Origin of the sequence: Dactylosporangium sp. CA-152071 (assembly GCF_050936335.1) — a bacterium.
Lineage (GTDB): Bacteria > Actinomycetota > Actinomycetes > Mycobacteriales > Micromonosporaceae > Dactylosporangium > Dactylosporangium maewongense.
In genome coordinates this window covers 6532465-6759196 of sequence record NZ_JBNJMZ010000001.1, presented here as the reverse complement: position 1 = coordinate 6759196, position 226732 = coordinate 6532465, and the positions used below count along the sequence as shown (strand labels likewise).

Here is a 226732-nt window from a genome sequence, read left to right as displayed (position 1 = left end):
CGACACGTGTTGATCGTGCGGGGTCTCGGCGCCGAGGGTCCGCAGGAGCGACAGGACCGGCTCGATCTTCTCGTACAGCAGCAGCACCACGTCACCGGGGCGGGCCATCGCCAGTGCGGCGGGGACGGCCTCGTCGACGGTCCGCACGACGGTGCAGGTGGCCTTCGGCGAGGTGACGGTCAGCTCGTCGTGCAGGATCGCCGGGACCTCGCCGGGTGCCCGGCCGCGGCGGTCGCTGTCCTCGTAGATGACGACCCGGTCGAAGCGGGCGACCTCGCGCGCGGACTCGCGGAGCAGGTCGTCGCGGCGGTCGCCGGGGAGGGTGACGGCGGCGACGGCGTGGTCGGCGCCCCAGAGGCGGTCGACGAGGTCGCCGATCGCGCGGATGGCGGCGGGGTTGTGCGCGTAGTCGACGAGGACGTCGACGCCGCCGAGGTGCAGCAGCATGCCGCGGCCGGGGTTGTCGGTGAACGTGCGGAGGCGTTCGGCGACGCGGGCGGTGGCGACGCCGAGGACGCGGGCGGCGGCGGTCGCGGCGAGGGCGTTGGCGACGAGGTGGCGGGCGGCGCCACCGAAGCCGCCGCCGAGCTCACCGACGGCGAGGATCGGGATCCAGCGGCGGTCGGCGAGCTCGACGAGCCAGCCGTCGGCGAGCAGGTACGCGCGGCCGCCGGTGTCCCAGTGCCGCCGGATCAGCGGGTTGCGCGGGTCGAGGCTGCACCAGACGATCTCGCGCTTCTCGAACTGGCCGGGGTGGGCGGCGAGGCCTCGGCTGCGCGGGTCGTCGGCGTTGAGGACGACGGCGCCGCCCTCGCGGACGCGCTCGCCGATGAGGCACTTGAGGTCGACCAGTTCCTCGATGTTGTCGATGCCGTCCTGGCCGAGGTGGTCGCTGGCCAGGTTGGTGATGATGCCGACGTCGCTCCAGTCGTATCCGAGACCCTGGCGCAGCATGCCGCCGCGGGCGGTCTCGAGCACGGCGGCGTCGACGGTCGGGTCGCTGAGCACGACGCGGGCGGAGCGCGGCCCGGTGGCGTCGGCGCGCTGCACGAGCCGGCCGCCGATGGCGATCCCGTCGGTGGTGGTGACGCCGACGCGCAGGCCGGCGCCGTCCAGCAGGTGCGCGGTGAGCCGGGCGACGGTGGTCTTGCCGTTCGTGCCGGTGATGGCGACGATCGGGATCCGCGACGGGCTGCCGGCCGGGTACAGCGCCTCCACGATCGCGTCGCCGACGTCGCGGGCGGTGCCGTCGCTGGGGTCGAGGTGCATCCGCAGCCCGGGCGCGGCGTTGACCTCGATGACGCCGCCGCCCGCGAGGCTGCCGGTCGGGGGCAGCGGCTCGGCGATCGACGTCAGGCGCAGGTCGAGGCCGGCGATGTCGAGGCCGACGATCGCGGCGACCCGCCGGCACAGGTCGGCGACGGACGGGTGGACGTCGTCGGTGACGTCGACGCTGGTGCCGCCGGTGGAGAGGTTCGCGTTCTCGCGCAGCCGCACGACCTGCCCGGCGGCGGGGACCGTGTCGACGGCGACACCCTGGCGGCGCAGCAGGGTGAGGGCGACGTCGTCGACGACGATCCGGGTCAGCGCCCGGGCGTGCCCGTCGCCGCGGCGCGGGTCCTCGTTGGCGCGGGCGATCAGGCCGGCGACGTCGGTGGCGCCGTCGCCGACGACGTGCGCGGCGACCCGTTCGGCCGCGGCGACGACCTTGCCGCCGACGGTGAGCACGCGGTAGTCGCGGCCGGTCAGCTCGCGCTCGACGACCGCGTCGTCGCCGCCGGCGGTGGCGGCCTCGTAGGCGGCGCGCAGCGCGTCGGGGGTGTCGACGCCGAGGAACACGTGCATCCCCTGGCGCCCCTGCCGGGGCTTGACGACGACGGGCGGGCCGAGCTCGGCGAAGATGTCCAGGGCCTCGGCGAGGGAGGCGGCGGCGCCGCCGGTGGGGACGGGGACGCCGGCCTCGTCGAGCAGCCGCCGGGTGAGCTCCTTGTCGGACGCGATGTCGACGCCGATCGCGGAGGTATGGTCGGTGAGTGCGGCCCACACGAGCCTGCGGTGCCGGCCGTAGCCGAGGCGCAGGAGGCTGAGCTCGCCGACCCGCTCGACCGGGATGCCGCGGGCGCGGGCGGCGTCGGCGATGGCGGCGGTGCTCGGTCCGGCTTTTTCGCGTTCGTACGTGCGGCGCAGGACCGCAAGCTCGTCCTCGACGCGCACCTGCTCGCCGTGCAGCGCCGCCAGTACACCGGCGATCGCCAGCGCGAGGAGGGCCTCGGCGACGCCGGAGTCGGGTGGCTCGTCGACCGGGCACTCGGTGACGACGTCGTATTCGCCGGGCACGCCGGTGCCCTCGGTGCGGCCGAAGTTGACGGGACGGCCGATGCGCTGGGAGAGCTCGATCGCGACGTGCTCGGCGGTGTGCCCGAAGTAGGTGCCGCCGTGCAGGCGCTTGACGAAGCCGCCGGGCTCGCCGAACGCGCAGTGGTGCTCGACGAGGCCGGGGAAGGCGGCCAGGAGCCGGTCGGTGAAGCCGGGGAAGTCGCTGCTCTCGCGCTCGGTCAGCCCGTCGAGCAGGACCCGGGTGACCTGGACGGGGCGCGCGAGATAGCGGTTCGGGCCGCGCAGGCGGCGGCTGCTCTCAATTCGCATGGTCAGGATCCGATCTCTTGATGGCCGCCCGCTCGGTGAGGTTGAAGCGCCAGCCCGCCGGGAGCACGTGCAGCTGGGCGCCGCACAGGGCGATCGGCCCGCCGACCTCCGACATCGTCGCGCTGATCGTGCGGGCCTGCCCGGCGTCGATGACGGTGACGGTGCCGGCGCCGAGCACCTCGAACACGTCGCCTGCGACGAGGATCGCGGTGTTCTCGTCGATGCCGAGACCGAGCTCGTGCGGGAACATCGCGACGGCGCTGAGCAGCCGGTTGAGCCGGCCGCGCTGGGCGAAGTGCATGTCGATGAGCACACCGGGCAGGAACTCCATGCCGGGGCCGGTGCGGACGCTGTCGGTGGAGACCGACGCGATGCTGCCACCGAGGATCATGGTGCTGGACATCATGGCGGCGCCGGCGCTGGTGCCGGCGAGGATCATGCCCTCGGCGAGCCGCGCGTGCATCGCCGTGTCGACCTTGGAGCCGCCGACGACGGTGGTGATCCGCAGCTGGTCACCGCCGGTGAAGAAGACGCCGGTGGCGTGCTCGATCACGGACACGGCAAGGTCGCTGTTGCTGTCGTCGCGCTCGTCGAGGCGCAGCGGGGTGACGCGGCCGGCGCCGAGCCGGTGGAAGACGTCCGCGTACTCCTTCTCCCGCTGCTCCGGGCACTCGCTCGCGGTCGCGATCACCACGAGATGCGCCTCGGAGCCGCCCGCGAGCAGCACGAACCGTTCGAGGATGGCGTCGTCGCCGGCGTCATGACTCTCCGCACCACCGATGACGAGCAGCTTTCCCGGCATCCCACCTCCACACTTCCCTCATCTTGCGGTTCGTCGCGGCGCTGGACGTTGCTTATTGACCAGGGTCTACGTACAGTCAGGACATCACCACTCAATGAAACGTTTCAATCCATCGAACAGGAGCACCGCCATGCGCCTGAAGAGACGCCGCGCGGGCGCCACCGCGCTCGTCCTGCTCGCCGCACTCCTCGCCGCGCCGTCGGCTCCGGCCGAGGCCGCGACCCCCGTCAGCCTCGCCGGAGCACACTGGGTCTGGTACCCGGAGGGGAACCCGGCCAGCAGCGCCCCCGCCGCCTACCGCTACTTCCGCAAGACGTTCACCGTCGCCGCCGGCGCGGTCAGCGAGGCCCAGCTCGTCGTCACCGGCGACGACACCGTCGACGTGTGGCTCAACGGCAAGCCCGTCGCCGCCTCCCCGCGGGTCGTGGACTCGTGGAAGAACGCCGTCTACGTCGACCTGCAGTCCGCCCTGGTCAGCGGCGCCAACACCCTCGCGATCGCGGCGCGCAACACGACCGACGGGCCGGCCGGCCTGATCGGCAAGGTGCACGTCGTCACCGCCGGCGGCACCACCGACCTCGTCACCGACGGCAGCTGGAAGGCGTTCCAGACCGTGCCGACCGACTGGGAGCAGCCCGGCTTCGCCGACGGCGGCTGGCCCGCCGCGACCGACCTCGGCGCCTACGGCGTCGGCCCGTGGAACTCGAACGTCGTCGCGCCCGACCCCGACGCGCCCTCCCCGCTGAGCGTCGCGAGCGGCACGGTCGAGCACCGCGCCAACCCGCTCGGCGTCGACGCCGCGCAGCCGCGCTTCGGCTGGAAGCTCACCTCGACCGCCGTGCAGCAGCGCCAGGCCGCCTACGAGCTGTCGGTCGACGGCGTGTGGAACAGCGGGCGGGTCGCGTCCGGCCAGCAGGTCGACGTCGTCTACACCGGCCCGGCCCTGCAGTCGATGCGGCGCTACACGTGGAAGGTCCGCGTCTGGGACACCCAGGGCCGGGTCAGCGCGTGGAGCCCCACCTGGTCGTTCGAGACCGGCCTGCGCGCGCCCGCGACCGAGTGGACCGGCGACTTCATCGGGCAGGCGGCCGTCACCGCCGACCTGTCCGGCGCGACCTGGATCTGGTACCCCGAGGGTGACCCCGCGGCCGGGGTGCCGGCGGCGACCCGCTACTTCCGGCGCACGTTCACCCTCGCCTCCGTCCCCGCCACCGCCACCCTCGTGGTCACCGGCGACGACACCGCCGACGTGTGGGTCAACGGCGTCCAGGTCAGCACCTCGCCGCGGGTGTACCAGTCCTGGCAGCAGGCGTCCGCCGTCGACATCCGGAGCCGGCTCGTCGCCGGTACCAACACCATCGCGATCGCGTCGGAGAACACCACCCAGTCGCCGGCAGGCATGATCGCCAAGCTCACCGGCGCCTCGCTCGTCACCGACGCGTCGTGGAAGGCGTCCACCACCGCCCCGGCGGGCTGGAACACCGGCGGGTTCAACGACAGCTCCTGGCCCGCGGCGCGCGCCGTGGCCACCTACGGCACCGGCCCCTGGGCCTCGAACGTCTCGATCGCGAAGGCCGCGCCGCTGCTGCGCAAGGGCTTCACGGTGAGCAAGCCCGTCGCGTCCGCGCGGCTGCTGACCACCGCGCTCGGCCTGCACGAGACCCGGCTCAACGGCGCCCGCGTCGGCACCGACGTGCTCGCCCCCGGCTGGACCGACTACACCAAGCGCGTCCAGTACAAGGTGTACGACGTCACCGGCCAGATCCGGCAGGGCGCGAACGCGCTCGGCGCCTGGCTCGGCAACGGCTGGTACTCCGGCAGCCTGGGCTTCGCCGGCAGCCAGAAGTACGGCACGCAGCCCTGGTACTCGGCGCAGCTCGTGCTGGTCTTCACCGACGGCACGACTTCGACGGTGCGGACCGACAACACGTGGAAGGTGCTCAGCGGCCCGATCCGCGCCGACGACCTGTACCACGGCGAGACGTACGACGCCCGGCTTGCTGTGGCTAATTGGGACAATTCCGGCTTCGACGACTCCTCGTGGTCCTCTGCGGTCGTCCGCGCCGGCGCCAAGCCCAACCTCGTCTCGCAGGTCGACAACGGCGTCCGGGTGCAGCAGGAGTTCCGGCCCGTCTCGGTCACGCAGCCGTCGCCCGGCGTGTGGATCTTCGACATGGGCCAGAACTTCACCGGCTGGAACCGCATCTCCGTCACCGGCCCGGCCGGCACCACCGTCCAGATCCGACACGCCGAGGTGCTCACCGGCGGCCAGCTCTACACGACCAACCTGCGCGCCGCCCAGGCGACAGACCGCTTCACGCTCGCCGGCACCGGCGGCGCGGAGATCTACGAGCCGCGCTTCACGGTGCACGGCTACCGCTACGTCGAGCTGACCGGCCTCCCGGCCGGCTTCACCCCGACCGCGGACACCGTCACCGGCCGCGCCGCGTGGACGGCGGGCGCCCAGCTCGGCACCCTCACCACCTCCAACGCCCTGGTCAACCAGCTGCAGCACAACATCCTCTGGGGCGAGCGCTCCAACATGCTCTCCATCCCCACCGACTGCCCGCAGCGCGACGAACGGCTCGGCTGGACCGGCGACATCGCGATCTTCGCCGCCACCTCGACCTTCAACGTCGACGTCCAGGGATTCCTCGACAAGTTCTCCGACGACCTGGTCGACGCCCAGCGCTCCGACGGCGCCTTCACCGACGTCGCCCCCGCCGTCTGCTGCGGCGCCGGCACCGCCGGCTGGGGCGACGCGGGCGTCATCGTCCCCTACACCCTCTGGCAACGCCACGGCGACATCCGCGTCGTCGACGAGCACTTCGACGCGATGGCCCGCTGGGTCGACTACCTGCGCGCCACCTCGGGCAGTGACCTGATCCGCAACCAGCCCACCTACGGCGACTGGCTCAACGTCAACGACAACACCGCCCAGGACGTCATATCCACGGCGTTCTTCGCCTGGTCCGCCCGCCTGGTCTCGCGCATGGCCTATGCGACGGGCCGCACAGCGCAGGGCAACTCCTACGGCGCACTGGCCGACCAGGTCGGGGCCGCCTTCACCTCCCGTTTCGTCGCCGCCGACGGGACCGTCTCCGGCAACACCCAGACCGGCTACACCCTCGCGCTCGCCTTCGGCCTGGTCCCGCCCTCGCGGGTCGCCTCCCTGGCTTCCCGGCTGGTCGCCAAGGTCGCCGCTTCCGGCGGGCACCTGTCCGTCGGCTTCCTCGGCGTCGAGAACCTCCTGCCGGTCCTGGCCAACACGGGCCACGCGGACACGGCGTACCAGATCCTGCTCCAGCCCGGCTTCCCCGGCTGGGGTTACATGAACAGCCGCGGCGCCACCACGATCTGGGAGCGCTGGGACGGCATCCGCACCGACGGCTCCTTCCAGGACCCAGGCATGAACTCCTTCAACCACTACGGCCTGGGCTCCGTCGGCGACTTCCTGTACCGCCAGGTCGGCGGCCTGGGCCCGGCCTCCCCCGGCTACGCGTCGCTGCTCATCGCCCCCCAGCCCGGCGGCGGCCTCACCTCCGCCAAGTCCTCCTACGAGACCCCGTACGGCCTGGCCGTCAGCGACTGGTCCATCTCCGCCGGCACCCTCACCCTGCGGGTGACGATCCCGGCCGGCACCTCGGCGACGGTCCGCGTCCCCACCTCCGCACCGGGCTCGATCCTGGCCCCCGGCCAGGCCGTCCCCTCGGGCACGGGCACGTTCCTGCTGGCCGCCGGCTCCTACACCTTCACCGCCCCCGCGTAGTCACCTGTCCCGGCTCCGGCTGCACCGCGTCGTGCAGCCGGAGCCCTTCCTCGCTGCCGAGTCCGCCCACCCGCGACCGTCACCGAAACCCCGACCCGCCACCTGCCCCGGCACAGACATTGATCAATGCCCCGAAAAGCCCCTTTTCCAGATAGACATCGCGCGATCAACATACATTTGGATCTCTGATTTGCGGGTAGATCGCGCACCGTCGATTGCACAAAAGCCGCAAGCCAGTGCATTGACCAACGTTTGTCAAAGGGCTTGCTCGCCGACACCGCCCGGCCGATCGGGGACCAATCCGCGACCCTCGCCCGTGAGCTGAAGGTGTCGACCTCGCACCGTCCTGTGCTCGCGACGGCACCAGACCTGCCCCCCCCCCCCCCCCAACCAGGCACCCCGACCCGCCGACCACAGCAACAAGGCCGGGTCCAGGAGAGCCACCTGCACACCCCTCGCAGGCACTGGCCAACACCCGCCGCACGCCTCCGGTCAGACATCAGGCGAAAGCCACGAACCAGGGCATTGACCAACGTCGGTCGGGGCGGCGGTCGACCCGCCCGCTGTCGCTGTCGCTGTCGCCGCTACGCCACCTGCTGCTGCAGCACCAGACCTGCACACCAGAACCAGACACTTCAACCCGCCGACCACCGGAACGAGGCCGAGTCCAGAGCCACCTACACCCCTCGCAGGCACTGACCAATGCCCGCAGCACGCCTTCCGGTCAGACATCGGGCGAAAGCCACAAACCAGGGTATTGGCCAACGTCTGCCCAGGCGGTGACCGGCCGGCCGCTCGTCGTCGTCACCGACTGGCCTCTGCGCAACCTGCCGCTGCAGCGCCAGACCTGCACACCCCAACCAACCAGACAGTCCAAACCGCCGACCACCGGAACGAGGGCCGAGTCCGGGAAAGCCACCCACACGGCCCCACACAGACGCTGACCAATGCCCGCCACACACCTCTCCAGTCAGACATCGAGCGAAAGCCACGAACCAGGGCATTGACCAACGTCTGCCCAGGCGGCGTCCGACCTGTCTACTCGTCGCTACCGCCGACTGGGCCGATAAGGGATCTGGCCAGTACAGCGTCAGGGCTGCGTTCCCCGCACCGTAGAAGTCCACGCCTGCGGGCCGGCAGAGGTGATCCCGGAGGCGGTCAGCCGGGCTCAGGGTGCCGCGGCAGGGCACAGGTGTCGTCCGTCTGGTGCTGCCGGCACGCCCACGACAACACCGGTTCCCGATGGGTCGGCTCAGCGTCGGGGGCGGGTTTGCGCATCGTGGGAAGTGTGCGGGGCGGCCGACGTGCCCGGGGTGGTCAGTCGGTTTCGGGGCGCTGCGGCAAGAAGCGGGTCTCGTCGGGGTCGGCGGGGGCGATGGGCAGCACTGTCGTCCGGTCCGGATCAGGCGGAGCGGCCGCGGGGGTGATGGGTAGCGCCGTCGTCCGGTCCGCGTCCGGTGGAGTGGCGGCGGGGGTGGGGGCAGGGGGCTCAGGGGTGGAGGTGGCGCGGGACTCGTGAAGGGCTTCGGTCAGGGCGGCGTTGATGCGGGTGCCGCCGCGTTTGAAGCCGAGCTCGCGGCGGGCCTCCTCCAGGACCTCCTCCTCGGTGCGCAGGAGGGTGTCGGACTCGATCCAGGCGATCAGCGTGACCAGCGCCGCCCGCGGGTACTCGGTGATCGGGCGGCCGGGGGTGATGTCGGGGCGGGGCAGGGTGCGGGGGGAAGAGGCCGCGGCGGGGGACGGTGCGAGCGGGAAGTTGAGGACGATCGTCGGCTCGTTGAAGCGGCGGGCGTCGGCGGCGGCGAGGGCCTCGTCGTACGCGGCGCGGGTCCTGGCGGTCTCGGCGGCGGGGTCGGCGACCCAGTCGGAGGACCAGATGCGGTGGTACCGCCAGCCGAGGCGCTCCAGCTGCTCCTGCCGGAGGCGGTCGCGGTCTCGGGCGGTGCTCGCCGAGTGGTAGGTGGCGCCGTCGGTCTCGATGGCGAGGATGAGCTCCTCGGGGTTGGCGGGGTGGGCGCAGGCGAAGTCGATGAAGGCGCCCGCGACGCCGAAGCGGGCGGTGACCGGGATGCCGGCCGCGGTGAGGCGGTTGAGGACGTCGGTCTCGAAGGCGTCGGGTGCCGCGGAAGGGGCCGCGGCGCCGCCGAGGGACGTGCCTCCCGAGGCGGTGTACTCGAGATAGGCGCGGAGCAGGCGCACGCCCTCGGAGGTGCTGCGGGCCGGGTCCATGTCGGCGGCGGTGAAGGAGCTGACCAGGGTCATCCGGCGGCGGGCGCGGGTGACCGCCACGTTGAGCCGCCGCTCGCCGCCGGGGAGCAGGAGCGGGCCGAAGCGGTACGGCAGCTGCCCGGAGGCGTTCTTGCCGTAGCCGATGGAGAGGATGATCGCGTCGCGCTCGTCGCCCTGGACGCGTTCGAGGTTCTTGACGAAGAAGGGCTCGGCGGCGGACTCGGCGAAGAACGCGTGCAGGTCGGGGCGGGCGGAGAGGGCCTTGCGCAGCGCGAGGTCGATGCGGTCGGCGTGGGTGATGCCCATCGTGATGACGCCGAGGGACTGCGACGGGCGCAGCTGGGCGTGCTGCAACGCCAGCTCGACGACCCGGTCCACCTCGGCGGTCACGCTGTCTGCGTCACCGGAAGCACCGGACGGGTCGAAGGGCACGTGCACGTGCTGCACGGAGCCGGCGCCGGCCGTGCCCGGAAACGTGACGAGCGAGCGCTCGTAGATGTGGGCGTTGGAGAAGCCGATGAGCCGGTCGTCCTGGCTGCGGTAGTGCCAGCGCAGCAGGTACGCGGGCAGCAGCGCCGTCAGCACGTCCAGGATCGACTCGTAGCCGGAGGTGAGCGACAGGTCGATCGAGCCATCGGCCCGGACGCCGAGGGGGTCGGCCCCGCCGTCCTCGGCCGCGGTGAAGAACGACGTGGGCGGCAGCTGGTGCTCGTCGCCGGCGACGACGACCTGCCGGGCGCGCAGCAGCGCGGGGACCGCGTCGGCGGGCGTGACCTGGCTGGCCTCGTCGAACACGACGACGTCGAACAGGTCCGCCGCGGCGGGCAGCAGCTGCGACACGACCAGCGGGCTCATCGCCCAGCAGGGGCGCAGCGCGGTCAGCATGTGCGGGGCGGTCGCGAAGAGCTGGCGGATCGGCAGGTGCCGGCGCTTCAGGTTGGCCTGGTGCTCGACGAGGCGGCTCTCGTCGGGGTACTGGTCGCGGGTGCGCGTGATGTGCTCGGCGACGGCCCGCAGGACGCGGCTCGCGGTCGCGTCGATGTGCTGGTGGTCCGCGGCGCGGAACTCCGCGACGGTGCGGGTGTGCCGCTCCCCGTCGAACGCGCCGATGCGGTCGTCGGTGAACCCGAGGTGCTGCAGGATCGACGCGTGCCAGCAGGCGTCGAAGACGGCCGCGGCGAGGTCGGCGTCGGCGCGACGGCCGCCGAGGTCGGCGACGAGCTGGTCGAGGCCGAGCGCGGTGAACCCGGCGCCCAGCTCGTTGAGGCGCGGGACGCGGCGCAGCGTGCGCTCGTCGCCGGCCAGCCCGGTCAGCACGGCGCCGAGCCGGTCCAGGTCCATCGCGGTGAGCCCGAGGTGCGGCACGTGCCGCTGCAGCTGCCCGACCTGCTCGTCGAGCTCGTGAAAGGCTGCCCGCGCCCGCGCATACTCCGTGGGCAGCTGCGGCCGGCCGCCGCCGTTCGCAAAAGCCGCGCGCAGCGCCAGTGCCGTGGACAGGCCCGTGAAGAGCTGCTGCCGGCTGGGGCTGCCGGGGCCGCGCCACAGCTGGGCGGCCTGCTTGCGCATGCGGCGGCGGGTGAGCCAGCCCGCGTCGGTGCCGGGCTGGCCGGCGTGCTCGCGGCGCCAGGCGGCGTCGGCGGCCGACGCGATGTGGGTGGCGAGGTCGACGCGGAACACGTCCTCGTGGAACTGGGTCAGGGTCGCGGCGACCCCGTCGAGGAACCCGAACAGCTGCCGCCAGCCGGCCAGGTCGGCGGGCGGGCGCAGGCCGGTCTGCTCCTGGACGTGGCGCAGCGCGGGGCGGGCCGCGGGCAGGGTGCGCTCGGCGAGCCGCTCGACCAGCCCGAACGCCGCCTCGGCGTCGGCGGGGGTCCGCACGGCCGCCCCGGCCCAGCCGGACTGCTGCCCGGTGAGGGTGAAGCCGCCGAGCGCGGCGAAGTCGCGCAGCTGCTCCCTGACGCGCCGGGCGGTGCCGGCGTCCAGCGCGGCGAGCGTCTGCCCGCGCAGCCGCACCGCCGTCATCGGCCGCCCCGCGGCGGTCAGCGCGAGGATGGCGGTCTGCGACTGGAATGCGCTGATCCCCCACGGCTCGCGGACCTGGTGCAGCGCCTCGTCGTGCCCGTTGAGCTGGGCGCGCTTCGTGATCAGGGTCTCGTGCACGACGCTGAGGTCGGGCTGGGCGATCCGGGCGGCCGAGTCGAACGCGGCCTTGAGGTCGGCGGCGACCTTGCGCCGCGAGGTGGTGCCGTCGTGGACGTCCATGACGAGGCTGCCGAGCCCGCGCCGGGCGAGCCGGTCGGTGACGGCGGTGATCGCGGCCCGCTTCTCCGCCACGAACAGCACCCGCTTGCCGCGCGCGACCAGCGACGCGATCAGGTTGGCGATGGTCTGGCTCTTGCCCGTGCCGGGCGGCCCCTTGATCACGCTGTGCTGGCCGGACAGGACGGCGTTGATCGCGTAGTTCTGCGAGGAGTCGGCGTCCAGGACCAGGAACTCGTCGTCGGGGGCGATCAGGTCGGGGTCGTCGAGCTGAACCGCGCCGGTCGCGTGCAGCCGCCGCTGCGCCTCGCCGTCGCCGGCGATCGCGGCGATGATCTCGTGGCCTTCGAGCGCCTCGGCGGCGACCCGCAGGTCGTTGACCATCGGCAGCTTCGCATAGGAGAACGTGCCGAGCACGCACCGCGGCCCGATCGTGAACCCGCGGACCCGCCCGGACGCCTCCTTCACCAGCCGCTCATACAGCGGCTGCGGGTCGAAGCCGGCGGTGTAGCTGATCAGCTCCTCCAGCTCGTCGGCGTCGACCTGGACGCCGAACTCCTCCTCCAGCAGCTGCAGCAGGGTCGGGTTGACCTCGGTGTCGCCGTGAACGCTGAGCTCGAAGTCGTCCTCGGCGGCGCCACGGGCGCGCAGCTGAGCGGAGCGCAGCAGGACCGGCGCCGCGGGCACGCCGCTGCCGGCCGCCGGGGTCCAGGTCGCCGAGCCGATCGCCACGAAGCACGTCTCGATGCCGCGCTCCTCGGCCAGCTCACGGGCCTTGTTCCTGATCGTGCGCGCCCGCTTCACCGCCGCCGCGTGCGTCAGCGCCGGCCCGTCGTCGGGTCCGCCGGCCGGGGACTCGCCGGCAGAGAGCCCAGCAGCCGAGGACTCGGCAACCGCAGCCTCGCCGGCCGAGGACCCGGCAGCCGGAGGCTCGACGGATTCCATCGCTGCTTCAGGTTCGGGAGGCGTCGCCGGTACGGAGGCCCGCCCGATCGCCGGACGCCCGTCGTCGACCAAACGGGACGCGCCGGGGTCGGGCGCGGCGACGGGCGGCTCCCCGGCATCGAGCGCCGTGTCGGCAGGGGCAGGGGCCGAAGCGGGCCGCTTGCCGCCGGAGCGGGGGAACAGCTGGGTGAGCGACATGGTGCGCCCGCCGAGCAGCGCGGAGACGGCGACGGGGTCGGCGGCGGACAGGTCGAGCGTGCCGGAGCGCAGGTCCTTGTAATACAGCAGTGTGTTACGTCCGCCCAGGTCGATGAGCTGCGAGCGCCACCGCCGGGCGGCCTCCTGCACGAGCGTCGCCCGCGACCGACCATCCACGACGCGAGCGTAACGGCCGGGTACGACACTCTGCACGAGATCAAGAACAGGTAATTGACCAACATCTTTACTGTTAACAAACCTTCGCGTAGTGTCCGCGCTAGGGCGCCCTACATCCCCCATCTCGACCCGACTCCGAGGCAGGTCTGCAATGAGACTGCGAATCGGGGTGATCGCGGCTGCCCTGGCAACGGCCGCGGCCACCGTCATCACCGTCGCCGCCACGCCGGCGTCCGCCGCGGCCGCCACCGCGGCCTTCGTCCAAACCTCCACCTGGGGTTCCGGCTACGAGGCCAAGTACACGATCACCAACGGCACGAGCAGCACGATCAACGGCTGGACGGTCGCGTTCGACCTGCCCAGCGGCACCTCGGTCAGCTCGTCGTGGGACTCCAACCGGACCGGCACCTCCGGTCACGTGACCTTCACGAACTCCTGGAACGGCACGATCGCCCCCGGCGGCACGGCCAGCTTTGGGTTCATCGCCGCCGGCAGCGGCACCCCGACCAACTGCACGCTCAACGGCGCCTCGTGCGGGGGCGGCACGACCCCGACCACACCGGCCGGGACCCCTGGCGTGCCGGGCAACTTCCGGGTGACCGCGACCACGGACACCAGCTTCACCCTCGCCTGGAACGCCTCGACCGGCACCGTCACCGGCTACCGCGTCTACGAGGGCAGCACCGTGCGGGCCACCGTCACCGGCACCTCCACCACCGTGTCCGGGCTGACCGCCGGCTCCACCCACACGTACACCGTGAAGGCCTACAACAACGTCGGCGAGTCCGCGGCGTCCAACAGCATCACCGCCACCACCACCGGCGGCACCACCACCCCGTCCGGCATGCAGGCCGCACCGTACCTGTACCAGTGGGGCGACCCGCCGAACCCGCAGACGATCCAGTCCGCCACCGGCATCCGCTGGTTCACCCTCGCGTTCGTCCTGTCCGGCGGCGGCTGCACCCCCGCCTGGGACGGCAGCCGCCCCCTCACCGGCGGCGTCGACCAGACCGTCATCAACCAGGTCCGCGCCGGCGGCGGCGACGTCATCCCGTCCTTCGGCGGCTGGAGCGGCAACAAACTCGGCCCGAACTGCTCCACCCCACAGGCACTCGCCGCCGCCTACCAGACGGTCATCAACACGTACAACCTCAAAGCCATCGACATCGACATCGAGAACACCGACGAGTTCGAGAACGACACCGTCCGCAACCGGATCGTCGACGCCCTCAAGATCGTCAAGCAGAACAACCCGAACCTGAAGACCATCATCACGTTCGGCACCGCCACCACCGGCCCCGGCTACTACGCCCAGCAGCTCATCAACCGGGCCGCGTCCACCGGCGCCAACATCGACGTCTTCACCATCATGCCGTTCGACTTCGGCGGCGGCGCCAACATGTACAACAGCACCGTCAGCGCCTCCGAAGGCCTCAAGACCATGCTCAAGACCGCGTTCGGCTGGACCGACGACCAGGCCTACCGGCACATGGGCATCTCCGGCATGAACGGCCTGTCCGACCAGCAGGAGCTGACGTCGGTCGCGTACTGGCAGCAGATCCGCGACTGGGCCCAGTCCAAGCACCTCGCCCGGCTCGCCTTCTGGTCCGTCAACCGCGACCGCCCCTGCCCCGGCGGCGGCGTCGTCTCCAACTGCAGCGGCATCGCCCAGAACAACTGGCAGTTCACGCAGATCACCGCCACGTTCACCGGGTAACCGCGCGAACTGAGCACAGCGAGGGCTGGTCCTGCTACAGGGCCAGCCCTCTTCTGTCGGGGTGGCGCCCCAGCCAGGCCGTGTAGCGGTCGTTCTTGCGCACGGCGTCGGCGTAGGCCTCGATCGCATACGCCCAGACCTGCCCCGCCACGTCGGCGGCGGGCCCGTCGGGCAGCCAGCCGAGCATCTGCCGCCAGTGCAGCGGCGCGCCCGCGATCGGCACCGCGGCCAGGCCCGCCATCGGCCGTAGCGTCGCCTGGCACAGGCCGACCGCGTCGCCGGACTCGATGAGGTCGATGGCGCCGCGGACCTCCGTCTCGAACAGGACCCGCGGCGTGAACCCGGCCCGGGCGCAGGCCGCCGCGTGGCAGGAGGAGAAGCAGCCGTCGCCGGGCGCGGCGACCCACTGGGCGTCGGCGAGCTCGGCCAGGTCGACCTCGTCGCGGTCGGCGAGCCGGTGCCCCTCCGGCAGCAGCAGGAACACCGGGTCGGCGGCCACGGCCCGCCAGGCGAGCCCGTTGTCGGTCGCCGGGGGCGCGTCGCCGCAGGCGCCGACCAGGACGAAGTCCAGCTTGCCGGCGAGCACCTGGTCGCCCAGCTCGGCGGCGGACCACGACGCGTGCGTGCTGACCTGGGCACCCGGGTGGTTGCTGCTGATGCGGTGCACCAGGCCGCCGAGGATCGGGCCGTTGACCGCACCGATCCGGTACCGCCCGGCGCGGTCCGTCGTGCTGGCCAGCCGGGTCGCCTCGTCCTGGAGCCCCTTGACGGCCGGCAGCAGCACCCTGGCCCGCGCCAGCACCAGCTCACCCAGCGGTGTCGCGCGGGCCCCCCGCCGGTCCCGCTCGAACAGCAGCCCGCCGAGCGCCCGCTCGATGCGCTGCAACTGCGCGGTCAACGCCGGCTGGGCGAGGCCAAGCACGGAGGCCGCCTTCGTGACACTGCCGGCATCCGCGATCGCGCACACGACCCGCAGGTGCCGCAGCTCCAGATCCATATGCAGACGGTAGGACCTCCGCCGGATGGGGAGAAGACCCCGGAGCCATCGAGCCTCACCGTTTTCGCAGATCGACACATCTGCGAAACGTGCCGGTCGATCATCATATACGGGGGGCGGGTATGCGGCGATGCTATGGAACCGGGCCGCCTGGGTACCCTGGACGGGTGCTCTCCCCCCGCCGCTGGTGCGCCGGTGCCGCCACCGTCACCGCGGCGACCGGCGCGATCGGGCTCGCCTTCGCCGTGGCCGGCTCGGCGCCGTGGCGCTATGTGAGCGAGTCCGGCGTCGCCGGCGCGCCCCACCCGACGCTCTACCGGGTCAGCATGCTGCTCCTGGCGGCGTCGCTGGCGTTTCTGGCGGTGCCGGCCCGGCACACCGCCCGCCACGCCCTCGTCGCGCTCCCGTTCGTGCCCGGGCGCGTCGCCGCCCTGGTGCCGGCGGGGCTCGCCGCGGCGGCGATCGCCCTGGCCGCTCCCCTGGCCGCCGTCGCGGGCGCGGTGACCTGCTCCCCGGGGTGCCCGCTGCCGCCGTATGAGTCGCCCCAGCCGCGGGACCTGGTCCACGCCGCCGGCGCGATCGGCGCGCTGCTGCTCCTCGCGCTGGCGATCCTGGTGTACGCCACCCAGCCCGACCACTCGACGCTGCGCCGTGCGGGGCGGCTCGGGGTGCTCCTGGCGTTCCCGCCGCTGATCCTGTCCGCGATCGGCATCCTGTTCCTCGGCCGGGGCCTCTTCACCGGTCTCATGGAGCGGGCCGCCCTGGTCGCCGTGTCGGCATGGCTGGTGCAGACCGCCGCCGTCCACGTCCGCGCCAAGCCGTGACCCGCACCGTCGTCGTCACGGGGGCGAGCGCGGGGATCGGCCTCGCCGCCGCGAAGGGGTTCGCCGCCGCCGGCGACCGCCTGATCCTCCTCGGCCGGAACGAGGGCCGCCTGGTCGCCGCCCTCGCTGCCGTGCGCGACGCCGGCGCCGCCGACCCCGTGGCGGTGCGGGCGGACTTCGCCGACCCGGCCCAGGTGCGGTCCGCGGCCGCCGAGGTCCGCGCCGCGTGCGACCGCATCGACGTCCTGGTGAACAACGCCGGCGGCCTCTTCCGCGGCCCCACCTGCCTGCAGGTCAACCACCTGGCCGGGTTCGAGCTGGCCCACCTGCTGCTCGACCGGTTGCGGGACCCCGCCCGGCTGATCACGACCGCGTCCCTCGCCGAGGCCTGGGGCGTGCTGGACATCGACCGGCCGCTGCGCGCCTCACTCTGGCACCGCAGCCGGTGGCTCGCCTACGGCTCCTCGAAGCAGGCGAACATCCTGTTCACCCTGGAAGCGGCCCGGCGCTGGACCGCGCGCGGCGTCCTGCCCGTGGCGTTCTTCCCGGGTCTCGTGCGGAGCCGGTTCGCCACCACCAGCCCGCTCTTCATGCTCGGCAAGCTGATCCCGGTCCTGTTCAGCTCCCCACAGAAGGCCGCCGACACCCTGCTGTGGCTGGCCGGCGCGCCCGCGGAGGCGCTCGTGCCCGGCGGCTACTACTTCCTGCGGCAGCCCTTCGCCGCGACGCCCCGCTCCACCTCACCGGCGCGGGCCGCCCGCCTCTGGGAGTCCTCCCTGGAAGCCGTCAAGCGTCGGTGACCGCGAGCCGGAGGGCGCCGGTGACCACGAAGCCGGAGGGCGCCGGTGACCACGAAGCCGGAGGGCGCCGGTGACCGCGAGCCGGAGACCGTCAGGCGTCGGTGACCGCGAGCCGGCGGCGGGCGCCGCGGCCGGGGCGGGGCACGACGTCGCGCGGCGGGACCTGGGCGTGGCCGGACTCGCAGACCAGCACGGCGTGCACGGACGCGCCGCAGCCGCGGTGGACCGTCTCCAGCGGCGGCCCCTCCGGCCCGGCCAGGTACCGGTCGCCCCACTCCAGCACGGCGACGAGCAGCGGATACAGGTCGAAGCCCTTCTCGGTGAGCCGGTACTCGTCGCGGACCCGCGAGCCGGGCTCCCGGTACGGCACCCGGCGCAGCACGCCGTTGTCGACGAGCATGCCGAGGCGGTTGGTCAGCACCTGCCGCGGGATGCCGGTGCGCTCCCGCATGTCGTCGAAGCGGTGGATGCCGTTGAAGACCTCGCGCAGCACGACGACGGTCCACTTCTCACCGAGGATCGCCATCGCCGCGCCGATGGTGCAGTTGTCGACCGACCAGTCCAGTGCCGCAGGTCTCATCCCGTCAGGCTAACCCGCACCTGAGTCTGGTTGACAGATCCAGCTCTCGCCCGACAGGCTGCATCCATGACGCAGACTCAGGACGAGGTCCGTAGCCGCACGTTCACGTGGTCCGACCCGATGCTCAACGCGGCCGAGCTCGGCCGGCGCAGCGGCCTGGAGCTGCTGCGGGCGATGGCCCGCGGCGAGCTGCCGGCGCCGCCGATCACGCACCTCATGGGTGCCGGGCGGATCGAGGCCGAGCTGGGCCGGGTCGTCGTGACCCTCGAACCGCAGGAGTTCCACTACAACCCGCTCGGCAGCATCCACGGCGGGGTCCTCGCGACGCTGCTCGACACGGCCGCCGCCTGCGCCGTGCACTCGACGCTGCCGGCCGGCGTCGGGTACACCTCCCTCGACCTCAGCACGAAGTTCCTGCGCCCCGCGTCGATCGCGTCCGGCACCCTGACCTGTGAGGGCACCGTGCTGTCGAAGGGCCGGCGGACCGCCCTCGCCCAGGCGGTGATCACCGACGCCCGCGGCGGCATGGTCGCCCACGCCACGTCGAGCTGCATGATCTTCGACCTGACCTGACGGTCGCACCTGGAGCAGCGTGACCGACACCACGCTGCGTGAGGCTTGATCAGCGAAGAGTGTCCGACCTGGTGACAACGCCACGCTACCGGCTGCTCAACCATGGATCACGGCGAGTCGTCGACCCATGGAAGGGGACCGAATGCCAAGCAGAAACCGGAGCGCACTGGGTGCCGCCGCGGCAGCGATCATCACGATCGCCGGCGTGGCCGCACCGGGCGTGCCGGCGGCCGCGGCACCACCGGCGGCATCGGCCGCCGGCCAGCTGACCCGGGTGATCGTCGCCTACGACGACGCCGACGCGGCAGCCCGGGCGGTCGACCGCGCCGGCGGGAAGGTCGGCCGGGCGCTGTCGATCGTGGAGAGCTTCGCGGCCGAGATACCGGACACGCAACTGTCCGCCCTGAGGGCCGCCCCCGGCGTGCGGTCCGTGACCCTCGACGGTGAGGTGGCACTCCAGGCCGAACGATGGCGCGCCGACGGCGACGCCAACTCGATGTTCAGCGTCGTGCGCGCGACCGGCGCGCTGGACGTGTGGAAGAAGACCGACTCCAGCGGCCGCCCGATCGGCGGCGCCGGCGTCGGCATCGCCCTGATCGACTCCGGCGTCTCGCAGGTCACCGGGCTCAACGACCCGGGCCGGATCGTCAACGGGCCGGACCTGTCGTTCGAGTCGCAGTCGCCCAACCTGCGCTACGCCGACACGTTCGGGCACGGCACCCACATGGCCGGCCTGATCGCCGCCCGCGACCCGGGCACCAACTTCATGACCGTCGACTCGCCGACCAACTTCACCGGCATGGCGCCCACCTCGACGCTGATCAGCGTCAAGGTCGCCACCGCCGACGGCGCCACCGACGTCTCGCAGGTCATCGCCGGGATCGACTGGGTCGTCACCCACCGCAACGACCCCGGCCTGAACATCAAGGTGCTGAACCTGTCGTTCGGCACCGACAGCTACCAGGACGAGAAGCTCGACCCGCTGTCGCACGCGGTCGAGGCGGCCTGGAAGAAGGGCATCACGGTCGTGGTCTCCGCCGGCAACGACGGCAAGACCCGCACCGCGCTGTCGATGCCGGCGGCCAACCCGTACGTCATCGCGGTCGGCGCCGCCGACTCGAAGGGCACCGAGTCCCGCTCCGACGACGTCCTCGCGGACTTCAGCACCCGCGGCAACACCACCCGCTCCGCCGACCTGACCGCGCCCGGCCGCTCGATCGTCGGCCTGCGCGACCCGGGCTCCTACGTCGACGTCAACTACCCGACGGGGCTCGTGCCGGGCGACACGACCGGACGGTACTTCCGGGGCAGCGGCAGCTCGCAGGCCGCGGCCATCACGTCCGGCGCCGCGGCGCTGCTGCTGCAGCAGCGCCCGAACCTCACGCCCGACCAGGTCAAGAAGCTGCTCGTCAGCACCACCGACGCGATGACCGCCGGCGACGTGCTGGGCCGCGGCTCCGGCCAGCTCAACATCAAGAAGGCGATCGAGGCGCCGACACCCGCCGCCACGCAGACGTGGGCGGCGTCGACCGGCACCGGCACGCTGGAGTCCTCCCGCGGCTCCGCGCACGTGGCGGACCCGGTCACCGGCACCGAGCTGACCGGCGAGACGGACATCACGGGCCGGGCCTGGACGCCGTCGACGTGGGCGAAGGCATCGACCGCCGGCACCGCGTGGACCGGCGGCACCTGGAACGGCGCGACCTGGACCGGCACGTCGCTGAGCGGCACGGCCACGACCGGCCGCAGCTGGGTCGCGGTCGGCTGGTCCGGCACCAGCTGGTCCGGGCGCACCTGGAGCGGGCGCACCTGGAGCAGCGCCGTGTGGGACGGCCGCACATGGAGTGGCCGAACTTGGTCAGGTAGCACCTGGAGCGGCCGAACTTGGAGTGGAAGCTACTGGTCAAGCTCCATCTGGCAGTAACCCTCACGAAAAGGGCGATTCCGGGACGGTCATGAAGAAAGCACGCGCGTGGACGCGCCCGGACGCACGGGTGGCGGCGCTCAGCCTGTGGCTGGGCGTCGCCACCGTCGTGGCCCACGGTCTGCGCATCCACCACGGCGGGCTTCCGGCGTCCCCCGATGCCCTGCCGCTGATCCTGCTCGCCGTCGCGTTCGCGGTCACCGAGGGGTTCGCGGTGCACATCCGGGTCCGCCGCGGCGGCCACGCGATGAGCCTCAGCGAGATCCCGATGGTCCTCGGGCTGCTCTCGGTCGACCCGACCCTGCTGCTCACCGTCCGGCTCCTCGGCGGCGGCCTCGGCCTGGTGATCCTGCGCGGCCAGCGCGGCGTCAAGCTCGGCTTCAACGTCGCCCTCCTCGGCGTGCAGACCACCGCGGCGTCCGTGATGCTGCGCGCCCTCACCGGCCCCACCCTGCCCGACGTCGGCCCGATGCAGTGGCTGTACGTGCTGCTCGTCATGCTCGTGTCCGACGTCGTCGCCGCGGTGCTGGTCACCGCCGTGATCGCGCTGCACGACGACCCCAGCGAGTGGAAACGCCTGCCGAGCGCCCTGCAGGGCCTGCCGCTCGTGGCGATCACCACCAGCATCGGCCTGATCAGCACCCTCGCCATCGACCGCGACCCGAGGGCGATCGCCCTGATCGCGATCGTCTCCGCGGTCACGTACCGGGCCTACCGCTCCTACGTCAGCCAGAGCCAGGGCCACGATCAGGTCGAAGAGCTCTACGCCTTCACCCGCGCCGTCGACGGCGTCCTGGACACCGGCGGCGTCGCCCGCATCGTGCTCGAACAGGCCCGCGACCAGCTCCGCGCCGAGCGGGCCGAGCTGATCATCCCGGGCGCCGACGGCTCCCAGATCCGGATGCGCATGCACGGCCGGCACCAGCTCGACACGACCGTCATCGACGCCCTGCCGGAGACCGCGTGGTGGCAGCCCGCCCGCGCCGGCACCCCCGTCCTGGTCGCCAAGGGCAGCCGCGTCGTCGGCTCCATCGTCGACGGCATCGCGGTGCCCGTGCCGCTCAACGACGGCGCGACCGGCGTGCTGTTCGTCGCCGACAGCCTCCCCGACATCCCGACCTTCGGCGAGCATCACGTCCGCCTCTTCCAGGCGCTCGCCAACCACGCCAGCCTCTCGCTCGCCAAGGCCCGGCTCCTCGACGAGCTGCGCCGGGAGGTCGCGGAGAAGGAGCACCTGGCGCTGTACGACCCGCTCACCGGCCTGCCCAACCGGCAGCGCTTCCAGTCGCTCACCGACGCGCTGCGCGCCCAGGGCACCCCGGTCGCGATGCTGCTCATGGACCTCGACCGCTTCAAGGACGTCAACGACGCGCTCGGCCACGACATCGGCGACACGCTCCTGCGGCAGGTCGGCGACCGCCTGCAGGGCCGCCTCGGCGACCGCGGCACCGTCGCCCGCTTCGGCGGCGACGAGTTCGCCGTGCTGCTGCCCGGCATCCGCACCCGCGAGGTCGCCGTCGCGATCGGCGACGACCTCGCCGCCGCCATGGAGCAGCCGATCGCGATCGGCCACCTGCGCCTCAACGCCCGCGTCAGCATCGGCATCGCGCTCGCCCCCGAGCACGGCCACGACGCGAAGACCCTCATCCAGCGCGCCGACGTCGCCATGTACGTCGCGAAGACCACCCGCACCGGGGTGCGCGTCTACCAGCCCGACGACGACCGCAACAGCCCCCGGCGCCTCGCCATGGTCGCCGACCTGCGCGAGGCCATCCAGCGGCACGACCTCGTCGTCGTCTTCCAGCCGAAGCTGGAGACCGCCACCGGCATCGTCCGCGGCGCCGAGGCCCTCGCCCGCTGGCACCATCCCGCGCACGGCTTCGTCCCGCCCGACGAGTTCATCCCCCTCGCCGAGACGTCCGGCCTGATCCGGCCCCTGACCCTGCACGTGCTGGAGGTCGCGCTGCGCCGCTGCGCCTCGTGGCGGCGGATGGGGCACGACATGCACGTCGCCGTCAACCTGTCGCCCAACAGCCTGCAGGAGGCCGACCTGCCCGACATCGTCGCCCGGCTGCTGGGTCAGGCGGGTGTACCGGCGAGCGCGCTGACCCTGGAGATCACCGAGAGCAGCATCATGGACGACCCGGCCGGCAGCCTCGTCACGCTCGACCGCCTGCACGCCCTCGGCGTCAAGCTCGCCATCGACGACTTCGGCACCGGGTACTCCTCCCTCGGCCGCCTCCGCGAGCTCCCCATCCACGAGATGAAGATCGACAAGTCCTTCGTGCAGCGCATCGCCGTCGACCACCGCGACCGTGCCGTCGTCCGCTCCGCCGTCCAGCTCGGGCACGCCCTGGACCTGGAGGTCGTCGCCGAGGGCGTCGAGGACGAGCAGACCCTCCACCACCTGCGCACGGAGGGCTGCAACCTGGTCCAGGGCTACTTCATCTCCAAGCCCCTGCCCGCCGACGAGTTCGCCGACTGGCTGGCCGCACGGGTGCCGCAACTCGGACAGGCATAACCTTTTCCCGCATGTGCACCGTGCTCCTCCGCTTCGACCCCGCCGCCACCTTCCCCGTCCTGCTGGCCGCGGTCCGCGACGAGTACCTCGCCCGCCCCTGGGAGCCGCCCGCCGAGCACTGGCCCGGCTTCTGGGGCGGCCGCGACAGCACCGCCGGCGGCACCTGGCTCGCGGTCGACCCCGCCGCCCCGGCCGTCACCGCGCTGCTGAACGGCTTCCCGCCCCTGCCGCCCCTCGGCGACCGCCCGACCCGCGGCGCCCTCCCGCTGACCCCCCTGCCGCAGGACCTCTCCGGTTTCGACGCCTTCCACCTGGTGCGGGCGACGCCGGCCGAGGTCACCGTCCTGTCCTGGAACGGCACCGACCTCACCACGCACACCCTGCCCCCGGGCGACCACGTGATCGTCAACCAGGGCGTCGACGTCAACGACTTCGCCCCGCTCCACGCCGCCGCCACCCCTCCCCTCGACCCGGACAACGCGACCCGCGAGGCCTGGGGCGACTGGGTGCCGCTGCTCGCGGGCGGCACGTTCACCGGCGCCGCCCCGCGCACGCTGCTCGTGCGCCACGAGGTCGACGGCCTGGAGTACGGCTCCGGCTCCGCCAGCCTGGTCGCCCTGGGCCGCGACACCGTCCGGTACGACTTCGCCACCACCCCCGGCCCCTCCGCCACCTGGACCCGGATCCCCGTTCCCCCGACCCGCTGACCGGCCCGACCCGCTGACCGGCCCGTCCCGCTGACCGGCCCGCCACGGTGGACCGGTCAGCCACGGTCGACCGGGACTCACAGGTGGCGCACAGGTGGGGCCCAAGGTGCTGGCAGGGGCGGGCCGCAGTCTCGGGAACATGACGACGACGCTGGTCCGCCCCGCTGACATTGCCGACACGCCCCCGCGGACGCCGCCGCCCCGGGATCCGGTCTGGGCCCGGCCGGCGTTGGGGGTGCTTCTGGTCGGCACGCTGGTGGCGTACGTGTGGAACCTCAGCGCATCGGGTTGGGGCAACGCCTTCTACGCGGCGGCGGCGCAGGCGGGCGGCGAGAGCTGGAAGGCGTGGTTCTTCGGCTCGTCCGACGCGTCGAACTTCATCACCGTCGACAAGACGCCCGGCGCGCTGTGGGTCACGGGACTGTCGGTGCGCGTCTTCGGGCTCAGCTCCTGGAGCATCCTCGTGCCGCAGGCGCTGATCGGGGTGGCGACGGTCTGGCTGCTGTACGCGACGGTGCGGCGCTGGCACGGCCCGGCGGCCGGGCTGCTGGCCGGGGCGGTGCTCGCCACGACGCCGATCGCGGCGCTGATGTTCCGGTTCAACAACCCTGACGCCCTGCTCATGCTGCTGCTCGTCGCCGGCGTGTACGGCATGGTCCGCGCGCTGGAGCGGGGCAGCACCTGGTGGCTGGTGTTCGCCGGCAGCAGCGTCGGCTTCGGCTTCCTGACCAAGATGCTCCAGGCGCTGCTGGTGGTGCCGGCGTTCGCGCTGGCGTACCTGCTGTTCGCGCCGACCGGCTGGGGGCGCCGCATCGTGCAGCTGCTGGTCGCGGGCGCGGCGGTGGTCGTGTCCGCCGGCTGGTGGGTGGCGACCGTCGAGCTGATCCCGGCGTCGTGGCGGCCGTACGTCGGCGGGTCGCAGAACAACTCGATCCTGGAGCTGACCCTCGGGTACAACGGCCTCGGCCGCATCACGGGCAACGAGACCGGCAGCGTCGGCGGCGGGGGCGGCGCCAACGGTGGCCGCTGGGGCGAGACGGGCTGGTCGCGGCTCTTCGACGGGCAGACCGGCGGGCAGGCGTCGTGGCTGCTGCCGGCGGCGCTGATCTTCCTGGTCGCGGGCCTGGTCTGGTCGACGCGGAAGGCCGCCTACGTGCTGTGGGGCGGCTGGCTGGTGGTGACCGCCGTCGTCTTCAGCACCATGCAGGGCATCTTCCACGACTACTACACCGTGGCCCTGGCGCCGGCGATCGGCGCGCTGGTCGCGATGGGCACGGCCACGCTGTGGCGCCGCCGCGGCAACGTGTACGCGCTGCTCACCCTCTCCTCGGCGGTCGCGGTCAGCGCGATCTGGTCCTACGTGCTGCTCGCCCGCGCCACCGGCTTCCAGCCGTGGCTGAAGGTCGCGGTCCTGCTGGCCGGCGCGGCGGGCGCGGCGGGCCTGCTGGTCAGCCAGCAGCTCGGCCGCGGGATCGGGTGGCGGGTCTCGCTCGCGGCGGCCGCGGCGGCGCTCTTCGCGGTGCTCGGCGGGCCGGTCGCCTACTCGTTGAACACGATCGCCACCCCGCACTCCGGCTCCATCGTCACGGCGGGTCCGGCGGTCGCCGGAGGCTCATTCCCGGGCGGCGGCGGCCGCGGCGGTACGGGCGGCGGCCCTTCCCGGAACGGCGGCTTCCCCGGCGGCGGCTTCCCGGGCGGCACGGGCACTGGCACCGGCGGTTTCCCCGGTCCCGCCGGCGCCGGAGGCGGCTTCCCAGGCGGCGGCGGTGCGGGGCAGCGTGGTGGCATGGGCGGGGGCGGCATGGGCGGGCTGCTCAACGCCACGACGCCCAGCGCGGAGCTGGTCGCGCTGCTGCGGGAGGACGCGGCCAGGTACACGTGGGTCGGTGCGGCCGTCGGGTCCAACAGCGCCTCCGGGTACCAGCTGGCGACCGAGCTTCCCGTGATGGCGATCGGCGGCTTCAACGGCAGTGACCCGGCGCCGAGCCTCGCACAGTTCCAGCAGTACGTCGCCGACGGCCAGATCCACTACTTCATCGGCGGTGCCGGCGTCGGCGGGCGCAGCAACGGCGGCAGCAGCGTCAGCGCGGAGATCGCCGCGTGGGTGGCCGCCAACTACACGGCGCAGACGGTCGGCGGCGTCACGGTGTACGACCTGTCCTGACCACGCCTCCCGTCCACGAGGGCCGTCCCGTTTCCGGGGCGGCCCTCTTCGCAGCCGGGGTACCGGCTCGCTTTCACAGGTGGGGTACAGGATCGCCACAACCTGCCGGAAGCAACGGAGCCGAACTTGGTTGGCATGACGACAACGACGCTCCCGCGCGCAGCAACCACCGACGTCACCGCCGCCAGCGCGGTCCTCGACGTCGTCGTCCCCGTGTACAACGAGGAGCGCGACCTCGGCCCGTGCGTGCGCCGGCTGCACGCCCACCTCAGCGCGACGTTCCCGTACCCCTTCCGGATCACCGTCGCCGACAACGCCAGCACCGACGGGACGCTCGCGGTCGCCACCACCCTTGCCGGCGAGCTGGCCGGCGTCGAGGTGGTGCACCTGACCGAGAAGGGTCGCGGGCGGGCCCTGCGGGCCGCGTGGGACGCCTCCGACGCGCCGGTCCTCGCGTACATGGACGTGGACTTGAGCACCGACCTCAACGCGGTCCTGCCGCTGGTCGCCCCGCTGCTGTCGGGCCACTCCGACGTATCGATCGGCACGCGGCTGGCCCGCGGCTCCCGTGTGGTGCGCGGCGCGAAGCGGCAGTTCATCTCCCGCTCGTACAACATCCTCCTCCGCGGCACGTTGCAGGTCGGCTTCTCCGACGCGCAGTGCGGGTTCAAGGCGATCCGCAAGGACGTCGCCGAACAGCTCCTGCCGCTGGTGGAGGACACCGGCTGGTTCTTCGACACCGAGCTGCTCGTGCTCGCGCAACGGGCCGGGCTGCGCATCCACGAGGTGCCGGTCGACTGGATCGACGACCCCGACAGCCGCGTCGACATCGTCGCCACCGCGCTCGCCGACCTCCGTGGCATCGCCCGCCTCGCCCGCGGCCTGGTCGACGGCTCGCTGCCGCTGCAGTCGCTGCGCTCCCGCTTCGGCCGGGAGCCGCTCGCCGCCGCGGGCGTGCCGGCGTCGATGCCGTCGCAGCTGCTGCGCTTCGCCGGCGTCGGGGTGCTGTCGACGGTCGCGTACCTGCTGCTGTTCGCGCTCCTGCGCCCCGCGGCGGGCGCGCAGGCGGCCAACTTCGCGGCCCTGCTGATCACCGCGGTCGGCAACACCGCACTCAACCGGCGGCTGACCTTCGCCGTGCGGGGCACCGCCCACGCCGGCCGGCACCAGGCACAGGGCCTGCTGCTGTTCGCCCTCGGCCTCGCGCTGACGTCGGGCTCGCTGGTCGCGCTGGACGCGGCGGCGCCAGCACACCCGCACCTGCTGGAGGTGGCCGTCCTCGTGCTCGCCAACCTGGCCGCGACCGTGCTCCGGTTCGTGCTGATGCGGGTCTGGGTGTTCCGCAAGGCCTGATACCCGGGCTACACCGGCGCCTCTCACAAGCCGTCCCCACACCGGATCCCGATCGCCGGCACGGCGCCCGCCCGGCGGCTCGACCCGCTCACCCGGCAGCTCGGCACCCTGCTGGCCACCCCACTGGACGCCCGGCCCGTCACCGACGAGGCCACCGCCCGAGGTCGCGTGCCCTGGGTTCCGCTTCCTCCAGGACCTTAGCCCACGACAGGAAATTGATCTCCGGCGTCGTCGCTGTCCGTAGTTTAGCCTGCCCGCAATACGAATGCCTGGGGCACCGGGCGGCACAGGGAGGCTACGCCGGGTAGTCGGAGGGCCAGGTTGGAGGGCGGCGGTCTCTGAAGGCGGCCAGGCCCTCCGCCACCTCGGCGGGGTCCTGCCGGGCGGGGCCTTCCCGGCCGTCGATGAACGCCTTGGCCGCGCGGACGCTCAGCTGGGAGCGGGTGGTGATGGTGGCGGCGGTGTCCCGTACCGACGCCGCCAACGCGTCTGGAGCGACGACGGCGTCGACGAGGCCGATGGCGAAGGCGGCCGGGGCGTCGATCAGGTCGGCGGTGAAGAGGAGCAGCTTCGCGCGGGAAGGGCCGACGAGGTCGGCCAGGCGGCGGGTCGTCGAGCGGGGGTAGACGATGCCGAGCTTGGCGGGCGTGATGCCGAAGCGGCTGTCGGCGGCGGCGAAGCGCAGGTCGCAGGCGACGGCGAGCTGGCAGCCGCCGCCGACGCAGAAGCCGTCGATGCGGGCGATGGTCGGCTTCGGGAACGCGGCGAGGGCGAGCTCGGCCTGGACGGCGACGCTGTCCTCGCCGTCGGCGGCGATCGCCGCGGCGTCGTCGATGTCGGCGCCCGCGCAGAAGGTGCCGCCGGCGCCCTCGACGACGAGGACCTTGACGGCCGGGTCAGCCTCCAGGTCCTTCAGCAGGACCGGCACGGCGCGCCACATGGCGGCGGTCATCGCGTTGCGCTTGCCGGGGTTGTCGATGGTCAGCGTCGCCACCGGGCCGTCGACCGAAACCCGGACCGCCTCGACGCCGGAACCGACGCGGGCGCCGGAAGCGGTCACCACTCGTGGACTGGGACGTTGGAGTGCATCCGTGGAAGGTACTCCTCGAGCAGCTTGCGCATGGTGTCGTCGCGGTCGATCTGGCCGGCGCCGGTGATGCGGTGGACGGTGTCGACCTGCCATGAGGCGCCGTTGCGGGCGGTGAGGCAGCGCTGCTCGATGATGCCGAGGAGCCGGTCGCGGTGGGCGGGGTCGACACCCCAGCCGTCGAGGCCTTCGCGGGCCATGGGCAGGAGGCGGCGCAGCACGAGCTCGGTGACGGGGACGGAGCCGAGGCCGGGCCAGAAGAGCGAGGCGTCGATGCCGTGGCGGGCGCCGTTGTGGAAGTTCTCCTCGGCGGCGCCGAAGGACATCTGGGTCCAGACGGGCCGGTCCTGCTCGGCGAGCCGGCGCACGAGACCGAAGTAGAAGGCGGCGTTGGCCATGCTGTCCACGACGGTCGGACCGGCCGGGAGGACGCGGTTCTCGACGCGGACGTGCGGCTTGCCGTCGACGACGTCGTAGATGGGGCGGTTCCAGCGGTACACGGTGCCGTTGTGCAGCCGGAGCTCGCCGAGCTTCGGGACGCCGCCGTCGTCGAGGACGGCGATCGGGTCCTCGTCCTCGCAGATGGGCAGCAGGGAGGGGAAGTAGCGGACGTTCTCCTCGAAGAGGTCGAAGATCGAGGTGATCCAGCGCTCGCCGAACCAGACGCGGGGGCGCACCCCCTGGGACTTCAGCTCCTCGGCGCGGGTGTCGGTGGCCTGCTCGAAGAGCGGGATGCGGGTCTCCCGCCACAGCTCGCTGCCGAAGAGGAAAGGCGCGTTGGCACCGAGGGCGACCTGGACGCCGGCGATGGCCTGGGCGGCGTTCCAGTGCGCGGCGAACTGCTGCGGGCTGACCTGCAGGTGAAACTGGACGCTGGTGCAGGCGGCCTCGGGCGCGATCGAGTCGCAGCGGACGTGGAGCCGCTCGACGCCGTCGATCGCGATGAGCAGGTCCTCGCCGCGGGCCGCGAAGATCTGCTCGTTGAGCAGCGCGTAGCGCGGGTTCGCCGACAGGACGTCGGGCGTGAGCTGGTCCCGGCGCAGAGTGGGCAGGATGCCGATCATCGCGAGCCGGGTGTCCACGCCGGCGGCGTGCTCCTCGGCGGCGTTGAGGCTGGCGCGGACCTGCTCCTCGAACCCGGCGAGCCCGTCACCGGCGAGCCGGCGTGGCGGCACGTTGATCTCGATGTTGAACTGGCCGAGCTCGGTGACGAACGCCGGGTCGGCGAGGGCGTCGAGCACGCGCTGGTTGCGCAGGGCCGGGTCGTGGTGCTCGTCGACGAGGTTGAGCTCGATCTCGAGCCCGCTCATGCCGTCGCCGTCCTCGAAGTGCGCGTCCGAGAGCATGCGCGCGAACGCGTCGAGGCATTGACGCACCTTGTCGCGGTACCGCATCCGGTCTTCGCGGCTGAACTCGGTCGTTTCGACGTCCTTGCCCATGGGCCGCCCACCTCCGAAGCCGTCGGTTCATCTGGCATACCACGAGTCGCGGTTTTTTACTCCTGCATCTCAACCTGAAGCGGCTCAGGTCGCCTTTCGATGCCCATGTGCCGGCGTGGCCTGGAGTGCTGGCCCAGCCGACGCAGAAGCTCCGTCATCACGGTGTACCGAGGGACCCGAACAGTTCAGTGTCGAGGCGCAATCGCGCCGTACCGGCGATGCCTCCGATCAACAGAATCTGCGTGTCTTCGTCCGGAGCTGGACTGAAGGTCATCGAGAGCACTGGAGAACCAACGACGACACGGTGGAGTTCGGTCGAGGTTTCGACGTCCCAGAATCTGACGTCTTGGGCATCGGACGCCGATGCGATCACAGGCCGCCCTGCCACCACACCGGCGGTAACTGCGTTGACCCAGCCCGTATGCCCACGCAGCGGTGGCCCGACCGGCTCGCCGGTGTCGAGATCCCAAAGACGAATGCTCCGGTCGTCGCTACCGGAAACAACGACTGTCCGATCGCCGATGTCGAGCGTTGCGAGGTCCAGGATCCAGTCGTCGTGACCGGTCAGCGGCGGCACCGTCAGCGATGCGGTCGCTGCGTCCCAGATACATACGACGCCATCGTCACCACCGGTCACGATCAGCGTGCCGCCGGGTCGCTCCACGACGCGAAGCGCGCGAACGGGGCCGTCATGGTGCCGAATCGGCGCACACCACGGATCGCCGGTCGCCACGCGCCACAGACGGACTGCTCCGTCCTCATGAGCAGAGATCACGACGAGGTCATCGTATACGTAGCCGGTCCCGACCGCGTTCACAGGCCCGCCGGCACCGTCGAACGACCTGCTCGTCGCGGTGCCGTCGGCCAATGCCTCCGTGAGAACGACCAGTCCGTCCTCCGCCCCCGTCACCGCAATCAGCGACGCGCCATGCCGTCGTGTGCTCAACCCGTTCACCCCACGGCTGTGCCCGACCGCGATTCGATGGAGCGCCGCACCTGAGTCGAGGTCGAGTATCCGGAGGGAAGCATCGCCGCCGGCCGACACGACGACCGGCTTCCCCGCAAGCGTGCCGACGTCGATGGCATTGATGACGTCCGGCGAGCCCAGTAGTGGACCATCGATCTCACGAAGATTCTGCACGTCCCACCTACGGACCGTGGTGTCCAGCGACGCCGAGACCACCACCGGCTGCCCGTCTCTCAGCGCCGCCGCCAGCACGTGGACGCCCCGCTCGTGACTTGTCCAGACAGGCGTCAGCTCCACACGAGTTTCGAGATCCCAAACCCGGATCTCCCGATCTGCTCCCGCCGAGAGCACCGTCGGCCTGCCGTCGCGCTGCACGATGCTGACACTCCAGATGGCTGCGCGATGCGACGTGAAGGGAGCCCCGACTGGCGCCCCCGTTTCAAGGTCCCAGATCGCGACGGTGCCGTCCTCCGAACCGGAGACGATCACATTGCGGCCGCCGGACCACACGGTCGCCATCGCCCTGATCGGCTTGGCGTGTGCAGCGATCGGCACGCCCGGCTGCGTGCCCTCCAAAACACGCCAGTGGCGGATCGTTCCGTCCTCTGCACCAGCGATGACGACGGGTTCCCCGTCCGCCCATCCTCCCGCGAGCGCCCGGATGGCCGGCCCGGAGGCGACCAGTGGGTCGCCGAAACGTTCGCCGGCCGTCAGGTCCCACAGCAGCACCGCACCGTCTTCCGAACCGGACGCGACGATGTCGATGTCGCCGAGACGGACGACGGTCAACGCGGTGACCGGACCCTGATGACCCGCCAGCGGCACGGAGACGGGCTGGCCAGTGGCGATCTGCCAGACCCTGACCGTGGCGTCGTTGGCCCCGGACAGCAGGACGTCCACACCCTCGCGCCTCGCCTGCGCAAAGGCCCGGACACGGCTGACGTGCCCCAGCAGCGTCGGGCACAGTTCCCGGCCGGTGTCGAACTCCAGCAGCTTGATGCCGCCGTCCGCTCCTGACGCGGCAACGATGCACTGCCCGTCCTCGCCGGTCAACGTCGCCAGCGCCCAGGTCGGACATCCCCAGTTGCCGACCGTCGTGAAGTCGTCACGCCAACGCACCCAGTCGGCGGTAACCATCGGACGAAGACCGGTGAGCGCACTGCGTCGCCCCGCAGCCTTCAGTTGGAATGCCAGCGTGGATTCGCGGGACGCGGTGTCTGCGTCATCGATGAGCGACTCGACCAGCGCCCAGGACTCCAGAGCGGCCGCATCCGATGCGCTCCCCGCCCGCGCCAGGAGGCGACGTACGTCGCCTCCTGATTCCCAAGGCAGAAACCACGGGGGAACGACCGTGTCGCTGAGGACGCCACCGAGAGCCGCGTGCCGCACAAGATGCCGCCTGACGTAAGCATGTGGCGCCTGAAGTGCGCCTCCTTCGTCGAGCAGCGACAGCAACGCCATGGCGACGACGGCGTGGCCGTGCCGATCGGCTGAGGGATCGTCCATCGGTGGCGCGCCGGCAAGCGTTGCCACCACGAGCTCCGGATTTCGACGGAGGATCTCGCCGATTCTTGCGTGCGCCGGTCGGTAGACCAGGCGATCGTCTTCCACATCGGACGCCAGATATCCCGAGAGACGGCCGTGCTGCACCGCCGCGATGACTGCGTCGATGTCGATTCCGGCGGCTTTCGCATCCGTGTCCGGCATGAGCGCAGCGGCGACGGTCGACCATACATTGGCCCATGGAAGGCCGGCTCCCAGCGAAAAGGCGACGGCTCGGAGCACTGCGACCACGTGATCGACCGCGAGGCCGAGCCGTTGCGACTCTTCCCGGATGTCCGCTTTCAACAGCGAGACGGTGCCGGCGCGCAGGCGGCCGAAGAAGGCGGCGGATGACCCTTCGGGCCTTCTGCCTGACATCTTGAGTCGTGCGGCGGCGAACCGGGCGTCCAGAAACGATGGGCTGACTTCTTCGGCGATCAGTTCGGCGGTCCTGAGCGTCTCCCGAAGCCGACTTGCCGGCAGCCGGTCCAAGTCCTCTCCGGACAACAGGATCCGCTGCACGTATTCCGTGATGTCATGGGCGACGTCGGCCGTCGAGTCTGTCCGGATCAACGCCCAGACGGCATCCGGGCGGACGTTTTCCGCCACCTTCATAAGCAGGCCCTGCAGACCCGCGCCGCGCAGGACGGCACCGCTGGGGCGGTCGGACCGGACACCGACGATCAGGCGGACGAGCGGCTCGCCTGCGTCGTTCGCGACCGCCAGGAGGCGACCCAGGAGGCCAGACACGATCAGCTCGGGCTGCACCGCCTCGTCGACACCGTCGATGACGATCGAGATCGTCCGGTCCTCGGAGCGAAGCCGCTCGACGATGGTGTCGAGGACAGTGCCGTCGGTGGGGGTGTCGGGCTCCACGGCGAGGAACGAGGCGAGCCGAGCAGCCAGATCGCCGAAGGTGGAATTTCGCGCGTACAGGGCCACGTCCACCGACCCCAGCGGCGGAACCGCATCCGCGCCGAGGTTCCGTACGGCCTCGTGAAAGGCTGGATCGTCGCGGAACGTCGGGTCGCTCAGCACCGTCACCTGGGCCAGAATTGCGGACTTGCCGCTGCCCGCCTCGCCGGTGACGACGACGACGCCAGACCCGCGGGCAAGGAAGTCACACAGGACTCGCAACTCGTCGCGGCGTCCGGAGAAATACCAGGCACTCGGCTCGTCGGAGTACCGACCCGAGGCACGCGAGCTCCAGTACGGCAGAGCGGACAACTCCTGTGCGAGCTGCCGGCGGACCGCCTCGACAGGTGGACCGACCGGCCGGTAACCCGGGTTCGGAATACACCGGGTGGTCGCAGGGGTCGGCGACGAACGCGGCCACACCCACAACGGCTCGAGGAGCGAGTCGTCTTCCTGGAAGAGATTCGCCATCTCAACCGCGAAGTCCTGAAACGACAGGTATCGCCGCGCATAACCGCTCTGCGGGCTGCGGAACCGCTCGTACAGCCTGGCCAACACCGCGGCGAACTCGCCGACGCGGGGCTTCTCGTCGAAGTCACCGACCGTGATGACAGCAAGTGTCCTGAGACGCCGACGATCGAGGGGCAGCGACCGCAGTCGCTCGGCGAGTTCCGCGTGCAGCGCGCCCGAATGGCAGGAATCGACGAAAACGAGAATCTGCTCGGCACTCGACGACAGGACACGCTCCACGAGGTCCGCCGTGACGAGCGCCGTGTTGCGCAGGTTCGCCTCTTCGGAGCCTGGCAGCAGAAGGAAGTGGCGGCGCGAAGAGTCCTGCACACCGTGCCCTGTGATGTACAGGACGGTCGGCTGGTCACGGTGGAGACCTGCCAGACCCTCCGACCGGACGAGGTCTTCCAGCTCGTCCAAGCTGTGCGGATGCAGGATCGACAGCCTGCAGGCCTCACTTTCGACGCTCGATTCGCCGAACCAGCTCACGACGACATCGACCTGCTCGTCGAGCGCTATCCGAAACTCGTCGTCGAATGCCGGATATTCTCTCGGAGCGATCACCACGACGCGACGTGGGCGCTCCGTGGTCATTTCGGACGGCCGGAGGGCGGAAATCCCGCATCGAACCCGATCTCGACACATTGCGCGGGAACCCGCGCCCGGAACGCCGTCAAATCGCTTTCTGGGCGCCACGGCGCGCAATAATCCCGCGCTTGTGTCACGATGTGTTACCTCCTGATGCGACGGCGACTGTCACCATGCTGTCCATCGGTCTGTCCAAATAGTCTAACCGCGTCACGGCACCACCTCGACGACACAAGACCACAGGCACCTGCGGTTGTCACCAACTTTTTGATCCGATATTGACACATTCCTGACGATCATCACTTCCTGCACGTCGCCGACGGATGCCTTCGGCCGTAGTGACAACATCGCGGCCCGCTGATGTGGTGGACAAACCAACTCGCAGCGGAGGCCGCCGTGCTCGGACTGTTGGACATCGCTCATGGCGGCACGACAATTGCCGCGTCGATCGGGCTGCTCGCGGCAGTTGCTGGAATGCGAGGCCGGCGATTGCAGTGGGGGTATTCGGCTCCAGCCGTGGCCGCAAACGACTCCGCTGCGAGCCTCCACATCATGACCAGAGGGCCGGCGCCGCGCGCACCCCGCCCGGCGATCCGCGACGTTCTCGTAGCCTCCCCGGCCCCGGCACGCAGGCCTCCGGCAGTGGCGGCACCGAAGATCGACGCCGTCATCGTGCCGCGCCGCGACCCGGCCACGCCTGTGGACAACGCGATCCGCACCGCATCTGCCGCAGGGGCTCCACTGGTCGTATTGGACTCGCCGGACGGCGTGGCGGCGCCGCCGGCGGACAGCGTCGCGTTCCGTGCGGCGCTCGACTCGGGCAGTGCGGCGCGGCTGACGTTGCCCGAAGAGTGGGACCCGACCGCGGCATTGTCCACGTCGAATCATGAGTCCGCGGATCGCCATCGGGACACTCCGGCGAAACGGAACGCAGGGATGCTCCTGGCGAGAGCCGCTGGGTGGCGGCACGTGCTCTTCATGGACGATGACATCGACCCGCTCGGCAGCGACCACCTCGACGCCACGCGGCAGGCACTCGCCGGGCGAGGCAGTGGGACCGCGTCACAGATCGCGGCATGGGCATTCGTGGACGCGCACGACCGGTCCGTTGTCGGTCACGCCTGCGCGACCGCCGGCATGCCGACCATTTCGCTGATCGGCGCCGGAGCGATGGCAATCGATTGCCGGTCAGCCGTTTCGTTCTTCCCCGCCCTGTACAACGAAGACCTGCTGTTCGCCATGACCTCGGCAACACTCGGCGGCGCCGGCGTCACTCCCGTGGGCACAACCCTGCACCAGCGCGCTCGACGGGCGGATACCTTCGCCTCGCCGTCGCTGGCGGCACGCCAGGAGTTCGGCGAGCTTCTGGCGACTGGCCTCATGGAGGCGGAACTGGACAGCGAGCGGCTGCACATCCAGACGAAGATCGACTTCTGGCGGCACGTGGTATGCGATCGGATGACCTTGCTCGTCCAGCTCGCGGTCCGGCTGCAGGCAGGGCGTCACGCCGCTGCCGCGCGTTGCGTCGCGGAAGCAGCAGCCTGCCATGCTCCGGAACTGCCGGCGCAGTTGGCCGGCTACACCACCCAGCTGATCCGCGACCATGAGACCTGGCAGACAATGCTGGAACGCCCAGTGCAGGCACTCGGGAAGCATGCCGAGCCGTGGCTCGAGAAACTGGAAACACGTGCCCGCGTCTGATGCCCCGGCTAGCCGGCTCGCCGATGCACCTCAATACGGTCGAAGGACGGCTCACCAGGTGGGACATGGACGGTGAAGATGTCGCGCGACCTGACCAGCACGAACCGCCACATGCCCGTCGCGGTGCGCTGCTCCTGCCGGACGGCGAACCGATCCACGTGTGGTGCGTGCTCGGGCCATGCATCGGTGACGGCACCGAGCGCCGCCGCCAGCGCCTCAGCCCGCGCCAGGGGCGTGTCGGCCGTCGCATCCGACCGCCCCGGTGCCGACCTCCGTCCGCGAAAGCTCACGACCGCATGCTTCAACAGGTCGTACGCGAGATTTCCGGTTACGCCGCCGGCCAGGACACCAGCAAGATCAACCGCGATGTCGACGGCCGGACCGAGACGCAGATCCGCGTAGGTCACCGCGCCGTCCTCAACCTGAAGACGATCGAGGTTCCGCAGTCCTCGCTCCGCGGAGAACATCGCAACAATCGTCGACCTGGCCGGCGCATGGACGAGCCATTGGGTCAGCAGCAACAGGTCGGCATCTCCGGTCGCCGCGTCATCACGCGCAGCGCACAGCTCAGCCGAACGGCGGAGTACCGAACCTTCTTCCGCCGCGTCGTGCTCCGTCCAGGACGCGGTGCCCGCCAGCGCGACCCATCGATCAACGACATGAAGGCCGGCATCAGCGAACTGCCGCACGACAGGCCCGGCCCAGTCCTTCTCGCCCGGAATCACCCGAGATTCCAGAGAACCGCCGTCGGGTGAGGTCGCGTATTCGTGCCCACAGATCACACATCGCCAGGCCGACGGGGCACCAACCCGCACCGATCTGCGGAGCGGTGGACGGGGAGAGCATTGATGCCGCGCTTCAGCCCTGGCATTTTCCTCGGGCACCATTTCCTGGTGAATGAGCGCCTCCGTCTGATCAGAACCTACGAATACCTTAGCGCGCGGATGCCATCCAGCGGAACCCATCCCTCTGTGGGGCAGACACCCACCTCGCACGCAGGCATCATTGTGGGATGCCGATTGATCAGGTGCGGATGACGCAAGCGACGGACACCGACACGGATCGAGTGGTCGCAGCGCTGGGTGGTGCTTCGTTCGTCGCAGATCGCCGGCGGCAGCTCGCCGGCGGCAGCGGAGTCCTGCTCGCGGCGTGGCACGAAGCAGAGGCCGTGGGCTGCGTCTACATCTCGTTCGAAGAGGCGGACGAGGCGGAGCTTCGCGAGCGCCGGCCGGGCACGCCTGTCCTGCACCGTCTCCTGGTGGTTGAGCACCTGCGCAGGCAGGGTATCGGGCGCCGCTTGATGCAAACCGCGGAAAACGTCGCTCGCGACCGAGGATGCGCCCGCATGGCGCTGGGCCTCGACCTCGACAACATCGACGCGGAGCGTTTCTATCGTCGTCTTGGATACACCGAATGGCCCTATGGCCTGCTTGACACATTCTATATCGCGACCGTCGACGGTCGCGAAGTCCGGGTCCCCGAGCAATGCCGGGTGATGGAAAAGCATCTCTGACGGCAGAGCACCGTTCATGACAGGATTTATCTACCTTCTGGCGGCCATTCGTGGAGCCGGCTCTCAGGAGCCGTCCAGTCCGGGGTCAAGACCTCGCCCCTGACAATTTGGACGTCGTCAGGATGCTGAAGTGTTCGAGGACGCCGAAGAGGCCGAGCTGCGCAAGCACCTGTCGGGCGTGCCGCTGCTCAACCGGCTGCGGGTCGTCGAGCGGCTGCGCAACCAGCGGATCGGGACCGCGCTGGTGCGCGCCGCCGAGCAGGTCGTGCGCGAGCGGGGGCACGCGCAGCTGGCGCTGGGCATCGGGCTGGACAACGCCGACGCCGAGCGGCTGTATCTGCGGCTCGGGTTCGCCGAGTGGCCGCACGGGCTCGTCGACACGTACTACATGGTGTTCAAGGACGAGCGGGAGGTGCGCGAACCGGAGTTGTGCCGGATCCTGGTGAAAGAGCTGAATCAGGAAATGCCCCTTAAACGCGACTAATGTTCGCGTACCGTCAGGCGCATGGCCGACCGTTCGCTGCTCCTCCGGGTCGCCAACGTGAACCCCGCCAGCGTGCGGACCCACACCGACCGCGCGCTGTACCGCTCGATCGCGGTGTTCATCCTGCTGTACGGCGTGTACGCGATCGTCGGCGCCGCGACCTTCGTCGACGCCACCGCGAACTACACGCACCCGTGGTGGCAGTGGCTGGTCGGCCCGCCGGTCGCGGCCGCCGTGATCGCCTACGACCGGGCCGTCGTCGGGCGGGTCGCGGTCAGCTACGACAACCTCGACTCCCCCGACCCGAAGCACCTGCTGCGGCGCGGCACGTTCGGCCTGTACGCGGGCCGGCTGCTGCTCGCCCTGCTGTTCGCCGTCGTCATCACCGAGCCGCTCATGCTCGCCAGATACAAGGGCGAGATCGACGCGTACCTCGGCACCGTGCACAACCGCCAGCTGATCCAGCTGGAGCAGTCGGGCGCGATCGCCACGTTCGCCGGGCAGGTCGACGCGCTGCGCCGGCAGGACGCCGCCGACGACAAGGCCGTGGCCGACCTGCACCAGCTCGCCGCGACGAAGCGGGCCGAGGCCGCCGAGGTGTACGACCGTGCCCTCGCCGACTCCCGCGCCGACGGCGTCACCCAGCGGGCCGGCTGCCCGCCCGGCGGGTTCTGCGACACGCTCGTGCGGCAGTCCAGGGCGCTGACCGCCGAGGCGACCCGCCTGGACGACGAGGCGGCCGCGCTGCAGAAGACCCAGGAGAGCGCCCGCCTCGACCGGGCGAAGCAGGTCGCCGCGCTCAACGAGCAGATCACCGAGCAGCGCACCGACAACCGGCGGTCCGTGGAGGCCGGCGCGGGCTTCGGCGCCCGGACCACCGCGATGTGGCACCTGGTCAAGAGCGACTTCTGGGGGTTCGGGTTCTTCTACCTCGGCGTCGCGGCGCTGCTGGTCTGCCTGGACTGCGCGGCGGTGTGGCTCAAACTGGTCTCGCACGGCAACGCGTACGAGCGGACCGAGGCCCGCGACGCCCGCCGCCGCGAGCTGACCGCCACGAAACGCCACGAGCAGCAGCTCAAGGTCGCCGGCGCGGCGCAGGAGGTGGCCGGCGACGGCCTCGACACGATCGTCGCGGAGCGCCGGCTCGTCGACGCCGCGGTCGAGCAGGCGACCGCGCGACTCATGGCGGAACTGGAGGAGCAGTCCCTCCCCTCTTCGTCCAGAAGTTCCTGAATCGCTTGCAATGGGGGCTTCGGCACCCGGCAGACTGGTCGACGTGCGTCACAGCCTCCCCCGCCGCCCCCCCGTGCTGCCGGTCGTGATCGGCATCGTCCTGGCGGTGGTCGCCGGGGTGGGCGCCGTCAGGGCGGTGTGGGTGAGCTCGACGTCCTCCAGCGCCTCGCCCGACGGCCGCGGCGGTGACCGCGCCGACCGGTCCAGGCCCCGCACCGGCTCCGGCACCGAGCTGCGGTGCGACGGGGTGCCGCTGAATCCGCCGCGGGAGCTGCGCGGCATCTGGATCACCACGGTCGAGAACATCGACTGGCCGAGCCGGCCGGGGCTGCCCGACGAGCAGATCAAGTCGGAGTACCTGGGCTGGCTCGACCTCGCCGGCAAGCGCAACCTGAATGCGGTGTTCGTCCATGTACGACCCAGCGGCGACGCGCTGTGGCCGTCCGCCTACGCCCCCTGGTCGGAGTGGATCACGGGGGTACGGGGGAAGGCGCCCGGCTTCGACCTGATGCGCTGGATGATCGACGAGACGCACGCCCGCGGGCTGGAGTTCCACGCCTGGTTCAACCCGTACCGGGGCAGCCAGCCGGCCCCGGGCGGCGCCGGCTCCGACATCGACGCGCTCGCGCCCGACCACCCGCTGCGCAAGCACCCGGAGTGGGCGGTCGTCTACCCGGCGGCCGGCACCACCGGCAGCCGCCTGCACTTCAACCCGGGCATCCCGGCCGCCCGCGAGTTCGTCGAGGACTCGATGCTGGAGGCCGTCAAGAAGTACGACGTCGACGGGGTCCACTTCGACGACTTCTTCTACCAGTACCCGGTCGGCAAGCAGGACTACCCGGACGCCGCCGCCTACGCGCAGTACGGCAGCGGCCTCAGCCGCGCGGACTGGCGGCGCGACAACGTCAACAAGCTCGTCCAGGAGATGCACGACAAGATCCGCAAGCTGAAGCCGTGGGTGAAGTTCGGCATCAGCCCGTTCGGCATCTGGCGCAACGACCGGACCGACCCGGCCGGCTCCCCGACCCGCGGGCTGCAGTCCTACGACGAGATCTACGCCGACACGCGGCTGTGGGTGCAGCGGGAGTGGCTCGACTACATCGTCCCGCAGCTGTACTGGAACATCGGGTTCGACGTCGCGGACTACGCGAAGCTGCTGCCCTGGTGGGCCGCCGTCGTCAAGGACACCGACGTGCAGCTGTGGATCGGCCAGGCCGACTACCGCGTCGGGCAGTCCGGTGCCTGGTCCGACCCCGGCGAGCTCGACCGCCAGCTCGCCCTGAACCGGAAGTATCCGCAGGTCACCGGCAGCGTCCACTTCAGCGCCAAGAGCATGCGCAGCGACACCCTCGGATCGGTCTCCCGCTACGCCGCCAGCTTCTACTCCACGCCGGCGCTGCCGCCGGTCATGGCGCAGCTGCCCGCCGACGTGCCCGCGCCGCCGTCCGTCTCGATGTCCGGCACCACGCTCACCTGGAAGGGCAAGGGCGTCAACTCGGCCGTGTACCAGGTGCGGGGCTCCTCGGCGAAGCTGCTGGCGGTGCGCCGCGGCGGGGACGGCTCGCTGACCGTGCCGGACGCCGCCGCCACCTACTGCGTGACGGCGCTGGACCGCTCCTGGAACGAGAGCACTCCGGCGAGGTGATCCCGGGTCATCCTGGGCCCGACGAGTCTCAGGCGATGACCAGCTTCATCTCCGACCAGGACTTCACGACCCCCGCGCACGTCCGGGCCACCGCCGACTTCCAGGAGCGCGAGGAGCGCCGGGAGTCGTCGCCGGCCCCGTTCCTCGCCGTGGTGTTCCTGGCCGCCGTCTGGCTGGTGGTGTCCGCGGTGCCGATCGGCTACATCGGCGCCGCCCGCTACGACGTCTTCTGGAGCGACGCCGTCGTCGGGATCGCCGTCGCGATCGTCACCATGGTCCGGCTGCTGCGCCCCACACCCGCGCTCACCTGGGTCACCGGCGGACTCGCCGGCTGGCTGCTGCTGGCGCCGCTCGTGCTGCAGTACGGGTGGAGCGGCCCCACCGCGAACGACCTGATCGTCGGGCTGGTCATGCTGATCTGCACGGGACTGTCCGCTTCCTCGTCCTGAACAGCCTTCGGGGCCACCCCCGGTGGTGCGGGGCGGCCCCGAGATGTGGCAGGTTCAGCTCGTCCGGTGCGTGAACGCGTCCTTGACGTCCTCGCCGGCGTCCTTGACATGGTCGCCGGCCTGCTTCGCCTTGGCGGCGGCCCGCTCGGCGGCGCCTTCGGCCTGCAGCCGCTCGTTGTCCGTCGCGTCGCCGAACTTCTCCTTGGCGGCGCCCTTGAGCTCTTCAGCCTTGTGCTCGACCTTGTCCGTGAAGCTCATCGCTGATCCTTCCGTTCGGTCCCTCGTGCTGCTTCTTTGGTGCCCTCGCTTGCCGGATGGCAAACACCGCCGTCACTGCGATGGACACCGCGCTGCCCACCCCGGCCGCCGTGTACGGCTGGTCGAACACCCTTCCGCCGAGGTATCCGAGGGACACCATGTAGCAGCTCCACAGCACCGCACCGACCAGCAGCGCGGGCACGAACCTGCGACGCGGGAACCGCGCGTAACCCGTCGCGAGCGCCACCGCGGTGCGCCCCATCGGCACGAACCGGCCCGTCGCCACGATCGCGCCGCCGCGCCGCTGCAACGCCCCGCTCACCTTGGTGAGGACCCGCCGCGGCCGGCCCTTGCCCGTCCACCTGCCGAACAGCCGGCGCCCGCCCCGCCGCGCCGCCTCATGGGTCAGCAGATCCCCGGCCGCGACCGCCGCCACCGTCGCGACCAGCACCACCGGCAGCCTGAGCTGCCCACCCGCCGCCAGCGCGCCCCCCGCGATGACGCTCGTCTCCGCCGGCAGGAACGGCAGGAGACAGTCCCCCACCAGCAACACGAAGATCACAACGTAGGCCCACTGCATACCTCAACCGTGCCCGCAGCACGCTTTTTCGACACCGGTGCCAGCCCGCCGATCCACGGTGGTGCTTTCCCCACCACGCCTCATCCAGCGGACCCGACCGCACCCACCCTCCGGCAGGAACACGGCATCAGGGCGCAACGTCTCAAGCGGCGGTGCCGAGGCTCCTGCCGAGCTCATCAAGAGCCCGTGCCGCCGCCCGCAGCTCGCGCCTTGCGGCGTCGATGTCGATCGCGACCGCCGCGGCCATCGCGGCATTGCGGATGTAGGTCGACAACGGCTGGCCCGCAGCCGCGGCGGCAGCCGCGATGTCGTCCAGCTCCCCGCGACTGAACCGCACCGACACCACCGACCGGACCTCCCCCGCATACTCGGTCGGCACCTCGTCACCGGCCGCCTGATCGCGATGCTCGTAGAGATCCTCAGCGATGGCCTCCATCTCGGCCACACTCAACCCAGTGACGTCGTCCATCTCCTCAGGCCTGATCATGATTGCTCCCATGCGGTAATCGGAAATGCCGCGCGCGTCTCCGCGTAGTAGATGAACGCCACCGCCAGTTTGCGACCGGCATCCGTGACGCCGATTGCGAGATGCGTCGCCGCCCTGCCTCGCAGATTCGCGCGGACAAGCGGGCGGTTGTTGAACAACTCCTCGATCTCCGCCCTGGTCGCACGCTTGGTGGCATAGGTGACATTGGCGCCCCATTGGACCACTACGACCCTGACCGGCGGCATGTGCCAACTCCCCCAGTGTAGTACGCACAAAGGTGTCGCGTATTACGAATACCTGAGTTCATAATAGCTCATGAGCATATGTTGCGCCAATGAGCTGACGCGGCTGTGAGCCTGCCGTCACAGGCGCTACGGCGAATGCCGGTCGAAGAGGGCGACGATGGCCGGGTCGTGGAAGGCGATCATCTCCGTGATGCGCCCGTCGGACACGTGCAGGACGGAAACGCCGAAGGGTTGCCAGGCGGGCTCGCCGGGCGGGCGGATGTGGGCGACGACGGCGGGGCGGTGGTTGGCGGTGGTGCAGCGGATGTGGATCTCGCCGAGGGCGGGGCGACTGGCTCGCAGGGCCTGCTCGACGGCCGGGCTTCCCTGGTACCAGATGCGCAACGGCGGCATGGAGGCCCTGACGTCGTCGGCCAGGAGGCGCACCATGGCGGGGATGTCGGCGCGCTGGAACGCCTCGGCGTAGCGGCGGGCGACCTCGTGATCGGCGGGGGTGGCCGGCTCGGCGGGGGCGGGCACGCGGGCCTTCGCCCGCTGCAGGGCGCTGTTGACCGCGGGGACGGTCATCTCCAGCAGCGTCGCGGTCTCCGCGGCCGACCAGTCGAGCACGTCGCGGAGGATGAGCACGGCCCGCTGCCGCGGCGGGAGGTGCTGCAGCGCGGCGAGGAACGCCAGCTCCACGCGCTCCTTCGCCAGCAGGGCACCCTCCGGGCCCTTGTGCTCCAGGACCGCGTCGGGGACGGGCTCCAGCCAGTGCTCGGCCTCACCGGGGGCGAGGTCGATCGGCAGCGCGCGCCGCGGGCGGCCCTTCAGCGCGTCCAGGCAGGCGTTGGTGGCGATCCGGTAGAGCCACGTGCGCTCCGACGAGCGCCCGTCGAACGTGTCCCGGGCCCGCCACGCCTTCAGAAACGTCTCCTGCACCAGGTCCTCGGCCTCGTGCAGCGAGCCCAGCATCCGGTAGCAGTGGACCTCCAGCTCGCGGCGGTACTCCTCCACCACCGTATGTTAGGGCGATGTGGACGGACTACCGGAAGCGCGTGCTCTTCGAGGACGACGCGGTGCTGGTGCTGGACAAGCCGGCCGGGGTGTCCGTGATGGGCGAGCGGCACGAGTCCGATCTGGTCAGGATGGCCGCCGAGGCCGGCGAGACGCTGTTCCCGGCGCACCGCATCGACAAGGTCACCTCCGGCGTGATCCTGTTCGCCAAGGACCTCGCCGGGCACGGGGCGCTGACGCGGCAGTTCAACAAGCGGACCGTGCGGAAGTCGTACCTGGCGGTCGTGGCGCCCGGCGGGCTCCCCACGACCGGCACGATCGACCTGCCGCTGAGCGTCGGGCGGAAGAACCGGGTGCGGATCGCGGCGCCCCGGGAGGCGATCACGCTGTCCGGTGACGTCTGGTCGGTGCCGCCCGAGGCGGTGTTCGACCAGGTCCCGACCTATCCGTCGGTGACGGAGCTGCGCGTGCCGTGGCAGGACGAGCAGCGCGCCCTGGTGGTCGCCGACCCGTTGACGGGCCGGCGCCACCAGATCCGGGTGCACCTCGCGTGGATCGGCCATCCGATCGTCGGCGACCCGCTGTTCGACAAGGCCGCCACCGGGCGGACGCACCTGCACGCGTGGCGGCTGTCGTTCGACCACGCCGGGACCCGGATCACCGTGGAGGCGCCGGCGCCCGAGGAGTTCCCGGCGTTCGACGTCAGCCTGCTGGACTGAACACCTGGTGCACCTCGGCCTCGCCCTCCCAGCCGGGCCACAGGTCGCGGTGCAGCTTCATGAACCGGCTGGTCCACTCCGTCGCCTCGGCCTTCGTCCGCACCTGGTACAGCGCGTAGCTGATCATCTCCTTCGTCTCCGCGAACGGCCCGTCGACCACGTCGAGCGCGCCGCCGGTGACCGTGACCTTGGCGCTGTTGACGCTGGGCGCGAGGCCCGCGGTGTCCAGCAGCGCCCCGGCGGCGGTGGCGTCCTCGCCGAGTTGCATGATCGCGGCCATCAGCTCAGGCGGAGGCGGGGTGCCGGGGGTCGTCCCCTTCAGCAGCACGAGATAGCGCATGTTCCACTCCTATCAACGGGTGTCCTCGCCGGTACCTCGAACGGGCCAGGCCCGATCCGACATGCTCTCGAGAAGAGGTATGGCTGGCCCTACCCCTGACACGGTAGACAGCGGGCTGTATCCGGCCGCCCGCCGTTCGTAGCGTCACATCCATGACGATCGGCACGCTGTCGTTGCACCGCAGGCTTCCTCCGCGGCTGTACCTGCTGCTGCTGCCGAGCCTGTTCGCCATCGCGCTCGGGCTGGCCATGCTGCTCGGCACGGACCACCGACCGGCCGTGCTGCCGCTGCTGCTCCTGGCGGTGGCCGCGCCGCAGGAGCTGTTCTTCCGAGCGTACCTGCTGCCGCGGACGCCGCTGCACGGCACGCCGGCGATCCTCGCGTCGGGGCTGCTGTCGGCCCTGCCGTTCGCGCTCTCCAGCCTGTTCCCCTACATCCTCGTCATGCACCTCGTCCTGACGGCGGTGACCGTCCGGTTCGGCAGCGTCCGGCTCGGCATCGCCGCGCACTGCCTGCTGGCGCTCGCCGTCCTCGTCGCCTGACGAGCCGTCCTCGTCGCCTAGCGGGTCGCCGACGTCGGCCACGCATCGGGGTTGGTCAGGTCGTCGTACACCTGCAGATGCTCGACGTACCAGGCCGCCTCATCCTCGCTGAGCAGGTCGGCGTGGAACGCGGTCGCCTCCAGCACGTACAGGCTGACCGGCCCGAACTCGGGGACCCACAGCCCCCGCATCCCGTCGGTGAGCCACTGCGCGGACCTGCCGGCCACGACCCGGTCCGGCGCGAACCGCGCACCGTCCGCCGCCGCGGGCTCCGCCGCCCACAGCCGCACCCGCTCGGCGTCCGCCTGCGCGACGACCAGCCCCGACCAGGCCCACTCCCGCCCTTTCCCAATCGCCGTCTGGCACTCGACCCACCGCGCTCCGGCCGGCAGCTCCGACAGCCGCATCGGCGTCACGCACCGCTGCACCCGGTCCAGCCGCACCGCGCCGTACACCCGCTGCGCCGCCGCCAGGTCCCGCGCCCACACCGCCACGAAGATCCCGTCGACCGGCTCCCACCGCAGGTCGGTGAAGCGCTGCCCGTTCCCCGGGTCGAACGTGTCCGCCCGGCCCGGCCGCCCGCCGACCGTGACGTCGACGGCCGTCGAGCTCAGCGGCCGGAGCCCCCGCTTCAGGTCCACCACCGTCGGCGCCACGTACACCGCGGCGACCAGCTCGTGGTCCTGCCCGTACACGCTCACCGACTCCCGGTCCTCCCCCGAGACCCAGTCGACCACCCCCACGTCGTCGAACGCCTTCAGGTCCAGGTCCAGGTGCAGCAGCGCCGGATCCCCACCGATCCCCTCCGGCCGGCTCAGTGCCGACGGCACCCCCAGCGCCACGGGCAGCGTCGTGTCCTTGCGTTGCGGCAGCATCGCCTGTACGCCCAGCGCCGCCCCCACGATCAGCACCACCGCGGCGGCCGCACCAGCCGCCCGCCGGCGCGCCCGCATCCGGCCCGCCCTTCGCACCGCCCGGCGGGCCAGCTCCCCGACCTCGGCCTGCGTCGCCCCGGCCCGCGCCGCAAGGCTCCGCACCAGCTTGTCTTCTATGCCGCTCATGCCTCCGCCTCGCTTCCGCTCTCGTGTTCGCTCTCGTGCGCGGCGCCGTGCTCGCTCAGGCGGGCGCGGAGCCGGTGCAGCGCGCGCATGGCGTGGGTCCGGACCGTCGTCTGCGAGCACTCGAGCACCCGCGCGATCGCCGAGTCGTCGAGGTCCTCGTAGTACCGCAGGACCACCACCGCCCGCTGCTTGAACGGCAGCGCCGCCACCAGCCGCCACAGCTCGTCCCGGTCCGCGGCCTCCCCGCTCAGGTCACCCGCCGCGACCGCCTCAGGCGCCCGCTCGACCGGCACCTCCCGGTTGGCCCTGCGCCGCCACCACGACCGCGACCCGTTGAGGATCAACCGCCGCACGTACACCTCAGGGTCATCGACCCGCCGGATCCCCTCCCACCGCAGGTACGCCTTAGCCAGCGCCTCCTGCACCAGATCCTCGGCCCGATGGTCATCCCCGGTCAGCAACACCGCGAACCGCACCAGCCCCACCCCCCGAGCCGCGACGAACGCCTCAAACCCCACGACGTGCACCTCGGACGGTTGCAGGGTCACCACGCTTCGTCTCCCTCGGTAGGCCTCCACCCCACAGAGTCCCCACCCACCCCCACCTGTTGACCCGAGCCCGACAACTTTTCTCCGCACCCACAACACCCGGACGGACCGGCGTGCCACCGCGCCCCGCCCCGTGCGACGACCTACGAGCGATCGTCGCCGACAGCGCCCCACCCGCATGATCGTCGAACGCGACGGCGGGTGACGGACACGGCCGCCGAGCAGCAGGCGCGGTCTCGCGGCACATGCCCTCGCTGTCGTTTTATCAACATGCCCAGGCGCTGGTGAAGCCGAGCGCGCGGTACCCGGGCATGCGGCGCTGGAGCGAGGCGGCGAGGATCGGCGCGGCGCGGTCGTGGTAGTCATGGACCTCGGCGACGTCCTTGCCGGGCGCGGCACGGATCACCCGGCCGGCGCACTGGACGAGCAGCCCGTCGTAGGAGACCGGCGCGGCCAGGAACAGCGTGTCGAGGGCCGGCGCGTCGAAGCCTTCACCGATGAACGGCGTCGTGCCGATGACCAGTACGCCGTCTCCGGCCTTGGCGTCGGCGAGCCGGCTCACGATGGCGCGCCGGTCGCTGGTCGACATGCCACCCTGCAGCACGTACGCCCGGTGGCCGCGCGAAGCGAACGCGGAGTTCAGCGCTTCCACATGTGCGACTCGCCTGGTGAGCACCAGGCAGTTGCGCCCGCGTCGCAGGGCGGCGGTCACATCGGCGACGATTTTGGCGTTGCGTGCCTGGTCGACGGCGATGGCGCGGTGCGCTTCGGCGATCGCAGTGGACGGCTCGGCGTCACCGGAACGGAACTCGAAGGCGGTCTCGCGCAGGTACAGCAGCCGCCGTGGTCCCGCGTCGGCCTCCCAGGCGTCCAGCAGTGTGCCTTGATCGTTGCCGGGCGGGTCATGCGTGATCGTGTGCCGGACTGGTCCGAGTTGCCAGAGGACGAGCTCACCGAGTCCGTCACGCCGGGCCGGGGTGGCGGTGAGGCCGAGCCAGAACTGCGCGGCGATGCGTTTGACCGAGTGGTCGTACGCGGCGGCCGCGAGATGGTGGCATTCGTCGACGATGACGTGCCCGTAGCCGTTGGTGAGTTCGGCGACGTCGTCGCGCCTGGCCAGGGAGGGCAGCATGGCGATGTCCACCACCCCGCTGAGTTTGCGCCTGCCGCCACCGACCTGCCCTGGCTTGAAGCCCAGGAACTGCTCGATCCGGGTGCGCCACTGCTCGGCCAGTGCCTTTCGGTCGACGAGCACGAGGGTCGCCGTTCCCCGCTCGGCGATCACCGCGCAGGCCATGACGGTCTTGCCCGACCCTGGCGGTGCGACGAGGACACCATCATCATGCGCGAGCAGCGCGCCGACCGCTGCGCTCTGCTTGGTGTCGAGCTGGGCCGTGCAGGCGACATCGATCTCGCGGCCGGGGTTTCGCACGTCCGCGATGGCCAGCCGCGATCCGGCACGCTCGACGATCCCTTCGACCGTGTGACGCAACCCGCGTGGCAGGACCAAGCGGTCGTCGATGGTGAGGTCGTACCCGCGGACGAACCGCGGCGTGTCCCAGGTGGATTTGCGCAGGCGCTGGAGCTCATAGAACTTCGGGTTGGCCATGGACGCCGCGTGCTTGAACGTCGACAACGCCGCAGGGGTCAACTGGGCCGCATCGACGCTCAACCCGGCCCCGAGCTCCGCGTGCAGGACTGCGGGAAGCGGCGGATGCACCTTCGTCGCGTCGGACCGGCTCAGCGTGGCGACGTCGGCGCCGACGACCGCCTGTTTCGCTCGTTTGGCGACCCTGGCCGCGTCGCCCGGGCTGAGCCGGTCGAGGGTCGACAAGTACGCCCACTGGTCCTCGTGCGGCTCCAGCGTCGCCAGGTCGAGGAACGCCGTCAGCCCGTCCCTGCGGCGGCGGCCCTGCAGCGGCGCGGCGATCAGGTTGCCGAAGCCACCGTCGGGCAGCACGTCCTGGTTCGGGAACAGCCGATCGTAGGAGCGCAGGTCCATCGTGCCGCGCAGCACCGTTGCCTCATGGATCAGCGCGGTGCCGACGGCGCGGGCCACGGTGGCGGAGACCGTGTCGGTGAAGAACACCCACACGTGCGCGCCACGCCCGGACTGGGAGATCTCCAGTGCCGCCGGCACACCGCCGGCGCGGGCCGCCTTGGTGTACGCGAGTGCGTCGAGCATCGCGGCCGGACCGTCGAAGTCCGCCACGAGAAAGTGACATGAGTTGTCGCTTCGCAGCGGGTACAGGCCGATGAAGACGTCACCCACCAGGTGCGCCGAGACGACCTCGGAGTTGAGCGGAAGATACGTGGCGGCCCTTCGATCGGCTCCCTTCCGCCAACCGCCGGCGACCGCGGGCATCCACCCGCTCGTGCCGGTTCGGTGGTTCTCCCAACGCACCGCGTACACGTCGGTCCGGGCCCGGAACCGGTCGGCGTACAGGGCCAGTTTGTCCGCCACCGGCGACGCCATGTGGACCACTCCTGGCGGTGCAACGGCCGCGGACAGCTGCTCCGGCGGCGGGGTGGTGTCCTGCCCCCGCAGGTCCAGCAGACGTGACAGGCGGACGTTCTCCGCCCGCAATCGCTCCAGCTCACGACGCAGCCGGGCAAGCTCGCTCTCCACCGTCACGTCGGCGCCCATGGCAGGATCGTCGCACGCGGTCGCGGCCCGGTCGTCGTGGCCGCTGCCGAGAGTCACACCGTTGATGGCGCGGGCTACGCTGCCGCGGTGAGTTCGCTGAGCCGGGCACAGCTCGACGCGCTGGTCGAGGAGGCGACGGTCGACTGCTACAACGACGACGAACAGCTGACCGGTCTGTACACCATGATCGAGGACAACCTCGAGCTGCCGTTCACGACGCAGGTCCTCGGCGTCGAGGTCGCGGTGCGCCGTGTGGACCTGGTCGATGATCGGATCGTGGCGATCTGCCACCGTGGTCGTGAGCGGCAGGCGATCGCGATCCTGGACCTTCCCTTGCCGGACCCGCCGCCGGACGGCGCGCAGTGGATCGCGGCGTACCGGAGCTGGAGCGGCCGGTGAGCGAGTACCAGTACTACGAGTTCGTGGCGATCGACCGGCCGCTGACCGCAGCGGAACAGAACGAGCTCCGGGCGGTGTCGACCCGCGGCCGGATCAGCGCGTCGAGCTTCGTCAACGACTACCAGTGGGGCGATCTGAAAGCTGACCCCCGCGACTGGATGCGGCGGTACTTCGACGCCCACCTGTACCTGGCGAACTGGGGCACCCGCCGGATCGCGCTGCGACTGCCGAAATCGCTGCTGGACCCGGCGCTCGCCGCGACGTACTGCGTGAGTCACGCCGCTTCCTCGATGAGCACGCGCGAGCACGTCATCCTCGACCTGCACAGCGAGGACGAGGACGGCGACGAGGAGTGGTGGGAGGACGAGGGCGCCCTCGCGTCGATCATCCCCGTCCGGGCGGAGCTGGCCGCCGGCGACACCCGGCTGCTCTACCTGGCATGGCTGCTGTGCGTACAGAACCAGGAGCTGGACGAGGATTCGTTGGAGCCGCCGGTCCCGCCCGGCCTGGCCGAGCTGTCGGGCCCGTTGCGCAGCCTCGCCGAGTTCCTCCGCTTGGACAAGGACCTGCTCGAAACGGCCGCCCAGGCCAGCACTTCACTGAGCACGCGGAAGCCCTCAGCGGCGGCGTTGACCAAGTGGGTACCGCAGCTGCCGTCCGCGGACAAGGACGAGGTCATCGTGCGGCTGCTGCGCGGCGACGGCGCGCATCTTCGAGCCGAGTTGTTGCGCCGGTACGGCGGTGGCGCGGCCACCGAAGCCGCGGGCGGCGGTCGCACGGTGGGCGAACTGCTCGCCGGCGCGGAGACCCGATGGGCAGGGCGCCAACGGCAGAAAGCGGAGCGCGAGGCGGCCGAACGGGCTCGCCGGGAAGCGGCGGCCGCAGCAGCCCGCGAGCAGCGTCTTGATGACCTGGCCGCAGACCCGGAGCAGGCGTGGCAGCGGGTGGCGGAGCTGATCGCGACCAAGAAGCCGAAGGAGTACGACACGGCGGTCACGCTGCTGACCGACCTGAAAGCACTCAGCGAACGCGACGGCCGACGCAAGGCGTTCCGCGGGCGGATCCATCAACTATGCCAGGAACACGCCCGCAAGCAGAGCCTGCTGGACCGCCTGGAACGCGCCGGCCTGTACGTGAGCACGGCCAGCTGAATACGACATGAGCGCGGAGTCCAGGAGCGCAGCCTCAACCTGATTGGGAGAAGCTACCGATGACCTCAGAACCGCATACAGCTCGCACCCCTATGCCGATCGACGGCTACGAGGCAGCGACGCAGTGGGCGGAGATGGCCACCTTCGATCCGAACGATCCCACCGTGGAGCGTGGCGAGGCTGCCGCCGCCAGCGGGCGCGCCTTGCTACGAACTGTCCACGTTGCGGCCCGTGCCGACTGCCGACTGCCGACTGCCGACGGCTGCGGAGCAGTGGCGCGATGGGTCGAACGGCCGCGATTGATGCGGACGCAGCGGTGGAGTTGGGCCCCGCCGCCGATTTGCTCAGCAGAGCACGGCTACGCGCTGACATGATGTTGCGGTGCTGATCCTGCGTGCGACCAAGAAGCTCCGCGACCGGATAGGCACGCCGGACCTGCGCGCGGGTGAGCAGTCCACCACCGCACTCGGCGAGTGGTACGCCACCCGGTTCGCGTGGCGACCAGACGTGCTGCTGCTGGTCAACGAGCCGACCCTGCTGCCGGTCCTCCTTCCGCTCGCACCCGCCGCCACTGCGGTGTCCCGCGCCGCCGACCGCATCGCCGCGACCATGACCACGTACGGTGCCGACTACGCGATGATCGCCGCCGAGGTCGAACAGATGCGCACCCGCCGGATCGCCCCGACCGCCAACCGCAGCGTCGTCGGCATCATGACCGAATTCACGTTCCTCGCCGACCGCAGCAGAGAACGAGAACTCGACGACCTGGAGACCTGGCTGGCCGCCACGCCGTGTAGCCCGCTGTACCGCACCCACACCACCCCGAAGAACGCCTTCCGGCACAGCCTGGCTCGATGAACGCTTGGCGGCAGCCACCGCCAGCCCTACCCGGCAGTTGCGCCATGGTGGCGGGTGGGGTCGAAGTCTTCGCCGAGCAGCTCGACCGCGTCGTCGTGGTCCGGCCTGGACGAGTCGGCAAACGCGGCCAGCAGGTGCTGGTATGCGGCTGCGCCGCCGATGTCCTCGGGTGGGCAGGCGCCGCCGCCGTCCAGGACGGTGAACGTGTTGTGGGGGCCGCCGGGGCGGATCTCCTCGACGGTGACGGTGTGCGTCCACTCGTCGCCGAAGTCGTACACGTAGGTGAACGTGGCGCCCGCCTCGGTGGCGATGGACACCAGGCGTTCACCGTCGGCGGGAGCCTCACCGGAGTCGGAGCGGGGGTCGATGATGGTGTGCTCGTCGGTCTCGAACACGTACATGTGCTCGTCGGACCAGCCCATCGCGTCCTGGATCATCCGGTGCACCAGGTCCAGCGTCGTGTTCGACGGTATGGCCACCCGCCGCCACACGGGTGGGGTGACACCGTTGAGTTCGATGCGCAGCACGAGCGAGGCCGGGTCGGGTGGCTCGATGGCGAGGAAGGCCGGGTTGCCGCAGCACTTCTTGTACTTGGCGGCGGAGCCGCACCAGCACGGCGAGTTGCGCTCGGGCGGCCAGAGGTCGCCGGTGTGGCCGGTTTTGTGCAGCCACCCGGCGTAGGCCAGGCGGGTGGGGCGGCGCGCCGGGTCCGTGCCGGTGCGCTGCGCGTAGGCGAGCAGGTCGGGCACGTCCAGCCGGACGATCTGGATCGGGGCGGCGGCCCGCTCGGCCATGGCTTGCATGGTCTGCTGGGTTTCCCGGCGGTAGTCGCCGTGGTCACGGTGACTCGTGGCGTTCAGCAGGCCCTGGGTCCAGGCCGCCTCGTACTGCTCGGGCGGGAAGTAGGCCATCTGGTACACCGTCGCTCGGGGCGCGCCCCGGGTCAGGCCGCGGGTGGGCTGCATCGATCCTGGTCCTCCTTGGGACAGGCGGCGGTCAGGCCAGCGTGTCAGTCGGCAGAACATGGCCCAGCGCCCGCAGCGCCTTGCGGAACTCCGGCTCCCGGTCCACAGCCACGGCCAGGTGCTGGTCACCGACCGGCTGGCACAGGCCACGCAGCCGCCGGTCACGCGCGATCAGGACGGCGAGCGCCGGGTCGGCGCACTCCACCAGGCGGACCACACCGAGGTTGCGAAGCCGCCCAGCGCGGGCCGCGACGTCGGCCAGCAGGGTGGTCACCGAATTGGGCAACTCGTGGGTCGCGCGGACGGCCAGGAACTCGCGGAGCTGATCGAGACTGCGGCCGGCGTCCAGCGCGGCCAGCAGGGTCGCCTCGCGCAGTGCCCAGACCCGGTCCGCGGTGCGTTGCGCATACGCGTTGAGCATCAGCCCGTCGGCCGGCGGCAGCTCGCCGGTGACCACGATGTCGAGGTTGGGCAGCACCTTCAACGCTCCGGCCACCACCGCATCCGCCGGAGGCGCCTGGTAGCGGTCGGTCAGGCCCAGGGCGTACGCGCCCAGGGCGTTGAGCCGCACCGCCCGCAGCCCGTCGTAGCGGCTGAGATACCCCAGTTCGTCGGTGCCCCAGTTGCCGCGGAAGTCATCCCGGGCGCCGGCCGGGTCGGTGTAGTCCAGGTCGAACATGCCCAGCGTGCCGGCGTATTCGAACAGCACAGCCAGGGTGTACCGGCCCTCCAGGATCGGCCAGTCCGCGAACCCGGCGTAGCCCAGGCTGCCGTACTGCGGATCGGTGAGGTACAACCGCCATAACGCCCGGTCGCTGCGGGCCACCGTCGGCGACAGCCCGCCGCGTCGCATCCTGTCGAACAGGTCGTCGATCGCCACCCACTCGTCGACCGGGCAACTGGACAGCGCCGCGGCAACCGTCTGCCGACGGGTCTTCGCCGACGTCAGCGTGTTGGCGGTGCGCTGGCCCTTGATGTGCTCGACCCGGCTCAGCTCGTCGATGACCGCCTTACCGACCCAGGAGCGCCACAGCGCACGGATCGTCTCGGCCGGCGGCCGGCCCAACGCGGCGCGACCCTTCGCGGTCAACTGCAGCCTGCCGCCGGCCAGTTCGGCGAGCCCGCCGGCCTGGATCAGCAGCGGCCAGGCGAACGCCGCGATCGGCTCCGTGGGGTAGAAGTCCCCGCCGGCCAGGACCTCGGCCACCCCCGCAACGGTGGCGGCGGACGGCCGCTGGGTCTTCTCGCTGCAGCGCAGCTTGCCCGCGCCGCACAGCTGCAGCACCGCCAGCACATCGGCCAGCGCCTGCGCCCCAGTCGAGCGGACCGTTACCTCGTCGGCGGCCTGGACGACATCCGCCACCTCGTTCGCGCCGTGCATAGCCGACCAGGCTAGGCGAATGCCCGGCTGCGGCGACACTCGGGGCCGGGCCGCCTACCCGCCAACGTTCCGTCCGGCGGTGGCGATGGCTGATACCACCACGTCCTGCATTCAGTCCACGGCGCCGAAGTAGGTGCGCACGGCGGTTGCCAACGTGCTGAGGGTTGTGTGGGTAAGTTGACCGGCGGTTCCGGCGACCGATGCTGGGTCCAGGGACCTTGCCCGAGAAAGGTCGATCACGGCGGCACTCGGCCAGTCCTGCCGACCCAGGGGCACAAGGAACGCGGGCGCAAGGTCCGGTGCGGCTCGCTCCCGCAACGGAGCCACGAGGCCGTGATCGGGGTTGTACCGGTCCGCGGTGACGACGACAACCCGCAGCCGGTGGCTGCCGACGACATACTGCAGGATGCTCCCCCGCCTCACCCGGCCGTCCACGTCTCGTCATCCTGGGCCGCAAACGCATCCAAAGCACCACGCTCGTCCGGATCCGCGTCCGCATCCCACTGCCGGTAGGACTCCAAGGCGGCCGCCTCGAGGTATTCCACCAGCGCGGCGTTGACCGTTGAGGAGAGCGTCGCCCCAGGTGTGCGATCGACATGCGTGGTCAACATCCGGTCGACCTCAGGGCGCATCGACAGCGTCCGTTTGATTGCCAGCGTCATACCACCTGTTATACCACCATCGGGTGGTAGAGTGCGGACTTCGAGATGGAAGGCGTCGTACAAGCTCGACCGCTACCACTCTCGCATCGCGTACTTGGCGATGAACGTGCTGACCGGCGTGTTCCCGCGCGACCGGAGCACCTATGGCCCCAGCATCTGAAGCCACATCCTGCGCGACCACCTCGACGTCACCGAGGACGTCTTCTGGAACTGCGTACGCGCCGGCGTCAAACCAGCCCAGGGCAAGCCCGCACCACCGCAGCCGAACCGATCCCGGCCGAGGTGGTGCACCTGCTCCTCACCCAGGCCGGCCTCACCGAACCAGACGTGGCACGCATGACCAAGGACGAGGCCATCGCACGGCTCAACCAGCACTGGGCCGCTGGCAGCTGACACCACCGCACTCGGCGAGTGGTGCGCCACCCGGCTCGCGTGACGACCGGACGTGCTGCTGCTGGTCAACGAGCCGACCCTGCTGCCGGTCCTGCTGCCGCTGGCACCCGTCGCCACCGCTGCGTCCCGCGCCGTCGACCGTATCGCCGCGACCATGGCCACGTACGGTGCCGACGCCGCGATGATCGACGCCGAGGTCGAACAGATGAGCACCCGCCGGATTGCCCCGACCGCCAACCGCAGCGTCGTCGGGATCATGACCGAGTTCGCGTTCCTCGTCGACCGCGACAGAGGACGGAACTCGACGACCTGAAGGCACGGCTGGCCGCCACGCCGTGCAGCCCGCTGTACCGCACCCACACCACCCGGAAGAACGCCTTCCTGCACCAGCTCCCATTTCACCGCCAAGTCCGACGATGACGTCCTTCCCGAGATCTCCCACGCCACCGCCGCAGTCTCGCCGTGGCGTCGTGGGAACGCAGCGCACTCAACGTGAGCGGTACGCCGTTCCCGTGTCGTGCGCATGCCCGCGAACCGGAGCCGGACCCCGCACTGAGATCGGCCGACCGGAGTCCTGGACCGCTCAGGACTCGGTTCGGCCAGGGGTGCCGAAGGAGATGCCGCCGTGAACGTCGCGGGCCTGCACCACGTTGCCCTCAATGGTGCCGGAGACGTTGTTGGCCACGCCGCCGTAACCGGCGGTCAGGTGCGGCGAAAGGTCGCGCCACACCGCTTGTAGGTCCGTTTCGAACGCAGGGTCTTCCGCGACGGCTTCGGTCAGCGCCTGTTGCAGTGTCCCGATCCGGGTCTCGTCCGCCGGATTGGCTTCAGCGTCGGCGAGTGCGGCATGTGCGGAGGCACGGCCTTGGAACGCCCGCCGCACCAACTGTGCCAACGCCTCGAACGCCGCCCTGCCTCCACCCGCGAGTCCTTCGGCCGCCCCCGTCGCCAAGGCGACCGCGATTGCGGTCAATATCTCTTGGTCCATCACCACGACTCCCGTCAGGAATCAATGGACTTGGACGCCTATTACGCCGATTTTGAGAAGCACTTCTGGGTGATCGGCGACCTGGGCTTCTGGAAACTTGAGCGGCAACAATTCTTCAAAGAGCCCGGATACGACAGCTGGGAAGCATTCGCGAAAGGCGACTGGAAAGAGTCGCTCCGCATCCTCGAAGCCGGCCGCGCCGACATGGCCGACTATCACCGGCGAGTCGAGGAACACGGCTTCGTCGCGCGTCGGGTCCGGGTCGTCGAAGAGCCGATCATCCCGTATCTGCAATGGGAATTGCACGCGCTGCGGATCCGGGACCAGTGCGGCGGCAGCGTGCGGATCGTGGGACCGGACCAGGTTGCCGAGTTCGAGCACGACACCCCGCTGCCGGAGTTGTACACCCTCGGCTCCACCGTGATGTACCAGGCGATCTACGACGACGACGGAGCGCTGGAGTCCGCACGCCGGTTCGTCGACCGCGACCTCATCCTGCGCTGCCAACGGTTCATCCAGGACCTGTACGAGATCGGCCAGCCACTGGAGCCGTTCTTCGCCAGTCATGTCGCCACACTTCCGCCGCCCCGTCAGCCGTAGCCGTCGCAGCCTCTGACGAGGGAAACGACGATGCCGGTCGACGAGCCCGACCCGACCCACCACGTCAACCGTCTGGAAGCGTCCGGTTCAGGCGACGTGGTGCAGGCCCGCGATGTACACGGCGGAGTGCACTTCCACGGGTCCGAACCCGCCTTCGCGGTCACCCCGTCGCAGCTTCCGGGTGATGTGCGCGGGTTCGTCAACCGGCAGGCCGAACCGGCAACGCTCACCGGCGCGGTGGCCGAAGATCACGACGAGCCCCTGGCTGCCGTCGTCACCGTCATCACCGGCACCGCCGGGGTCGGCAAGACGTCGCTGGCGTTGCATTGGGCGCACAGCGTCCGCGCCCATTTTCCCGATGGCCAGTTGTACGTGAATCTTCGCGGCTACGACCCCGGTCAACCCGTAGCCCCGGAACAGGTCCTCGACCGTTTCCTCCGTGACCTGGGCGTTCCCGTAACAGCGATTCCGGCCCAGCTGGATGATCGTGCGTCGCTGTACCGGTCGCTGCTGGCCGGCCGGAAGATGCTGGTGCTGCTGGACAACGCCGCGACCGCCGGCCAGGTCCGGCCGCTGCTGCCCGGGACCGCGGACGCCTTGGTGGTGGTGACCAGCCGGAGCCGGTTGTCCGGGCTGGTAGCGCGGGACGGCGCGTTCCGGCTCGGCCTGGACATCCTGCTGGAGGACGACGCCGTTGCATTACTGGGAACCGTGACCGCCCGGTACCGACGGCATGACCAGCGCCACGAACTGGTCGAGCTGGCCAGGCTCTGCGCCCGCCTGCCGCTCGCGCTGCGCATCGCCGCCGAGCGCGCCGCGAGCCGTCCGATGATGCGTCTCGACGAACTGATCGCCGACCTGCGAGACGAGTCGGCACTGTGGGACGCCCTCACTGCCGAGGGCGACGAAGACGCGGATGCGGTCCGGACGGTGTTCGCCTGGTCGTATCGAGCGTTGCCGGAGCCGGCGGCGCGGCTCTTCCGGCTCCTCGGCCTGCATCCCGGCAACGAGTTCGGCCTGCCCGCCGCCGCGGCACTCGCCGGAACCACCCTCCCCGACGCCCGTCGGCAGCTCGACGTCCTGGTCGGTGCGCACCTGCTCGAGCAGCCGGCGCCGGGACGGTACGAGTTCCACGACCTGCTACGCGCCTATGCCGTCGACCAGGTCCGCCACCTCGAACCCGCCGACAGCCGCGCTGCGGTGACGCGACGGATCCTCAGCTGGTATCTGTACACCGCCGACAACGCCCAGATCCAGATTGCCCAGTTCGACGGGTACGAGCTGACCGACCCGATCCCGGACGACGTGGTGCCGCTCGTGTTCGACGGCTACGAGACTGCGTTGCGGTGGTACCAGATCGAGAGGGCCAATCTTGTCGGTGCGACGCGCGCCGCTGCCGAGGCAAAGCTGCACGGGATCGCTTGGCGGCTGGCCGTCGTCCTGCGCGGCATCTACATGCACCAGAACGCCTTCGAGGACTGGTTCACCACCAGCAGGATCGGCGTCGCCGCTGCCGAACAGGACGACGACCGCGGCGGTCAGGCCGAAGCGCTGGAGAGCCTTGGCAGGGCGTACTTCCAGTCCCGCCGTCTCGACGAAGCCAAGGCCAACCACCGAGCGGCCCTCATCATCCGGCAGGGACTCGGCAATCGGTTCGGGGAAGCCGTCTCCCTCAACACGTTGGGGCTGATCGGCCTGCGTCGTCGCCAGTTCGACGATGCCACATCGTGCTTCGAGCGGGCCAGCATCATCTTCCGTGAACTCGGCGAGCGCCGCTGGGAAGCGCTCATGCGCAGCAACCTCTCCGAGGCCCTGTGCGAGGTGCAGGAGCCGCAGGTAGCGGTCGAAGTGCTGCGCGAGACGCTCACGGTCTTTCGTGAGGTCGCAGACCGGGCCGGCGAGGGCAACGCACTGTTCCACCTGAGCTGGGCGCACCGGGAGCTCGGCGAGATCGTCGAAGCACGCAGCTGCATCGACCAGGCGTTGACCGTCGCCGAGGAGAACGAGAACCAGGTGTGGGAGGCGCACTGGTTGGTCGAGCTCGGCCAGGTGCAGCGTGCCGCCGGGCAACCCGCCGAGGCGTTGGTGTCCTTCCAGCGGGCCGCCTCCATCCAGCGGCGGCTCGGCGACCGCAGCCGGGAAGCATTCGCCCTCGACGGCGCCGGCCAGGCGTACCAGGACATGGGCCGGGCCGAGGACGCCGTCGACTTCCACCGCGCGGCCGTCAATACCCATCGCGATCTGGACGACCGGTGGAGTCTCGCCCGGACACTGCAGCACCTCGCCGACGTCGCGGATCAGACGGGCTCATCGCAGGATGCTCGGCTGTGTCGGGACCAAGCCCTCGATCTGCTCGCGGACTTCGACGATCCCCGGGCAGCCGCACTCCGCCAGCGCCTCAACGAGGCATAGCCGGCGCCGAGTCCACGATCCAGATCGGGGCATCCACGCACTCAACCCGCAGCCCTTCCGCCGGTTCCAACCGTGTACGGAACACCCGCAGGTGGCTGTCGCCGACCCGGGCGACGGGTGCGTGGTCACGACCCATGAACGCGAACATCCGCACCTGGTTGTGCACCTCGCGAGCTGGTCGCGACCAGTCCACGACCGAGAACTCCGGCTCGATGAAACCGGCCGGGGACGCATCGACGTCATCCTGCGTCGTTCCGGGAATCTCCTGTGCCACCTGGACCAGGGCGCCGGTGAGCAGGTCGGCGAGGACGGGACGCAGGCGCGACCACAAGGCACGCGGCGTGACGTCCTCGTCGAGCGGAATGCCACCGCGCTGAGCCAGGATCGGACCGGCGTCGAATCGTGCGTCCATGCGGTGGATCGTCAGCCCGGTCTCCGGGTCGCCGTTGCAGATCGCCCACAATACCGGCGCCGGGCCCCGGTACTTCGGCAGTAGCGACGTGTGAATGTTGAGTACGCCGAATCGGGGCGTGTCGAGCACGGCGGGGGGAAGCTTCCAGTTGAAGCCGTACACCACCAGCAGATCCAGGCGGTATCCGGCAAGCGCATCCGCCAGCCCCATCGCGTTGCCGGGGAGCAGGAGATCCATGCCGAGGGGCAACGCCTCCGCGATCCTGCCGATCGATACGGCAGCCTGAGCGTCAACGTCGGAGTTCGGCTTCATCGAACGGCAGTACACATACACGACGGGAATGTGGCCGGCTGCCGCACACGTCGCATGCAGAACGGCGAACTCGTCAACACCAAACGTCGCGATCGCAATGCGCATCGGGGACGTCACGTTCGGATGGTACTTGAGACGGCACGACACGCCAGGGGATGACCTGCGCGGGCACCCCGCTGCGGCCCACCCATACGCCGCCGAACCTTGCCGCCTTCACGTGCTCCGCGTCTCAGAGACGATCAGCAGGGCCCCGACTTGGGACGCCACATCGCGCACCAGATTGTCTTCGTGGTCACGGCAGGTGCGGACCGTTCGAGGCGCGGTGAGCAGGCCCCCATCCGACGCGTTCCTCAGCGAGGTCGAAGTCGCTGACCCACGCCTCGGTCCGGACCCGTTCCGCGTGCAGCGCGTCACTGTCGCCGTCGTCGAGCTCCGCGCGGATGTCGTCCCAGTCGTGGAACTGAGCGCTGCCGATCGAGGCCAGCAGCTGCTCTCGCATCCGCTGGCGCCGAGCTACCCGCTCGGCGCTGTCCCAGGTCGGGTCGGCAGCGCGAGCCTGTGCCTTGACGTCCCGCCAGTTTGAAGCCGCGGTCACGAATGGCCCTCCTCCTCAGCGACGCGAGATGCTCGGCGAACCAAGTATCCGCAAGCCAGATCATTCGGTGGTATCACGCCTCCGACTGCCGCACTGGCTCGACGAGTGCTCGACGAAGCGAACCACCCAGGGCCACGGCGAACCAACCGGGCATACCGGACGGACTCCGCCCATCGCAACGTCGATTGTGTGATCGGCCCCCGCTCCCACCAGCCCGAACGAACCCCAGGTCACGCCGGGGCGGGATATGCCGACGCAGGTCAACGTGGGCGTCGGTACACTGTCCTCCGCGCCCTCGTAGCTCAGGGGATAGAGCAACGGTTTCCTAATTGGCCTTCACGATAGGTCCACAGGGCTGTGCGCTGCCGATTCGCGGCAGCGGCGTCGAACTTCGCCCACGTAAACGGCAACCGTGTGATCGGCGAGAATGCGTAGTTTGGCTGGCTTGCGTAATGTGATTCGGCGCAACCATGGAAAGATTGCGCATGCATTGCCGACATACCCCTCATCACTCCAGGCGAGCAGAATCTTAGTCTGCGGGCTGTAGGTTCAAGTCCTGCGCGGCGTACCAACGATCAAGGCTCCGAGCTGGGCCTATGCCCAGCGGGAGCCTTTCCGTATCCGAACCCACTCGGCTAGGTACGGCAGCCGCACTTCGTGATCAGGTCACAGGAGCCTGCCACTGGACCTCGCCTGGCTAGTCCAGTTGTCGTGCGCTTGCCAGAGTGCCGACCTTCTCGACCAGGGTCACGGGTATCAGGAAGGCAATGTCCCACGCTTCGTCGTCGTGTCCGATCAGCACCGTCGCGGTCTCGGGGTCTGCCCCCTCGGCTGGAGCAGTCCAGAAGACCTTGCCACCTGCGCTTGTTCCAGCCGCGATCGACCTACGCTGGTCCCACGCGGCGGCTCGAACGCCGCGGAGCTTGGCCAGATCCTCGAAGGTTGCCCAGACGTTCAGCTCCCAGTCGTCACCGCCTTGGAGCTTCAGCACCACCTCGTGCGGTGGACCCGCGGCGCCCATTGTGACGTCAATGACCGGTTGCATGCGGCAATCTTAAGCCGGGAAGCGGCGCGCTCGATCGGCATCCGCTGCGCGGTGCGATCGGCCGGACTTGCACAGGTCCGCCATTCGTGATCATGACTGAGCTTCGAGGCTGAGCCGTCGTGCGTAATGGGCGTGCCGGGCTCGGGCTTGGTGTCGACGTCGCCATTGCGACCAGCGCAGACCATGGGCAAGGTCGCGGGCGGGCTGGATGAGCAGGGTGTTGAGCGGGCGGCGGATCTCGTTGACGGTGAGGTCGATCAGATCGGCGGCAGGGGCGGCTGGAGCACCGGTGGTGGCGTCGGCGGCGCAGATGGCCAGGACAGCGAGTGCGGCCATGGCCAGGGTGGTGAACCGGTGCCAGGATTTCCAGCGGCGGACCTGGTGCTGGTCCAGCCCGACCTGGCTCTTGCCGGCCTGGAAGGACTCCTCGACGCTCCAGCGGATACCGGCGACCATGACTAGGCGGGCGAGGCTGACCGGCCTGGGTGTCCAGCAGCGGTAGAAGGCCAGCTCGCCGGTGCTGGCGTTGCGGCGGATCAGCAGGCTGTGGTGGCCGTTGCCGGCAGGGTCGGCGTTGGTGTTGACGTCGCCGAGCCAGGCCCAGTCGTAGTAGCAGGGCCCTTTCGATCCCGCACCGGCTGACCGGCGTTGCCACGCCGAGTTCGGCAGCCCGGCCGCGATCCGGTCGGCGCGTAGGCGGGCCTTGCCGCCGTCGACCGGGACGCGGTGGTTGCAGGAGACCGTCAGGACGTAGCCCAGACCCAGCTCACGCAGCCGGGCACGGAACGCGGCGGTATTGCCGTAAGCCTCGTCCGCGGCAACCCACCGGGCGGGAACGTCCGCCTCGACCGCGGCGGTGACCATGTCGGCAGCGAGTTCGGACCGGGTCGCGAACCCGACGTCACCCGGCACGCCGGCGTCACGGCAGCGGTCCGCGTCGTCGGTCCACGACGCCGGCAGGTAGATCCGCCGGTCAGCCAGGGTGTGCCCGTGCCGGGACGCGTAGGCCAGGAACACCCCGACCTGCGCGTTCTCGATCCGGCCCGCGGTGCCGGTGTACTGCCGCTGCACACCGACCGTGCAGGTGCCCTTCTTCAAGTCTCCGGTCTCGTCCACAACCAGGACCGCGTCCCGGTCACCGAGCCGCTGCACAATCAACGACCGCAAGTCGTCGCGCACCTTATCGGCATCCCACACCGCGCGGTAGAGCAACCGCTGCATCGCATCCGGCCGCGCATGCCCGGCCTGCTCAGCCAACTGCCAGCACGTCTTGGACTCCACGTCCGACAGCAGCCCGGTCACGAACGCCGCCGCTGTCCTGCGCGGTTCCACCCGACCGAACCGTCCCGCGAACGAGTCAAGCACCCCACCAAGAACCTGCCGCCAAGCAGCCGGATTTACGCTGTGACCAGCGGCCACCGCAAGATCTGAAGTTGTGTCCACAACGCACAGACGATCACGCGGTGGCCGCGCTCTGTCCACCCCGCCCCACCAGCAACATCTCAAACGGCGGCTGCCGTACTAGGTGCTCGATGGGCGCTCTGCCGCGTCCATGTGTTGAAATCCACCACGATGAGCAACAGCGCCGCCGTTCAGATCCGGCGACTACGACGGCATGAACGAGCGCTGGCAGCGGGCGGGTGCCGACCAACACTTGCATGTAGACCAGCGGCAACGCGTCCGCCCATTAGAATCACCGCAGTTGCGCCCGCAGGGCCGCCGCCACTCGCACTTTGAACCTGCGGATTAAAGTCCTAGTTTTGAATATTTAGATATTTCAGAGAGTTATGGAGCAATTGTCCATGCTGAGTCGATGATCATCCCGGTGCATCCGCACTGGTCCAGGCACTGTCAACGCTGCGTAGAAAGCCCTCGAGGTGGCACCTCGGGGGCTTTCTTTCTCTGTCCGTGTGCGTCCGTCCAGGTTGGTGAGCATCCGAGCAACCGTTGCGGTCGTAGACTGTGGCGTTGCCTGGATCACGGGGCTTGAGATGGGCATGTTTCGCGCTGCCGCTTCGTCGGCTGCGGCAGCGCGGCGTTGGTCGCGTTCTGCAACCTCGCCGAACTGCCGCCGATCCGACTCACGACCTCCACCACGGCGCCGCGCCCCTCGCCCACCAGGCCGGCGCCGAAATCAAGACCGTCCAGAACCAGCTCGGCCCACACCAGCATCGTGCTGACCGCCGACACCTACACCAGCGTCCTGCCCGAATCGCAGCGCCGAGCCGCCGCGGCCACCGCCGAACTCGTGCTCACCGCGGCGCGTGCCGTCCGGGAACAGATCAAGAAGTGGCGCAACAAGTACGGCGACCATGGCGCCCAATCCGACTACCCTCGGCACTCCGGAACGGCCCGCGAACGCAGGTCAAGCCTCCGCGCCGCGCCCGAACGGGCCGCGGAAAAGCAGGAGCAGGAAGAAGCGCACGGCGAGCAACCACCGTCCACGGCGGACAGACCTGCAGTGTAAAGCCGCAGGTCAACGAGTGGGCCGGAGGCATCACCATGCGAACCCGGCTCACGTGGTGGTCGGTGACCCGCTGCCGCTGGTTCTTCGCAGGTCACGCGGGCGCGGTGAGGCCCGATGACCGAACCGATGAGTCGCGTCGAAGTTGTCCTTGCTCGACTCGGCCAGCATGATCCGTTCTCCGAAGCCCTTCGGGTGGGGCTGACGCTGCCCGCGCCGAAGGCGGTCCGGATGCGGTTCGTGGTGGAACTCGTCGCCCACCTGCATGACTCGCTGACCGACAGCATGGTCACGGAGCCGGAGGCGTATCAGACCTTCGTGCGGGCCGTCTCGATGCTCGACGCCTTCCTCCCCGACGGGAGGCGGCGATGACAGACGAGCGCGGCCGGCCGCCGATCCGGTTCGTTGACGCCGAGAAGGTCAACCCGTTCCAGGTGCTGCTCGAACTGCACGACCACGCGATCGGACGTCCGGCGACGCCGAGCCGGCGCGACGTCCTCGCGGAGCTGGCGCTCGCCGCGGCGGTCGTGTCGTGGTGGAGCCGGTGGCAGCCGATGTCCATCCACGCCGCGCTGCGCGCCGGGGCGGACCTGGCGGACATCGCCGCCGCCACCGGGCTGGACCCGGCGGACGTGGTCCGGCGGTGGCTGCGATGGACCGACGTCCAGACTCGGTTGACCATCGGCGAACGTCCGGCGGTGGACGTCGAGGAGGTCCGGACCATCCGGCGGCGGCTACGGGTCGAGGTGGACCAATGACACCAACCCGTCTCGCCCGGAACGTCAGCACGGCGGCCGTCGCGACGATCGCGGCATGGTCCTCCTGGAGTCACATGGTCCACGTCGCGCTACGGTACGGCGAACGTCCAGAGGTCGCCTACGTCCTGCCGCTCTCCGTCGACGGGATGCTCATCGTGGCGTCCGCCGCGATGGTCGAGGACAAACACAACGGGCACCGTGTCCGCTGGTCAGCGCGGATCGCGTTCATGGCCGGTGTGGCGGCCAGCGTCGCTGCGAACATCGCCGCGGCCCAGCCCACCGTGGGCGCGCGCATCGTCGCGGCGTGGCCCGCCGTGGCGATGCTGCTCGTGGTTGAGATGCTCTCGCGTGCCAAACCATCCAACCCGGCTACGCACGACGGCGACACGGACGACCGGGCCGACGACCCTGCATCCGTTGCCCTGAAAGAATCGTTCGCGGCCCCTGCCGAGCCAGCGTCCGATCCCGCCGACGGGCCGGACCCGCTCGCCCAGGACGGATCGTCTGCTGATGCGTCACACGGCATTCGCCGTCGTCGCGGTTCGGGTCCGACGGCGGACGTTGTGGCAAAAATGCAGGCAGAACGTCCGGACGCACGCCCCGCGGACATCGCCAGAGAGGCGGGCGTATCCGAGAGACATGTCCGTCGCCTACTGACGTCCAACGCATCCGCTACCGGCTCAGACCCCGAATCCGCCGTCACGCTCTGACAAACGGTTGGAGGTTCAGCGAGCACAGAATGGTGGCGAGCGGCCCCCGGTCCCGTAGGGAGCGCAGGTTCGAATCCTGCCGGGGGCACGTCACAGAACTGCAAGACCGGAACGCGACTGGTCGATCACTGATCGTGGAAGCCAGTTTCGCGTTCGAGTAGACGATCGAGGATGCCCCGGCCCAACGGCCGGGGCATCCTCGCGTTGACCCGATGGAGGGTGACGCACGCGCCCGGATCGCGGCTACACCTGATCTTGGAGGGTGTTTCGGAGACTCGATGGTACGGCCGAAACCACGACGCGGAGTGCCGTGGCGTCGATCGGTGGGTGTGCGGTCGTGACCCGACCGGCCCCTTGTCCCAGGCGTCCGCACCTGGTCGCTGACGCCGGTACGCCGATAGCGCCATGCCGCGCGCCGACCGACGGCGTCGACCACCACGGCTGGCGCCTGAGGTGTGGGTATGCCTCATGACGCCTACTCGAAGTCCGGGTGCTGGGTGCGCGGACCGTGCGGGTACGGTCGCTTGAGCCCGCTCACCGACTGTTATCGTCTAACGCCCTCTCGGTTGCTGTCTTCACGCCATCCCGGTCGAGGGCCTCCACAAGATCCGCCAGCGTAATGAAGGTGTTGGGAGTTACGCCTTTACTCTCCATGATCTGCCGGAGTTGCGTTCCTGTGTGGCGCTCAGCAGCTACGTAGTCGCAGTAACCTGCTGCGCACGACAGGTACATCATGTCGATCAGGTCGTTCCCCTTCCACCGGTTCCGACGATCGAGGTAGCGCAGCCGGAACAGCGCTGACAGGTTCGACACGAATGGCATCGTCCCAGTCTGCTGGAGCAACTCCTTGGCATCACGGGCGAACGATGTCGGGTCGACGCCGGCCCTTGCTGCGGCTCTGGCAAGCACCTGAATGTTGTCGGTCCAGAAGAACCCTGCGGCCTGCTTCCGCCGATCTGTATCGGAGAGCCGCTGTCCGGCGAAGTAGTCAGTGATCTCCTGATTGCGCTGAACCCACGCCGACATGTCGCCCTTCGCCTCAGCGGTGGTGTCGATCAGGCACGACAACGTGATGGAGGGTTCAGAGAGGACGAGCTGGAACAGATCCCAGTCGTTGTCGATCTCGTATGCTCGCACCCCGTTGGCGAGGAATGCCTGTGGCTCGGTGGTGACGACGGGCAGCTGCGAGAATGCCGGCAACGGGGCGTCTTCGTGCGTTGCCAGCATTACGGCCACTTCGTTGTCCCAGACTGTCATTGGGGAGCGAAGCTCCCATCCACCGGCCAGCTTGGCCATCGCGAGTCCTAAGTTGTAGCGACGGTCGCCATAGAGCGGGTAGGTCTCGGTGAAGTGCGACGACGAGAGCGGCAGGACGATACCAGCGTCGGTGGCGAGTTCGATGATCCGCATCGCGGCGGCGAGTTCATCCCTGTTCGCAACCTTACTGGGATCGACCATCGCCCATGCGAGCTTGCTCCAGTGATTCTGGTCGAGGTAGACGGCCGGTCGCCCCTTGTCCGTGCGGACAGGGCTGTACGCCTCCGAGATGAGCGTGTCGCCCCTTCGCGTCGTGCTGATCACCCACCAGTGCTCCCAGTCGAAGACCGACTGTGCGACCTGGTTGTCGGGCCAAGCTGTTGTCGGCAGTGCTCCGGCGAGACGTTGTCCGTCCGTCGTGACCACCACGTACTCATTGCGCACGAAGTCGACCGCCCAGTGCTGGAATCGGTCGGCGGAAAGGACAGGTACGTCAGCCATGAGTCTATAGTGCCGTGCTGGTACGACAAGACAGCCGCGCAACGCCTCGGATCCGGTAGTCGCACTGCTGCGAGACATGAGTCGTGCCGCAATGACGACCCCTGCTCGATGGGCTTCCGGGCGATCGTTGGGCTCATTGGAGGCAGGGTGGCGTGATGTGGCGGCGGGCTGCAGCACACACGCGGCGCTCGACGACGCCAAGCTGATCCAGTAGCCAAGCGGCCGATCGCCCATCAAGCCGATCCAGCAGGACCTATCGACGCTCGACGGAACCGAAAAGAGGTTGAGCACCGGCTATCCCAGGCGGACCATCGCCACGTGTCCACAGCGGAACCGGGAGACGAACGCGGCGCTGAGCCGTTGAAGCCGATCTACCCGTACAACCAGCCCGGCGAGGCAATCGACCTCTACTCGGGACCGATCGGCGGACTGTACGACGATACGGTGGAGGGGACGATTCGCCTTGTCCCCTACCCGACGCCGGATCTCCGCTGGGATGTCGCCGTGCCCAACACCGAGGGCCGCTCGACGATAGACCGACTCGGCGGCACGTTCGACCTGACAGCCGGAAGCATGGTCGGGCGCGCCACGGTCAGCGCTACGTCAGACAGTCGCGTGTCCGGGATCTCCGGCAGCTTGGAATTCGAGTCCGGCAAGCCGGTGACCCGTGCTCTCGTGCACTGGATGAACCTGCCGGACTACAACGGCAATGCCACGATCCGCTACGACGGCGACGACGGCAGCAAAACCTGGACTCACAGTCGACTGGCCTTGGAGATCGAAGAATGGAGCATCACTCTCGACGGCCGGCCAGGTAACGGCTCCCTCTTCAAAGAAGACACCGGCCTGGCGCGGTTCGTGCTAACGCACGTGATGGAGATCCGCCGTACGGACGGCTCCACCTTCGACGCCGAGAGCGCGAGGCTGTTGCTCGACGCGTTGCGCCTGTCCTTCTCGTTCGCCGCCGGGCGCTGGGTCTCGCCGACGCTCACCGTCGGCTTCGACACGGCCGACGCCGAAGTATGGCGGTGGTGGGTGACCCCGATCTGCGCGCCATACGAGAAGACCGGCTCACCGATCATCAGCCCACTCGTCTTCGCGGACGTCGAGGCGTTCCTCAAGGCGAGTGTCGCCAAGCTACACGGCGGCAACGCCCACAACACCACCCGCTTCCAGTTCCAGTTCGCGACACAGACCTCCAACCTGGGCTTCGTCGAGAACCGAATCTTCGCGGCCTTCCCAGCGATCGAGAACTTGAGCTGGGAGACCTTCGTGCTCGGTGGCGTGATCGCCAAGAAAGACTTCGAAGACTCGAAGGTCTGGCCGACCGCACGGCGGCTTCGCGAACTCCTGACCCGTGCCCAGATCCCGCTCGATCTGGACCAAAAGCGGCTGCCCGCGCTTTACCAGCTCGCGCAGGAGAAAGGAAACGACGGTCCTGAGGCGGCAACCTGGGTGCGGAATCGCCTGATCCATCCAAAGGACCCGTACGACCGCATATACACGCGGGAGTCTTTGGTGGTGGAGGCGTGGCAGCTGAGCCGCGAGTACATCTGCCTCCTCGTACTGCACGCGATCGGCTACCGGGGCGGGTACCTGAGCCCGATTCCGCCGCATGGATGGTTGGGTGACCCAGCTCCCGTCCCGTGGGCCGGGCCGTAGACCGCAGCGCCTCTAGCATCGACGGATATCCGCGTGCGCGGGGCGGTGCGGCGACGAGACAATTGGCGTCGTGCTCGCCGCCGCGATAACCAACCTGAGCTCCTGGAAACGCTCGGCCTGCCTCGGATGCGAGCAGACCGTCAAGCAGCAGCGCGACGCATGGGCCATGATCGTAAGTACCCGGTCCGGCGCGTGGACCGCCGCGATGCCGATCGCAGCCGGCCAGATCGGCGGCTCCGACGAGACCATCCCGCAGGAGCCGCTCTATCTCGCGGGCATAGCCCATCAGCCGTGCGCTCACGCGGCCCGCGTCCGCCTATTACGAGGCGAGGTACACCTACCTCCAGGGCTGATAGAGGTACTTCTCCGCCCCACCGAGCACGAGTCCCCTGTCCTCCAGGTGCACCTGCCCGCCGGTCCGACCGACTGCCTCCTCTGCCAATCGCACGACCGTCCCCTCACCGAGGAGCATCTTTGGTCTGAGTGGATCTCGAAGCTCCTCGTCGCCCGGGGCGCCCGCTTCCCAGAGCAGCGCGGCCACGAAACCTCTCCAACCGGGCCACGCCCGCGCGTACTGTGCCCCGACTGCAACAACGGCTGGGGCAGTGCCCTGGAGAGCGACGTCCAGAAGATCATGCTTCCGATGTTCGATGGACGAGCGGAACTCGACCGGCACGATCAGCGGCGGCTCGCGTCGTGGGCACTGAAGACCGCGCTGGTGCTCGACGCGATACGGCGGACACGAGTGGTGCCGCGCGGCTTCGGCCAAGACCTCCTCATCCACCAGCAGCCCTCCCCGGCCGTCACGGTCTGGGTAGGCAGGCACATGGACGACTACAACTGCCTCCACGCCGCCACCAAGCCGCTACGGTTCCGCCCCGAGGGCGAGGAGTCCCGCCCCGACGAACCCAACGCCTTCCTGGCGACTTTCGTCGTGTACCGGCTCGTCTTCCAGGTCTTCATCAGCTTCTACGACGCCTACATCGAGCTGACAGATCCCCACCCGCAGATCGAGCAGGCCCTGACGCAGATCTGGCCAGCCACGGGCAAGGTCGTCCGCTTCACCAGCCCGCCCGCATTCGACAAGCGATCCGTGGAGCTGCTGATGATGCGGATCGATGACGGCATCCCCAAGCCGGCGCAATGACCCCGCCACGCGGCCGGGCTGACGTGGAAGCGCGCCAAACAGCCCCGAGATGCCCGCCCCCAACCCGCCGAGCGCGATGCCACGATCGGTCCATGACGTTGTCTCGGGACGCCGAGTCGGAACCGCCAATCTGCAACCGCGTTGACAGACAGCGCCACGCCCAGATCAATCTGCACATCGGCCCAGCTCAACCCAGACGAAACCGAGATCGAGCTGTGCAGGTTTGTCTCTAGCCGGGGGCACGTCATCCCTGAAGGGACTGTAAGTTAAACGGTGTAACTCGGACAAAGAGGACACCAGGATGACGATGACAGCGGTACCGAAGGGCGATGCGCCGGCGGATGGGTCGGGGTTGGCCGATGTGGTCGACGATGCGTTGATCGCCCGGCTGGCGGGGCAGGCCCGAGCTCAGGGTGTGAGCCTGGTCGGTGAGGGCGGCCTGTTGCAGCAGCTGACGAAGCGGGTTCTGGAGGCGGCGCTCGAGGGCGAGATGGACTCGCATCTGGGCTCGGGAAAGCACGAACGTGAAGGTCGCACGCCGGGGAACGCCCGCAACGGCCGGCGGGCCAAGACGGTGCTGACCGAGGCCGGGCCGGTCGAGTTGGACGTGCCGCGGGACCGGGACGGGTCGTTCACGCCGCAGATCGTACGCAAGCGGCAGCGTCGGCTGTCCGGTGTGGACGATCTGGTCGTCTCGCTGACGGCGAAGGGGTTGACGACTGGTGAGGTGTCGGCGCATCTGGCCGAGGTGTACGGCGCGGAGGTGTCGAAGGAGACGATTTCCACGATCACCGACCGGGTCCTGGACTCGATGGGTGAGTGGCAGTCCCGGCCCCTCGATCGGGTGTATCCGGTGGTGTTCATCGACGCCATTCAGGTGAAGATCCGTGATGGCCAGGTCGCGAACCGGCCGATCTATGTAGCCCTCGCGGTGACCGTGGACGGGCACCGGGACATCCTGGGCATGTGGGCCGGAGAGCACGGCGAGGGTGAGGGCGCCAAGTTCTGGCTGCGGGTGTTGACCGATATCCGTAACCGCGGCACCCGGGACGTGTGCATCGTGGTGTGTGACGGGTTGAAGGGCCTGCCCGACGCGGTCGCCACGGTATGGCCGAAGACCGTGGTCCAGACGTGCATCGTGCACCTGTTACGGAATTCGTTCAAGTACGCGTCCCGGAAAGATTGGACCGCGATCGCCGCTGCGCTCAAGCCGGTCTACACCGCGTCGTCGGAGCAGGCCGCCCTGGACCGGTTCGCCGAGTTCGCCGCTGCGTGGGAGAAGAAGTACCCGGCGATCGTCCGGTTGTGGACCAACGCCTGGGCGGAGATGGTGCCGTTCCTGGCCTTCCACACCGACATCCGGTCGATCATCTGCACCACCAACGCCATCGAGAGCCTCAACGCCCGGTTCCGCCGGGCCGTGAACGCCCGTGGCCACTTCCCTAACGAGCAGGCCGCGATGAAGGTCCTCTACCTCACCGTCATGTCCCTGGACCCCACCGGCCGCGGCCGGCAACGCTGGTCCAACCGCTGGAAAGCGGCTCTCAACGCCTTCGAGATCACGTTCGACGGACGCCTCTCCAACCCCAGCACATAGACAACCATCACCACTACAACTCAGACCTGAACAACATTTCCACCGTTAATTTGACAGCCCCTCCCTGAAGGAGTGGGGCCGGTCAAGCCTCAACGCCGGGGTTTTTTGTGACTGTTTTTCCGGTTCCCGGTAGGTCTTGGACACGCGTCGGTGAGGGGTCGGGGTCAAGGCTGGCCGTAGGCCACCCCGCAGGGGCTTGGCCTTGAGACCGGCTCCGAGCGGCGCACAATGTTCGGTTCCGGGAATGGGGCTGTGTGGGCCGTGTTCTCCAGTCGTCCGGTGTGGACGGATGGCAACGGTCAGACGCTGGGGTCTGGTTGCCGGTCATCCCTTCGCCACCGACAGGGTGGCATGGAGTGCTACGGCCGCAGCCAGACGGGGTCAATCACATGTGCTCGGCCTCGCCGCCGTAGGCGGGGGTCAGACGTGCCTCGACCTCGCGTGCTGGCTGCGTCCAGATCGTGCTCACGCCGGCCGGGCCAGGCAGCGGATGTGTCCGTCGCGTAGCCCGTAGTAGACCAGAGTGAGCAGCTGACGGGCGATGGCGACCTTGGCGACGTTCGCACCCCGACGCTCACCGATGCGAGCGCGCACCGTGCCGAGGTTCCCGCTGCGCACGCGTTGGACGGCTTCGACGGCGGCCCAGCGCACCAGGGCGGAGCCCTGCTTGGTGATCCTTCCCCGGCGCACCTTGGTGTCCGATTCGTGGTGGCGCGGGGTCAACCCCGCCCACGAGCACAACTGCGCCGGGCCGGGAAAGCGGTGCGGGTCGCCGATCTCGGCCACGAACACCGTAGCCAGGACCGGGCCGACCCCGTCGATGGCCTGGATCGCCCGGTAGCCGCGATGGGCCGCCAGCCGGGGTCGTGGCCAGCTTGGTGTACACATCGACTTCGAACCCCAACGCGTCGATCAACCTGCGCAGCGACGCGATCCGCCCGGCGTACACATCGGGGATCTGCAACCCGTCGAGCAGCCGGTTGCCGCCGACCCCGAACAGGTCCGACACCGCCACGCTGACGCCGCACTTGGCCAGTACCGCGTGCACGCTCGCCTTCAAACCCGACCGCAACGCGACCAACTTGGCCCGGTGCCGCACCACCTCCCGCAGCTCCCGGGTCGCCGGCGGAGCGATCCACGCCTGCGGTAGCCGGCCCATCCGCAGCAGATCCGCCAGATCCGAGGCGTCACGCTCGTCGTTCTTCACCCGACGGTAGGCGAACCCCTTGACCCCCAACGGATGCGCCAGATGCACCTGCGCACCCGCCTCGGCCAACACATCAGCCGCCCAATACCAGCCGTAGGTGGCCTCCAACACCACCTGCGGCCCCTCACCCCAGCCAGCGACCTGCTCGGCCAGCACAAACGGATCGTTACCGATCCGCGCGACCTCCAGCCGCTCACCAGCCTGCGTCTGCCGCGCAATCACACTGCGCCGCCGATGCAGATCAATACCCACGAACTGTTGTCCCACGTACGCTTCCACCAGGGGCCTCCTTCGTCGTAGACGTGAGCACCTCCAGCGTCCGCCGGAGGATCACGAGGAGCGGAGGCCCCGCTCCTTCATCCGATCACAGAACTGCAACCGCGCAGCGCGATCGGCCGGTCACTAAACGTAGAAGCCAGTTTCGCGTTCAGGTAGAAGATCAAGCATGCCCTGGCCCTCGGCCGGTGCATGCTTGCGTTGACCCGATGCACGGCACCGAACGCGCCCAGATCGTCGGAGGTTCGGATTGGCTGCGAGATGGAACTCCTGGTCATGCCTCAGTCGAGACCGGCCGTTGCAAACGCCGCCCGGATACCGATCATGCCAATGGGCCTTGCGATCGCACCGGGTCGACAACCCGACATCCGGGAAGAGGAGGGAGTGCCGATTCCATCGCCCGGCGTCAGCGTCGTAGCCTTACGGACTCAGGCGGGATGGATCAAGACGGTGGGGACAACGCTAGGTGATCACTGGTGAGCTGAAGAGCAAGATCGACCGGATCTGGGACACCTTCTGGTCGGGCGGCATCTCAAATCCGCTCGAGGTGATCGAACAGATCACTTATCTCCTCTTCATCCGGCGCCTCGATGAACTGCACGGCCTCGCCCTGAAGAAGGCCAGGCGTACCGGCGAGCCCATCAAGCGGCCGATCTACCCAGACGGCGACGACGCCAAGGGTAGGCCGTACGCCGAGTTGCGCTGGTCGTACTTCAAGCACGCCGAGTCGCGTGAGATGTTCGACATCGTCGGGGATCACGTCTTTCCATTCCTGCGCGCACTTGGCGGCGACGGCTCTACCTACGCGTCTCACATGAAGGACGCCCGGTTCACTGTCCCCAACCCGGCGCTGCTATCCCGGGTCGTCGACATGCTCGACGGCGTTTCGATGGAGGACCGCGATACCAAGGGTGACCTGTACGAATACCTGCTCAGCAAGATCGCCACCGCTGGCCACAACGGGCAGTTCCGCACGCCCCGGCACATCATCCGGTTGATGGTGGAGATGGTCGGCCCCGGCCCGGACGACACCATCTGCGACCCGGCCTGCGGTAGCGCAGGCTTCCTAATGGAGGCCAGCGAGTACGTCCGTCGGGAGCATCCAGACCTATTCCATGACGCAAAGCGTAATTGGCACTACCACCACGAGATGTTTCACGGCTTTGACTTTGACCGAACAATGCTCCGGGTCGGCAGCATGAACATGCTGCTGCACGGCGTCGAGAATCCGGCAATTGAATACCGGGACTCCCTAGCGCAGAGCGTCAGCGACGAAGAGGAGAAGTATTCGGTCATCCTGGCGAATCCACCTTTTAAGGGCAGCCTTGATAAGGATGGAGTCGCCGAGGCGTTGACCCAATCGGTCAAGACAACTAAGACGGAACTGCTCTTTCTGGTACTTTTCCTGCGATTGCTCAGGCCGGGCGGCCGGGCGGCAGTAATCGTGCCGGATGGCGTTCTCTACGGGGCTACGAAAGCGCATAGGGAGATTCGCCGAATGCTGGTGGACGACCACAGGTTGGATGCTGTTATAAAACTCCCGGGCGGAGTATTTAAGCCGTATTCCGGGGTGTCGACGGCGATTCTGTTCTTCACCAAAACCAACAGCGGCGGCAGCGAAAACATCTGGTTTTATGAGGTGGCGGCTGACGGTTTGAGCCTGGACGATAAGCGAACCCCGTTGCTGCCGGAGGAAAAACTCGGCCCTCGGACATCGGGCGATCTTTCCGAGGCGGAACATGCCAAGAACAACTTGCCAGATGTGCTCGCCCGTTGGGTGCAGCGCGACGGTGATGAGCAGAAACGGGCACGGACCGAGCAGAGCTTCTGCGTGCCGAGAGAAGAGATCGTCGCCGGGGGATACGATCTCAGCCTCAATCGCTATAAAGAGATCGTTCACGAAGATACAAAGCACCGGCCGCCGCTGGAAATTATAGGCGACCTCGAACGCCTTGAATCCGAAATTCAGCAGGGTATGTCGGACCTGAAAGCGATGCTCGGATGAGCGCCTTTCCAAGCAACTGGGAAGCGGTCCCCTTGGAATCCGTCGCGGAGGTCCGGCTCGGACGACAGCGATCGCCCAAGAACCACGAGGGCGACCACATGCGACCCTACGTCAGGGCGGCCAACGTCGGTTGGCGGGGCTTATTGCTCGACGATGTTAAGCAGATGAATTTTACCGATTCCGAGATGGACACTTACCGCCTCAAGGTGGGAGACCTGCTGCTCAACGAGGCGTCAGGAAGTGCGACCGAGGTAGGTAAGCCTGCAGTCTGGCGTGGCGAAATTGATGATTGCGCCTTCCAGAATACCTTGATTCGGGTGCGGCCTTTCCGAGTCGACTCAGACTATCTACTGCATTACTTTCGCAATCAGGCGGCGTTGAAGATGTTTGCTGCAGCCTCCCGCGGCGTGGGTATCCATCACATCGGGCGGGAAGCTCTCGCATCGTGGATCATACCGCTTCCCCCCATAGAAGAGCAGCGCAAGATCGGATGTTTGCTGGAGCGGGCCGACGCGGTGCGTGCTAAGCGACGTGAGGCGCTCGAAAATTTGGATGAACTAGAGCGATCCGTCTACTTAGAGATGTTCGGCGATCCGCTGGACAACCCAATGAACTGGCCCATAGTTCGTCTCGCAGAAGTAATTGCGAGCCCTCTTCGAAATGGCCTGTCACCTACCAGCCGGGGAAATGTGCCGGCTAAGATTTTGACGCTTTCCAGTGTGACAGGATCGAGTTTCAATCCGTCAGCCTACAAGATTGCCTCATTTCTGAGCGAGCCTCCAACCTCGCAATCTGTACGTGATTCGGACTTTCTAATTTGCCGAGGTAATGGAAATCTCGAACTGGTCGGTAGAGGTTTCTTTCCGCCATACTCGATGCCAGACACAACTTTCCCCGATACGATCATCGCGGCTCGTGCTGACCTCGGCAGAGTTCGTAAAGAATTTCTGGAGCACGTATGGTCAACTGCCGCCGTGAGGAGTCAAATCGAGGCGTCGGCTCGAACTACAAATGGCACGTATAAGGTTAATCAAACAGCGCTGGAAGGCATCGCTTTCTGCCTTCCGGATATCGATGTTCAGTATGAATTCGCTACGCGCATTGAAGCAATTAGGCGAGTTCGCGCTGCGCAGCGTGCAAGTATGGCTGAACTGGACAGCCTGTTTGCGTCGCTTGAGGTAAAGGCGTTTCGCGGAGAGCTGTGAGTGTGCGATGATCGGTGGCTGTCCACACGTGGGGAGGATCTTCGTCGATGAGCAACTTCGCGTTCCTGCAGGTCGAATGGCCCGAGCTGTTCGCCGAGGCGGAGCAGGCTGAGCGAAATGCCGTGGTCGATCCGCGTGCCGCGTGCTTCTATGCTCGGCGTTGCCTGGAACTTGCGTTGAAGTGGCTCTATCGCGCCGACCGTCAACTGCGGCTGCCGGGGGACCGGCGTCTGACCGGCCTGATCGCCGAGCCGACGATGCAGACATTGGTCGGGCCAACGCTCATCGCCAAGATGCAGATCATTCGGGTACAGGGCAACAAGGCTGTACACGAGAAGGGGACGGTGTCGGAGCGAATCGCCGGCCAGGTAGTTCGTGAGCTGTTCCACCTGACGTACTGGATCGCTCGCACCTACACCCGCGACGCTTCCGCCCTGCCCTCAGATGTCCTGATGTTCGACCCCGCGCTGCTGCCCCGCCCGGCGGATGCGCAGGCCCAAAGCCGGGCAGAGATCCGTGCCCTAGACGAGCAGCTCGCCGCCCGAGACGCGGCGCTCGCCGAGGCGGAGGCGGACAACGTCGATCTCGATGTGCAGATCGCTGCCCTGCGCGCGCAGATCACGGCGGCGAAGGCCGCGAATGCCGCCCGCCCCGATCACCACGACTACAACGAGCAGGAGACCCGCGACCGCTACATCGACGTTCTGCTCGGCGAGGCTGGCTGGCCACTCGACCAGACGCGTGACCGGGAGTTCCCGGTCACCGGTCTGCCGCGCGGCTCCGGCAATGGCCATGTCGACTATGTGCTGTGGGGTGCTGACAATCTGCCCCTCGCTGTCGTCGAGGCCAAACGCACCCGCCGCGACCCGATGATCGGACAGCAGCAGGCCAAGGAGTACGCCGACGCTCTGGAGGTGGCGTACGGCCAGCGCCCGGTCATCTTCTACACCAACGGATACGAAACCTGGCTGTGGGAGGACGACCGCTACCCGCCGCGGCCGGTGCAGGGTTTCTACACCTGCGATGAACTTCAGCTCCTCGTGCAGCGGCGGGCCGGCCGGCGGCGACTGGCCGAGCTAGCCATCGACGAGAATATCGTCGAACGGCACTACCAGCAGCGGGCCATCCGCCGGATCGCGGAGACGTTCGAGGGGGAGGCACAGCGCAAGGCGCTGGTGGTGATGGCTACCGGGGCGGGCAAAACCCGCACCGCCATCGCTCTAGTCGAGCTCCTGATGCGGGCCAACTGGGTCAAGCGGGTGCTCTTTCTGGCCGACCGGGTGGCCCTAGTCGAGCAAGCCGCGCGGGCGTTCAAGGAACATCTGCCGCACGCCACCGCCGTCAACCTGATCGACGACAAGGTGGGCGAGGGACGGGTCTATGTCTCGACGTATCCGACCATGCTGGGTCTGATCAACCAGAGCGATGGCGGGCAGCGGCGGTTCGGCCCTGGCCACTTCGACTTGGTTGTCATTGACGAGGCGCATCGGTCGGTCTACCAGAAGTACCGAGCAATTTTCTCCTACTTTGATTCCCTGCTGATCGGGTTGACCGCCACGCCGAAGGACGAGGTCGACCGCAACACCTACGGCCTATTTGACCTCGCTGACGGCGTCCCTACCGATGCGTACACGTTGGAGGAGGCTGTCGCCGAGAAGTACCTCGTCCCGCCCCGTGCCGTCGCGGTCGACCTGCGTATCCAGCGCACCGGCCTGCGCTACAACGATCTGAACGAGGCCGAGAGGGACGAGTGGGACGCCCTGGAGTGGGGCGACGACGACGTTCCCGACGAGGTGCCGGCCGAGGCGGTCAACAGCTGGTTCTTCAACGCCGACACGGTGGACAAGGTGCTGGAATACCTGATGACGCGAGGACATAGGGTCGCCGGCGGTGATCGAATTGGCAAGACGATCATCTTTGCTAAGAACAACCGGCATGCCAAACTCATCGCTGAGCGCTTCGACGCCAACTATCCGCACTACCGAGGTCAGTTCGCCCGTATCATCACGCATCAGGTCGTGGGCGCGCAGGGTCTGATCGATTCGTTCACGAACCCGGACCGCCAGCCGCACATCGCCATCTCGGTAGACATGCTGGACACCGGGATCGACATTCCCGACGTCGTGAACCTGGTGTTCTTCAAGATCGTGCGGTCGAAGACAAAGTTTGCGCAGATGCTCGGCCGGGGCACCCGTCTGCGTCCCGACCTCTATGCCACCGGCGTTGACAAAAAGGACTTCTTCGTCTTCGATTTTTGTGGCAACTTCGAGTACTTCGGCCAGAACCCGCCCAGCACCGAGGGATCGCTCAGCCCATCGCTCACCGAGCGGCTCTTTAGGGCCAAGGTGGAGCTGGTTAACCAGCTCGACCAGCGCCGTCCCGAGATTTCCTCCGATAGCGAAGCCTCTGACGGTTCGCACACGGAGGCCGGTCTGCGCTGGGACCTAGCCAGGGACCTGCACCGCCGAGTCCAGGCGATGCGCCTGGACAATGTTGTGGTGCGTCCGCACCGCCGGTTGGTCGAGCACTTTGTGGACTTCGATAACTGGCGCCGGCTGTCACCGGAGGCGTCTGCGCAGCTTGCCACCGAGCTCGCCGGTCTGCCCACCGAAGTGCGTGACGACGGCGAGGACGCCAAGCGGTTTGATCTGCTGATCCTGCGGTTGCAGCTTGGCCTGCTCATTCCATATGGCCGCTTCAACCGGCACCGCACCGAGGTGCAGGAGATTGCCTCAGTTCTGCTGGAGCAGGCCACGATCCCGGCGATCCGTGCTCGGGAGGAGTTGCTCCGTGAGGTTGCTGGCGACGAATGGTGGCAGGATGTCACCCTGCCGATGCTGGAGCTGGCCCGCCGTCGAATCCGTGAGCTGGTTCGTTTGGTCCCGAAGGCCCGCCGTGCCGTCGTCTACACCAACTTCGCCGACGAACTTGATCAGGAATTTGAGCTGCAGTTCGCCGGGGTCAGTACCGGCACCGACCTGGACCGGTTCCGCGAGAAAGTACGCGTCTACCTTCGTACCCACGAGGACCACTTGGCCGTGCAGAAGCTGCGCCGCAACCGGCCGCTCTCCGGTACCGACCTCGCCGAGCTGGAACGGATGCTCGGCGACAGCGGCGTCGGCGATAAACAGGACATCGACCAGGCTCGGCGGGCCTCTCAAGGGTTGGGCCTGTTCATCCGCTCTATGGTGGGGCTGGACCGTGAGGCAGCCCGGGAGGCGTTCAGTGAATTCCTGACCGGTCGAACGCTCAATGCCGCACAGCTCGACTTCGTCAACCTGATCATCCACGACCTCACCGCCAACGGAGTCATGGAGCCGGGCCGCCTTTACGAGTCCCCTTTCAACACAATCGCGCCCCACGGCCCCGAAGTGCTGTTCCCGTCGGCGGATGTAGACCGCCTCTGCGCGATCCTCGCCGTCGTCAAGCGCAATGCCGTACCGACAAGCGAGGTTGCCTGACGATCTGTCACCGCCCGGCCCCGCGTTTGCTCGCTGCGTTGCGTATCGTGAAGGTTCAACCCGAAGCCGCGCAGCGCGAACCAGACGCCAGTGACAGCGCGGCCACCGCATGAGACTCCTGTGTTGTGGGCAACAGAACATCGCGAGGCGAGTGCCTAGGCCATAGTAGAGGCCGAGCGCACCCATGTTCGTTTCGTCGCCCACGGCCGAAACGAGGTCCCTCACTGCTCAATTCGGATCATCGATTTCTAGCTCCAAAGCGCGCGGGCGTAACAGTCCGCGATCTGCGCGAGTGGTGTGCTGCTGTCGCGTAGGGTCGGCGCGTGATCGAAGCGCAGACTGGTCCTGATCTTGCCTATATTGCCAGCGTGACGCGGGTACGTGCGGCGGCTGGTGTGGTGCTCCGCGATGCAGCCGGTGGAGTGCTGGTGGTGCATCCGACGTACAAGGACGTGTGGGAGGTGCCCGGGGGGACGGTCGAGCTGGATGAGTCACCGGCCGAGGCTGCAGTACGCGAGCTCAAGGAGGAGCTGGGCTTGTCGGTGCCGGTGGGCGCGCTGCTGTGTGTCGATTGGGTGCCGCCGAGCCCGCCGTGGGATGGGGGGCTGATGTTCGTGTTTGATGGTGGTGTGCTGTCGACGGAGCAGGTCTCGTCGATCCAATTGCGTCCGGAGGAGCTCGACCGGTTGCAGTTTGTTACTCCGGAGCGGTTGTCGGAAATCCTGATCCCGCGTATGGCGCGGCGCGTCATGGCGGCTGTTTCGGCGATCGGTCGTGGCGGCGCCTATCTCGAAGACGGCTTCTCGGTCGCGAGCGTGTAGCCGGCGAGGTTGAAGGTTGCTGGCGGCACCTGGGCGAGTTCGGGGGTTGTGGGGTCGCCGGTGGCGGCGGAGGTGAGTACGGCTTCGGCGGCGGCGATCGTTGCGGCGGCCTGCCAGAGGGTGATGATGGGTGCGTCCTCGCCCCGGACGGCGTCGCGGAATGCTTCGTGTTCGCCGAGCAGTGGTTCGCGTTTGGGGATGGCGTAGCGGGTGATGTCGCCTTCGGTGACGCCGCGGAAGACTTCGGCGGCGGCCCATTCGGTTCGGGTGGAGCCGTTGGCGTAGAAGGTGAGGTCGCCGTGGACGGTGTCGGCGGCGAGGCAGCCGTGTGAGCCGGTGGCGATGGTGACGCGTTCCTTCAGCGGTGACAGCCAGTTGACGAGGTGGTTGGTGATGGTGCCGTCGCTGAGTTCTCCGAGAATGGTGACGAGGTCTTCGGCGATCCGGCCGCTGCGTGCGAGGGTCCTGGCGGTGACGGAGACCAGGGGCAGGCCGGTGATCCAGGTGGTGATGTCCAGGTCGTGTGTGGCGAGGTCAAGGACGGCGCCGACGTCGCGGATCCGGGGTGGGTATGGGCCTTGGCGTCGGGTGGCGATCTGGTAGACGGTGCCGAGTGCGCCGTCGGTGAGGCGGGTCCGGAGAGCTTGCAGGGCGGGGTTGTACCGCTCGATGTGGCCGACGGCTCCGATGATTCCGGCGGCGTCAAATGCTTCGGCGACGGCGCGTGCGGTGGGCAGGTCGGGCGCGAGGGGCTTCTCGATCAGGGTCGGCACGCCGGCTGCAGCGAGGTGCAGCGCGACGGTCGGGTGGTCGGCTGTCGGGACGGCCACCACGCAGTAGTCGAGGCGGTGGCTGAGGAGTTGTTCGACGGTGGCCACGATGGGGATGTCCCGGGTGGCCCGGTGCGGGTCGCCGCGGGGGTCGGCGGCGACGACGAGTTCGACGCCGGGGAGTTGGCTGAGGATGCGGGCGTGGTGGCGGCCCATCATGCCGAGGCCGACGAGCCCGGCCCGCAGGTGTCGGGTCACGTGTTCATCGCCGTGATGATGCGTGCGAGGTCGGCCTGGGTGAGGTGCGGGTGCACGGGCAGGGACAGGACGTCGGTGGTGGCCTGTTCGGTGTGCGGGAGCGTGGCGGGGTCGTCGTAGGCCGGGCTGCGGTGCACGGGCGTCGGGTAGTGCGCAGCGGTTTCGATGCTCGCAGCGGAGAGGCGGGCACGGACGGCTTCGCGGTCGGGGTGGCGGATGACGTACTGGTGATAGACGTGGACGGCCCCAGGGAAGACAGCCGGGATGGTGCCGTCGCGGAGCCGGTCGTTGAAGACCGCGGCGTTGGACTGGCGGCGGGCGGTCCACCATGGCAGCGCAGCGAGTTGGACTCGGCCGATCGCGGCGGACACGTCGGTCATGCGGGCATGGAACCCGACGAGTTCGTACCTGTACCGGTCTGTCATGCCCTGGTTGCGCAGCAGCCGAAGCCGCCGCGCAACCTGCTCGTCGGCGGTGACGGCCATGCCGCCCTCGATCGTGTGCATGTTCTTGGTTGGGTAGAAGCTGAACGCCGCGCCGTGGCCGAGCGCACCGGCCGGCATACCGTCGAGCGCGGCGGCCACGGCCTGTGCCGCGTCTTCGATGACGGCCAGGCTGTGCCTGCTGGCGAGCGCGTTCAGGTGGGGCATATCGGCGGGCTGACCGAACAGGTGGACCGGAATGATCGCGGCGGTGCGGTCGGTGATCGCGGCTGCGACGGAGGCCGGGTCCAGGGTGAACGTGTCCGGGGTGATGTCGGCGAAGACCGGAGTGGCGCCTGCGTGGACGACGGCGTGAGCGGTGGCACCGAACGTGAACGACGGCACGATCACCTCGTCTCCTGGGCCGATGCGGTTGGCACGCAGCAGCAGGTGCAGCGCGGCGGTGCCCGAGCTGACCGCTACGCAGTGCCGGCCCGAGACGAGTTCCGCGAACTCGTCCTCGAATACGGCGACCTCGCTGCCTTGCACGAGCTGGCCGCTGCGGAGCACACGAACGGCGGCTTCCACCTCAGCGTCGCCGACATGGGGGTGCGCCAGCGTGATCAGTGGCGCCATGAGTCACCTCCTCACAGGGGTGTGGCCGGCGGGGGCGGCAAGACGCGCGCCGCCGGGCCAGGGGATGGTCAGTTCTCGTCGCGGCTGATGTCGGCGCCGAGGGCGGTGAAACGGCCGATCAGATCGGCGTGCCCGCGGTCGATCATGGCGCCGTGGGTGACGACGGTTTCGCCGTCGGCGATGAGCCCGGCCAGGATGAGCCCGATTCCGGTGCGAAGGTCCTGGGCGACGACCTCGGCGCCGCGCAGTGGGTGGCCGCCGTTGACGACGGCCTTCTCACCGTCGACGGTGATGTCGGCGCCGAGGCTGATCAGTTCACCGACGAGGGCGTAGCGGGCGTCGTGGATGCGCTCCCGGAAGTAGCTGGTGCCGGTCGCTTGGGTGGCGAGGGCCATCAGCGGCGGTTGCAGGTCGGTGGCGAAGCCGGGATGGGTGTCGGTGATGACGTTGATCGGGTGCAGGTCGCCGGTGCGGGCGACGGTGGTGACGGCTCCGGCGGTGGCGAGTTCGACGCCCATCTGGTGCAGTTTGTGCCCGGCGACGCCGAAGTGGTCCAGGACGGTGCCGCCGACGAGTTTGACCGTGCCGCCGGTGATCGCGGTGGCCATGGCGAGGACTCCGGCGTCGATGCGGTCGGGCATGACGGTGTAGTCGGTGGCGTGCAGTTCCTCGACGCCGTCGACGATGATGCGGCCGGTGCCCGCCCCGGTGATCCTGGCGCCCATGGTGGTGAGCATCGCCACGACGTCGAGGACTTCGGGTTCGAGGGCGGCGTTCTCGATGATGGTCCGGCCCGGGGTGAGGACCGCGGCCATGATGAGGTTCTCGGTGCCGGTGTGCGACGGGGTGTCCAGGTACAGGGCGGCGCCTTGGAGGTTGCCGCCCTTGATCTGGATGGTGGTGCCGTGTTCGTCGATGTGGGCGCCGAGGCGGGCCAGGCCGCGGTAGTGGAAGTCGAGGCCGCGGGTGCCGAGGGCGCAGCCGCCGGCGCCTTCGAAGATGACCTCGCCGCAGCGGTGCAGGACCGGTGCGAGGAACAGCACGCTGCCCCGGAAAAGGCGGGTGAGGTCGGCGGGCAGGCGTGGGCTGGTGACGTCGGCGGCGTTGATGATGAGCAGCCGGTCGCCCGGGTGGTATTCGACGTGGGCGCCGACGAGCCGGGCGAGGTCCACGGCGCGCTGGACGTCGGTGATCGCTGGGACGTTGCGCAGGACGGTCTGACCGCTCCGGGCCAGCAGCGCGGCGGCGATCATGGGTAGGGCGGCGTTCTTCGCGCCTTGGACGACGACGGTGCCGCTGAGCGGCCCGGCGGGTCGTACGCGGTAGCGGACTGCGGTCATGTGGTGCTCCTTCAACGGGTATGGGCGTGCTTGGCATTGGTCGACGGTCGTCGAGCTGGAGGATGCGTCTACGGCGTGAGGGACAGCCGACCATTTGGGCGTTGCAGGTATTGGCGGCCACAGGCGGAGCAGCTGAGGGTGTCGTCGAGGCGCTGTCCGCACATGCAGGCCCAGCCGACCTGCCGTGCGGGGTTGCCCGCCATCAGAGCGTGGTCGGGCACGTCGCGGCCGACGATGGTGCCGATGCTGACCATGGCGTAGCGGCCGATGGTGACGCCGGGCGCGATGACGGCGTTGGCGCCGATGGTGGCGCCGTAGCGGATGGTCACCGGTTCCCGCCGCCAGTCGTTGCGGCCTTTGAGGTCCCCGTCCGGGGTGATGGCTCGGGGCGCCGGGTCTTCCAGCAGGTACACGCCGGGGGCCAGCATGACGCCGTCCTCGAGCGTGGCGCCGAACACCCCGCACCCGTCCTGGATCTTCACCCGGTCGCCGATGACCGCTGCCGAGGCCACATGGACGCCCTTGCCGATGACGCAGTCCGCGCCGAGCCGGACCTCTGCGTCGACCTGCGCGTAGTGCCAGATCCGGGTTCGTGCGCCGACGTGCGAGGTGGCGACATCGGCGGACGGCGCGATCCTCGGCGCGTCTGTACTTTCGTCCGCTTCGGCTGTCATGCCGGATCACCGACCGGTGTGAGCAGCTGCTCTAGATCGCCGACGGTCCGCACCCGCAGCAGGACCTCATCAGGTACCGGCTGACCGGTGCGTTCCTCCAGCAGCACGGCCAGGGTCAGGCGGCCCAACGAGTCCAGACCCAAATCGGTGAGCCGATCCTCGGCCGTGATGGTGCCGACGCTCCGCCCGCTGATGTCCGCCACGAGTTGCCGCGCCACGGTAGTGGCGGTCATCGCATCCTCCCGGCGGCGTCCAGCAGCAGAGGCAGGCACTCAGGCATCGGTGCGCGCTCCCACAGCCGGCGCACGGCCGCGGCGCGGGTCGAGGTGCCGGTGGCGATCTCCCGCAGCGCGGCGCCGAGGAACCGTTCCAGGAGTTCCTCCGACCCCGGTGGGAGGTTGCCGCCGGGCTGGCACAGCATCTCGACCAGTCCGCGGGCGGACCCGGTGATCAAGTCGTCTAGCGCCGGGATCTCGATCGTGCGCTGTGGGCTGTAGGGGTGGCCGCTGGTGGAGCCGGGTGCGGTGATCCCGTCGGCGACGATCGTTGCGGCGTGCGGGGCGAGCAGGACCCCGCATCGGTAGGTTCCGGTCGCCAGGTGCACCATCGGGTGTCCGGTCCGGCCGAACAGCGGCAGGTGGTCGAGGGTCACGGGGCGGTGCCCGACGCGGACCTCGACCAGGCCGGCGTCTCGCAATGTGGTGTTGAGTTCAGCGGTCGCGTCGTGCATGAGGGTGGCGATCTCGTCCAGGGTTGCTCGCTGGCCGTAGTCGGGTTCGGTGGACAGCCGGTTCGTCGCGCCGAGGTAGATGGTGCCGTCGCCGCGCGGGACCATGTGGCTGCCGCAGGCGAAGCCTCGGTTCGGTGTCCGCACGGCGGCAGGCAACGCGAACGGGGCACGCACCAGCAGCGACACCCCACGACCGGACCGCAGCGGCGGCGCCGCGACCTGCTCCGCTAGGGCGGGATCGAGCAGCCCGGTGGTGCCCGCACCGGCGGCGAGGACGAGATGGGCGGCGAGGGTCGTGCTGCCGTCCCCGGCCTGCACCGCCAGATGTTCACCGCACTCGTTGACGGTCGTCACGGTGGTGTTGTGCCACCGGCAGCGGGGATGGGCGTGCAACACGCTACTCAGCGCCTCCACCAGGGCGGCCGGGTCGACGCTGGCCTCGTCCGGCAGCCACAGCGCCTCGTACGCCCGTGTTTGCGGCGCCAGGCCCGGCACGTCGGCCGGTGCGGCGAACTCGGCCCGGTAGCCGTGCGTCTCGGCCGCCGCCGCGATGGCCTTGAGGTTGGCGGTGTCGTCCGTGCCGTAGCCGTTGCCGATCACCCACACGCCGTGAACGAGGTCCAACGTCCGGGCGCTCGCCGTGCTGATCCGGTCCAGCCACGCCTGGTAGCCGTTGCGGGCGGCCAGGCGTTCACCGACCTCCAGCCTGATCCGCTGCGGATCGTGGCCTGCCTCGACCTCGCTGAACACGGTCAGCATCGCTCCGGCGGCCCGGGACGCCTGTCCGGTGTGTTCTCCGGTGCGTGGGCCGATGACCGTGACCTCCAGCCCACGGTTGAGCATCTCGAATGCGGTGGCCAGCCCCAGCAGTCCGGTTCCCACCACCACGACGTCGGTCGCTGTCTGGTGCATGGTTGTCACCTGGTCCTTTCGCTCGGTGCGGTACGGGTGGCGGCGAGGGTGTGCACCTCGAACCGCAGGCCACGAAACGCCGCCCGCCCGGCGGCCCGCAGTGGATACAGCCGCGACAGCAGCACGTCACGGTGCGCGGCGTATCGCCGCAACGGAATGTCCAGCTCACACACCTGCACCGTGCGGCACTCGTAGCCCACCTCCCGCAGCAGTGCCCGCGTGCGCGGGATGTCCGTCAGTGACGAATGGGTCAGCAGGAGCGTGCCGCCAGGCGCGAGCAGCTCGTCCAGGCGGGCGAGCAGCACGTCGTACAAGGCGCGGCCGTCGTTGCCGCCGACGAGTGCGGCCTCGATGCCGTCGTCGGAGGCGTACGCCGGATCGTGCGGGAAATGCGGCGGGTTACACACGACCAGATCCCACGGCTCGGCCACCGGCAGCTCAGCGAGATCACCGACCACCGTCGACACTCGCCCCACATCGATGCCGTTGCGGGCCGAGTTGTCCACCGTCGCCGCCGCGCACGCGGGGTTGATGTCCAGCGCGGTCACGTGCGCCGCACCAGCGAGCAGCAGCGCCACTGTGTACAGGCCCGACCCGCACCCGACATCGAGCGCCCGCCTATCGGCGATCGGTACGCTCGGGTCGGCGTTCAACGCGGCCAGCAACGTCAACCCGACATCGGTCGGGAAAAGCACTGGCCCGCCCTCAGCTGTGTCGACCCGCAGCCGCTGCCCGCGAACCTCGACGTCGGCGGAGACCATGCCACTGCGGACCGGCTGCATCCGGCACAGCTCGTTCGCCGCACCCGGCGGTATCCGCAGCCGCGCCACGTGCGGGGGTGCACCATCGCTGGTCGCCTGGCTTGTCATCGGTCTCCTCCTTCGACATCGCACACCGACACGGCGTGCGGCTCCTCCGGCGGCTGGTCCACGCACCTCATGGCAGCCTCGCCACGGCTACGTCGAACGCCGCGTGCTCGGCGGGTGCCTCGGGTTTCGGGTCCTCTTCCGGATGCCAGTCCACGACCGACACGAGGCCGGGTTCGATCAGGTCCAGGCCGGTGACGAACCGTGCGATCTCGTCGCGGGTCCGGGCGCGGAACGTTCCGTGCCCGGCACCTGGCCGGGCGAGGGCGGTGAGGTCGCGGGTCGTATCCTCGGGCAGCGGATCGAACGTGACGTGGGACAGCACGAGGAAACTGCCTGGTGGTAGCCGCTCAAGGACGGCATTGACCACCGCGTAGGGCTGGTCGGTGTCGTCGAGGAAATGCAGGACCGCCACCAGCAGCAGCCCGATCGGCTGCCCGAAGTCGAGGGTGGCGCGTGCCTGTGGGCTGTCCAGGATCGCGGCCGGGTCGCGGAGGTCTGCCCGCAGGTAGCCGATGGCGTCCGGCTCGGGGCTGGTCAGGAGGGCGCGTGCGTGGGCGACGACTACCGGATCGTTGTCCACATACAGCACCCGACTGTCCGCGCTGATGGCGCGGGCGGCTTCGTGCACGTTGGGTGCGGTGGGGTACCCGGTGCCGACGTCGAGGAACTGATGGACCCCGGCCCGCGCCAGCCACCGCACGGCGCGGATCAGAAACCGCCGATTCTCCTGGGCGGCGGTGCGGATGTGCGGGAACCTCCGGGCGAGTTCGTCGGCGGAGGCCCGGTCGGCGGCGAAGTTGTCCTTACCGCCGAGCAAATAATCGTAGCGGCGAGCTGGGTGCGGCCGGGTGAGGTCGACGCCGAGCCGGTCCAGGTCGACCGGGAGTTCCGGCACGCCGGCTTGCCTCGCGGTCATCGTCTTCCGGTCGGCGCGCGGGAGTCGCGGCGCGGTCATGCGCGTGCTCCGGTGAGCCGGTCACCGAGCATCCGGTGCACGATTGCGGCGATCTGCTCGTCGTGCTGCTCACACGTCCCGTCGGGGTGGTAGTCGGCGGCGTCGTGCCGCTCGCGGCGTTGCACGATGGCGGCATTGGCGAGCTGCCAGCGACGCTCCCGATCGTCGGCCTGCGGGCCGGTGTCCGGTTCTGCCGTGTAGTGCCGGATGGCGGTGTCGAGCGTGTCTGTGGCCTGCTGGTGGCGGTGGCAGTCGCCGTGCAACGCCCCGACCCCGACCCCGACGAGGAGGGCGGCGAACCGTTCCTCAGCGATGGCCGGGTTGTAGTGGCGCTGTGCGTCGGTCCAGGCGGTGACCGCCTCGGCCGCGGCTTCGTCGCAGCGGCCAGCCATCTGCAGCGCGTCGGCGAGGTCGACGCGGGCGGTGATGGCGCCGGCGGTGTCGAGGGTGGCCATCTGATGGTCGAGGACTTCGCGGGCGATTTGGATCGCTTCGGGATGCGCGCCGCAGAGGCCCGCGGTGCGGGCCACGGTCCGGCTCGCGCTGACCCATTTCACTCGGCTGGGGTCCAGTTCGCCTGCCGCGCGGCGCGCGTATCGAGCCCAGGCCAGCACCAACGGCCGGGTTGCTGCGGCGACGGCGTCTGGATCGCTGCTGGCGTCGGCGGTGTGCGCGGCGCTGTCGCAGTAGAGCAGCGCGAGCCCGGCCAGCGCCTCGGTCGCTGGGTTGGCGGTTGGGTCGAGGGCGGCGAGGTGCCCGCCGATGGTGGCGGCGACCGCTGCGAAGTGTCCTTCCTCGTAGCGGGGTGTGACGGTGCGCAGGAGATGCCGGTGCGGGATGTCGTCGGCGATGGCGAACTCATCGCGGCATGCCTGGTCGGTGCACGCCGCGTCGGGGTGATACGTGCGGGCGTGCTCGGCCATCACCGTCAGGCCCTGGCTGTACAGCGTGAACAGGGTGGCGTTGTCACCGTCGCTGAACGCGGAGATGTCGATGGGGTGGGCCTCGGGGTGCTCGTCGTGGCGGTGGCAGCCATCGAACAGCAGATCGGCCCGGACCATGGCGATCATCCCGGCGAGGGTGCTGCGGGTCTGCTGCGCCCACCAGGCGGTGACGGCGGCGTCGGCGGTGCTGAGTGCCTCGTCGCAGCGGCCTTCGCGGTAGCGCCGCTCGGCGATGGCCATGCGGCAGGTGACGGCGTCGTCAGGGTCGAGGCGGTCGGTGAACGCGGCGAGGCGCCGCCACACCTCGCCTACTTCGTGCGGATAGCCGAGCCGCTGTAGTGTGCCGGCGGCTTCCCGCGTCGCGGTGAGCGCCTGCGACCAATCCAGGCCGGAAAGATGAAGGACGGCTTCGTGGGCGTAGCGCGCCCAGTCCAGCGCCGACACCGTGCACCCATTGGCGTCGACGTCGGCGGCTGCCGCGTACCGGCTGGCAACGTTGATGAGGACCGGGTGCGGTGCCGCGCTGGCCGGGTCGTACCCGAGCAGGAGCAGGCCGAGGAGCCGGGTGGTCATCGCTGTCTGCCGTTCGGCGGGCGGGGTGCCGCCGGTCGGGTCCTGCACCGGGCAGTCGGGGCGGTCGCAGATGGCGGCAGCGTGGACGCGGGCGGTGTGCTGCACACCGTTGGCGGTGGGCTGCACGGCGCTGTCCAGGACCTTGTCCAACTCGTTGCTGTTGTCGAGGTCGGTCACCCGGATCCGGGCCGCGACGGTCTCGGCCTGCTCGTGCCGGTGGCAGGTCTCCAGGCCGAACAGGATCGGCAGTGCCTGCACGAGGCTGGTGATGCTGGTCTCGGGATGCCGTGCATGCGCCTCACTGAGCGCGGCGAGGGCGTCACGGCTGGCCTCGCCGCAGCGCCGGTCGTACTCGCCAGCCGCCAGGAGGATACGGCGGTCCACGACGTCGTCGATGTCGCCGCGGGCGAAGGCGACGTCGATACCTTCCCGGGCAGCGGTGAACGCCTCCTCGTAGCGTCCGAGCCGGCTCAGGGCGCTGGCGTAGGCATCGGTGCTGGCCTGCCGCCGGTCAAGGTCCGGCGTCTTGCCAGGCAGGACGCGGCTGGCGTCGTAGGCATACCGCGCCCACGCCAGCCGGGCCGGATACGTGTCCGGGTCATCGCGGGTGATCTGGACCCAGAGCACGGCAGCGTCGATCAGCCGCCGGTCCGGTGCCGCACCGACCGGCGGCACCGGCGGCAACGCCTCCTCCAGCAGGGTCCTGGCCTCGGCCGTCCTGCCTTCGTCCAGCAGCCTGCCAGCACGGCTCACAGCGGCGCGGCGGGCGTCCAAGCGCAGGGTCCGGGACTTGCCGGGACGGCGGGTCATGGCAGGATCTCCAGACGATCAGGCGCCGCAACCGGCGTGGACAGCGGCTCCCGCCCCGTCGTGCAGGCGGGATGTGGGCATGGCTGGCCGTCGTGATGGCGTGCAGCATGTCGCGGCGCGTACGTGTCGAGGCGGTGTGTCACGTGGCGGAACATCGCGTCGGAGCGGACCCGGCGCCGGTGCGGCGTGACACGGGTCAGCAGTGCGGTGGCCTCGTCGTGGCGGTGGCAACCAGCGAGCAAGACGCCCAGCCACGCCACGGCGAGCAGTCGGTCGCCGTACAACAGGCCCGGTCGTTGCAGCAGCGGCCCGGCGAGGGTCGTGGCTTCGTGCAGCGCCTCGGTGCAGTGGCCGGCGTCGTGGAGCAGCCGGGCCAGAACGGTACCCGCCAGCACCGCCGGGCGCCCGGCGGCGCCGAGGAGCGCGACGAGTTCCCGTTGCACGCTGATCGCCGCACCGGCGTCCGCCGGATCGGTGGAGGCGCTGAGGACCTGGGCGAGCGCGCCGGTCGCCCGCCAGATGCTCGGATGCCCGGCAGGACAGGCGAGACGGCTGGCCGTGTACGCGTACCGTGCCCACGCCAGCCGGGCCTCATACTCATCCGGCGTACCGGGTGCGGTCGCGTAGACGACGGCGGCGTAGACGAGGGTCCGGTCCGGTGGCGCGGTCGTCGGGTCGTGCGGATCGAGCCTGCGGGCCAGGACCTCAACCGCCCACATCTCGTCCTCCGGGCACGCCTCCGAGGTGGAGCCCCGATAGGACATGGCGGCAGCGGACGCCTCCTTAAGGCGTTGCCGGGCCGCCGGGGTGAGCAGCCGCGAACCCCTGATGGTTGTCGTCGGGCTCATCGCACGAGGTCCCGCCAGACAGCGCCGCGATCGGCGGGATGCAGCGGCCCGCCCGGCGCCTTCGGCTGCCCGCCGCCGGGGCGCTGCGGGGTGGGACGGTTGGGGTCGAGGACGGTGTCGCCGCCCGTGCGCTGGGGTGGACACCGTAGAGGAAGGGTCACTGCTGGCTGCCTCGTCTAGTTCCGGTGCGTGCATGGTCACGGTGCTTGCCGGTGGTTGCTACGAATGCTCGGGATCTCGGCGGTGCGCGTGGTGCCTACGACGTACGGCGCTTGCGGCGGTAGCCGCCGCCTTTCGGCCGGAACTGCACCTTCGCCTTGGTCAGCACGAGGTGGGCCGTGCCGTAGGAGCACCCCATCGCGCTGGCGATCTGGCGCACTGACTGCCCTTGCTGGAGGTAGCGGCGTTGCATCTCGTCGCGGACTTGCGCGGTCCTCCAGTTCGGCTTCCCGCCCGTGGTGACGGACTGGGTAACGCCGTTGCTGTTGCTCATGTCGGGTCCATTCGAGGTATGCGACGGGCGGTGCGCTGGACGTCGAGGTGGGTGCGGGGTGGCCCGGTGCCTGGGGAGGCTCAGGTGGGGCCACCCCGCAGGGCAGCGGCTCGCCCCGGCGGTGAAGGGGTTCGTCGCCGCTGCCCGGCCGTCCCGTACCGGGCCGGCCGCAGACCGGCCCGGGACGTGCACACACCGCCTGCTGAGGTGCCGGTCATCCGTACACCGGTACCGCCGTTTCGGCGATCAGGTCCTCGGTGGCGGTCAGGATCTGGTGGACCACCGGGTGGAACTCCTCGACCCGAGCGCACATGTGTCGGAGCAGGTCCCGCAGGTCGGGCCGGTCGAGGTACAGCGGCTCCGTGAGGTTCAGGGCATGGATCAGGCCGCCGAGCGCGTCGGTCTGTGGGTCGGGTGGGGTGTTGCCGGTCAGGACGCTGCCCAACCGGCCGCGGACCCGGGCGATGTTCGCCGGGTCGGTCGGTGGGTACAGGCGTCGTCCACGGCCCAGACCACGCTTGATGACCTCGCGGGCGAGGTCTCCGGCGTACAGTCCGGCGGTGGTGCGTTCGTAGGCGTGCACGGCGAGGGCGCGGATCGCGTCCCGCACCGTCAGTGACCGTTGCCGGTCGGACATCGACCTGACCCGGCCGCCGCCGAGCGCGGTGATCGCCCAGTCCGAGACGGGGTCGCCGGACACGTCCGGGTTGATGACGATGATCTGTGGGCCGACCACGCGGAGCCGCTCCAGCGGCTGGAGCTGCTGGGACTGCTGGTCGTAGCCGGGCCGCCATAAGGGTCGCAGGAGCTGGTCGATGATGACCGCTCCGGCCAGGGCCACGGCGAGGGTGCCGACGTGGGCGAGGGGCTCACCGGCCTCGGAATGGGTGAGGAAGAACAGCTCCACCCGCAGCGGCTGCCGCAGGTTCGGCGGTGGTGCCTCACCGATCGGATAGCTCGTCATGTCGGGTCACCACATCGCCCCGGCGAGAGCACGCAACCGCTGGTGCACGCCGCCGTACCCGGTCGCGCCCCGCAGGACGGCGGTGTCGATCGCGGCGTGCATCGTGTAGTTCGGGTCGCACACGTTGCCCGGCGCCGCCCGCCCGGCCTGCGAGACGAGCTGGTACGCGTCCAGGAGTTCCAGGCCGGTCAGTTCCACGACCCACGTGACGAGGTCGTGCTGGCTGATGCGGTAGGCGTCCTCGAGCGGCCGGGCCGCGCCGATTGACATCAGCTGGTGGTCGGTCTCGATCCTCGGCCACGGCGTAGCGCGGCCCTTGATGACCTCGACTGCCAGGGTGACTCGCATCGCGCATTCAACCCCGACGCCGCACACCTCGCCCTGGCCCTGGCGGGCGTGCCCATCCCCGAACGCCAACAGCGCGCCGGGCACGTTGACGCCGAGGTACAGGGTGGTACCGGCCCGCAGCTCCGGGACGTCGAGGTTTCCGCCGTGCGCGTCCGGGACGATCGACAAGCGAGTCTCCCCGCCCACCGGCGCGACCCCGACAGTGCCGAGCATCGGATCGAGCGGCAACTTCACCGTGAAATCCGAGCGGCGGGCGTGGTAGCGGACCACCCCGGCGTGCCGGTCGATGTCGTACTGCCAGACCCGCTCCTCGAGGGGCGGGTGCAGCATCGCCGTGGTGTGCGTCGCGGTCAGGGCGCCGAAGTGCGGGAACGTCGCGGACATCCCCCAGTCCCGCGCCGGGTCCAACGCGATCAGGTGCACGGCGAGGGTGTCGCCGGGCTCCGCGCCCTGCACGTAGAACGGGCCGACGACCGGGTTGAACTGCTCGCACACCTTCGACGGAAGGTCATCCACAGTCAGCACGGCACCGCTGAAACAGTCCTCCGTCACGGTCCGCAGGACCTGCCCGGGGCGCAGCATCGTCACCGGTTCCGCGCCACCGAAGGTGTACAGGGTCGGCTCGTCCTGTGCGTAGTCCACAACGCTGATCGGCTCGGTCATGGCCGGCCGTCCCCGTTGAGACCGGACAGTGTCGGACGGCGACCGGCAGCATAGAGGCCGATCAGGACGACGGCGCCGACACCGATCCAGACGAACCCGAGCCGCTGCGCAGCGACGTCGGCATTGATGACGACGTAGCCGAGGATCACGAACCCAGCCGCCGGGACGAACAGGTGCGACCACAGGTTCCGGGACCGTTTCCGGATCAGGTAATGCCACACCACGGCGACGTGCAGCACGAGGAACGCCGACAGCGCGCCGAAGTTGATCAGCGAAGAGAGCAGAGCGATGCCGTCGGCGCGCCACGCCATGTACAGGCCGATCGCCACGGACAGCACACCGGTGAGGGTGATCGCGTTCGCCGGGACACCGTGCCGGACCGAGATCTTGCGGAGGAACGCGGGGAGCTGCCGGTCCCTGGCCATCGCGAACAACAACCGTGACGTGGCGACCTGCGCGACGAGCGAGTTGGCGACACCCCAGGCGATGGCGGTCGCGACCGCGCACAACGTCGCCAGCCACGCCCCACCGGCCTGCCGGGCGGCGTCGTAGAACGCGACACCGTCCGGGTCGCCGTTGTCCAGGAGACCTGCCGGGTCAGGTACGAGGAGTGCCGCGACCCATGTCTGCACGATGAACAGCACGCCGGCGAGGGCGAGCGCGGCGGCCATCGCTCGGCCGATCTGGCTCGGGCCGCCCTTGTTCTCCTCGGCGAGCATCGAGATGCCGTCGAAGCCCAGGAAGCTGAGGACCGCGATCGACACGGCGCCGAAGACCAGCGGCCACGTGAACGTGCTGCTGCTGAACAGCGGGTCCCACGAGAACCCGCGACCGCGGCCCTCCAGCAGCGCGTTCACACCGATGGCGAGGAAGACCGCCAGGACGATGAGTTCACCGATCAGCATGATCCTGGTGATCAGGGCGGTCATCCGGATACCGAGCAGGTTGACGGCAGTGTTGAACCCGACGAAGCCGAGCAGCCACGCCCACACCGGCACCGCCGGGACGGTGGCGTGCATCGCGACCGCCGCGATCAGGTACAGCAGGCTCGGCACCAGCAGATAGTCCAGCAGGATCGCCCACCCGGCGAGGAACCCGACCGGCGCGCCGATGCCCCTCCCAGCATAGTTGTAGACCGACCCCGCGAGGGGGAACGCCTTCACCATCTGGGCATAGGACGCGGCAGTGAACACCATCGCCACCATCCCGATCAGGTACGCGAGGGCAACCATGCCACCAGAGCCGTTGTATACCGACCCGAAAATGCCCATCGGCGCGATCGGCACCATGAACACGAGGCCGTAGAACACCAGGTCACGCAGCCCGAGCGTCCGCCGCAGCTCTGGCCGATGGCCTGCCCCGACGATCGGCTCTGGATCACTGTGCTCCACCGGTAGGCGCTGTCCTGTGCGCATGCTGATGTCCTCCCCATCGGGTCAACGGCTCCGCCAGCCGTAGGGCCGGCGGCATGGCGCATCACGCGCGTCACCGCCTGACGCGCGGATGCTGACTTTCCTTGCATGCTGTGCTGGGGTTCCAGGTCTGCCCGCCGCCTCAGCCAGCGCAGCGACGGCGGGCAGGGGCTCTAGACCCGCCAGACGAACACCAGGTCATCTGGCGTATCCGCGACACGGACCTCGACGAACAGGTTCCGGAACACCTGGCCGAGTTCCTGATCCGCGACGCCGTCCACCAGATGTACCGACTCGCCCTCCACGCGGTCCCGCACGAGCCGCTCAACGACACCGGCGTCGATGCCATTGCGGCGGCAGCCGCACAGGAACACGTACAACCGCTCACCGCTCGGCCCCCACGACAGCTGCAAGGGCCGGCCGCATCTGTCGCACACCAGGGGGGCGAGCTGAGGCCGGCGCCTGCACATCGGTGTTCGAGGCCGACACCAGCTTCGTTGAGCGGCTCCATAGTCGTTGCGTAGGAGGTAGCGCCAGGCGTCAAGTCCGGTGCGGAGCGACGAGTCGTCGGCATTGGAACCCTCCTTCGTGGCCGGCAGTCCGAATGGCCTGCGCCTCGATCTCCGTTGCACAGTCATCGTGGCCGCCACACTGGGCGTCACCTATGCGTATGGTGCATATACACAGCGCGTATATCGGGATTAGGCTTCGTTGGCGCACCCGCCAATCCGCACAGATGGAGGTCAATGGCATGCCGTTGCCGGACATCCACCGGTGCGTCCGTTGCCGGAGCCGACTGGCCCGCGATAATCCCGGCCCGAATTGCAGCGCGTGTGCGGCGGTCGTCGTCGTTGACCGTCAGGAACCGCCCAAGGAGGTGCCGGCGTCATTCTGGGAGCACCCGGCGATCGTTGAGGCCGTCCGCGCCCGGCACATGGGGCGGCTCATCGCCGCCTACCGGCATCACCCGTACCACGGCACCCCGATCGTCCAGACGATCATGGCGGGCTGGGCCCATCTCACCCAAGCTCAGATCAGCCGCCTGGAACGCCGGTCCGCAGATCAGCAGCTCGACCGGCTCACCTTCTGGGCACGACTGCTCCAAATCCCCGAGACCCTCCTGTGGTTCACACCCCAGGGCGCGGTCTCCGCGCCCGGACCGTCGGTATACGCGACGCGCTTGGCCGCTGAACCGGCCCGCCTCTACGGTGAAGCGGTACCACCAAACGGCCGTTGGACTGCGGAGGAGAACGACGACATGCGCCGGCGCACCATCCTCGCCAGCCTCATTGCCGTCGTCACGTCACCGTTCGGGACCGCTGCGCCGCTCGGAGACTCCGATCTCGATCAATTGTCGAAGCTGGTAACAAAGGTCCGCTCGGCGTACCAGCACAGCCGCTACGAGCGGGCGCTGCGGGATCTGCCCTCCGTGTTGTCCGCGCTGGCGGCGGCGGCCGGCGTCACGCCCGATGACGACCGGATAGCCGTACTGACCGCAGAGGCGTACCAGGTGGCCAGTGGGCTGCTGCTGAAGTCCGATGATCCGCTGTTGGCGGCGGTGGCTGCCGAACGCAGCATCGTGGCCGCGCGCGCCAGCGGTCAGCCATTGATCGTCGCGAGCAGTTCCCGCGCTGTGGCGCATGGCCTGCTGGCCGGAGGCTACCCGGACCGGGCGGCGGAGGTCGCCACGGCCGCGGCCGATCGGCTGACGATCGATGTCGCCATGCGATCGGCGCAGGACTTCTCCGTGTACGGTGCGCTGCTGCTGCGTGGTGCGATCGCTGCCGCCCGCGCCGAGAACCGTGAGCAAGCCGGCGCACTGCTCGACGAGGCGACAGCCGCCGCCCAACACATTGGCCGGGACGAGAACGCCTGCTGGACGGCCTTCGGCCCCACCAATGTCCTCGCGCACCGGGTCGCGGTCGCGGTCGAGTTGGGTGACGCCGGAACTGCCGTGGACCTCGCCGGCACGGTCGATCTCAGCACGATGGCGGTGCCGGAACGTCGGGCGATGCTGATGTTGGACACCGCGAGAGCGTTGACCCAGTGGGGCAAATACGAACGTGCATTGGATGCCGTCCGCATGGCCGAACAGCACGCCCCGGAGGAAGTGCGCACCCGCCGGTCAGTCCACCAGCTGATCAACGATCTGGGTCGGCGGTGCCCCGTTCCGCTGCAACGTCGAGTCCATGATTACGCCCGATCGGTCGGGGCGATGGCGTGATCCGTCCGGGCAACGGGCAGACGCTGTGCGTCGTGGTCTGCGGCGCCGGTCCTGCGTCGCAGGTGGGCGTCCTGATCAACTTGGCCCAAACGGCCGGCTGGTCAGTTCGAGTGATCGCGACACCGGCCGCCGTCGGGTTCCTCGACGTCGAAGCGCTGGCCGTCCAATGTGGATCGGAGATACGCAGCGACTACCGCCCTGCTGGCGCGAGCGGCCCCCGGTCGAGCCAGGCCGACGCGCTGATCGTCGCGCCGGCCACCTACAACACGATCAACAAACTCGCGTTCGGGATCAACGACACCTACGCGCTCAACGTCGTGGCCGAAGCGATCGGCCGAGGCACGCCGGTCGTGATTCTGCCGTTCGTCAACTCGGCCCTTGCCGCACGGCGGCCCTTCATGCTGGCGGTGGAGTCCCTCCGCGTAGAAGGCGTGCGGGTACTGCTCGGGCCGGGACAGTGGCTGCCCCACCCACCCGGAACCGGCGAGCAGCAACTCGCCGAATTCCCATGGCATACGGCGTGGACCGCGGCCCTGTCCGCCTCGTCCGGTCCTGTCCCGTAGACCGGCAACTGTCGCTTCAGGCCGCCGCGAGGGTGGCGCCCGGTATCCGGCGTGGCAGGTTGAGGTGCGGACGGTACTGGTTGATCGTGTTGGCTGCGCTGGTGAACCAGCCGGTGAACCGTCCGGTGTTGGGACGCTGGACAGCGGCACGGCCGACGCTGGCTGCTGGTTGATGGCTGTCCGACACCGGGCCGGGAGCCGACGTTGCGCGCGGCGCGGGCGTCGATGGGCGGCGTGCGAGATGCAGCGCCCGCTGCGCCTGAACTGCGGCAGTACACGGGCCTCGTTCGCCGGCGCAGCGCAGATTGGTGCAGTCGCCTTCGGGGCCGCGCTGGTGTTCGACCGCCACGTCGAATGCGAGCCGCCACAGCATGATGTCGACGACGTCAGCCGGGACCGGCACGTCGGCGGAAGGGCGCTGGCGGTGGTTGGGCGTGGTGAACATGCATCGTCTCCCGCGTCGCTGACGGATGGTCCGCCACCACCACCGGCCGCCGCTGTACGGCGCAGCGGGCCAGGAGGCAGGGGCGCACAGCGATCGACGCTTGACTTTCAATATTGGTCAAGTCGTCGCGGTGCCTGGCGTCGGCCAAGCGCATGACGACTCCCGGCGGAAGTGCTCCGCCCGCTTCGCTTCGTCCATCGGCCGGGGATGGCCTCAGCGGCTACCAGCCATCGCTCTCCTCGGCGGTACTGGCGAGGCGCCGGGAGCGAGCACGAGCTCAGCCGCGCCTGCCCGCGGCATGATGACCGGGAAATAGCATGGTGCCTATGTCGCCATCTCAGCGGACGGCGCAGCGCCACTGGCGCCTCTTGATGTTCTTGGGGCTGCAGGGTTCGGCTACCACGGAGGAGTTGGCGCAGGTCGTCGGCGTCCGCCGGTTGACGGCTCATCGTGACCTGACGTTGCTTCAAGGGTCTGGTCTCGTTCGGCGATCCCGGAGTGATCAAGATCGGACGCACACGTGGTTCTATCGGATCGCCGATGCGGGGATCGCCCACGTTTCCGAACAGCTGCGGGACGGTGGGCATGCGGTGCCGTTGCACTTCGGGCGTCGTCACAACAGCGCCGCCTGGCTGCTGTTCATGCTGCTGGTCTACGAAGCTGGGGCGGATCCGTCGCGGCGCCGCCTGTACCGGTGGTTGAACACGCTCGACACGGCCGTGTGGCTGCGGCAGCACCACATCGCGGGACTTCGCCCGGACGGTCTGGGTGTGTGGATCGAGGATGGGCTGACATTGCGGTTCCTGGTGCATTGCGACGATCCGCCGAGCGCCAATTCGCTGGAGCCGGTGCTGGCGGCGACGAAGGTGCTGCACGCGTACCGGGAAGCCAGCCGCCTTCCGCCGGTGGAGGCGGTGCTGGTCATCGCGGCTGACGCCGAACGCGAGCAGGCGATCGTCGACGACCTCACCACCCGCCCGCTCGGCGTGGCTGTTGCAACGGTGCAGCAGCAACAGTTGCTTACGGAGCAGGGCGCCTCGGGTGCCATCTGGCGATACGGCGATGGCGACCGGCGCAGACTGATCGAGCTTTCATCGTCGTACACCACCCGCTCCGGCCCTGAAAGTGGCGACGCTGCGTAACGGTGATCAACTGCAGGACGGCCGGCTCGCCGTTCTTCAGCATCGTCGTTCCGATCGCCTTCGATGAACTTCATTTGGGCGTATTGACAATATTTGTCATCGGATCTTCGGTTGATACTCTGAACAGTGATCGAGAGGAATGCGCTTTCCTTCCGGATAGGGAGTTGTCGGGGCCGTTCACGAGGCGCCAGCGATCTGCAGATGACCACCGCAGACGACGACCGCCAGCGCAACGATCACATACAGTGACTTCCGCAGCCGGGTCGGCGTTGCCGACGCCACCACCACGAGGCTCGGCACATGCCACAGTGCAAGACGCTTGCCTCGGCAAGGCGTCATCGCCCGCGCCGACACACCGGCACCGCAGCAACTGCTGCTCGCTGAGCGGATCCCGTCGCAGTATGCACCGACGCTGCCGTCGCGGCTGCCGCCCCCTGCTCGACACCTTCCGTCCTGATAGTCAGGAGCCGATGTGTCAACCTCTGCCTTCCACTCATCCCAGGCGAAACCGTTCACCCTCCATCTCGTCGTCCGGCTTGCTGTCCGCGACAGTCTCCGTCTTCAGATGGACGCCCGGACGGACCCCGGTCACCGGCTCACAGCCCAGCAAGCGCCCGCTCTCAGCGCCGACGGTCGTGCTGCGACTGACCCAACTGGTCGGGCCTCCCCACGGGTAGGACCGGCCATGGACGGTGAGGGCCGGTGACCGATCCGGTCCTGCGGGTCCAGTCCCAGCTGACCGACCGGGACCACGTACTGCTCGGCTGGCTCGCCGACCACGGCGTGTTGACCTCGTTCCAGATCGCCGACGCGCTGTACCCGTCCCTGGACTACGCCCAGGAGCGGCTGCGCCGTCTCTTCCGGCTGCGGGTGCTGGACCGGTTCCGGCCGCAGAAGCCCGACGGCGGTTCCTACCCCTACCACTACGTCCTGGACCAGCTCGGTGCCGAGGTCGTCGCCGCGCAGCGCGGCGACGACCCGCCCCGACGTAACCACGCCCGCACCCGGCGCCTGCAGTTGACCCGCCGGGCGAACCTGCCTCACCTGCTCGGCGTGAACGGGTTCTTCACCGACCTCGCCGCCCACGCCCGCGCCCACCCCGACGCGGCACTCGCGCAGTGGTGGCCGGCGGCGCGCTGCCAGAGCATGGGCGCGTTCGCCGAGCCCGGTGACGACATCCACGTGCGCACCCACACCGCGACCTCACGCCCGGACGCGCTCGGCGTCTGGGTCGAGGACGAGCGCCGGGTGACGTTCTTCCTTGAGTACGACACCGGCACCGAACGGCCGTTGTCCCGGCTGGTCAGCAAGCTCGACGGCTACGTAGACCTGGCCCGGGTCACCGGCAGGGTCTGGCCGGTGCTGTTCTGGCTACCGTCCCAGACCCGCGAGCGGCACCTGCACCAGCACCTGTCCGGCGCCGGCATCCGCTACCCGGTCGCCACCGCGGTGCACCGCGACGCCGGTGGCGGCCACCCGGCCGGGCCGGTGTGGTGGCTGCACCGCCGCCCCGGCACCCCACGCCGTCTCGCCGACCTCGCCCCAGCCCTCAGCACAGGGCCGCCAGCGTGACCACCGCCGATCGCCCGACAACCGCCGTGTGGCAGCCACACGGCCCCGAACACCCGCCGGCGGCCCCGTGCAGCAGGCCAGGACCCCCGGGGGGCGTCACCGCGGCAACGACCGACGGGCGGGCGCGGAAAGTACCTCGCGACCCGCCCCGGCAGCAAGGCCAGCGCACTGTCAGCGGCTGTCAGCCCGCCCTGTGAGCGGCTGACAGTGCCGTGAGAGCACCGATCCCTTCCCGGCACCGACCAACGGAGGTATCTTCCGCGCCGCTCGACACAGAGTGGCCTCCGGACTTCCACTGATCGCAATGTCTGCCCGCATTCGACATCATCGCGCAGCCCGCGCGAGAAAGGACACCAGATGCATCCAGGACTCCGACCTCAGCCAGCACGCAAGCTTTTCGGAGGAACGTGGCGAAAACGCCCCACCACGAAAACGCCGTCCGGAGCTATCCTGACGATCCGCATCCCGGTACCACCACCAACCACGGTGGTGCAAAACATTCCACCCGTACCCGCCGCCCGAAAACTGCGCCGATACCAATGCGCATCGCCCGCGTCGACGCCATACCCATGACCGACGAAGAACTCGACAAAGCCGGAAAGGCCCTCGGCGTCCTGCTCAACCAATTCCGGCGCGCACACCCAGAACTGTTCACCTGACCACACAACCAACGCTGCCCGGTGGCGGCCCACACCAGACCCGCACAAGGCCGCCACCGGCCCCGACCACGGAGGACCAGGCTGATGACAGGCCATCCCACCAGCCCACCCAAACGCCGCGGCCGACGCGCCACCGCCAGCACTCCACCGGAACGGACCGGTCCCTGCCGCGTCTGCGTCTACATCCGCCGCTCCACCGACGACGAACACCAACCGTTCTCCCTCGACGCCCAACGCGCCGCACTCGAAAAATATGTCGGTGCCAAAGACGACTGGATCATCGTCGCCGAATACGAAGACGACGCCTCCGGTGCAACCACCGAACGACCCGGCCTACAGAAGGTCCTGCAGGCCGCGAAAGCCGGACTCTTCGACGTGCTACTCGTGTACCGGCTCGACCGATTCAGTCGCAGCGTCGCCAACCTCCTCGACCTCATCAACCAACTCGAACAATCCGGCGTCCGATTCTCCTCCGCGACCGAACCCGTCGATACCGGCGGACCATTCGGCCGCATGATGCTGCAACTCCTTGCCGTCTTCGCCGAATTCGAACGCAACATCATCATCGACAGGGTGAAAAGTGGCATGACCGCGAAAGCGAACAAAGGCAAATGGGCCGGCGGCACCCGACCCTACGGCTACCTCGTGCAACCCGGCACCCACAAACTCGTCCTCAACCCCGACGAGGCACCCACCCTCCGCGAGATCTTCCGCCTCTACACCGAGACCCGCCTCGGCACCCGAGCCATCGCCGACGTCCTCAACAGCCGCGGCATCCGCAGCCGCACCGGCAGCCCCTGGGCCGGTTACACCATCAACCGCATCCTCGACAACCCCGCCTACACGGGCGACATCGCCTACGGCGACGTGTACGTCCCCGACGCCCACGAACCACTCATCGACCGCACCGCCTACGCCATCGCCCAACAGATCGCCGCCGCCCGCGGCGACAGCCAGACCCAGCGAGCCATGAGCGACTCCGACTACTACCTCACCGGCCTGCTCACCTGCCCCCAATGCGGACACCGCTACATCGGCACCTCCGCCAACGGCCGGACTCGGCGCTACCGCTACTACACCTGCTACACCCGCACCCGCTACGGCAAAGCCGCCACCTGCACCGCCCCGCGCATCCCCGCCGACGACATCGACCAACTCGTCCTGCAGGCCCTCCACGACTTCTACACCAACGCCGACACCGTCCTCATCGCCATGATCGAAAATGCGCAGGCGCAGCACGAGGACACCGCCGACGACCGCCAAGCCGAACTCGCCGCTCTCGACGCCCACATCACCGCCACCGAAACCGCTATTAACCGCTACCACGCCGCCTTCGAGGCCGGAACCATGGACGACACCACCGCCGGACCCCGCATCCGCAACCTCCGCGACCAACTCGCTCAGCAACAAGTCCGGCGCAGCGCCCTTGAGGCCGAACTCGCCGCCCAGCCAGCCGCACCCGAGCCCGACACCATCGCCCGCGTCCGCATCTACCTGCAGCAGGTCATGGCCACCGGAACCACCGCCGCCCGCAAAGCAGCCATCGAAGCCCTCATCGCCGAAGTCCAACTCACCGACCAGGGAGCCGTCCCCGTGTTCAAGATCCCCACCCAAGACACGCCAATGCCCCCGCCCGACCCGGACGGGGGCACCAACGAAGATGGATCACCGGTTCGCACAATGGTGCGGTCGGTGGGCCGCCAGGGACTCGAACCCTGAACCTACGGGATTAAGAGCGACCGGCGATAGGTGTCATTTGAGTCGGCGGGTGGTTGGTCGGGTGTCCCAGCGGTAGAGCGTGCGGGCTCGTTGGATGAGTTGACGGATGGTGACGATCGCGGCGGCCAGGTACAGGTAGAAGTCGACGGTCGTGGCGTCGCGGTCGGTGCAGCGGCGGATCTTGCCGAAGTCGTTCATCCATGAGTTCGTGCGCTCGACGACCCAGCGTTTGCCGATCTGGATCGGGGCGGGTACGCCCTTGCGGGCGATCTGCGCGTCGAAGCCGAGTTCGTCGAGCAGGTCACGGCAGCGGTTGTTGTCGTAGCCGCGATCCAGGTGTGCGGTGACCTGTTCAGGCCAGCGGTGGCGCAGTTGGGTGCTGCACGCTTCGAAGGGGTCACGCAGCAACGGCGAGTCGTGCCGGTTGGCGCCGGCGCCGGTCATCCCGAGTGGGATGCCGTAGCCGTCCACGCCGGTCGAGCGTTTCATACCGCCTTTGCCGCGGTCGACCGGGGACCGGCCAGCCCGGTCCCCGCCGCACGGCGCTTTCGTGATGGCGCCGTCGGCGCTGACATCGGTCAGGTCCAGCCCGATCATCCGGTCGTAGGCGTCCAGGGCAAGCTCGTGGACCTGTTCACCGAGACCGGCATCGGCCCACAACCGCAGACGCCGGCGGATCGTCCGGTCCGAGCAGGCATCCGACGCGACACGTTCATAGCCGAACCCGTGCACCAACGCAGCGATGACGTGCTCGAACACCACCCGGTCCGGGATCCGGCGGCGGTGGCAGCCCAGAGGATGCGACGGGTCGAACTCGGGTTGCTCAGGCCACAGCGCGGCGAACTGGACCCAGACAGGCTCGAACAACGAAGATGGCAGCGCAGGCACGGGACTCCATCGGTCACGAAGCGTAGAGAACTCCGATGATCGATGGACCCGTGCCTGTCCTGCATCCCGGGCCTCAACCCGCCCGAATCCTGACACCTATCGCCAGTCGCTCTAAGCTTGAGATTTAACCAACGGCCCGGGCGATCAGAAGATCGTCCGGGCCGTTTCGGTGTGTCGCAAGGATATGGGTACGGCCACCCGTGATCATTCGGAGTGCTGAAGCTTCGAAGGATGCGGGGTGGCCGTGGGGCCTACTATGCCAGGTTTGCAGGCTGTGGTGGCAACAGATGCCTCGGTGTGTCGTGCGGCATTGGTCGCGTTCCGAGCCGGATTGTATGCGTGCTTCAGCAGACGCGCGGACGCGTTGTTCGAGCTCGTGGATGCGGTGTTGACCGCTGATGGTCCGGTGGACTCCCTGGTGGAACTGTCGCAGGAGAAGGTGTTCCGGCGTGGACACGGGGCGTTGTATGACGCGCTGGCCTGTGGTGATCTCGACGTTGAACAGCTGGCTGGGCTGATCGCGTCGTCGTGGCAGCCCGCCGACGACGGTCCGGTGAAGATCGCGGTGGATACCTCGGCGTGGCCACGGCCGGACGCGGTGACCTCTGCGGGGCTGTGTCACTGCTACACCTCCTGCCGTTGCGACGGATCCCGCAAGACGATTCCGGGCTGGCCGTTCTCCTTCGCCGCCGGGTTGGAGTGGGGTGCGTCGTCGTGGACCGCGCTGCTGGACGTGGTGCGTATCGGCCCGGACGACGACGTGACGGTGGTGACGGTCGCCCAGATCGCCAATGTGCTGGCCCGTCTGGAGGAGGCCGGGACGCTCGCGCGGCGGCCCGCGCCGGTGTTCACGTTCGACTCCGGATACGACCTGACCCGCATCACCTATCTCGCCGGACTCGACGGTCTGGGTGTGCAGGTCCTGGGTCGGGTGCGCAGCGACCGGGTGTTCTACGCACCGGCACCCAAGCGACGCAAGGACGGTCGGCCGGGCCGGCCCAGGAAGCACGGCAGCCGGTTCGAACTGTCCAAGCCGACAGCGCTTCCGGCGCCCGATCAGCGGCTGCGTGGGCAGAACCCGCGATACGGCGAGGTGATGGTCAGCGCGTGGCACGGGCTGCACCAGAAACTGTCCAGACAGGCCGGCTGGACCGACTTCGAGGGGGTGCTACCGGTCGTGGCTGGCACCGTGATCCGCATCCAGGTCGAGCGTCTGCCCGGCAACCGGGCGCCGCAAGACCTGTGGCTGTGGCACACCGCACCACCGGGCACCGTCTTTGACCTGGACCTGCTGTGGAAGACCTACCTCCGCCGGTTCGATGTGGAACACACCTTCCGGCTGCTCAAGTCCACCCTGGGCTGGACCGCCCCGCAGATTCGTACTCCTGAGCAGGGTGAACGCTGGACATGGCTGATCCTGGCCGCGCACGCCCAGCTGCGGCTGGCGAAGACCCTCACGACTGATCTACGCCGTCCCTGGGAGAAGACGATCCCTGCGGGGCGGTCGATGACCCCTGGACGGGTCCGCCGGGGTTTCCGTAACCTGCGCCGGCATCTGGGCACTCCGGCCGGTAGGCCGAAAACCACCAATCCTGGTCCCGGCCGTCCCGTGGGTAGCACCCGGCCTCCGCGAACCCGCTACCCAGTCGGCAAGAAGAAGTCCACAGTGGACACACCAAAAGTCAACAATCAGGCACTCAAGGGATAAAACTCAAGCTAAGGGCACTCTCGTAGCCGATGAGCTAGCACTCGATCATGTCGCAAGGTGACTGCCCGCCGTTGGAGCCAGCATCGGCGAGGGCGGGGTGAGGCGTTACCCGACGGCCAGCGGGTACGGGCCGGCGGCAGGGCGACTGGCGTCTGCGCTCACGAGCAGCGGCAGATTCCGAGCGCTGAGACCACTACGCCACATGCCGGGCAGGCGTCGGAGCGGGCTGGCGGTACGTTGAGCGTTCGGCTCGTCTTGAGATAAGTGAGGTCCGGTGGGGGCTGTGGCGGTGTTGGTGTCCGTGGTGGCGTGAGGGCGGCGAGTACGTCGTTCGTCGTCACGTCGGGCCATCCGCGCTCGCGGAGCCGCCGGGCGATCTTCTTGGCCCCCAGTCCGGGTGTCGTGGCGCGCAGTGCTCGAATCACGTTCAGGAGACGTTGCGACGTTTGGCCGTTGGTTGGCCTGGTTTTTGATGTTGCGTGCAGCTGCTGCTGGTTCGCTCGCTGTGTGCTGGCGATAGGCACGATGGTGCGGGCGCGTGTCTGGTTGGGGCCGGCGGCTTGCTCGCTCTTCGCACGGGCGCGGCGAAGATCGACCTCGGTGACTGTGGTCCAGCCTTGCTGGCGCAATCGCTTCGCGAGGGTCTTGTCCTTGATACCAGGCCGTGTGGACCGAAGTTCACGTATTGCTGCGGCTAATGGGGCTGGCATACCATCGGTCGTCTCGGGCGGCCGTCGGTGGTCGCGCTTGGCGTTTGGCCCGCGGCGTCCTCGTACGTCGGCGGCTCCGGCAGGCATCGATGGTGACCGGCCAGTATGGGTGAGGCGGTCCAGCCAGGCATCCGGGGTGCGATCTGGTCGGTCATCGTTCGCCCAGTCGTACCCGGGAGCGTCCGAACCGCGGCCTTCGGCATTGGCGTACCAGTCGTTGATCGTGCCTCTGCCGACCATATGTTCTCCTCCATCTCGGCGGCGAATCTCAGCCGTTGGTGTTCGTGACGCCCTTGAACCTGTGGTCACGGTGCCAGGCAAAGTAGTGCGCTGTCGCTGAACCGTGTGCGCCGACCCGGCGGCCGGCAAGACGCCCGATGCGCCCGGCGACCGCGCCGGGGTGTGGGCTGTCCGCGGCCATAATGTGGCCGGTGGCATCGACAGTGAGGTAGCCGAGCTCGTAGAGGGCGTCGCAACCGAGCAGGCATGCGGCCATGACCACGTTGCCCAAGTTGCGGCGCTCGTCGTCGGTGCAGGCGGAGCGTTGCTTGATGTGCGCGGCGACCAGTAAGTCCACGGGGTACACCTCGCCGCACAGCGCGCATGGCGCCTCGTCTCGGCCGCCGAACAGCTGCTGGCGTAGCTCGACCTGCTCGCCCCGGCCAGCGGCGATCGCGTACCAGTCGAGAATGCCGGCGAAGACGCCGTCATGACCGACGCCTTCAGCGGTTGCAGCAGCGGCGAGCGGCTCGAGGTAGATGACCGGTGGGCTGCTGTTCTCAACGCGGGTGTCGGGCAGCTGTTGCAACACGGCGCCAATGAAGGCGGAACGGTGGCTGCTGCTGCGTGGGTGGATCTCGAGCCGTCCGGTGGTGGTGAGCTGGTCCAGAGCCTCGTCGACCCAGGCGATCGGGACCGGCGGCCCTGTGGGGAGCGGCCGGTCGCGACGAGCACGTTGGGCGGTTCGACGGCGAGGATCGTATTGGTCCGTCCAGCAATCGTGGTCAGGGGTCGACCCACCAGCTGGCGCAGCAGCCTCGTCGCGTGGCCTTCAGAAGCGAGCGGGGACATCGACACATCCGGTATATCCCGCAGCGCGCCCCGCGGCGTGCTGCGGGATCGCGGCCCACTCGGCGTCGGTGGCCGAGAACGAGTTGCCTGACCATGGCTGGCGCAGCACCACCATCGAGGCGACACTGAGCGGGCGCGCCTCATCACTGCGATAGTGCGCCCGTAGCAGCGCCACGGCCGAGTCGTGGTTGAGCGCCTGCAGCACTGCCGGTAGTCGCCATGGCACCTCCGCCAAGATAGACGGGCAGCTACCCGGATCGACATCGACGACAGGTGAAAACGCTGCAACAAACGCGGGAATACAGGTGGACCGTACGGCGGTACCGGGAACCGGGGCCGGTCGAATACGATGCGGCGCCGATCGGGTGCGGGAGCCCGCCAGAAAGTGTTCTGCCGGTTGAGGGGTGGGTGTAGTGGACAACGCCGAGCTGGTGCGCCGATTCCACGCCGACATGGTGCAGGGCATTCGGACGTTGAGTCAGCAGATCGGCTATCGGGCACCACGGTTCGCGCAGATGGTCAGCGAGCACGGGGGCATCGAGGCGGCACGGCGGCTGCTGCGCGGCCCGGGCACGTCGGAAGGTTTTCTCACGCTGTATCAGCACAACAAGCTCGGCATGAGCGTCGAGGCATGGGTTCTGCGACCCGAGTATGCACCACTGTTCACAGAAGACGAGCGTGCCGTAGCGCATCGACGACTCACCGACCACCAGTTCGACGTCGACCGCTACCTCCGCTCGCTACCGACCGCCTGATCGGAAGACCCAGGCACGCATCCTGTTGAACTACCCCAGACGTGGCGAATGCCGCCGACAACGCACGGCTGAAGATGACGACACCTGTCAGCGGTACAACTTCGGAAAGATCGAGTATGTACCGTGTGGACGCTCGTAAGGGCCTGAGGCGATGCGGCAGACTACGGGCGAACGCGTTGCGGACGGACTGGGCGGAAAGGCGTGAACTGAGTGATGGGCGACGTTCCCGCTCGGATCGGTAAATACACGGTGGAGCGCAGTCTGGGCTCGGGCGGGATGGGTGAGGTCTTCCTCGCATATTCGCCGGCCGGGTCACCAGTAGCGGTGAAGGTCATCCGTAGTGACCTGCTGGACGCGCAGGCCAGGGCGCGGTTCGAGCGGGAGGCACAGATCGCCGCGACGATGATCGGATCGAATCGGGTCGCGCGGTTCCTGGAAGCGGATCCTTTTGCCGCTCAACCGTGGCTGGCGATGGAGTACGTGCAGGGCTGCACGCTGTTGCAGTACGTGAACGAGCAGGGCGTCCTGCCGTTGCCGCTGACGGTGAGCCTGGGTGCGCTGGTGGCCGAGGGCCTGGAAGCAGTGCATGCCGCGGGTCTGCTGCACCGGGATCTGAAGCCGCAGAACATCATGCTGGGTGCGAACGGGCCGATGATCATCGACTTCGGCTTGTCGGCGTTCGTCGACGCGTCGCAGGACTCGCTGTCGCGTAGCGGGACGATCATCGGGACGGTCCGGTGTATGCCGCCGGAGCAGGCGAGCGGGAATCCGCGGGTGACGGCGGCGGCGGATGTGTATGCACTGGGCACGGTGCTGCTGTATGCCGCGACGGGGCATTACCCGTACGACGGGACGCAGGTTCCGGCGATCGTCGCGCAGGTGGTGAACCCGCTGGTGAGGCCGGATCTGAGCGGTGTACCGGCCCGGCTGCTGCCGCTGCTGGAGTCGATGTTCGCCGACGATCCGGACGCCCGGCCCGCAACCGTCGACGTGGCGGTCGCGTGCGCCGCGCTGCTGGCCGGTGCGGCGATCACGCCGGTCGAAGCCCGGTTGCTGCTGATCGCCAGGACCACGGGGACCGCTGGGCCAGGGCCGGCGCTGACTCCGTCGATCGAGGCCCGGCTCAACGCGCTGGAGGAGCTCGAAGGTGAGGAGCTCGAGGTCGGCCCGCTCGACGTCCCGCCCGAAGCCCCCGAACCCGCCGAGCCGGAACCTGCCAGCTCAGGTGTGCCGGCGCAGCGGCGCCAGTCGGCATCGGCCCGGGTCGCTCAGCAGTTGCGGCTCGACTACGCGGTGCACACGACCCTGTAGCTTCCTACGGAGATCCGTAGCAGCGAAACGGACATGATCGGAGCGGGGTTGAGTATCGAAGCCAAGGTCACCGTAGAACACAGGACCGCGGCGGCAGGCTACCCGCCGGGTGTCCAAGTGCTGGTCCGCGACGAGCAGTGGCTCGTCCGCAAGACGACCCACACCCAGCGCGACGGCTGGATGGTCGAAGTGACGGGCGTGTCCTCGTTCGTCCGCGGTACCGATGCCGTGTTCTACGACCGGCTCGACGACATCCGGGTTCTTGATCCTCGGGACACCGTGCTGGTCGCCGACGACTCGCCGAACCATCGGCGGGCCCGGCTGTTCCTGGAGGCGGTTCTGCGCAAGACGCCGCTGCCGCAGACCGAGCACGGGCTTGCCCTGGCCGACGGGTTCCTCATGGATCACCAGGTGCACCAGTTGCGGCCGGCCGAGCTGGCGCTGTCGATGCGCAATCCGCAGCCGCGGATCCTCATCGCGGACGTTGTCGGGCTGGGTAAGACCCTGGAGATCGGGATCCTGTTGGCGGAGCTGATCCGGCGTGGACGCGGCGAGCGGATCCTGGTGGTGACGCCGCAACACGTCCTGGAGCAGTTCCAGCGGGAGTTGTGGACGCGGTTCGCGATCCCGCTGGTACGGCTCGACTCGACCGGAATCCAACGGATCCAGCGGGAGATTCCCGCGGGCCGGAACCCGTTCGCGTATTTCAGACGGGCGATCATTTCGGTCGACACCCTGAAGAGTGACGTCTACGCGCATCATCTGGAGCGCACCGACTGGGATGCCGTCGTCATTGACGAGTCGCACAACCTGCTCAACCGAGGCACGAAAAACAATGACCTGGCGACGCTGCTGGCCCGGCGGACCGATGCGCTGGTGCTGGCGTCTGCGACCCCGCACAACGGCAAGGCGGCGTCGTTCGCCGAGTTGATTCGGATGCTGGACGAGGCCGCGATCGCGAACCCCGCCGCATACGAGGTCGGCGATCTCGACCACCTGTACATCAGGCGCACGAAGACGTCGCCGGAGGTGCGTGACGGGCTCACCGGAGCATGGGCCGATCGGGCGCCGTCGCGGTCGATCCCCGTGCCGGCCGGCGAGGCCGAGGTGCCGGTCTTCGCGGAGTTGGCGGCGCGGTGGATCCCGGGTGACGGGTCCGGCCCGTCGGTGAGCACGTCGCAGTTGGTGCCGTACCAGTTGTTCAAGTCGTTCCTGTCGTCGCATCGGGCGCTGCTGGCTACGGTCGCGACCCGGCTGGGGACACTGGACGCCTCGCTCGCGAAGGAGCCGACCGACCCTGCGGCCCGTCAGGCGGAGCGGGCGGCGCTGATCACGCTGCGGACGCTCGCCCAGCGGATCGGCGACGCTGACGCGGCGAAGTTCCGGGCGCTGGTGGATCAGCTCACCGCCGCGGGTGTCGGGCCGGGCTCGGACACCCGGGTGGTGGTGTTCTCCGAGCGGATCCCGACGCTGACGTGGCTCGCCGAGGCGGTGCCGGCGGCGCTGGGCTTTCCCCGCGGCATCGCTGCGGACCCGCGTCGGCCCTGGCTGGCGTTCGGCGGTGCCGCGCAGGTCATGCACGGCGAGGTCACCGCCGACGAGGACCAGCGCCGCATCATCGAGCGGTTCGGGCTGCGCGACGACCCGGTCCGGTTGCTGTTCACCGGCGACATCGCCTCCGAGGGCGTCAACCTGCACCAGCAGTGCCACCGGCTGATCCACTACGACCTGCCCTGGTCACTGATCCGCATCGAGCAGCGCAACGGCCGGATCGACCGCTACGGCCAGCAGCATCCGCCGCAGTTCAGCGCCCTGATCCTCACCTGCGACGTGCCCTGGCGCGTCGACCCGGACACCGGTCAACCCCGCACCCTCGACGACCGGCTCGTCGGAGCGAAGCTTCTCAGCCGCGAGGAGGAGGCGCACAAGATCGAGGGGTCCGCGGAGGCGGTCACCGGCCTGTACCGCGCCCAGGACGAGGAGAACCGGCTGGTGCAGGATCTCATCGCGGGCCGGACCGTCGAGGCGTCGATCACCGCTTCCCGGCAGACCGGTGCTGCCTTCCTCGCCGGGCTGCTCGGGCAGGTTGGCGCGGTTCCAGAACGTCCACAGGTGGCGCGGGCGAACGTGCTCACCGTGTTCGGCTCGACCTCGGAGTACTTCGAGGAGGCGCTGCGGCAGATCTGCCGGCCCAGCCCCGAGGACCAGCTGGCGCTGCGCCGCGACGACGATGGCACGATCGCGTTCGAGCCGCCGGCGGATCTGCTCTACCGGCTGCGGTCGCTGCCGAAGTCCTACCTTGAGGAGCAGCGGATCCTGCCGACCCGGACTGAACCGGCCCGTATGCGGATCACGTTCGCCAAGCCGCTCGCCGAGGCTCGGCTACGCGCCGCGCGGGACACGTCTGCGTCCCAGTGGCCGAACGTCTCGTTCGTCACCGACATCCACCCGGTACTCGACTGGGTCACCGACAAGGTGCTCGTCGAGGTCGGCCGGCACCAGGCACCGGTGCTCGCCGCAGCCGTCGACGAGCCCGTCTTCCTGTTGCAGGGGATCTACTCCAACGCCCTGGGCCGCCCGACGATCGTGGAATGGATGGCCGTCACCGGACTACCGAGGGCACCGCGGACGCGGACTCTCGATCAGGACCTGCTGGAGCGCTACGATCTGGGCCCGAAGATGCCGGGCCGAGCCGATCCGCACGACCTGCCCGGCCTCACCCGGCTGATCCCCGCCGCGATCGACGAGGCCACCCGCTACCTCGGCACGCGGGAGGACCGCTACAGGAAACAGATCGAGGCGACCCTGGCCCCGTACCGGGACAAGGTCACGACATGGCAGCAGCTGGCCCTCTTCGAAGCTCCCCGCCCTGCGCGGCGGGGCGTCGATTCGACCGCTGACCGACTGCTGCACCTCGTCAATGCACTACAGACCGTCGGCGCGCCGATGCTTCGGCTCCTGGCCGTCCTGGAACCACGGACCGGCACCGTTGGAGGCGACGCGTGAGCGCGATCTTCGACTCCATCACCAACCGCGGCGAGTACCTGTCCGCGCACTACTTCGCCGAGCAGCTCGCCACCGACCTCCGCAAAGGATTGTTCGCGACCTGGTCGATCCGGGAGAACGACGAGCACGACCCCCGCAATACCCCCCGCGAGCTGCTGCGCGGGTTGCGCGGCACGTACCTCGGCGAGGACGTCCGGGGTTCCTTCGCCGCGGCAGCTCAGGCCGATGCCGACGGCGCCACGTTCTGGGCGGTCAGGAACGACACGGAGCAGAGCAAGCGCCTGACCGCCTGGCATCAGGAGGTGCTGCGGGCGCTCGGCTATGCCGCGAAGCCGACCGACCTGACCGTCCACCGGTCCGGCCGTGACCACGTCGTGCCGGTGGCGTTCCACGGCCACGGCATCGTCGCCGTGGACTGCGGCTGGGCCGCCGACACCGACACGGCACTCGACCCGGACAGCGCCGGCCGGCTGCTGTCGGCGCTTCGGATCAGCGGGACGGAACGCTACGACACCGGCGCTGCCCTGGCCGCCTGGCTGTTCCAGAGCGAGCTCGGCGGGGCCGGCGGACCCCGACCCCGGTTCGTGCTGCTGCTGCACGGCGGGGTCGTCATCCTCGCCGACCGCAACGCCTGGAGCGAGGGCCGCTACCTCGCCGCAAGCCTCGACACCGCACTGGAACGCAACGACCGCGCCCAGTACGGCGAGCTGGCCACCATCGCCGCACTGTTCAGCCTCGACCTGCTGCGCCCCGGCGACAACGACCGCGCCCCGGGCATCGACGCGCTGCTCAAAGCGTCCGCGACCAACGCCGTCGGCGTCTCCGCGGACCTGCGGCACGGCCTGCAACGCTCGGTCGAGATCATCGCCAACGAGGTCCTGCACCGAATGGCCGAGCCCGGCAACGGGGTCACCCCGGCCGACATCGAGCACCCGGGGACACCGTTCGTGCGGGAACTGACCCGCGAATGCCTGCGCTTCCTGTACCGGATCCTGTTCCTGCTGTACGCCGAGGCCCGGCCGGAGTTGGGCATCCTGCCCGCCGACGACGGCAGCTACGAGGCCGGATACTCCATGGCCCGGCTGCGCGAGTTGGTCGCCAGGGACGAGGAACTCATCGAGGAGGAGGCCCGCAACGGCTTCCACCTGTACGCCTCGCTGGACGTCCTGTTCAACAAGGTCAACTACGGACACCGCGGGTACGGCACCGAACCCGACGACGACCAGCCCGACGACGACGAGACAACTCGCCAGGAGAAGGCGGCCCGCCGCAGCGAGGACCTCGGCCTGCGCTTCGAGGCGCTGCGCAGCGAACTGTTCGAGCCGACCGCTATCCGGCTCATCGGCACCAGAGTCGTCGACCCGACCATCGAAGACGAGACCCACCCGCGCTGGCTCGACCTGCGGCTGCGCAACGCCGCGCTGCACCAGGTGCTACGCCTGCTCACCATGAAGCAGGGCGCCCGCGGCGAGCGCGGCGGCTTCATCTCGTACCGCAACCTCGGCATCAACCAACTCGGCGCCGTCTACGAGGGCCTGATGTCCTACACCGGCATCATCGCCACCGAGGAACTGTGCGAGGTCGCCAGGAACGGCAGCCCGGAACTGGGCTCGTGGCTCATCCCGGCGCACCGCCAGGACCAGTACCCCGACGCGGCCCTGGTGCAGCACGACGAGGACGACGCCCGTCGAGGGCTACGCGGGCCCAAGAAGTACCCGAAGGGGTCCTTCGTCTACCGGCTCGCCGGTCGGGAACGAGAGACGTCCGCCTCCTACTACACCCCGGAGTCCCTCACCCGGGTCACCGTCGAACTCGCCCTCAAGGAACGCCTCGACCAAGGCCGCGACGCAGAAGGCAACGTCGTGCGGACCCGCGCCGCCGAGCTGCTCACCTACAAGATCTGCGAACCGGCGCTCGGCTCTGGCGCGTTCCTCAATGAGGCAATCAACCAGGTCGCCGAAGAGTACCTGCGCCGCCGCCAAGAGGAACTCGGCAAATCCGTACCCGCCGGCGAGGTACTCACCGAGAAGCAGCGGGCCAAGGCGTACATCGCCCTGCACAACGCCTACGGTGTCGACCTCAACGCCACCGGCGTCGAACTCGCCGAGGTCTCCCTCTGGCTCAACACCATGCACCCCGGTATGCGCGCACCGTGGTTCGGGCTGCACCTGCGCCGCGGCAATTCCCTCATCGGCGCACGCCGCGCCGTGTACGCCGGCGACGACGTCTCCTCCACCGCGAAGGCGTGGCTGAAGGCCAAAGGCGGTCTGGCACCGACCCCATTGCCACTGCGCGCAGACGGCCATCCGCAGCCGCTCGACGGTGATTCTGTGCACCAATTCCTCCTGCCCGCCGCTGGCTGGGCCGCGGTCGCCGGCTCGACCGACGCGAAGAAGCTGGATCCGCAGGCCGCCAACCAGCTCGGCGCATGGCGGCGCGGCATCCTGCAACGCCCCAAACGCAGCGACGCCCACCTCAACAAGGACGGCAGCCGCAAGATCCAGCATGGTGCGCCTAAGCCCGAACTGCCGTCACAGTTCACCCGGCTGCGCGATGCCGCACGGCGCGCCGAGTTCCTCTGGACGGTCGTCGTCAAACGGATGCAGCTCTCCGAGGAGGCCATCGCGCGACGCGTCGAGGTCTGGGGCGCCGATCCGGAAGACAGCGAATACCAATTCATCCGGTACCCGAAGCAGGCAGCCTCGAAGGAGCAGGTCCTCACCGACCTCTTCAAGGCGGTCGACACTCCGTACTGGCGCCTGAAGACCGTTATGGACGCCTGGTGCGCACTGTGGTTCTGGCCGGCGGAACGGGCCGGGTTGCTGGACGGCACCGCCGCCGAATACTCGGCATCACCCGCACCCAACAGCCCGGACAGCCTGGCCGAACTGCTCGGCAGCGTGCCAACCAACGAGGTGCCCGCGCTTGAGCCCACGACCGACGCGCCACCTGTTGACCTGTCGCCACCGGTGGACTCGACCGTAACTCAACCGGCCGCCCGCACGGTATCGGCACTGTTCCGGCCGATGACACTGTTCCCGGTCGACGGCGAGCAGGGAACGTTCGACGACCTCGACTGGGGTGCCGGAGACACCGTTGAGCAGCCCGCGCCCAAGGCCCGTTCGAACTCCCGTCGGCGGACGCGACCACCCCTGACCAACCGACGGTCGGTCATCGCGCTCAAGGATCTCGACGACTGGCTGGACTTCGTGGAGTCCATGCTCGGCACCGCCGATGTCCCCGATGGCACGTTCATCGACCAGTACGAGACGCTGACGGAGCTCAAGCAGTTCGAAGGGCTGTTGCCGGAGTGGATGGGCATGGACACCGCCGATCCGGAGACCCGCTATCCCTGGCTGCGGGTCGTGCGCAACATCGCCGCCGAGCGCGGCTTCTTGCACTGGGAACTGGAGTTCGCCCTCGTCTTCGCCCACAGCGGCGGGTTCGACCTCCAGGTCGGCAACCCGCCCTGGGTCCGGCCCGACTGGGATGCGGACGCGGTGCTAGCCGAGCACGAGCCGTGGTTTGCGCTTCAGGAGAAGCCGTCAGAATCGGAGAAGGAACGGCGACGTCGGCAGCTACTCAAACGGCCGGAAGTTAGGAGCTACGTCCTGGGGGAACTGACAACCACCAGTGCCCATGCCTCTTTCCTCAGCTCCGCTCAAACGTATCCGCTACTGGCCGGTACCAGGCCGAACCTGTATCGCGCATTCATGTGTCAGGTATGGGCACACACGTCGGACCGCGGGACGGCGGGCATGCTCCACCCTGACACGCACTTCACCGGGGATAACGAAGGGCCGCTGCGGGAGGCCGCATACCGTCGGCTGCACATCCATGGCGACTTCGTCAACTCTGGCCAGCGGTTCTTCCCCCGTCCGGTGGGTGATACCGCACATTTTGGGGTTCACATATATGGTCAACCAAAGAGGATTCGGTTTAACCACCTATCCTGGCTGGTCTCTGCGGATTCGCTGCGATATTCCCCCGAGCACGACGGATCTGGTCCTGTACCAGGAATCCGCCTCGGCAACAGCGAATTCGACGAACGGCCGCACCGGACTCGAGTAATCACTGTCGATGAGGTGATCCTCGCCGTTTGGCGTCGGCTACTCGATGAGGAGGACAGGCCGCTCGGTCAGACGCGACTGCTATTCCCCGTAAGCACAGCAGAGGCGACTGCGATCGCCACACTGGCCGACTATCCGCTGCGGCTGGTCCATCTCGACCTGCAGATGTCCGGGGGGTTGAGCGAGACGAATGCCAAGGCTGAGAACCTCATCGAGCACAACCGCGCCGATCCGGCCATTGGTGAGCGCTACCAACCGGCCAGCTGGGATGGGGTAATTCTCAAAGGTATTCAGATTGGTCTGGCTACGGCGGTCTTCAAGCGGCACGACGCGAACAGCAATGACCCCTACGGTGCAGACCTCGTTACCCTCCCGCAAACGTTCGTCCCCGACAGCGCATACATCCAGGTGCCCGGGCGTAGCTCTGCATTTCAGGCTGCCCATGACCGATGGGTGGACCATGCCGTTCTCGCCCGGTCCAGGGCCGACAACGAGGCAGTAGATAGGGCACGGCATCAGGTCGCGATGACCACTGGCGTACCAGAGACCGAGACGGATCCGGCCAAAGTAGAGGCGGCGCTGGTCGAGGCGGCCCGTCGACCTAGCGTCGACTTCTACCGGCTGGCGTGGCGTCGCCAGATCGCTACCAACACCGAGCGTGCGCTCTACGCCGCCCTGATTCCGCCGGGCGTCACGCACATCGAAGCCGTACACAGCCTTATTCTGCCGAGTACACGACAGACTGCGCTCGTGGCCGGTTTCTGGGCGTCGCTTCCACTGGATTACTTTTTGCGCGCGACTGCACGCAATGATCTCCGTACCGCTGGTGCAAAGGCAATGCCGGCGCCGGCGGCAGAGCACCCATTGGCGTCGGCGTTGTTGCTTCGGACACTGCGGCTCAACTGCCTTACCGCTGTCTACGCGGATCTCTGGGTTGAGTTGTTTGACCCGACGTGGCTGATCCACGACAGATGGGCATGTGACTGGAAGGGTCTGCCACCTCTGCAGGCCGTCACCCCCGACTGGCGGCTGGACACCCCGCTACGCACCGAACGAGCTCGCCGCTCAGCGTTGGTCGAGATTGACGCCCTTGTCGCGGTCTGGCTCGGCATGAATGCCGACGCGCTGATCTCCGCATACCGGGGCCGGTTCCCGGTGTTGCAGAAGTACGAGGCCGTGACCTGGTTTGATGCTGACGGTTGGAAGCTCGCCAGCAACGCCCGCACCTTTGGGCAGCGGCAGTCCAAGACGACATGGGCACAGTTTGAGGCGTACCGGAACGACACCCAGCACGTACCGCCTCCGGAGGGGTACACGCCGCCGTTCCATAGGGCGGACCGAGAGGCGGAGATGCGGGAAGCGCACAAGGTGTTCCAGGCGCAGTTGGACGCCGCCATGGCGCGTGGTGAGTGGGATCCGGCGACTCGGGAGGTGACGCGGTCATGAGGCCGACGCTGCAGGCGCGGGGGCTCAAAGAGAGCCTGTTGCAGTACCTGTCAACGACGTACGCGCTCGCCGACGAAGGGGCAAGGGAGGCACTGCACCGGTTCCTCGGCGACGAGACGTCGGGCATGTTCCGCGGCCCGTACCTGCGAATCCGCACCCCCTTCACGCTGGCCGGGCCGCAGTGGCGGGAACATCTGGAGTGGCAGCCTGAGGGCTGGACGCCGTATGCCCATCAGGCAGCGGCGTTCGCCCGGCTGACCTCGGCGAACGGACACGAGCCGGAGCCGACGCTGGTGACCACCGGCACCGGTTCGGGCAAGACCGAGTCATTCCTGTATCCAGTGCTCGATCACTGCCGACGGGAGCGTGTCGCGGGCAGGGCCGGCATCAAGGCCGTGTTCCTGTATCCGATGAACGCGCTCGCCACCGATCAGGCCCAGCGGATCAACGAGCTGCTCCTCACCAACCACGCGGGGCTCGGCGCGCTGTCGGCTGGGTTGTACATCGGTGACAAGGCGGCGCTGAAGTACGAGCGGGTCCGTACCCGCCGGTTGGACATGCAGCTGACCCCGCCGGACATTCTGATCACGAACTACAAGATGCTGGACCTGCTGCTGCAGCGGTCCGATGACGCGCCGTTGTGGCGGGACGCCGACATCCGCTACGTGGTCGTCGACGAATTCCACACCTACGACGGCGCGCAGGGCACGGACGTGGCGATGCTGCTACGTCGGCTCGCCGCCGTGGTCGGCGCCGCCGAGGAGGGGCGACCGCTCGGCGACATCTGCCCGGTGGCCACGTCGGCGACACTCGCTTCAGCCGCCGACGAGCAGGGGTTGAAGGATCTGCTCGGGGTAGCCACCGACGTGTTCGGCACGACGTTCACCGCGGACGCGGTCGTCGGCGAGGACAGGCTGACGGTGGAGGACTTCATCCCGCTGGCGGGAATGCAGAGGACGTTGCCGCAGCCGTCACCCGAGGAACTGCTGGCGCTGCCCGATCCGGCGAGTGGTCCGGAGGCGCTGCTCGACCTGATCGAGGCGGTGACCGGGGACCGCGACTCGGATGCCTTCCGGCTTGGTGCCGTGCTGCGGCAGCATCTGTTCACCAGGGCGGTGCTGGCCGGTCTCGATGGTGCGCTGATGACCAGCGCCGAGGTGCTCGACGGCATGTGGCGAGTGGGTGCGGGCGGCTGGTCGGCGACGATCACCCGGCAGCCGGAGAAGGCCGCCGAGGCCCTCGCCCGGTTCGTGGCGCTGCTGTCCTACGCCCGCGACCCGAATTCCACGCCTGAGCAGCCTCGGCCGTTCGTCCACGTCGAGGTGCATCAGTGGGCCCGGGCGGTGACCCGGCTGCTGCGTGGCGTGCTGCCGTGGCCGCGGGCCGAGTTCCGTTGGGATGTGGTCGGCACGAGTCAGGCGGGGGACGGCGACCAGGTGGCGCCCGCGACCACGGCGACGGCCGCGCAGGCCGCGAACCTGTTCCTGCCGGCCGTGTACTGCCGGGACTGCGGGCGATCCGGATGGGCGGTGTTCTCCCCGGAGAGTGACGACCTGGCGGTCCAATCCGACACGTACAAGATCCGTCGGGCGGCGGCTGGGCAGGACAAGGTCCGCGTCCGGTACCTGGTCGCGGCGAGCGACCAGGAGGCACGCGAAGGCTCGGGCGCGGCGTTGATGCGGGTCAGCGGGCGTCCGGCTCGGGGCGAGTCGTCGGCGCAGAGCCTTGGCGGGACGCTGATGGTGCTGGATGCGGTGCATCAGCGACTGCGGCTACCCGATCCGGTCGCTGACTACGATCCGGAGAGCAAGGAGCCGCGGCTGACCGCCCGGGATTCGGCGTTCGTCCTGGTCAACGTTGGGTCGACGGCGAACACGGCGGCCCGGGAAGACTGGTGCCCGGCGTGCGGCGAACGCAACCGGATCCGATTCCTCGGCACCGGCGCCGCGGCTATGGCCGCGGCGGCGATCACCCAACTGTTCACCGCCGGTGAGCTGGACCGGGAGTCGGGCGAGGCCAAGACGTTGATGTTCAACGACTCGGTGCAGGACGCCGCGCACCGGGCCGGGTTCGTCGCGAACCGGTCGTACACGTTCTCACTGCGGGCGCTGCTGGCCAAGCACCTGGAACACGGCACGGGCACCGCGTTGAACGACGTCATCGCCAATGTGGTGGCCGCGACGACGGACAAGGACACCCTTGCCGCGGTCGTGCCGCCGGACCTGCACGGGTTCAAGGGCGTGGATCGGCTGCTGTCCGGTCGCGGGCGGGGCGGTGATCTGGCCACCTGGGATCTGATCGGGCAGCGGCTGGCGTTCGAGGCGCTGATGGAGTTCGGGTTCCGGTCCCGCAACGGCCGCACTCTGGAACTGACCCGGACCGCCGCCGCGGAGGTGCGGATCCCGGACCCGGCCGCCGCCGTGGCGCTGGTGCGGGACCTGCACACGGAACTGGGTCGGGACGAGCTGCCGATCGTGGCTCAGGACGACGCACGGTACTTGGGCTTTCTGCGGATCTTCCTGGAACGGCTGCGCAGCCGGGGTGCGGTCGGGCACAAGTGGCTGAGCAAGTACATCGACGAGGCCGGTACCAGCCGCTACTTTATCTGGGGGCAGCGCGAGGCGGGGATGCGAGCGTTCCCCAGCCGGGTCGCGGCGCCGGTGTTCCTGCTCGCCCAGCCGAAGGCGAACAGCGAGTTCGACCCCGCAACGGGCCGTTTGTCCTGGTACGAGCGCTGGTCTGGGCGGTGCCTGGAGTTGCCGCGGGAGTTGGCGCCGCAGTTCTGGGGGCGGCTGCTGCCTGAACTGGTCGGGGCCGGGCTGTTGTCGGTGCGGACCCCGAACGACGCGTCAGCTCGGGTGTATGGGCTGCGGCCGGGGAACATCGAGGCACGGCTGCTCGATGACGGCGACGTGCGGCAGGCGTTCGTGCGCTGCCCCGTGTGTTTCTGGGAGCAGACGGTGCACCCGGAGCTGCTGGAGCAGTGGCGGGATCAGCCGTGCCCGGCGTACCGGTGCCGCACCGGCCGGTTGGTGGCCGGTGACCGGCCGGAAGGGCTGGGCCGGCATCAGCGCGACCGGGACTACACCCGGGACTACTACCGGCAGTTGTACCGGCAGGCGGGCACCTATCAGGTGGTCACCGCCGAACACACCGGCATGCTCACCCGGGCGCAGCGGGAACGGGTGGAGCAGGCGTTCAAGCAGGGTTCGGGATTCCGGGCGCCGAACGTGCTGTCGTGCACACCGACGCTGGAGATGGGCATCGACATCGGCGACCTGTCCGCAGTCGTGCTCGCGGCGCTGCCCCGCCGACCAGCGAACTACGCCCAGCAGACCGGCAGGGCCGGCCGCCGCACCGGCAACGCGTTCCTGCTGACGATCCCGGACCGGCGGCGCCGCGACCTGTACTTCCTGGACCGGCCGAAGGATCTCATCGCCGGCACGATCGTGCCGCCCGGCTGCTACCTGTCCGCGATCGAGATTCTGCGCCGGCAGTACCTGGCGCACTTGCTGGATCTGGCGGTGGCCGAGCGACTCGTCCGAGCCGACGGCATCGTCATGCGGGCGCTGCCGACCTACGCACCGGCGTTGTTCGGCCCCTCCGGATACCTCACCGACCTGGTTGAACTGGCGCTGCCACAAGGTAAGGAGCTCGTTGACGGGTTCCTCGGCCTGTTCCCGACCGGCGTGAGCCAGGCCGCACGGGACGCCTTGGAGGCGTATGCGACGCACGGCCTGCGTTCCGCGGTCGAGGCGGCCGAGCAGGAGTGGCGCCGGACGGAGCTGGTGCTGAAGGGTCGACTCAAGGCGATCGGTGAGGCCGACGAGGCGCTGCACGACTCCGACCCGGAGCAGGCCCGGCAGAAGGCCGAGTTGGACGCCGAGCGGCGCGGGGTCGGCAAGCGGCTGCGGGAGCGGGGCGACACTCCAGCCCAGAACGCCCTATGCGACCTGGGGCTGCTGCCGAACTACGCGCTGGTCGACACGGTCACCACACTGTCGGCCACGCTCTACGGCGAGGACGGGATCGACCCGAAGACCGGCCGGCCACGGGTCACCGCCACGACCGACGCGTACCAGCGGCCCCGGCGGTACGCGCTGGCGGAGCTGGCACCCGGCAACACCTTCTATGTCAACGGGTACCGGCACGAGATCACGGGCCTGGAGATCACGACCGACGGCCGCCGGGACTGGCACGACTGGCGGATCTGCCCCGACTGCGGCTACGTGCGCACCGAGGACGCGGTAACGGACCGCTCCCCGTGCCCGCGCTGCCACAGTGGCCGGATCGCCGACGACGGCTCGTGCCGCTTCCAAATCGTCGAGCCGGTCACGGTGACCTCCCGGGACAAGCGGGAGGACGCCCGGATCCGCGACGATAAGGACGAACGGGACCGACGCTTCTACACCGTCGTCGACACGGTCGACTTCCCGCCGGACGAGATCGCGCCCGGCTCGTGGCGGCACAAGCAAGAGACGTTCGGCGTCGACTACTGCCGCCGGGCCGTGATCCGCCGGATCAACGTCGGGCCGATGCGGTTCGACGCCCCGGCCCGCGACGACTTCGCCGGACATACCGTACGACTCAACCCATTCCACGTGTGTACTGGCTGCGGCGCGGCGAGCGCCGATGGGCGGCCTGTGTTCGACTACGAGACGGATGCGTTGACCTCGTCCGCTGCCCGCGACCCGGCGCTGAAGCACCACCGGCCGTGGTGTCCGCTGCGCCGGGGCAAGCGGAACGGGGTCACTCAGGAGCCCGTGCTGCTCGCCCACCAGTTGCAGACCGAGGCGCTGCGGGTTCTGGTGCCGGCCGTGACCGTGGACGTCGACGCCCGGGTCCACTCGTTCCGGGCGGCGCTGCGGATGGGCATCGACCTGTACTTCGGCGGCGACCCGCAGCATCTGGACACCACCATCGCCTCGATGCCCGATACGCTGCCTGGCAGCGCCGACCCGGGCGATGTGCAGCGGCGCTGGTTCCTCGTCCTGTTCGACACGCTGCCCGGCGGGACCGGGTACCTGGACCGGCTCACCAAGCCCGAGGAGTTCCGCCGGACGCTCGCCGCCGCCGCCGAGGCGCTACGCACCTGCCCATGCGCGGAGGAGCAACGCCGGGCCTGCCACCGCTGCCTGCACCGCTACACCCCGGAAGCCTTCCAGGACATCGTCTCCCGCGTTGACGCGTTGGCCATGATCAATTCGCTGCTGATCGACCGGAACGGCGGCGACGGCTGGCAGACGACTCAGATCACCGACACCCGCCAGGTCGGCCTGGACCGGCAGGTCGAGTCGGACCTGGAAGCCCGGTTCCTGGCAGCCCTGCGCACCTGGGGCGCGGTGACCGACGATGTCGCGCTCGACGAGGACGGGCACGCCAGCGGTCACCTACGGTTCACCGGCGGTGCCGACGTCGTGCACTGGCGGCTGACCGCCCAGCAGCAGCTCGTGGGCACCCGGACCGACTTCACGTTCACCCGCGTCGACGGGCCGAACCAGAGTGTGAAGGTCTACCTGGAAGGGTTCCGGTTCCATGCCAGCGTCGAGCACAACCGGATCGCCGCCGACGCGGCCCGGCGCACCCGGCTGCGGGCCGACGGGCACACGGTCTTCCAGATCACCAGGGCCGACGTCGACCTGTTCGAGCAGCGCCCCACCCGGTTCCGGCCGGTCTGGCCGCCGTACCTGAACGCCGCGCAGGAATCCGCCAAGGCGACCTACGAGCACAACGGCGGCAACCGCGCCCGGTTCGGCGGCGCGGTCTTCGCCAACCCGATCGACAGCCTGATCGCCTACCTGCGCGACCCCGACCCCACCCAATGGGCTCGCCGCGCCGGCGCGCTCGTCGCCGGCCTGTTCGCCGCGGCCGGTACCACACCGGTCGCCGCGACCGGTCGCCGCGACGAACTCGCGGCCGCGCTCCGCGGGGAACTGCTCGCCCTGGGCACCGGCGGTGGCGGCCCAGCCGCCGGTGCGGCCGGGCCGCTGCACGTCTACCGCGCGCACGACCTGACCGGCCTGCCGATCATCGTCGCGCTCGACGCCACCGACCCCGAACATCTGCGTTGGACAGCGCTGGCGGTGCTCGACGACAGCGACGCCGTCCTGACCACCGACGCGCACCGGGAACGCTGGCGGGCCTGGCTGTACTGGACCAACCTCACCCAGTTCCTGTCCACTACCGGCGGTGACGGCGTGCAACTCGCGACCAGCCAGGCGGCGGGCTTCCCGGTCGAGGTTCTGGCGGTCACCGGCGGCATCGGCGAGCTCGACAGCCTCGACGGCGCCCGGGTGACCGGCCCAGCCACGCCGGTTACCCCGCAGCCCGCGATCCCGCCCGCAGCCGGCGCCGCCCGGCGCGACCCGGCGTGGGACGACGACGTCCTGCCGATCCTGCGCGAGGAACCGGACGAGTCCCCCCATCTGTTGCGGCTCGCCGAACTGCTCGCTGAACGGGGCAAGAAGGCACCGGTCTTCGGCTACGAACTCGGCACCGGCCGCTGGCTCCTCGACTTCGGCTGGCCCGACTCCGACATCAAGGTCGGTGTGGTCCACAGCCACGACTCGGGCGACGACGACGCGCAACGCCGCGACGAGGCATTCACCGATGCCGGTTGGACCGTGCACGTGGCAGAGGAATGGCTCGACGACCTCGACGAACTGCTCGACCGGCTCCCAGACATGGAAGGCCAGACCCGATGACCGCCCGGCTCAGCCTGTACCGCAAGGCCGAACAGGAGCTCTACCAGCTCGAACGATCGGTCAAGGGCCAGTTCTACGACTTCTGCCATCGATTCCGGGAGAACCCAGACCACCCCGGTCTGGACCTGAAGAAGCTCAAGGGCGACTCCCGCATCTACCGGGCCAAGGTCGACCAGTCACATCGGGCGCTGCTCACCCCCGTCGGCGTCGACGCCGACGGCACCCGGCACTGGCTGGTCATCGCGGTCCGGCACCGCAAGGACGTCTACGACGAGCTCCAGGTCGCCGTCAACCGGGTCACCGGCGAGATCGAATTCGTCGATCTCGCCGTCGTCGGCGACAGCGCCCTGCACCGCGTCGGCATCACCCTCACCCCGGCCGAACCCGACTCACCGGCACCCCGTCCGACCAGTCCGGCGACCGTGCCGACACCGGCCGAGACGCCGCTGCTCGACGCCTACAACACCGAACAGCTCCGCGAACTCGGCGTCGCCGAACAGCTCATCGGCCTCGCGCTCGCCGTCACCACCGATGCCGAACTCGACCAGCTCCTCGCCGGCGCCCCGCCACTGTCCAAGGACGTCCTCTACGGCCTGGCCGCCGGAATGACCATCGAGGCGGTCCGCGCCGAGGTCACCGGCCCCGTCGCACTCAAGGATCGGCCCGACCCGGCTGACTTCGCCGCTGCGCTGACCCGCACCGAAGTCACCACCATTGACGACGACGTCCGCAACGTCCTCGAAGAGGGAGACTTCCGGGCCTGGAAGGTCTTCCTGCACCCCACCCAGGAACGCATCGTCAACCGCGACTACACCGGACCCGCCCGCGTCACCGGCGGCCCCGGCACGGGCAAGACCATCGTCGCGCTTCACCGCGTCCGGCACCTCGCCGAGCAACTGCCGCCCGGCACGGACAAACCCATCCTGCTCACCACCTACACCAGCAACCTGGCCAACGATCTGCGGCTGCGGCTGTCCTCCCTGATCGGCCCCGCGCTGCTGGCCCGCGTCGACGTCACCCACATCGACCAGCTCGCCGCCCGGGTCCTTGGCGAGAACACCACACCGCGACAACGCAAACAACGCATCAGCGATCAGGTCGCCCTGACCGAGCTGCGCCAGCTGCTCGCCGAACTCGATGAACAGCGCTGGGACCCGGACTTCCTAATCGAGGAGTGGGAACACGTCATCCTCGGCCAGTCCGTGGCGACCCGTGCCCAATACTTCCAGGTCCGCCGGGCCGGGCGAGGACGCTCCCTCACCCGCCCAGAGCGCAGCCAGATCTGGAAGCTCATCGAGGTGTTCACCGCCCGACTCAACAAACTCGGCGTCGAGACCTGGGGCCAGGCCGCGGAACGGGCCGCCCGGTACGAGATCGGCCAGGCCGAGCAGATCGAGACTCGCCGCGCCGCAGGCCAGGCACCCAAGGACGGCTCAGGCGCCCGCCACCTGGACCACCGCTACCGGCACATCGTCGTGGACGAGGCCCAGGATCTCCGCGCCGCGCACTGGAAGATGCTGCGCGCCATGGCTGGCCCCGCTCGGCCCAACGACATGTTCATCGCCGGCGACAGCCACCAGCGCATCTACGACCATCAGGTCTCCCTCGGCGCCCTCGGCATCAGCATCCGTGGCCGCTCCGCGCGTCTCACGCTCAGCTATCGCACCACCCGAGAGATCCTCGCCCGCGCGCTACGCATCATCGACGACACGGCCGCCTACGACGACCTCGACGATGGAACCGACACCCTGGCCGGCTACCGCTCCGTACTGCACGGCCCGGCCCCCCGGCTCGCGGCCTTCGACACCTGGGACGCTGAACTTGCTGGTCTGGACGTCGTCCTGACCGACTGGCTGCACGAGCTGTCCACCGCCACGACCGGCGCCAGACGGAACCCCACCGGTCAGATCGCGGTCTGCGTCGCCGATCGCGAGCTCGTCAGCCAGGTCATGCACCACCTGACCACCAGCGCGAACATCACCTGCGCCGAACTCACCAAGGACGGCCCAGCCGGCGAGGGTGAGATCCACGTCGGCACGATGCACCGCTTCAAGGGCCTCGAATACCAGAAACTCGCCATCGTCGGGGTCAGCAGAGGCATCGTCCCCCGCGCCGCAATCGAGCGGTACCGTCAGGCCGACCCCCCGCGATACGAACGGGAGAAGCGCAAGGCCCGGTCCCTCCTCTTCGTGGCCGCCACCCGCGCCCGCGACGCGTTGACCATCAGCTGGCACGGCGACCCCAGCCCGTTCCTGAGCTAAAGCCAGCCCATTGAGATGCCCGGGTTCCACGGCCAAAGTTGCCAGCGCAGGCGTGATGGGACCTACGATGCGGTTGACGCAGATTGGAAGGTGGCAGTTATGGCGTACGAGCCAAAGGTGGCCGCCGCCCTGTCTGGAGTCACGACTGGTCGGCTCGCATACTGGCGAACGACACGGGTACTCACCCCCGAGGTATCCTCCAACAAGCCGATCCTGTACTCTTTTCGCGATCTCGTCGCCCTAAGGACGTTTGCCTACCTGCGCGAGAAGCGGTCGCTGCAGTCGATCCGCCGGGCGTTGCGTACGCTCGCCGAGATGGGCGAATTCGGCCATCTTTCGTCTTATCGTCTGGAGCAACAGGGCAAACGAAGCATCGTTCTCGTTAAGGACGACAGCGGTGTTGACCTTGTGGAACGACCGGGCCAGACTCTCACTGTGGTCAAGTTGGGTGATGTCCTTCGATCATTTCCACTCGGCGACATCGAAGTCCCGGAACTGGCTCACCCACGTCGTAACCTGTCGGTAGACCCCGCGGTACGTGGCGGGCATCCAGTGGTGGCGGGGACGAGGGTGCCGTACGAGCTTGTCGCCGGATTGGTCCGTGACGGTGTCCCACCCGACGAGATAGCGCAGTTCTACCCGACTGTCGACGCCGCTGCCGCACGTGACGCAGTGGATTTTGCTGAGTATGTCGACCGAGCTGGGCGCCGGGCGGCTTGATGCAGCTTCTCCTCGACGAGGACGTACCCGAACAGGTGCTCGGCGTCCTGCGCCATGTTCTCCGAGGCCACGAGGTCCGTCACGTGCATGAACTGGGTTGGTCCGGAAAGAAAGATCTGGCGTTGTTCCGAGATATGACCGGCAAGTTCGACGTGCTCATCACGAACAACCATCGCCAGTTGGACGACCCTGACGAGACCCGCGGCATCAAACGAGCCGGTATCCACCACGTCTGCTATCGCCACAGCGTCGACGGATTACGTGGATTGGCACTGGCTGTAGGCGCCATCATCGCTGCGATGCCAGCCGTCCTCGAAGAACTCGGCGCGGCCCGTGGCCAGCGGCTCGTCACGATCCATGGCCTCGCACCAGGCAAGAAGCGATTCGACATCGTTGACCCGAAGCGGGACCCGCCCAGGTACTGGCGCGGCTGACAAGAGCCTCCCAGTTGGCTGGCCTGCGTGCGCACCCACACGCCCGGAGCCACAGAGCACAGGTCTTGATCGGACTGAGACCCGGCATACAGCCGTCACGTCCCCAGATTAACCGCGAACGTGAGCCCTGCCCCCGATTCTGGCGGCAACCGCGTCGGCTGCGTCCTGGTGCATCTGCTTGGTGACGCTCTGGTACGTGTCCCGGGTCAGTGTGGTGGTCGAGTGGCCGAGCTGCTCGGACACGACCTTGATGTCGATCCCGGCGTCCAAGGCGATGGTCGCCGCCGAGTGCCGCAGGTCGTGCAGCCGTACCGGCGGCATCCCTGCCTTCCGTGCCAGCAGGCGGAACCGCGCGCTGAACGCGTTCGGATGCCACGGCTGCCCGTCGGGGCGGACGAAGAACAGCCCGGTGTCCGGCCACGCTTCCCCGGCGGCGAGCCGCCATGTCGCGCGAAGCGCCCTGTACGCCGTGAGCGCTCGGACGGTTTCGGCGTCGAGGGCGATGTCCCGGTTCCCGGCTCGGCTCTTCGGCGGTTTCTGGATGGTCCGGTGACCCATGATGGCGATCTGGTTGTTGATGGTCAGTTCGCGCTTGGCGAGTCGTACCTCAGTGTCCCGCAGCCCGACGGTTTCGCCTCGGCGGAGTCCGCGGTACGCCATCAGGTGCAGCATCGGGTGGATCACCTGGTCGTGGTCGGCGACGTAGTCGAGGAATGCGGCGACCTGTTCGGCGGTCCAGACCATGACCGGTCCGGGGACCTCGCCGGTGGTCCGCCACCGTTCGACGCGTTCGTCCTCCCACACGATCGGCAGGGCACGGTCGGCGGGGGTCTTGACGAGCATAGCGGGGTTGGAGCCGACGATGAGTTCGTCGGCGATTGCGTCGTTGATCGCCTTCCGTAGTACGGCCCGGATGTGGTGGCGGGTGACCGGCCCGGTGGGGCGGACTCGTGCGACGGTCCTTCGCACGGCCGGGTCCGGGCTTGCCTTGAGCGAGCGGATTTCGGCGTTGCGGTGTTCCATGGCCACGAACATCGCCCGCAGGTGGCTGGTGCGCAGCTTGTCGAGAGGTACGTCGCCGAGATGCGGGACGAGATGGTTCCGGACGATCGACTCGTACCCGTGAATGGTGTTGATGTCGGCCGAGAGGTGTTCGAGCCAGGTGGCGAGGTACTCGCCGACGGTGGGCATGTCGCCGAGCGGGCCGTCGCCGCGCAGTCGCTGGCGGACGCGGTCGACGTCGGGGAACGGAAGGCGGTGGCGTACCGCGTTCTGGATGACGTCGCCGATCTCGACCTGGCGGCGACGGTCGCGGCCGGCGAGTGCGAGCAGGGCGCGGGCGTGGTCGCGTTCGGCGACGGCCTGCTGGCGGGTGTCGATGCCGGAGCGGCGCAGCAGCCGCCGTTGCCCGTCAAGCGTGGGTGGGAGTTCGAGTTGGTACGCCCAGTGACCGTGCTGCGGGTTCCACGAGCGGTTCGGGCGGCGGAGTTGCGGGCAGTGGGTGCCGTACGGCTTGTCGGTGTGCGGGTCGCGGCAACCGCAGCGTTTGAAGATGCTTCCTTCTGCCATGGTCGGTGATGTGCTCCGATCAGGGTGGGCAACGGTTTGTCGTGGACCATCGACGCTCGCCTCGCCAGCATGTTCAAGTCGTGGCGGGCGAACGCCGACGGTTGCTTACGCGTCGAGGTGGATGGCGGCGAGCAGCGGCGCGGTCGGTACGCGATAGACAACGCCGACCTTGAGCAGCGGGACCGGGAACGCGCCACGGCGGGCAAGCTTGTACGCGGCGGACCGCGAGATGCCGAGGATCTCCGCGGCGGTGGCGAGGTCGGTGGTCGGCCCGAGCGCACGGAGCCGCTCGGGAGTCCGGGCGCTACGCGCGGACATAGGAGTACACGCCGTCGGCGATGGCCTCGTCGTATTGCCGCTGCGGGTCGTAGATCGGGTGCACCGGCGGATCGAGCTGCTCGGCCTCGGGGTGTTCGTGCAAGGCGAGGCGTTCACCGCGAAGATGCCAGGCGAGTTCACCGGGGCGGCTGGTCGCGATGGTCAGCCCTCCCGGTTGGTGCTCGAAGTGGTTGTCGGTGGTGACCAGCAGCAACCTGACGCCGGTGTTGTCGGCGAGTGAGTAGTACCTGCGCAGCCAGCGCGACGGCGGTCCACCAGGGTCTCGCTGGTACCAGAACCCGATGCGCTTGCCGTTGTGCAGGTACTCGCCGTACGGAGCGGGTACGGACCGCCAGGCGCGGAGGTCGGTGCGAGCCTGTGTACGGGCAAGGGCGGCCAAGTCGACGAAGAACTGGTCGACGGTCAGATCCGGCTCGCCAGGAACGGGCCGGCGCCGCTGGACACCGAGCAGGCCAAGACGCCAGCCGGAGCCGACGCGAACGAGCCAGCCGCAGCGGGCCAGGGCCCGCAGCCGTCGACCAGCGCCGGCTGACGTGGAGTCGTAGCCGAGCGCGGTGAACTGCTCGGTGGTCAGGGCCCGGTGCTCGGCAAGCATGTCGATGGCCCAGCGGTCGCGCGGCATGAGGCCGCCCAGGTCGGCGATAGAGAACGTGGTCTTCACGGTTGTGTGCCTCCGGTAGGCAGGTCAGCAAGGGCGAGCGGGCTGCGGTGGCCGTGCAGCCACCAGGGCCCGGTGGCGGGGTGGGCGCCGTTGACGCGGGCCGCAGTGGCGACCGGTGTCCCGAGCGGGCCGAGATCGGCGAGCCGCTGGTGCAGGTGATGCTCACGGTCCGGGGAGGGCAGCCACAGCAGGACCGGCCACGCCGGCCCGCCGAGCGCGACGAACCGGGCGTACCCGGCGAGCTTCCGCAGCAGCTCGGTGAGGGGCTCGCCGCCGGTGTCGTACTCGAGGAAGAACGGCACCCCGGACCAGACGCCGTGCCCGTCAGGGCGGATGAGGGTCTGCGTGATGAGCTCCACCTGGTCGCCCGGTCCGGCGAACGCACCGGGTGCGCTGCACCGCGACTCCGGCCACCACCGCTCCAGCTCCTGCCCGGCGTGGCCGGCGAGCTGGATGAAGAAGCCGTTGACCCCGAGGCGATGCTGCAGGATCCGGGAGGCGGTCCAGCGGCGGCGGATCGCCTTCGCGTACCCGGGTCTGGGTATCGGCTCGTCGCGTTGCGCCGCGACAACCTCGGCGCCGAGCTGGTCGATGACGTAGTGGAACGGGTACGAGCCGCCCTCGGCCCGGAACGGCCGGAACCGGTCCACCACCTTCAGCGCGGTGAGCCGCTGCAGGCGGTGCTGCGCGAAGTCCAGCGACGGGAACAGCGCCTCAGCGATCTGCCCGGTCGTCAGGACCCCGTGGTCGTAGAGCCAGTCGAGGAGTTGATGGTCGCGGGCAGTCAGCACCGACTGCACCCGCAAGACCTGATCAGGCACGGTGATTCCTTTCATCTGGTACGGGGAGAGAGAACGCAACGTGTCTCTGAGCCGCCGCCCGAACAGCGGGACGGGCCACGTGCTGCAGGGACAACGGCCGGCGACGTCCGTTGCGGGGTCCGGATCAAGACGGACACCATGACGGCGGTCAATAAGGACGCCAGCACTGACGGCAACGCGGGCTACCGACCTCGCGGGGTCTGGCGGACGGCCTGTGGGACCCGCTACCGGCCGTCGAGCCCTGCATCCCCCTATCCGCTTTTGTGAGCGCTGGCGAACACCCCCCACCGCTCACAGCCGCTCACACGCCGTCCGGGGCCGGGTTTGTGAGCGCGCCGGGAGTCGCTGTGAGCGCGGTACAGGGCTCCCTGTGAGCGTCACGTGGTACGGCAGCGGGCCGCTCACAGCAGCAAGCCCACGCTGTGAACGAGTTGTGAGTCGCGGTGAGCACCGGACCCGGCTCCCTGTGAGCGTCACGTGGTACGGCAGCGGGCCGCTCACAGCAGCAAGCCCACGCTGTGAACGAGTTGTGAGTCGCGGTGAGCACCGGACCCGGCTCCCTGTGAGCGTCATGTGGCACAGTGGCGAGCCGCTCACAGCAGAAGCCGTCGCTGTGAGCGGTTCGTGAGCGGCGACGGATCTGACGGCGGTGAACGAACCGCAGATGCGGCGTCACGCCAGATCTCGCGGCCTGCCGCAGGGGGCGGCCGGCGGGTGAGGCGGCCAGCCGGTACGGCCACGGCGCGACACCGTCGGGGCGATGCGTACCGCTCGGAGGACATCGGCTGGCGGTCTGGTCATGGACGCGCGCCGTCGATGCCGTCTGCCGTGTCACGCGGACTGCTGGCTGCCGTGCCGGCGGCAGGACACGGACCTGCACATGTCAATGGCAATCGTCGATGACATTGCCCGCGGCTACTGCCCATGTTAATGACAATTATCGATGTCATAGCAGGTGTGTCACTGGCGCATAACAACGGTACTTGTCGATGTTACAAACGCCCGTCACAGCGTTCCGCCCAATGTCACTCGCGTGTCATGTGACATGCCACCGGACGTGGCGGAATGTCAATCGCCAGGCGAGAGGCCACTTGACCTTGACGGCGGGCCACTCCTGAGGCAGCCGCGCCAGCTGTGACACCTCGGAATGTCAACGAAGATCATAGATTGACACTGTCGCGAGGCTGCGCGCGACATACTCCGTCGTCACAGACGCGCGCTCGATATCACTCACCCATGACACGAGCGTCACCGGTGCGGCGACCATGTCACAGCGTTGTCCAGGTCGCATGTCACGACCGCCGTATGCCGTGCCAACCCCTGCCTGCGGCGGTGTGACGACGACCGTCTCGATGTCCAAACCATGCGACATCAAGGCGTCGGCAGCGCGCCGGGGCGACGGCTCGACAGTGGGCACGTCACAGCGTCCGGATCATGTCCATCGACAGCCACGACTTGACTCTCCGGCAAAGGCGAGCGTTCATCGACGTCCAGCCGTCCCGGAATCCACCGGCAGGGGAGGACTCGTGTCAGACGTACCATCACGCGACGATCCAGCGACCGCGGCCAGCTTCGGTCAGCTGATCACCCGCCGCAGGCGCCAACTCGGCCTGACCCAGGGCGATCTGGCAGACCAGTTGTGCGCCAGGTCCGGACGCCCAACCTTCACCCGCCACGAGATCTCCCGGTACGAGCGCGGCGTGCGTCTGCCAACGGCACCACTGCTGACCGCCATCGCCAACTCGCTCGACGTCCCCGTGGCTGTCCTGCGCCGGGCCGCAGCAGCCGACCGGGAGCGCCGGCAGACAGGAAGCCGATGATGAGCGCCGCCCACCGGGTCGTCCGCCCGTCCTGGACCTGCGCCGTCGACGGACTCCCCTGGCCATGCGTCGAGGCGCAGCAGGCTCTGTCGAGCAGCGACCCGGCCGCGCTCCTGCAGACCATGGCCAAGCTCATGGCCATCGCCCAACGAGAGCTGGACGGCACCGACCTGGCGACGCTGTACCGGAGATTCCTCGCCTGGACCCTCGAACCCGACCAGCGATGCGCCATCTGCGGCAGCCGCCGTCATGCCGTGACTCCCGGTGTACCGCCGCGCCTCGTACCGTGCAACGGGCTGCGGCAAGTCATTGCCGCCGCGGACCCCTCCGGGTGATCAGTCGCAGGGCTCCCACATATTGGTGATCTCGTCCACATTGCCAGAGCCGTTCTCGGCAGGGCCCATCCAGGACGTGTTCGGTGCCTTGGGAGTTTGCACAAGGTACACCTGGAACGGATCCTGCCACTCACCCTTGGCACCCGGGATCTTGGTGAGTGCCTGCTTCACTGAGGTCGACATGGTCACGTCGTACGGGAGGGTGACGTTCGCCGGAAGGGCACCGGAGCGGACCGTCCAGCCGACCAGCGTCGACTTCGAGGTGCCGGGGTTGTCCACAACCACGTCGAGGGCGCCCCACACGAAGTGGCGCCGAGGTACGGCGGGCTGACCGCCCAGCGAGCAGCCCTCCTTCGCGTCCTCGGTCCTCGCGGGTGCGCCGAGCGCGTCCCGAAGGCGGCGCTCGACCTCCTGGCCGGAGCCGCCGGTGGCGATGCCCGCGACCGAAGCGTCGGCCAGGGCAATGCTGGCCGGGACGGTCACCTTGATCCGGTAACTGCGCCAGTAGATGAGGTTGTCGACCGCCGCCTGAACGCCGTTGATGGCCAGGCGGATACCGTCGACGAGCCACAAGGCGACCTTGATCAGGAAGGTCCCGAGAATGCCTTTATAGCCGTACGCGATCTCCCAGCCCTTCTCAAGGCAGCCGACCGCGTACTTTGCGGCGTCACGGAACAGCACGCCGGCCGAGTGGCCGTCGGCGACCTCGTTGCGGATCAGACCCTCGAACGACGAGAAGCAGTCTTTGGCGTCCAGGGCCAGCTTCAGCGCCTTCGCCGAGGTCGACACCGACGGCTTCGGGCCCCACGGCAGCTTTGTAAACGTCATGGTGAGGGTGTCCAGGCCGTACATCAGCGCGTCCATCAGGTACGCCGGCGTGCTCGGGCGGGTCTCCGCCTGACCTGAGCCGCCGGGCGGCAGCGTGAACTGCACAGTGTGGCCGCCCGGGACGATCACGGCCCTCGTGCCCGATGGAGTCGTGGTGAGCAGGCTCGAGACGAAGTTGACCGCCTGGTCGACCATCGGGTCGGCGTCGCCGAGCCGGCGGACCGTCCAGCCGTCCGGATAATCGATCTCCACGCTGTACTGCCGGTTGTCGGCCACCTGCAGCACCGGCGCGCCCTGGTCGTCGACACCGGCGCACCACTTGACGAGGTTGCCGCTGTCGGAAGCGACCGTGACGCCGTGCACGGTGGCCTGGTCCTGGTGTGGGCAATTGGGCTGCCGGGCCTTCTCGGCGGCGCCGAAGAAGCCCTTCAGCAGGTCGCCGGCCCCTTCAAGGATCTTGCCGGTGTCGACACGAAACGCGGCCCAGACCGACAGGTGCGGGCTCTGGCCTACGACGGTATGGGCGCCGGGGTCGTACTGCGCCTCCGCTGCCTGCCAAGAGTTCGACGTCGGGTCATAGTAGGCGAGGACGGCGACGTCCGGTCCCTGATCGCCGTCGGGAACCGCGGCCGGCAGGGACACCTTGACCGGCGCGGTCAAGGTGGCACCGTCGAGGCGGAAGTCGAACACTTGCCCGTCAAACGCCAGGCCGTCGGGTGCGGGTGGCGGGCTGCTCACCACGGTGCCGGTCAAGCGGCCAGACGCGCTCACCGCAGAGAGCGGCACGTCGACCCGCGCCCCGCCGGGCATGACGAGTGCCGCCGACTTGCCTGGCGCGACGTCAACGGCGGCGGACGCCGGCTTGTGCGACGAACACCCAGCGACCAGGGCCAGAGGCGCGAGCAGCAGCAGGACAAGCGGCCGGGCGAGCATTCCCCGACCGTAACTGCCCCCGACCCGGACTACTCCCGGCCGATCAGCCAGCCTCCGTCTCCGGCAGGCGACATGCCGATGGCTGAACCGCGACACGGCGGCGACATGTCCAATCGCAGCGCCGCCCGACCGGCCGGCGCGGACCATCCGAAATGGATGACGAGGTGAGACGATGGTGCCGCCACCCCGTACCGCGGTCCGTTCGCCGCCTCACACCTGGTCGTAGTGGATGTACGGGTTCAGGATCTGTCGCTGCCACAGTTGGCCGCGCTCCGCTTTCGTCAGTTGCGCCTCATCGGCGGCGGCGCCCCAGTCGCGGCGGATGGTTTCGAGCTGGGCGTCGATGATCTGGTCGGCGTCGCGGTCGGAGAGCAGGAACTCCGGTGCGGCCTTGCGGCACAGCCGCAGCTGGCTGGCACGTTCGCCGGGCGTGCGCGTGATGTTCAGAGCCTGGTTGGCGGTTTCGCCGCTGCGCGGCTGGGGGCACAAGTCGTACGCGGGAGTCAGCGACAGCTGTGCGCCGTCCCAGAAGGCGGCGTGGTTGCGTAGGTGATCATCGGTGTTGCCGATGCAGACGTTGAAGACCATCCGCGCGAACAGCTCACGCAGGTGCTGGGCGGCGTCGGTGAACTGCTTGCGGACCGCGTCGGCGAGGTCCGGGTAGCCGGCGTGCCGCGCGCCCATCTCGTCCTCGCCCAGGATGGTCAGCGCCGAGACCATCATGCGCCGCTGCCCGGGTACCGCGGTGCGGTCGAAGCGCTCCACGAGCAGCACATCCCGGCCGGCGCACCGGATGACCTCGCAGGCAGCGACGTTCAGGCCCACCCGCCGAGCGAGGATCATCCCGACGGCCTCTGCCTTGACCACGGGGTAGTAGTCGCTCGTCGAGGACAGCTTGGCGATCAAATGCCGTCCCTGGTCGAGCACGGTGACCTTGGGACGGGCGCCACCGATTGATGTGCCCCGCGTCAGCGCCTCGCCCAGCGCGGGCGACAGTGGCCGGCCGGCCTCCAGCGCCTCGGCAGCGCCGATGAGCTCGGCCAGCTCGGCCGTCTCGGCACGCGCGACGTACTCGGTGGCGCTGGCCTGGAAGTCCAGCCCGCCGACACGATCTGAGCCGGAGGTCAGCATGTAGGTCAGCTCGTCCAGGGCTGCGGTGTCCGCGTCGCGGTCGAGGTGGCCGAACCGGCGGGCCAGGATGACGCGCCGCCCCCACGCGTCGGGGCTGGCGTCGCGGAGACAGCCCGCCAGCGGCAGGTTCCGCCGCGGCTCGATCGGCCCCTCCCGCAGCGGCAGTTCCGGCGCGTACAGCGGGACCGCGTCCGGACGTGCCAGGTAGCTCTGGCCGTACGCGAAGACGTACCGGTCACCGTCCACCGCGACGACCCGCCCCGCGACCACCGGCTCCGTCGCGCCGGGCAGCCACGCCCACACGAAAGCATCCCGCGGTGCTGCCATGCCGCTCCTTCGCACGAGGTCAGAAGTTGTCGTCGACGACGATCGCCGGCTTGGTCACCCGAGCCGGCAGCAGGGCCAGCCGCTGCCTCGCGGCCGCGGCCAGGGCGGGCAGCTCCCGCTCGTCCGCACCGAATAGCGGCACGCCGACGACCACCGCGGCCTCGAACGCCAGGCCGAGCGCCACGGTCGGCTCCCCCCGCTCAAGGCGCCCGATGGTGTGCGGCTGCACTCCCACACGTTCGGCCAGGTCCGCGGCAGTCCAACCACGCTCCTTGCGCGCGGCGGCGATCTGGGAGCCGAGCAGCGCGACAGCAGCCCGGGTCGTCGGCATGTATGACCTCGTCCGCTTTGGCATCACGCCCTCACCTTCGATAAAACAACGCTAACACGACCTTGCAGTCGTTTTATCAACATCGTCGGACCCTGGCGCGCGTATCGCCAAGTCCGTAGGTGAGGAGTGGCGACCTACGCCATGTACTTGACGTACGTCGAGCGCGTCGCATGCTGGTTGGGAACGTCTGGGGGATCTCATGTCCGTTGCCGCGCATTTCGACAGCAACTCAACTGCACGAGCGCACTTCAAGGACCTCCTCGACGCCGCGCGCCGCGGTCGGGTGGTGACCGTACAACGGGAGACCAGCCGGGCTGCGGTCGTGGACTCCGAGCGGCTGCGCGCCACCCTCGTCGGTGCCCTGCCGTTGCCGCAGGTTGTGGCCGAGGACGGCGGCTGGTCGGTGTTCCTGCCCGGGGTGCCGGTAGCCGCGGACGCGGCGACGTTCGACGAGGCGATCAAGGAGATGATCGTGGCTTTGCGGGAGTATGCCGACGACTGGCAGGAACACCTGCTGGACGCGCCGAACCACCGGAACAACTGGGCGCTGGTCCAGGTGATCGAGCTCAGCGACGACACGCAGCTGCGCGAATGGCTGGTGGGTGCGGCCCGATGAGCTGGCCGACCCAACACGCCAGGATCACCGTGCCACAACGAGATCAACGAGTTCACCGCCCGTGGAGTCATGCGTGATCTCAGCAGCGAGTTGGGAGAGGACTGGTGGCGATGAACAACTACACCGCGGTCTGCCGGCGTTCCGGTGACTGGTGGGCAATCACCGTGCCAGAGGTCAAGGGCATCCACAGCCAGGTCCGGCGGCTCGCCGAGGCCGAAACGATGGCCCGAGAGGCCATCGCGTTGTTCCTGGACGTTGCGCCGGACTCGTTCGCAGTGACCGTGCGACCCGAAGTCCCAGACGTCGAAGACGTCCTCGACGCGCTCCCCTCCCGCGCCCGGCAGGAAGCCCAGGAGGCCGACCGGCGCGCGGCAGAAGCGAAGAAGGCGCTGGATCGCCTGATCGCCGATGGCATGACCGTCCGCGATGCCGGCCGCGTGCTCGACCAGTCGCCGCAGCGGGTGTCACAGATTACCGGCAAGGGCAGAAAGGCGCTTGTCCGCCGCAGGCGCGGCCATCTCGAGCAGCAGCGATCCGCCTGACCTCGCCGTAATCCACCCTCGGGTCATTTGAAGACAACAGCCGCACCAGTGGGTCGGCGGTCGGCTCTGAGCGATGCCAGTTCATCAGGTCCGGAGATCTTCGGCGGAGACACCCCGCTCGGCGAGCCGGCGACGTTTTGCGGCCTGCGGGTCGCGCAATCCATCCGCCCCGCTGACCGCCGCCAGCATCTGCTCTCGCATCTGCTGGCGGCGAGCAACCCGCTCGACGCCGTCCCAGGTCGGGTCGGCGGCTCGAGCACTTGCCCTCACGTCCCGCCATTTCGAAGCCTCGGTCACGACCAACCCCTCCTCTGTCACGGTCACCAGTCGCGGGCGCTGCTGGCATGCCGCGCATTCGACACCGTTTCAGCGATCTGCCGCAGATGTCGCCGTAGTCGAGGATGATGGCGAAGTCGGGCGCCCAGCGCATGTGCATAGCGACCAAGGGTGGCGGCTCATTGACGTTCAAGTCTCGTTCTCGATCTGGCTAACCCGGCCGGGTGTGACCCTCATGAGATCGGTGACCTGGCACTGGGTGAGTTCGAGGTCGCTTGCGTTCTTCAGCGAGGTGGGAGGGGCTGATCCACGCTTCGGTCCGTGTCCGCTCCGCGGCCAGCGCATCACTGTCCCCGTCGTCGAGCTCGGCGCGGATGTCGTCCCAGTCGTGGAACTCAATCATGAGCCCTCCTCTTGCGTTCGAATGCCAGCCAGCCCTCACAGGTGAACTCGGCCACCAGGATCGCCGACCTGTGCCACTCGGCGGCGCCGGCCGATGGCCATCGCATCCCTATCGGGTGGTTGCGCCATGGTGGAGGGCAGTAGCGCGCCATCTGCGGCTGTCAAGCGCACCCGAGAATGACTTCCAACATGCCCGGACAGCATCAGCATCCATGCCGCCTACTTCTCGGCACCAGCCGTCGTGCCCTCGATCTGATGTTGATCGGCACCAGTTGCGTTGCGCCCCAGCTTCTTGGTCTTGAACAGCGAAACGGCTGCTCCACCGACCGTGCCGGCTGCGCCGGCGATCGCTCCGCCCACACTCTTCACCGCGGTCAGCGCCTGCGGCGTATCCGGGATGCCATCGCCGTCCAGGTCGACGCTTCTGAACGGACGCGACACAGCGCCCGCTGCGGTCGCCACCCCCGAACCGGCTGCGCTTGCGGCGCCGGAGAGCCAGCTTCCCGTCGCCTTCGCGGCGCCTTCCAGGGCGGCGAGCGCCCGGTTCGGCTCGGCGTTGCCGTCCTCGTCCTCGCGCTTCACCTTCACCGGAATGGCCAAATGCGCCGGGAACGTGTCCGGGGGATCCGCGAACGCGACCCGAGCAGCTTCGACCACTTGCCGGCCGAACAGGAACCGCGTCACTCCCCCGGCCAGGGCACCGACACCGTATTCGATCGTCGCCTGCTGCTTCCCGCTCAAGTTCATGCGTAAGGTATCCAGCTGGCCCGTCTGCATGGTGCGAACAAGGCTTTGAGCCGCGCCTCCAGGGAGCATGTCCGCAAGCGTGTTCGCCCAATGCGACCAATCGCCCCGACCGGCGGCAATCGCGTGTCCGACGCCAACGGCACCACCCGTCGACACACTTGCCAGGTCAGTCGCCATCGCCGCAATCTGCTGCTGGCTGACGCGTTCGTTCGACAGTCCGTACACCAGGGCGTGCGCCTGGTCCTTGTCGAGGTGCTTGCCGTGGATGTCAGCGATGGCGAGCCCGAAGATCGCGGTGATCTCGAACTGCAACTGCTCATCACCCGCCGGGAGCAGCGCCGCGACCCGCTGAGCTCCCGTCCTCGCCACGCCGAGCGCCGCGTTCTTGGCAGCCGCCTTCGTGGCTTCCTTGGCGGCGACCTTCGCGGCCTCCTTGGCGGCCTTCTTCGCCGCCTGCTTGCTCGCGCTCTTGGCACCGGCCGCAGCAGCTCCCGCCACGGGAATCAGCGCGATTCCGACATCCGCCACGATCGCCCCGGCGGCAATGACGGCCCCCGCAGTGCTGATGGCAGCGACGTACTGGCGCTCAAGCAATTGGATCAATTCGGCAGGCGTTGCATCCGGATGCCGGCGGCGGAGGCGCAGCACGTACTTCCGAGCGATCGAATGCCGAGCGCTGACCGCCTTCTCGATGTCACGCGCGGCGTCCACCTCGACGAGTTCAACCTCGAATGTGCTGTCGTCCACGTCCGTCATCGATCAGCCTCCTCCGGCTGCTGAATTATCACCGCAGACCGCACGACCAGCCAGCGCATGACTGGCCGCAACTCTTCCGTCGATCGGCGCCGGAAACGGCAGCCGTATCCGCTGCGGCAGTATGAACGTGACGAGATTCGACCTGTTAGCGGCTACCGCAGCGCACGTCTTCTCGGTATGTCAGCGCGGTTTCGCAGCGGTGCCTGAAAGTCCGGCCACGACGTCAGTCTCTACGGCGGGATCGTCGCGCAAGCCCTGTCATACCTTGAGGATGTCCACCTCGTACGGCGCCACGGATGCGTCTCGGGAGGCCAGGGTCAACCCTTCGGTGGCGGCCTGAGCCACAAGCATCCGGTCGAACGGGTCACGGTGGTGCGGGGGAAGACGGCCGGCGGCGATCCCATGGACGTGCGTGACGGGCAGTTCGCGGAATCCCATGTCACGGACCAGCTCCGCCAGGTCGGGCGGCCCGGCCAGCTTTCCGGTGGACTGCTTGATGGTGATCTCCCACAGGCTGACCGGGGACAAGAAGATGTCCGGGTCGTGGCGCAGGCGATCGAGGAAGTCCTGCCCCAGCGTGGGGTCGCCCGTGATGGCCCACAGTGCGACGTGGGTGTCCAGCAGCAGGCTCATCCGCCGATCCCGAAGTCGGCGGCGATCTCCGCGTTGGTCTGGGGCGAGTCCCAGTCACCGCTAAGGTCCAGTTGACCTGCGAGTGAGCCGATGGCGGTGCGGTTGACCCGGCGCACCAAGGGCACGACCTTCGCCACCGGCGTGCCCGCCCGATCGATGATGATCTCCTCCCCGCGCTCCACACGCTCGATGATCCTTGACAGGTTCGTCTTGGCCTCATGCATGTTGAAGTGCGCGGCCTCCGCGGACATACCCACACCTCCCGGTTAGCTAATAGCTTAGTCCATGGGCATCGCCACGGCCCCCGGCACACGTTCACGTCGAACCGGCAGGGCACGGGCCGCCTCCGACGAGCAGGGTCGCGACCGGGTGGCGTCCACACCAATCATCAGCCGTTACCGGCAATGTCCCGCAGGCTGAGCCCCGGTAGGGCGGTCGCCTGGCTGGTGCGGAGGTTCCGCACCACGCCTACCCGGCAGCCGGCCAACATCCTCAGTTCAGGCCGGGGTGTCGCTGGGCAGCACGTGGCCCAGCGCCCGTAGCGCCCTGCGGAACTCCGGCTCCCGGTCCACGGCCACGGCGAGGTGCCGGTCGCCGACCGGCTGGCACAGGCCACGCAGCCGCCGATCACCCGCGATCAGGACGGCGAGCGCCGGGTCGGCGCACTCCACCAGGCGGACCACACCGAGGTTGCGAAGCCGCCCGGCACGGGCCGCGACGTCGGCCAGCAGGGTGGTCACCGAATTGGGCAACTCGTGGGTCGCGCGGACGGCCAGGAACTCGCGGAGCTGATCGAGACTGCGGCCGGCGTCCAGCGCGGCCAGCAGGGTCGCCTCGCGCAGTGCCCAGACCCGGTCCGCGGTGCGTTGCGCATACGCGTTGAGCATCAGCCCGTCGGCCGGCGGCAGCTCGCCGGTGACCACGATGTCGAGGTTGGGCAGCACCTTCAACGCTCCGGCCACCACCGCATCCGCCGGAGGCGCCTGGTAGCGGTCGGTCAGGCCCAGGGCGTACGCGCCCAGGGCGTTGAGCCGCACCGCCCGCAGCCCGTCGTAGCGGCTGAGATACCCCAGTTCGTCGGTGCCCCAGTTGCCGCGGAAGTCATCCCGGGCGCCGGCCGGGTCGGTGTAGTCCAGGTCGAACATGCCCAGCGTGCCGGCGTATTCGAACAGCACAGCCAGGGTGTACCGGCCCTCCAGGATCGGCCAGTCCGCGAACCCGGCGTAGCCCAGGCTGCCGTACTGCGGATCGGTGAGGTACAACCGCCATAACGCCCGGTCGCTGCGGGCCACCGTCGGCGACAGCCCGCCGCGTCGCATCCTGTCGAACAGGTCGTCGATCGCCACCCACTCGTCGACCGGGCAACTGGACAGCGCCGCGGCAACCGTCTGCCGACGGGTCTTCGCCGACGTCAGCGTGTTGGCGGTGCGCTGGCCCTTGATGTGCTCGACCCGGCTCAGCTCGTCGATGACCGCCTTACCGACCCAGGAGCGCCACAGCGCACGGATCGTCTCGGCCGGCGGCCGGCCCAACGCGGCGCGACCCTTCGCGGTCAACTGCAGCCTGCCGCCGGCCAGTTCGGCGAGCCCGCCGGCCTGGATCAGCAGCGGCCAGGCGAACGCCGCGATCGGCTCCGTGGGGTAGAAGTCCCCGCCGGCCAGGACCTCGGCCACCCCCGCAACGGTGGCGGCGGACGGCCGCTGGGTCTTCTCGCTGCAGCGCAGCTTGCCCGCGCCGCACAGCTGCAGCACGGCAAGCACGTTGGCCAGCGCCTCAGCCCCTGTCAAACGGACCGTTCCGTCGTCGGCAGCTTCATCGACATCGGGCAGCTCGTTCGCGCCATGCATAGCCGACCACGCTAGGTGAATGCCCGGACCCCGCGGCACCCGGGGCCTGCCAGGTGCGCCGAGAGGACGTCGGCGGTGAGCGGGAGATACGTGGCAGCGCTCCGATCGGCTCCCTTACGCCAGCCGCCGGCGACCGCGGGCATCCATCCGTTCGTGCCGGTTCGGGTTGTTCTCCCAACGCACCGCGTACACGTCGGCCCGGGCCCGGAACCGGTCGGCGTACAGGGCCAGTTTGTCCGCCACCGGCGACGCCATATGGACCAGGCCCGGCGGTGCGACGGCTGCGGACAGCTGCTCGGGCGCCGGAGCGGTGTCCTGACCCCGCAGGTCCAGCAGCCGCGACAGGCGGACGTTCTCCGCTCGCAAACGCTCCAGTTCACGGCGCAGCCGGGCGAGCTCGCTCTCCACCGTCACGTCGGCGCCCATGGCAGGATCGTCGCACGCGCTTCATCACCGCTACCGATGGTCTCCGCTATCCTCCGGCGGTGGGTTCGCTGAGCCGGAAAGAACTCGATGCGTTGGTCGAAGACGCGACCGTCGACTGCTACAACGAAGATGAGCAGTTGACCGGCCTGTACACCATGATCGAAGACAACCTCGCACTGCCGTTCACGACGCAGGTCCTCGGCGTCGAGGTCACGGTCCGGAAGGTGGACCTGGCCGACGACCGGATCGTGGCGATCTGCCACCGGGGTCGTGAGCGGCAGGCGATCGCGATCCTCGACCTCCCGCTGCCGGATCCGCCGCCGGACGGTTCGGAGTGGATCGAGGCCTACCGGCACTGGGGTGGATGACCCGTGAGCGAGTACCAGTACTACGAGTTCGTGGCGATCGACCGGCCGCTGACCGCCACAGAGCAGAACGAGCTGCGGGCGGTGTCGACCCGTGGCCGGATCAGCGCGTCGAGCTTCGTCAACACCTACGAGTGGGGCGACCTGAAGGCCGATCCCCGCGACTGGATGCAGCGGTACTTCGACGCCCACCTGTACCTGGCGAACTGGGGCACCCGCCGGATCGCACTACGGCTGCCGAGATCACTGCTGGACCCGGCGCTCGCGGCGACGTACTGCGTGGGTGACGCCGCATCATCATTCGTCGCAGGCGAGCATGTGATCCTCGACCTGCACAGCGAGGACGAGGACGGCGACGAGGAGTGGTGGGAGGAAGAGGCTGCTCTCGCCTCGATCGTCCCTGTCCGGGCGGAGCTGGCCGCCGGCGACACCCGCATGCTCTACCTGGCCTGGCTGCTGTGCGTGCAGAACCACGAGCTGGACGAGGACTCGCTGGAGCCGCCGATACCGCCCGGCCTGGCGACGCTGTCGGGTCCGCTGCGCAGCCTCGCCGGCTTCCTCCGCCTGGACGAGGACCTGCTCGAAACAGCCGCCCAGGCCAGCGCGCCGCTGACCACGACGGCGCCCTCCAAAGCGGCGCTCGCCAAATGGGTGAAGCACCTGCCGACGGCCGACAAGGACGAGGCCATCGTGCGGCTGCTGCGCGGCGACGGCGCACACCTTCGCGCCGAGTTGCTGCGCCGGTACGGCGGTGGCGCGGCCGTCAAGACTGCAGGCGGCGGCCGTACGGTGGGCGAGTTGCTGGCCGGCGCGGAGATTCGTTGGGCAGCACGGGAGCGGCAGAAACAGGAGCGCAAGGCGGCCGACCAGGCACGCCGGGCAGCAGCGGCCGCAGCGGCCCGCGAGCAGCGTCTTGACGAGCTGGCCGCCGACCCGGAACGCGCGTGGCAGCGAGTTGCGGACCTGATCGCGACCAAGAAACCCAAGGAGTACGACGCAGCAGTCGCATTGCTGGCCGACCTGAAGGCACTCAGTGAGCGCGACGGCCAACGCAAGACGTTCCGCGGCCGGATCCACCAGTTGTGCCAGGAGCACGCCCGCAAGCAGAGCCTGCTGGACCGCCTGGAACGCGCCGGCCTGTACGTCAGCACAGCCAGTTGAGCAGGCCCAAACCTGATCGAGAGAAGCCACCGATGACCTCGGAACCGCATGCCGCTTGCGCCCCTGCGCCGATCGGCGCCGACGAGACCACGACGCGGTGGGCGGAGGAAGCCACCTTCGACCCGAACGATCCCACCGTGGAGCTGGGCGAGGTTGCTGCCGGCAGCGGGCGCACCCTGCTCCACGCCGCCCACATCGCGGACGAGCAAGTGCCAGGCCCCACCACGTAACCACACGCGTGGAAGCCGATGCCCGAATCAGTCGATCGCGCCGGGAGCCGCCAGCCAGGTGGTTAGTTGCTGAGTCGTCCGCGCGATCGTTTCGAAGTCGTGGTCGTAATGCAGCAGCGACAGGTCGGACAGTTCAGCGGTCGCCGCCACGAGCTGACGCCAACCCGCAGCGGCGGTTGCCACAGCTCCTGCACCCGCGGTTGCGCAGCAGACGCTCGACGGCACTCGTGTCGGCAAGGAACCGGACTGCGCTCACGGCCGGTAGTTCCCCTTGTCAAGCAGGTGATCGAACGCGCCGGTGGCGGCGATCTCGGTCAGCTCATCCAGCGCCTTGGCACGACAGTGGACGGCAGCAACCGCACGGAGCGCGGTGTTGATGGTGTCCTTCGGCGTCTTCGTCCCGAGCAGCGCTGTTGCCTCCACCAGCGCGTCCAGGTCGATGTCGATGAGCTTCCTGGTCACAGCAGCCTCCGTGTATCCACTTCGGTTGACAGTACGTACGTTTGATCGGCGCTCAACGAGTACTCGGCGAAGGACGTCGCCACGCCACTGCCATGATTTCGCCGTGATGATCGTGCGCGCGACCAAGAAGCTCCGCGACCGAATAGGCGCGCCAGACCAGCACGCGGGTGAGCAGTCGACCACCGCGCTCGGCGAGTGGTACGCCACTCGGTTCGCGTGGCGACCAGACGTTTTACTGCTGGTCAACGAGACGGCCCTGCTGCCGATCCTTCTTCCGCTCGCACCCGCCGCCACCGCGCTCTCCCGTGCCGCCAACCGCATCGCCGCGATCATGGCTGCGTACGGCGCTGATAACGAGCTGGTCGCTGCCGAGGTCGAACATATGAGCAACCGACGGATCGCCCCGACCGCCAACCGCAGCGTCGTCGGGATCATGACCGAGTTCACGTTCCTCGCCGAACACCGCAAGGGACGGGAGCTCGACGACCTGGAGGCATGGCTGGCCGGCACGCCGTGCAGCCCGCTGTACCGCACCCACACCACTCCGAAGAACGCCTTCCGGCACCTCCTGGCTCGATGAGCGCTCAGGCGCGGCAGCAATAGGACTCGCCCACGGGTGAAAAAGCATCAACCGTCTGCTCGCGTCACGCCGAGCCGCTGGCGAATGTCAATCAGTTGAGCGCCGCTTACCCAGGCCAGCATCTGCGGCAGGCAGAAGGGATCGCTCTTGGCGATGCCCACAGTTCGAATCTCACCCGCCCACGGGTACAGATCACCGAAGATCTCTGCGTGGAACAGGCGCAGGTGGATGAGATCGTAGCCGCCGGGCAGGATCCGGGTGCCGAGGTCCGCCAACGCTGCTGCGGTCAGGTCGGCCTCCACAACGCGGAGACGGTCCGGGTCGGTGATACCGAACCGATTGCGGAGCACCCCGGAGGCCGGGTCGCTGTATGGGTCGACGGTCATGTGGTGTGGAGCTGCCGAACCAACTCTCGCATCTGGGTCGTCCTGAGTTCACCGCGAGCCCAGCGCTCCATGATCGCCTCAGCGTCTGAGCTGATCGTGAGCCCTTCAGCTCGCACGGAGGCGGCGGCTTGCGCAACGGACTGATTCCGTTCGGCGGTCAGCTCGTCGAAGCCCTCGACAGCGCTGATCCATGCTTCGGTCCGTGCCCGTTCCGCGGCCAACGCTTCGCTGTCTCCGTCGTCGAGGTCTGCGCGAATATCCTCCCAGTCGTGGAACTCGGTCATGAATCCTCCTTCCTTGCACGCCAACTCCGTCCAGCTCTCGCAGATGTCCTCGACTACGAAAACGTCGCCTTCTGCCACCCGGACAGCAGCCGACGGACTAACAATGAGGCGGCGAGCAGGTGCTGCCGCACGGGGCTGGTCGGCCGCCATGCGCATCGGTTACTGCCAGTTGGAAGGCCGCCCAGTCAGGCCACGTTGAGCTGGATGTTGCCGATGCGGGCGACGATGTCGAGTTGGCCACCGAGCCCGACCACGTAGGCCCGCAGTGTCTCCAGGCCGACGGCGTCGCCGTTCTCGATCTGGCTGATGCGCGCCTGCGTCAGCCCGGTCGCTTCAGCCAGTTGAACCTGCGTCACGCCAAGCTGCTTGCGGATCTCAGCCAGTTGAGCACCGCTGACTGAGGCCAGCATCTGCTCTCGCATCTGCTGGCGGCGAGCAACCCGCTCGGCGCTGTCCCAGGTCGGATCAGCGGCGCGAGCCTTTGCCTTCACGTCCTGCCAGTTCGAAGCCTCGGTCACGACTGACCCTCCTCTTTCAGCGCCGCGAGATGGTCGGCGTACCGAGTGTCCGCAAGCGGGATCGCATTGCGATACCACGTCTGCCACTGCCCGGACTTGTCCCCGGCCACCAGAAAGATCGCCTCGCGCGCCGGATCGAACGCGAAGATCATCCTAACCTCGGAGCGGCCGGCTGAACCCGGCCGCAGCTCCTTCATGTTCTGGTACAGACTGCCCTTGAGCCGATCGACCAGTGGCCGACCGAGCGCTGGCCCTTGCTCAGTAAGAACGTCGATCGCCTCGGCGACCAGGTCAGCAGTGATCGGGGCGACACGACACAGCTCCAAGAACCACGCCTCGACGTCCGGATGCAGCCTGACATCCCACATCCTCCGAGTATAAGCCGGGCTTATATTCAGTTCCAAGGACCCGCCCGGCCCGCCGCAGGATCTCGACGAGTGCTCGGCGAAGCGAACCACCCAGGGTCACGGCGAGCCAACCGGGCATACCGGCCGGACCCACCCATCGCAAACGCCGATTGTGTGATCGAGCGCCGGTCCCACCAGCCCGAACGCACCGGCGCCACGCCGGGGTGGGATATGGCGACGCAGGTCAGCGTGGGCGTCGGTACACTGTGCACCGCGCCCTCGTAGCTCAGGGGATAGAGCAACGGTTTCCTAAACCGTGTGTCGCAGGTTCGAATCCTGCCGGGGGCACCAGGTCACAGGCTTATGGCACGTTCTTCCTGATCTCGCGTGCCACTAGCCTTCCTGGCCACCTTGTCGAGGTGCGCCGCCACCTCTTCGTTGAGCTGGTGCGGCGGCCTGGCGGAGGAGCTGCGCTGAGGTTCATGGTGTGTCGCAGGCCGCCAGTCCCGTGTCGAAGGCGGCGCCAGGAAGTCCAGCAGCTCGCGCCGGGCGGCTTCGTTGGGTGTGTGGCAGTTCAGGAAGGTCGACGTGACGCGGTGCGTGCGGTCCTCGACCAGCTCGATCAGCTCGGCGAGCTGCAGCCGGGCCTCGGTCACCGCGCGCTCCCCCGCCTGACGGCACCACGCCTCGACGAGGGCGGGGTCGGTGGAGGTGGCGTCGATCCCGCAGCACGCGGCGGCGCCGGTGCGGCCGAGCGCGAAGCGCAGCCGGGCCCAGCGACCGTCGAGGTGGGCGAGCTCGCCGAACTCGGCCCGCTGCGGGGAGACCAGACCGGCCGTCCAGCGCAGGAGGCGCAGCGGCGCGTCCTCGGTGGGGCCGTCCGGGAAGCGGCGGTGGAGTGCGATCGCCACGCAGATCGGCGTCAGCAGCAGCACGATGAAGTACGGCATCACGCCTCGCGCGAAGCACTATTCTCGCTTGCTATGGGCCGGCAGCGGGAGGGGTGGGCCGGGCCCGGACAACGGGCGAAGGTGCTCCTGCTGGTCCTGTTGGTGCTGCCGGTCGGGGCGCTCTGGTTGTGCGCGCTGCCGCGGACCGGGGGCGCGGGGGTAGTGGCCGGGGCGGCCGCGCTCGCCGTCGTCGCTGTCGCGGCGCTCGCCCGGGCGCCGCGGCCCGCGATGGCTGTCGCCGCAGGGTCGGTGCTCGCCGACGTGGTGTACCGGGGGGCGCCGGAGCCGGCGGCGTTGTGGGCGCCGTTCGAGTTCGTGGGGCTGGGGGTCCTGCTGGTGGTGCTCGCCCGGCGGGCGCCCGCGCCCGCCGCGGTCGCCGTCGGGGTGGCGATGACGGCGCTGCCGTTGCGGATGTCGCTGCACGTGCCGGGCGACCGGGTCGAGGCGTCGGTGCTGCTGGTGAGCGGCGCGTTCGGGGCGACGGTGTGCGTGGCCGGCGCCGGGCTGTACCTGCGGCTCGGCGACCACCGCAGGCGCGAGGCGGAGGAGCGGGCCCGCCGCGCGCACCGGCTCGACCTGGCCAGGGACCTGCACGACCTGGTCGCGCACGAGGTCACCGGGATCGTGATCGCGGCGCAGGCGGCGGGCCTGCCGGAGATCGAGGCGGCCGGCCTGCGCGCCCTGGACGGGATGGACCGGATGGTCAACGCGCTGCGGGGGCCCGCGTCGCAGCGCGTCCTGGGCGTCAGGGACCTGCCGGAGGTGGTGGAGCGCTTCGGTGCGACCGGTCCCGCCGAGGCACACCTGTACATGACGGAAATCCCGGCGATGTCGGCCGAGGCCTCGAAGGCGGCCTATCACGTGGTGATCGAGGCGCTGACCAACGTCCGCCGGCACGCCCCGGCCGCGACCGAGGTGACGGTGACCGTGAGCGTCGCGGACGGCCGGGTCGGGCTGGTGATCGTCAACGACCGCAGCGGATCGACGGCGGTGAGGGACTGTGGCGGGAGCGGGCTCGCCGGCCTGCGGGAGCGGGTCGAGGCGCTCGGCGGCGAGCTGCACGCGGGGCCGCGGGGCGACGGCTGGCAGGTGACCTGTCACCTGCCAGCCGGTCAGGTCACGCGTCGCTGGTGAGTGTGATGAGCAGGATGGCGGCGAAGACCAGCATGAACGGCATGAGCAGCCCGATGATGCTGATCGGCCGGGCGAGCAGCCGCTTGCCCGGGTTCATCGGCTGGCGGGCGCCGCCGTACGGCGAGGGCTGCGGCGGCGCGAGGTTCGCGACCTTGCGCCGGTTGATGATGTTCCAGAGCACGACGAACGGCGTGATGAAGAACGAGCCGTAGCCGTACCAACCCTGGATGAGGGTCTTCGACGTCATCTCGCGGAACGTGGCCATGCCGCAGTCGCGGCAGAACGGCCCGTCGACGTGACGGAACTGCATCATGATGATCAGGCCCCGGTGCCCGCGGAACTTGGTCTGCGCGGTCGGGACGTTGTTGCAGAACCGGCAGGGGGTGAGCTGCGCGGCCTGTTGTTGCTGCTGAGCCGAGATGGCCATGGTTCATTCCTCCCGTGGAAGCGGCAACAGGCTACGACATCCCACCCCCAAATGGGGGGCGCCGTCTCTCCCGTTCGGCAGATGTGCCCACCACGTGCGACCGCGAGGCTGGACCCATGCTTGAGCTGATCGACATCACCAAGGTCTACAAGGGGCAGAAGCGCGCGGTCGACGGCCTGACGCTGCGGCTCGGGCCCGGCCTGGTGGGGCTGCTGGGGCCGAACGGCGCGGGCAAGTCGTCCCTGCTGCGCATCGCGGCGACGGTCACCCGGCCGACCCGGGGGCAGGTCCGCTTCGACGGCGCCGACGCGGTCGCCAGGCCCGCCCCGCTGCGAAGAGCGCTCGGCTACCTGCCGCAGGACTTCGGCGTGTACCCGCACCTGACCGGCCATGAGTTCCTCACCTACCTGGCGGCGGTCCGCGGCCTCTCGCACCGCTCCGCCCGCGCCCGCGTCGGCGAGCTGCTCGACCTCGTCAACCTCGCCCACGCCGCGAAGCGCCCCCTCGGCGGCTACTCCGGCGGCATGCTGCGCCGGGTCGGCATCGCGCAGGCGCTGCTCGCCGACCCGCGGGTCATCGTCGTCGACGAGCCGACCGCGGGCCTCGACCCCGAGGAGCGGGTGCGCTTCCGCAACCTGCTGAGCGACCTGTCCGCGGACCGGTCCGTGCTGCTGTCCACCCACATCGTCTCCGACGTCGAGTCGGTCGCGACCAGGATCGTCGTCGTGGCCGCCGGCCGGATCCGTTTCGACGGCGACCCCGGCGACCTGGTGCGCAGCGTCGCGGGGCACGTGTGGGAGCTGCCGGTCGCCCCCGCCGACCTGCCGGGCGTCCAGCAGCGCATGCCGGTGACCAGGCAGATCCGCACCGGCGGCCACGTCAGGGTCCGGGTGCTCGCCACGCAGCGCCCCGCCCCGGACGCCACCCCCGTCGCGCCGGACCTCTCCGACGCCTACCTGGCGGTGACCCGGTGACCGCCGTCATCGGGCTCGCGGTCGCCGACTTCCGCGAGCGGGTGCGCCGCCCCGCGTACCTCGTGATGCTGATCTCGGCGGTCGGCCTGGGCTGGCTGGCGGTGCCGCCGACCGACGCCCGCTGGGTGGTGCTCGACGCCGGCGGCTTCCGCGGCACCTACACCAGCGCCTATGTCGGCCTGGTGACCGCCCTGACCAGCGCGTTGTGGCTCACGTTCGTCGGGTTCTACCTGGTCCGCGACGCCGTCGCCCGCGACGTCCGCACCGGGGTCGGCCAGCTGCTCGCGGCGTCGCCGCTGCGCACGCCGGTGTACCTGGCCGGTAAGTTCGCCAGCAACCTGCTGGTGCTCGGCTCGATGGCGGCGACGCTCGCCGTCACCGCGCTCGCGCTCCAGCTCCTGCGCGGCGAGTCGCGGACCGTCGACCTCGTGGGGCTGCTCACGCCGTTCGTGTTCCTGGCGCTGCCGATGCTGGCCGTGACGGCCGCCGCGGCGCTGCTGTGGGACGCGACGCCAGTGCTGCGCTCCGGCTTCGGCAACATCCTGTGGTGCTTCGTGTGGATGGTCGGCGCCATCGGCGGCCAGTCCGCGTCGGCGCCGCTCGGCGGGATCGGTGTATCGCAGCTGGCGGGCACGATGCCGGCGACGTCCGACTCGTTCGGCCTGGGTCTGATGTACGTGGACGCTCCACTTCGGACGTTCGACTGGCCGGGCCTGCCGCTGGATCCGCCGTTCGTGGCCGGCCGGGTCGCGCTGACCCTGCTCGCGGTGGCCGTGGCCCTGCTGCCGGCGCTGTGGTTCCACCGCTTCGACATCGCGGCCCGTGGCCCCGCCACGGCGGTCTCCGCCGGCGAGCCGAGGACCGTCTACAAGGGACTCCCGCAGACGCCGGCCGTGGTGACCGGGTCCGCGGTGCGGCTGCCGTTCGCCGAGCTCCGCGTCCTGCTACGGGGCACGCCATGGTGGTGGTGGACCGGTGCGGTGCTGCTGGCCCTGCTGGGGCTCGCCTCCCCGGTCGATCCCGGCTCCGTGCTCGCCGTCGTGTGGATCTGGCCGGTGATCCTGTGGTCGCGGCTGGGCACCCGGCGCGAGGCGGGGGCGATCCTCGCGGCGTATCCCGGTCCGCGCCGGCGCCTTCTCGCCGAGTTCGCCGCGGGTGTACTGCTGACGGCCGGCACCGCCGCGCCACCGGCGATCCGGATGGCCGTCGAGGCGGACCTGGCGGGCCTCGCGGCGTGGACGGCCGGCGCGCTGTTCATCCCGGCGCTCGCCCTGGCCCTCGGCACCCTCACCGGCGCCGCACGCACCTTCCAGGCGGTCTACACGATCCTCTGGTACATGCTGATCAACGACGTCGCGGCGGTGGACTTCATGGGTGCCCTGCCCTCGGGCGGCCCGCCGCCGGCTCTGGTCGCGGCCTCGGCGCTGGCGCTGCTGGGAATCGTGTTCTTCTTCCGGACCGTCAGAACATTCGGCGGCCGTGGAAGCGTCTGTTGGGGGTGACGTTCGAGGAGTTCGTGCACAGCAGGGGCGCGGCCCTGGTGCGCTTCGCCCGGTTGCTGACCGGCGACGAGCACCGGGCCGACGACCTGGTCCAGGAGGTCCTGGCCAAGGCGTTCGTGCAGTGGCGGCGGGTGTCGGCGGCGGAGCGCCCCGACGTCTACGTCCGCCGGATGCTGGTCAACGCCAACACCTCCTGGTGGCGCCGTCGCTCCAGCGGCGAGGTCACCGTCGCCCTGGTCGCGTCGCCCACCGCCGCCCCTGACATCGGGGTGGCGGTGGCCGAGCGGGACGCCCTGTGGCGGATGGTCCTCGCCCTGCCGGTGCGCCAGCGGGCGGTCCTGGTCCTGCGCTACTACGAGGACCTCGACGACGTCGCGATCGCGGAGATCCTCGGCTGCTCGGCTGTCACCGTCCGGACCACCGCGATGCGCGCCCTCACCACCTTGCGCGCCCGTCACCAGCCCTCTTCCTCCCGGAGCGTCTCATGAGCACCCAGCTCGAGCAGGACCTGGCGGCCACGTTCGGCGCCCACGACGGCGACGTCGTCGACACGTCCGCCCTCGCCGACGCCGCCGCCCGCCGGGGCCGCCGCTTGCGGGCCCGCGCCTATGCGGTGCGCGGCGTCGCGCTCGTGGCGGTCGTCGCCGCCGCCGGCGCGGTCACCGTCTCGCGGTCCCCGGGCGTGCCCGGCCCGGCCGCGCAGGCGTCCCAGAGCGTCGGCGTCGACTGGACCAGGTTCCCGCCGCCGGGCGGCTGGTCCGTCCCCGGCCTGCCCGCGGTCGCGGTGCCCGCCGACCCGTCGAGGATCGGCACCGACCCGACCCTGCTGCACTTCACCGTCGACGAGTGGAGCGTGGTGTCCCCGTACACCACGTGGCGCTCGACCGGCGGTGCCGAGACGATCGAGTTCGCCCGGGACGGCGCGACCTACAAGGTGTCCCTGGCGAAGACGACCGCCCTCCTCGACCGGCTCCTGGAGGACGAGAACCGCGACCCGGCCGGCCACCTGCCGACCGCCACCGACCGGGGCGACGGCCTCTTCGTCTTCACCTCCGGCCCCATGCAGCGCTTCTACTACCAGCGCTGGCAGCCGGTCCCCGGCGTGTGGGCGCAGCTCTTCGCCGAGGACGCCGCCACCGCCGACGCCGCGCGCATCAAGGCCCGCGTCCGCCTGGACGTCACGCTGCGCTGCGCCGCGCCCGTCCAGCTCACCGCCCTCCCGGCCGGCGCCGGACTGCTCGGCTGCGAGACCACCCTCGCCGGCAAAGACCTCCCCGGCCGCCTGCTCTTCGCCACCCTCTGGGCCGGCGAGAACACCGTCGACCGCGCCGAGATCTCGATGATGCGCGTCGGCCTGTCGGCCACCTCGGCCGCACCCACCCTGACCATCGGCGGCCGCCCCGCGGCCGTCTTCACCGACGACCGGTTCCGCCCTTCCGTCGAGTTCCCCGACGTCGATGACCTGCGGATCCACATCGCCGGCACCGGCACGTACACGAGCCCGGCGCTCCTGACGATCGCCGAGGGCATCCGGGTGGCCCGCGCCCCCTTCGACCCGTCCACCTGGGCCGACCGGCTCGTCACCTGACGCGCCGGCGCGGGCCTGTCACGCCACGGTGCCGGTGTCCCAGGCCCAGACGGCGATGCCGACGCGGTTGCGGACGCCGAGCTTGCGCTGGATGGCGGCGACGTGGGTCTTCACCGTGCCGGCGGAGATGAACAGCTCGGCACCGATCTCCGCGTTGGTCCGGCCCGCCCCGACGTGGGCGGCCACCTCCAGCTCCCGTTCGGTCAGCGCCTCGACCGGCGCGGGCCGGGCCGGGCGGGGTCCCGTGACGTGCTTCAGCAGCCGCACCGTGATCGACGGGCTGATCAGGCTGTCCCCGGCGTACGCGGCGCGGACCGCCTCGACCAGCAGCGCCGGGCCGGACCGCTTCAGCAGGAAGCCGGACGCGCCGTCGCGCAGCGCCGGGTACACGTACTCGTCGAGGTCGAACGTGGTCACCACGACGACCCGGGTCGGGCCGCCGGCGAGGTGCCGGGTGACGGTCAGCCCGTCCATCCGTGGCATCCGGATGTCGAGCAGCGCCACGTCGGGGGCGAGCTCGCGGGCCAGCCGCAGCGCCTCCACCCCGTCGGCCGCCTCCGCGACCACGTCCAGGTCGGGCTCGGCGCCGAGGATCCGCCGCAGCCCGTCGCGGACCATCGGCTGGTCGTCGGCGATGAGCACCCGGATCGTCACAACTGAGCAGCCTAGGCGAGCTGCGCCGCCCCGAACGACACGGAGAAGCGCTTGCACCAGATCGTCACGGAGCGCAGGCTCGCGAGGTCGGTGCCGGCGGGGATCGCGTAGGCCTGGTCGCCCTTGTTGCCCTTCAGCCTGCCCAGCTCGACGTACCTGCCGTCGTCGAAGACCGACCAGCCGGCCTTGCCCGCGACGACCGGCTGGTCGGTGAGCCAGACGCGCAGGTCCGGCCCGTCGGAGGTGCTCAGCCCGGCGATCTCCAGCCGGTGGGTGCCGTCGGCCGCCCGGACCAGCCGCGCCGTCCCCGACGTCTCGTGCTCGTGCGTGACGAACGTGCCGCTGGCCACGACGACCGGCGCCACGACGACCGGCGCCGCGGTGCCGCTCTGCGTCGCGACGGCGCCGCCCTGCGCCTGGCCCGTCGCGGTCGGCCCGGTCGGCGCCGTCAGGGCCTCGTGGACGGTGGTGTCGGTGAACAGGCGCCACGGCGCGAACCAGTACAGGCCGAACCCCAGCACGGCGACGAGGACGACGGCCGGGACGGCCAGCTTCCATCTCATGCGCTTCAGTGAACCGGCCACCCGTTCCGCGCGGCCAGCCTCCGCGTGCTTACCGGGTGCTTACGGTTCGCCTCATGAGGGCAGGATGCGGGCCGCCGCGGCGGCGGTGTGCCAGCGGCTGACGAAGCCGAAGATCTGGCCGTACAGGTCGTCGTCGGAGAACTGGTCGATGTCGTCGATCGGGATGAAGCCCGCGTTGTCGACCAGGCCGCCGCGGACGTTGTCGAGGCGGGCGAGGACGCCGTAGTCGGCCACGCCGAGGCCGAGGAACATCCAGTACACGGGGCGGTCGCTCGAACGGACCAGCAACTCGGTGATCTGCTTCTCCGCGTGGACTCCTCCGTCGGACCAGAACAGCACGAGCGTCGGGTGGGGTGACGGCTCGGCGGCGGTCCAGTCCAGGATCTCCTTCATGACGCGGGGCTCGAAGTTGCCGCCCTCGGCGCGCTTCTTGTCGGCGGCCAGGCGGTCGAGGTAGTCGTGGGCGTCGGCGACGCGGACCGGGGCGGAGCGGACCGGGAAGTCGCCGAAGAACCACACCTCCATCTCGCCGTTGTCGTCGAGGAGGTCGGCGATCACGACCATCCGCTCCAGGGAGCGCTGCATGACGCCGCTGCGGAAGAGCTTCTTCGTGGAGCCGCTGCAGTCGATGGCCAGCACCACGCGGAACGTGCGCCCGTCGAGGCCGCTCTTGACGAGGGAGACGGCGACGGCGTACTTGCGCAGGTCGACGTTCGACGCGCCGGGCGCGGGCTTGGCGAGGCTGATCTGCTTGGCCTTCGTGAGGCCGACGGCCGGCGCCGCAGGCGACGGGCCCGCCGACGGTGGCGGCGGCGCGAAACCAACCGGAGCCGCGGCCGGAGCAGGCGGTGGCGGCGCGAAACCAACCGGAGCCGCGGCCGGAGCGGCCGAGGACGGTGGGGGCGCGAAAGCCGGGGGCGCGGGCTCCTCGTCGACCGTCAGGCCGGCGTCGGTGACCAGGCCGCGCAGGCCGTCGGTGAAGCCGTCGCCGACGCAGCGGACCTTGATCGCGTCGCGGTGGCGGTAGACGTCGCCGACGATGAGGGCGTCCTGGACGTCTGGGGTGCCGAGGTCGAGGCCGTACAGCTCGCCGTCCGGACCGTGCACCGAGGCGCGCAGCCCCGGCACCGCGGCGAAGGTGCCACCGGCGACGGTCAGGCCGATCCTGACCCGGACCGTGGAGCCCGACCAGCCGCCCGGGGTGACCTGGAGTTGGTGCCGGGTGACGCCGGCGACGGTCTGCGGCGGCAGCCACCGCGCCCCCGCCCCGCCGGGCTGGTTGTAGAAGACCATCGCTTCGTCGCCGGGGGCCCGGCCGGACTCGTCGAGCAGAAACGCGACCAGGTCGACCTCGGGTCCCGCCGAGTGGCTCACTTCCACGGTGTACGACGCCGCCACCGGCAACGCCGTGTTCTGCCCTCGGGCCAGGATCGCAACGGTCACGCCGATGATTGCACCACAACGAGGCCAGCCCCAGTCCGGCCTGACCGGACGAACTGTCATGCCGCTCGGGTGGGGTGCGTGCTCGCGCACCGCCGGAATGCTGGAACCCGTAAGCGCACGGGCCGACGCCATGGCCCGTGACGACGGATCGCTGATCAGGGAGTACCCATGACCAGTTCCACTGCCGAGCGTGGCCGCACCGAGACCAGCGAGCGCGAAGAGGAAGGCCCGCTGCACCCGCTGCTGCTGGCCGCGCTCATGTCCCGCCGCGAGGAGCGCGGTGAAGGCATCTTCGAGCACCCGCTCCTCCTCGCGGCGCTCGCTCGGCGTCGCGGCGAGGAGGGCGAGGGCAGCATGATCGAACACCCGCTGCTGCTCGCCGCGCTCGCCCGACGCCGCGGCGAGGAGGGCGAGAGCAGCATGATCGAACACCCGCTGCTGCTCGCGATGCTCGCCCGACGCCGCGGCGAGGAGAGCGAGAGCAGCATGATCGAACACCCGCTGCTGCTCGCGATGCTCGCCCGACGCCGCGGCGAGGAGAGCGAAGGCAGCATCATCGAGCACCCGCTGCTGCTCGCCGCGCTCGCCTCGCGGAAGCGGCGGGGCAAGAACATCGTCGAGCACCCACTCCTGCTCGCCGCGCTGATGGCGCGCAACTGACCCGATCATCCCGGTCCCGTCCCCGGCCGTACCGCGGCCGGGGGCGGGACATTCGCCGATTTCAAGGGAGGCACCATCGTGGCGGCTGAATCGTCGACACCACACGATCCCGACCAGCCACAGCAGGTCGAGGCGCTCATCGACGAACTGATCCTGGAGATTCTCGACAGCGCCGACCAGGGACAGATCACGAAGGTCCCCGGCCGGGCCCGGGGCCGCGGCCCGATTCCGGGAGGCCTGCTGGAGAGTCTCCGGGCCGGCATGGCACAGGGCGGCGGCATGGCACGGGGCGGTTCGACGCTGGAGCGGCTGCTCATAGCCGAGGCCCTCGCCGGGGTGCTCGCCGACGCGCTCGCACCCGCCCTGGCGGAGGCGCTCGCCCCCAGGATCATGAAGGTCCTGCAGGGCAACGCGGAGGACGAGCCGGCCGGCGACGCGCGGACGCCCGCGAAGACGCCGAGCCGGTCACACACCCGCAAGTCAGAGTCGAAATAGCGCGGCGGCCGCTCCCCCACAGGAGAGCGGCCGCCTTGCTCGGCACGTGCATGCTGTTTACGGGTGGGCCACCGGCCGGACCGCGGCGGCGTCACGGCGCATGACGAAGGCGCACGCGATCTCCGCGCACCCGATCACCAGCGCGCTGATCCCGGCCAGCAACACCATCGCGGTGAGCGTGGCGCCCGGCCACATGACGAACACGAGCCCGACGACCAGCGAGGCCACGCCCATGGTCGTGAGCCACACCCGCGTCCTGCCGTGCGTCATCAGCCCGATGCCGATCTCCGACAGCCCGGTCAGCAGCCAGGCCAGCCCGACGATCAGCGCGAGGGCCGTCACGCCGGCGATGACGTCGCGCAGGCACGCGATGCCCACCACCACCATCGCCGCGCCCACCACGCCGGTCATCAGTCGCCGCCCCACCGCCTGATGGTCGGTCAGGGCCGCCGCGAGCCGCATCACGCCCGCGACGAGCAGCCAGATGCCGACCAGCGCACCGAGGACCCGCAGGGTCTCGCCGGGCCAGACGAGCACCACGAGCCCGAACAGCGCGGTGGCCGCGCCGAGCACCAGGGTCTGCCGGAACGGCACCGCCGCCGCCTGCGACGACTTCTGAACCGCACCGCCGTGTCTCGCTGAGAACGTCGCCATGTCCCCTCCTTCTCATGTTCGTTCCACCCCACGATTCACCCGCGCACGGGCCACGTCATCGCCCGCGGAGGGTGGGGATGTCAGAAGGCGAGCCAGACGGCTGCCGCCGCGGCCACGAGCAGACCGATGTTGAGCCCGATCAGCCGGGCCTCGCCGCGCGACAGGTGCACCGCGATGCCGCCGACCTGGATCAGCACCAGACCCGCCGCCGCCGCGACGGCCAGCCACGGCGCGATCCCGGTCAGCCGCGGCAGGATCAGGCCCGCCGCGCCGAGGACCTCCAGCACGCCGATCGTCCGGACGAGCGGCATCGGGACCCGGTCGACCCAGCCCATCATCGGCAGCAGCCGCTCCTGGCTCTGCGTGATCTTCTTGCCGCCGGCGTACAGGTAGAACACCGCGAGCAGCCCGCCGACGATCCAGTACGCGATCTCCATGTGCGCCCCTCACCAGGATGGTTACCAGTCGTAAGTGACCACATGGTGCGTCACTATTGAGGGGCTTACAAAAGGCACACGCGTGTGCGTGACGCACAAGGGATGGTCATGTCCGAGTACGAGCACACCTGCATGATCCGGGGCGACGGCGGCCGGACGATCCGCGCGATCCTCGACCAGATCTGCAACAAGTGGACCCTGCTGATCGTGGCCACCCTCGACCAGGGGACGCTCCGCTTCACCGACCTGCACCAGCAGATCCCGGGCATCTCCCAGCGGATGCTGACCCTGACGCTGCGCCACCTGGAGCGCGACGGCCTGGTCGCCAGGACGGTGCACGCCGAGGTCCCGCCCCGCGTCGAGTACACGCTGACCCCGACCGGCAAGAGCCTCATCGGACCCGCGCTCGCCCTCGCCGGCTGGGCAATGGAGCACGTCCCGCACATCGAGGCGAGCCGGGCGGCCTACGAGGCGCGGTCCTGAGCGATCGGGCGGCCCACGAAAAAGGTCAGTACTCGTCCTTGCGCCGCCACCAGATGCCGGTCTCGTTGCGCCCCAGCGGCGCCCGGTCGAGCCACTGGTACATGCCCCAGATCGCGTCCACGCCGCGCTCGTAGGTGGAGTACGTGTGGTGGACGACGCCGTCCTCGTCGCACACGAACGCGCTCAGGCCCGGGCCCTGCTGCCGGTAGGTGGACCAGTCGACGCCGACCCCGCCGGCGAGCTCGAGCACGTCGGGGCGCATCTCCCCGGACTCCGGCGGCCGGACGTCCATCTGCCGGTAGTTGTACTCCACGCTGCCGGACCGCCACTCCTCGGCGGAGTGCGTCACGCGGAAGTCGTAGTTGAAGTCGCTGCCGGCCGACGACGCCCACGGGAACGTCCAGCCCATCCGCTCCCGGTAGGCCAGCAGCTTCGCCAGCGGCGCCTGCGACACGGCGTGCAGCGTCACGTCGTGGTTCGCGAGGTGGACGACGGACCCGTTGAAACCGTCCGCGATCGAGGAGCACGACGGGCAGCCCGCCGTGTAGTCCGGCCCGAACATGAAGTGGTAGATCAGCAGCTGCGACCTGCCGCGGAACAGGTCGGCGAGGGTCGCCGGCCCGTCCTCGGTGTCGAAGCGGTATTCCTTGTCGATCCGCACCCACGGCAGCTCCTGCCGCTGCCGGGCCACGGCGTCGCCGCGCCGGGTGAGCTCCTTCTCGGCCTCGAGCAGCTCCAGCCGCGCCGCCAGCCACTCCTCGCGCGTCCCGACCTTGTGGTCGATCATCTCTTCCCCCTGACTCCGGTCTCCTGTAGCAACCCAACGGTTGCACAATCTCGGACTGAACGCAACCAGAAGGTTGCGTCAGTTTTCGTGTAAGCAATGCGACACGGGCTTGCGAACCGGTCGCCGACTACGACAGCGTGCACTCGTACTTTCACTGACCGCGATGTATCCGTACGCCTTGCACAGTCACGGGGGTGACCGAGCTTGACGGTTGAGTTCGCCGCGGTTCCCGAGGGGGAGGTGCTCGCCAGGCGATCGGCGCGGCAGCTCGCGGAGTCGGTGGCGGCGCTCGCGCTCATCGTGCTCTTCTCACCGCTGCTGCTGGCGGCCTACGCCGCGGTCGCACTGACCAGCCCCGGGCCCGCCCTGTTCCGGCAGGACCGGGTCGGCCTGCGCCGCCAGGTCTTCACGATGTTCAAGTTCCGCACCATGTACGACGGCAACGACGACACCGAGCACCGCCGCCTCATGCGCGAGCAGCTCGTCGCCGAGGTGCCACCCACCGGCGGCGAGCCCGGCATCTACAAGTTCGCCCGCGACCCCCGCGTCACCCCGGTCGGGCGGCTGCTGCGCCAGTACAGCGTCGACGAGCTCCCGCAGCTGTGGAACGTCGTGCGCGGCGAGATGTCGCTGGTCGGCCCGCGCCCCTACGTCCCGTGGGAGGCGGAGCTCTTCCCCGCCGACGTCGAGCGACGCTTCAGCGTGCGGCCCGGCATGACAGGGCTGTGGCAGGTCAGCGGCCGCAGCACGCTCGACTTCCGCAGCGCGCTGCGGCTCGACGTCCACTACGCCGACAACCGGTCGCTCTGGCTGGACCTGCGCATCCTCGCCCGCACGGCGATCGTCGTGTTCGACCGCTCGGCGAGCCGGTAGCCGGATGCCTCGGCTTCCCCGCCGGCCGCGGGTCCGGCACATCGCGATCGTCGTGGCCAACCTGCCCGCCGAGCGGGACCGCCGCGTCATCCGCGAGAGCCTGTCGCTGGAGTCGCGCGGCTACGGCGTGACGATCATCGCCCCGCGCGGCGCCGCGCGCGGAACCCTGCCGGGCAGCCGCGACGTGCGCCTGCGCCCGTATCCGCTGCTGGTCACCGGCTCCGGCGTCGTCACCTTCGCCCTCGAGTTCGTGTGGTCCTTCCTCTGCGTCGCCGTCCGCCTCGCCGGCGAGGTCCTCCGCGGCCGCGCCCACGCGGTGCAGGTCTGCAACCCGCCCGACGTGTACTGGCCCCTCGCCCTGGTGTTCCGGCTGCTGCGCCGCCCCTGGGTCTTCGACCACCACGACCTGTGCCCCGAGATCCTGGCCACCCGCAGCGGCTCGGACGGCGGGGGGCTCGCGTTCCGCGTCCTCGTCCTCTTCGAGTGGCTCACCCTGCGCACCGCGACCGCGGTCTTCGCCACCAACGAGTCCTTCCGCGCCAACGCGCTGCGCCGCGGCGTCCCCGCGCACAAGGTGACCGTCGTGCGCAACGGGCCGTCGGCGCGCGAGGTCGGCGTGGCGTCCCCCGCTCCCGCGGCCGGGCACCGGATCGCCTATCTCGGCGTGCTCGGCCCCCAGGACAACGTCGAAGGCGCCGTCCTCGCCGCCGAGGAGCTCACCCGCCGCCGCGGCCGCACCGGCTGGCGCATGGTCATCGCCGGCGACGGCGAGTCCAGGCCGGCCCTCATGAAGCTCACCGCGGACCGCGGCCTGGCCGACGTCGTCGACCTCCCCGGCTGGCTCGACGCCGTCGAGGTCGACGCCCTCCTGCGCACCGCGACCGTCGCCATCCAGCCCGACCTCCCGACCCGCATGAACGACCGGTCCACGATGGCCAAGACCGTCGAGTACCTGGCCCGCGGCGTCCCGGTCGTCGCCGCCGACCTCACCGAGACCCGCCGCACCGCCGCCGGCGCGGCGCTCTACGTCCCCGCGGCCACCCCGGCCGCCTTCGCCGCCGCCCTCGACGCGCTGCTCGACGACCCGCCCCGCCGCGCGGCCATGAGCGCCGCCGGCCGCCACCGCTTCGAGACCTTCCTGTCCTGGGACCACCAGGCCGAGGCCTACCTCGCCGTCTGGTCCCGGCTCCTGCCCACCCCTCCGCCCACCACTGCCACCCGGATCCCCGCCCAGCGCCCGGCGCCCGGCCCGGCGCTCCGCCGCAGGTCAGACGCAAATGACGGCGACGCCGGTGGCGCGGACGGCGGCGAGCTCGGCGGGGTCGGCGGTGGAGTCGGTGACCAGGGTGGAGACCTCGGCCAGCGGGGCGATGGTGGCCAGGCAGTCGCGGCCGATCTTTGAGCCGTCGGCGACGACGATGACCTGGGTGGCGCGGCGGAGCATGGTGGCGTTGGTGTTGGCCTCGATGTCGTCGTGGGTGGTGAGGCCGCCGGCGGCGGTGATGCCGTCGACGCCGATGACGGCCACCTGGAGGTGGAGTCCGTTCAGGGTGCGGTCCGCGATGGGGCCGACGAGCTCGTAGGACTGGGTGCGGGTGACACCGCCGGTCATGATCAGCTTCAGCCGGGGACGCAGCGCCAGCTCGGCGGCGATGTTGACGGCGTTGGTGACGACGGTCAGGTCGACGCGGGTCGCCAGGAGCCGGGCGAGCAGGTGGGTGGTGGTGCCGCCGGTGAGGCCCAGGGTGAGCGGGCCGTGCGGGAGCAGCTCGAACGCGCGCTGCGCGATGCGGGCCTTGGCCTCGCGGTGCTGGCCGGTGCGGTAGCGGACCGGGAGCTCGGCGAGGGACGGGGACGCGGCGACCGCGCCCCCGTGGGTGCGGGCGAGGAGCTGCTGGTCCTCGAGCGTCTGCAGGTCGCGGCGGATCGTGGCGGTGGAGACGCCGAACTCCGAGGCGAGGGCGCCGGCGTCGATGGAGCCGCTGCCCGAGACGCGGGACAGAATCGCCGAGACGCGGTCGGCGCGGCGGCGGCTCACCCGATCACCGAACAAAACGCGCAGTTCAGAATGTCCACTTGTGCAAGATACCTTGTGAAGCGAACAGGAAACGCGCAACCCTGGTTGGCATGACGGACACCGCGAGGGAGATCGCCAGCCAGCCCGAGACCTGGGCACGAGCGGCGACCGTGGACGGCAGCGCGCTCACCGGACGGGGCGAGCGCACCCTGGTGCTGGGCTGCGGCACCTCGTGGTTCATGGCGCAGAGCCTGGCCGAGCTGCGCGAGGCCGCCGGCTTCGGCGAGACCGACGCCGTGTGCGCCTCCGAGTTCGTGCCGCGCCGCCGGTACGACCGGGTCATCGCCCTCACCAGGTCGGGCACCTCGACGGAGGTGCTGGACGCGCTGCGGCGCCTCCCGGGGAGCCCGCACCGGGTGGCGGTGACGGCGGTGGACGGGGAGCCGGTCGACGACCTGGTCGACGAGCGGATCCTGCTGGACTTCGCCGACGAGCGCAGCGTCGTGCAGACCAGGTTCCCGACGACGCTGCTGGCGGTGGCCCGTCACGCGTACGGCGAGGACCTGTCGCACCTGGTCGGGGACGGCGCGGCGGCGCTGGCGGCGGAGCTGCCGGCGGGCGTGCGGGATGTCGGGCACCTGGTGTTCCTCGGCACCGGCTGGACCGTCGGGCTCGCCCACGAGGCGGCGCTCAAGGTCCGCGAGGCCGCGCAGGCCTGGTCGGAGTCCTACCCGGCGATGGACTACCGGCACGGCCCGGTCGCTGTCGCCGGGCCGGAGAGTCTGGTGTGGGCGTTCGGCGCGGTGCCGGACAGCCTCGACGACACGATCCGCGGCGCCGGCGCCACCCCGGTGCGCAACGGCCTCGACCCACTGGCCCAGCTCGTGCTGGCGCAGCGCTTCGCCGTCGCGCTCGCGGAGCACAAGGGCCTCGACCCGGACCGGCCGCGACTGCTGACCCGGTCCGTGATCCTTACCCAGCCATGATCCTCACGGTGACGCTGAACCCCGCGCTCGACGTCACGTACACGGTGGACTTGCTGGTGCCGCACGCCACGCACCGCGTCACGGCGGTGCGGGAGCGAGCCGGCGGCAAGGGGCTCAACGTCGCCGCGGTGCTGCACGCGCTCGGTGAGCCGGTCCTCGCCACCGGGCTGCTCGGCGGGGCGACGGGCGCGGCCGTCGCCGCCAGGACCGCGGTGCCGCACAGCTTCACGGCCATCGGCGGGGAGACGCGGCGGACCGTGACGGTCGTCGACCGGGCCGACGCGACGGGGCTGTGGGAGCCCGGGCCGGCCGTCACGCCGGACGAGTGGGGCGCGTTCCAGGAGCACTACGCGGCGCTCGTCAAGGACGCCGAGGTGGTGGTGCTGTCCGGGTCGCTGCCGCGGGGTCTGCCGGCGGACGCCTACGCGACGCTGGTCGGGCTCGCCCGCCGGTACACCTGCCGCAGCGTCCTCGACTCCAGCGGCGACGCGCTCCGGATCGGCGCCGCCGCCGGCCCGGACGTCGTGAAGCCCAACGCGGCCGAGCTGCACGACATCCAGACACCGCTCCGGGCGGTCGTCGAGACGCACGGCCCGCGCGGGCTGATCGCGAGGACGCCCGAAGGGTCGTGGCGGGCGACCCCACCCGAGGTGGTGACCGGCAACCCGACCGGCGCCGGCGACGCGTGCGCGGCCGCCCTCGCCCGGGGGCTGCGGGACGGCACGTCGTGGCCGGAACTGCTCGCCGACGCGGTCGCCCTGGCCGGCGCCGCCGTCGCCGCACCGGTCGCCGGAGAGATCGACATCAACCACTACCGAGCAACGAGGGAACGGGTCCATGTTCAGCCCCACGGGTGAGATCGTCGAAGCGGCACGCAGCGCGAACGTGGGCGTCGGCGCGTTCAACGTCATCACCGTCGAGCACGCCGAGGCGATCGTCGCGGGGGCGGAGGCGGCGGGCTGCCCCGTCGTGCTGCAGATCAGCGAGAACGCGGTGAAGTTCCACGGGGGGCGCCTGGCGCCGATCGCGGCCGCGGCCCGCCGGGTCGCCGAGCTGTCGTCGGTGCCGGTGGCGCTGCACCTCGACCACGTGGAGAGCGACGAGCTGTTCGACCAGGCCGCGGCGCACGGGTTCGGATCCGCGATGTACGACGCGTCGAAGCTGCCGTTCGAGGCGAACGTGGCCGCGACGAAGGCGGCGGCCGAGCGCGGGCGGGCGGCCGGGCTCTGGGTGGAGAGCGAGCTCGGCGAGGTCGGCGGCAAGGACGGCGCGCACGCGCCCGGCGTGCGGACCGACCCGGCGGAGGCGGCGGCGTACGTGGCGGCGACCGGCGTCGACGCGCTCGCCGTCGCGGTCGGGTCGAGCCACGCGATGACGACCCGGACGGCGGCGCTGGACCACGCACTCATCGCCGCCCTGACGGCGGCGGTGCCCGTCCCCCTGGTGCTGCACGGCTCCTCGGGCGTGCCCGACGACGAGCTGCGCGCGGCGGTCCGCGGCGGCCTCGTGAAGATCAATATCGGCACGGCGCTGAACGTCGCGTTCACCGGCGCGGTGCGGTCGGCGCTGGAGGACGCGGCCGTGGTCGACCCGCGCAAGTACCTGAAGGCCGCGCGGCAGGCGATGGCCGACACGGTGACGCACGCATTGCGGGTCGTGACCGAGCTTTAGGCCACCTTTACGTTCGACTTAGATCTCCCCGGAACGCTTGAGAGAGCGCTCTCCTGGTGTCTACGGTCGCGGTGCTCGCATCGACCAGACCCGTTCCGGAGGGCTCATGCCGACCCAGCGGCAGACCAGACGACGCACCTTGCTCGCACTTCTCGCCGTGCCGGTCGTCGGCGCGGTCGCCACGACCGTCATCGTCACCACCACCGCCGGCGCCGAGCAGGCCGACACCGCCGGGCAGCTGCAGGCCGAGGCGTGGAACGCCCAGTCCGGCGCCAGGACCGAGAGCACCGGCGACACCGGCGGCGGCAAGAACGTCGGCTGGCTCGCCAACGGGGACTGGATGCGCTACGACGGCGTGGACCTCGGCGGCACGGGCTCCCTGACCGCCAGCGTCCGGGTCGCCGCGGCCAGCCGGGCCGGTGGCACCGTCGAGCTGCGCGCCGGCACGCAGACCGGTGAGCTGCTCGCCAGCTACCCGGTGAACTACACCGGCGGCTGGCAGACGTGGACCACGAAGACCGCCGTCAGCCCGACCGCGCTGACCGGCAAGCAGACGGTCTTCGTCGTGCTCAAGAGCGACCAGCAGAGCGACTTCATCAACATCAACTGGCTGCAGTTCAAGCGGACGCCGACGGCGACGGTCCCCGGCTCGCCGACCGGCGGCACCACCACCACGCCGCCGACCGCGCCCACGACCAGGCCGCCGACCAGCGCGCCGCCGGCGCCGCAGACCGGCTGGCCGACCGTCGACCCGGCGAAGCAGGCCGCGGACACCGCCGCGTTCTTCGCCCGCAAGCCGAAGCCGGTCACCAACAACCCGGTGAAGGTCCCCGAGTTCAACGCGCAGTGCGCGGTGAGCCACCACAACAACGACGACCCGATCGTCTTCCCCGGCCTGACCGGCGCCGCGCACAACCACACGTTCTTCGGCAACAAGACCACCGACGCGGCCTCGACCACCGAGAGCCTGCTGGCGGGCAACACGACCTGCAACCCGACCGGCGACCACTCGGCGTACTGGATCCCGACGCTGTACCAGAACGGCAAGGTCGTCGACCCGAAGGGCGCGGTCACCGTCTACTACGGCTCGCGGCTCAAGGACCCGAGCAAGACGCAGCCCTTCCCGACCGGCCTGCGGATGATCGCCGGCGACGCGAAGACCCAGACGGACACGCCCGACAAGCAGGGCAACCACTTCTGGTGCGCGGGCATCGGCGGCGCCACCGGCCGAACGCCGGACGGCGAGTACCCGGTCTGCGCCCCGACGGCCGAGCTGGTCCGCCAGATCACGTTCCCCGACTGCTGGGACGGCGTGCACCTGGACAGCCCGAACCACAAGGACCACATGGCCAACGGCGACTACACCGGCGCCTGCCCGAAGTCGCACCCGGTGCCGATCCCGTCGGTGTCGTTCGTCATCGCGTACCCGCTGAACACCAACACCACCGGGATCACGCTCTCGTCGGGCAACGGCTACTCGATGCACGCGGACTTCTTCAACGCGTGGGAGCCGGAGGAGCTGGCCCGGCGGGTCCGGGACTGCCTCGACCAGGGCTACAAGTGCAACTCGGCGGGCAACTTCTAGCCGGGCGCGCAGGAGCTCGGAATGGCCACCCGCCGCCACGGGTGGCCATTCCGCTGTTCAGGGATGCCGGGTCTACAGCCGGGTTTCACAGCCGGCTGCCAACCTCGGCGGACCGTGTGCACAGGGATAGGGCCGAGAGTTGCTTCCAGCGGCCCTCCGGGAGCGGGCCGACCGAGACCGGGAGCGACATGATGACCAGCACCGAGCAGCCCACCCCCGTCTGGGCCACCCCTGTCGACAACACGCCTGTGCCGGACATGACGGCCCCGGCCTACCAGGGCCAGGCTCCGGCCGCGGTCATCGAGGGGCCACCCGCACAGCGCCCGGCGGCCAGGTCGTCGCGGCTCAAGACGGCGATCGTCGGGGCGGTCGCGGCGCTCGTCATCGGCGGCGGCGGGTTCGCGGTGATCAGGGCGTCCGAGGACAGCGCGGCGCCGGCGAGCCAGCAGGCCGGCGCGCAGAGCGGTCAGGGAGCGCAGGGGGCGCAGGACGGTCAGGGGGTCCAAGGGGCGCAGGGCGGCGCACCGGACGGCGGTCAGGGTGGGCGCGGCGCGATGGGCGGCGGGATGGGGCGGGGTGCCGGTGGGCTCGCCGGTGTCATGTACGGCGACTTCGTCGCCTCCGACAGCAACGGCGGCTACGTCACCAGGCGGATGCAGACCGGAACGGTCACCGCGGTGAGCGCCACGTCGATCACCGCGAAGAGCGCCGACGGCCACGCGACCACGTTCGCGGTGACGTCGGCGACGACGGTCAGCGGTGGAGGCACGATCGGCGACGTGCAGGTCGGCGACACCGTGACCGTGGTCGGCACGGTCACGGGCGACACCGCGAGCGCCACCGCGATCACCGCCACCGTTCCTGCGGGGAACTGAGGAACATCGGGGGGATCAGGCGTCGGCCAGGGCGCGGGTGCACAGCGTGCGGGCCCACTGGATGCGGTCCAGGGCCACCTCGGGGCGGTCGCCGAAGACCTCGGCGGCGCGGGCGTAGCACTCGTCGGGACCGAGCTGATCGAGGGTCCGGTCGACGGTGTCGCGGACGGTCGCGTCGTCCAGGTCCGCGTGGTTGGGAGTGTCGGAGACGAACAGGGCCATGCACAGGACCGGGTCGACGAGGCAGGTCGTCATGGTGGCTCACCTCTCGGAGAGGTCGTTGTTGTCCTGTCCACCGTCGCTCGGGTGAGGGGGCGGGGCATCTGCGCCAGCATGCGTCCGGGGCTGCGGGTTTCCGGACCCGGAGATACCGGCTGGCAGCCACCGGCATCTCAACTGGCCTCACCCTTCACGGACTCGTCCCTCAGGGGAATTCTGCAGGACAATGTGGTGCCGTGACCGGGCCGGCTGGCGATGTGCATCGTGCCGCCGAGCGCGGCGATCCGGTCACCGAGGCCGATCAGGCCGGTGCCCAGGTGCGGGTCGGCGCCGCCGGCGCCGTCGTCCTCGATCGAGAACTCCAGCGCGCCGCCGTCGAGGTCGTCGGCGACGGACCCGCGGACGGAGATCAGCGTGGGGTGGGCGTGCCGGATCGCGTTGGTGAGCGCTTCGGCGATCACGTAGTACGCGCCGATCTCGATCTTCGTGTCGATCCGCGTGGGCAGGTCGAGCCGGACCTCCACCGGCACCGGCGACCGGCGCCCCAGCGACTTGACCGCCGGCACCAGCCCGCCGTCGGACAGGATCGACGGGTGGATGCCGCGGGCGAGCTCGCGCAGCTCGTCGATCGCCTCGGCCAGGTCGGTGCCGATGCGCGACAGCCGCTCCCGCAGCTCGCCGCCGGCCTGCGCCTCGGTCGCCCGCAGCTGCAGCAGCAGCGCGATCAGCCGCTGCTGGGTGCCGTCGTGCAGGTCGCGTTCGATCCGGCGGCGGCCCTCGTCGGTCGCGGCGACGACCCTGGCCCGCGAGGCGGTCAGATCGGCGCGGGCCTGCGAGCTGGCGATCGAGCTGGCGACCAGGTCGGTGAACTCGGCGGCGCGGGCGGCGTCGTGCTGCAGCAGCGGCCGGGCGCTGGTCGACAGGGCCTTCAGCACGCCCCAGGTGCGGCCGGCGACGAGGACCGGCGCACCGATCGCGGAGCGGATCGAGAGGTCGCCGAACTCCCGGGCGAGGAAGCCCGCGTTCGGGGGTCTCTCGATGTGGACCGGCTTGCCCGAGTGCAGCACCCGCCCGGCCACGCCCTCACGATCCAGGATGACCTTGCCCGGCGAGATGCGGTGCGCGGCGTCGGCGCTCCAGGTCGCCACGACGGTGCCATCGCCGTCGGGTTCGAAGCGGACCAGGGCGGTGGCGTCGGCGCCGAAGAGCTTGCCGGCCTCCTCGGTCACGGCGCCGAACACGGCCACCGCCGGCCGGCCCTTGGCCGCGACGGTCGCCACCCGGCGCAGTGCCGCCTGTTCGGCGGCCACCGAGCTGAGCGTGGTGCGGCTGCGTCGCAGGGCGCCGACCATCGAGTTGAACGTGCGCTGCATGCTGCCGATCTCGACCGCCCCGTCGGTGGCGACCCGGACGTTCAGGTCGCCGCGGGCGACTTCGTCGGCCGCCGAGACGAGCCGGCGCAGTGGCCGCACCACCATCACGGCGAGGGAGCGGGTCAGGATCGCGACGCCGAACATGGCGGTGGTGAAGCCGCCGATGCCCGCGACGAGGGCCCGCCGCCCGGCGAGCATCGACTCACGGCGGCTCTGCTCGACGGTGCGGCGCTGGGCGGCGGCGAAGTCGTCGAACTCCTGGCGCAGCGCGGAGATCTGCCGCTGCCCCTGAAGGACCGATGTGGGGCTGATGTTCTTCGGCACGGCGCCCTCCTCCAGGGCGATGGAAGGGTCGGCGTAGTCGTCGAGATAGTCGGTGATGTCCAGGTTGAGCACGGCGACGCGGGCGGTCTGCACGCGGTCGCCGGCGACGGTCGCGGCCAGCTCCTGCTGCTGTGACGGGATCTGCTCCTGAGCGGCCTTCCACGGCACGAGCACCGCGGGGTCACGGGTGAGCGCGAAGCCGCGGCGGCCGGCCTCGACGTCCAGCAGGAGCCGCTCGAGGGTGGTGGCGGCGGAGACCGATCGCTCGGCCCGGGTGACTGCGAGGACGGATTCGCGCAGCTGGTAGACGGACAGGAGGATGGCGGCGAACGCCGTGCTGATCAGCAGTGTGAACAGCGCGCAGGTGACCCCTAGGCGGAGCGTCAACCCCCCGTGCATGGGGTGTCCTTACCCCCTTACGCGGGGATATGTTGGATTTGATGACATCTGTGGTGGTCGCTGACGATGACGTGCTGCTCCGAGAGGGCCTCGCCAGCCTGCTCGACCGTCATGGGTACACCGTGGCCGGAGTTGCCGACGACGGATCGCACCTGCTGCGGCTGGTCGAGGAGGTCAGGCCCGACCTCGCGGTGGTGGACATCCGTATGCCCCCGACACACACCAACGAGGGGCTGGCCGCGGCGCGGGAGATCAGGAGCCGGTTCCCGTCGGTGGCGATCCTCGTGCTGTCGGCGTTCGTCGAGGTGGAGCACGCGATCGAGCTGCTGGCCAGTGGCGAGCGGATCGGGTACCTGCTGAAGACCCGGATCACCGACGTCGAGGAGTTCCTGGAGACGCTGCACCGGGTGCAGGACGGCGGGACCGTGGTCGACCCGGCGGTGGTGCAGGAGCTCGTCGCGGCGCACCGGCGGCGGGACCCGCTCGACGTGCTGAGCCCTCGGGAGCGGGAGGTGCTCGCGCTGATGGCGGAGGGCCGGTCCAACGCGGGGGTGGCGAAGCAGCTGTGGGTCACCGAGGGCACCGTCGAGAAGCACGTCAGGTCGATCCTGACCAAGCTCGACCTGCCGGAGACCGACGAGACCCACCGCCGGGTCCTGGCGGTGCTCACGTTCCTTGAAGCCGCGTCAGCAGGCACTTGATCGCCGCGGCGGACAGGTGCTCCTTCGGCAGGAAGCCGATCGCCCGGCTGTCCGCGAGCAGGTCGGCCACCTCTTCCGCGGAGAACGCCGACACCATGATGACGGGGCTCTCCTCGATCCGGGCGGCGAGGTCGAACCCGCTCTCCGCCCCGAGGCCGACGTCCACCAGCACGACGTCCGGCCGCTGCGCGTCGATGGCCTGCAGCGCCCCCCGGCTGTCCGCCGCGTCCCCGACCACGGCGATCCCCTGCGCGGTCAGCAGACGTTTGGCTCCCGCGCGAAAGCGCTCCGAGTCGTCGACGATGACGCAGCGGATCGTCATACCTTGAACGGTGCCAGCCCAGCCGCCCGCTGACCTTACGGCTAGCCGGAAAGACCGGATGTCACCACCACGCCTACCACCCCGGGTCCGGCGGTGCGGCCGATCGCCATGAGCCCGGCCGCCACTTTTTCCGGCCCCCGGATGCGGGCCGGGCGAGGCGCCGGAGCGCCCCGCCCGGTGTCGAAGCGGAAGCTAGACGGTCACGAGATCAGCCGCCGGCTCCGCCGCGGCGGGGCGGCGAGTGGTGCGCAGCGCCGCCAGGCCGGCGAGGGCCAGGCCGAAGGCCGCCCAGCCGAGCAGGACCCAGACGTGCCCGGCGGCGGCGTGGCCGTCGAAGAAGGCGGTGCTGCGCAGCAGGGAGCCGGCCGCCCCCGGCGGGAGGAACTGGCCCAGGGCGCCCCAGCCCGACGGCAGCATCTCCGGGGCGCTGGTCAGCCCCGACAGCGGGTTTCCCAGCAGCATCATGGTCGCCGCGCCGAGGCCCAGGCCGGCCGGGCCGAGCAGGGACTCCAGGCCGAGGATGGTCAGGGCGGTGGCGGCGATGCCGAGGGCGACGGCGCCGGCGTTGAGCCAGTAGGAGCCCTCGACCGAGCCGAGCCAGAACTGCAGGATGCCGACGAGCGCGAGCCCACCGGTGACCGAGAAGGCGAGCGCGCCCGCGAGGCGCCGGCCGGCGCCGACGACGAGGGTGGTGAGCAGGCCCGCGGCCGCGATCCCGCCGAGGACGAGCGGGAGCGCGCCGGCGGCCAGGCCGGCGCCGCGCTGGTCGTCGGCGGGCAGCGGGACCAGGTCGCGGACCGGGACCGCCGGCTCGGTGGCGCCGAGCGCCTGGGCGACCTGCTGGAGGGCCTGGGCGACGGACGGGCTGGCGGCCGAGGCGATGATCAGCTGCGGCCGGCCGGTGGAGAGGTCGATGGCGCCGTAGACGTCGCGGTCGAGGATCAGCCGCTCCGCGGCGGCGGTGTCGCCGACGACGGTCACGTCGAAGGTTCCGGGGCGCTTCGCCGCCAGCTGCTGGGTGACCTGCGCGGTGGCGGCGGCCGGGCCGGCGACGGCGATCGGGATGTCGTGCACGCTGGAGCGGCTCGCGGGCCAGGCGAACGCGATCATCATGACGCTGAGCAGCGCGGTGAGCAGGAGCACGAGCGCGCCGACGCGGGGCCAGGCCGACGGTGGTGCGGCGGTGGTTGCCATCGGAAGTCTCCTAAAAAGAACGTTCGTTCGCGTACAACGAGCATGCGCCGCCCCGTGGGACGCGTCAAGAACGAACGTTCGCTTTGGCGGCGTGGTGTACGACACTCCACGTCGCCTTCGGCAGCGTGAACGCGAACCTGGTGCCGCCGCCGGGGTTGTCCACGGCCACGATCTGGCCCCCGTGCCGCTCCACGATCCGCTTGCAGATCGCCAGGCCGAGGCCCGTGCCGGCGTAACCGGCGGAGCGGTGCGCCCGGTGGAAGTTGTTGAAGATCGCCTCGTGCTGCCCGGCGGGGATGCCGATGCCGTTGTCGGCGATCTCGACCCGGACCAGCTCCGCGTCGACGCGCTCCGAGCCGATCTCGATCCGCGGCACGACGCCCGGCGCGGTGTACTTCACCGCGTTGCCGACCAGGTTGTCGACGAGCTGGCGCAGCAGCACCGGGTCGGCGTGCACGTCGTGCAGCCGGCCGAGGACGAACTGCGGCGCGGCCGCGGCGCCCGCCGCCGCCAGGTCCGCGCGGGCCATGGTCACGTCCGCGACGAGGTCCCGCAGCGGGACGTCGACGGGCGCGATGACGGCGTTGCGGGTGGTGGTGTACGCGAGAAGGTCGTTGATCAGGTGCCGCATGCGGCCGGAGGCACGCACGATCCGGCTGAGGCTGTCGATGGCATCGTGTCGCTCGGCCGATTCGGGCATGCCGCGCAGCGTGTCGTCGAGGTTCTCGGCCCAGCCGTCGATCGTGGTCAGCGGGTTCAGCAGGTCGTGCGCGACGACCCCGGCGAAGGACGCCAGCTCGTCGCGCTGCCGGCGCTCGGCCGTGACGTCGTGGAAGACGACCACCACACCGTCGTCGCCGTGCAGGCGGCGCGCGCTGACGCTCACGATCCGCCCGTCGGGGACGCCGCTGTTGCGCACCAGCAGCTCCACGTTGCGCACGTCCTCGCCGGCGAGGGCGCGGGTGTGCGCCATCTCCTCCTGCGGCAGCCGGGTGCCGTCGGGGAGGAAGAGGCCGTAGTGGTCCGGGTCGGCGATGGCGGCGGTGCCGCTGGTCACCCCGCCGAGCAGGGCGACCGCGGCCGGGTTGCGCATGACCCAGCTGCCGTCGGCCCGGATCACGGCGAGGCCGTCGCTCATCGAGTCGACGATCGTGGTCAGCAGGCCGGCCTGCGCCGCCGCGGCCCGGCCGGTCTCGGTCAGCCGGTCCAGCAGCTCGGCGCGCTCGTCGCGGCCCAGCGCGATCGACAGCCCGACGATCGCGACCATGCCGACGAAGGCCTGCGCGACCAGCGCCCGCGTCTGGTGCGACGCGATCGTGGCGAACGGACCGTCGCCGTGCAGCGTGAACAGCACGGCGAGGGTGCCCAGGCACAGGTCGTGCAGGACGACGAACGTGGTGTGCAGCCGCAGCGCCGCCCAGACGGTGACGGCGAGCAGCGGAAACGCCAGCGGCAGGCCGTGGTTGAGGGCGAAGCCGACGACGTACGCGCTGATCGAGCACACGACCAGCGCGAGGTACTCGGCGAGCCGCACCGGCGCGATCCGCCTGAGGCGGATGCCGTTGCGCCAGTGGTGACCGACCCGGAGCCCGACGGCCAGGATGAGCAGGATGCTCACCGTGTTGCGGGTGAGCCAGACGGCCGCGTCCATCCAGGAGAAGTGGCCCGAGACGAGCCAGACCGCGGTCGGCCCGATCGTGGCGCCGGCGAGCGCGCCGGCGCCGGTCGCGACCAGTATCCGCCAGAGGTCGGTGGAGCGGGCGAGCGGCTCGTCCCCGCCGGCGCCCCACAGCCGCGGGCTGAGCCGCGCGTGCACCCGCAGGAACACGGCGACCTGGACGAGGTTGGCGACGAAGAACCACAGTGCGAGGACGAGCGGCGCGCCGGTCGCCACGTTGGCCACCACGGTGATGACCCCGAGCATCACCGGGTCGGCCCAGCGCAGCCGCGCCCTGCGCTGCATGGAGAACCACAGGACGGTGACGCCGGCGGCCGGCCACACGAGGCTGAGGCTCGTGCCGTCCATGATGGTGAGCCGCCCGGCGAACGTGGCGAGGAGGCAGAGCAGGGACCAGGCCGCGGTCCGCGCGAGCGAGCCCGTCATCCGGGCACCAGCACCATGTCGAGCGCGGTGCGCAGGCTCTCGCTGGTGAAGGGTTTGCGCAGGTACAGCGCGCCGGTGTCGCGGACCCGGGCCACCACCGTGCCGTCCCACAGCACGGTGAGGAACATGGCGGGCAGGTCGGCGCGCTGCCGGCGGAGCAGGTGCAGCAGCTCGATGCCGTCCATGCCGGGCAGGTCGACGTCGAGGATCGCCGCCTCGGGCAACCCGTGCGTGGCGACCGCATCGAGTGCCTCGGCGCCGGTGCCGGCCGCGAGGACCTCGTGCCCGTCGGCGCGCAGGCGCTTGACGATCAGCTCGAGGACGTCCTGCTCGTCGTCCACGACGAGAATCCGTGCCATGTCGGCCCCCTGCCTGTCCTCCTGATGATCGACAGGCGGGGGGCCGATGTTCAGCGTTTCGTGGGAACGACGTCCTGCAGGTGGCGGCCGTTGACCGAGGACCGGCGGCCGGCGTCGACCTCGCGCTTCCAGGTGCGCACGTAGTTGGACGCGGTCAGCCGCTCCACGTCGTTGAGCTCGAGGAGGTCCCCGACGAACGAGGTCAGGGCCATCGTGTCGCGGGGGTCGTTGTCCGGGACGTGCTCGTGCAGGGCCGCGTGCACCTGACTGCGCAGGGACCCCTCCCGGATCGACCTGGTCGGCGTCAGCGTGGGCTCCTCGGCGATGTCGACGGTGGTCGTCACCTTGGACTGGCCGCGGGGGCGCCGGGGCGTCGGCGGCGGGAGGATCTCGGCGATCTCGCCGCGCCACTCACCCAGCGGCGAGGCGGCGGGCTCCCGCGGCTCAGCCGCGGGAACGGGCGTGGGAGCTTCAGGCGCCTCGGCGACCACCCCGGGCGCCTCGGGCAGGGTCAGCTGCTCCTCTGCGGGCTCCTCGGCGGGCTCCTTGACCAGGGCCTCCGTGAGCGCGGGGCGCCGCGCGGGCTCGTCGACGACCGAGATCACCCGGGCGTCCGACGCGAGGCGGGCCGGGGCCAGGTCGGCGGCGATGAGCGCGGTGAGCCCGTCGTAGTCGGCGCCGTCGGCGAGCCGCACGGCGATCTCGTCCAGGTCGTAGACGGCGACCGCGATGTCCGCCGTCGTCGGGTCGACCGCGGCGCGGATCTTGCGGTGCAGCACCTTGGCGATCGCCTTGGTGCGCACCTCCTTGCGCTTCTCCGCGCGGGCCGCGGCCAGGGACGTGTAGAGGCCGAGCCGGTCGTCGGCCTTCGCCAGGTTCTTCGCGCGCAGGGTCATCCAGGGGTGCCGGATCCAGTGGCCGACCACCTCGTACGCCGGCGTCGTGGGCGGCAGGTCGCCGGTGGCCCGCAGCCGGTCGCGGCGCTGGTTCTCGGTGTGCATCAGCCACACCAGGTAGCCCAGCGCGGACATGCCCGCGAAGAAGCCGGCGAGCAGCTTGTTCTCGTGCGCCAGCCAATTGAAGGCGACCGCGAAGCCGGCGATGGCGGCGGACAGCACCCGCGAGGCCGTCGCCCGCTCGCCGAGCCGGCGCCGCACGTCGGCGTTGGCCAGGACCACGATGCCGCCCAGCTCGAGCGCGCCGACGGCCGGGACGGCCCACAGCAGCGGGATGCCGAGCGCTTCGACCGCCCCGGACACCTGCCCGGCGAGGGCGACCAGCAGCACCACGAAGTAGAACAGCTGCCGCATGTATGACGTGCGCCGGACCGTGCGCTGCAGGTCGGCGTCGAGTTCGACGATTCCGGGTCGTGAGGTGCGGTGGGCGTCCGGTGCGGTCACCGGTTTCTCCTGTCATCCGTTGCCGGCAGCGGGTAGCCCCGCGCCGCGAGGAACTCGGCCAGCGCGAGGTCCACGGAGCTCTGCACCGTGGTGTTGTGGTCCTCGACGAAGCGCTGCAGGGCCTGCTCGATCTCGACCCTGACCCGGGTGTTGAGCTGCACCCGCTCGGACCGGGCGCGCTGCGGCGGCATCGCCACCGCGTTGTCTGTCAGTTCCAACCCACACTCCTGCTAGCCGTTTGCTAGCGGGGACGCTAGCAAAGGACGCGTCGATATCCTCAATCGACGCGCCGACCCCGCAGGGCGACCCCGGTGAGTAAGGCACACGTCACTCCACCGGCCCCGGCGATGATCAGCGTCGCCGGGGCGCCGGCGGCGTCGATCAGCAGGCCGCCGGCCACGTAGGACAGCGCGGCGGCGGCCCCGACGGCGCCGTACAGGTTGGCGAAGACCCGCCCGAGCAGCGCGTCCGGCACGAGCCGCTGCAGCAGCGTGTTGCAGCCCACGTCGATCGCGGCGATGCCGAGCCCGCGCGCGGCCTGCATCGCGAACACCACCGCGGCGGCCCCCGCGACGTGCGCGAGCGCGCCGGTGAGGAGGTTGCCGGCGGCGCTGACCGCGAGGCCGGCGGCGAAGAGCACGGTCATCCGCGCCCGGCCGGCGCGCCCCGAGAGCAGCGCGTAGCCGGCGGTGAGGCCGAAGCCGACCGCGCCGAGCAGCAGCGCCGCCACGGAGTCGCCTGCCCGCAGGTCGTCCTTGGCGAGCACGACGAGGGCGACGTCGTCGACGCCCGTACACAGGACGACGGCGCAGAAGCCGAGCGCGACGACCCGGACCGTCCGGTGCCGGGCCAGATACCCCAGACCGGTCCGGGCGCCTTTCCACAGCGACTCGGCGTCCAGCACGGACGGCCGGATCCGCGGCAGCCCGGTCAGCAGGGCCGCCGAGACCACGAACGACGCCGCGTCGGCGGCGAGCACGCCGCGGGTGCCGAGCCACGGCAGCAGGGCGGCGGCGAGCAGCGGCCCGGCGAGCTCGGCGACGTTGGTGACCAGGCCGAGCCGGGCGTTGCCGGCGGCGAGCCCTTCGGCCGGCACCAGCGACGGCACCGCCGCCCGCGACGCCGACTGGAAGACCTGACCGGCGACCGCCCGGGCGGCGACGAGCGCCAGCAGCAGCCACAGCGACGGCAGGAGCAGCGCGATGGCGGCGACCACCAGCGCCTGGGCGAGCTCGCAGCCGATCATCAGCCGGCGCCGGTCGAACCGGTCGGCGAGCGCCCCCGCGAACGGCGCGACGAGCGACGGCACGAAGTCCCCGGCGAGCAGCAGCGCGGCGACCGCGAGCCCCTGACCCGTCGCGCCGGCGACGTGCAGCATCAATGCGACCATGCTGAGGGTGTCGCCTGCGTACGAGATGCCGCGCGCCCCGAGAAGGACACCCAGACCCCTCGGGGTTGTCTCGGGGTCGCTCCCTGATGCGTCTCTTATCCGCGCGGCCATAGCGTCATCCACATGACCGAGTGGCTCGAACCGCTGTACAGCCTGCCCGCCGCCCTGCTGGGGCTGGCGCTGGGGCTCGTCATGCTGCTCGACTCCATCCCGCTGCTCGGCATCCTGATCCCGGCCGACGTCGCCATCCTCACCACGGCCGGCGCGGCCGACCCGGTCAGCAGCCTCGGCTGGATCATCGCAGGCTGCCTCGCCGGCTGGTCACTGAGTTTCCTGGCCGGCTGGGCCTTCGGCCAGCGGCTGCGCGAGGGCCGGTTCGGCCGCTGGATCGGCGAGGCGCGCTGGGCGAAGGCCGACCACGTGGTGCGCACCGGCGGCAGCCGCATCCTGGTGACCGCGCCGTTCCTGCCGTTCCTCAACACGCTGGTGCCGCTCGCGGCCGGCGGGCTGCGGATGCCGTACCTGCGGTTCCTGCGCTCCGCCGCGCTCGGCTCCGCGCTGTGGGGCGGGCTCTACGTCGGGCTGGGCGTGCTCGCGACCCGGCTGTCGGGGCTGCTCCCCACGGGCAACCTGACCACGGTCGCGACCATCGGCTTCGGCCTCACGTTCGGCTGGGTGGCGCTCTTCACGACCCGCCGTATAGCTACGGTCAGTAACTGATCGGACGCGTTTCTCGGTCCTGTGCTTCCGGGTGACAGTCGGTAATCTGACGGCTGACCAGCCCCCGGAAGGGACTCCGTTGCGCAAGCGCATCATCGCCTCGCTCCTCGCGGCGCTCATCGTGGTCGGCGGCTGGGCGGTGCCGGCCGGCGCGGCGCCCGGCGACCCGACGGCCGCCCCCGACGAGGGCAGCGCCAACATGACCCTCGGTGAGCTGCTGGACAAGGCCAACGGCGAGTTCCTGGACGCCCAGGGCATCCTGGAGGTCTCCAAGCAGCGCCAGGCGGAGCTCACCACGAAGGTCGCCGCCATGCAGGGCGAGCTGGACGTGATCCTCGCCGAGGTCAACATCATCGCCGGCGCCGCCTACCGCAGCGGCGGCATCCGCACCACCGCGGCGCTGATCCAGAGCGAATCGACCGAGTCCTTCATCGAGCGCACGATGATGGTCAACACCGTCGCCCGGTACAACGACCGGAAGATCGGGCAGCTGACGAAGCTGCAGAAGGAGCTCGGCGAGGCGAAGAAGGCCGTCGACGCGGAGGTCGCGCAGCAGCAGGCGCAGACCGACATCATGGCCAAGAAGAAGAAGGACGCCGAGGCGGCGCTGGTGAAGATGGGCGGCCGGGCCAACGGCTACGTCAACGCCAACTCACCGCTGGCGACCCCGGCCCCGCGCAACGCCAACGGCTCGTGGCCGAAAGAGAACTGCATCATCGACGACCCGACCACGACCGGCTGCATCACCCCCCGGATGATCCACGCGGTGAAGGAGGCCCAGAAGGCCGGCTTCACGCGCTACTACTCGTGCTTCCGGCCCTCCGGACCGTATGAGCATCCGAAGGGCCGGGCCTGCGACTTCGCCGCCCAGTCGGGCGGCTTCGGCGGGGTGGCCAGCGGCGGCGACAAGACCTACGGCACCAACCTCGCCGCCTACTTCGTCAAGAACGCGAGCGCGCTCGGGGTGCTCTACGTGATCTGGTTCCGCCAGGTGTGGACGCCGGCCGCCGGCTGGCACTCGTACAGCGGCGGCAACGGCGACCCGTCCAGCGACCACACCAACCACGTGCACCTGTCGATGATCTGACCGCCTACAGGGGCAGCCGCCAGCCGAAGGGGTCCTCCTCGGTGCCGCGCTGGATCCCGACGAGCGTGTCGCGGATCTTCGCGGTGAAGGGGCCCTCGACCGCGCCGGCGATGGCGAACTCGCCGTCGGCGGTGCGGGCCGTGCCGATCGAGCTGATGACGACGCCGGTGCCACTGGCGAAGGTCTCCTTCAGCCGGCCGGAGCGGGCGTCGTCGCGCCACTCGTCGAGGCTGTACGGGCGCTCGGTGACCGTGTAGCCCAGGTGGGCGGCGAGGCGCAGCACCGAGTCGCGGGTGACGCCCGGCAGGATCGAGCCGTTGAGCGGCGGGGTCACCAGCTCGCCGTCGTAGACGAAGAACAGGTTGTTGCTGCCCGCCTCCTCGATGTACCGGCGCTCGACCGAGTCGAGGAACACCACCTGGTCACAGCCGGCCTCCTGGGCCTGCGCCTGCGCGCGGAGGCTGGCGGCGTAGTTGGCGGCGGTCTTCACCGCGCCGGTGCCGCCGGGCGCGGCCCGCGAGTACTCCTGCGAGACCCACATCGTGACGGGCTTCGCGCCGCCGGCGAAGTAGGCGCCGGCCGGCGAGGCGATGACGGCGTACAGGTACTCCGACGACGGCCGGACCCCGAGGAACGGGTCGGTCGCGATCATGAACGGGCGCAGGTAGAGGCTCTGCCCCTCGCTCGTCGGCACCCAGTCGCGGTCCGCCTCGACGAGCACCCGCAGCGACCGCAGGAAGAGCTCCTCGGGCAGCCGCGGCATCGCCAGGCGCTCCGCCGTGACGTTGAGCCGGCGGGCGTTGGCGTCCGGGCGGAAGAACGCGACGCCGCCGCCGGGCTGGGCGTAGACCTTGAGACCCTCGAAGATCTCCTGCCCGTAGTGCAGGGCGGCGGTCGCCGGCGAGAGCGCGAGCGGGCCGAACGGCTCCAGCTTCGCGTCATACCAGCCCTTCGTGTCGGCATACCGCACGGTGACCATGTGATCGGTGAAGACGCGACCGAAACCGGGGTCGCTCATCAGGGCGGCGCGCTCCGCGGCAGAACGGCGGGTGGCGGCGACGGTGGCGAATTCGAGCATCCCGCGACTGTATTCGCTCACTGAACGATGCCTAAGCTCCTTCCCGGGGACTGGGCGGTAGCTTCCGCGGCGGTGATTCAGCGGCGGTGGTTCAGCGGCGGTGGTTCAGCGGCGGTCGATTCAGAATAGGTCCTTCGGGGGCAGGGGCGACTGGGTGGCGACGTCGTCGGTCACCACGCGGGCGCCGGCGACGAGACGGTCCAGGTCGTCGCCGTGGACGAGCCGGGCCGGGAACGCGTCCCCGGCGCCCGCCCGGGCGAAGCAGGCGACGGGGAGCGGGGCCGCCGACGCGGCCAGCACGACGTTGCCGAAGCGGCGGCCGCGCAGCACGGCCGGCTCGGCGAGCAGGCACACGTCGGCGAAGAGCCGGCGCAGCGTCGCGACCTGGCCGCGCGCGAACGCCAGGCCGGTGCCGTCGGCGAGGTTCGCGGCGTACACGCCGCCGGGGCGCAGCAGCCGGGCCGCGGCGGTGACGAACTCCAGCGACGCCAGGTGCGCCGGCACCCGGGCGCCCCGGTAGACGTCGGTGATGACCAGGTCGAAGCGGCCACCCGACATGGACTCCACGGCGGCCCGGGCGTCCATGGCGCGGACCCGGATGTCGGCGCCGCGCGGCAGCGGCAGCTCCCGCCGCACCAGGTCGATCAGCGCCGCGTCGAGCTCGACGACCCGCTGCGAGGAGCCGGGCCTGGTCGCGGCGACGTAACGGGCCATCGTCAGCGCGCCGCCGCCGAGGTGCAGCACCGACAGCGGGGTGCGCGCGGGCGCGATCCCGTCGACGATCGAGGCGAGGCGGCGCATGTACTCGAAGTCCAGCCGGCTCGGGTCGTCGAGGTCGACGGCCGACTGCGGGTAGCCGTCGACCAGCAGCGTCCACCGGCCCGGCCGCCCGTCGTCGGGGAGCAGCTCGGCGACACCGCCGTCGATTTCACTGACGATGCCGGACCCACGCTTCTGACGACCCATGGATCACACCGTAGTTACAGTTCACGAGAAGAATTTTTGTCATCGGGTGTTGTTCAATGTCGCCTTTAGGACGAACATCGTCCCGTTGGTGCCCGAACGACACTCCTCACGCGGAGGCGCGATGCAAGTACCCGCCGCATTCGAATACGCGAAAGCGACGACGGTGAGCCAGACCCTCGAACTGCTGTCCCAGTGGGGCGAGGACGCCCGGGTCATCGCCGGCGGTCACAGCCTGATCCCGATGATGAAGCTCCGACTGGCCCGGCCGACCGCGCTGATCGACATCAACGACGTCAGCGAGCTGTCCTACATCCGGGTCGAGGGCGGCGAGCTGCGGATCGGTGCGCTGACCCGGCACGCCGAGCTGCTCGACTCCGCGCTCGTCGAGGAGCACTACCGAATCTTCCGCGACGCGGAGCGGGTGATCGCCGACCCGATCGTGCGCAACCGCGGCACCGTCGGCGGGTCGCTGTGCCAGGCGGACCCGGCCGAGGACCTCTCCGCCGCGTTCGCCGCCGTCGACGCCTCGGTCGTCATCCACGGTCCGCGGGGGTCGCGCACCGTGAAGCTGACCGAGTTCCACGTCGGGCCCTACGAGACGGTCGTCGAGGCCGGCGAGCTGCTCACCGAGGTGCGCGTGCCGATCCGCCCGGGTGGCGGCTCCGCGTACACGAAGGTCGAGCGCCGCGTCGGTGACTGGGCGGTCGCCGCGGCCGGCGCCGCGATCTGGACCGACGCCGCGGGCACCGTCAGCAACGTCGGCATCGGCCTGGCCGCCGTGGGCGCCGAGCACTTCCGGGCCGCGGAGGCCGAGGCGTACCTCGTCGGCAAGCCCGCCACGGAGGAGAGCTTCGCCGAGGCGGGGCGCATCGCCGCCGAGCACAGCAACCCGGTCGCCGACCAGCGCGGACCGGTCGACTACAAGCGCCACCTCGCGGGGGAGCTGACCGTGCGCGCGCTGCGCGCCGCGGCCGCCCGCGCGCGTGGGCAGGAGGCCTGATCATGCAGATCACCGTGACGGTGAACGGCGAAAGCCACACCCGCGACGTGGAGCCCCGGCTGCTGCTGGTGCACTTCCTGCGCAACGAGCTCGGCCTCACCGGGACGCACTGGGGCTGCGACACGTCCAACTGCGGCGTGTGCACCGTGACCCTGGACGGCGTGCCCGTCAAGTCCTGCACCGTCCTGGCGGTGATGGCCGACGGCAAGCAGGTCGGCACCGTCGAAGGGCTCGAGCGTGCGGACGGCCTGGACCCGGTCCAGCAGGGCTTCGTGCAGTGCCACGGGCTGCAGTGCGGCTTCTGCACCCCCGGCATGATGCTCACCGCCCGCTGCCTGCTCGACAAGAACCCCGACCCGTCGGAGCAGGAGATCCGCGAGGCGATCTCCGGGCAGCTCTGCCGGTGCACGGGTTACGAGAACATCGTCCGCTCGGTCCGCTGGGCGGCGGAGCACGAGGCTGCAGCGAAGGCCGAGGTGACGTCATGACCGTGACCGAGACCCCCATGGGCTTCGGCCGCATGCACCGCAAGGAAGACGCGCGGTTCGTGCGCGGCAAGGGCAACTACGTCGACGACGTCAACCTGCCCGGCATGCTGCACGGCTCGTTCCTGCGCAGCCCGTACGCCCACGCGAAGATCGTCTCGATCGACACGAGCGCGGCGGAGGCGCTGCCGGGCGTCAAGGCCGTCATCACGGGTGCCGTCCTGGAGACGCTGAAGCTCGCGTGGATGCCGACCCTGTCCTACGACACGCAGGCCGTGCTCGCGACCGACAAGGTCCGCTTCCAGAACCAGGAGGTCGCCTTCGTCGTCGCCGAGAACCACTACATCGCGCGGGACGCGCTCGAGCTCATCGAGGTCGAGTACGAGCCGCTGCCGGTCGTGGCGGACGCGAAGCAGGCCCTCGCCCCGGACGCCCCGGTCATCCGGGACGACAAGGAGGGCAAGACCGACAACCACATCTTCGACTGGTCCGCCGGCGACGCGGAGAAGACCGACGCGGTCTTCGCCTCGTCGGAGGTCGTGGTCAGCGAGGACATCCTGTACCCGCGGGTGCACCCCTCGCCGCTGGAGACGTGCGGCGCGGTCGCCGACTTCGACAAGGTCAGCGGCAAGCTGACGATCTACTCGACCACCCAGGCGCCGCACGCGCACCGGACCGTCTACGCGCTCGTCGCGGGGCTGCCGGAGCACAAGATCCGGGTCATCTCCCCCGACATCGGCGGCGGCTTCGGCGGCAAGGTCGGCATCTACCCCGGCTACGTCCTGGCGATCGTCGGCTCCATCGTCACCGGCAAGCCGGTGAAGTGGATGGAGGACCGCAACGAGCACCTGACGGCCACCGCGTTCGCCCGCGACTACCACATGCGCGGCGAGATCGCGGCGACGAAGGACGGCAGGATCCGCGCCCTGCGGGTCAAGGTCCTCGCCGACCACGGCGCCTTCAACGGCACCGCCCAGCCGACCAAGTTCCCGGCCGGCTTCTTCCACATCTTCACCGGGTCCTACGACCTGGAGGCGGCGTCCTGCGACGTCACCGGCGTCTACACCAACAAGGCCCCGGGCGGCGTCGCGTACGCCTGCTCCTTCCGGATCACCGAGGCCGCGTACCTCGTCGAGCGCATGATCGACGTGCTGGCGTTCGAGCTGAAGATGGACCCGGCCGAGCTGCGGCTGAAGAACCTGCTCAAGCCGGAGCAGTTCCCGTACACCACGCCCACCGGCTGGGAGTACGACTCCGGCGACTACCCGCGCGCGCTCCGGCTCGCCATGGACATGGTCGAGTACGACAAGCTCCGCGCGGAGCAGGCCGACAAGCTCAGCCGCGGCGAGTACATGGGCATCGGCATCAGCTTCTTCACCGAGGGCGTCGGGGCCGGCCCCCGCAAGCACATGGACATCCTCGGCCTGGGCATGGCCGACGGCGCCGAGCTGCGGGTCCACCCGACCGGCAAGGCGGTGCTGCGGCTGTCGGTGCAGACGCAGGGCCAGGGCCACGAGACGACGTTCGCGCAGATCGTCGCCGAGGAGCTGGGCATCTCGCCCGACGACATCGACGTCGTGCACGGCGACACCGACCAGACCCCGTTCGGCCTCGGCACCTACGGCTCGCGCTCGACGCCGGTCTCCGGCGCGGCGACCGCGATCGTGGCCCGCAAGGTCCGCGACCGGGCCCGGATCGTGGCGTCGGCGATGCTCGAGGTGTCCCCGGACGACCTGGAGTGGGAGAAGGGGAAGTTCTTCGTCAAGGGCGACCCCGACCAGGCCAAGACGATCCAGGAGATCGCGATGGCCGCGCACTCGAGCCTGGAGCTGCCCGAGGGCGTCGAGGGCCACCTGGACGCGACGACGGTCTACAACCCGCCGAACCTGACCTACCCGTTCGGCGCGTACATCTGCGTCGTCGACGTCGACCCGGCCACCGGCCAGGTCAAGGTCCGCCGGTTCATCGCCGTCGACGACTGCGGCGTGCGGATCAACCCGATGATCGTCGAGGGCCAGGTGCACGGCGGCCTCGCCGACGGCATCGGCATGGCGCTCATGCAGCTCATGGCGTTCGACGAGGACGGCAACCACCTCGGCGCGTCGCTCATGGACTACCTGCTGCCGACCTCGCTGGAGTGCCCGTCGTGGGAGCTCGGCGAGACGGTCACGCCGTCGCCGCACCACCCGATCGGCGCCAAGGGCGTCGGCGAGTCCGCGACGGTCGGCTCGCCGGCCGCCGTGGTCAACGCTGTCCTCGACGCGCTGAAGCCCCTCGGGGTCCGGCACGCCGACATGCCCCTCACCCCGTCCAACGTGTGGCGCGCCGCGCAGGGCCGCCCGATCCGAACGGACCTCGCCATCTCATGACCGACCTCCTTCATCGTGCCGACCGGTTGCGCGCCGACCGCACCCCGTTCGTCCTCGCGACGGTCGTGCGGGCCGAGCGGCCGACCAGTGCCAAGGCGGGAGACCGCGCCCTCGTGCTGCCGGACGGCACGATGGAGGGGTTCGTCGGTGGCACCTGCGCCGAGTCGACCGTCCGTCTCCAGGGGCTCCGGCTGCTGGAGACGGGCGAGTCGACGCTGCTGCGCATCACGCCCGACGGCTCCGACGTCACCTCCGAGCGGGAAGGTCTGCTCACCGTCTCCAACCCGTGCCTGTCCGGCGGGACCCTCGAGATCTTCCTGGAGACGATGATTCCGGCGCCGCTGGTGTACGTGCAAGGCGAGGCTCCCGTCGCCCGCGCGATGGTGGACGTCGCGCGATCCATCGGCTGGGAAGCGGTCAGCGGGCCCGCTTCGGCGGTGCCGCTGGACGCGTCCGCGGTCGTCGTCGCCTCCCACGGGCGCGACGAGATCGAGTCCCTCACCGCGGCGGTCAGGGCGGACGTGCCGTACATCGCGCTGGTCGCCAGCCGTAAGCGGGCTCTTGCGGTCATCGGCGAACTGCCGCTGACGGACCTGGAGAAGGCACGCATCCACGCGCCGGCCGGGCTGGACATCGGCGCGCGGACGGCGCCGGAGATCGCGCTGTCCATTCTCGCCGAGGTCATCTCCAAGCGGCCCCGGCAGACCGCCCCGCCGCCCGGCCGGATCGAGCTGCCGTTGCTCCAGCCGGTCGCCAAGGCCGCTGTCTCCAAGGTCGCGGTCGCCAAGGACGTCATCTGCGCGATGGACGTGGCGATCTCGCCGGACGCGCTGCAGTACGAGCACGAGGGCACCATGTACTACTTCTGCGGCTCCGGCTGCCGGCGGGCGTTCATCGACAACCCGGCCCGGTACCTGTGACGGCCTCGGTCGAGGAGCTGGTCGACGGCCTGTCCGAGCAGGGCTACCTCGCCGACCAGGGGCTCGCCACGGCGCTGTTCCTGTCGGTGCGGCTCGGCCAGCCGATCCTGCTGGAGGGCGAGCCCGGGGTCGGCAAGACCGCCGCCGCGGGCGCCCTCGCCGCGTCGCTGGACACCCCGCTGATCCGGTTGCAGTGCTACGAGGGGCTCAGCGCCGCCGAGGCCCTGTACGAGTGGAACTACCCGCGCCAGCTGCTGGGGATCCGGCTCGCCGAGGCGCGCGGCGAGGTGCCCCGGGAGGCGGACCTGTTCGCCCCCGAGTACCTGCTGCGCCGGCCGCTGCTCGCCGCGATCGAGCACCCCGGGCCGCGCCCGGCGGTGCTGCTCATCGACGAGGTCGACCGGGCCGACGACGAGTTCGAGGCGTTCCTGTTCGAGCTCCTGGCCGAGGGCTCGGTGACCATCCCCGAGCTGGGGACGCGGACCGCGGTGGTGCCGCCGATCGTCGTGCTGACCAGCAACCGGACCCGCGACCTGCACGACGCGCTGCTGCGGCGCTGCCTGTACCACTGGATCGGCTACCCCGACGCGCACCGGGTCGCGGCGATCATCCGGCAGCGGGTGCCGGGCGCCGACGAGCTCCTCGCCGCCCAGGTCGCCGGCGCGGTGTCGCGGCTGCGCGGGCTGGACCTCACCAAGCCACCCGGCGTCGCCGAGGCGATCAGCTGGGCCAACGCGCTGCGCCTGCTGGGCCTGCCCCTGGACGAGAAGTCCGCCGGCGCGACCCTCGGCGCCGTCCTGAAGTACCGCGAGGACGAGGAGCTGGCCCGTCGGACGGGTCTGGCGGACCTTGCCACGGGGTGACCTGGCCGGGCTCGTCGCCGCCTTCGGCGCGGCGCTGCACGACGCGGGTCTGCCCGTCGGGCCGGACCGCGGCGAGCGCTTCGCCCGCGCCGTCACGCTCCTCGCCCCCACCACCACCGCGGAGCTGCACCGCTGCGCGCGGGCGACGCTGACCTGCCACCCCGAGCAGTTCGAGATCCTCGACCGGGTCTTCGACGCGGTCTTCCGCGGCTACGCCGACGACCCGGCCGACTTCCGCGGCGACCCCAACGCCACCGGCACGTCCACGACCACCAGGTCCGGCGGCTTCTCCAGCGCGGGCCCGTCGTCGGAGTCGCCGTCCTCCTCGCAGGCGCCCGCCCGCGAGGTCGAGATCCCGGTCGCCACCGTCGGCAGCGCGGCGGAGCGGCTCGCCTCCCGCGACTTCGCCACGCTGACGCCCGAGGAGCTCGCGGCGCTGCAGGACCTGATGCGGCGGCTCGCCGTCGCCACCCCGCCGCGCCGGACCCGCCGCATGCGCGCGAGGCCGCTCGGTGCCGCCGTCGACCTCCGGGCCACCCTGCGGCGGGCCAGGCGCTCGGGCGGGCATCCGGTGCGGCTGATGCGCCGGGAGCCCCGGCTGCGGCCGCGGCGGCTCGTCGCGCTGTGCGACATCTCCGGATCCATGGAGCCCTACGCCAGGGCGATGCTGCAGCTGCTGTACTGCGCGGCCGGCACCTCGCACGCCGAGGTGTTCACGTTCGCCACCCGGCTGACCCGCCTCACGAAGGTGCTCGCCCGCACCCGCCCGGCGGTCGCGCTCGCCCGCGCCGGGCAGGCCGCCCCCGACTGGTCCGGCGGCACCCGCATCGGGGCCGCGCTGAAGGCCTTCAACGACGGCTACGGCCGCCGCGGGATGGCCCGCGGCGCGATCGTCCTCATCGTCTCCGACGGCTGGGAGACCGGCGACCCGGCGCAGGTCGGCGTCGAGATGGCCCGGCTGTCCCGCCTCGCCCACCGGATCGTGTGGGTCAACCCCCGGACCCAGAGCCCCCGCTACCGGCCCCTCGTCGGTGGCATGGCCGCCGCGTGGCCCTACTGCGACGCGGTGGTCAGCGCCCACTCCCTCACCGCTCTCGACCCCCTCCTGGCCGCGCTCGAAGGCCATTCTCGAAGGACGTGACCGTCAATGCTGCTCACCAATGAGTTCGTCGTCCACCGGCCCCTCGAAGAGACCTGGGCGGTGCTGACCGACCTGGAGCGGATCGCCCCCTGCATGCCCGGCGCCCAGCTGACCTCGGTACAGGGGGACGAGTACCACGGCAAGGTCAAGGTGAAGGTCGGCCCGATGACCGCCCAGTTCTCGGGCGTGGCCACCTTCAAGGAGCGCGACGACGCGGCGCACCGGGCGGTGATCGACGCCCGCGGCCGCGACGCGTCCGGCAAGGGCCGCGCGTCGGCGCTCGTCACGGCGGTGCTGACGGCGGAGGGCGAATCGACGAAGGTCGCCGTCGAGACGGATCTGACGATCGCGGGCCCCTTGGCGCAGATGGGCCGCAGCACGATCGGCGACATCAGCACCCGGCTGCTCGGTCAGTTCGTCACCAACCTGGAGGCGCAGCTGGCCGAGGCGCCCCCCTCCGCCGAGACGTCGCCGTCCGCCGAGGAGCCGCCTTCTTCGGCCGAGCAGGTCGAGCAGGTCGAGCAGGTCGAGGCGATCGTGCCGACCGCTCCCGTCCCCGACGCGAACGGCGTGACGACCGCGCCCGCCCAGCAGGCCGTCCGCGTCATCGAGGGACCGGAGGCGGCCCCCGTCGACCTTCTGGAGACCGCCGGGACCACCAACATCGTGAAGATCGCGGTGCCGGTCGTCATCCTCGTCGCGGTGATCGTCGCGCTGATCGTCTGGCTGGTCTGAACGGCTCCGGAACAGAGCCGGAACAGGGCTGGAACAGGGCTGGAACAGGGCAAGGGGCACCGGCCGGGTTGCGGCCGGTGCCCCTCCTTTCCTCACCCCATCCGATGCGGCCGCCCAATCAACCGCAGGTGAAGACCGCCGGGGCCGCGTTCGGACCCCACGCCACCTTGCCGACGAGCAGGATCGTCGTCGACTCGCCCGGCTTCAGCCGGCTCTGCCACGGCTTGACCTTCACCGAGGCGCCGGTCTGCGTCGCGGTGCCGTTGACCGCGAGGTCGACCTTCTGCGTGCCGGTGTAGGCGAAGCCCAGCGCCCAGTCGTTCAGCGTCTGGCGGGACGTGTTGCGGACCGTCACGGAGGCGATGTAGACGCCGCCGAGGTCCAGGACCCTGGTGTACGTGACGGTGCACGGCTGCTTCGCGACCGCGCCGCCCTCACCCTGGTCCGCCAGGAACGACGCCACGAACGACAGCGCCGAGTTCCAGTTGATCGTGATCTCGTTGGTCGACCACGACTCGATGTCGTCGACGTAGCAGAACTGCGGCTTGCAGCCCGCCAGGATCTTCGACGCGACCGGGTCCTGGATCGAGGAGTTCGGCCCGCCCGACAGCGACCCGGCCGGCGGGTTGGGCAGCGCCGGGTTGAGCTGGTGGGCGTACATCCGCGAGTGCTGGTTGTGCGACGCCCGCTCGCCGTAGCCGGTCACGTAGGACTGGTTGAGCGCGTTGCGGCCGAGGAGGTAGTCCATACCCGTCAGGACGCCGTCGCGGAACGCCGTGTCGCCGCTGATGTCGTACGCCGTGGCGATGACGGCCAGGTTGTTCACGACCAGGCCGTTGGAGCCCCAGTCGAACTTCCCGTTGGACGGGTTGTAGGCGATGTTGTACGCGTTGCCCCGCAGCGTCTGCAGGTAGCCGCGGGCACCGTCCACAACGGACTGCCGCACCCGCCCCCGGTCGGCCAGCGCGTTGGGCACGGTCGCGAGGTCGAGCCGGCCGGCCGTCGCGGTGAACTTCCAGTCGAAGCCCTCCGGGCGGAACACGTCGGCGGTGTGCCACGGCGACGCCACGACCGCGTCCTGGTAGACCTTCTCGCCGGTGCTGATGAACAGCTCCGCCGCGGCCCAGTAGAACTCGTCGGTCACGTTGTCGTCGTCGTACGCGCCGCCGCCGGTGCCGTCCGTGACGAGGGCGTAGCGGGCCGGGTTGGCGACCGCGGCCGCGTACGCCGTCTTCGCCGCGGCGAGCAGCTTCGCGGCGAACGCCTTGTCGTAGGGCTGGAAGAGCCGGGCGCCCTGGGCGGCGGTCGCGGCGAGGTTCAGCGTCGCGGCCGTCGACGGTGCGTGCAGCTCCCGCGGCTGCGGGTCGGCGGCGGGGTCGAGCGGCAGGCCGGTCCAGGCTGCGTCGTGCACCTTGTGGTGCACCATGCCGGCCAGGGGCTTGCCCGCCGGGACCTGCATCCGCAGCATGAACTCCAGCTCCCAGCGCGCCTCGTCGAGGACGTCGGGCACCTGGTTGCCATGCTCCGGGACGCGCAGCGAGCCGTCGCCGAGCTTGTCCGCGCGGGCGCCGGCGGCGACCTTGGTCCGCTCGAAGGTGCTCAGCAGCTGGTACACCGAGATGCCGCCGTTGACGACGTACTTGCCGTGGTCGCCGGCGTCGTACCAGCCGCCGCGCACGTCGAGCCGGTAGTCGCACAGGCCCGGCTGGCACGGGACGTCCGTGTCGCCCTGGTTGGGCGCGACGCCGAGGTGGCCGGCCGCGCGGCCGTAGCCGGGGGCGATGCTGTCGAGGATCTCGATGCCGCTGCGCTGGGTGTAGTACCAGGACAGCGAGTCGGTGCGCAGCTTCTCGTAGGCGGCGTTGACCCCGATGTCGAAGGGCACGCTGGTCTCGCCGTCGGCGGTCAGCGTGTATCCGGCGCCCTTCACCCTGTACGAGCTGAAGTCGGCCGTCTGGACGTTCTGGCCGGAGGTGGCGTCGACCCCGGCCGGCGTGGTCGTGCCGGTGGCGACGACCGTGCCGGCGGCGCTGCGCAGCTGCCACGGCAGGCCGGTGGTCGCCTCGGTGACGACGGTGGCGGCCTTCGGGCCGTCGGCGAGGTAGCCGACCTGGTTGACCCGCACGCGGGGGCCGGTGTCCGGGACGTACACGGGCGGCGGAGCACCTCCCTGCAACGAGATGTCGTCGAGGCACAGCGTCCAGGCGGTCGCGCTGCCGCCGACCTGGAACGCGACCTGGCCCGCGTCGGTGTCGGCCGCCGCGGTGAACGTGTAACTGTAGGACTGTTGCGCCGCGGTGAGGGCCGGCGCCGCGGAGAGCTCCTGGGTGTAGGGCGGCGCCGCGAGCTGGACGTTGGCCCGGATCGTCACCGGCGTGCTGGCGCTGGCCTTGAAGGCGAGCTTGTACGACTCGCCGGCCTGCAGCTTGACGGCGTTCTGCCCGATGATGGCGTCCCACGGGTTGGTGGTCCCGGCGGGGATGGCCGCGCACAGCTGCCCGCCCACGACGGAGGCCGGCGCGTTGCCGGTCCACCACCACGGGTCGGTGCCGCTGTCGAAGGTGCCGTTGACGAGCTGTTCGGCCGGATCGGCGAGTGCGGCGGACGCGGTCATCGGCACGACCAGGACCGCCGCGACTAAGGCGAGCGAGAGTTTGCGCTTCACACAGACACCCCTTGTGGCGGAAGGGAAATGGGAGCGCTCCCACTGTGTCTTACCGCACACAAGGGTGTCAATACTCAAGCTGCCTAGCGTTTCAGGGTGGGAAACACGTACCAAACCAGCACGAACGACACCCCGAGCGCGCCGGCCACCGCGATCGCCCACGAGACCGCGACGACGACCTCGAACACCAGGAACACAGCGCCGACCACGGAGAGCCACAGGAACACGAGCCCGATCTGCGCGAGCGTGTCGCTCGACTTGACGAGCTGCTCCTTGCGCCCCCGGCGGAACAGGATCCGGTGATGGCTGACCGGGGCGATCAGGCACAGCGTCGCCAGGGCGGTGAGCACCAGCGTCACGATGTACGTTCCACGCTGGACGGCCGTGATCTCCGCGAACCGCTGGCTGAACGGAATCGTCAGCAGGAAGGCGAACAAGATCTGCACGCCGGTCTGCGCGACCCGCAGCTCCTGCAGCAATTCGGTCCAATTCCGGTCGGAACGCTCAACGGGGCTCTCGTCGCGATCGGCCATGCGGGTTCTTTTACCCAACCGGTCGCCAGAACGAAACTGGCGATCGGGTCAAACCCGGCGCGTCGGGGCTGCGACCGGTTGCATGCTGGGCATATGGTCGCGAACGTGAGCGCACCCTTCGATGAGTTGACGTCCGGTCGACGCGCGTGGATCGCCCGGGCCGGGCTGGCCGAGCTCGCCTCCGCCGTTGGGCGCCCCGGCCGTGTGGCGGTCTCCGTGCGGCCCGACCTGCTGGCGCGGGTCGACCAGCACGCCGCCGCGGTCCGCGAGTCCCTCGGTGGCACGCTGCTCGACCCGGTGGCCCTCGCCGGTTACGCGGCGGCGATCCGCGACGCCGCCAGGGACGCGGGCGAGACCCTCGACGACTGGTCCCGCCCGACCTGGGCGATGCTCCGCCTGCTGGCGGTCTGCTCGCTGATCCCTTCGTAGGCGCCTGCCTGGCGCTTACTTCAGGAAGCGCTTGTCGGCGTGCAGCGGGTCCGTCAGCCGGATGGTGATGAACTCGTTGTTGTCGGGCTGGCCCGGCGTGCGGCCGTTGGAGAACGGGAAGTTGTTGTCGTTGACCACGCCGAGGGTCTTGTCGTCGAGGATGACGACGTCCTCGATGGTCTGGAACGGGAACGTGAAGGTGCCCGTGTCCCCACCGAGGTGGCGCGGGTCGGCGAGGTTCATGAGGTCCGCCACGAGGGTCTTGTCGAGCTTGCCGTCGCGGTTGCGGTCGCGCTTGTCGGCGAGGTAGATCCGCTTGAACTTCGCGGTCGCGCCCTGGCCGTTGTCGCGCTCGATGACGAGGAAGCGGTCGTCGTCGACGGCGATCGCGTCGCCGATCGCGTTGGCCGGGTCCTCCAGCTGGTAGATCCAGCGCTTGCCCGTGTACGAGCGGGACGCGACGTCGAACTCGTTGAGCCGCAGGCCGCCGGGCGCGTCGCCGGCGACGACACCCTCCAGCAGCGCGTACAGCTTCCGGCCGTCGGGAGACTGGGCGAGGCCCTCGAAGCCCTTGCTGCTGTTCAGGTTCGGGTTGCCGGCCGGGTTCTCCGGCGCGCGGACCCCGTCGAGCGGGATCGGCGCCTGCAGCAGCCGCCCGGCGCGGTCGAAGTGCAGCAGGTACGGGCCGAACTCGTCGCCGATCCAGTACGTGCCGTCCTTCGCCCGCTGGATCGACTCGACGTCGAAGTCCGAGCCGGTGAGCACCCGGTCGGGGCGGGTCAGCGCGAACGGCACGAGACCGTTCGGGTCCGTGAGGTTGATGCCGCCGACCACGTCCACCGTGTGGTTGCCGTAGTCCGGGGCCACCCGGTGGATGCGCAGCACGAAGTCGGCGCTGTTGGCCTTGTTGCCGTAGCCGTTGTCCGAGAGCACCTCGAACGTGCCGTCCCCATTGCGGACGATGCCGCTGAAGCCCTGGACCGGCTGGTCGGCGAACGGCGGCGTGATCCCGTTGGACGGCGTGCCGCCCAGCAGCGAGCCCGACGGGTCGCTGGCGGAGACGAACGTGGCCGCCGGCAGCGCGGCGAAGCCGGTCAGGGTGGCGCGGCCGTAGGTGTCGTGTGCTTCAGCGCTCGGCGCGGCGAGGGCCAGCGTCAGCACGCCGATACCCAGGCCGGCACCGGCACGTCGGAGATTCCTCATGGGCCGCGACGCTAAGGGGCCCGGGTGAACCACCCAGGTGCTTCCGGTGATCGGCCTACGTTTTCTTGGTGATCGCTTCCTGGAGCGTGCGCAGCCGCGCGACGACGGCCGGCCCGTCGGTGATGCTGCCGCCGCCCTGGTAGTACACGAACGACACGCGCACGACGAGCTCGCCGCTGGCGGCCTCCACGTACGCCTCGCCGTCACCGGCGACCGAGAACGTCGACGCGTCGATCGACTTCGCGTCCTGCGCCGCGTTCTTGTCGTAGGCCACCTGCTGCGCGGCGCCCGACGAGGGGCGGACCAGCGTCAGGAACAGGTAGAAGTCGCCGGAGGCGCCGTCGACCGCGCACGCCTTGAGCGAGTCGGTGTCGCGGCGCTCCCTGGTGCCCGGCGCCTCGCCGAGCGCGGCCTTGAGCTGGTCGTCGGTGGCGATGCCGCACATGTCGGCGGTGTCGTAGACGGCGCCGTTGCGCTTCGCGTCCTGCGGACTGCCCTGCCCCGCCGGGTCGTCGCCGCAGCCGGCGAGCGCCAGTACGACGCCCGCCGACAGCACGGCTTTACGAATGGTCACGCAGTGTTTCTACACGGTTTTCAGACGCGGCCGAAGTCCTGGGTCCAGTACGGGGTCCCGTCCGCCTTGTACGCGAGGCCGACACCGACCGCGACGCTGCTGCAGTTGAGGATGTTGGCCCGGTGGCCCTCGCTGTTGATCCAGCCGGTGACGACCTCCTGCGGCGACCGGTAGCCCCAGGCGATGTTCTCCGCCGACGCCCCGGCGGTGTACCCGGCGGCGACCTCACGCTGCACGAACGTGCTGCCGTTGGACCCGGTGTGGCTGAAGAAGTTGTTCGTCACCATGTCGGTGCTGTGGTTGCGCGCCGCCGCGACCAGCCGCGAGTCGATGCGCAGGGCGCCGCAGCCGTTGGCCTTGCGGTAGTTGTTGGTCAGCGTCACGACCTCGCTCTCCAGCGAGCTGCTCTCCACCGGCTTGGTGGCGGGCGTCGTGGGCGCGGTGGTGGGCGTCTTGGTGGGCGTGGTGACCGGCTTGGTGGTGGGCTTGGTGGTCGGCTTCTTCGTCGGCGTGGTGACCGGCTTCTTGGCGGTCGACTTCTTCTTCTTCTTTTTCTTCTTCTTGGATACCGCGGCGGCGACGTCCGCACCCGCGACCGCGTCACCGGCGGCGGTGACGACCTGCGCGGCGGCGGGGGCGGCCGTCGCGGCGGTGGCGGTGAGCGTGAAGCCGAGCGGCGCCGCGAGCAGCACGGCGGCGAGGATGGTGGCACGGCGAGGGAACCGGGTCACGATGGGAAACCTTCCGTCGGTGAGCTTGACGGAGTTGGTATCGGGTGCCTCACAGCGCTCGTGAGCAGGTCAACTGGCCCGCAACGGTCGGCAACCGACCGGCTACCCGTGCGGGTGGGTCCCTAGTGGACCGGCCGCCGAAGTTCCATCAAAGGTTGGAGGGCGGCGGCCCCGGGCATTCATACCGTTGAGCTACAACAACGATCCGCCCGTCGAAGGAGCAGCAATGTCCACTCTGGTCAGGCCCCGGGACAACCGTTGGATCGCCGGCGTCTGCTCCGGCCTCGCCCGCCGGTTCGGCATGTCGCCCAACGTCATGCGGCTCATCTTCCTCATCTCGTGCCTGCTGCCGGGCCCGCAGTTCGTGATCTACATCGTGCTGTGGGTCCTGATGCCCGACGAGTCGAAGTCGCCCAGTTACAACTGAGGTCCGCCAGGGTGCGCTCCGGGTTCGCCGGTCAACCGGCCGGCCGACCGGTCGAACTCGGAGGCATGTTCAAAGACCTCGCCGAAGCCACCCGCCACACCGCCGCCCGCGCGACCCTGAACGGCCTGATGACCTGGCTCGGCGAGTCCGGCCTGGCGGCCGCCGCCGCCTCGGCCGGCCTCCAGGCCGCGGTCGACCAGCACGCCGCCTCGGTCCGCGACGCCCTCGGCGACCCGGAGCACGGCCCGAACGCCGTCGCCCTCGCCAGCTACGCCACCGGTGTCCGCGACGCCCTCATCGAGGCCCATTGGCAGCTGCCACCGACCTCCGAGCTCGACTGGTCGAAGGCCGAGTGGCCCACGGTCCGCCTCATCGCCATCTGCGCCCTGGCCCGCTCCGCCGGCCAGATCTGACCCACCTCCCACCTCTTCCGGACCGCTGCTAGCCGGGCGGTGGAGGGGTCTCGCGTGGGCCGCCGATGAACGCGGCCGCGACGGCGCCCGCGAGGCAGACGGCCGCGGTGATCAGGAAGATCTCGCGGTACTCGGTGCGTAAGGCGTCCTGGAGCGCGTTCGCGTACGCGGACATCAGCCGCCGCTGCTCCTCGGCCGGCTTGCCGAAGACCAGCGGGAAGTCGAGGTTCGCGGTCAGCTCGTGGAACCGGTGCAGTCCCCAAGCCGTCAGGGCGGCGACCCCGATCAGCATGCCCATCGTCCGTGCCACGACCACCGCCGACGAAGCCACCCCGTGCTGCGACGCCGGGGTCGCCCGCAGGGCCGCCGCCGACAGCGGAGCGATGACCAGCCCCAGCCCGAGGCCGGCGAGCGCCAGGTCCGTGTCCAGCCGGGGCAGGATCCCCAGGTAGCGCGCGGCGAGCACGTCCTCCGGCCAGCCCGCGATGAGCAGATACGCGACCGCCGCCAGCACGAGCCCACCGACGGCGACCGCCCGCTCGCGCACCCGCCCCGCACCCCACCCACCAGCACCGACACCACCGCCAGCGCCGCCACCATCACCGCCACCGACACCGCCACTGGCACCGGCACCGGCACCGCCACCATCACCGCCACCGGCACCGGCACCGGCACCGGCACCGGCAGCACCAGAGCCGGCATCGGCAGCACCGGCATCATCGGCGCCGGCGCCATAGGGGCTGCCCACTGCCGGAAGTTCGGCAGCGCTGAGAGCGCCGGGACGGGCGGGGCTGAGCAGGCTCTCGCCGGCGGGAGCGGCGGCCAGGTCGAGAGCTTCCGCGCCGGAAGGGACGCCCCGCACGGCGGCCCGGCGGGACTGGCGGAGCAGCAGGCCGCCCAGGACCGCCCCCACGGGCAGGGCGACCAGGAAGCGGGTCAGCACCAGGGTGGCCTCGACGCCGGACTTGCGCAGGAGGGTCTGCGCGACCAGCTCCACGTCGACCAGCGTGACCATGAGGGCGACGCCGGCGCACCAGCTCGCCACCAGGACAGCGAAGAACGGCAGCTTGGCGGCGCCGGTCAGGTCCAGCAGGCGGGTGCGGGCCCGGCGCTCCCACAGCGCGAACAGCACCGTCACGACCGCGGCGCCGGCGAGGACGGGCCAGCCCCACGAGGGCAGGACGGACCGCTCGGGGTCGGGGTTGTACAGCGCGGCGACCACCGCGCCGAGCGCCACCGCCAGGAGCAGCCCGCCGACCAGGTCGGTCCTGCGCGGGGCGGACGACCGCGGCGGGCCGCCGGGCACCGCGCGCCAGACGAGGACGATCGCGACCGCGACGAGCGGCAGGTTCAGCCAGAAGATGCCGCGCCAGGTGCCGAGCGCGGCGGCGACCGCCACCCCGTACAGGGGGCCGAGGACGCTGCCGAGCTCCTGCGCCGCCCCGATGTTGCCGAGGACCAGGTGGCGGCCGCGGTCGGGCCACAGGTCGCTGACGAGGGCGACGGTGACGGGCAGCAGCGCGCCGCCGGCGATGCCCTGCAGCGTGCGGCCGCCGGTGAGCAGCCAGATCTCGCCGCCGGAGGCGGCCGTGAGCACGCCGGACGCGGCGGTGAGCGCGGAGCCGGCGGCGAATCCGAGCAGGCTCGCGACCAGCAGCGCCCGCCGGCCGAACCGGTCGGAGAGCGACCCGAGCAGCGGCATCCCGGCGACGTATCCGAGCAGGAAGCCGGTCACGACCGGGGTGACCCGCTCCAGCCGGGTGTCGGCGATGTGCAGGGAGTCCATGATGTCGGTGAGGACCCCGACGATCACGTAGGCGTCGAGCGCGGCGAGCAGCACCGCCACCCCGCCCACGCTGACGGCGAGCCGCCGCCGCCCGCCCCCGGAGGCGGGCGCAGTCGACGTCATCTGCTTACTTCGGCGGGGCGATGGTGACCGGGGCGTCGAACTCCTTGAACGTGATGGTGACCGTGCCGCCCTTGGCCTCACCGACGGCGGGCAGGGTGAACGCGGCCTTCAGCAGCTTCTTGCCGTCCTTGGCGATCCAGAACTTGCCGGGCACGGAGCCGGTGACGCCGGGCACCACGTTGGCGAGGGTCTGCGAGGAGTTGTCGGTCGAGAGCCGGTAGGCCTCCTGACCGTCGACGCTCTCGGTGGCCTCGGTCTTGCCGTTGGTGGCGGTGCCCAGGACCTTGGCGATGCCGCGGTCGGGCGAGAGGATCGCCGACGGGTCGTAGACCGACGCCGCGAGGGCCAGCGGCAGCTGCTGGTAGTCGCCGGTGGGACCCTTCAGCCACATGGTCTGCCCCACGATGGTGAAGGCCATGTCGACCGTCGCGCCCATCTGCTCGACCTGGGCGGTCCCCTGCGCGTTGCCCTCCTTGGTCAGCACGCCGTCGGCGCGCTTGAGCGCCACGCCGGCGATGGTGCCGTCGGCGGTGATGAGGAACTTCGCGGACGTGATCCCGCCCATCGCGGTCGCGGACTCCTTGAGCAGCCCGTCTGCGGCCGGCAGGTTGGGATCCGCCTTCCCGGCGTCGTCCTCTTTGGACTTGCTGGTGCAGCCTGTCAGGACGAAGAGCAAGGCCGTGAAACCGGCCAGCAGAGCACGAGTGCGGGGCATACCGGCATGCTAGACCGCGCAACGAAACAACGGGCGAGCCGTGACCCTGGGCAGCGGCGAAGTCACCGAGCGACAGGTCTAGCGCCCCGCGAGCAGCTCCGCGACCGCCCGGCCGGAGGCGGCCGTCGCGCCGAACGTGGCGATGTGCAGGTCGCCCCGCGGTGCGGCGGGCACGCCCATCTCGACCACGACCGCGTCGGGGCGCACGGCAAGGGACGCCTTCAGCGCGTCGGTGATCCACGGGTAGCGGTGCGGGTCCCGTACCACCAGCAGCAACGGACGACCGATGGACGAGCGCAACGCGTCGGGCAGGCCCTCCTCCGAGGACAGCCGCACCCCGGAGGTGTCGGGCACCAGCTCGGCGAGCGGCGCGATGAGCCCCCACGGCGTCTCCGGGGCGATCGCGAAGTTGAGCTCCGGCTGGAACTCGATCACGTACGCGGGCGCGGCGAGCGGGAACGTGGCGTCGGGCGCGGTGATGCGCAGCGCCCGGCGGGCCGCGGACAGCCCGAGGGCGCCCGCCTGCGGGTCCGGCGGCGTGCGGGACGCGTTCAACGACCAGGCGGCGAGCCGCGCGACCCTGGCGGCGGCGTCGGCGAGCCGCGACTCGGGCAGCTCGCCGGAGCGCACTGCGGCGACGATCGCGTCGCGGAGCAGGTTGGCCGTCTCCTCGTCGGCGTGGTCGCCGCCGACGCAGATCGCGTCGGCGCCCGCGGCGAGCGCGAGGACGGTGGCCTGCGCGAAGCCGTAGCGGTCGGAGATCGCCCGCATCTCGATGCCGTCGGTGACGATCAGGCCGTCGAAGCCGAGCTCGCCGCGGAGCAGGTCGGTCATGATCCGCGGGCTGAGGGTGGCCGGCAGGTCCGGGTCGAGCGCGGGGACCCGCAGGTGGGCGCTCATGACGGCGCGCACGCCGGCGGCGATCGCCGCGCGGAACGGCACCAGCTCGGTCGCGTCGAGGTCGGCCCGCCCGGCCTTGATGATCGGCACGTCCAGGTGCGAGTCGACGCTGGTGTTGCCGTGCCCGGGGAAGTGCTTCGCGCAGGCGGCGACACCCGCCTCCTGCAGGCCGGTGATCCACGCGGCGGTGTGCCGGGCGACGCGCTCGGGCTCGGCGCCGAACGCGCGGGAGCCGATGACCGGGTTGTTGGGGTCGGAGTTGACGTCCGCGTCGGGCGCGTAGTCGAAGGTGATGCCGACCGAGGCGAGGTCGCGGCCGATGTGGCAGGCGACCTCGCGGGTCAGCGCGGTGTCGTCGACGGCGCCGAGGGCGAGGTTGCCGGGCCACGGGCTGCCGCTGTGCGCATCGATGCGGGTGACGTCGCCGGCCTCCTCGTCGATGGCGACGATGACGTCCTCGCGCTCGGCGCGCAGCGCCGCGGTCAGCTCCGCGACCTGGTCACGGTCGACGACGTTGCGAGCGAAGAGCACGACGCCGCCGAGCCCCTCGGCGAGGCGGCGGCGGACCCACGGCGGGGGCTCCTTGCCCACGAATCCCGGCTGAAGCACGGCGTTCGCCATGCCGACCAGGTCGTCCCCCGTGCTTGCGTCCATGCGTCAACCACCCTTCGCGCCTGGCGAGAATGGTCACATCACAGCTCCGTAATAGTCAAGAAACCTTCCAGTAGTTAACGGCCCGGTCATCGATGGGGGCGGATGGTCCAGACCACTGTCATCTCGGTCGTGACGGCGCCGTCGGCCCTCGTGACCTCGATCGCGACGGGAAATTCGGGGCGCTCGCCGGCGGCCAGCTCCGCCAGAACCTCGCTGACGGGCCGGCCGAGCCGGGCGACGGCCTGGACCGGCCCGGCGGCGAGCTTGCGGTACGCGATGTCGGACCGCACCGCCAGCGGGGTGCCCAGCGCGAGGTGCTCGCCGAACGCCGCCATCACGACGGCGCCGGATGCGGTCTCGCCCAGCGTGAAAATAGCGCCGGCGTGCGGCCCGGCGACGTGGTTGTGCAGCCGATCCTCGTCCGGGAGCGTGGCGGTGGCGCTGATGTCGTCGCCGTCCACGCGCACGTCGGTGATCTCGATTCCGACGGTGCGCGCGAACGGGACTGCGGAGATCAGGTTGGTCGCCAGTACCTTGGCATCAACGGTCATGCGCCGAGGTTACCGACCGGTAGCAAGACTTAGAAGAGTTCGCCGATCGTGTGGATGATGTTGACGTAGAAGTTGCCCTCGATCGGCCGGAACACCTGGAACGGCTCGTGCGGCTCGCCGACGAACGGCCGCAGCGTCCACGCGAGCTGGGTGCCGACGAAGCCGAAGAGCAGGATCCACACGTGCAGCAGCGTCATGCTGGCCGGGCGCTCGCCGGGCGCCAGCGTGACGGCCCCGGTGCGCGGCGTGGGGAGCGGCGGCGCCACCGGGAACGCGTAGCGGCCGTCGGGCAGCAGCAGCGGCTGCTTCGGCGGGTACACCACCGGCGGCGCCGCCGCGAGCTGGACCGCCCCGTTGGCCTGCGGAGACGATGCCGCGGCCCCGGCCGACACCGACGCGGCCGGGACAGCCGCCTTGTCATCGTCTGCGGCGTCGGCACCGGCGGGCGCCGGCGACACCGGTGCGTCCTGCGACGCGTCGGCCAGCTCGGCCATCGCCTCCGCTTCGGCCCGCTCCTGCGCCTCCCGCGCCTCCTGCTCCGCGCGCCGCGCCGCCGCGACCGTGGCCGTGTGGGCGTTCAGCGCGTGCATGCCGCTGGTGAGGAACTTCAGCCCGACGAACGCCGTCATGGCCAGGATCGCCACGTTGAGGATCTTGTAGAACGAGTAGCTGAACGCCGTCAGCAGGAAGAACAGGCTGATCGGCGCGAACGCCAGGGACAGCACCGCGGTCACCGTGATCGTGACCATGACCAGCGCGAGTGCCTGCCGGACCTGCAACCTGGCGCCGAACACCAGGTTGAACAGGTACAGCGTCGGCAGGCAGATCGCGAGCGTCATCAGGAACAGCAGCGGCAGCTTCAGCGCCGACAGGCCCGCCTGAGCGAAGCTGTGCGAAGCCCCCAGCACCGCGCCGTAGCAGGCGAGCGCCAGCACCGAGCTGGTGAGCATCTGCAACGTCAGCTTGCCGAGGTCCCGCTCCTCACCGATCTGGCGCCAGATCGACTCCCGGTCGCGGAGGATCCGCTCGATGATGAGCAGTCCGCTCCCGGGTTGTTGACCGCCGCCTGTCGTGCCGAATGCCGCCATCGGAGCATCCCCTATGTCGGAGGGCCAGTTCGCCGCAGGCTAGAGCAGCCGCGTCACTCAGCGCCACCCCACATCGATGCGTTGTCCCCTTTCATCGAAAAAGTGCAGTGCTTCCATGCGCACAGCGACGGTCAACGGGTGACCGTGCGTGACCGCTGGGTACGGCGCGAGGCGCACCGCGAGCTCCGCCGGGCGACGGTGGTGCCGGCCCGGGTCGCTCAGGACGCTGTCGCGCTGGGGGGCGCGCCGCCCGTTGCGGCCGCCGCCGGCGCCGACCAGCTCCAGGTCCTCCGAGCCGCCGCGGCCGGTGAGCTTGCCGACGAAGCGCTTGAGCCCGCCGCCGTTGATCGGGATGTCGGTCGGCGGCGCGCCGATCTCGTCGACGATCACCGCGGTCGCGCCGATGTCCAGGAACGCGAGCGACTCGTGGCCGTGGTGCTCCAGGTACCGGATGCGCCCGCGCAGCACGTCGCCGCCGGTCGTGTCCGGCACCGGGGTCAGCGCTTCGGCCCGCACCCCGATGACGATCCGCTCGCCGTGGAAGTGCGCGACCTGGCGCGAGCGCAGATCGTTCCACGGCAGGTGGAGCACCTGGTCACCCATGTGCAGCGCGATGTGGCGGTCGAGGTGCACGTAGACCTCGGCCTCCAGCAGGTTCATCCGGGGACTGCCCAGGAACGCGGCGACGTAGAGCGTGGCGGGCCGGCCGTACACCTGCGTCGGCGTCCCGACGTCCTGCAGGACGCCCTTGCGCAGGATCGCGACCCGGTCCGCCATCGTGAGCGCCTCGGCCTGGTCGTGGGTGACGTAGATGGTGGTGACACCCAGCTCACGCACGAGACCGGAGATCTCCGCCCGCAGCTCCGCCCGCAGGCCGCTGTCCAGGTTGGACAGCGGCTCGTCCATGAGGAAGAGCTTCGGGCGGCGCACGATGGCACGGCCCATGGCGACCCGCTGGCGCTGGCCACCGGACAGCTGCCCGGGCTTGCGGGCCAGCACGTCACCGATGCCCAGCGCGCTGGCCACCTCGGCGACCTGCTCGGCGCGCGGCTCCGGCTCCACCCCCGACAGCCGCAGGGGGAAGCCGATGTTCTCCCCGACGGTCATGTGCGGATAGAGCGCGAAGTCCTGGAAGACCATGGCGACCCCACGCTCGCGCGGCGGGAGATCGTTGGCGAGGTCGCCGTCGAGCATGATCGCACCGGAGGTGGGGTCCTCCAGGCCCGCGACCATGCGCAACAAGGTCGACTTGCCGCAGCCGCTGGGACCGAGGAGCACCATGAACTCGCCCTGTCCCACGTCAAGGTTCACTCGGTCGACGGCCACCGTGCCGTCGGCGAAGACCTTCATCACATCTTTGAGTGCGACGGTAGCCACCGTCACCTCCACCCCGAGTCAGCAGTGCAATTCGCGGATAACTCAGTCACCCCGAGTCAAGTACTGTGACGAGGGGCACGCAAGTTGGTCCATCGGGTAAATGACCAGTGTTCAGCGTGTTACCACACAACTACTGGTAGGAAAGTTGGCAGTGACGGCCGCCGCTCACGACGCGGGGAAGTTTACGGTCACCGACGTGTACCCGAGAGCCCCGAGGAACTGCTGCAGCATCTTCCTGGTGTTCTCCTCGGCCCGCTTGCTGAGACCGGCCTCCTTGGCGGCCGTGCCGATCTTCTCCTCGGCGAGCTTGTAGACCTCCTGCAGCCGGTTCGGGTCCGACTTGAAAGCGTCCGCCAGCCGGTTGAACAGCCCGCGGTCCTCCTGGTAGACGTAGCTGCGGTCGTTGTTGATCCGCACCGGCCGCAGCTGCGGCGCCGGCAGCGTGATCTCGACCGTCCGCCGGTCGTCGGACTCCTTCACCGCGCCCTGGCCGATCCCGGCGAAGTCGACGTAGACCTCCACCGACCCGGCGGCCACGAACAGGATCCGCTCGTTGAGCAGGAAGTCCGGGATGTACTTGCGGTCCTTCTGCACGTCGACGATGACCTCGAAGTTGCCCTCGGCCGCCACGTACTGGCTCAGGTCCTGCACGGACTTGAGCAGCGCGGGGCCGCTGCGGTCGGTCTGCTCCTTCGCGAACGGGTTCTTCAGGTCCGGGAACAGGCCGATCGTCTTCGCGCCCAGCACCAGCGCGACGACCAGCCCGATCGTCGCCACCAGCCAGAACAGGCCCCGCATCGCCCCGCCGCCGGCCTTGACCGGCACGACGATCGGCGCGTCCCGCTCATCGCGCCCACGCGGGTCGACCGGTTCGCCGATCTTCGGCGACCAGCCCTTGCCCTTCCCGGTGGTCGGCGCGTCGTCAGCGGGCCCGGACGCGATCGCGGGGTATTCGGAGGTCTTCGGGTCCGACCCGCGCCGTTGCGTCGGCACGTCGTCCGAGTCGTCGGGGGTCACGGTTTCGTCGTTGCGGGCCATGCTGACTCCTCCGGGAGGATCTTCTTGCTATCACGGTAGAGGGGTCCGCAAAGGGCCGCGAATCGATCTCAGCCGAACGCCGCCAGCCCGGTCAGCTTCTGCCCGATGACCAGCTGATGGATCTCCGACGTCCCCTCGTACGTGAGAACCGTCTCCAGGTTGGCCGCGTGCCGCATGACCGGATACTCGGCGCTGATGCCGTTGGCGCCGAGCACGGTCCGGCACTGCCGGGCGATCGCGAGCGCCTCCCGCACGTTGTTCAGCTTGCCGACGCTGACCTGCTCCGGCTTGAGCACCCCGGCGTCGGCCCGGCGCCCCAGGTGCACCGCCAGCAGGTACCCCTTCTGCAGCTCGACGGCCGCGTCGGCGAACTTCGCCTGGGTCAGCTGGAACCCGGCGATCGGCCGGCCGAACTGCTCCCGCGCCCCCGCGTAGTCCAGCGCGGTGTGCAGGCAGTCACGGGCCGCCCCGAGCGCGCCCCACACGATGCCGTACCGCGCCTCGGTCAGGCACGACAGCGGCGCCTTCAGGCCCTTCGCGTCCGGCAGCAGCGCCTCCCCGGGCAGCCGCACCCCGTCCAGCACGATCTCGCCCGTACACGAGGCCCGCAGCGACAACTTGTGCTTGACCTCGCGCGCCGTCACCCCCGGCGTGTCCATCGGCACCACGAACCCGCTGATCCCCGCCTCGGTCCGCGCCCACACCACCGCCACGTCGGCGACCGGCGCGTTGGTGATCCACATCTTGGTGCCGTCGAGAATCCAGTCGTCGCCGTCCCGCCGGGCGCGGGTGGTCATCGAGCCCGGGTCGGATCCGTGGTCGGGCTCGGTCAGCCCGAAGCAGCCGATCAGGTCGCCCGCGGCCATGCCGGGCAGCCAGCGGTCCTTGTGCTCGTCGGAGCCGTACTTCCAGATCGCGAACATCGCCAGCGAACCCTGGACGCTGACCAGGCTCCGGACACCCGAGTCGCCGGCCTCCAGCTCCAGACACGCCAGCCCGTACGCGACGGCGCTGGCCCCGGCGCACCCATACCCGCTCAGGTGCATGCCGAGCAGCCCGATGGACGCGAACTCCTTGGCGAGGTCCCGGACGGGCACCTGCCCGCGCTCGTACCAGCCGGCCACGTTGGGCCGCACGTGGTCGTCGACGACCCGCCGCACCACGGCCCGGATCGCCAGCTCCTCCTCCGAGTGCAGCGCGTCAACGTCCAGCAGGTCCAGAGGCCGCATCGTCATAACTAACACTGTAAGTCAGCCGCCACCCCTCCCGCCCAGACGCCACCCAACCCCCCAACCACCCCACCCGACAGCACTCGCCACCCAACTCGCCGGCCGACCCCCACCGCCCAGTTCCCTCCTTGGATCACAGAGCGACCGGCGGAACACCCGGGCGGACACGACGCTCAACGCAGCCGACGTGATCCAAGTCGCCAGGCGGCCACCCGACGACCAGTCCCGTCCTTGGATCACAGCACGCGCGGCGGTCACCCCGGCACGAGACTCTGCGCGGCCGACATGATCCAAGTCGCCAGGCGGCCACCCCGACAGCCAGTTCCATCCTTGGATCACAGCACGGGAGCCGGACCGCCGAGCGGACACGACGCTCAACGCAGCCCGACATGATCCAAGTCGCCAGGCGGCTGCCCCGACAACCAGATCCGTCCTTGGATCACAGCACGGGAACCGGACCGCCGAGCGGACACGAGGCTCGGCGCGGCGGGCGTGATCCAAGTCGTCAGGTGGCCGCTCGGGCGACCGGACTCGTCCTTGGATCACGGGCCTTGTGGGAGGAAGGCAAGCCTGGGGGCCGTTCTGCAGCGGTGAACCCCGCGGACCGGCCGCGTCGGTGGGGCGTGCGAAACAGCAGGACGCGAACGTGCAGAGGCGGAGACGGCCGCTCGAAGGCGACCGTCTCCAACCCTTGGCACCGAAGGCCCGCCCGCACCGGGGCGCGGGCCTCAGGCCTGGAGGACCCGTGCGTGGATCGAGGTGCGTTGCTGCAGCGCCGCGCGTAACGCGCGGTGCAGGCCGTCCTCCAGATACAGCCCGTTCTCCCACTGGACCACGTGCGGGAACAGGTCGCCGTAGAACGTGGAGTCCTCGGCGAGGAGCTTGTCGAGCGCCAGCTCCCGCTTGGTGGTGATGAGCTGGTCGAGCCGCACCGGGCGCGGCGGGATCTCGGACCACTGTTTCAGCGTCAGCCCATGTTCCGGATAAGGCCGACCGTCGCGGACCGCCTTGAAGATCATGAACGTCTCACCCCCCTGACCGTGTCAGGGTACCGACTAGGTGCGACAGAATCGCCGCCGAGCGTGTTCAAGACCCCCAGCGGCCGCGGTGCGTGACGGTGCCGGACTCGCGGCGGCCCCGTTTGAGTGACGGCGACTTCACGTCCGGAGCCCGGTAGCCGATGGTCATCGCGCCGATCGGGGTGTACTCGGGAGGCACCCCGAACGCCGCGCGGTAGGCCGCGTCGGAGGCGGGCGGGATGCCGAAGAAGCACGCGCCCAGGCCCTCGTCGACGGCGCCCAGCAGCACCAGCAGGCTCGCCATCCCGGTGTCGATGTGCCAGTAGGGCACCGGCCAGCGGGCCTCGTCGCGGTCGGTCCAGCCCTTGTCGGGCTCGGCGTACCGCGAGAGGTAGGCGTCGCGGTGGCTGTGCGGCACGACGATCACCGGCGCCTGGCTCATCCCGTCCAGCCACGAGGTCGTGGCCGTGTCGGGCGGGGAGGCCGCCGCCCAGAACCTGGCCCGGTCCTCGTCGGAGGTGAGGACCAGGAACTCCCAGCCCTGCGAGAACCCCGCCGAGGGGGCGTGCGTCGCGTACCCCAGCAGCTTGTCGATCACGGCCGGGTCCACCGGCCGCGACGCGTCGTAGTTTCGGACCATCCGCCGCCGGCGGATCGCCTCAGACAGTTCCACGGATCCCCCAAACCCCGTGCCAGGACGCTCCCGGCTCCAGGGTCACCACATCACGCCCGGACCGGAACGCGTCAGGGGGGCAGGTCATCGGCTCGATGGCGAGCGCCTTGCGCAGCCGATCGGCGGGAAGCGTGTCGGAGGAGTACACCTGCCACCAGCCGAACGACGAGTCGGCCCAGACCGTGACGCCGCGGCCGTCGGGGGCGGTGACCGTGACCTGCGAGCCGCCGTCGGCGTCGGGGACCACCTCGCCGAACGCCGTGTCCAGGATGGTGCCGCCGAGCCGGCGGCCGTCGAGGAAGTCGTACTCGCTGCCGGCGACCCGGGCGGCGCCGATCGGCAGGAGGCGCGCGTCGACGAGCAGGCGGCTGCGGGCCGGGACCTTCAGGGTGAGGTCGTCGACCGCGACGCCCGGCACCAGCACGTACGGGTGGGTGGCCAGCCCGAACGGCGCGTCCTCGGCGCCGACGTTGGTCACCTCGTGCTCGGCCCGCAGGCCGCCCTCGCCGACCGACCAGGTCGTGCGCAGGCGCAGCGGCCACTGGTACCCCGGCTGTGGCACCAGGTCGTGCTCGACGGTCACGCTGTCGGGCGCGGCGTCGACGAGCCGCCAGCGGACCCAGTTGACCAGGCCGTGGATGGCGTTGTGGCGCTCGGGCTCGGTCAGCGGCAGCTGCAGGTGGTCGCCGCCGAACGCGTACTGCCCGTCGCGGATGCGGTTGGGCCACGGGGCGAGGACCTGGCCGGCGCAGCCGACCGCGTGCTCCCCCTCGGCGTAGCCGGCGACGACGTCGGCGCCGTCGACGGTGTAACTGCGCACGCCACCGCCGACCTCGACGATGACGGCCTCATGGCCGCCCGAGGCGATCGTCCACTGTGTACCGGAAGGGGCGTGCGAGAGCTGCGCGGCGGCGGCGGTGTCCATGGCCGCGACAATATCGTCAGTCCGACCGGTCGGTGTACCGAAGCAGGACGGGAAATGTCAGGCCCAGGAGGACGGCCACCGCGGCGGCCGCGATCCCGCCGCTGACCCAGGAGAACGTGGCGCCGGTCGCGTCGGCCATCGAGCCGGCCCGAAGGTCACCCAGACGTGGACCTCCTGCGACGACGGCGAAGAACACGCCCTGCAGCCGCCCGCGCATCTCGTCGGGGGCACTGAGGAGCACCGTCTGCCGGTACACCCCGCTGATCATGTCCGCCGCACCGGCCAGCGCCATGAAAGCTACACACGCCCACAGCCACGGGACCGCGCCGGCGGCCGCGACCGCGAGCCCCCAGCCGACGACGGCGAGCACGAGCGCGACGCCCTGCCGGTGCACGCGGCCGATCCAGCCGGACGTGAGACCGGCGAGCGTCGAACCGATGGCGATCGACGCGTACAGCCAGCCCAGCGACGCCGGGCCGTAGCGCTGATCGGCGACGACGGGGAACAGCGCTTTCGGCATCGCGAGGACCATCGCGGCGATGTCGATCGCGAACGTCAGCAGGATCACTTTCGAGCCGGCGAGGAACCGCAGGCCGTCGCGGATGTCCCGCAGCCCGCCCGTGGTCTTCGCGACCCCGGCCGGCGGCAGGGCCGGCAACCGCAGGGCCGCCCACAGGACGATCGTGAAGAGGACGGCGTCGACGGCGTACGCGACGGCGAAGTCGGCGTTGGCGATGACCAGACCCGCACCGACCGGGCCGAAGATCGAGGAGACGCTGGAGGCGGTGAAGCTCAGCGTGTTGGCCGAGGCGACCTCGCCCTCGTCGATCAGCGCCGGGATGATCGCCTGCCGGACGGGGCTGTTGACGCCGAACGCCGCGGACTGCGCCGCGATCAGCGCGAGCATCAGGTAGGCGTTGTCCACGTGCAGGACCGCCTGCGCGAGCAGGCCGAGCGTCGTCAGCCACATGAGGGTCGAGCTGGTCAGCAGCACCTTGCGCCGGTCGAACGCGTCCGCGATCGCGCCGCCCCAGATCGAGAACACGATCAGCGGCACCAGGCCGACGAAGCTGGCGATGCCGACCCACAGGGCCGACTTGGTGATCTCGTACACCTGCACCGGCACGGCGACCGCGGTGAACTGGACGCCGAAGAAGGACACCGCGTTGCCCACGAACAGCCGCCGGTAGGCCACGTGCCGCAGCGGCCGGACGTCGATCACGTGCTTGCGCAGGGCCTCCTGCACGCTCAAGGCGCGAGCCGTTCGACCTTGCCGCCGGTGTACCGGAGGCGGTCGTGCAACCGGCTGGGGCGGCCCTGCCAGAACTCGACCTCGTCGGGGCTGACCCGGTAGCCGCCCCAGTGCGGGGGTGCCGTCAGCGGGCCCTCGGCGGCCTCGACCGACGCGACCAACGCCTCCAGCTCGTCGCGGGAGCCGATGACCCGCGATTGTGGACTTGCCCACGCCCCGACCTGGGCACCGTGGGGGCGGATCGCGAAGTACTCCTCGGTCTCCTCGCGGGACACCTTCTCGACCGCGCCGATGACGATGACCTGGCGGTGCAGGGGGTACCACGGGAACACCAGGGAGGCCTGCGGGTTGGCCGCGATGTCGTGGCCCTTGCGCGACTCATAGTTGGTGAAGAAGGTGAATCCGCGCTGGTCATAGCCCTTGAGCAGCACCGTCCGCGCGCTCGGCCGCCCGCTGCCGTCGGCGGTCGCCAGCAGCATCGCGTTGGGCTCGGGAAGGCCCGCCTCGACCGCGTCGGCGAACCACGTGGCGAACTGCTCCAGCCACGTCCCGGCGAGTCCTTGCTCGGTCAGCTCGCCGCTGTACTCGTTTCTCATCCGCGACAAATCTTGCGGCGATGTGCTGGGTCTCACGCTCACATCCTTCCTCCGGCGGTCGCAAATGCGTGAAGATGTGTCACGGAAGACACATTGAGCCCCCGTTCAGTCGGCGCTGGCACCCCACCGGGGCGAAGATGACAAAAGGGAACACCGGCGGGTAACAAACCTAGTCAGACACCCCAGAACCAGCAGGAGTGCGAGATGTCCGATTTCAAGCCGGGACTCGAGGGCGTCATCGCCTTCGAATCCGAGATCGCGGAGCCCGACAAGGAAGGCGGCGCGCTGCGTTACCGCGGCGTCGACATCGAGGATCTCATCGGCCAGGTGTCCTTCGGCAACGTTTGGGCACTCCTGGTCGACGGCAAGTTCGGCCCCGGCCTGCCGCCGGCCGAGCCGTTCCCGGTGCCCGTGCACTCCGGTGACATCCGGGTCGACGTGCAGTCCGCGGTGGCCATGCTCGCCCCCTACTGGGGCCTCGGCCAGCTGCTGGACATCGAGACCACGCAGGCGCGCGAGGACCTCGCCCGGGTCAGCGTCACCGCTCTGTCGTTCGTCGCGCAGGCCGCCCGCGGCCTGGGCCTGCCGGCCGTGCCGCAGAAGGAGATCGACAAGGCCGACACGATCGTCGAGCGGTTCATGCGCCGCTGGCGGGGCGAGCCCGACCCGCGGCACGTCAAGGCCGTCGACGCCTACTTCATCTCCGCCGCCGAGCACGGCATGAACGCCTCCACGTTCACCACCCGGGTCGTCGCCTCCACCGGCGCCGACGCCGCGGCCTGCATCTCCTCCGGCATCGGCGCGCTCTCCGGCCCGCTGCACGGCGGCGCGCCGTCGCGCGTGCTGGGCATGATCGAGGCCGTGGAGCGCAGCGGCGACGCCGAGGGCTACGTGAAGGGCGTCCTCGACCGCGGCGAGCGGCTCATGGGCTTCGGCCACCGCGTCTACCGTGCCGAGGACCCGCGCGCCCGCGTGCTGCGCCGCACCGCCAAGGAGCTCGGCGCGCCGCGCTTCGAGATCGCCGAGGCCCTGGAGAAGGCGGCCCTCGCCGAGCTGCACGCCCGCCGCCCCGACCGGGTCCTCGCCACCAACGTCGAGTTCTGGTCCGCGGTCGTCCTCGACTTCGCCGAGGTCCCCGCGCACATGTTCACGTCGATGTTCACCTGCGCCCGGGTCGCCGGCTGGAGCGCGCACATCCTCGAGCAGAAGGAGCTGGGCCGCCTGGTCCGGCCGTCCGCGACGTACGTCGGCCCCGGCCCGCGCAAGCCGCAGGACGTCGAGGGCTGGTCCAACGTGGCGTGACGCGCCGCGCGTCCGGTGTGACGCGCGTCGCCCTCGACGCTGAATCGACCTGGATCGCGGCGGCGGAGGTGGCAGGATTCGCGGGGTACCCGTACCTGCCCGCCCGCCGCCGCATCCCGGAGTACCCACATGGTCGACATCCGCATTCCCGATGAGCTGAAGCCCGCCGACGGCCGCTTCGGTTCAGGCCCGAGCAAGGTCCGGCCCGAGGCCGTGCAGGCCCTCGCCGGTGTCGCGACCTCGTACCTCGGCACCAGCCACCGGCAGAAGACCGTCCGTGACGAGGTCGCCCGCCTCCGCCGTGGCTTCGCCGAGCTCTTCAGCATCCCCGACGGCTATGAGGTCGTCCTGGGCAACGGCGGCAGCACCGCGTTCTGGGAGATCGCGGTCTTCGGCCTGATCCGCGACCGTGCGCAGTTCGCGAGCTTCGGCGAGTTCGGCGCGAAGTTCGGCAGCGCCGCGAAGAAGGCGCCGTTCATCGGCGACCCGACGATCGTGAAGGCCGACCCGGGCACCGCCGCGTTCCTGCGCGCCGAGGCCGGCGTCGACACGTACTGCTCCCCGCAGAACGAGACCTCGACGGGCGTCTCCGTGCCGGTCCAGCGCGTCGATGGCGCCGACGAGGGCGCGCTGGTGCTGACCGACGCCACCTCGGGCGCCGGCGGCCTCGAGGTCAACGTGTCGCAGACCGACGTCTACTACTTCGCCCCGCAGAAGTGCTTCGGCTCCGACGGCGGCCTGTGGATCGCGATCATGTCGCCGGCCGCGATCGCCCGGGTCGCGGAGATCAAGGAGTCCGGCCGGTACATCCCCGACTTCTTCGACCTGCAGACGGCGATCGACAACTCGCGCCTCGAGCAGACCTACAACACGCCGGCACTGTCGACGATCTTCCTCACCGCCGAGCAGGTCGACTGGATGCTGGCCGGTGGCGGCCTGTCGTTCGCGACCAAGCGCAGCGCCGAGTCGGCGTCCATCCTGTACGGCTGGGCCGAGCGCTCGCCGGTCGCGACGCCGTTCGTCGCCGACGCCTCGGTCCGCTCCAACGTCGTCGGCACCATCGACTTCGACGAGTCCGTCGACGCGACGGCGCTGGCCAAGGTGTTGCGCGCCAACGGGATCGTGGACACCGACCCCTACCGCAAGCTCGGCCGCAACCAGCTCCGGATCGCGATGTTCCCGACCGTCGACCCCGCCGACATCGAGGCGCTGACGGCGTCCATCGATTACGTCATCGAGCGACTTTAGTTTGTGTGTACGAATGCCCGCCGCCTGTTTGCTGAGGTGGCGGGCGTTCCTGTTTGCTTTCTGTCGGCGCGGCACACTTCGTTCCAGCTAGGGTTACGCGTACTGTGACCGAGTGGTGCCGGGAAAGTCGGCGCCGATGCGGGTGGGACGGAGGCACGCTATGCGGCCTGTGCGATTCGTCGCCCTCTCCGAGGACGGCCAAGCGTTCGTCCTCGCCGATGAGGTCGGCCGACTGCTCGCGCTCCCGATCGACGACCGGGTCCAGAGCGCGCTGCGCCCCGACCAGAGCCATGCGACCGCGACGATGGAGACCGCCGCCTCGCAGCTCGCGCCGCGCGACATCCAGGCCCGCATCCGCTCCGGCGAGTCCGCCGAGGAGGTCGCCCGGGTCGCCGGCGTCCCCGTCGACCGCGTCCTGCGCTACGCCGGCCCCGTCCTGCAGGAGCGGGCGATGCTCGCGCAGCACGCCCGCCGCACCCGGCTGAAGACGTCCGACAAGGGCTCCTCGCTCGCCGAGGTCGTCGACGCGCGCCTCGGCCAGCACGGCATCGACACCGAGAAGATCTCCTGGGACGCGTACCGGCGCGAGGACGGCACCTGGCGGATCACCGCCACGTGGCCGAGCGGCAAGGCGACCGCGCAGGCCGTGTGGGAGCTCGACAAGGCCCGCCAGCAGGTCGCCCCGCACGACGACATGGCGCAGTACCTGTGCACCGAGCGCGCCCCGCACGTGCTGGGCCAGGAGCCGCCGGCGCCGGACCGCGCCCTGCCGAGCCGCGGCGAGACCAGCCGCGGCGACCTCGGCGTGCGCCCCGACCCGCTGCGGCACGGCAGCGGCGGCCACGACCTGATCCGCCCGTCCAACGTCCAGCCGTCGACCGTCCAGCCGGAGCGCCGCGGCCGCGGGCTGGGCGCGCTCACCAACGACCCGATCCGGGCCGGGCGGGACGCGCTGCTCGCTTCGCTCGACCGCCCGCTGGGCGCCGCTCCCGGCTCCTCCGAGGAGCCGGCCGCGCCCGCCCCGGTCGCGCAGGGTGAGAACCGGGCCCGCGGCGCCGCCGCGCTGATCGGCCGCTCCCCGTTCGACGACGACAGCGACCAGAGCAAGGAGATCCCGGCGGTGCCGTCGCTCGCCGTGCTCCGCCCGCGCCGCAACACGCCCTCGGCCGCCTCTCCCGAGCAGCCGGCCACCGCGGAGAAGCCGCGCAAGCGCCTGCCGAGCTGGGACGACGTGCTGTTCGGCGGGGCGCCTTCCGCCGCTCGGGAAACCAGCTGAGGTTTGCGGGATAGGTTGGTGGTCATGGAGTACACCAACCTCGGGCGGACCGGCCTCTCGGTCAGCCGCCTGTGCCTGGGCACCATGAACTTCGGGCCACAGACCACCGAGCCTGACAGCTTCGCGATCATGGACCGGGCCCTGGACCACGGCATCAACTTCTTCGACACCGCCAACGTCTACGGGTGGAAGCTCGGCGAGGGCGTCACCGAGCAGATCATCGGCCGCTGGATCGCCCAGGGCGGCGGCCGGCGCGAGAAGGTCGTCCTCGCCACCAAGGTCTACGGCAAGATGCAGGAGTGGCCCAACGGTCAGGGCCTCTCCGCGCGCCACATCATCGCCGAGGCCGATGCGTCGCTCAAGCGTCTCCAGACCGACTACATCGACCTGTACCAGATGCACCACATCTCCCGCAGCACGCCGTGGGAGGAGATCTGGCAGGCGATGGAGGTGCTCGTCGCCCAGGGCAAGGTCCTCTACGTCGGCTCGTCCAACTTCGCCGGCTGGCACATCGCCCAGGCCCAGGAGTCGGCGCAGCGCAGGCACTTCCTCGGCCTGGTCGCCGAGCAGTGCATCTACAACCTCATGGCCCGCACGGTGGAGCTGGAGGTGCTGCCGGCCGCCCGCCAGTACGGGCTGGGCGTCATCCCCTGGTCGCCGCTGCACGGCGGCCTGCTCAGCGGCGCCATCGCGAAGGCCGCCGCGGGCTCCGCAGGCCGGTCCTCAGAAGGACGCGCCGCCGAAGGCCTGGAGAAGCACCGCGCCGCGATCGAGGCCTACGAGAAGCTCGCCGCCTCGCTCGGCGCGGACCCGTCCAACCTGGCCCTCGCGTGGCTCCTGGCCCAGGACGGCGTCACCGCCCCGATCATCGGCCCGCGCACCGTCGAGCAGCTCGACTCGACGCTCGGCGCCCTGTCGCTCCCGCTGGACGAGGCGACGCTGCAGCGGCTCGACGAGCTCTTCCCGCCCGTCGGCAACGGCGGCCCCGGCCCGGAAGCCTGGGCCTGGTAAAGCTTCACGTGTTCCGGGCCGTGGCCAGCACCTCGTAGGTGGGCCGCGGCCCGAGTTCGCTCTTCATCAGCCGTACGTCGTCCGCGTGCCACTGCGGCCCCTGATACCCGTGCAGCGTCTCCAGGTCGCTCTCCAGCTCCCCCGCGGGCAACCGGTCCCCGGGCCGGGCGATCGTGACGTGCGGCTGCAGCGGCCGCCGGTCGAACGGCAGCCTGCGCTTCTTCAGCTGCCTGCGCACCGCGTCGCCGAGCGGCTGCACCTCCCCGTCGACCTTCGCGACCAGCGTGGTGAACTTCCCCCGCCCGAACCTGCCACCCCCGGCGATCCGCACCACCGGCCCCGGCCCCTGCTCCCGCAGCCCATGGACCAGCTCGACCGCGTCGTCCTTGCGCTCGTCCTCGACCTCACCGAGGAACGCGAGGGTCATGTGCCACTGCCCGGCCGGCACGAGCCTCACGGAGCGCCCCTCCGGCATCGGCCTGGCCACGTTGAGCCCGCCGACCATCCCCGCGAAGTGCCGCTCGGCCTCCGCCGGCAGGTACGCCGCGATGAACAACCTCACCGCTGCCCGGTTTTCGTGTCGCGCAACGCCAGCCCCGCCCGCTGCAGCTCACCCTCGACCCGCAACCGCTCGACCTCCAGATCGACCCCGCTCACCTCGCCAAGGTACTGGTCGACCCCCAACTGTCCGCACGCGACCCGCAACGCTTCGTCATAGGCCCGCTGCACCGCGTTGAACCACACTGGCGACCTGGTCGCCACTCCCATCCGCAGCCTGTTGAGCCGGCGCAGGTCCCCTGCCAGCTGCTCGATCGGCGGCCCCGCCGGCGCCGGCGGGCTCTCCGCGGCCACCGTGTGCAGCACCCGCCCCGCCCAGCTCAGGTGCCACCACCGCCGCACCCGCCCGTCCTGCCACCCGGGCCTGCCCGCCTTCCGGACGAGCACCTTCCTGATCCCCCGGCCGATCCCCCGCCCGCCCCGCTTGACCGCCCGCACCCCGCGCTCCAGCATCTCGTCCGCGGAGATGAGCAGCAGGCACACCAGACACGGCGCCACGGCGATCAGCCCGATGGCACCGACGACCAGCAGGCCGTGCAACACGCCCACACTCCGAGGCTAAGCCCCCGCAGACAGCGACCGCCACCGATCAACCCAACTTCGGCACCGACTCGCAACCATCCGCGCCCCACATCCGCCAGCCCCCGCCCCGACGAAACCGGGGCGGTCCGGTGGCACCCCTCGTCGCCACCGGACCGCCCCGCCGAGACCGTGCTGCCGTCCGGCCCTCGATCATCCCCACCCCCGTCAACCCTCACCCCGGCAGCGCACCCCGCCACCGCGCTGACTCCTCCAGCGCCGCAGCGCCCGGAGGATGCCGGCAGGTCTGTGTCCGTGCCGCTGCCGGCTTTCTTGTGAGGCATCGCTGACCAGCGAATCCGGGCGCCGGGCTCGAACCCGTGGTCCTCGTGGTCCGGCTTGATCGGAGTGGTCGCTCCGGGCGCTGCCGTGACCGCATCTCACCCGGACGCGATGCCGCACGACGGCGCCTTCGCTGCTCGATCGGCCGCCCCCGTCGGCCGGCCGATCTCGCCCCACCAGCAACCGCAACCTGCTGCCGCCCGCACGCTCCCTTCTGAACCAACCGTCCCGACTGCCACGCCCTGCCCCACGACACCAGCGCGCCGGGCAGTCCAGAACCCCCGCGGCCGGCCGTGGCACGGAAGCCCGCAGTCCGACCTCCGACGCCCGACCTCCGAGTCAGGTGGCCAGACCCCCGTGATCCGCTCCCACGACTCGACCCCACAGCCCGAGCCCGCGCGACCCGGGCCCGTGAGGCCTGCCGCCCCCACAGGCCGAACCCACAGGCCGAACCCACAGGCCGAACCCACAGCCCGAACCCGTGAGGCCTGCCGCCCCCACGGGCCGATCCCGCAGCCCGAGCCTTTGAGGCCCTGCGCCCCCACGGCTCTCGCCCACCCGCCCCGGCCTTGCCTGCTCGCCCCGGTCTTGCCTGACGACCGTCGCGCCCGTACAGCAATCGCCGGCGCCGCGCTCGCCCAGCCGCGCACCGAGCCCCACCCGGCAACCGACCTGACAACCAACACGGCGGCCAGACTGGCGACCGGCCCGCCCGGACAGCGGCAGGCGGGCGTGACGGCGTGCCTACTGCGTCGAGGCCACCAGCAGCCCGCGCAGCTCGGCCAGGGCGGTGTCGTCGCCCTCGGGCACGACCTCCGAGACGCCCGGGGACTCGCGGGACCAGAGCCAGCGCAGCACGCCCGGCGCCGTCCCGCTCACCGTGGCGTCCAAGAGCATCGTGGCGGACGCCGACGGGTCGGCGTCGGTGACGGTGGCGCCGGTCGAATCGGTGCGGAGCAGCCAGCCCGGCCCGCCGTTGACGCCGACGATCACCGTGCGGCCCTTGGCGTCGGCGAGCACCGACTCGAACTCCTCCCGCCACGCGTGCGACCCGTAGTCGACGAAGAGCTTCAGCACCTCGTCGATCCCGTCGATCGCCAGGTCGTCGGGGATCTCGGCGACCGGCACCCCGAGCGCCAGCTCGGCGTCGAGGCGGTGGATGACGGTCTCCTGCGCCATCCGCCGGACCCAGAAGCCGACGGTCTGGTCGGGCTCGTGCCAGGTGCGCGACGGCTCGTCGGAGGCACGGGCCGCGAACTCGGCGACGAGGTCGGCATAGCCCCGGTCGAGCAGCGCGATCGGCCCCTCGGCGTCGAGGCCGGCCGGTGGCCAGGGGTCGGGGAAGGCGTTGAGCCGCATGGACTCGGCCTTGTGCAGGTAGACCTCGGCCACGTGCCTGACCAGGTCGGCGACGGTCCAGCCGGGACAGCTCGGCACCGCCGCGGTCAGGTCCGACGCCGCCACCTCCCGAAGCCGCCCGTAGTCAGCGGCGAGACACTCCAGCAATCGCGATCGCTCCATGCCCGCGACCTAACCACATGGGTACGACAAAAAATCAGCGAACGGCCGGGACCCGCAGCTCAAAGGCGGGGGTGTCCTTGCGGGCCGGTTCGAAGACGTGCAGGTGCGGGCTCGGCCGCAGGTGCACCCGCACCTTCCCGCCGACCCTGCGCAGCTGCATGGCGCCCATCACCAGCGTGGCGAGGACGGACACCAGCCCGCCGACCCAGATGCCGGAGCGCGGCCCGTACCGCTCGGAGCACCAGCCGATGACCAGCGCGCCCAGCGGCGTGGTGCCGAGGAAGACCAGGACGTACAGCGCCATCACCCGCCCTCGGAACTCCGGGTCCGTGCCGAGCTGGACGCGCTGGTTGGCGGCCTGTGCGAAGTAGATCATGAAGAAGCCGGTCGGCAGGAGGAGCAGCACGGCCGTGACGAACGTGGGCGCGAACCCGACCAGCGTCTCGAACCCCCCGAAGAGCACTGCGGCGGCGAGCACCACGTAGGCCGAGGGGCGGGCGCGGCGGCGGGAGCTGGCCAGGGCACCGCCGAGCGCGCCGACGGCGAGCGCGGTGGTGAGCAGGCCGAAGTACTCCGCGTCGACCTTGAACTCGACCTTGGCGAGGACCGCGAGGGTGAGCTGGAAGTTGAAGCCGAACAGGCCCACGACGAGCACCAGGAGGATGGCGAGGCTGAGGTCGGGGCGGCGCTTCACGTAGCGGAGTCCGTCGGCGGTACGGGCATCGCTGGCCGACACCGGCGGCCGGTCCACCCGGAACAGCTCGGCGGTGCGCATGCGGGAGAGCCCCACCAGCGGCGCGAGGCACAGCCCGGCCGTCAACAGGAAGATCGGGCCGGTGCGCTCGTGCAGCAGCCCGATGACCAGCCCCGCGACCGCCGGCCCGACGACCCGTGCGGCGTTGAACGTGGCGGCGGACAGCGACAGCGCGTTGGGCAGCAGCTCTGGGCCGACGAGCTCGGAGACGAACGCCTGCCGCACCGGCGTCTCGATCGCGCTGATCACGCCGAAGAGGCCGGCCGTCACGAAGACCCACCAGAGGGTCACGACGCCGGTCACGACCAGGACGCCCAGCAGGGTCGCGACCAGAGCCGATCCGGCATTGGCGAAGAGGAGCAGCCGGCGCTTGTCGAACCGGTCGGCGAGCTGCCCTCCGTACAGTGTGAGCAGCAGAACGGGAGTGAACTGCAGCGCGGTGACGACACCCAGCGCAGTCGGGGAGTTGTGCGAGAGCTGCAGGACGAGCCAGTCCTGCGCGACGAACATCATCCATGTGCCGAGGAGCTTGACCAACTGTCCGGTGCTGAACAACCGGTAGTTGCGGACCCTCAGCGAACTGAAGACGCTCATTCGCTTCGACCTAATCGGCCGAGGATCTCGGCCGCCTTCGCGAGCGTCTCGCGCTCGTCCGGGGAGAGCGAGGCGAGCCGCCTGGCCAGCCACTCGTCGCGGGCGCGGCGGTGTTCGACGACGACCGCCCGGCCGGACTCGGTCGCGGCGAGGATGACCTGCCTGCCGTCGGTCGGGTGCGGGGTCCGCTGGACGAGGCCGCGTTCCTCCAGCTTCGCGACGATCTTGGTGAGCGTCGGCGGCTGCACGCGCTCCGCGTCGGCCAGCTCGCGGGGTGTCAGCGCGCCGTTGAGTTCGAGGCTGGTCAATGCGGACAGCTGGGTGATCGTCAGGTCGCCGATCGGCCGGGCCTGCCGCAGCCTGCGGTTGAGCCGGGTGATGCTGTCCCGCAACGCCGCCGCCAGCTGCGCGCCAGTGATCTTCGGAGTTCGCACCATCACAATCGTTAGCTTACCTAATAAGCTTGGCTAACGACCTGTGTTCGCGATCACGGGAGTACCGTGTCGGGCGTGACCAGCCAGCCGAAGCCGCTCGACCCGCCGATGGTGCCGTTCGCCCTCGCCGGGATCGGCTTGTGGATCCTCGCGGTGCTCGTGATGCTGCCGTTCCGCGACGAGCTGGCCGACGCCGGGCACGGCGACTGGTTCGGCATCGCGGTGGCCGGGGTGCTGTGGGGCATTCCGGGCGGGCTGACCATGGTCGTCCACGACCGGAACCGCAAGCGCCGGCGGGCGGCGTCCGATTCGTTCAAGACCGGGGAGACCGGCGGCGCCTAGCCTCTGGGGTATGGCACCCACACTGAACTACATCGGCATCGTCGTGACGGACATGGCCAGGTCACTGGCCTTCTACCGGCAGCTCGGGCTGGACATCCCGGCCGATCAGGACGCCGCCCCGCACGCCGAGTGCAGCCTGGGCGGCGGCATGAGGATCGCGTGGGACACGGAGGAGACGATCCGCTCGTTCGACCCCGAATGGACGCCGCCGGTCGGCACCGGCCGGTCCGCGATCGGCTTCGAGTGCGAGACGCCCGCCGAGGTCGACAAGGTCTACGACTCGTTGATCTCCGCAGGGTACGGCGGGCACAGGGCACCCTGGGACGCCTTCTGGGGCCAGCGGTACGCGATCCTGCACGACCCCGACGGCAACCCCGTCGACCTCTACAGCGCTATCCGATGACCTCCCGCAGCGGCGCGCCGGCCAGCGCCTTCACCTCCCGCGAGAGGTGTGCCTGGTCGGCGTAGCCGCTGGCGGCGGCCACCAGGCCGAACGGCATGCCGCCGCGGGCCAGGTCCAGCGCCGCGTTGACGCGGAGGATCCGGGCGAGGGTCTTCAGCCCGTACCCGAAAAGGCCCAGGCCACGGCGGTGCAGCTGGCGCTCGCTGAGGCCCACGTCCGCGGCGATCGCCGCGACCGGCCGCCGCGCCCTGAGCCGCTCGACCACCGCCGGCACCCACAGCTCGTCCGGTTTGTCGTTCCTTTCGGATGCCGCCCCTTGGAACGCGTCCTCGAGCGCGCGAGCCGGGTCGGCGGCCTCGTCGAGCAGCTCGGTGAGGCGCCTGACGCGCGCGGAGGGCCACAGCGCCGCCAAGGGCACCCGCTGGTCGCGCAGCTCGTCCGCGGGGACTCCGAGCAGGCCCGGAGCGGTCCCCGGATCGAAGCGGATCCCCGTGTACGAGAGGCCGGCCGGGCTCCTCCCGAGCTTGGCGACCGTGTCGGGGCCCGCCACCAGCAGCTCGCCGCCCCGCTGATGGATGACGTCCATGCAGCCGTCGGGCAGGATGCGGAACTCGCCGTCCTCGTTGCCCGGGTCCGGGCTCAGCCGCCAGACCGTCGCGGCCAGCACCCGCGACGGTCGCTCCTGATAGCCGGACTCAGCCGTGCCCATAGGGCTCGGCGGGCTCGGACTCGTCGACCGAGCCGTGCGCCCGGCTGACCGACACCGACTCGACCTCGCTGTCGTCGAACACCGTTGGCAGCTCGTCGACCGCCTGGACCTGCTCGATCAGCACCTCGGAGTGCGCGCCGCAGCCGTGGTCGACGGAGACGACCTGGGCGTCGTCGGGCGCGTACTCGTTGCCGCACACGCCGAACGCCTGCCGCATCGAGCCGGCGAGCTGCATGTAGAAGCCGCACGACCCGCACCGGGCGGAGCTCGGCGCGGCCACGGAGATGGGCGCGTTGGGGCCCCGGTCGCCGTCATACCACCGCTGCGCGGCGTCCAGCCGCCCCTCGCGCGACAGCACGCGGACCCGGCCGAGACCGAGCTCCCAGTTGACGTCCTCGACCGCCGGGTCGTCGGACTGCACATAGCCGGGCGCCAGTCGTACATCGTCCGGCGGCGTCGGCAGCAGGTCGCCGACCCCCAGGTCGCCTGGCTGGAGCCGCTCCTGCCAGGGCACCCACTCGGGGGCGCGCAGCGCCTCGGGCCCGGGCAGCAGCGTCGACTCGCAGATCGTCACCTGCTTGCTGCGCGGGATCCTGGTGACGCTCACCGCCCAGCGCCAGCCCCGGTATCCGGGCAGGCCACAGGCGAAGAAATGTGTGACGAGCCGCTCACCTTCGGAGACGACGCCGAGATGCTCGCCGATGTGCTCGGGATCGACGACGTCCAGCCCGAGGCGGGCGATCTCCACGGCGTCCGCGCAGACCTGGTCGGGCTTCCCCGCGCGGCCGCTGGAACGGGTCTGGGAAGTCGAGGCTGTCACCCCACCATTGTTCCTCATCGCCACGCCCGGCGAGCACGGTGGCCCCGGCGTGGCCGGAAACTGTCGCACCCATGGTTCAGGATGGGGGCATGTCGGTGATTCGAGGTGTGGCGCAGACCGTGGTGACGACCGCGCGGGCAGCACGGGTCGCCACCGTCGGCGGCGCCAAGGCCGGCCGCTTCGTGGGGCGCAACCTGCTGCGCGTCCGCCAGAAGGGCGCCGGCGGCGAGACCGGCATGCTCCGCCTGCTCGACTTGCACGCGGCCTCCTGCGCCGGCGACACCCTCGTCGCGCTCGGGCTCGCCGGCACCATCTTCTTCTCCGTCCCGGCGGGCCAGGCCCGCGACCGGGTCGCGCTGTATCTGATCGTGACGATGCTGCCGTTCGCACTGCTGGCGCCGATCGTCGGGCCGGTGCTCGACCGGTTCCGGCACGGCCGCCGCTATGCGCTCGCCGTCACGATGCTCGGGCGGGCCTTCCTCGCGGTCCTGATCTCCGAGCACCTCACCGGCTGGGCGCTCTATCCGGCCGCGTTCGGCATGCTCGTGCTGTCCCGGGCCTATGGCGTGGCCCGCAGCGCCGCGGTCCCCCGCGTGCTGCCCAAGGGGCTCGGCCTGTCCGAGGCCGGCGCCCGTGCCTCCGTCTACGGCACGTTCGCGGGCGCTCTGGTGCTGCCCGTCGGCCTGATCGCGGCCCAGTTCGGCCCGCAGTGGCCGCTGCGACTGTCGATCATCGTGTTCTTCTACGGGATGGTCACGTCCCTGCGGCTGCCGCCGCGCGCCGACTCCGACCCGCCCGAGCAGGTCCCGCGTGTCCTGCAGCGGCCGAGCCACCGCGGCGCGAAGGTGCTCGCCGGCCGGGTTGTCATCGGCGCCCTGATCGGCAGCGCGACCCTGCGCGCGCTCTATGGGTTCCTGACGCTGTTCCTGGCGTTCGCGATCAAGGAGCGCTCGCTGCCGGTCGGGCTCGGCCCGTGGCAGCTGTCCGAGAAGGTGGCGGTCGTGGTTGTGGCCGGCGCACTCGGCGTGGGCTCCTTCCTGGCCACCGCAGTGGGCACCCGGCTGCGCATCCATCGGCCCGCCCTGCTGCAGGCGGTCGGCATCGGCCTGACGGCGTTCGTGGCGCTGATCGCCGCCGACCGCGGCTCGCTCGGCGCGGTCGCACTGTTGTGCCTGGTCACAGCCATCGCCAGCGGCCTGGCCAAGCTCGCCGTCGACGCCTCGATCCAGGAGCGCGCCGACGAGCAGGTGAGGGCCAGCGCCTTCGCCCATTCCGAGACGCTGCTCATGGTCGCCTGGGTCCTCGGCGGCGCCGTCGGACTCATCCCGTTCACCGGCGGCTGGGGCATGATCGTGGCCGCCGTGTTCATCACGCTCGGCGCGGTCAAGGCCGTCTGGTCGGCGGTCGCCCTGCGCAAGGAGCGCCTCCGCGGCGCCCCTCTCGACCACGACGAGCAGGCCACTGACCCTGTCGCCGCCGGCAGCTCGGCCAGCGGGCCTGGTGCGCCCGGCGGCGGGTCCGCCGGCTCGGGCGGCTGGTCGGGCGGGCCGGGCGGTTCCGGCGGCGGGTCCGGCCAGCGGGGCGGGTCCGATGCCACCACTGTGCCCCGTCCTGCCGGCTCGGCGTCGGGCGGCGGGACGGGCGCTGCGACAAGTGGCTCCGGCGGTTCCCGGGCCGGCGCTGGGGCTGGGGCTGGGGCTGGGGCGACCCGGCGGATGCCGTTCCAGTCCCGCACGAGCGACGAGACCCAGACCGTCGATCAGAGTGCCGGGGGCGATGGCTCCCGCCGCCGGTTCGGGTGGCGCCGCCGCTCCGCCGACCCCGCGAACACACCGGCCGGCACCGGCCCAGCCGCCGGCTCCGGCTCGAGCTCTGGTTCTGGCGCAGGTGCGGGCTCGGGTGGCGGCTCCGGCTCGCCGGCACGGGGTGACTCGCCTGCGGGTGGCCCGGCCGGGCCGCGCCGGCCCACCGACGCGACCCGGCGCATGCCCGCCGTCGACGTGGACGACGGGACGGCGCCGCTGGCGCCTCCTGGATACTCGCTGTACCGCCCGTCTGGCATCGACTCGACCAGGTCCCTGGAGGATGACGACCGATGAGACCGTTCCTGGGACATGACCGCGCGCTGATCGTCACCGCTGTCGAGATCGAGCGGGCCAAGGTGCTCGCCGGCCTCGGCATCACCGACCCGCAGCCCGACGACCTCGAGTCCGGCGCCCCGATCGTCGTCGTCGCCGCCGGGGTCGGCCCCGCCGCCGCGGCGGCCGTGACGGCCCAGTTCGCGACGACCGCCGTTCACGACGGCCGGCCCTTCGGCGTGATCCTCTCCACCGGGATCGCCGGTGGCTTCGCCGGGCGCGTCGAGATCGGCGGCCTCGTCGTCGCCACCGAGAGCGTCGGCGCCGACCTGGGCGCCGCCGGCGCCGACGGCTTCGAGAGCGTCGACGACCTCGGCTTCGGCACCAGCCGCTACGACGCCGACCCGGCCCTGCTCCGCACCCTGCGCCAGGCCCTCCCCGAGGCGGTCGGCGGCCCCGTCCTCACCGTCTCCACGGTCACCGGCACGGCCGAGACCAAGGAGGCCATCCAGAAGCGCCATCCCGACGCCGTCGCCGAGGCGATGGAGGGCTTCGGCGTCGCCGCCGCCGCCCGTCTCTGGCCAGGCACCGCCTTCGGCGAGATCCGCACCATCTCCAACGCCGTCGGCCCTCGCGACCGAGCCGCCTGGCGCATCCCCCAAGCCCTCGAAACCCTCCGCGAAGCCTTCGCCACCCTCGCCGGCCGCTGACCCCACACCCGAGACCGCGTCGCTCCGCGCCACCGACCGGCCGAACCCAATCACGCCCCCACCACCGACCCACCCAGGCCAGATCACGCCACCTCCGCACCACCGACCCGGCCGCGGCCGATCAAACCGCCTCGCACCACCACCGACTGGCCGGACCGGATCACGCCGCCCCGCACCAGCCGCAAGTCCTCGGGCCTGAGTCGACGGCGGCCAGCCTCCGCCGCCACCGCACGGCCAGAGCCCTTGCCACCAGGGCCTGACGCGACGACAGCCAACCGTCGTCGCCACCAGCGCAGCCGGGCATCGCCTCCCGCACAGCCAGACCCTCCGCCACCAGTACAAGACCGACCCCGCAACTGCCGGAGAGATCGCCCATGCCTTGACGGCCCACACCCCTGCTGCCTGGATCCGCCATCTTCAGATCACTGCGCGTCACCCGTGACCGTGGCCGGCCTCGGCGGGCGCCGGGTGATGTCGCCCACTCGGCGCCCCAGGTGATTGAGGACGCCGAGCCGTGTCGGCCCCAGCGCGGCGCCGCCTGGCACGCCATTGACTGGGTGGTCGGCGAGCAGCACGGACTCTGGCAGAGATCCTCGCCCCGGACACAGGGCGGGATTCACGGGTGTCGACTGCGTAGTAAGGGTCACACTGGGCG

207 protein-coding genes, 1 tRNA gene and 4 pseudogenes (1 of these 212 cut by a window edge) are annotated in these 226732 nt (G+C 70.2%); 96 read left to right on the top strand and 116 right to left on the bottom strand.

All coding sequences use genetic code 11. From position 1 onward, the window contains the following. Positions 1-2646, bottom strand: the 5' portion of a protein-coding gene (gene cphA / locus ACQEVZ_RS30410; RefSeq protein ID WP_433372827.1) for a cyanophycin synthetase. Its footprint begins 27 nt before the window's first position; 2646 of the gene's 2673 nt are visible here — the first part of the coding sequence; it begins with the start codon at positions 2644-2646; the stop codon falls past the left edge of the window. Beyond that, positions 2636-3448: a cyanophycinase gene (locus ACQEVZ_RS30405; protein WP_433372824.1), complete on the bottom strand. Its 813-nt coding sequence runs from the start codon at positions 3446-3448 to the stop codon at positions 2636-2638. Before ACQEVZ_RS30405 ends, cphA begins: the two co-directional genes overlap by 11 nt. Before the next feature lie 130 nt (positions 3449-3578). Between ACQEVZ_RS30405 and ACQEVZ_RS30400 the strand changes: the two genes are divergently transcribed. Further along, positions 3579-7217, top strand: coding sequence for a family 78 glycoside hydrolase catalytic domain (locus tag ACQEVZ_RS30400; protein WP_433372821.1), 3639 nt, complete (start codon positions 3579-3581; stop codon positions 7215-7217). 1317 nt (positions 7218-8534) lie between these two features. Here the strand turns inward: ACQEVZ_RS30400 and ACQEVZ_RS30395 are convergent. Beyond that, positions 8535-13025 (bottom strand): AAA domain-containing protein, encoded by a 4491-nt coding sequence (locus ACQEVZ_RS30395; RefSeq protein ID WP_433372818.1) that lies wholly within the window; start codon positions 13023-13025, stop codon positions 8535-8537. 151 nt (positions 13026-13176) lie between these two features. Here ACQEVZ_RS30395 and ACQEVZ_RS30390 point away from each other — a divergent pair, with 151 nt between their 5' ends. Next, a complete protein-coding gene (locus tag ACQEVZ_RS30390; protein WP_433372815.1) occupies positions 13177-14742 on the top strand; it encodes a cellulose binding domain-containing protein in 1566 nt (521 codons plus the stop codon). Positions 14743-14776: 34 nt separating this feature from the next. Here ACQEVZ_RS30390 and ACQEVZ_RS30385 read toward each other — a convergent pair whose 3' ends face one another. Beyond that, positions 14777-15739 (bottom strand): LysR family transcriptional regulator, encoded by a 963-nt coding sequence (locus tag ACQEVZ_RS30385; RefSeq protein ID WP_344501447.1) that lies wholly within the window; start codon positions 15737-15739, stop codon positions 14777-14779. Positions 15740-15906: 167 nt separating this feature from the next. On the opposite strand from ACQEVZ_RS30385, the gene ACQEVZ_RS30380 reads away from it, so the two are divergent. Both ACQEVZ_RS30380 and ACQEVZ_RS30375 read left to right on the top strand, forming a co-directional pair. Continuing rightward, on the top strand, positions 15907-16563 hold the full coding sequence (locus ACQEVZ_RS30380; protein ID WP_433372811.1) for a DUF998 domain-containing protein: 657 nt from the start codon (positions 15907-15909) through the stop codon (positions 16561-16563). Continuing rightward, positions 16560-17363, top strand: coding sequence for an SDR family NAD(P)-dependent oxidoreductase (locus ACQEVZ_RS30375; protein WP_433372808.1), 804 nt, complete (start codon positions 16560-16562; stop codon positions 17361-17363). Before ACQEVZ_RS30380 ends, ACQEVZ_RS30375 begins: the two co-directional genes overlap by 4 nt. Positions 17364-17454: 91 nt before the next feature. On the opposite strand, the gene ACQEVZ_RS30370 is transcribed toward ACQEVZ_RS30375, so the two are convergent. Continuing rightward, positions 17455-17943, bottom strand: a complete 489-nt coding sequence (locus tag ACQEVZ_RS30370; protein WP_433372805.1) for a winged helix-turn-helix transcriptional regulator — start codon at positions 17941-17943, stop codon at positions 17455-17457. A 66-nt stretch (positions 17944-18009) separates the two neighbouring features. Between ACQEVZ_RS30370 and ACQEVZ_RS30365 the strand changes: the two genes are divergently transcribed. From ACQEVZ_RS30365 to ACQEVZ_RS30340, 6 genes are all read left to right on the top strand, one after another. Next, positions 18010-18516 carry a PaaI family thioesterase gene (locus tag ACQEVZ_RS30365; RefSeq protein ID WP_344501443.1) on the top strand — a complete coding sequence of 169 codons (507 nt, stop codon included), beginning with the start codon at positions 18010-18012 and terminating at the stop codon, positions 18514-18516. 205 nt (positions 18517-18721) lie between these two features. Further along, entirely contained in the window at positions 18722-20440 is a 1719-nt protein-coding gene (locus ACQEVZ_RS30360; protein ID WP_433372801.1) for a S8 family serine peptidase, read from the top strand. 31 nt (positions 20441-20471) lie between these two features. Then, complete coding sequence (locus ACQEVZ_RS30355; protein ID WP_433372798.1) at positions 20472-22961, top strand: putative bifunctional diguanylate cyclase/phosphodiesterase; 2490 nt, start codon at positions 20472-20474, stop codon at positions 22959-22961. Between the two features lie 11 nt (positions 22962-22972). After that, positions 22973-23668 (top strand): NRDE family protein, encoded by a 696-nt coding sequence (locus ACQEVZ_RS30350; RefSeq protein WP_433372795.1) that lies wholly within the window; start codon positions 22973-22975, stop codon positions 23666-23668. 139 nt (positions 23669-23807) lie between these two features. Then, positions 23808-25832 (top strand): glycosyltransferase family 39 protein, encoded by a 2025-nt coding sequence (locus ACQEVZ_RS30345; RefSeq protein WP_433372792.1) that lies wholly within the window; start codon positions 23808-23810, stop codon positions 25830-25832. 135 nt (positions 25833-25967) lie between these two features. Beyond that, entirely contained in the window at positions 25968-27185 is a 1218-nt protein-coding gene (locus tag ACQEVZ_RS30340) for a glycosyltransferase (RefSeq protein ID WP_433372789.1), read from the top strand. A 295-nt stretch (positions 27186-27480) separates the two neighbouring features. On the opposite strand, the gene ACQEVZ_RS30335 is transcribed toward ACQEVZ_RS30340, so the two are convergent. From ACQEVZ_RS30335 to ACQEVZ_RS30325, 3 genes are all read right to left on the bottom strand, one after another. Beyond that, a complete protein-coding gene (locus ACQEVZ_RS30335; protein ID WP_433372786.1) occupies positions 27481-28248 on the bottom strand; it encodes an enoyl-CoA hydratase/isomerase family protein in 768 nt (255 codons plus the stop codon). Further along, positions 28242-29711 (bottom strand): glutamate--cysteine ligase, encoded by a 1470-nt coding sequence (locus tag ACQEVZ_RS30330; protein WP_344501436.1) that lies wholly within the window; start codon positions 29709-29711, stop codon positions 28242-28244. Before ACQEVZ_RS30330 ends, ACQEVZ_RS30335 begins: the two co-directional genes overlap by 7 nt. A gap of 157 nt (positions 29712-29868) precedes the next feature. Beyond that, positions 29869-34212, bottom strand: a complete 4344-nt coding sequence (locus ACQEVZ_RS30325) for a hypothetical protein (protein ID WP_433372783.1) — start codon at positions 34210-34212, stop codon at positions 29869-29871. 663 nt (positions 34213-34875) lie between these two features. On the opposite strand from ACQEVZ_RS30325, the gene ACQEVZ_RS30320 reads away from it, so the two are divergent. Next, positions 34876-35934, top strand: coding sequence for a hypothetical protein (locus ACQEVZ_RS30320; protein ID WP_433372780.1), 1059 nt, complete (start codon positions 34876-34878; stop codon positions 35932-35934). A gap of 8 nt (positions 35935-35942) precedes the next feature. Here the strand turns inward: ACQEVZ_RS30320 and ACQEVZ_RS30315 are convergent, their stop codons facing one another. Next, complete coding sequence (locus ACQEVZ_RS30315; RefSeq protein WP_433372778.1) at positions 35943-36659, bottom strand: hypothetical protein; 717 nt, start codon at positions 36657-36659, stop codon at positions 35943-35945. A 287-nt stretch (positions 36660-36946) separates the two neighbouring features. On the opposite strand from ACQEVZ_RS30315, the gene ACQEVZ_RS30310 reads away from it, so the two are divergent. The 5 genes from ACQEVZ_RS30310 to ACQEVZ_RS30290 all read left to right on the top strand — a co-directional run bounded on the left by ACQEVZ_RS30310 (position 36947) and on the right by ACQEVZ_RS30290 (position 41258). Then, positions 36947-37447: a GNAT family N-acetyltransferase gene (locus tag ACQEVZ_RS30310; RefSeq protein ID WP_433372775.1), complete on the top strand. Its 501-nt coding sequence runs from the start codon at positions 36947-36949 to the stop codon at positions 37445-37447. A 130-nt stretch (positions 37448-37577) separates the two neighbouring features. After that, positions 37578-37931, top strand: coding sequence for a GNAT family N-acetyltransferase (locus ACQEVZ_RS30305; RefSeq protein WP_433372772.1), 354 nt, complete (start codon positions 37578-37580; stop codon positions 37929-37931). Positions 37932-37952: 21 nt separating this feature from the next. Beyond that, positions 37953-39164: a DUF4407 domain-containing protein gene (locus ACQEVZ_RS30300; RefSeq protein ID WP_433372769.1), complete on the top strand. Its 1212-nt coding sequence runs from the start codon at positions 37953-37955 to the stop codon at positions 39162-39164. A 43-nt stretch (positions 39165-39207) separates the two neighbouring features. Continuing rightward, entirely contained in the window at positions 39208-40809 is a 1602-nt protein-coding gene (locus tag ACQEVZ_RS30295) for a glycoside hydrolase family 10 protein (RefSeq protein ID WP_433372766.1), read from the top strand. Positions 40810-40844: 35 nt separating this feature from the next. After that, a complete protein-coding gene (locus ACQEVZ_RS30290) occupies positions 40845-41258 on the top strand; it encodes an SPW repeat domain-containing protein (RefSeq protein WP_344501427.1) in 414 nt (137 codons plus the stop codon). Between the two features lie 54 nt (positions 41259-41312). Here the strand turns inward: ACQEVZ_RS30290 and ACQEVZ_RS30285 are convergent, their stop codons facing one another. The 5 genes from ACQEVZ_RS30285 to ACQEVZ_RS30265 all read right to left on the bottom strand — a co-directional run bounded on the left by ACQEVZ_RS30285 (position 41313) and on the right by ACQEVZ_RS30265 (position 43824). Then, complete coding sequence (locus ACQEVZ_RS30285) at positions 41313-41516, bottom strand: CsbD family protein (RefSeq protein WP_344501426.1); 204 nt, start codon at positions 41514-41516, stop codon at positions 41313-41315. Next, positions 41482-42096: a DedA family protein gene (locus ACQEVZ_RS30280; RefSeq protein ID WP_354899592.1), complete on the bottom strand. Its 615-nt coding sequence runs from the start codon at positions 42094-42096 to the stop codon at positions 41482-41484. Before ACQEVZ_RS30280 ends, ACQEVZ_RS30285 begins: the two co-directional genes overlap by 35 nt. Before the next feature lie 142 nt (positions 42097-42238). After that, a complete protein-coding gene (locus tag ACQEVZ_RS30275) occupies positions 42239-42565 on the bottom strand; it encodes a plasmid mobilization protein (RefSeq protein ID WP_433372761.1) in 327 nt (108 codons plus the stop codon). 14 nt (positions 42566-42579) lie between these two features. Continuing rightward, the gene (locus ACQEVZ_RS30270) at positions 42580-42828 is read right to left on the bottom strand and encodes a hypothetical protein (protein ID WP_433372758.1); all 249 of its coding nucleotides are present in this window, start codon (positions 42826-42828) and stop codon (positions 42580-42582) included. 126 nt (positions 42829-42954) lie between these two features. Next, complete coding sequence (locus tag ACQEVZ_RS30265; RefSeq protein WP_433372755.1) at positions 42955-43824, bottom strand: RNA polymerase subunit sigma-70; 870 nt, start codon at positions 43822-43824, stop codon at positions 42955-42957. A gap of 17 nt (positions 43825-43841) precedes the next feature. Here ACQEVZ_RS30265 and ACQEVZ_RS30260 point away from each other — a divergent pair, with 17 nt between their 5' ends. Next, positions 43842-44543, top strand: coding sequence for an RluA family pseudouridine synthase (locus ACQEVZ_RS30260; RefSeq protein WP_433372752.1), 702 nt, complete (start codon positions 43842-43844; stop codon positions 44541-44543). Here ACQEVZ_RS30260 and ACQEVZ_RS30255 read toward each other — a convergent pair. Continuing rightward, entirely contained in the window at positions 44527-44883 is a 357-nt protein-coding gene (locus tag ACQEVZ_RS30255; protein ID WP_433372749.1) for a YciI family protein, read from the bottom strand. The genes ACQEVZ_RS30260 and ACQEVZ_RS30255 overlap by 17 nt on opposite strands. 152 nt (positions 44884-45035) lie before the next feature. Between ACQEVZ_RS30255 and ACQEVZ_RS30250 the strand changes: the two genes are divergently transcribed. Further along, positions 45036-45425 (top strand): CPBP family glutamic-type intramembrane protease, encoded by a 390-nt coding sequence (locus ACQEVZ_RS30250; RefSeq protein ID WP_433372746.1) that lies wholly within the window; start codon positions 45036-45038, stop codon positions 45423-45425. A 17-nt stretch (positions 45426-45442) separates the two neighbouring features. Here ACQEVZ_RS30250 and ACQEVZ_RS30245 read toward each other — a convergent pair whose 3' ends face one another. The 3 genes from ACQEVZ_RS30245 to ACQEVZ_RS30235 form a co-directional block, all read right to left on the bottom strand. Further along, on the bottom strand, positions 45443-46486 hold the full coding sequence (locus ACQEVZ_RS30245; RefSeq protein WP_433372743.1) for a hypothetical protein: 1044 nt from the start codon (positions 46484-46486) through the stop codon (positions 45443-45445). After that, positions 46483-47004 carry a SigE family RNA polymerase sigma factor gene (locus ACQEVZ_RS30240; RefSeq protein ID WP_433377082.1) on the bottom strand — a complete coding sequence of 174 codons (522 nt, stop codon included), beginning with the start codon at positions 47002-47004 and terminating at the stop codon, positions 46483-46485. The genes ACQEVZ_RS30245 and ACQEVZ_RS30240 overlap by 4 nt, the downstream gene beginning before the upstream one ends. Before the next feature lie 295 nt (positions 47005-47299). Continuing rightward, positions 47300-49738 carry a TOTE conflict system archaeo-eukaryotic primase domain-containing protein gene (locus ACQEVZ_RS30235; protein ID WP_433372740.1) on the bottom strand — a complete coding sequence of 813 codons (2439 nt, stop codon included), beginning with the start codon at positions 49736-49738 and terminating at the stop codon, positions 47300-47302. A 30-nt stretch (positions 49739-49768) separates the two neighbouring features. Here ACQEVZ_RS30235 and ACQEVZ_RS30230 point away from each other — a divergent pair, with 30 nt between their 5' ends. The 3 genes from ACQEVZ_RS30230 (at position 49769) to ACQEVZ_RS30220 (ending at position 52089) form a co-directional block, all read left to right on the top strand. Continuing rightward, positions 49769-50080 (top strand): calcium-binding protein, encoded by a 312-nt coding sequence (locus ACQEVZ_RS30230; RefSeq protein WP_433372737.1) that lies wholly within the window; start codon positions 49769-49771, stop codon positions 50078-50080. Continuing rightward, positions 50077-51231 carry a hypothetical protein gene (locus ACQEVZ_RS30225; RefSeq protein WP_433372734.1) on the top strand — a complete coding sequence of 385 codons (1155 nt, stop codon included), beginning with the start codon at positions 50077-50079 and terminating at the stop codon, positions 51229-51231. Before ACQEVZ_RS30230 ends, ACQEVZ_RS30225 begins: the two co-directional genes overlap by 4 nt. 381 nt (positions 51232-51612) lie before the next feature. Beyond that, positions 51613-52089: a DUF6933 domain-containing protein gene (locus ACQEVZ_RS30220; protein WP_433372731.1), complete on the top strand. Its 477-nt coding sequence runs from the start codon at positions 51613-51615 to the stop codon at positions 52087-52089. Positions 52090-52115: 26 nt separating this feature from the next. Here ACQEVZ_RS30220 and ACQEVZ_RS30215 read toward each other — a convergent pair whose 3' ends face one another. The 4 genes from ACQEVZ_RS30215 to ACQEVZ_RS30200 all read right to left on the bottom strand — a co-directional run bounded on the left by ACQEVZ_RS30215 (position 52116) and on the right by ACQEVZ_RS30200 (position 55097). Then, entirely contained in the window at positions 52116-53054 is a 939-nt protein-coding gene (locus ACQEVZ_RS30215) for an IS1096 element passenger TnpR family protein (RefSeq protein WP_433372728.1), read from the bottom strand. A gap of 31 nt (positions 53055-53085) precedes the next feature. Beyond that, a complete protein-coding gene (locus ACQEVZ_RS30210) occupies positions 53086-54435 on the bottom strand; it encodes a helicase-associated domain-containing protein (protein ID WP_433372726.1) in 1350 nt (449 codons plus the stop codon). Between the two features lie 111 nt (positions 54436-54546). Then, positions 54547-54858, bottom strand: a complete 312-nt coding sequence (locus ACQEVZ_RS30205; RefSeq protein ID WP_433377079.1) for a type II toxin-antitoxin system PemK/MazF family toxin — start codon at positions 54856-54858, stop codon at positions 54547-54549. Next, positions 54855-55097 carry a hypothetical protein gene (locus ACQEVZ_RS30200; protein WP_433372723.1) on the bottom strand — a complete coding sequence of 81 codons (243 nt, stop codon included), beginning with the start codon at positions 55095-55097 and terminating at the stop codon, positions 54855-54857. Before ACQEVZ_RS30200 ends, ACQEVZ_RS30205 begins: the two co-directional genes overlap by 4 nt. Positions 55098-55128: 31 nt before the next feature. Between ACQEVZ_RS30200 and ACQEVZ_RS30195 the strand changes: the two genes are divergently transcribed. Both ACQEVZ_RS30195 and ACQEVZ_RS30190 read left to right on the top strand, forming a co-directional pair. After that, entirely contained in the window at positions 55129-55257 is a 129-nt protein-coding gene (locus ACQEVZ_RS30195; protein WP_433372720.1) for a hypothetical protein, read from the top strand. A gap of 285 nt (positions 55258-55542) precedes the next feature. Continuing rightward, positions 55543-55803, top strand: coding sequence for a DUF6933 domain-containing protein (locus ACQEVZ_RS30190; RefSeq protein ID WP_433372717.1), 261 nt, complete (start codon positions 55543-55545; stop codon positions 55801-55803). A 270-nt stretch (positions 55804-56073) separates the two neighbouring features. On the opposite strand, the gene ACQEVZ_RS30185 is transcribed toward ACQEVZ_RS30190, so the two are convergent. After that, positions 56074-56481: a hypothetical protein gene (locus tag ACQEVZ_RS30185; protein WP_433372714.1), complete on the bottom strand. Its 408-nt coding sequence runs from the start codon at positions 56479-56481 to the stop codon at positions 56074-56076. 27 nt (positions 56482-56508) lie between these two features. Between ACQEVZ_RS30185 and ACQEVZ_RS30180 the strand changes: the two genes are divergently transcribed. Both ACQEVZ_RS30180 and ACQEVZ_RS30175 read left to right on the top strand, forming a co-directional pair. Beyond that, complete coding sequence (locus ACQEVZ_RS30180; RefSeq protein ID WP_433372711.1) at positions 56509-57078, top strand: DUF6879 family protein; 570 nt, start codon at positions 56509-56511, stop codon at positions 57076-57078. 30 nt (positions 57079-57108) lie between these two features. Next, on the top strand, positions 57109-59490 hold the full coding sequence (locus tag ACQEVZ_RS30175; RefSeq protein ID WP_433372708.1) for an ATP-binding protein: 2382 nt from the start codon (positions 57109-57111) through the stop codon (positions 59488-59490). Here ACQEVZ_RS30175 and ACQEVZ_RS30170 read toward each other — a convergent pair. The 5 genes from ACQEVZ_RS30170 to ACQEVZ_RS30150 all read right to left on the bottom strand — a co-directional run bounded on the left by ACQEVZ_RS30170 (position 59477) and on the right by ACQEVZ_RS30150 (position 64044). After that, positions 59477-60331 (bottom strand): methionyl-tRNA formyltransferase, encoded by an 855-nt coding sequence (locus tag ACQEVZ_RS30170; protein ID WP_433372705.1) that lies wholly within the window; start codon positions 60329-60331, stop codon positions 59477-59479. The two genes, ACQEVZ_RS30175 and ACQEVZ_RS30170, sit on opposite strands and share 14 nt — an antisense overlap. Positions 60332-60506: 175 nt before the next feature. Further along, positions 60507-60809 carry a hypothetical protein gene (locus tag ACQEVZ_RS30165; RefSeq protein WP_433372702.1) on the bottom strand — a complete coding sequence of 101 codons (303 nt, stop codon included), beginning with the start codon at positions 60807-60809 and terminating at the stop codon, positions 60507-60509. A gap of 697 nt (positions 60810-61506) precedes the next feature. Then, complete coding sequence (locus ACQEVZ_RS30160) at positions 61507-61854, bottom strand: hypothetical protein (protein WP_433372699.1); 348 nt, start codon at positions 61852-61854, stop codon at positions 61507-61509. Between the two features lie 90 nt (positions 61855-61944). Then, entirely contained in the window at positions 61945-63273 is a 1329-nt protein-coding gene (locus ACQEVZ_RS30155; protein ID WP_433372696.1) for an IS701 family transposase, read from the bottom strand. A 558-nt stretch (positions 63274-63831) separates the two neighbouring features. Further along, on the bottom strand, positions 63832-64044 hold the full coding sequence (locus tag ACQEVZ_RS30150) for a hypothetical protein (protein ID WP_433372693.1): 213 nt from the start codon (positions 64042-64044) through the stop codon (positions 63832-63834). Between ACQEVZ_RS30150 and ACQEVZ_RS30145 the strand changes: the two genes are divergently transcribed. From ACQEVZ_RS30145 to ACQEVZ_RS30130, 4 genes are all read left to right on the top strand, one after another. Beyond that, positions 64028-64321 (top strand): hypothetical protein, encoded by a 294-nt coding sequence (locus ACQEVZ_RS30145; protein ID WP_433372690.1) that lies wholly within the window; start codon positions 64028-64030, stop codon positions 64319-64321. The two genes, ACQEVZ_RS30150 and ACQEVZ_RS30145, sit on opposite strands and share 17 nt — an antisense overlap. 114 nt (positions 64322-64435) lie before the next feature. Further along, the gene (locus tag ACQEVZ_RS30140) at positions 64436-64690 is read left to right on the top strand and encodes a hypothetical protein (protein WP_433372688.1); all 255 of its coding nucleotides are present in this window, start codon (positions 64436-64438) and stop codon (positions 64688-64690) included. Beyond that, positions 64687-65076 (top strand): hypothetical protein, encoded by a 390-nt coding sequence (locus tag ACQEVZ_RS30135; RefSeq protein ID WP_433372685.1) that lies wholly within the window; start codon positions 64687-64689, stop codon positions 65074-65076. Before ACQEVZ_RS30140 ends, ACQEVZ_RS30135 begins: the two co-directional genes overlap by 4 nt. Beyond that, positions 65073-65786 carry a DUF2637 domain-containing protein gene (locus ACQEVZ_RS30130; RefSeq protein ID WP_433372682.1) on the top strand — a complete coding sequence of 238 codons (714 nt, stop codon included), beginning with the start codon at positions 65073-65075 and terminating at the stop codon, positions 65784-65786. The genes ACQEVZ_RS30135 and ACQEVZ_RS30130 overlap by 4 nt, the downstream gene beginning before the upstream one ends. Before the next feature lie 534 nt (positions 65787-66320). Here ACQEVZ_RS30130 and ACQEVZ_RS30125 read toward each other — a convergent pair. Further along, the gene (locus ACQEVZ_RS30125) at positions 66321-67544 is read right to left on the bottom strand and encodes a hypothetical protein (RefSeq protein WP_433372679.1); all 1224 of its coding nucleotides are present in this window, start codon (positions 67542-67544) and stop codon (positions 66321-66323) included. A gap of 318 nt (positions 67545-67862) precedes the next feature. Between ACQEVZ_RS30125 and ACQEVZ_RS30120 the strand changes: the two genes are divergently transcribed. From ACQEVZ_RS30120 to ACQEVZ_RS30110, 3 genes are all read left to right on the top strand, one after another. Then, positions 67863-69206 carry a hypothetical protein gene (locus ACQEVZ_RS30120; protein ID WP_433372676.1) on the top strand — a complete coding sequence of 448 codons (1344 nt, stop codon included), beginning with the start codon at positions 67863-67865 and terminating at the stop codon, positions 69204-69206. A gap of 70 nt (positions 69207-69276) precedes the next feature. Next, the gene (locus ACQEVZ_RS30115) at positions 69277-70353 is read left to right on the top strand and encodes a hypothetical protein (protein ID WP_433372673.1); all 1077 of its coding nucleotides are present in this window, start codon (positions 69277-69279) and stop codon (positions 70351-70353) included. Positions 70354-70660: 307 nt separating this feature from the next. Then, on the top strand, positions 70661-71950 hold the full coding sequence (locus ACQEVZ_RS30110; protein ID WP_433377076.1) for an IS256 family transposase: 1290 nt from the start codon (positions 70661-70663) through the stop codon (positions 71948-71950). 465 nt (positions 71951-72415) lie between these two features. On the opposite strand, the gene ACQEVZ_RS30105 is transcribed toward ACQEVZ_RS30110, so the two are convergent. The 3 genes and pseudogenes from ACQEVZ_RS30105 to ACQEVZ_RS30095 all read right to left on the bottom strand — a co-directional run. Next, the gene (locus ACQEVZ_RS30105) at positions 72416-72544 is read right to left on the bottom strand and encodes a hypothetical protein (protein WP_433377301.1); all 129 of its coding nucleotides are present in this window, start codon (positions 72542-72544) and stop codon (positions 72416-72418) included. Between the two features lie 75 nt (positions 72545-72619). Continuing rightward, positions 72620-72838: pseudogene (locus ACQEVZ_RS30100) on the bottom strand (transposase); the annotation flags it as partial. A gap of 154 nt (positions 72839-72992) precedes the next feature. Further along, a pseudogene (locus ACQEVZ_RS30095) lies at positions 72993-73409 on the bottom strand (IS110 family transposase); the annotation flags it as partial. A 490-nt stretch (positions 73410-73899) separates the two neighbouring features. Between ACQEVZ_RS30095 and ACQEVZ_RS30090 the strand changes: the two are divergent. The 4 genes from ACQEVZ_RS30090 (at position 73900) to ACQEVZ_RS30075 (ending at position 80925) form a co-directional block, all read left to right on the top strand. Further along, on the top strand, positions 73900-75438 hold the full coding sequence (locus tag ACQEVZ_RS30090; protein ID WP_433372670.1) for a type I restriction-modification system subunit M: 1539 nt from the start codon (positions 73900-73902) through the stop codon (positions 75436-75438). Then, a complete protein-coding gene (locus tag ACQEVZ_RS30085; protein WP_433372667.1) occupies positions 75435-76643 on the top strand; it encodes a restriction endonuclease subunit S in 1209 nt (402 codons plus the stop codon). The genes ACQEVZ_RS30090 and ACQEVZ_RS30085 overlap by 4 nt, the downstream gene beginning before the upstream one ends. Positions 76644-76690: 47 nt before the next feature. Further along, positions 76691-80104: a DEAD/DEAH box helicase family protein gene (locus ACQEVZ_RS30080; RefSeq protein WP_433372664.1), complete on the top strand. Its 3414-nt coding sequence runs from the start codon at positions 76691-76693 to the stop codon at positions 80102-80104. A gap of 323 nt (positions 80105-80427) precedes the next feature. Continuing rightward, positions 80428-80925 (top strand): NUDIX domain-containing protein, encoded by a 498-nt coding sequence (locus ACQEVZ_RS30075; RefSeq protein ID WP_433372661.1) that lies wholly within the window; start codon positions 80428-80430, stop codon positions 80923-80925. Here the strand turns inward: ACQEVZ_RS30075 and ACQEVZ_RS30070 are convergent. The 15 genes from ACQEVZ_RS30070 to ACQEVZ_RS30000 all read right to left on the bottom strand — a co-directional run bounded on the left by ACQEVZ_RS30070 (position 80889) and on the right by ACQEVZ_RS30000 (position 95926). Then, positions 80889-81953, bottom strand: a complete 1065-nt coding sequence (locus ACQEVZ_RS30070) for a Gfo/Idh/MocA family protein (protein ID WP_433372658.1) — start codon at positions 81951-81953, stop codon at positions 80889-80891. The genes ACQEVZ_RS30075 and ACQEVZ_RS30070 overlap by 37 nt on opposite strands. Continuing rightward, entirely contained in the window at positions 81950-83011 is a 1062-nt protein-coding gene (locus tag ACQEVZ_RS30065) for a DegT/DnrJ/EryC1/StrS family aminotransferase (protein ID WP_433372655.1), read from the bottom strand. Before ACQEVZ_RS30065 ends, ACQEVZ_RS30070 begins: the two co-directional genes overlap by 4 nt. 68 nt (positions 83012-83079) lie before the next feature. Further along, positions 83080-84351 (bottom strand): UDP-N-acetylglucosamine 1-carboxyvinyltransferase, encoded by a 1272-nt coding sequence (gene murA / locus ACQEVZ_RS30060; protein ID WP_433372652.1) that lies wholly within the window; start codon positions 84349-84351, stop codon positions 83080-83082. 68 nt (positions 84352-84419) lie between these two features. Beyond that, the gene (locus tag ACQEVZ_RS30055) at positions 84420-85025 is read right to left on the bottom strand and encodes an acyltransferase (protein ID WP_433372649.1); all 606 of its coding nucleotides are present in this window, start codon (positions 85023-85025) and stop codon (positions 84420-84422) included. Further along, positions 85022-85258 carry an acyl carrier protein gene (locus ACQEVZ_RS30050; protein WP_433372646.1) on the bottom strand — a complete coding sequence of 79 codons (237 nt, stop codon included), beginning with the start codon at positions 85256-85258 and terminating at the stop codon, positions 85022-85024. Before ACQEVZ_RS30050 ends, ACQEVZ_RS30055 begins: the two co-directional genes overlap by 4 nt. Beyond that, entirely contained in the window at positions 85255-86667 is a 1413-nt protein-coding gene (locus tag ACQEVZ_RS30045) for an NAD(P)/FAD-dependent oxidoreductase (RefSeq protein WP_433372643.1), read from the bottom strand. Before ACQEVZ_RS30045 ends, ACQEVZ_RS30050 begins: the two co-directional genes overlap by 4 nt. Before the next feature lie 5 nt (positions 86668-86672). Then, positions 86673-87536 carry a methyltransferase domain-containing protein gene (locus tag ACQEVZ_RS30040; RefSeq protein WP_433372640.1) on the bottom strand — a complete coding sequence of 288 codons (864 nt, stop codon included), beginning with the start codon at positions 87534-87536 and terminating at the stop codon, positions 86673-86675. A 67-nt stretch (positions 87537-87603) separates the two neighbouring features. After that, complete coding sequence (locus tag ACQEVZ_RS30035; protein ID WP_433372637.1) at positions 87604-88491, bottom strand: SAM-dependent methyltransferase; 888 nt, start codon at positions 88489-88491, stop codon at positions 87604-87606. Next, positions 88488-90818: a hypothetical protein gene (locus ACQEVZ_RS30030; protein WP_433372634.1), complete on the bottom strand. Its 2331-nt coding sequence runs from the start codon at positions 90816-90818 to the stop codon at positions 88488-88490. The genes ACQEVZ_RS30035 and ACQEVZ_RS30030 overlap by 4 nt, the downstream gene beginning before the upstream one ends. Beyond that, complete coding sequence (locus ACQEVZ_RS30025) at positions 90815-91666, bottom strand: hypothetical protein (RefSeq protein WP_433372631.1); 852 nt, start codon at positions 91664-91666, stop codon at positions 90815-90817. Before ACQEVZ_RS30025 ends, ACQEVZ_RS30030 begins: the two co-directional genes overlap by 4 nt. A gap of 256 nt (positions 91667-91922) precedes the next feature. Then, positions 91923-92159, bottom strand: coding sequence for a helix-turn-helix domain-containing protein (locus ACQEVZ_RS30020; RefSeq protein WP_433372628.1), 237 nt, complete (start codon positions 92157-92159; stop codon positions 91923-91925). Positions 92160-92373: 214 nt separating this feature from the next. Beyond that, positions 92374-93123 (bottom strand): GOLPH3/VPS74 family protein, encoded by a 750-nt coding sequence (locus tag ACQEVZ_RS30015; RefSeq protein ID WP_433372625.1) that lies wholly within the window; start codon positions 93121-93123, stop codon positions 92374-92376. Positions 93124-93129: 6 nt separating this feature from the next. Further along, positions 93130-94134 (bottom strand): acetamidase/formamidase family protein, encoded by a 1005-nt coding sequence (locus ACQEVZ_RS30010; protein WP_433372622.1) that lies wholly within the window; start codon positions 94132-94134, stop codon positions 93130-93132. Further along, entirely contained in the window at positions 94131-95549 is a 1419-nt protein-coding gene (locus ACQEVZ_RS30005) for an APC family permease (RefSeq protein WP_433372619.1), read from the bottom strand. Before ACQEVZ_RS30005 ends, ACQEVZ_RS30010 begins: the two co-directional genes overlap by 4 nt. A 170-nt stretch (positions 95550-95719) precedes the next feature. Further along, on the bottom strand, positions 95720-95926 hold the full coding sequence (locus tag ACQEVZ_RS30000) for a hypothetical protein (protein WP_433372616.1): 207 nt from the start codon (positions 95924-95926) through the stop codon (positions 95720-95722). Between the two features lie 371 nt (positions 95927-96297). Here ACQEVZ_RS30000 and ACQEVZ_RS29995 point away from each other — a divergent pair, with 371 nt between their 5' ends. Together ACQEVZ_RS29995 and ACQEVZ_RS29990 are read left to right on the top strand one after the other, a co-directional pair. Further along, entirely contained in the window at positions 96298-97770 is a 1473-nt protein-coding gene (locus tag ACQEVZ_RS29995; RefSeq protein ID WP_433372613.1) for a hypothetical protein, read from the top strand. Beyond that, a complete protein-coding gene (locus ACQEVZ_RS29990) occupies positions 97767-98333 on the top strand; it encodes a flavoprotein (RefSeq protein WP_433372610.1) in 567 nt (188 codons plus the stop codon). The genes ACQEVZ_RS29995 and ACQEVZ_RS29990 overlap by 4 nt, the downstream gene beginning before the upstream one ends. Positions 98334-98349: 16 nt before the next feature. Here ACQEVZ_RS29990 and ACQEVZ_RS29985 read toward each other — a convergent pair whose 3' ends face one another. Then, positions 98350-98778 (bottom strand): hypothetical protein, encoded by a 429-nt coding sequence (locus ACQEVZ_RS29985; RefSeq protein ID WP_433372607.1) that lies wholly within the window; start codon positions 98776-98778, stop codon positions 98350-98352. Between the two features lie 326 nt (positions 98779-99104). On the opposite strand from ACQEVZ_RS29985, the gene ACQEVZ_RS29980 reads away from it, so the two are divergent. Further along, positions 99105-99920 (top strand): MarR family transcriptional regulator, encoded by an 816-nt coding sequence (locus ACQEVZ_RS29980; RefSeq protein WP_433372604.1) that lies wholly within the window; start codon positions 99105-99107, stop codon positions 99918-99920. Positions 99921-100097: 177 nt separating this feature from the next. Here the strand turns inward: ACQEVZ_RS29980 and ACQEVZ_RS29975 are convergent, their stop codons facing one another. After that, complete coding sequence (locus tag ACQEVZ_RS29975) at positions 100098-100436, bottom strand: hypothetical protein (protein WP_433372601.1); 339 nt, start codon at positions 100434-100436, stop codon at positions 100098-100100. A 186-nt stretch (positions 100437-100622) separates the two neighbouring features. On the opposite strand from ACQEVZ_RS29975, the gene ACQEVZ_RS29970 reads away from it, so the two are divergent. From ACQEVZ_RS29970 to ACQEVZ_RS29960, 3 genes are all read left to right on the top strand, one after another. After that, a complete protein-coding gene (locus ACQEVZ_RS29970) occupies positions 100623-101492 on the top strand; it encodes a replication-relaxation family protein (RefSeq protein WP_433372598.1) in 870 nt (289 codons plus the stop codon). A gap of 407 nt (positions 101493-101899) precedes the next feature. Further along, on the top strand, positions 101900-102151 hold the full coding sequence (locus tag ACQEVZ_RS29965) for a hypothetical protein (RefSeq protein WP_433372595.1): 252 nt from the start codon (positions 101900-101902) through the stop codon (positions 102149-102151). 84 nt (positions 102152-102235) lie between these two features. Next, entirely contained in the window at positions 102236-103870 is a 1635-nt protein-coding gene (locus tag ACQEVZ_RS29960) for a recombinase family protein (protein WP_433372592.1), read from the top strand. A 33-nt stretch (positions 103871-103903) separates the two neighbouring features. On the opposite strand, the gene ACQEVZ_RS29955 is transcribed toward ACQEVZ_RS29960, so the two are convergent. Beyond that, positions 103904-104758, bottom strand: coding sequence for an IS5 family transposase (locus ACQEVZ_RS29955; protein WP_433372589.1), 855 nt, complete (start codon positions 104756-104758; stop codon positions 103904-103906). Between the two features lie 256 nt (positions 104759-105014). Here ACQEVZ_RS29955 and ACQEVZ_RS29950 point away from each other — a divergent pair, with 256 nt between their 5' ends. Continuing rightward, the gene (locus ACQEVZ_RS29950) at positions 105015-106466 is read left to right on the top strand and encodes an NF041680 family putative transposase (RefSeq protein ID WP_433359946.1); all 1452 of its coding nucleotides are present in this window, start codon (positions 105015-105017) and stop codon (positions 106464-106466) included. A 978-nt stretch (positions 106467-107444) separates the two neighbouring features. On the opposite strand, the gene ACQEVZ_RS29945 is transcribed toward ACQEVZ_RS29950, so the two are convergent. Together ACQEVZ_RS29945 and ACQEVZ_RS29940 are read right to left on the bottom strand one after the other, a co-directional pair. Beyond that, a complete protein-coding gene (locus ACQEVZ_RS29945; protein ID WP_433372586.1) occupies positions 107445-107987 on the bottom strand; it encodes a hypothetical protein in 543 nt (180 codons plus the stop codon). Between the two features lie 240 nt (positions 107988-108227). Continuing rightward, a complete protein-coding gene (locus ACQEVZ_RS29940) occupies positions 108228-108452 on the bottom strand; it encodes a hypothetical protein (RefSeq protein WP_433372584.1) in 225 nt (74 codons plus the stop codon). A gap of 208 nt (positions 108453-108660) precedes the next feature. Here ACQEVZ_RS29940 and ACQEVZ_RS29935 point away from each other — a divergent pair, with 208 nt between their 5' ends. The 8 genes from ACQEVZ_RS29935 to ACQEVZ_RS29900 all read left to right on the top strand — a co-directional run bounded on the left by ACQEVZ_RS29935 (position 108661) and on the right by ACQEVZ_RS29900 (position 128954). Further along, on the top strand, positions 108661-109002 hold the full coding sequence (locus ACQEVZ_RS29935) for a hypothetical protein (RefSeq protein ID WP_433372582.1): 342 nt from the start codon (positions 108661-108663) through the stop codon (positions 109000-109002). A gap of 213 nt (positions 109003-109215) precedes the next feature. Beyond that, positions 109216-110313 (top strand): serine/threonine-protein kinase, encoded by a 1098-nt coding sequence (locus ACQEVZ_RS29930; RefSeq protein WP_433372579.1) that lies wholly within the window; start codon positions 109216-109218, stop codon positions 110311-110313. A gap of 117 nt (positions 110314-110430) precedes the next feature. Next, positions 110431-113319, top strand: a complete 2889-nt coding sequence (locus tag ACQEVZ_RS29925) for an SNF2-related protein (RefSeq protein ID WP_433372576.1) — start codon at positions 110431-110433, stop codon at positions 113317-113319. Then, on the top strand, positions 113316-118835 hold the full coding sequence (locus ACQEVZ_RS29920; protein ID WP_433372573.1) for a class I SAM-dependent DNA methyltransferase: 5520 nt from the start codon (positions 113316-113318) through the stop codon (positions 118833-118835). Before ACQEVZ_RS29925 ends, ACQEVZ_RS29920 begins: the two co-directional genes overlap by 4 nt. Beyond that, positions 118832-125539 carry a DEAD/DEAH box helicase gene (locus ACQEVZ_RS29915; RefSeq protein ID WP_433372571.1) on the top strand — a complete coding sequence of 2236 codons (6708 nt, stop codon included), beginning with the start codon at positions 118832-118834 and terminating at the stop codon, positions 125537-125539. The genes ACQEVZ_RS29920 and ACQEVZ_RS29915 overlap by 4 nt, the downstream gene beginning before the upstream one ends. After that, entirely contained in the window at positions 125536-127800 is a 2265-nt protein-coding gene (locus ACQEVZ_RS29910) for a UvrD-helicase domain-containing protein (RefSeq protein ID WP_433372568.1), read from the top strand. Before ACQEVZ_RS29915 ends, ACQEVZ_RS29910 begins: the two co-directional genes overlap by 4 nt. A gap of 99 nt (positions 127801-127899) precedes the next feature. Then, positions 127900-128520: a DUF433 domain-containing protein gene (locus tag ACQEVZ_RS29905; RefSeq protein ID WP_433372566.1), complete on the top strand. Its 621-nt coding sequence runs from the start codon at positions 127900-127902 to the stop codon at positions 128518-128520. Continuing rightward, a complete protein-coding gene (locus ACQEVZ_RS29900; protein WP_433372564.1) occupies positions 128520-128954 on the top strand; it encodes a hypothetical protein in 435 nt (144 codons plus the stop codon). Before ACQEVZ_RS29905 ends, ACQEVZ_RS29900 begins: the two co-directional genes overlap by 1 nt. A 108-nt stretch (positions 128955-129062) precedes the next feature. Here the strand turns inward: ACQEVZ_RS29900 and ACQEVZ_RS29895 are convergent, their stop codons facing one another. The 4 genes from ACQEVZ_RS29895 to ACQEVZ_RS29880 all read right to left on the bottom strand — a co-directional run bounded on the left by ACQEVZ_RS29895 (position 129063) and on the right by ACQEVZ_RS29880 (position 132344). Next, positions 129063-130523 carry a site-specific integrase gene (locus ACQEVZ_RS29895; RefSeq protein ID WP_433372561.1) on the bottom strand — a complete coding sequence of 487 codons (1461 nt, stop codon included), beginning with the start codon at positions 130521-130523 and terminating at the stop codon, positions 129063-129065. A gap of 105 nt (positions 130524-130628) precedes the next feature. Continuing rightward, the gene (locus ACQEVZ_RS29890; protein WP_433372558.1) at positions 130629-130841 is read right to left on the bottom strand and encodes a helix-turn-helix transcriptional regulator; all 213 of its coding nucleotides are present in this window, start codon (positions 130839-130841) and stop codon (positions 130629-130631) included. Further along, positions 130828-131523, bottom strand: coding sequence for a hypothetical protein (locus ACQEVZ_RS29885; RefSeq protein ID WP_433372555.1), 696 nt, complete (start codon positions 131521-131523; stop codon positions 130828-130830). The genes ACQEVZ_RS29890 and ACQEVZ_RS29885 overlap by 14 nt, the downstream gene beginning before the upstream one ends. Then, positions 131520-132344: a replication-relaxation family protein gene (locus ACQEVZ_RS29880; protein ID WP_433372552.1), complete on the bottom strand. Its 825-nt coding sequence runs from the start codon at positions 132342-132344 to the stop codon at positions 131520-131522. The genes ACQEVZ_RS29885 and ACQEVZ_RS29880 overlap by 4 nt, the downstream gene beginning before the upstream one ends. A 1265-nt stretch (positions 132345-133609) precedes the next feature. Between ACQEVZ_RS29880 and ACQEVZ_RS29875 the strand changes: the two genes are divergently transcribed. Continuing rightward, positions 133610-134164, top strand: coding sequence for a helix-turn-helix domain-containing protein (locus ACQEVZ_RS29875; RefSeq protein ID WP_433372549.1), 555 nt, complete (start codon positions 133610-133612; stop codon positions 134162-134164). Then, on the top strand, positions 134164-134499 hold the full coding sequence (locus tag ACQEVZ_RS29870) for a hypothetical protein (RefSeq protein WP_433372546.1): 336 nt from the start codon (positions 134164-134166) through the stop codon (positions 134497-134499). The genes ACQEVZ_RS29875 and ACQEVZ_RS29870 overlap by 1 nt, the downstream gene beginning before the upstream one ends. Here ACQEVZ_RS29870 and ACQEVZ_RS29865 read toward each other — a convergent pair whose 3' ends face one another. The 3 genes from ACQEVZ_RS29865 to ACQEVZ_RS29855 form a co-directional block, all read right to left on the bottom strand. Then, positions 134500-136407: a hypothetical protein gene (locus tag ACQEVZ_RS29865; RefSeq protein WP_433372543.1), complete on the bottom strand. Its 1908-nt coding sequence runs from the start codon at positions 136405-136407 to the stop codon at positions 134500-134502. Positions 136408-136470: 63 nt separating this feature from the next. Continuing rightward, positions 136471-137718, bottom strand: a complete 1248-nt coding sequence (locus ACQEVZ_RS29860; protein WP_433372540.1) for a type II toxin-antitoxin system HipA family toxin — start codon at positions 137716-137718, stop codon at positions 136471-136473. Between the two features lie 19 nt (positions 137719-137737). After that, positions 137738-138049: a helix-turn-helix transcriptional regulator gene (locus tag ACQEVZ_RS29855; protein WP_433372537.1), complete on the bottom strand. Its 312-nt coding sequence runs from the start codon at positions 138047-138049 to the stop codon at positions 137738-137740. Between the two features lie 199 nt (positions 138050-138248). Here ACQEVZ_RS29855 and ACQEVZ_RS29850 point away from each other — a divergent pair, with 199 nt between their 5' ends. Further along, the gene (locus tag ACQEVZ_RS29850) at positions 138249-138665 is read left to right on the top strand and encodes a hypothetical protein (protein WP_433372535.1); all 417 of its coding nucleotides are present in this window, start codon (positions 138249-138251) and stop codon (positions 138663-138665) included. 110 nt (positions 138666-138775) lie between these two features. Then, positions 138776-139207 (top strand): type II toxin-antitoxin system HicB family antitoxin, encoded by a 432-nt coding sequence (locus tag ACQEVZ_RS29845; protein ID WP_433372532.1) that lies wholly within the window; start codon positions 138776-138778, stop codon positions 139205-139207. Positions 139208-139291: 84 nt separating this feature from the next. On the opposite strand, the gene ACQEVZ_RS29840 is transcribed toward ACQEVZ_RS29845, so the two are convergent. The 6 genes from ACQEVZ_RS29840 to ACQEVZ_RS29815 form a co-directional block, all read right to left on the bottom strand. After that, the gene (locus ACQEVZ_RS29840) at positions 139292-139504 is read right to left on the bottom strand and encodes a hypothetical protein (protein ID WP_433372529.1); all 213 of its coding nucleotides are present in this window, start codon (positions 139502-139504) and stop codon (positions 139292-139294) included. A gap of 600 nt (positions 139505-140104) precedes the next feature. Next, the gene (locus ACQEVZ_RS29835) at positions 140105-141388 is read right to left on the bottom strand and encodes a hypothetical protein (RefSeq protein ID WP_433372527.1); all 1284 of its coding nucleotides are present in this window, start codon (positions 141386-141388) and stop codon (positions 140105-140107) included. Positions 141389-141646: 258 nt separating this feature from the next. Next, on the bottom strand, positions 141647-142021 hold the full coding sequence (locus ACQEVZ_RS29830; RefSeq protein ID WP_433372524.1) for a type II toxin-antitoxin system VapC family toxin: 375 nt from the start codon (positions 142019-142021) through the stop codon (positions 141647-141649). After that, positions 142018-142272, bottom strand: coding sequence for a type II toxin-antitoxin system Phd/YefM family antitoxin (locus tag ACQEVZ_RS29825; protein ID WP_433372521.1), 255 nt, complete (start codon positions 142270-142272; stop codon positions 142018-142020). The genes ACQEVZ_RS29830 and ACQEVZ_RS29825 overlap by 4 nt, the downstream gene beginning before the upstream one ends. A 246-nt stretch (positions 142273-142518) precedes the next feature. Beyond that, the gene (locus ACQEVZ_RS29820; RefSeq protein ID WP_433372518.1) at positions 142519-143808 is read right to left on the bottom strand and encodes a helicase-associated domain-containing protein; all 1290 of its coding nucleotides are present in this window, start codon (positions 143806-143808) and stop codon (positions 142519-142521) included. A gap of 174 nt (positions 143809-143982) precedes the next feature. Continuing rightward, positions 143983-144294 carry a hypothetical protein gene (locus ACQEVZ_RS29815; RefSeq protein ID WP_433372515.1) on the bottom strand — a complete coding sequence of 104 codons (312 nt, stop codon included), beginning with the start codon at positions 144292-144294 and terminating at the stop codon, positions 143983-143985. 59 nt (positions 144295-144353) lie between these two features. Between ACQEVZ_RS29815 and ACQEVZ_RS29810 the strand changes: the two genes are divergently transcribed. The 3 genes from ACQEVZ_RS29810 to ACQEVZ_RS29800 are packed head-to-tail and all read left to right on the top strand — an operon-like array spanning position 144354 to position 146050. Further along, positions 144354-144662 (top strand): calcium-binding protein, encoded by a 309-nt coding sequence (locus tag ACQEVZ_RS29810; RefSeq protein WP_433372512.1) that lies wholly within the window; start codon positions 144354-144356, stop codon positions 144660-144662. A 3-nt stretch (positions 144663-144665) separates the two neighbouring features. Continuing rightward, positions 144666-145820, top strand: coding sequence for a hypothetical protein (locus tag ACQEVZ_RS29805; RefSeq protein ID WP_433372509.1), 1155 nt, complete (start codon positions 144666-144668; stop codon positions 145818-145820). 32 nt (positions 145821-145852) lie between these two features. Further along, positions 145853-146050, top strand: a complete 198-nt coding sequence (locus tag ACQEVZ_RS29800; protein WP_433372506.1) for a hypothetical protein — start codon at positions 145853-145855, stop codon at positions 146048-146050. A gap of 27 nt (positions 146051-146077) precedes the next feature. On the opposite strand, the gene ACQEVZ_RS29795 is transcribed toward ACQEVZ_RS29800, so the two are convergent. Both ACQEVZ_RS29795 and ACQEVZ_RS29790 read right to left on the bottom strand, forming a co-directional pair. Continuing rightward, entirely contained in the window at positions 146078-146200 is a 123-nt protein-coding gene (locus ACQEVZ_RS29795; RefSeq protein WP_433372503.1) for a hypothetical protein, read from the bottom strand. Positions 146201-146302: 102 nt separating this feature from the next. Beyond that, positions 146303-146512 carry a DUF2191 domain-containing protein gene (locus tag ACQEVZ_RS29790; RefSeq protein WP_360559875.1) on the bottom strand — a complete coding sequence of 70 codons (210 nt, stop codon included), beginning with the start codon at positions 146510-146512 and terminating at the stop codon, positions 146303-146305. A 106-nt stretch (positions 146513-146618) separates the two neighbouring features. Here ACQEVZ_RS29790 and ACQEVZ_RS29785 point away from each other — a divergent pair, with 106 nt between their 5' ends. Beyond that, complete coding sequence (locus tag ACQEVZ_RS29785; RefSeq protein ID WP_433377073.1) at positions 146619-147092, top strand: DUF6933 domain-containing protein; 474 nt, start codon at positions 146619-146621, stop codon at positions 147090-147092. A 47-nt stretch (positions 147093-147139) separates the two neighbouring features. Here the strand turns inward: ACQEVZ_RS29785 and ACQEVZ_RS29780 are convergent, their stop codons facing one another. From ACQEVZ_RS29780 to ACQEVZ_RS29765, 4 genes are all read right to left on the bottom strand, one after another. Next, positions 147140-147478 (bottom strand): hypothetical protein, encoded by a 339-nt coding sequence (locus ACQEVZ_RS29780; protein ID WP_433372499.1) that lies wholly within the window; start codon positions 147476-147478, stop codon positions 147140-147142. After that, on the bottom strand, positions 147475-147762 hold the full coding sequence (locus ACQEVZ_RS29775) for an antitoxin VbhA family protein (protein WP_433372496.1): 288 nt from the start codon (positions 147760-147762) through the stop codon (positions 147475-147477). The genes ACQEVZ_RS29780 and ACQEVZ_RS29775 overlap by 4 nt, the downstream gene beginning before the upstream one ends. A gap of 185 nt (positions 147763-147947) precedes the next feature. Beyond that, positions 147948-148280: a helix-turn-helix domain-containing protein gene (locus ACQEVZ_RS29770; RefSeq protein ID WP_433372493.1), complete on the bottom strand. Its 333-nt coding sequence runs from the start codon at positions 148278-148280 to the stop codon at positions 147948-147950. After that, on the bottom strand, positions 148277-148648 hold the full coding sequence (locus ACQEVZ_RS29765; RefSeq protein ID WP_433372490.1) for a type II toxin-antitoxin system RelE/ParE family toxin: 372 nt from the start codon (positions 148646-148648) through the stop codon (positions 148277-148279). Before ACQEVZ_RS29765 ends, ACQEVZ_RS29770 begins: the two co-directional genes overlap by 4 nt. Positions 148649-148902: 254 nt before the next feature. Between ACQEVZ_RS29765 and ACQEVZ_RS29760 the strand changes: the two genes are divergently transcribed. Continuing rightward, positions 148903-148978, top strand: a tRNA-Arg gene (locus ACQEVZ_RS29760). Between the two features lie 2 nt (positions 148979-148980). Here ACQEVZ_RS29760 and ACQEVZ_RS29755 read toward each other — a convergent pair. Then, on the bottom strand, positions 148981-149577 hold the full coding sequence (locus tag ACQEVZ_RS29755; RefSeq protein WP_433372487.1) for a DUF6331 family protein: 597 nt from the start codon (positions 149575-149577) through the stop codon (positions 148981-148983). Between the two features lie 33 nt (positions 149578-149610). Here ACQEVZ_RS29755 and ACQEVZ_RS29750 point away from each other — a divergent pair, with 33 nt between their 5' ends. After that, on the top strand, positions 149611-150711 hold the full coding sequence (locus ACQEVZ_RS29750; protein WP_433372484.1) for a sensor histidine kinase: 1101 nt from the start codon (positions 149611-149613) through the stop codon (positions 150709-150711). Here the strand turns inward: ACQEVZ_RS29750 and ACQEVZ_RS29745 are convergent. Continuing rightward, positions 150695-151138, bottom strand: a complete 444-nt coding sequence (locus ACQEVZ_RS29745) for a hypothetical protein (RefSeq protein WP_433372481.1) — start codon at positions 151136-151138, stop codon at positions 150695-150697. The genes ACQEVZ_RS29750 and ACQEVZ_RS29745 overlap by 17 nt on opposite strands. Before the next feature lie 116 nt (positions 151139-151254). On the opposite strand from ACQEVZ_RS29745, the gene ACQEVZ_RS29740 reads away from it, so the two are divergent. The 4 genes from ACQEVZ_RS29740 to ACQEVZ_RS29725 are packed head-to-tail and all read left to right on the top strand — an operon-like array spanning position 151255 to position 155202. Then, complete coding sequence (locus ACQEVZ_RS29740) at positions 151255-152112, top strand: ABC transporter ATP-binding protein (RefSeq protein WP_433372478.1); 858 nt, start codon at positions 151255-151257, stop codon at positions 152110-152112. Next, positions 152109-153614 carry a hypothetical protein gene (locus ACQEVZ_RS29735; protein WP_433372475.1) on the top strand — a complete coding sequence of 502 codons (1506 nt, stop codon included), beginning with the start codon at positions 152109-152111 and terminating at the stop codon, positions 153612-153614. The genes ACQEVZ_RS29740 and ACQEVZ_RS29735 overlap by 4 nt, the downstream gene beginning before the upstream one ends. Further along, a complete protein-coding gene (locus ACQEVZ_RS29730; protein WP_433377071.1) occupies positions 153611-154102 on the top strand; it encodes a SigE family RNA polymerase sigma factor in 492 nt (163 codons plus the stop codon). The genes ACQEVZ_RS29735 and ACQEVZ_RS29730 overlap by 4 nt, the downstream gene beginning before the upstream one ends. Continuing rightward, entirely contained in the window at positions 154099-155202 is a 1104-nt protein-coding gene (locus ACQEVZ_RS29725; protein ID WP_433372472.1) for a hypothetical protein, read from the top strand. Before ACQEVZ_RS29730 ends, ACQEVZ_RS29725 begins: the two co-directional genes overlap by 4 nt. An 18-nt stretch (positions 155203-155220) precedes the next feature. On the opposite strand, the gene ACQEVZ_RS29720 is transcribed toward ACQEVZ_RS29725, so the two are convergent. The 3 genes from ACQEVZ_RS29720 to ACQEVZ_RS29710 form a co-directional block, all read right to left on the bottom strand. Next, positions 155221-155856 carry a response regulator gene (locus tag ACQEVZ_RS29720; protein ID WP_433372469.1) on the bottom strand — a complete coding sequence of 212 codons (636 nt, stop codon included), beginning with the start codon at positions 155854-155856 and terminating at the stop codon, positions 155221-155223. Positions 155857-155867: 11 nt separating this feature from the next. Further along, on the bottom strand, positions 155868-156419 hold the full coding sequence (locus ACQEVZ_RS29715) for a DM13 domain-containing protein (RefSeq protein ID WP_344501388.1): 552 nt from the start codon (positions 156417-156419) through the stop codon (positions 155868-155870). A 72-nt stretch (positions 156420-156491) separates the two neighbouring features. After that, the gene (locus tag ACQEVZ_RS29710; RefSeq protein ID WP_433372465.1) at positions 156492-157883 is read right to left on the bottom strand and encodes a VWA domain-containing protein; all 1392 of its coding nucleotides are present in this window, start codon (positions 157881-157883) and stop codon (positions 156492-156494) included. Between the two features lie 168 nt (positions 157884-158051). Here ACQEVZ_RS29710 and ACQEVZ_RS29705 point away from each other — a divergent pair, with 168 nt between their 5' ends. Both ACQEVZ_RS29705 and ACQEVZ_RS29700 read left to right on the top strand, forming a co-directional pair. Then, positions 158052-158543 carry a hypothetical protein gene (locus tag ACQEVZ_RS29705; RefSeq protein WP_433372462.1) on the top strand — a complete coding sequence of 164 codons (492 nt, stop codon included), beginning with the start codon at positions 158052-158054 and terminating at the stop codon, positions 158541-158543. Between the two features lie 78 nt (positions 158544-158621). After that, a complete protein-coding gene (locus ACQEVZ_RS29700; protein WP_433372459.1) occupies positions 158622-159038 on the top strand; it encodes a hypothetical protein in 417 nt (138 codons plus the stop codon). 57 nt (positions 159039-159095) lie between these two features. Here the strand turns inward: ACQEVZ_RS29700 and ACQEVZ_RS29695 are convergent, their stop codons facing one another. Together ACQEVZ_RS29695 and ACQEVZ_RS29690 are read right to left on the bottom strand one after the other, a co-directional pair. After that, positions 159096-159692, bottom strand: a complete 597-nt coding sequence (locus ACQEVZ_RS29695; RefSeq protein WP_433372456.1) for an HdeD family acid-resistance protein — start codon at positions 159690-159692, stop codon at positions 159096-159098. Between the two features lie 80 nt (positions 159693-159772). Next, positions 159773-160129: a DoxX family protein gene (locus ACQEVZ_RS29690; RefSeq protein ID WP_344501383.1), complete on the bottom strand. Its 357-nt coding sequence runs from the start codon at positions 160127-160129 to the stop codon at positions 159773-159775. A 108-nt stretch (positions 160130-160237) separates the two neighbouring features. On the opposite strand from ACQEVZ_RS29690, the gene ACQEVZ_RS29685 reads away from it, so the two are divergent. Continuing rightward, positions 160238-160612, top strand: coding sequence for a winged helix-turn-helix transcriptional regulator (locus ACQEVZ_RS29685; RefSeq protein ID WP_344501382.1), 375 nt, complete (start codon positions 160238-160240; stop codon positions 160610-160612). Positions 160613-160637: 25 nt separating this feature from the next. Here ACQEVZ_RS29685 and ACQEVZ_RS29680 read toward each other — a convergent pair whose 3' ends face one another. Beyond that, the gene (locus tag ACQEVZ_RS29680; RefSeq protein WP_433372451.1) at positions 160638-161399 is read right to left on the bottom strand and encodes a DUF899 domain-containing protein; all 762 of its coding nucleotides are present in this window, start codon (positions 161397-161399) and stop codon (positions 160638-160640) included. A gap of 204 nt (positions 161400-161603) precedes the next feature. Between ACQEVZ_RS29680 and ACQEVZ_RS29675 the strand changes: the two genes are divergently transcribed. Beyond that, a complete protein-coding gene (locus tag ACQEVZ_RS29675) occupies positions 161604-162272 on the top strand; it encodes a sugar transferase (RefSeq protein WP_433372448.1) in 669 nt (222 codons plus the stop codon). A gap of 4 nt (positions 162273-162276) precedes the next feature. Further along, positions 162277-163431, top strand: a pseudogene (locus tag ACQEVZ_RS29670) (glycosyltransferase family 4 protein); the annotation flags it as partial. Positions 163432-163539: 108 nt separating this feature from the next. Here the strand turns inward: ACQEVZ_RS29670 and ACQEVZ_RS29665 are convergent. Continuing rightward, on the bottom strand, positions 163540-164310 hold the full coding sequence (locus ACQEVZ_RS29665; protein WP_344501379.1) for a DeoR/GlpR family DNA-binding transcription regulator: 771 nt from the start codon (positions 164308-164310) through the stop codon (positions 163540-163542). A gap of 89 nt (positions 164311-164399) precedes the next feature. On the opposite strand from ACQEVZ_RS29665, the gene ACQEVZ_RS29660 reads away from it, so the two are divergent. The 5 genes from ACQEVZ_RS29660 (at position 164400) to ACQEVZ_RS29640 (ending at position 169406) form a co-directional block, all read left to right on the top strand. Further along, positions 164400-165275 (top strand): SIS domain-containing protein, encoded by an 876-nt coding sequence (locus ACQEVZ_RS29660; RefSeq protein ID WP_433372444.1) that lies wholly within the window; start codon positions 164400-164402, stop codon positions 165273-165275. Positions 165276-165283: 8 nt separating this feature from the next. Then, positions 165284-166132, top strand: coding sequence for a 1-phosphofructokinase family hexose kinase (locus ACQEVZ_RS29655; RefSeq protein WP_433372441.1), 849 nt, complete (start codon positions 165284-165286; stop codon positions 166130-166132). Beyond that, the gene (locus ACQEVZ_RS29650; RefSeq protein ID WP_433372438.1) at positions 166113-166946 is read left to right on the top strand and encodes a class II fructose-bisphosphate aldolase; all 834 of its coding nucleotides are present in this window, start codon (positions 166113-166115) and stop codon (positions 166944-166946) included. The genes ACQEVZ_RS29655 and ACQEVZ_RS29650 overlap by 20 nt, the downstream gene beginning before the upstream one ends. A gap of 139 nt (positions 166947-167085) precedes the next feature. After that, positions 167086-168531, top strand: coding sequence for a DUF1996 domain-containing protein (locus tag ACQEVZ_RS29645; protein ID WP_433372435.1), 1446 nt, complete (start codon positions 167086-167088; stop codon positions 168529-168531). 188 nt (positions 168532-168719) lie between these two features. Further along, positions 168720-169406 carry a hypothetical protein gene (locus tag ACQEVZ_RS29640; RefSeq protein ID WP_433372432.1) on the top strand — a complete coding sequence of 229 codons (687 nt, stop codon included), beginning with the start codon at positions 168720-168722 and terminating at the stop codon, positions 169404-169406. A gap of 15 nt (positions 169407-169421) precedes the next feature. On the opposite strand, the gene ACQEVZ_RS29635 is transcribed toward ACQEVZ_RS29640, so the two are convergent. Together ACQEVZ_RS29635 and ACQEVZ_RS29630 are read right to left on the bottom strand one after the other, a co-directional pair. Then, positions 169422-169661, bottom strand: a complete 240-nt coding sequence (locus ACQEVZ_RS29635; RefSeq protein WP_344501373.1) for a hypothetical protein — start codon at positions 169659-169661, stop codon at positions 169422-169424. 137 nt (positions 169662-169798) lie between these two features. Next, positions 169799-171721: a CHASE3 domain-containing protein gene (locus tag ACQEVZ_RS29630; protein ID WP_433372429.1), complete on the bottom strand. Its 1923-nt coding sequence runs from the start codon at positions 171719-171721 to the stop codon at positions 169799-169801. Positions 171722-171762: 41 nt separating this feature from the next. On the opposite strand from ACQEVZ_RS29630, the gene ACQEVZ_RS29625 reads away from it, so the two are divergent. Further along, the gene (locus ACQEVZ_RS29625) at positions 171763-172422 is read left to right on the top strand and encodes a response regulator transcription factor (protein ID WP_344501371.1); all 660 of its coding nucleotides are present in this window, start codon (positions 171763-171765) and stop codon (positions 172420-172422) included. Here the strand turns inward: ACQEVZ_RS29625 and ACQEVZ_RS29620 are convergent. The 7 genes from ACQEVZ_RS29620 to ACQEVZ_RS29590 form a co-directional block, all read right to left on the bottom strand. Beyond that, complete coding sequence (locus ACQEVZ_RS29620; protein WP_344501370.1) at positions 172388-172744, bottom strand: response regulator; 357 nt, start codon at positions 172742-172744, stop codon at positions 172388-172390. The genes ACQEVZ_RS29625 and ACQEVZ_RS29620 overlap by 35 nt on opposite strands. Before the next feature lie 192 nt (positions 172745-172936). After that, positions 172937-173938, bottom strand: coding sequence for a hypothetical protein (locus tag ACQEVZ_RS29615; RefSeq protein WP_433372425.1), 1002 nt, complete (start codon positions 173936-173938; stop codon positions 172937-172939). A 64-nt stretch (positions 173939-174002) separates the two neighbouring features. Next, entirely contained in the window at positions 174003-176042 is a 2040-nt protein-coding gene (locus tag ACQEVZ_RS29610; protein ID WP_433372422.1) for an ATP-binding protein, read from the bottom strand. Then, positions 176039-176401: a response regulator transcription factor gene (locus ACQEVZ_RS29605; RefSeq protein WP_344501367.1), complete on the bottom strand. Its 363-nt coding sequence runs from the start codon at positions 176399-176401 to the stop codon at positions 176039-176041. Before ACQEVZ_RS29605 ends, ACQEVZ_RS29610 begins: the two co-directional genes overlap by 4 nt. Before the next feature lie 50 nt (positions 176402-176451). Then, the gene (locus ACQEVZ_RS29600; protein WP_433372418.1) at positions 176452-177801 is read right to left on the bottom strand and encodes a hypothetical protein; all 1350 of its coding nucleotides are present in this window, start codon (positions 177799-177801) and stop codon (positions 176452-176454) included. Further along, the gene (locus ACQEVZ_RS29595; protein WP_344501365.1) at positions 177798-178019 is read right to left on the bottom strand and encodes a hypothetical protein; all 222 of its coding nucleotides are present in this window, start codon (positions 178017-178019) and stop codon (positions 177798-177800) included. Before ACQEVZ_RS29595 ends, ACQEVZ_RS29600 begins: the two co-directional genes overlap by 4 nt. A gap of 59 nt (positions 178020-178078) precedes the next feature. After that, complete coding sequence (locus ACQEVZ_RS29590; protein WP_433372414.1) at positions 178079-179302, bottom strand: MFS transporter; 1224 nt, start codon at positions 179300-179302, stop codon at positions 178079-178081. Between the two features lie 12 nt (positions 179303-179314). Here ACQEVZ_RS29590 and ACQEVZ_RS29585 point away from each other — a divergent pair, with 12 nt between their 5' ends. Continuing rightward, positions 179315-179911: a DedA family protein gene (locus tag ACQEVZ_RS29585; RefSeq protein WP_433372411.1), complete on the top strand. Its 597-nt coding sequence runs from the start codon at positions 179315-179317 to the stop codon at positions 179909-179911. Positions 179912-179990: 79 nt separating this feature from the next. Beyond that, positions 179991-180998 carry a coiled-coil domain-containing protein gene (locus ACQEVZ_RS29580; RefSeq protein ID WP_354899791.1) on the top strand — a complete coding sequence of 336 codons (1008 nt, stop codon included), beginning with the start codon at positions 179991-179993 and terminating at the stop codon, positions 180996-180998. 4 nt (positions 180999-181002) lie between these two features. Here the strand turns inward: ACQEVZ_RS29580 and ACQEVZ_RS29575 are convergent, their stop codons facing one another. Further along, the gene (locus ACQEVZ_RS29575; protein WP_344501361.1) at positions 181003-182076 is read right to left on the bottom strand and encodes a branched-chain amino acid aminotransferase; all 1074 of its coding nucleotides are present in this window, start codon (positions 182074-182076) and stop codon (positions 181003-181005) included. 120 nt (positions 182077-182196) lie between these two features. Continuing rightward, a complete protein-coding gene (locus tag ACQEVZ_RS29570) occupies positions 182197-183042 on the bottom strand; it encodes a spermidine synthase (protein ID WP_433372406.1) in 846 nt (281 codons plus the stop codon). A 121-nt stretch (positions 183043-183163) separates the two neighbouring features. Here ACQEVZ_RS29570 and ACQEVZ_RS29565 point away from each other — a divergent pair, with 121 nt between their 5' ends. The 7 genes from ACQEVZ_RS29565 to ACQEVZ_RS29535 are packed head-to-tail and all read left to right on the top strand — an operon-like array spanning position 183164 to position 190555. Then, positions 183164-184042 carry an FAD binding domain-containing protein gene (locus ACQEVZ_RS29565; RefSeq protein ID WP_433372403.1) on the top strand — a complete coding sequence of 293 codons (879 nt, stop codon included), beginning with the start codon at positions 183164-183166 and terminating at the stop codon, positions 184040-184042. 2 nt (positions 184043-184044) lie between these two features. Beyond that, a complete protein-coding gene (locus ACQEVZ_RS29560) occupies positions 184045-184530 on the top strand; it encodes a (2Fe-2S)-binding protein (RefSeq protein ID WP_344501358.1) in 486 nt (161 codons plus the stop codon). Beyond that, the gene (locus ACQEVZ_RS29555) at positions 184527-186896 is read left to right on the top strand and encodes an aerobic carbon-monoxide dehydrogenase large subunit (protein WP_354899800.1); all 2370 of its coding nucleotides are present in this window, start codon (positions 184527-184529) and stop codon (positions 186894-186896) included. Before ACQEVZ_RS29560 ends, ACQEVZ_RS29555 begins: the two co-directional genes overlap by 4 nt. Continuing rightward, entirely contained in the window at positions 186893-187816 is a 924-nt protein-coding gene (locus tag ACQEVZ_RS29550; RefSeq protein ID WP_433372398.1) for an XdhC family protein, read from the top strand. The genes ACQEVZ_RS29555 and ACQEVZ_RS29550 overlap by 4 nt, the downstream gene beginning before the upstream one ends. Beyond that, the gene (locus tag ACQEVZ_RS29545; protein WP_344501355.1) at positions 187813-188679 is read left to right on the top strand and encodes an AAA family ATPase; all 867 of its coding nucleotides are present in this window, start codon (positions 187813-187815) and stop codon (positions 188677-188679) included. The genes ACQEVZ_RS29550 and ACQEVZ_RS29545 overlap by 4 nt, the downstream gene beginning before the upstream one ends. After that, positions 188666-189820: a vWA domain-containing protein gene (locus ACQEVZ_RS29540; protein ID WP_344501354.1), complete on the top strand. Its 1155-nt coding sequence runs from the start codon at positions 188666-188668 to the stop codon at positions 189818-189820. Before ACQEVZ_RS29545 ends, ACQEVZ_RS29540 begins: the two co-directional genes overlap by 14 nt. Before the next feature lie 6 nt (positions 189821-189826). Then, complete coding sequence (locus tag ACQEVZ_RS29535) at positions 189827-190555, top strand: SRPBCC family protein (RefSeq protein ID WP_433372393.1); 729 nt, start codon at positions 189827-189829, stop codon at positions 190553-190555. 118 nt (positions 190556-190673) lie between these two features. On the opposite strand, the gene ACQEVZ_RS29530 is transcribed toward ACQEVZ_RS29535, so the two are convergent. Both ACQEVZ_RS29530 and ACQEVZ_RS29525 read right to left on the bottom strand, forming a co-directional pair. After that, positions 190674-193169 carry a glycoside hydrolase family 9 protein gene (locus ACQEVZ_RS29530; RefSeq protein WP_433377068.1) on the bottom strand — a complete coding sequence of 832 codons (2496 nt, stop codon included), beginning with the start codon at positions 193167-193169 and terminating at the stop codon, positions 190674-190676. 134 nt (positions 193170-193303) lie between these two features. After that, positions 193304-193753: a DUF6328 family protein gene (locus tag ACQEVZ_RS29525; RefSeq protein ID WP_433372390.1), complete on the bottom strand. Its 450-nt coding sequence runs from the start codon at positions 193751-193753 to the stop codon at positions 193304-193306. A 105-nt stretch (positions 193754-193858) separates the two neighbouring features. Here ACQEVZ_RS29525 and ACQEVZ_RS29520 point away from each other — a divergent pair, with 105 nt between their 5' ends. Continuing rightward, positions 193859-194182 (top strand): DUF6401 family natural product biosynthesis protein, encoded by a 324-nt coding sequence (locus ACQEVZ_RS29520; RefSeq protein WP_363400532.1) that lies wholly within the window; start codon positions 193859-193861, stop codon positions 194180-194182. Positions 194183-194197: 15 nt separating this feature from the next. On the opposite strand, the gene ACQEVZ_RS29515 is transcribed toward ACQEVZ_RS29520, so the two are convergent. Genes ACQEVZ_RS29515 through ACQEVZ_RS29505 form a run of 3 tightly spaced genes read right to left on the bottom strand, consistent with a single transcriptional unit; the run spans position 194198 to position 196690 of the window. Then, positions 194198-195385 carry an esterase-like activity of phytase family protein gene (locus tag ACQEVZ_RS29515; protein WP_433372386.1) on the bottom strand — a complete coding sequence of 396 codons (1188 nt, stop codon included), beginning with the start codon at positions 195383-195385 and terminating at the stop codon, positions 194198-194200. Between the two features lie 55 nt (positions 195386-195440). Beyond that, on the bottom strand, positions 195441-195959 hold the full coding sequence (locus ACQEVZ_RS29510) for a hypothetical protein (RefSeq protein WP_354899813.1): 519 nt from the start codon (positions 195957-195959) through the stop codon (positions 195441-195443). Between the two features lie 20 nt (positions 195960-195979). After that, positions 195980-196690, bottom strand: coding sequence for a CAP domain-containing protein (locus tag ACQEVZ_RS29505; RefSeq protein ID WP_433372382.1), 711 nt, complete (start codon positions 196688-196690; stop codon positions 195980-195982). Positions 196691-196916: 226 nt separating this feature from the next. Here ACQEVZ_RS29505 and ACQEVZ_RS29500 point away from each other — a divergent pair, with 226 nt between their 5' ends. Both ACQEVZ_RS29500 and ACQEVZ_RS29495 read left to right on the top strand, forming a co-directional pair. Beyond that, entirely contained in the window at positions 196917-197117 is a 201-nt protein-coding gene (locus tag ACQEVZ_RS29500; protein WP_344501347.1) for a PspC domain-containing protein, read from the top strand. Between the two features lie 65 nt (positions 197118-197182). Beyond that, positions 197183-197530, top strand: a complete 348-nt coding sequence (locus ACQEVZ_RS29495; protein WP_433372378.1) for a DUF6401 family natural product biosynthesis protein — start codon at positions 197183-197185, stop codon at positions 197528-197530. A 28-nt stretch (positions 197531-197558) separates the two neighbouring features. Here the strand turns inward: ACQEVZ_RS29495 and ACQEVZ_RS29490 are convergent, their stop codons facing one another. The 13 genes from ACQEVZ_RS29490 to pdxH form a co-directional block, all read right to left on the bottom strand. Beyond that, positions 197559-199439, bottom strand: a complete 1881-nt coding sequence (locus ACQEVZ_RS29490) for an MFS transporter (RefSeq protein WP_433372375.1) — start codon at positions 199437-199439, stop codon at positions 197559-197561. A 4-nt stretch (positions 199440-199443) separates the two neighbouring features. Then, positions 199444-200154 carry an LppX_LprAFG lipoprotein gene (locus ACQEVZ_RS29485; protein WP_354899823.1) on the bottom strand — a complete coding sequence of 237 codons (711 nt, stop codon included), beginning with the start codon at positions 200152-200154 and terminating at the stop codon, positions 199444-199446. A gap of 78 nt (positions 200155-200232) precedes the next feature. Then, positions 200233-201708, bottom strand: coding sequence for a glycoside hydrolase family 3 protein (locus ACQEVZ_RS29480; protein ID WP_344501343.1), 1476 nt, complete (start codon positions 201706-201708; stop codon positions 200233-200235). An 86-nt stretch (positions 201709-201794) separates the two neighbouring features. Beyond that, entirely contained in the window at positions 201795-202259 is a 465-nt protein-coding gene (locus ACQEVZ_RS29475) for a DUF4442 domain-containing protein (protein WP_433372370.1), read from the bottom strand. 29 nt (positions 202260-202288) lie between these two features. Then, on the bottom strand, positions 202289-203347 hold the full coding sequence (locus ACQEVZ_RS29470) for a hypothetical protein (protein ID WP_433372367.1): 1059 nt from the start codon (positions 203345-203347) through the stop codon (positions 202289-202291). A gap of 57 nt (positions 203348-203404) precedes the next feature. Next, positions 203405-204724, bottom strand: coding sequence for an ABC transporter ATP-binding protein (locus ACQEVZ_RS29465; RefSeq protein ID WP_344501340.1), 1320 nt, complete (start codon positions 204722-204724; stop codon positions 203405-203407). Positions 204725-204889: 165 nt separating this feature from the next. Beyond that, positions 204890-205762, bottom strand: coding sequence for a DUF4230 domain-containing protein (locus tag ACQEVZ_RS29460; protein WP_344501339.1), 873 nt, complete (start codon positions 205760-205762; stop codon positions 204890-204892). A 68-nt stretch (positions 205763-205830) separates the two neighbouring features. After that, on the bottom strand, positions 205831-206991 hold the full coding sequence (locus ACQEVZ_RS29455) for an acyl-CoA dehydrogenase family protein (RefSeq protein ID WP_360559976.1): 1161 nt from the start codon (positions 206989-206991) through the stop codon (positions 205831-205833). Positions 206992-207719: 728 nt separating this feature from the next. Next, entirely contained in the window at positions 207720-208010 is a 291-nt protein-coding gene (locus tag ACQEVZ_RS29450) for a type II toxin-antitoxin system VapB family antitoxin (RefSeq protein ID WP_033364898.1), read from the bottom strand. 67 nt (positions 208011-208077) lie between these two features. Then, entirely contained in the window at positions 208078-208683 is a 606-nt protein-coding gene (locus ACQEVZ_RS29445; protein WP_433372362.1) for a nitroreductase family protein, read from the bottom strand. Next, the gene (locus ACQEVZ_RS29440; RefSeq protein WP_354899837.1) at positions 208670-209608 is read right to left on the bottom strand and encodes an aldose 1-epimerase family protein; all 939 of its coding nucleotides are present in this window, start codon (positions 209606-209608) and stop codon (positions 208670-208672) included. The genes ACQEVZ_RS29445 and ACQEVZ_RS29440 overlap by 14 nt, the downstream gene beginning before the upstream one ends. A 16-nt stretch (positions 209609-209624) precedes the next feature. After that, complete coding sequence (locus ACQEVZ_RS29435; RefSeq protein WP_344501336.1) at positions 209625-210860, bottom strand: MFS transporter; 1236 nt, start codon at positions 210858-210860, stop codon at positions 209625-209627. Further along, on the bottom strand, positions 210857-211456 hold the full coding sequence (gene pdxH / locus ACQEVZ_RS29430; protein WP_433372358.1) for a pyridoxamine 5'-phosphate oxidase: 600 nt from the start codon (positions 211454-211456) through the stop codon (positions 210857-210859). The genes ACQEVZ_RS29435 and pdxH overlap by 4 nt, the downstream gene beginning before the upstream one ends. Positions 211457-211660: 204 nt before the next feature. Here pdxH and ACQEVZ_RS29425 point away from each other — a divergent pair, with 204 nt between their 5' ends. From ACQEVZ_RS29425 to ACQEVZ_RS29410, 4 genes are all read left to right on the top strand, one after another. Beyond that, complete coding sequence (locus ACQEVZ_RS29425; protein WP_344501334.1) at positions 211661-212758, top strand: citrate synthase 2; 1098 nt, start codon at positions 211661-211663, stop codon at positions 212756-212758. A 129-nt stretch (positions 212759-212887) separates the two neighbouring features. Then, entirely contained in the window at positions 212888-214006 is a 1119-nt protein-coding gene (serC, locus tag ACQEVZ_RS29420) for a phosphoserine transaminase (protein WP_344501333.1), read from the top strand. A gap of 160 nt (positions 214007-214166) precedes the next feature. Beyond that, a complete protein-coding gene (gene sepH, locus ACQEVZ_RS29415; protein ID WP_344501332.1) occupies positions 214167-215282 on the top strand; it encodes a septation protein SepH in 1116 nt (371 codons plus the stop codon). Positions 215283-215306: 24 nt separating this feature from the next. Next, positions 215307-216293 (top strand): aldo/keto reductase, encoded by a 987-nt coding sequence (locus ACQEVZ_RS29410; RefSeq protein WP_433372353.1) that lies wholly within the window; start codon positions 215307-215309, stop codon positions 216291-216293. Positions 216294-216297: 4 nt separating this feature from the next. Here the strand turns inward: ACQEVZ_RS29410 and thpR are convergent, their stop codons facing one another. The 5 genes from thpR to ACQEVZ_RS29385 all read right to left on the bottom strand — a co-directional run bounded on the left by thpR (position 216298) and on the right by ACQEVZ_RS29385 (position 221018). Then, positions 216298-216855: an RNA 2',3'-cyclic phosphodiesterase gene (thpR, locus tag ACQEVZ_RS29405; RefSeq protein ID WP_433372351.1), complete on the bottom strand. Its 558-nt coding sequence runs from the start codon at positions 216853-216855 to the stop codon at positions 216298-216300. Continuing rightward, positions 216852-217400: a hypothetical protein gene (locus ACQEVZ_RS29400; RefSeq protein WP_344501329.1), complete on the bottom strand. Its 549-nt coding sequence runs from the start codon at positions 217398-217400 to the stop codon at positions 216852-216854. The genes thpR and ACQEVZ_RS29400 overlap by 4 nt, the downstream gene beginning before the upstream one ends. A 1056-nt stretch (positions 217401-218456) precedes the next feature. Next, entirely contained in the window at positions 218457-219233 is a 777-nt protein-coding gene (locus ACQEVZ_RS29395; protein WP_344501328.1) for a maleylpyruvate isomerase family mycothiol-dependent enzyme, read from the bottom strand. A gap of 34 nt (positions 219234-219267) precedes the next feature. Next, the gene (locus ACQEVZ_RS29390) at positions 219268-220596 is read right to left on the bottom strand and encodes an MFS transporter (RefSeq protein WP_363400807.1); all 1329 of its coding nucleotides are present in this window, start codon (positions 220594-220596) and stop codon (positions 219268-219270) included. Beyond that, on the bottom strand, positions 220578-221018 hold the full coding sequence (locus tag ACQEVZ_RS29385) for a MarR family winged helix-turn-helix transcriptional regulator (RefSeq protein ID WP_344501460.1): 441 nt from the start codon (positions 221016-221018) through the stop codon (positions 220578-220580). Before ACQEVZ_RS29385 ends, ACQEVZ_RS29390 begins: the two co-directional genes overlap by 19 nt. A 105-nt stretch (positions 221019-221123) precedes the next feature. Between ACQEVZ_RS29385 and ACQEVZ_RS29380 the strand changes: the two genes are divergently transcribed. Together ACQEVZ_RS29380 and ACQEVZ_RS29375 are read left to right on the top strand one after the other, a co-directional pair. Next, complete coding sequence (locus ACQEVZ_RS29380) at positions 221124-221357, top strand: DUF2530 domain-containing protein (RefSeq protein WP_344501459.1); 234 nt, start codon at positions 221124-221126, stop codon at positions 221355-221357. Positions 221358-221367: 10 nt separating this feature from the next. Beyond that, positions 221368-221760 carry a VOC family protein gene (locus ACQEVZ_RS29375; RefSeq protein ID WP_433372347.1) on the top strand — a complete coding sequence of 131 codons (393 nt, stop codon included), beginning with the start codon at positions 221368-221370 and terminating at the stop codon, positions 221758-221760. Here the strand turns inward: ACQEVZ_RS29375 and ACQEVZ_RS29370 are convergent. Both ACQEVZ_RS29370 and ACQEVZ_RS29365 read right to left on the bottom strand, forming a co-directional pair. Continuing rightward, the gene (locus ACQEVZ_RS29370) at positions 221750-222469 is read right to left on the bottom strand and encodes a DUF6597 domain-containing transcriptional factor (RefSeq protein WP_344501326.1); all 720 of its coding nucleotides are present in this window, start codon (positions 222467-222469) and stop codon (positions 221750-221752) included. The two genes, ACQEVZ_RS29375 and ACQEVZ_RS29370, sit on opposite strands and share 11 nt — an antisense overlap. Beyond that, entirely contained in the window at positions 222456-223307 is an 852-nt protein-coding gene (locus ACQEVZ_RS29365; protein WP_344501325.1) for a DUF3027 domain-containing protein, read from the bottom strand. Before ACQEVZ_RS29365 ends, ACQEVZ_RS29370 begins: the two co-directional genes overlap by 14 nt. 71 nt (positions 223308-223378) lie before the next feature. Here ACQEVZ_RS29365 and ACQEVZ_RS29360 point away from each other — a divergent pair. Both ACQEVZ_RS29360 and ACQEVZ_RS29355 read left to right on the top strand, forming a co-directional pair. Beyond that, a pseudogene (locus ACQEVZ_RS29360) lies at positions 223379-224908 on the top strand (MFS transporter); the annotation flags it as partial. 476 nt (positions 224909-225384) lie between these two features. Beyond that, on the top strand, positions 225385-226077 hold the full coding sequence (locus tag ACQEVZ_RS29355) for a futalosine hydrolase (protein WP_433372343.1): 693 nt from the start codon (positions 225385-225387) through the stop codon (positions 226075-226077). The last annotated feature ends 655 nt before the right edge of the window (positions 226078-226732 follow it).

Bases quoted from the DNA above. Each gene is read 5' to 3' on its own strand.
- ACQEVZ_RS30405 (WP_433372824.1), bottom strand. From the start codon at position 3,448: ATGCCGGGAAAGCTGCTCGTCATCGGTGGTGCGGAGAGTCATGACGCC.
- ACQEVZ_RS30400 (WP_433372821.1), top strand. From the start codon at position 3,579: ATGCGCCTGAAGAGACGCCGCGCGGGCGCCACCGCGCTCGTCCTGCTC.
- ACQEVZ_RS30390 (WP_433372815.1), top strand. From the start codon at position 13,177: ATGAGACTGCGAATCGGGGTGATCGCGGCTGCCCTGGCAACGGCCGCG.
- ACQEVZ_RS30385 (WP_344501447.1), bottom strand. From the start codon at position 15,739: ATGGATCTGGAGCTGCGGCACCTGCGGGTCGTGTGCGCGATCGCGGAT.
- ACQEVZ_RS30370 (WP_433372805.1), bottom strand. From the start codon at position 17,943: ATGAGACCTGCGGCACTGGACTGGTCGGTCGACAACTGCACCATCGGC.
- ACQEVZ_RS30365 (WP_344501443.1), top strand. From the start codon at position 18,010: ATGACGCAGACTCAGGACGAGGTCCGTAGCCGCACGTTCACGTGGTCC.
- ACQEVZ_RS30355 (WP_433372798.1), top strand. From the start codon at position 20,472: ATGAAGAAAGCACGCGCGTGGACGCGCCCGGACGCACGGGTGGCGGCG.
- ACQEVZ_RS30350 (WP_433372795.1), top strand. From the start codon at position 22,973: ATGTGCACCGTGCTCCTCCGCTTCGACCCCGCCGCCACCTTCCCCGTC.
- ACQEVZ_RS30345 (WP_433372792.1), top strand. From the start codon at position 23,808: ATGACGACGACGCTGGTCCGCCCCGCTGACATTGCCGACACGCCCCCG.
- ACQEVZ_RS30340 (WP_433372789.1), top strand. From the start codon at position 25,968: ATGACGACAACGACGCTCCCGCGCGCAGCAACCACCGACGTCACCGCC.
- ACQEVZ_RS30330 (WP_344501436.1), bottom strand. From the start codon at position 29,711: ATGGGCAAGGACGTCGAAACGACCGAGTTCAGCCGCGAAGACCGGATG.
- ACQEVZ_RS30310 (WP_433372775.1), top strand. From the start codon at position 36,947: ATGCCGATTGATCAGGTGCGGATGACGCAAGCGACGGACACCGACACG.
- ACQEVZ_RS30300 (WP_433372769.1), top strand. From the start codon at position 37,953: ATGGCCGACCGTTCGCTGCTCCTCCGGGTCGCCAACGTGAACCCCGCC.
- ACQEVZ_RS30290 (WP_344501427.1), top strand. From the start codon at position 40,845: ATGACCAGCTTCATCTCCGACCAGGACTTCACGACCCCCGCGCACGTC.
- ACQEVZ_RS30285 (WP_344501426.1), bottom strand. From the start codon at position 41,516: ATGAGCTTCACGGACAAGGTCGAGCACAAGGCTGAAGAGCTCAAGGGC.
- ACQEVZ_RS30280 (WP_354899592.1), bottom strand. From the start codon at position 42,096: ATGCAGTGGGCCTACGTTGTGATCTTCGTGTTGCTGGTGGGGGACTGT.
- ACQEVZ_RS30275 (WP_433372761.1), bottom strand. From the start codon at position 42,565: ATGGACGACGTCACTGGGTTGAGTGTGGCCGAGATGGAGGCCATCGCT.
- ACQEVZ_RS30270 (WP_433372758.1), bottom strand. From the start codon at position 42,828: ATGCCGCCGGTCAGGGTCGTAGTGGTCCAATGGGGCGCCAATGTCACC.
- ACQEVZ_RS30260 (WP_433372752.1), top strand. From the start codon at position 43,842: ATGTGGACGGACTACCGGAAGCGCGTGCTCTTCGAGGACGACGCGGTG.
- ACQEVZ_RS30255 (WP_433372749.1), bottom strand. From the start codon at position 44,883: ATGCGCTATCTCGTGCTGCTGAAGGGGACGACCCCCGGCACCCCGCCT.
- ACQEVZ_RS30250 (WP_433372746.1), top strand. From the start codon at position 45,036: ATGACGATCGGCACGCTGTCGTTGCACCGCAGGCTTCCTCCGCGGCTG.
- ACQEVZ_RS30245 (WP_433372743.1), bottom strand. From the start codon at position 46,486: ATGAGCGGCATAGAAGACAAGCTGGTGCGGAGCCTTGCGGCGCGGGCC.
- ACQEVZ_RS30215 (WP_433372728.1), bottom strand. From the start codon at position 53,054: ATGCAGCCCACCCGCGGCCTGACCCGGGGCGCGCCCCGAGCGACGGTG.
- ACQEVZ_RS30210 (WP_433372726.1), bottom strand. From the start codon at position 54,435: ATGCACGGCGCGAACGAGGTGGCGGATGTCGTCCAGGCCGCCGACGAG.
- ACQEVZ_RS30200 (WP_433372723.1), bottom strand. From the start codon at position 55,097: ATGACGCTGGCAATCAAACGGACGCTGTCGATGCGCCCTGAGGTCGAC.
- ACQEVZ_RS30175 (WP_433372708.1), top strand. From the start codon at position 57,109: ATGCCGGTCGACGAGCCCGACCCGACCCACCACGTCAACCGTCTGGAA.
- ACQEVZ_RS30160 (WP_433372699.1), bottom strand. From the start codon at position 61,854: ATGCAACCGGTCATTGACGTCACAATGGGCGCCGCGGGTCCACCGCAC.
- ACQEVZ_RS30140 (WP_433372688.1), top strand. From the start codon at position 64,436: ATGACCGAACCGATGAGTCGCGTCGAAGTTGTCCTTGCTCGACTCGGC.
- ACQEVZ_RS30135 (WP_433372685.1), top strand. From the start codon at position 64,687: ATGACAGACGAGCGCGGCCGGCCGCCGATCCGGTTCGTTGACGCCGAG.
- ACQEVZ_RS30130 (WP_433372682.1), top strand. From the start codon at position 65,073: ATGACACCAACCCGTCTCGCCCGGAACGTCAGCACGGCGGCCGTCGCG.
- ACQEVZ_RS30125 (WP_433372679.1), bottom strand. From the start codon at position 67,544: ATGGCTGACGTACCTGTCCTTTCCGCCGACCGATTCCAGCACTGGGCG.
- ACQEVZ_RS30110 (WP_433377076.1), top strand. From the start codon at position 70,661: ATGACAGCGGTACCGAAGGGCGATGCGCCGGCGGATGGGTCGGGGTTG.
- ACQEVZ_RS30085 (WP_433372667.1), top strand. From the start codon at position 75,435: ATGAGCGCCTTTCCAAGCAACTGGGAAGCGGTCCCCTTGGAATCCGTC.
- ACQEVZ_RS30080 (WP_433372664.1), top strand. From the start codon at position 76,691: ATGAGCAACTTCGCGTTCCTGCAGGTCGAATGGCCCGAGCTGTTCGCC.
- ACQEVZ_RS30065 (WP_433372655.1), bottom strand. From the start codon at position 83,011: ATGGCGCCACTGATCACGCTGGCGCACCCCCATGTCGGCGACGCTGAG.
- murA (WP_433372652.1), bottom strand. From the start codon at position 84,351: ATGACCGCAGTCCGCTACCGCGTACGACCCGCCGGGCCGCTCAGCGGC.
- ACQEVZ_RS30055 (WP_433372649.1), bottom strand. From the start codon at position 85,025: ATGACAGCCGAAGCGGACGAAAGTACAGACGCGCCGAGGATCGCGCCG.
- ACQEVZ_RS30050 (WP_433372646.1), bottom strand. From the start codon at position 85,258: ATGACCGCCACTACCGTGGCGCGGCAACTCGTGGCGGACATCAGCGGG.
- ACQEVZ_RS30045 (WP_433372643.1), bottom strand. From the start codon at position 86,667: ATGCACCAGACAGCGACCGACGTCGTGGTGGTGGGAACCGGACTGCTG.
- ACQEVZ_RS30040 (WP_433372640.1), bottom strand. From the start codon at position 87,536: ATGACAAGCCAGGCGACCAGCGATGGTGCACCCCCGCACGTGGCGCGG.
- ACQEVZ_RS30035 (WP_433372637.1), bottom strand. From the start codon at position 88,491: ATGACCGCGCCGCGACTCCCGCGCGCCGACCGGAAGACGATGACCGCG.
- ACQEVZ_RS30030 (WP_433372634.1), bottom strand. From the start codon at position 90,818: ATGACCCGCCGTCCCGGCAAGTCCCGGACCCTGCGCTTGGACGCCCGC.
- ACQEVZ_RS30025 (WP_433372631.1), bottom strand. From the start codon at position 91,666: ATGAGCCCGACGACAACCATCAGGGGTTCGCGGCTGCTCACCCCGGCG.
- ACQEVZ_RS30020 (WP_433372628.1), bottom strand. From the start codon at position 92,159: ATGAGCAACAGCAACGGCGTTACCCAGTCCGTCACCACGGGCGGGAAG.
- ACQEVZ_RS30015 (WP_433372625.1), bottom strand. From the start codon at position 93,123: ATGACGAGCTATCCGATCGGTGAGGCACCACCGCCGAACCTGCGGCAG.
- ACQEVZ_RS30010 (WP_433372622.1), bottom strand. From the start codon at position 94,134: ATGACCGAGCCGATCAGCGTTGTGGACTACGCACAGGACGAGCCGACC.
- ACQEVZ_RS30005 (WP_433372619.1), bottom strand. From the start codon at position 95,549: ATGCGCACAGGACAGCGCCTACCGGTGGAGCACAGTGATCCAGAGCCG.
- ACQEVZ_RS29995 (WP_433372613.1), top strand. From the start codon at position 96,298: ATGCCGTTGCCGGACATCCACCGGTGCGTCCGTTGCCGGAGCCGACTG.
- ACQEVZ_RS29985 (WP_433372607.1), bottom strand. From the start codon at position 98,778: ATGTTCACCACGCCCAACCACCGCCAGCGCCCTTCCGCCGACGTGCCG.
- ACQEVZ_RS29980 (WP_433372604.1), top strand. From the start codon at position 99,105: ATGTCGCCATCTCAGCGGACGGCGCAGCGCCACTGGCGCCTCTTGATG.
- ACQEVZ_RS29960 (WP_433372592.1), top strand. From the start codon at position 102,236: ATGACAGGCCATCCCACCAGCCCACCCAAACGCCGCGGCCGACGCGCC.
- ACQEVZ_RS29950 (WP_433359946.1), top strand. From the start codon at position 105,015: ATGCCAGGTTTGCAGGCTGTGGTGGCAACAGATGCCTCGGTGTGTCGT.
- ACQEVZ_RS29930 (WP_433372579.1), top strand. From the start codon at position 109,216: ATGGGCGACGTTCCCGCTCGGATCGGTAAATACACGGTGGAGCGCAGT.
- ACQEVZ_RS29915 (WP_433372571.1), top strand. From the start codon at position 118,832: ATGAGGCCGACGCTGCAGGCGCGGGGGCTCAAAGAGAGCCTGTTGCAG.
- ACQEVZ_RS29910 (WP_433372568.1), top strand. From the start codon at position 125,536: ATGACCGCCCGGCTCAGCCTGTACCGCAAGGCCGAACAGGAGCTCTAC.
- ACQEVZ_RS29905 (WP_433372566.1), top strand. From the start codon at position 127,900: ATGGCGTACGAGCCAAAGGTGGCCGCCGCCCTGTCTGGAGTCACGACT.
- ACQEVZ_RS29900 (WP_433372564.1), top strand. From the start codon at position 128,520: ATGCAGCTTCTCCTCGACGAGGACGTACCCGAACAGGTGCTCGGCGTC.
- ACQEVZ_RS29895 (WP_433372561.1), bottom strand. From the start codon at position 130,523: ATGGCAGAAGGAAGCATCTTCAAACGCTGCGGTTGCCGCGACCCGCAC.
- ACQEVZ_RS29890 (WP_433372558.1), bottom strand. From the start codon at position 130,841: ATGTCCGCGCGTAGCGCCCGGACTCCCGAGCGGCTCCGTGCGCTCGGG.
- ACQEVZ_RS29875 (WP_433372549.1), top strand. From the start codon at position 133,610: ATGTCACAGCGTTGTCCAGGTCGCATGTCACGACCGCCGTATGCCGTG.
- ACQEVZ_RS29870 (WP_433372546.1), top strand. From the start codon at position 134,164: ATGAGCGCCGCCCACCGGGTCGTCCGCCCGTCCTGGACCTGCGCCGTC.
- ACQEVZ_RS29865 (WP_433372543.1), bottom strand. From the start codon at position 136,407: ATGGTCCGCGCCGGCCGGTCGGGCGGCGCTGCGATTGGACATGTCGCC.
- ACQEVZ_RS29860 (WP_433372540.1), bottom strand. From the start codon at position 137,718: ATGGCAGCACCGCGGGATGCTTTCGTGTGGGCGTGGCTGCCCGGCGCG.
- ACQEVZ_RS29855 (WP_433372537.1), bottom strand. From the start codon at position 138,049: ATGCCGACGACCCGGGCTGCTGTCGCGCTGCTCGGCTCCCAGATCGCC.
- ACQEVZ_RS29850 (WP_433372535.1), top strand. From the start codon at position 138,249: ATGTCCGTTGCCGCGCATTTCGACAGCAACTCAACTGCACGAGCGCAC.
- ACQEVZ_RS29845 (WP_433372532.1), top strand. From the start codon at position 138,776: ATGAACAACTACACCGCGGTCTGCCGGCGTTCCGGTGACTGGTGGGCA.
- ACQEVZ_RS29835 (WP_433372527.1), bottom strand. From the start codon at position 141,388: ATGACGGACGTGGACGACAGCACATTCGAGGTTGAACTCGTCGAGGTG.
- ACQEVZ_RS29830 (WP_433372524.1), bottom strand. From the start codon at position 142,021: ATGAGCCTGCTGCTGGACACCCACGTCGCACTGTGGGCCATCACGGGC.
- ACQEVZ_RS29825 (WP_433372521.1), bottom strand. From the start codon at position 142,272: ATGTCCGCGGAGGCCGCGCACTTCAACATGCATGAGGCCAAGACGAAC.
- ACQEVZ_RS29815 (WP_433372515.1), bottom strand. From the start codon at position 144,294: ATGGGCGCCGACGTGACGGTGGAGAGCGAGCTCGCCCGGCTGCGCCGT.
- ACQEVZ_RS29800 (WP_433372506.1), top strand. From the start codon at position 145,853: ATGACCTCGGAACCGCATGCCGCTTGCGCCCCTGCGCCGATCGGCGCC.
- ACQEVZ_RS29785 (WP_433377073.1), top strand. From the start codon at position 146,619: ATGATCGTGCGCGCGACCAAGAAGCTCCGCGACCGAATAGGCGCGCCA.
- ACQEVZ_RS29780 (WP_433372499.1), bottom strand. From the start codon at position 147,478: ATGACCGTCGACCCATACAGCGACCCGGCCTCCGGGGTGCTCCGCAAT.
- ACQEVZ_RS29775 (WP_433372496.1), bottom strand. From the start codon at position 147,762: ATGACCGAGTTCCACGACTGGGAGGATATTCGCGCAGACCTCGACGAC.
- ACQEVZ_RS29765 (WP_433372490.1), bottom strand. From the start codon at position 148,648: ATGTGGGATGTCAGGCTGCATCCGGACGTCGAGGCGTGGTTCTTGGAG.
- ACQEVZ_RS29755 (WP_433372487.1), bottom strand. From the start codon at position 149,577: ATGCCGTACTTCATCGTGCTGCTGCTGACGCCGATCTGCGTGGCGATC.
- ACQEVZ_RS29750 (WP_433372484.1), top strand. From the start codon at position 149,611: ATGGGCCGGCAGCGGGAGGGGTGGGCCGGGCCCGGACAACGGGCGAAG.
- ACQEVZ_RS29745 (WP_433372481.1), bottom strand. From the start codon at position 151,138: ATGGCCATCTCGGCTCAGCAGCAACAACAGGCCGCGCAGCTCACCCCC.
- ACQEVZ_RS29740 (WP_433372478.1), top strand. From the start codon at position 151,255: ATGCTTGAGCTGATCGACATCACCAAGGTCTACAAGGGGCAGAAGCGC.
- ACQEVZ_RS29725 (WP_433372472.1), top strand. From the start codon at position 154,099: ATGAGCACCCAGCTCGAGCAGGACCTGGCGGCCACGTTCGGCGCCCAC.
- ACQEVZ_RS29715 (WP_344501388.1), bottom strand. From the start codon at position 156,419: ATGAGATGGAAGCTGGCCGTCCCGGCCGTCGTCCTCGTCGCCGTGCTG.
- ACQEVZ_RS29705 (WP_433372462.1), top strand. From the start codon at position 158,052: ATGACCAGTTCCACTGCCGAGCGTGGCCGCACCGAGACCAGCGAGCGC.
- ACQEVZ_RS29695 (WP_433372456.1), bottom strand. From the start codon at position 159,692: ATGGCGACGTTCTCAGCGAGACACGGCGGTGCGGTTCAGAAGTCGTCG.
- ACQEVZ_RS29690 (WP_344501383.1), bottom strand. From the start codon at position 160,129: ATGGAGATCGCGTACTGGATCGTCGGCGGGCTGCTCGCGGTGTTCTAC.
- ACQEVZ_RS29685 (WP_344501382.1), top strand. From the start codon at position 160,238: ATGTCCGAGTACGAGCACACCTGCATGATCCGGGGCGACGGCGGCCGG.
- ACQEVZ_RS29680 (WP_433372451.1), bottom strand. From the start codon at position 161,399: ATGATCGACCACAAGGTCGGGACGCGCGAGGAGTGGCTGGCGGCGCGG.
- ACQEVZ_RS29660 (WP_433372444.1), top strand. From the start codon at position 164,400: ATGACGGACACCGCGAGGGAGATCGCCAGCCAGCCCGAGACCTGGGCA.
- ACQEVZ_RS29650 (WP_433372438.1), top strand. From the start codon at position 166,113: ATGTTCAGCCCCACGGGTGAGATCGTCGAAGCGGCACGCAGCGCGAAC.
- ACQEVZ_RS29640 (WP_433372432.1), top strand. From the start codon at position 168,720: ATGATGACCAGCACCGAGCAGCCCACCCCCGTCTGGGCCACCCCTGTC.
- ACQEVZ_RS29635 (WP_344501373.1), bottom strand. From the start codon at position 169,661: ATGACGACCTGCCTCGTCGACCCGGTCCTGTGCATGGCCCTGTTCGTC.
- ACQEVZ_RS29630 (WP_433372429.1), bottom strand. From the start codon at position 171,721: ATGCACGGGGGGTTGACGCTCCGCCTAGGGGTCACCTGCGCGCTGTTC.
- ACQEVZ_RS29625 (WP_344501371.1), top strand. From the start codon at position 171,763: ATGACATCTGTGGTGGTCGCTGACGATGACGTGCTGCTCCGAGAGGGC.
- ACQEVZ_RS29620 (WP_344501370.1), bottom strand. From the start codon at position 172,744: ATGACGATCCGCTGCGTCATCGTCGACGACTCGGAGCGCTTTCGCGCG.
- ACQEVZ_RS29615 (WP_433372425.1), bottom strand. From the start codon at position 173,938: ATGGCAACCACCGCCGCACCACCGTCGGCCTGGCCCCGCGTCGGCGCG.
- ACQEVZ_RS29610 (WP_433372422.1), bottom strand. From the start codon at position 176,042: ATGACGGGCTCGCTCGCGCGGACCGCGGCCTGGTCCCTGCTCTGCCTC.
- ACQEVZ_RS29605 (WP_344501367.1), bottom strand. From the start codon at position 176,401: ATGGCACGGATTCTCGTCGTGGACGACGAGCAGGACGTCCTCGAGCTG.
- ACQEVZ_RS29590 (WP_433372414.1), bottom strand. From the start codon at position 179,302: ATGGCCGCGCGGATAAGAGACGCATCAGGGAGCGACCCCGAGACAACC.
- ACQEVZ_RS29585 (WP_433372411.1), top strand. From the start codon at position 179,315: ATGACCGAGTGGCTCGAACCGCTGTACAGCCTGCCCGCCGCCCTGCTG.
- ACQEVZ_RS29575 (WP_344501361.1), bottom strand. From the start codon at position 182,076: ATGCTCGAATTCGCCACCGTCGCCGCCACCCGCCGTTCTGCCGCGGAG.
- ACQEVZ_RS29570 (WP_433372406.1), bottom strand. From the start codon at position 183,042: ATGGGTCGTCAGAAGCGTGGGTCCGGCATCGTCAGTGAAATCGACGGC.
- ACQEVZ_RS29565 (WP_433372403.1), top strand. From the start codon at position 183,164: ATGCAAGTACCCGCCGCATTCGAATACGCGAAAGCGACGACGGTGAGC.
- ACQEVZ_RS29560 (WP_344501358.1), top strand. From the start codon at position 184,045: ATGCAGATCACCGTGACGGTGAACGGCGAAAGCCACACCCGCGACGTG.
- ACQEVZ_RS29555 (WP_354899800.1), top strand. From the start codon at position 184,527: ATGACCGTGACCGAGACCCCCATGGGCTTCGGCCGCATGCACCGCAAG.
- ACQEVZ_RS29550 (WP_433372398.1), top strand. From the start codon at position 186,893: ATGACCGACCTCCTTCATCGTGCCGACCGGTTGCGCGCCGACCGCACC.
- ACQEVZ_RS29535 (WP_433372393.1), top strand. From the start codon at position 189,827: ATGCTGCTCACCAATGAGTTCGTCGTCCACCGGCCCCTCGAAGAGACC.
- ACQEVZ_RS29530 (WP_433377068.1), bottom strand. From the start codon at position 193,169: ATGACCGCGTCCGCCGCACTCGCCGATCCGGCCGAACAGCTCGTCAAC.
- ACQEVZ_RS29525 (WP_433372390.1), bottom strand. From the start codon at position 193,753: ATGGCCGATCGCGACGAGAGCCCCGTTGAGCGTTCCGACCGGAATTGG.
- ACQEVZ_RS29515 (WP_433372386.1), bottom strand. From the start codon at position 195,385: ATGAGGAATCTCCGACGTGCCGGTGCCGGCCTGGGTATCGGCGTGCTG.
- ACQEVZ_RS29500 (WP_344501347.1), top strand. From the start codon at position 196,917: ATGTCCACTCTGGTCAGGCCCCGGGACAACCGTTGGATCGCCGGCGTC.
- ACQEVZ_RS29495 (WP_433372378.1), top strand. From the start codon at position 197,183: ATGTTCAAAGACCTCGCCGAAGCCACCCGCCACACCGCCGCCCGCGCG.
- ACQEVZ_RS29490 (WP_433372375.1), bottom strand. From the start codon at position 199,439: ATGACGTCGACTGCGCCCGCCTCCGGGGGCGGGCGGCGGCGGCTCGCC.
- ACQEVZ_RS29485 (WP_354899823.1), bottom strand. From the start codon at position 200,154: ATGCCCCGCACTCGTGCTCTGCTGGCCGGTTTCACGGCCTTGCTCTTC.
- ACQEVZ_RS29480 (WP_344501343.1), bottom strand. From the start codon at position 201,708: ATGGACGCAAGCACGGGGGACGACCTGGTCGGCATGGCGAACGCCGTG.
- ACQEVZ_RS29475 (WP_433372370.1), bottom strand. From the start codon at position 202,259: ATGACCGTTGATGCCAAGGTACTGGCGACCAACCTGATCTCCGCAGTC.
- ACQEVZ_RS29470 (WP_433372367.1), bottom strand. From the start codon at position 203,347: ATGGCGGCATTCGGCACGACAGGCGGCGGTCAACAACCCGGGAGCGGA.
- ACQEVZ_RS29460 (WP_344501339.1), bottom strand. From the start codon at position 205,762: ATGGCCCGCAACGACGAAACCGTGACCCCCGACGACTCGGACGACGTG.
- ACQEVZ_RS29455 (WP_360559976.1), bottom strand. From the start codon at position 206,991: ATGCGGCCTCTGGACCTGCTGGACGTTGACGCGCTGCACTCGGAGGAG.
- ACQEVZ_RS29450 (WP_033364898.1), bottom strand. From the start codon at position 208,010: ATGATCTTCAAGGCGGTCCGCGACGGTCGGCCTTATCCGGAACATGGG.
- ACQEVZ_RS29440 (WP_354899837.1), bottom strand. From the start codon at position 209,608: ATGGACACCGCCGCCGCCGCGCAGCTCTCGCACGCCCCTTCCGGTACA.
- pdxH (WP_433372358.1), bottom strand. From the start codon at position 211,456: ATGAGAAACGAGTACAGCGGCGAGCTGACCGAGCAAGGACTCGCCGGG.
- ACQEVZ_RS29425 (WP_344501334.1), top strand. From the start codon at position 211,661: ATGTCCGATTTCAAGCCGGGACTCGAGGGCGTCATCGCCTTCGAATCC.
- serC (WP_344501333.1), top strand. From the start codon at position 212,888: ATGGTCGACATCCGCATTCCCGATGAGCTGAAGCCCGCCGACGGCCGC.
- sepH (WP_344501332.1), top strand. From the start codon at position 214,167: ATGCGGCCTGTGCGATTCGTCGCCCTCTCCGAGGACGGCCAAGCGTTC.
- ACQEVZ_RS29410 (WP_433372353.1), top strand. From the start codon at position 215,307: ATGGAGTACACCAACCTCGGGCGGACCGGCCTCTCGGTCAGCCGCCTG.
- ACQEVZ_RS29395 (WP_344501328.1), bottom strand. From the start codon at position 219,233: ATGGAGCGATCGCGATTGCTGGAGTGTCTCGCCGCTGACTACGGGCGG.
- ACQEVZ_RS29385 (WP_344501460.1), bottom strand. From the start codon at position 221,018: ATGGTGCGAACTCCGAAGATCACTGGCGCGCAGCTGGCGGCGGCGTTG.
- ACQEVZ_RS29380 (WP_344501459.1), top strand. From the start codon at position 221,124: ATGGTGCCGTTCGCCCTCGCCGGGATCGGCTTGTGGATCCTCGCGGTG.
- ACQEVZ_RS29375 (WP_433372347.1), top strand. From the start codon at position 221,368: ATGGCACCCACACTGAACTACATCGGCATCGTCGTGACGGACATGGCC.
- ACQEVZ_RS29370 (WP_344501326.1), bottom strand. From the start codon at position 222,469: ATGGGCACGGCTGAGTCCGGCTATCAGGAGCGACCGTCGCGGGTGCTG.
- ACQEVZ_RS29365 (WP_344501325.1), bottom strand. From the start codon at position 223,307: ATGAGGAACAATGGTGGGGTGACAGCCTCGACTTCCCAGACCCGTTCC.
- ACQEVZ_RS29355 (WP_433372343.1), top strand. From the start codon at position 225,385: ATGAGACCGTTCCTGGGACATGACCGCGCGCTGATCGTCACCGCTGTC.